At 66.3% G+C, this 230,686-nt stretch carries 194 protein-coding genes, 1 tRNA gene, 3 rRNA genes and 2 pseudogenes (2 of these 200 running past the window's edge); 128 read left to right on the forward strand and 72 right to left on the reverse strand.

What is annotated here, in order from left to right; all coding sequences use genetic code 11:
* The 4 genes from argH to N2K95_RS05890 form a co-directional block, all read left to right on the forward strand.
* Positions 1-963, forward strand: partial view of an argininosuccinate lyase gene (gene argH / locus N2K95_RS05875; protein ID WP_260653313.1) — the 3' portion only. Its footprint begins 495 nt before the window's first position; only the last 963 of its 1,458 coding nucleotides appear in the window; its start codon lies beyond the left edge, outside the window; it ends in the stop codon at positions 961-963.
* 116 nt (positions 964-1,079) lie between these two features.
* On the forward strand, positions 1,080-1,601 hold the full coding sequence (locus tag N2K95_RS05880) for a pyridoxine/pyridoxamine 5'-phosphate oxidase (protein ID WP_260653314.1): 522 nt from the start codon (positions 1,080-1,082) through the stop codon (positions 1,599-1,601).
* Positions 1,602-1,800: 199 nt separating this feature from the next.
* Positions 1,801-2,658, forward strand: coding sequence for an SRPBCC domain-containing protein (locus N2K95_RS05885; RefSeq protein WP_260653315.1), 858 nt, complete (start codon positions 1,801-1,803; stop codon positions 2,656-2,658).
* Positions 2,659-2,705: 47 nt separating this feature from the next.
* Positions 2,706-3,359, forward strand: a complete 654-nt coding sequence (locus tag N2K95_RS05890; RefSeq protein WP_260653316.1) for a DNA-3-methyladenine glycosylase — start codon at positions 2,706-2,708, stop codon at positions 3,357-3,359.
* A 52-nt stretch (positions 3,360-3,411) separates the two neighbouring features.
* Here the strand turns inward: N2K95_RS05890 and N2K95_RS05895 are convergent, their stop codons facing one another.
* A complete protein-coding gene (locus N2K95_RS05895) occupies positions 3,412-4,404 on the reverse strand; it encodes an aldo/keto reductase (RefSeq protein WP_260653317.1) in 993 nt (330 codons plus the stop codon).
* 204 nt (positions 4,405-4,608) lie between these two features.
* Here N2K95_RS05895 and N2K95_RS05900 point away from each other — a divergent pair, with 204 nt between their 5' ends.
* From N2K95_RS05900 to N2K95_RS05975, 16 genes are all read left to right on the forward strand, one after another.
* Entirely contained in the window at positions 4,609-5,163 is a 555-nt protein-coding gene (locus N2K95_RS05900) for an adenine phosphoribosyltransferase (RefSeq protein WP_255793512.1), read from the forward strand.
* Positions 5,164-5,315: 152 nt separating this feature from the next.
* Complete coding sequence (locus tag N2K95_RS05905) at positions 5,316-7,577, forward strand: HelD family protein (RefSeq protein ID WP_260653318.1); 2,262 nt, start codon at positions 5,316-5,318, stop codon at positions 7,575-7,577.
* A 13-nt stretch (positions 7,578-7,590) separates the two neighbouring features.
* Positions 7,591-8,916: a tyrosine--tRNA ligase gene (gene tyrS / locus N2K95_RS05910; RefSeq protein WP_260653319.1), complete on the forward strand. Its 1,326-nt coding sequence runs from the start codon at positions 7,591-7,593 to the stop codon at positions 8,914-8,916.
* A 564-nt stretch (positions 8,917-9,480) separates the two neighbouring features.
* A 16S ribosomal RNA gene (locus tag N2K95_RS05915) occupies positions 9,481-11,008 on the forward strand.
* Between the two features lie 532 nt (positions 11,009-11,540).
* Positions 11,541-14,674 (forward strand): 23S ribosomal RNA (locus N2K95_RS05920).
* 275 nt (positions 14,675-14,949) lie between these two features.
* Positions 14,950-15,066 (forward strand): 5S ribosomal RNA (rrf, locus tag N2K95_RS05925).
* Together the 16S, 23S and 5S rRNA genes form the textbook arrangement of a ribosomal RNA operon.
* Before the next feature lie 337 nt (positions 15,067-15,403).
* Positions 15,404-17,566 carry a hypothetical protein gene (locus N2K95_RS05930; protein WP_260653320.1) on the forward strand — a complete coding sequence of 721 codons (2,163 nt, stop codon included), beginning with the start codon at positions 15,404-15,406 and terminating at the stop codon, positions 17,564-17,566.
* Complete coding sequence (locus tag N2K95_RS05935; protein WP_260653321.1) at positions 17,556-18,557, forward strand: HAD-IIA family hydrolase; 1,002 nt, start codon at positions 17,556-17,558, stop codon at positions 18,555-18,557. Before N2K95_RS05930 ends, N2K95_RS05935 begins: the two co-directional genes overlap by 11 nt.
* 62 nt (positions 18,558-18,619) lie before the next feature.
* Positions 18,620-18,838, forward strand: a complete 219-nt coding sequence (locus N2K95_RS05940; protein WP_260653322.1) for a hypothetical protein — start codon at positions 18,620-18,622, stop codon at positions 18,836-18,838.
* Positions 18,839-18,840: 2 nt separating this feature from the next.
* Positions 18,841-19,713, forward strand: a complete 873-nt coding sequence (locus N2K95_RS05945; RefSeq protein WP_260653323.1) for a TlyA family RNA methyltransferase — start codon at positions 18,841-18,843, stop codon at positions 19,711-19,713.
* A gap of 55 nt (positions 19,714-19,768) precedes the next feature.
* Complete coding sequence (locus N2K95_RS05950; RefSeq protein WP_260653324.1) at positions 19,769-20,815, forward strand: NAD kinase; 1,047 nt, start codon at positions 19,769-19,771, stop codon at positions 20,813-20,815.
* The gene (gene recN, locus N2K95_RS05955) at positions 20,812-22,533 is read left to right on the forward strand and encodes a DNA repair protein RecN (RefSeq protein WP_260653325.1); all 1,722 of its coding nucleotides are present in this window, start codon (positions 20,812-20,814) and stop codon (positions 22,531-22,533) included. The genes N2K95_RS05950 and recN overlap by 4 nt, the downstream gene beginning before the upstream one ends.
* Positions 22,534-22,597: 64 nt before the next feature.
* Positions 22,598-24,292, forward strand: a complete 1,695-nt coding sequence (locus N2K95_RS05960) for a CTP synthase (protein WP_308206314.1) — start codon at positions 22,598-22,600, stop codon at positions 24,290-24,292.
* A gap of 2 nt (positions 24,293-24,294) precedes the next feature.
* Positions 24,295-24,957, forward strand: a complete 663-nt coding sequence (locus N2K95_RS05965; protein ID WP_260653326.1) for an NUDIX domain-containing protein — start codon at positions 24,295-24,297, stop codon at positions 24,955-24,957.
* Positions 24,958-25,245: 288 nt separating this feature from the next.
* Positions 25,246-26,208 carry a site-specific tyrosine recombinase XerD gene (xerD, locus tag N2K95_RS05970; RefSeq protein ID WP_260653746.1) on the forward strand — a complete coding sequence of 321 codons (963 nt, stop codon included), beginning with the start codon at positions 25,246-25,248 and terminating at the stop codon, positions 26,206-26,208.
* On the forward strand, positions 26,208-26,693 hold the full coding sequence (locus tag N2K95_RS05975; protein WP_260653327.1) for an 8-oxo-dGTP diphosphatase: 486 nt from the start codon (positions 26,208-26,210) through the stop codon (positions 26,691-26,693). The genes xerD and N2K95_RS05975 overlap by 1 nt, the downstream gene beginning before the upstream one ends.
* Positions 26,694-26,914: 221 nt before the next feature.
* On the opposite strand, the gene N2K95_RS05980 is transcribed toward N2K95_RS05975, so the two are convergent.
* The 4 genes from N2K95_RS05980 to N2K95_RS05995 are packed head-to-tail and all read right to left on the reverse strand — an operon-like array spanning position 26,915 to position 31,194.
* Entirely contained in the window at positions 26,915-28,048 is a 1,134-nt protein-coding gene (locus N2K95_RS05980; RefSeq protein WP_255792793.1) for a bifunctional 2-methylcitrate synthase/citrate synthase, read from the reverse strand.
* A 42-nt stretch (positions 28,049-28,090) separates the two neighbouring features.
* Complete coding sequence (gene prpB, locus N2K95_RS05985; protein WP_227933236.1) at positions 28,091-28,996, reverse strand: methylisocitrate lyase; 906 nt, start codon at positions 28,994-28,996, stop codon at positions 28,091-28,093.
* Positions 28,997-30,514, reverse strand: coding sequence for an MmgE/PrpD family protein (locus N2K95_RS05990; RefSeq protein ID WP_260653328.1), 1,518 nt, complete (start codon positions 30,512-30,514; stop codon positions 28,997-28,999). It abuts the gene before it with no gap.
* On the reverse strand, positions 30,511-31,194 hold the full coding sequence (locus tag N2K95_RS05995; protein WP_260653329.1) for a GntR family transcriptional regulator: 684 nt from the start codon (positions 31,192-31,194) through the stop codon (positions 30,511-30,513). Before N2K95_RS05995 ends, N2K95_RS05990 begins: the two co-directional genes overlap by 4 nt.
* Positions 31,195-31,380: 186 nt before the next feature.
* Here N2K95_RS05995 and N2K95_RS06000 point away from each other — a divergent pair, with 186 nt between their 5' ends.
* Positions 31,381-33,297: an AMP-binding protein gene (locus N2K95_RS06000; protein ID WP_260653330.1), complete on the forward strand. Its 1,917-nt coding sequence runs from the start codon at positions 31,381-31,383 to the stop codon at positions 33,295-33,297.
* 12 nt (positions 33,298-33,309) lie between these two features.
* Here the strand turns inward: N2K95_RS06000 and N2K95_RS06005 are convergent, their stop codons facing one another.
* Together N2K95_RS06005 and N2K95_RS06010 are read right to left on the reverse strand one after the other, a co-directional pair.
* Positions 33,310-34,035 carry a response regulator gene (locus N2K95_RS06005; RefSeq protein ID WP_260653331.1) on the reverse strand — a complete coding sequence of 242 codons (726 nt, stop codon included), beginning with the start codon at positions 34,033-34,035 and terminating at the stop codon, positions 33,310-33,312.
* Complete coding sequence (locus N2K95_RS06010; RefSeq protein WP_260653332.1) at positions 34,032-35,654, reverse strand: sensor histidine kinase; 1,623 nt, start codon at positions 35,652-35,654, stop codon at positions 34,032-34,034. Before N2K95_RS06010 ends, N2K95_RS06005 begins: the two co-directional genes overlap by 4 nt.
* Positions 35,655-35,786: 132 nt before the next feature.
* Here N2K95_RS06010 and N2K95_RS06015 point away from each other — a divergent pair, with 132 nt between their 5' ends.
* The 10 genes from N2K95_RS06015 (at position 35,787) to N2K95_RS06060 (ending at position 45,612) form a co-directional block, all read left to right on the forward strand.
* The gene (locus tag N2K95_RS06015) at positions 35,787-37,214 is read left to right on the forward strand and encodes a cation:dicarboxylate symporter family transporter (RefSeq protein WP_260653333.1); all 1,428 of its coding nucleotides are present in this window, start codon (positions 35,787-35,789) and stop codon (positions 37,212-37,214) included.
* Between the two features lie 161 nt (positions 37,215-37,375).
* Positions 37,376-37,963, forward strand: a complete 588-nt coding sequence (locus N2K95_RS06020) for a GNAT family N-acetyltransferase (protein WP_260653334.1) — start codon at positions 37,376-37,378, stop codon at positions 37,961-37,963.
* 114 nt (positions 37,964-38,077) lie between these two features.
* Positions 38,078-38,971 carry a ParA family protein gene (locus tag N2K95_RS06025; RefSeq protein WP_255792783.1) on the forward strand — a complete coding sequence of 298 codons (894 nt, stop codon included), beginning with the start codon at positions 38,078-38,080 and terminating at the stop codon, positions 38,969-38,971.
* Between the two features lie 25 nt (positions 38,972-38,996).
* The gene (locus N2K95_RS06030; protein WP_260653335.1) at positions 38,997-39,923 is read left to right on the forward strand and encodes a segregation and condensation protein A; all 927 of its coding nucleotides are present in this window, start codon (positions 38,997-38,999) and stop codon (positions 39,921-39,923) included.
* Positions 39,913-40,554 (forward strand): SMC-Scp complex subunit ScpB, encoded by a 642-nt coding sequence (gene scpB, locus N2K95_RS06035; protein WP_260653336.1) that lies wholly within the window; start codon positions 39,913-39,915, stop codon positions 40,552-40,554. Before N2K95_RS06030 ends, scpB begins: the two co-directional genes overlap by 11 nt.
* A 24-nt stretch (positions 40,555-40,578) precedes the next feature.
* Entirely contained in the window at positions 40,579-41,781 is a 1,203-nt protein-coding gene (locus N2K95_RS06040; protein ID WP_255792779.1) for a pseudouridine synthase, read from the forward strand.
* A gap of 3 nt (positions 41,782-41,784) precedes the next feature.
* Positions 41,785-42,894 (forward strand): prephenate dehydrogenase, encoded by a 1,110-nt coding sequence (locus N2K95_RS06045; protein WP_260653337.1) that lies wholly within the window; start codon positions 41,785-41,787, stop codon positions 42,892-42,894.
* A complete protein-coding gene (gene cmk, locus N2K95_RS06050; RefSeq protein WP_255792777.1) occupies positions 42,891-43,592 on the forward strand; it encodes a (d)CMP kinase in 702 nt (233 codons plus the stop codon). The genes N2K95_RS06045 and cmk overlap by 4 nt, the downstream gene beginning before the upstream one ends.
* A gap of 168 nt (positions 43,593-43,760) precedes the next feature.
* On the forward strand, positions 43,761-45,323 hold the full coding sequence (gene der / locus N2K95_RS06055) for a ribosome biogenesis GTPase Der (RefSeq protein ID WP_255792776.1): 1,563 nt from the start codon (positions 43,761-43,763) through the stop codon (positions 45,321-45,323).
* A 215-nt stretch (positions 45,324-45,538) separates the two neighbouring features.
* Positions 45,539-45,612, forward strand: a tRNA-Pro gene (locus tag N2K95_RS06060).
* An 89-nt stretch (positions 45,613-45,701) separates the two neighbouring features.
* On the opposite strand, the gene N2K95_RS06065 is transcribed toward N2K95_RS06060, so the two are convergent.
* Complete coding sequence (locus tag N2K95_RS06065; protein ID WP_260653338.1) at positions 45,702-46,343, reverse strand: hypothetical protein; 642 nt, start codon at positions 46,341-46,343, stop codon at positions 45,702-45,704.
* An 89-nt stretch (positions 46,344-46,432) separates the two neighbouring features.
* Complete coding sequence (locus N2K95_RS06070; RefSeq protein ID WP_260653339.1) at positions 46,433-47,017, reverse strand: small multidrug efflux protein; 585 nt, start codon at positions 47,015-47,017, stop codon at positions 46,433-46,435.
* A gap of 276 nt (positions 47,018-47,293) precedes the next feature.
* Here N2K95_RS06070 and N2K95_RS06075 point away from each other — a divergent pair, with 276 nt between their 5' ends.
* A complete protein-coding gene (locus N2K95_RS06075) occupies positions 47,294-50,023 on the forward strand; it encodes an AAA family ATPase (RefSeq protein WP_260653340.1) in 2,730 nt (909 codons plus the stop codon).
* A 32-nt stretch (positions 50,024-50,055) separates the two neighbouring features.
* On the opposite strand, the gene N2K95_RS06080 is transcribed toward N2K95_RS06075, so the two are convergent.
* Positions 50,056-50,571: an alpha/beta fold hydrolase gene (locus N2K95_RS06080; RefSeq protein ID WP_260653341.1), complete on the reverse strand. Its 516-nt coding sequence runs from the start codon at positions 50,569-50,571 to the stop codon at positions 50,056-50,058.
* Between the two features lie 308 nt (positions 50,572-50,879).
* On the opposite strand from N2K95_RS06080, the gene N2K95_RS06085 reads away from it, so the two are divergent.
* Entirely contained in the window at positions 50,880-51,899 is a 1,020-nt protein-coding gene (locus N2K95_RS06085) for a PQQ-dependent sugar dehydrogenase (protein ID WP_260653342.1), read from the forward strand.
* On the opposite strand, the gene N2K95_RS06090 is transcribed toward N2K95_RS06085, so the two are convergent.
* Entirely contained in the window at positions 51,896-52,474 is a 579-nt protein-coding gene (locus N2K95_RS06090; protein ID WP_260653343.1) for a GNAT family N-acetyltransferase, read from the reverse strand. The two genes, N2K95_RS06085 and N2K95_RS06090, sit on opposite strands and share 4 nt — an antisense overlap.
* A 329-nt stretch (positions 52,475-52,803) precedes the next feature.
* Here N2K95_RS06090 and N2K95_RS06095 point away from each other — a divergent pair, with 329 nt between their 5' ends.
* The 4 genes from N2K95_RS06095 (at position 52,804) to N2K95_RS06110 (ending at position 55,338) form a co-directional block, all read left to right on the forward strand.
* Positions 52,804-53,274 carry an FHA domain-containing protein gene (locus tag N2K95_RS06095; RefSeq protein WP_255792767.1) on the forward strand — a complete coding sequence of 157 codons (471 nt, stop codon included), beginning with the start codon at positions 52,804-52,806 and terminating at the stop codon, positions 53,272-53,274.
* Positions 53,275-53,311: 37 nt separating this feature from the next.
* Positions 53,312-54,061: a transcriptional regulator FtsR gene (gene ftsR, locus N2K95_RS06100; protein WP_255792766.1), complete on the forward strand. Its 750-nt coding sequence runs from the start codon at positions 53,312-53,314 to the stop codon at positions 54,059-54,061.
* A gap of 1 nt (position 54,062) precedes the next feature.
* The gene (locus tag N2K95_RS06105; RefSeq protein ID WP_255792765.1) at positions 54,063-54,557 is read left to right on the forward strand and encodes a bifunctional nuclease family protein; all 495 of its coding nucleotides are present in this window, start codon (positions 54,063-54,065) and stop codon (positions 54,555-54,557) included.
* 193 nt (positions 54,558-54,750) lie between these two features.
* Positions 54,751-55,338 (forward strand): MerR family transcriptional regulator, encoded by a 588-nt coding sequence (locus tag N2K95_RS06110; protein ID WP_308206313.1) that lies wholly within the window; start codon positions 54,751-54,753, stop codon positions 55,336-55,338.
* Between the two features lie 120 nt (positions 55,339-55,458).
* Here the strand turns inward: N2K95_RS06110 and N2K95_RS06115 are convergent, their stop codons facing one another.
* Positions 55,459-56,289, reverse strand: a complete 831-nt coding sequence (locus tag N2K95_RS06115; protein WP_260653344.1) for a ParA family protein — start codon at positions 56,287-56,289, stop codon at positions 55,459-55,461.
* 258 nt (positions 56,290-56,547) lie between these two features.
* Here N2K95_RS06115 and N2K95_RS06120 point away from each other — a divergent pair, with 258 nt between their 5' ends.
* Together N2K95_RS06120 and N2K95_RS06125 are read left to right on the forward strand one after the other, a co-directional pair.
* On the forward strand, positions 56,548-59,946 hold the full coding sequence (locus N2K95_RS06120) for a pyruvate carboxylase (protein ID WP_260653345.1): 3,399 nt from the start codon (positions 56,548-56,550) through the stop codon (positions 59,944-59,946).
* Positions 59,947-59,989: 43 nt separating this feature from the next.
* Positions 59,990-61,417 (forward strand): mycothione reductase, encoded by a 1,428-nt coding sequence (locus N2K95_RS06125; protein ID WP_260653346.1) that lies wholly within the window; start codon positions 59,990-59,992, stop codon positions 61,415-61,417.
* A 33-nt stretch (positions 61,418-61,450) separates the two neighbouring features.
* On the opposite strand, the gene N2K95_RS06130 is transcribed toward N2K95_RS06125, so the two are convergent.
* Positions 61,451-63,259, reverse strand: coding sequence for an AMP-dependent synthetase/ligase (locus tag N2K95_RS06130; protein ID WP_260653347.1), 1,809 nt, complete (start codon positions 63,257-63,259; stop codon positions 61,451-61,453).
* Between the two features lie 230 nt (positions 63,260-63,489).
* Between N2K95_RS06130 and N2K95_RS06135 the strand changes: the two genes are divergently transcribed.
* Positions 63,490-64,470, forward strand: coding sequence for an ROK family glucokinase (locus N2K95_RS06135; protein ID WP_260653747.1), 981 nt, complete (start codon positions 63,490-63,492; stop codon positions 64,468-64,470).
* Positions 64,471-64,501: 31 nt separating this feature from the next.
* On the opposite strand, the gene N2K95_RS06140 is transcribed toward N2K95_RS06135, so the two are convergent.
* Entirely contained in the window at positions 64,502-65,050 is a 549-nt protein-coding gene (locus tag N2K95_RS06140; RefSeq protein ID WP_260653348.1) for a hypothetical protein, read from the reverse strand.
* Positions 65,047-65,811 (reverse strand): alpha/beta hydrolase, encoded by a 765-nt coding sequence (locus tag N2K95_RS06145; RefSeq protein WP_260653349.1) that lies wholly within the window; start codon positions 65,809-65,811, stop codon positions 65,047-65,049. The genes N2K95_RS06140 and N2K95_RS06145 overlap by 4 nt, the downstream gene beginning before the upstream one ends.
* Before the next feature lie 169 nt (positions 65,812-65,980).
* Between N2K95_RS06145 and N2K95_RS06150 the strand changes: the two are divergent.
* Together N2K95_RS06150 and N2K95_RS06155 are read left to right on the forward strand one after the other, a co-directional pair.
* A pseudogene (locus N2K95_RS06150) lies at positions 65,981-66,661 on the forward strand (lysophospholipid acyltransferase family protein); the annotation flags it as partial.
* Positions 66,662-67,233: 572 nt separating this feature from the next.
* Positions 67,234-68,595, forward strand: a complete 1,362-nt coding sequence (locus N2K95_RS06155) for a class II 3-deoxy-7-phosphoheptulonate synthase (RefSeq protein WP_255792847.1) — start codon at positions 67,234-67,236, stop codon at positions 68,593-68,595.
* Between the two features lie 22 nt (positions 68,596-68,617).
* Here the strand turns inward: N2K95_RS06155 and N2K95_RS06160 are convergent, their stop codons facing one another.
* Together N2K95_RS06160 and N2K95_RS06165 are read right to left on the reverse strand one after the other, a co-directional pair.
* On the reverse strand, positions 68,618-70,762 hold the full coding sequence (locus N2K95_RS06160) for a Stk1 family PASTA domain-containing Ser/Thr kinase (protein ID WP_260653350.1): 2,145 nt from the start codon (positions 70,760-70,762) through the stop codon (positions 68,618-68,620).
* A 79-nt stretch (positions 70,763-70,841) separates the two neighbouring features.
* A complete protein-coding gene (locus N2K95_RS06165; protein ID WP_260653351.1) occupies positions 70,842-72,191 on the reverse strand; it encodes a lytic transglycosylase domain-containing protein in 1,350 nt (449 codons plus the stop codon).
* Positions 72,192-72,447: 256 nt separating this feature from the next.
* On the opposite strand from N2K95_RS06165, the gene N2K95_RS06170 reads away from it, so the two are divergent.
* On the forward strand, positions 72,448-72,801 hold the full coding sequence (locus N2K95_RS06170) for an Rv2175c family DNA-binding protein (protein WP_229952314.1): 354 nt from the start codon (positions 72,448-72,450) through the stop codon (positions 72,799-72,801).
* Between the two features lie 92 nt (positions 72,802-72,893).
* Here the strand turns inward: N2K95_RS06170 and N2K95_RS06175 are convergent, their stop codons facing one another.
* Both N2K95_RS06175 and N2K95_RS06180 read right to left on the reverse strand, forming a co-directional pair.
* A complete protein-coding gene (locus N2K95_RS06175; RefSeq protein ID WP_407080124.1) occupies positions 72,894-73,994 on the reverse strand; it encodes a polyprenyl synthetase family protein in 1,101 nt (366 codons plus the stop codon).
* Positions 73,995-73,996: 2 nt separating this feature from the next.
* Positions 73,997-74,500 carry a hypothetical protein gene (locus tag N2K95_RS06180; protein ID WP_260653352.1) on the reverse strand — a complete coding sequence of 168 codons (504 nt, stop codon included), beginning with the start codon at positions 74,498-74,500 and terminating at the stop codon, positions 73,997-73,999.
* Positions 74,501-74,694: 194 nt separating this feature from the next.
* Here N2K95_RS06180 and dinB point away from each other — a divergent pair, with 194 nt between their 5' ends.
* The 25 genes from dinB to nrdR all read left to right on the forward strand — a co-directional run bounded on the left by dinB (position 74,695) and on the right by nrdR (position 104,016).
* Positions 74,695-75,915, forward strand: a complete 1,221-nt coding sequence (gene dinB / locus N2K95_RS06185) for a DNA polymerase IV (protein ID WP_260653749.1) — start codon at positions 74,695-74,697, stop codon at positions 75,913-75,915.
* 182 nt (positions 75,916-76,097) lie between these two features.
* Positions 76,098-76,472 carry a DUF3040 domain-containing protein gene (locus N2K95_RS06190; protein ID WP_255792750.1) on the forward strand — a complete coding sequence of 125 codons (375 nt, stop codon included), beginning with the start codon at positions 76,098-76,100 and terminating at the stop codon, positions 76,470-76,472.
* Positions 76,473-76,820: 348 nt separating this feature from the next.
* Positions 76,821-77,252 (forward strand): division/cell wall cluster transcriptional repressor MraZ, encoded by a 432-nt coding sequence (gene mraZ, locus N2K95_RS06195; protein WP_260653750.1) that lies wholly within the window; start codon positions 76,821-76,823, stop codon positions 77,250-77,252.
* Positions 77,253-77,441: 189 nt separating this feature from the next.
* Positions 77,442-78,440: a 16S rRNA (cytosine(1402)-N(4))-methyltransferase RsmH gene (rsmH, locus tag N2K95_RS06200; protein WP_260653353.1), complete on the forward strand. Its 999-nt coding sequence runs from the start codon at positions 77,442-77,444 to the stop codon at positions 78,438-78,440.
* A complete protein-coding gene (locus N2K95_RS06205; RefSeq protein WP_260653354.1) occupies positions 78,440-79,162 on the forward strand; it encodes a hypothetical protein in 723 nt (240 codons plus the stop codon). The genes rsmH and N2K95_RS06205 overlap by 1 nt, the downstream gene beginning before the upstream one ends.
* Before the next feature lie 47 nt (positions 79,163-79,209).
* Positions 79,210-80,991: a peptidoglycan D,D-transpeptidase FtsI family protein gene (locus N2K95_RS06210; protein ID WP_260653355.1), complete on the forward strand. Its 1,782-nt coding sequence runs from the start codon at positions 79,210-79,212 to the stop codon at positions 80,989-80,991.
* A gap of 22 nt (positions 80,992-81,013) precedes the next feature.
* A complete protein-coding gene (locus N2K95_RS06215) occupies positions 81,014-82,639 on the forward strand; it encodes a UDP-N-acetylmuramoyl-L-alanyl-D-glutamate--2,6-diaminopimelate ligase (protein WP_407080141.1) in 1,626 nt (541 codons plus the stop codon).
* Positions 82,640-82,645: 6 nt separating this feature from the next.
* Positions 82,646-84,151 carry a UDP-N-acetylmuramoyl-tripeptide--D-alanyl-D-alanine ligase gene (locus tag N2K95_RS06220; RefSeq protein ID WP_260653356.1) on the forward strand — a complete coding sequence of 502 codons (1,506 nt, stop codon included), beginning with the start codon at positions 82,646-82,648 and terminating at the stop codon, positions 84,149-84,151.
* Positions 84,148-85,251 (forward strand): phospho-N-acetylmuramoyl-pentapeptide-transferase, encoded by a 1,104-nt coding sequence (gene mraY, locus N2K95_RS06225; protein ID WP_260653357.1) that lies wholly within the window; start codon positions 84,148-84,150, stop codon positions 85,249-85,251. Before N2K95_RS06220 ends, mraY begins: the two co-directional genes overlap by 4 nt.
* A complete protein-coding gene (murD, locus tag N2K95_RS06230) occupies positions 85,233-86,798 on the forward strand; it encodes a UDP-N-acetylmuramoyl-L-alanine--D-glutamate ligase (RefSeq protein ID WP_260653358.1) in 1,566 nt (521 codons plus the stop codon). The genes mraY and murD overlap by 19 nt, the downstream gene beginning before the upstream one ends.
* Position 86,799: 1 nt before the next feature.
* A complete protein-coding gene (locus N2K95_RS06235) occupies positions 86,800-88,131 on the forward strand; it encodes an FtsW/RodA/SpoVE family cell cycle protein (RefSeq protein ID WP_260653359.1) in 1,332 nt (443 codons plus the stop codon).
* Positions 88,128-89,237 (forward strand): undecaprenyldiphospho-muramoylpentapeptide beta-N-acetylglucosaminyltransferase, encoded by a 1,110-nt coding sequence (gene murG / locus N2K95_RS06240; protein ID WP_260653360.1) that lies wholly within the window; start codon positions 88,128-88,130, stop codon positions 89,235-89,237. Before N2K95_RS06235 ends, murG begins: the two co-directional genes overlap by 4 nt.
* Positions 89,234-90,667, forward strand: a complete 1,434-nt coding sequence (murC, locus tag N2K95_RS06245) for a UDP-N-acetylmuramate--L-alanine ligase (protein ID WP_260653361.1) — start codon at positions 89,234-89,236, stop codon at positions 90,665-90,667. Before murG ends, murC begins: the two co-directional genes overlap by 4 nt.
* Positions 90,657-91,640 carry a cell division protein FtsQ/DivIB gene (locus N2K95_RS06250; RefSeq protein ID WP_260653362.1) on the forward strand — a complete coding sequence of 328 codons (984 nt, stop codon included), beginning with the start codon at positions 90,657-90,659 and terminating at the stop codon, positions 91,638-91,640. Before murC ends, N2K95_RS06250 begins: the two co-directional genes overlap by 11 nt.
* A gap of 333 nt (positions 91,641-91,973) precedes the next feature.
* On the forward strand, positions 91,974-93,170 hold the full coding sequence (ftsZ, locus tag N2K95_RS06255; protein ID WP_255792738.1) for a cell division protein FtsZ: 1,197 nt from the start codon (positions 91,974-91,976) through the stop codon (positions 93,168-93,170).
* A 41-nt stretch (positions 93,171-93,211) separates the two neighbouring features.
* Entirely contained in the window at positions 93,212-93,934 is a 723-nt protein-coding gene (gene pgeF, locus N2K95_RS06260; protein ID WP_313771189.1) for a peptidoglycan editing factor PgeF, read from the forward strand.
* A 45-nt stretch (positions 93,935-93,979) separates the two neighbouring features.
* Positions 93,980-94,738 carry a YggS family pyridoxal phosphate-dependent enzyme gene (locus tag N2K95_RS06265; RefSeq protein ID WP_260653363.1) on the forward strand — a complete coding sequence of 253 codons (759 nt, stop codon included), beginning with the start codon at positions 93,980-93,982 and terminating at the stop codon, positions 94,736-94,738.
* A 122-nt stretch (positions 94,739-94,860) separates the two neighbouring features.
* Positions 94,861-95,391, forward strand: a complete 531-nt coding sequence (locus N2K95_RS06270; protein ID WP_255792736.1) for a cell division protein SepF — start codon at positions 94,861-94,863, stop codon at positions 95,389-95,391.
* Positions 95,392-95,454: 63 nt separating this feature from the next.
* Complete coding sequence (locus tag N2K95_RS06275; protein ID WP_260653364.1) at positions 95,455-95,745, forward strand: YggT family protein; 291 nt, start codon at positions 95,455-95,457, stop codon at positions 95,743-95,745.
* Between the two features lie 157 nt (positions 95,746-95,902).
* Entirely contained in the window at positions 95,903-96,574 is a 672-nt protein-coding gene (locus N2K95_RS06280) for a DivIVA domain-containing protein (protein WP_260653365.1), read from the forward strand.
* A gap of 232 nt (positions 96,575-96,806) precedes the next feature.
* The gene (gene lspA / locus N2K95_RS06285; protein ID WP_407080142.1) at positions 96,807-97,400 is read left to right on the forward strand and encodes a signal peptidase II; all 594 of its coding nucleotides are present in this window, start codon (positions 96,807-96,809) and stop codon (positions 97,398-97,400) included.
* Positions 97,397-98,332: an RluA family pseudouridine synthase gene (locus N2K95_RS06290; protein ID WP_255792729.1), complete on the forward strand. Its 936-nt coding sequence runs from the start codon at positions 97,397-97,399 to the stop codon at positions 98,330-98,332. The genes lspA and N2K95_RS06290 overlap by 4 nt, the downstream gene beginning before the upstream one ends.
* A gap of 146 nt (positions 98,333-98,478) precedes the next feature.
* A complete protein-coding gene (gene dnaE, locus N2K95_RS06295; protein WP_260653753.1) occupies positions 98,479-101,955 on the forward strand; it encodes a DNA polymerase III subunit alpha in 3,477 nt (1,158 codons plus the stop codon).
* Between the two features lie 82 nt (positions 101,956-102,037).
* Entirely contained in the window at positions 102,038-103,384 is a 1,347-nt protein-coding gene (gene hisD, locus N2K95_RS06300; RefSeq protein WP_260653367.1) for a histidinol dehydrogenase, read from the forward strand.
* 131 nt (positions 103,385-103,515) lie between these two features.
* Entirely contained in the window at positions 103,516-104,016 is a 501-nt protein-coding gene (gene nrdR, locus N2K95_RS06305) for a transcriptional regulator NrdR (protein WP_255792724.1), read from the forward strand.
* Positions 104,017-104,156: 140 nt separating this feature from the next.
* Here nrdR and ppgK read toward each other — a convergent pair whose 3' ends face one another.
* Both ppgK and map read right to left on the reverse strand, forming a co-directional pair.
* The gene (gene ppgK / locus N2K95_RS06310; protein WP_260653368.1) at positions 104,157-104,960 is read right to left on the reverse strand and encodes a polyphosphate--glucose phosphotransferase; all 804 of its coding nucleotides are present in this window, start codon (positions 104,958-104,960) and stop codon (positions 104,157-104,159) included.
* Positions 104,961-104,997: 37 nt separating this feature from the next.
* Positions 104,998-105,876, reverse strand: coding sequence for a type I methionyl aminopeptidase (map, locus tag N2K95_RS06315; RefSeq protein WP_260653369.1), 879 nt, complete (start codon positions 105,874-105,876; stop codon positions 104,998-105,000).
* An 87-nt stretch (positions 105,877-105,963) separates the two neighbouring features.
* On the opposite strand from map, the gene N2K95_RS06320 reads away from it, so the two are divergent.
* Entirely contained in the window at positions 105,964-106,125 is a 162-nt protein-coding gene (locus N2K95_RS06320; RefSeq protein WP_260653370.1) for an SPOR domain-containing protein, read from the forward strand.
* A gap of 28 nt (positions 106,126-106,153) precedes the next feature.
* On the opposite strand, the gene panB is transcribed toward N2K95_RS06320, so the two are convergent.
* Positions 106,154-107,020 (reverse strand): 3-methyl-2-oxobutanoate hydroxymethyltransferase, encoded by an 867-nt coding sequence (gene panB / locus N2K95_RS06325; protein WP_255792718.1) that lies wholly within the window; start codon positions 107,018-107,020, stop codon positions 106,154-106,156.
* Positions 107,021-107,170: 150 nt separating this feature from the next.
* Here panB and N2K95_RS06330 point away from each other — a divergent pair, with 150 nt between their 5' ends.
* From N2K95_RS06330 to N2K95_RS06355, 6 genes are all read left to right on the forward strand, one after another.
* Positions 107,171-108,511 (forward strand): glutamine synthetase family protein, encoded by a 1,341-nt coding sequence (locus tag N2K95_RS06330; protein WP_255792717.1) that lies wholly within the window; start codon positions 107,171-107,173, stop codon positions 108,509-108,511.
* Positions 108,512-108,522: 11 nt separating this feature from the next.
* On the forward strand, positions 108,523-111,537 hold the full coding sequence (locus N2K95_RS06335) for a bifunctional [glutamine synthetase] adenylyltransferase/[glutamine synthetase]-adenylyl-L-tyrosine phosphorylase (RefSeq protein ID WP_260653371.1): 3,015 nt from the start codon (positions 108,523-108,525) through the stop codon (positions 111,535-111,537).
* Between the two features lie 110 nt (positions 111,538-111,647).
* The gene (locus tag N2K95_RS06340; protein WP_260653372.1) at positions 111,648-113,108 is read left to right on the forward strand and encodes an amino acid ABC transporter substrate-binding protein/permease; all 1,461 of its coding nucleotides are present in this window, start codon (positions 111,648-111,650) and stop codon (positions 113,106-113,108) included.
* A complete protein-coding gene (locus tag N2K95_RS06345) occupies positions 113,105-113,833 on the forward strand; it encodes an amino acid ABC transporter ATP-binding protein (RefSeq protein WP_255792714.1) in 729 nt (242 codons plus the stop codon). Before N2K95_RS06340 ends, N2K95_RS06345 begins: the two co-directional genes overlap by 4 nt.
* A 47-nt stretch (positions 113,834-113,880) precedes the next feature.
* Entirely contained in the window at positions 113,881-114,591 is a 711-nt protein-coding gene (locus tag N2K95_RS06350; RefSeq protein ID WP_260653373.1) for an NUDIX hydrolase, read from the forward strand.
* Positions 114,592-114,873: 282 nt separating this feature from the next.
* Positions 114,874-116,511, forward strand: coding sequence for an HNH endonuclease (locus N2K95_RS06355; RefSeq protein ID WP_260653374.1), 1,638 nt, complete (start codon positions 114,874-114,876; stop codon positions 116,509-116,511).
* 80 nt (positions 116,512-116,591) lie between these two features.
* On the opposite strand, the gene N2K95_RS06360 is transcribed toward N2K95_RS06355, so the two are convergent.
* Positions 116,592-117,491, reverse strand: a complete 900-nt coding sequence (locus tag N2K95_RS06360; RefSeq protein ID WP_260653375.1) for an alpha/beta hydrolase fold domain-containing protein — start codon at positions 117,489-117,491, stop codon at positions 116,592-116,594.
* Positions 117,491-118,168, reverse strand: a complete 678-nt coding sequence (locus N2K95_RS06365; RefSeq protein ID WP_260653376.1) for an alpha/beta hydrolase family protein — start codon at positions 118,166-118,168, stop codon at positions 117,491-117,493. The genes N2K95_RS06360 and N2K95_RS06365 overlap by 1 nt, the downstream gene beginning before the upstream one ends.
* Positions 118,169-118,430: 262 nt before the next feature.
* Between N2K95_RS06365 and N2K95_RS06370 the strand changes: the two genes are divergently transcribed.
* Positions 118,431-118,607, forward strand: a complete 177-nt coding sequence (locus tag N2K95_RS06370) for a hypothetical protein (RefSeq protein WP_260653377.1) — start codon at positions 118,431-118,433, stop codon at positions 118,605-118,607.
* A 116-nt stretch (positions 118,608-118,723) separates the two neighbouring features.
* Positions 118,724-119,377: a hypothetical protein gene (locus tag N2K95_RS06375; protein WP_260653378.1), complete on the forward strand. Its 654-nt coding sequence runs from the start codon at positions 118,724-118,726 to the stop codon at positions 119,375-119,377.
* Between the two features lie 25 nt (positions 119,378-119,402).
* Here N2K95_RS06375 and N2K95_RS06380 read toward each other — a convergent pair whose 3' ends face one another.
* Together N2K95_RS06380 and glnA are read right to left on the reverse strand one after the other, a co-directional pair.
* Complete coding sequence (locus N2K95_RS06380) at positions 119,403-120,419, reverse strand: zinc-dependent alcohol dehydrogenase (protein ID WP_260653379.1); 1,017 nt, start codon at positions 120,417-120,419, stop codon at positions 119,403-119,405.
* A gap of 134 nt (positions 120,420-120,553) precedes the next feature.
* Positions 120,554-121,978 (reverse strand): type I glutamate--ammonia ligase, encoded by a 1,425-nt coding sequence (gene glnA, locus N2K95_RS06385; RefSeq protein WP_260653380.1) that lies wholly within the window; start codon positions 121,976-121,978, stop codon positions 120,554-120,556.
* Positions 121,979-122,226: 248 nt separating this feature from the next.
* Between glnA and N2K95_RS06390 the strand changes: the two genes are divergently transcribed.
* Together N2K95_RS06390 and N2K95_RS06395 are read left to right on the forward strand one after the other, a co-directional pair.
* The gene (locus tag N2K95_RS06390; protein WP_255792701.1) at positions 122,227-122,667 is read left to right on the forward strand and encodes an RDD family protein; all 441 of its coding nucleotides are present in this window, start codon (positions 122,227-122,229) and stop codon (positions 122,665-122,667) included.
* Between the two features lie 37 nt (positions 122,668-122,704).
* Complete coding sequence (locus N2K95_RS06395; RefSeq protein WP_260653381.1) at positions 122,705-123,760, forward strand: NAD-dependent epimerase/dehydratase family protein; 1,056 nt, start codon at positions 122,705-122,707, stop codon at positions 123,758-123,760.
* Positions 123,761-123,814: 54 nt separating this feature from the next.
* Here the strand turns inward: N2K95_RS06395 and N2K95_RS06400 are convergent, their stop codons facing one another.
* From N2K95_RS06400 to lipB, 3 genes are all read right to left on the reverse strand, one after another.
* Positions 123,815-124,567 carry a DUF4191 domain-containing protein gene (locus tag N2K95_RS06400; protein WP_255792699.1) on the reverse strand — a complete coding sequence of 251 codons (753 nt, stop codon included), beginning with the start codon at positions 124,565-124,567 and terminating at the stop codon, positions 123,815-123,817.
* Between the two features lie 104 nt (positions 124,568-124,671).
* A complete protein-coding gene (gene lipA / locus N2K95_RS06405; protein WP_260653382.1) occupies positions 124,672-125,676 on the reverse strand; it encodes a lipoyl synthase in 1,005 nt (334 codons plus the stop codon).
* A complete protein-coding gene (lipB, locus tag N2K95_RS06410) occupies positions 125,673-126,401 on the reverse strand; it encodes a lipoyl(octanoyl) transferase LipB (RefSeq protein WP_260653383.1) in 729 nt (242 codons plus the stop codon). Before lipB ends, lipA begins: the two co-directional genes overlap by 4 nt.
* Positions 126,402-126,544: 143 nt before the next feature.
* On the opposite strand from lipB, the gene N2K95_RS06415 reads away from it, so the two are divergent.
* From N2K95_RS06415 to crcB, 4 genes are all read left to right on the forward strand, one after another.
* Positions 126,545-128,362, forward strand: a complete 1,818-nt coding sequence (locus tag N2K95_RS06415; protein WP_260653384.1) for a serine/threonine-protein kinase — start codon at positions 126,545-126,547, stop codon at positions 128,360-128,362.
* 48 nt (positions 128,363-128,410) lie between these two features.
* On the forward strand, positions 128,411-131,968 hold the full coding sequence (locus N2K95_RS06420; RefSeq protein WP_260653385.1) for a S41 family peptidase: 3,558 nt from the start codon (positions 128,411-128,413) through the stop codon (positions 131,966-131,968).
* A 320-nt stretch (positions 131,969-132,288) separates the two neighbouring features.
* Positions 132,289-132,732, forward strand: a complete 444-nt coding sequence (locus N2K95_RS06425) for a fluoride efflux transporter FluC (protein ID WP_260653386.1) — start codon at positions 132,289-132,291, stop codon at positions 132,730-132,732.
* Positions 132,729-133,106, forward strand: coding sequence for a fluoride efflux transporter CrcB (gene crcB / locus N2K95_RS06430; RefSeq protein WP_260653387.1), 378 nt, complete (start codon positions 132,729-132,731; stop codon positions 133,104-133,106). Before N2K95_RS06425 ends, crcB begins: the two co-directional genes overlap by 4 nt.
* A 9-nt stretch (positions 133,107-133,115) precedes the next feature.
* On the opposite strand, the gene N2K95_RS06435 is transcribed toward crcB, so the two are convergent.
* From N2K95_RS06435 to N2K95_RS06500, 14 genes are all read right to left on the reverse strand, one after another.
* Positions 133,116-134,045 carry an urea transporter gene (locus N2K95_RS06435; RefSeq protein WP_260653388.1) on the reverse strand — a complete coding sequence of 310 codons (930 nt, stop codon included), beginning with the start codon at positions 134,043-134,045 and terminating at the stop codon, positions 133,116-133,118.
* A complete protein-coding gene (locus N2K95_RS06440; RefSeq protein WP_260653389.1) occupies positions 134,042-135,211 on the reverse strand; it encodes a HoxN/HupN/NixA family nickel/cobalt transporter in 1,170 nt (389 codons plus the stop codon). Before N2K95_RS06440 ends, N2K95_RS06435 begins: the two co-directional genes overlap by 4 nt.
* A gap of 14 nt (positions 135,212-135,225) precedes the next feature.
* Positions 135,226-136,242 (reverse strand): urease accessory protein UreD, encoded by a 1,017-nt coding sequence (locus N2K95_RS06445; RefSeq protein WP_260653390.1) that lies wholly within the window; start codon positions 136,240-136,242, stop codon positions 135,226-135,228.
* A 77-nt stretch (positions 136,243-136,319) separates the two neighbouring features.
* Entirely contained in the window at positions 136,320-136,955 is a 636-nt protein-coding gene (ureG, locus tag N2K95_RS06450; RefSeq protein WP_260653391.1) for an urease accessory protein UreG, read from the reverse strand.
* Between the two features lie 79 nt (positions 136,956-137,034).
* On the reverse strand, positions 137,035-137,613 hold the full coding sequence (locus tag N2K95_RS06455) for an urease accessory protein UreF (protein ID WP_260653392.1): 579 nt from the start codon (positions 137,611-137,613) through the stop codon (positions 137,035-137,037).
* Positions 137,614-137,733: 120 nt separating this feature from the next.
* The gene (ureC, locus tag N2K95_RS06460) at positions 137,734-139,458 is read right to left on the reverse strand and encodes an urease subunit alpha (protein ID WP_260653393.1); all 1,725 of its coding nucleotides are present in this window, start codon (positions 139,456-139,458) and stop codon (positions 137,734-137,736) included.
* Positions 139,458-139,904 carry an urease subunit beta gene (locus N2K95_RS06465; protein ID WP_260653394.1) on the reverse strand — a complete coding sequence of 149 codons (447 nt, stop codon included), beginning with the start codon at positions 139,902-139,904 and terminating at the stop codon, positions 139,458-139,460. Before N2K95_RS06465 ends, ureC begins: the two co-directional genes overlap by 1 nt.
* A gap of 48 nt (positions 139,905-139,952) precedes the next feature.
* On the reverse strand, positions 139,953-140,849 hold the full coding sequence (locus N2K95_RS06470) for a hypothetical protein (protein ID WP_260653395.1): 897 nt from the start codon (positions 140,847-140,849) through the stop codon (positions 139,953-139,955).
* A 1-nt stretch (position 140,850) separates the two neighbouring features.
* Positions 140,851-141,156, reverse strand: coding sequence for an urease subunit gamma (locus N2K95_RS06475; protein ID WP_227922507.1), 306 nt, complete (start codon positions 141,154-141,156; stop codon positions 140,851-140,853).
* Positions 141,157-141,378: 222 nt separating this feature from the next.
* Positions 141,379-141,807, reverse strand: coding sequence for an OsmC family protein (locus tag N2K95_RS06480; RefSeq protein ID WP_255792688.1), 429 nt, complete (start codon positions 141,805-141,807; stop codon positions 141,379-141,381).
* Between the two features lie 82 nt (positions 141,808-141,889).
* On the reverse strand, positions 141,890-142,237 hold the full coding sequence (locus N2K95_RS06485; RefSeq protein WP_255792687.1) for a hypothetical protein: 348 nt from the start codon (positions 142,235-142,237) through the stop codon (positions 141,890-141,892).
* A gap of 163 nt (positions 142,238-142,400) precedes the next feature.
* A complete protein-coding gene (gene sucB / locus N2K95_RS06490; protein WP_260653396.1) occupies positions 142,401-144,170 on the reverse strand; it encodes a 2-oxoglutarate dehydrogenase, E2 component, dihydrolipoamide succinyltransferase in 1,770 nt (589 codons plus the stop codon).
* A gap of 123 nt (positions 144,171-144,293) precedes the next feature.
* The gene (gene lpdA, locus N2K95_RS06495) at positions 144,294-145,676 is read right to left on the reverse strand and encodes a dihydrolipoyl dehydrogenase (RefSeq protein WP_255792684.1); all 1,383 of its coding nucleotides are present in this window, start codon (positions 145,674-145,676) and stop codon (positions 144,294-144,296) included.
* Positions 145,677-145,866: 190 nt separating this feature from the next.
* Positions 145,867-147,396, reverse strand: coding sequence for a leucyl aminopeptidase (locus N2K95_RS06500; RefSeq protein ID WP_260653397.1), 1,530 nt, complete (start codon positions 147,394-147,396; stop codon positions 145,867-145,869).
* A gap of 253 nt (positions 147,397-147,649) precedes the next feature.
* Here N2K95_RS06500 and N2K95_RS06505 point away from each other — a divergent pair.
* The 6 genes and pseudogenes from N2K95_RS06505 to N2K95_RS06530 all read left to right on the forward strand — a co-directional run.
* A pseudogene (locus N2K95_RS06505) lies at positions 147,650-148,543 on the forward strand (proteasome assembly chaperone family protein); the annotation flags it as partial.
* Positions 148,544-148,759: 216 nt separating this feature from the next.
* Positions 148,760-150,097 (forward strand): MFS transporter, encoded by a 1,338-nt coding sequence (locus tag N2K95_RS06510; protein ID WP_260653398.1) that lies wholly within the window; start codon positions 148,760-148,762, stop codon positions 150,095-150,097.
* 91 nt (positions 150,098-150,188) lie between these two features.
* Positions 150,189-150,947, forward strand: a complete 759-nt coding sequence (locus N2K95_RS06515) for an ABC transporter ATP-binding protein (RefSeq protein ID WP_260653399.1) — start codon at positions 150,189-150,191, stop codon at positions 150,945-150,947.
* A 27-nt stretch (positions 150,948-150,974) separates the two neighbouring features.
* Positions 150,975-151,712: an ABC transporter permease gene (locus tag N2K95_RS06520; RefSeq protein ID WP_260653400.1), complete on the forward strand. Its 738-nt coding sequence runs from the start codon at positions 150,975-150,977 to the stop codon at positions 151,710-151,712.
* A gap of 126 nt (positions 151,713-151,838) precedes the next feature.
* Positions 151,839-153,089, forward strand: coding sequence for a DUF4192 domain-containing protein (locus tag N2K95_RS06525; protein WP_260653401.1), 1,251 nt, complete (start codon positions 151,839-151,841; stop codon positions 153,087-153,089).
* A 267-nt stretch (positions 153,090-153,356) separates the two neighbouring features.
* Positions 153,357-154,646 (forward strand): RNA polymerase sigma factor, encoded by a 1,290-nt coding sequence (locus tag N2K95_RS06530; protein ID WP_255792673.1) that lies wholly within the window; start codon positions 153,357-153,359, stop codon positions 154,644-154,646.
* A gap of 272 nt (positions 154,647-154,918) precedes the next feature.
* Here N2K95_RS06530 and N2K95_RS06535 read toward each other — a convergent pair whose 3' ends face one another.
* On the reverse strand, positions 154,919-155,140 hold the full coding sequence (locus tag N2K95_RS06535; RefSeq protein WP_146362357.1) for a DUF7455 domain-containing protein: 222 nt from the start codon (positions 155,138-155,140) through the stop codon (positions 154,919-154,921).
* A 240-nt stretch (positions 155,141-155,380) separates the two neighbouring features.
* On the opposite strand from N2K95_RS06535, the gene N2K95_RS06540 reads away from it, so the two are divergent.
* Entirely contained in the window at positions 155,381-157,492 is a 2,112-nt protein-coding gene (locus N2K95_RS06540) for a DNA gyrase/topoisomerase IV subunit B (protein ID WP_255792671.1), read from the forward strand.
* 478 nt (positions 157,493-157,970) lie between these two features.
* Here N2K95_RS06540 and N2K95_RS06545 read toward each other — a convergent pair whose 3' ends face one another.
* Together N2K95_RS06545 and N2K95_RS06550 are read right to left on the reverse strand one after the other, a co-directional pair.
* Positions 157,971-158,963 carry a M56 family metallopeptidase gene (locus tag N2K95_RS06545; RefSeq protein WP_260653402.1) on the reverse strand — a complete coding sequence of 331 codons (993 nt, stop codon included), beginning with the start codon at positions 158,961-158,963 and terminating at the stop codon, positions 157,971-157,973.
* Positions 158,964-158,971: 8 nt separating this feature from the next.
* Entirely contained in the window at positions 158,972-159,337 is a 366-nt protein-coding gene (locus N2K95_RS06550; protein WP_260653403.1) for a BlaI/MecI/CopY family transcriptional regulator, read from the reverse strand.
* 182 nt (positions 159,338-159,519) lie between these two features.
* Here N2K95_RS06550 and N2K95_RS06555 point away from each other — a divergent pair, with 182 nt between their 5' ends.
* The 4 genes from N2K95_RS06555 (at position 159,520) to N2K95_RS06570 (ending at position 166,709) form a co-directional block, all read left to right on the forward strand.
* Positions 159,520-161,121, forward strand: a complete 1,602-nt coding sequence (locus tag N2K95_RS06555) for a cytochrome ubiquinol oxidase subunit I (RefSeq protein ID WP_260653404.1) — start codon at positions 159,520-159,522, stop codon at positions 161,119-161,121.
* Between the two features lie 99 nt (positions 161,122-161,220).
* Positions 161,221-162,237 (forward strand): cytochrome d ubiquinol oxidase subunit II, encoded by a 1,017-nt coding sequence (gene cydB / locus N2K95_RS06560; RefSeq protein ID WP_260653405.1) that lies wholly within the window; start codon positions 161,221-161,223, stop codon positions 162,235-162,237.
* Positions 162,234-165,707, forward strand: coding sequence for a thiol reductant ABC exporter subunit CydD (gene cydD, locus N2K95_RS06565; RefSeq protein WP_260653406.1), 3,474 nt, complete (start codon positions 162,234-162,236; stop codon positions 165,705-165,707). The genes cydB and cydD overlap by 4 nt, the downstream gene beginning before the upstream one ends.
* 9 nt (positions 165,708-165,716) lie before the next feature.
* Positions 165,717-166,709, forward strand: a complete 993-nt coding sequence (locus N2K95_RS06570) for a GNAT family N-acetyltransferase (protein WP_260653407.1) — start codon at positions 165,717-165,719, stop codon at positions 166,707-166,709.
* Between the two features lie 9 nt (positions 166,710-166,718).
* Here N2K95_RS06570 and N2K95_RS06575 read toward each other — a convergent pair whose 3' ends face one another.
* A complete protein-coding gene (locus N2K95_RS06575; protein ID WP_260653408.1) occupies positions 166,719-167,414 on the reverse strand; it encodes a metal-dependent transcriptional regulator in 696 nt (231 codons plus the stop codon).
* Positions 167,415-167,528: 114 nt separating this feature from the next.
* Between N2K95_RS06575 and N2K95_RS06580 the strand changes: the two genes are divergently transcribed.
* The 3 genes from N2K95_RS06580 to N2K95_RS06590 are packed head-to-tail and all read left to right on the forward strand — an operon-like array spanning position 167,529 to position 170,521.
* On the forward strand, positions 167,529-167,873 hold the full coding sequence (locus tag N2K95_RS06580; RefSeq protein WP_260653409.1) for a metal-sensitive transcriptional regulator: 345 nt from the start codon (positions 167,529-167,531) through the stop codon (positions 167,871-167,873).
* Positions 167,874-167,912: 39 nt separating this feature from the next.
* Positions 167,913-168,137 (forward strand): heavy-metal-associated domain-containing protein, encoded by a 225-nt coding sequence (locus N2K95_RS06585; protein ID WP_260653410.1) that lies wholly within the window; start codon positions 167,913-167,915, stop codon positions 168,135-168,137.
* Positions 168,138-168,187: 50 nt separating this feature from the next.
* Positions 168,188-170,521 carry a heavy metal translocating P-type ATPase gene (locus tag N2K95_RS06590; protein WP_260653411.1) on the forward strand — a complete coding sequence of 778 codons (2,334 nt, stop codon included), beginning with the start codon at positions 168,188-168,190 and terminating at the stop codon, positions 170,519-170,521.
* Between the two features lie 107 nt (positions 170,522-170,628).
* Here the strand turns inward: N2K95_RS06590 and N2K95_RS06595 are convergent, their stop codons facing one another.
* Complete coding sequence (locus tag N2K95_RS06595) at positions 170,629-173,127, reverse strand: DNA gyrase/topoisomerase IV subunit A (RefSeq protein ID WP_260653412.1); 2,499 nt, start codon at positions 173,125-173,127, stop codon at positions 170,629-170,631.
* A gap of 127 nt (positions 173,128-173,254) precedes the next feature.
* Between N2K95_RS06595 and N2K95_RS06600 the strand changes: the two genes are divergently transcribed.
* The 4 genes from N2K95_RS06600 to N2K95_RS06615 all read left to right on the forward strand — a co-directional run bounded on the left by N2K95_RS06600 (position 173,255) and on the right by N2K95_RS06615 (position 178,730).
* On the forward strand, positions 173,255-175,942 hold the full coding sequence (locus tag N2K95_RS06600; RefSeq protein ID WP_260653413.1) for a bifunctional acetate--CoA ligase family protein/GNAT family N-acetyltransferase: 2,688 nt from the start codon (positions 173,255-173,257) through the stop codon (positions 175,940-175,942).
* Positions 175,943-176,003: 61 nt separating this feature from the next.
* Positions 176,004-176,678 carry a DUF5998 family protein gene (locus tag N2K95_RS06605; protein WP_255792652.1) on the forward strand — a complete coding sequence of 225 codons (675 nt, stop codon included), beginning with the start codon at positions 176,004-176,006 and terminating at the stop codon, positions 176,676-176,678.
* On the forward strand, positions 176,617-177,891 hold the full coding sequence (locus N2K95_RS06610) for an alkaline phosphatase family protein (RefSeq protein WP_260653414.1): 1,275 nt from the start codon (positions 176,617-176,619) through the stop codon (positions 177,889-177,891). Before N2K95_RS06605 ends, N2K95_RS06610 begins: the two co-directional genes overlap by 62 nt.
* Before the next feature lie 2 nt (positions 177,892-177,893).
* On the forward strand, positions 177,894-178,730 hold the full coding sequence (locus N2K95_RS06615; RefSeq protein WP_260653415.1) for a thymidine kinase: 837 nt from the start codon (positions 177,894-177,896) through the stop codon (positions 178,728-178,730).
* Between the two features lie 48 nt (positions 178,731-178,778).
* Here the strand turns inward: N2K95_RS06615 and sepH are convergent, their stop codons facing one another.
* Entirely contained in the window at positions 178,779-180,098 is a 1,320-nt protein-coding gene (sepH, locus tag N2K95_RS06620; RefSeq protein WP_260653416.1) for a septation protein SepH, read from the reverse strand.
* Between the two features lie 315 nt (positions 180,099-180,413).
* Between sepH and N2K95_RS06625 the strand changes: the two genes are divergently transcribed.
* Positions 180,414-180,713, forward strand: a complete 300-nt coding sequence (locus N2K95_RS06625; RefSeq protein ID WP_260653417.1) for a DUF4193 domain-containing protein — start codon at positions 180,414-180,416, stop codon at positions 180,711-180,713.
* 1 nt (position 180,714) lies between these two features.
* Here N2K95_RS06625 and N2K95_RS06630 read toward each other — a convergent pair whose 3' ends face one another.
* Positions 180,715-181,200 carry a DUF3093 domain-containing protein gene (locus tag N2K95_RS06630; RefSeq protein ID WP_260653418.1) on the reverse strand — a complete coding sequence of 162 codons (486 nt, stop codon included), beginning with the start codon at positions 181,198-181,200 and terminating at the stop codon, positions 180,715-180,717.
* A 248-nt stretch (positions 181,201-181,448) separates the two neighbouring features.
* Here N2K95_RS06630 and dut point away from each other — a divergent pair, with 248 nt between their 5' ends.
* The 4 genes from dut (at position 181,449) to N2K95_RS06650 (ending at position 183,759) form a co-directional block, all read left to right on the forward strand.
* Positions 181,449-181,880: a dUTP diphosphatase gene (gene dut / locus N2K95_RS06635; RefSeq protein WP_260653419.1), complete on the forward strand. Its 432-nt coding sequence runs from the start codon at positions 181,449-181,451 to the stop codon at positions 181,878-181,880.
* Between the two features lie 84 nt (positions 181,881-181,964).
* The gene (locus N2K95_RS06640) at positions 181,965-182,690 is read left to right on the forward strand and encodes a DUF3710 domain-containing protein (protein ID WP_260653420.1); all 726 of its coding nucleotides are present in this window, start codon (positions 181,965-181,967) and stop codon (positions 182,688-182,690) included.
* Between the two features lie 32 nt (positions 182,691-182,722).
* Entirely contained in the window at positions 182,723-183,034 is a 312-nt protein-coding gene (locus N2K95_RS06645) for a single stranded DNA-binding domain-containing protein (protein ID WP_260653421.1), read from the forward strand.
* Entirely contained in the window at positions 183,031-183,759 is a 729-nt protein-coding gene (locus N2K95_RS06650) for a DUF3159 domain-containing protein (RefSeq protein WP_260653422.1), read from the forward strand. The genes N2K95_RS06645 and N2K95_RS06650 overlap by 4 nt, the downstream gene beginning before the upstream one ends.
* On the opposite strand, the gene N2K95_RS06655 is transcribed toward N2K95_RS06650, so the two are convergent.
* Positions 183,657-184,490, reverse strand: coding sequence for a potassium channel family protein (locus N2K95_RS06655; protein ID WP_260653423.1), 834 nt, complete (start codon positions 184,488-184,490; stop codon positions 183,657-183,659). The genes N2K95_RS06650 and N2K95_RS06655 overlap by 103 nt on opposite strands.
* Positions 184,487-185,161, reverse strand: coding sequence for a potassium channel family protein (locus N2K95_RS06660; RefSeq protein ID WP_255792637.1), 675 nt, complete (start codon positions 185,159-185,161; stop codon positions 184,487-184,489). Before N2K95_RS06660 ends, N2K95_RS06655 begins: the two co-directional genes overlap by 4 nt.
* A 209-nt stretch (positions 185,162-185,370) precedes the next feature.
* On the opposite strand from N2K95_RS06660, the gene N2K95_RS06665 reads away from it, so the two are divergent.
* From N2K95_RS06665 to N2K95_RS06690, 6 genes are all read left to right on the forward strand, one after another.
* On the forward strand, positions 185,371-186,660 hold the full coding sequence (locus N2K95_RS06665) for a class I SAM-dependent RNA methyltransferase (RefSeq protein ID WP_260653424.1): 1,290 nt from the start codon (positions 185,371-185,373) through the stop codon (positions 186,658-186,660).
* 313 nt (positions 186,661-186,973) lie between these two features.
* Complete coding sequence (gene acnA, locus N2K95_RS06670; protein ID WP_260653425.1) at positions 186,974-189,799, forward strand: aconitate hydratase AcnA; 2,826 nt, start codon at positions 186,974-186,976, stop codon at positions 189,797-189,799.
* A 174-nt stretch (positions 189,800-189,973) separates the two neighbouring features.
* On the forward strand, positions 189,974-191,947 hold the full coding sequence (gene dxs, locus N2K95_RS06675; protein ID WP_260653426.1) for a 1-deoxy-D-xylulose-5-phosphate synthase: 1,974 nt from the start codon (positions 189,974-189,976) through the stop codon (positions 191,945-191,947).
* A gap of 44 nt (positions 191,948-191,991) precedes the next feature.
* Positions 191,992-192,849, forward strand: coding sequence for an SDR family oxidoreductase (locus N2K95_RS06680; RefSeq protein WP_260653427.1), 858 nt, complete (start codon positions 191,992-191,994; stop codon positions 192,847-192,849).
* Positions 192,850-192,901: 52 nt separating this feature from the next.
* A complete protein-coding gene (locus tag N2K95_RS06685; RefSeq protein WP_255792629.1) occupies positions 192,902-193,216 on the forward strand; it encodes a hypothetical protein in 315 nt (104 codons plus the stop codon).
* Positions 193,217-193,282: 66 nt separating this feature from the next.
* Positions 193,283-194,260, forward strand: a complete 978-nt coding sequence (locus N2K95_RS06690) for an aldo/keto reductase (RefSeq protein WP_260653428.1) — start codon at positions 193,283-193,285, stop codon at positions 194,258-194,260.
* A gap of 240 nt (positions 194,261-194,500) precedes the next feature.
* On the opposite strand, the gene N2K95_RS06695 is transcribed toward N2K95_RS06690, so the two are convergent.
* The 4 genes from N2K95_RS06695 to N2K95_RS06710 all read right to left on the reverse strand — a co-directional run bounded on the left by N2K95_RS06695 (position 194,501) and on the right by N2K95_RS06710 (position 198,638).
* Positions 194,501-194,791 carry a DUF4287 domain-containing protein gene (locus N2K95_RS06695; RefSeq protein WP_260653429.1) on the reverse strand — a complete coding sequence of 97 codons (291 nt, stop codon included), beginning with the start codon at positions 194,789-194,791 and terminating at the stop codon, positions 194,501-194,503.
* A 59-nt stretch (positions 194,792-194,850) separates the two neighbouring features.
* Positions 194,851-195,087: a hypothetical protein gene (locus N2K95_RS06700; protein WP_260653430.1), complete on the reverse strand. Its 237-nt coding sequence runs from the start codon at positions 195,085-195,087 to the stop codon at positions 194,851-194,853.
* Between the two features lie 186 nt (positions 195,088-195,273).
* Positions 195,274-197,397 (reverse strand): 3-hydroxyacyl-CoA dehydrogenase NAD-binding domain-containing protein, encoded by a 2,124-nt coding sequence (locus tag N2K95_RS06705; RefSeq protein ID WP_260653431.1) that lies wholly within the window; start codon positions 197,395-197,397, stop codon positions 195,274-195,276.
* Positions 197,397-198,638: a thiolase family protein gene (locus tag N2K95_RS06710; RefSeq protein WP_260653432.1), complete on the reverse strand. Its 1,242-nt coding sequence runs from the start codon at positions 198,636-198,638 to the stop codon at positions 197,397-197,399. The genes N2K95_RS06705 and N2K95_RS06710 overlap by 1 nt, the downstream gene beginning before the upstream one ends.
* 190 nt (positions 198,639-198,828) lie before the next feature.
* On the opposite strand from N2K95_RS06710, the gene N2K95_RS06715 reads away from it, so the two are divergent.
* The gene (locus N2K95_RS06715) at positions 198,829-199,791 is read left to right on the forward strand and encodes an alpha/beta hydrolase (RefSeq protein ID WP_260653433.1); all 963 of its coding nucleotides are present in this window, start codon (positions 198,829-198,831) and stop codon (positions 199,789-199,791) included.
* Between the two features lie 144 nt (positions 199,792-199,935).
* Here the strand turns inward: N2K95_RS06715 and N2K95_RS06720 are convergent, their stop codons facing one another.
* Positions 199,936-200,364, reverse strand: a complete 429-nt coding sequence (locus N2K95_RS06720) for an MmpS family protein (RefSeq protein WP_260653434.1) — start codon at positions 200,362-200,364, stop codon at positions 199,936-199,938.
* Positions 200,365-200,483: 119 nt separating this feature from the next.
* Here N2K95_RS06720 and uvrA point away from each other — a divergent pair, with 119 nt between their 5' ends.
* Positions 200,484-203,009, forward strand: coding sequence for an excinuclease ABC subunit UvrA (gene uvrA / locus N2K95_RS06725; protein WP_407080125.1), 2,526 nt, complete (start codon positions 200,484-200,486; stop codon positions 203,007-203,009).
* Here uvrA and N2K95_RS06730 read toward each other — a convergent pair.
* Both N2K95_RS06730 and N2K95_RS06735 read right to left on the reverse strand, forming a co-directional pair.
* Positions 202,993-204,699, reverse strand: coding sequence for a 3-ketosteroid-delta-1-dehydrogenase (locus tag N2K95_RS06730; protein ID WP_260653435.1), 1,707 nt, complete (start codon positions 204,697-204,699; stop codon positions 202,993-202,995). The genes uvrA and N2K95_RS06730 overlap by 17 nt on opposite strands.
* Positions 204,700-204,882: 183 nt before the next feature.
* Positions 204,883-205,332, reverse strand: a complete 450-nt coding sequence (locus tag N2K95_RS06735; RefSeq protein WP_255792616.1) for a PGPGW domain-containing protein — start codon at positions 205,330-205,332, stop codon at positions 204,883-204,885.
* Positions 205,333-205,495: 163 nt separating this feature from the next.
* Between N2K95_RS06735 and N2K95_RS06740 the strand changes: the two genes are divergently transcribed.
* The 3 genes from N2K95_RS06740 to N2K95_RS06750 all read left to right on the forward strand — a co-directional run bounded on the left by N2K95_RS06740 (position 205,496) and on the right by N2K95_RS06750 (position 207,483).
* A complete protein-coding gene (locus N2K95_RS06740) occupies positions 205,496-206,044 on the forward strand; it encodes a GNAT family N-acetyltransferase (protein ID WP_255792614.1) in 549 nt (182 codons plus the stop codon).
* A 9-nt stretch (positions 206,045-206,053) separates the two neighbouring features.
* Positions 206,054-206,578, forward strand: coding sequence for a GNAT family N-acetyltransferase (locus tag N2K95_RS06745; RefSeq protein WP_260653436.1), 525 nt, complete (start codon positions 206,054-206,056; stop codon positions 206,576-206,578).
* A gap of 149 nt (positions 206,579-206,727) precedes the next feature.
* The gene (locus tag N2K95_RS06750) at positions 206,728-207,483 is read left to right on the forward strand and encodes an SAM-dependent methyltransferase (RefSeq protein WP_260653437.1); all 756 of its coding nucleotides are present in this window, start codon (positions 206,728-206,730) and stop codon (positions 207,481-207,483) included.
* A gap of 406 nt (positions 207,484-207,889) precedes the next feature.
* On the opposite strand, the gene N2K95_RS06755 is transcribed toward N2K95_RS06750, so the two are convergent.
* Complete coding sequence (locus tag N2K95_RS06755) at positions 207,890-209,710, reverse strand: immune inhibitor A (protein WP_260653438.1); 1,821 nt, start codon at positions 209,708-209,710, stop codon at positions 207,890-207,892.
* Positions 209,711-209,983: 273 nt separating this feature from the next.
* Between N2K95_RS06755 and N2K95_RS06760 the strand changes: the two genes are divergently transcribed.
* Together N2K95_RS06760 and N2K95_RS06765 are read left to right on the forward strand one after the other, a co-directional pair.
* On the forward strand, positions 209,984-211,705 hold the full coding sequence (locus tag N2K95_RS06760; protein ID WP_260653439.1) for a bifunctional metallophosphatase/5'-nucleotidase: 1,722 nt from the start codon (positions 209,984-209,986) through the stop codon (positions 211,703-211,705).
* A 185-nt stretch (positions 211,706-211,890) separates the two neighbouring features.
* On the forward strand, positions 211,891-212,166 hold the full coding sequence (locus tag N2K95_RS06765) for a GlsB/YeaQ/YmgE family stress response membrane protein (RefSeq protein ID WP_455423617.1): 276 nt from the start codon (positions 211,891-211,893) through the stop codon (positions 212,164-212,166).
* Positions 212,167-212,298: 132 nt separating this feature from the next.
* On the opposite strand, the gene N2K95_RS06770 is transcribed toward N2K95_RS06765, so the two are convergent.
* Both N2K95_RS06770 and N2K95_RS06775 read right to left on the reverse strand, forming a co-directional pair.
* Entirely contained in the window at positions 212,299-212,541 is a 243-nt protein-coding gene (locus N2K95_RS06770; RefSeq protein WP_260653440.1) for a hypothetical protein, read from the reverse strand.
* A gap of 140 nt (positions 212,542-212,681) precedes the next feature.
* A complete protein-coding gene (locus tag N2K95_RS06775) occupies positions 212,682-213,104 on the reverse strand; it encodes a GNAT family N-acetyltransferase (RefSeq protein ID WP_260653441.1) in 423 nt (140 codons plus the stop codon).
* A gap of 93 nt (positions 213,105-213,197) precedes the next feature.
* Here N2K95_RS06775 and N2K95_RS06780 point away from each other — a divergent pair, with 93 nt between their 5' ends.
* On the forward strand, positions 213,198-213,698 hold the full coding sequence (locus N2K95_RS06780; RefSeq protein ID WP_260653442.1) for a DinB family protein: 501 nt from the start codon (positions 213,198-213,200) through the stop codon (positions 213,696-213,698).
* On the opposite strand, the gene N2K95_RS06785 is transcribed toward N2K95_RS06780, so the two are convergent.
* Positions 213,695-214,234, reverse strand: a complete 540-nt coding sequence (locus N2K95_RS06785; RefSeq protein WP_260653443.1) for a GNAT family N-acetyltransferase — start codon at positions 214,232-214,234, stop codon at positions 213,695-213,697. The two genes, N2K95_RS06780 and N2K95_RS06785, sit on opposite strands and share 4 nt — an antisense overlap.
* Before the next feature lie 56 nt (positions 214,235-214,290).
* Positions 214,291-214,716: an SRPBCC domain-containing protein gene (locus tag N2K95_RS06790; RefSeq protein WP_260653444.1), complete on the reverse strand. Its 426-nt coding sequence runs from the start codon at positions 214,714-214,716 to the stop codon at positions 214,291-214,293.
* A 61-nt stretch (positions 214,717-214,777) separates the two neighbouring features.
* Here N2K95_RS06790 and N2K95_RS06795 point away from each other — a divergent pair, with 61 nt between their 5' ends.
* Positions 214,778-215,266, forward strand: coding sequence for a GNAT family N-acetyltransferase (locus N2K95_RS06795; RefSeq protein ID WP_260653445.1), 489 nt, complete (start codon positions 214,778-214,780; stop codon positions 215,264-215,266).
* Here the strand turns inward: N2K95_RS06795 and N2K95_RS06800 are convergent.
* The 8 genes from N2K95_RS06800 to N2K95_RS06835 form a co-directional block, all read right to left on the reverse strand.
* Positions 215,256-215,813, reverse strand: a complete 558-nt coding sequence (locus N2K95_RS06800) for a hypothetical protein (protein WP_260653446.1) — start codon at positions 215,811-215,813, stop codon at positions 215,256-215,258. The genes N2K95_RS06795 and N2K95_RS06800 overlap by 11 nt on opposite strands.
* A gap of 58 nt (positions 215,814-215,871) precedes the next feature.
* Positions 215,872-217,209 carry an HRDC domain-containing protein gene (locus N2K95_RS06805; protein WP_260653447.1) on the reverse strand — a complete coding sequence of 446 codons (1,338 nt, stop codon included), beginning with the start codon at positions 217,207-217,209 and terminating at the stop codon, positions 215,872-215,874.
* An 88-nt stretch (positions 217,210-217,297) separates the two neighbouring features.
* A complete protein-coding gene (locus N2K95_RS06810) occupies positions 217,298-217,921 on the reverse strand; it encodes a DUF3000 domain-containing protein (protein ID WP_255792840.1) in 624 nt (207 codons plus the stop codon).
* Between the two features lie 123 nt (positions 217,922-218,044).
* The gene (locus N2K95_RS06815; RefSeq protein ID WP_260653448.1) at positions 218,045-219,127 is read right to left on the reverse strand and encodes a threonine aldolase family protein; all 1,083 of its coding nucleotides are present in this window, start codon (positions 219,125-219,127) and stop codon (positions 218,045-218,047) included.
* A 34-nt stretch (positions 219,128-219,161) separates the two neighbouring features.
* Entirely contained in the window at positions 219,162-219,923 is a 762-nt protein-coding gene (locus N2K95_RS06820) for an SDR family oxidoreductase (protein ID WP_260653449.1), read from the reverse strand.
* Complete coding sequence (locus tag N2K95_RS06825; RefSeq protein ID WP_260653450.1) at positions 219,920-221,317, reverse strand: DUF6421 family protein; 1,398 nt, start codon at positions 221,315-221,317, stop codon at positions 219,920-219,922. Before N2K95_RS06825 ends, N2K95_RS06820 begins: the two co-directional genes overlap by 4 nt.
* A gap of 251 nt (positions 221,318-221,568) precedes the next feature.
* The gene (locus tag N2K95_RS06830) at positions 221,569-222,477 is read right to left on the reverse strand and encodes a sugar phosphate isomerase/epimerase family protein (RefSeq protein ID WP_255792571.1); all 909 of its coding nucleotides are present in this window, start codon (positions 222,475-222,477) and stop codon (positions 221,569-221,571) included.
* A gap of 443 nt (positions 222,478-222,920) precedes the next feature.
* Complete coding sequence (locus N2K95_RS06835) at positions 222,921-223,868, reverse strand: ROK family protein (RefSeq protein ID WP_313771194.1); 948 nt, start codon at positions 223,866-223,868, stop codon at positions 222,921-222,923.
* On the opposite strand from N2K95_RS06835, the gene N2K95_RS16270 reads away from it, so the two are divergent.
* From N2K95_RS16270 to N2K95_RS06865, 7 genes are all read left to right on the forward strand, one after another.
* Positions 223,806-224,024 carry a hypothetical protein gene (locus N2K95_RS16270; RefSeq protein WP_308206317.1) on the forward strand — a complete coding sequence of 73 codons (219 nt, stop codon included), beginning with the start codon at positions 223,806-223,808 and terminating at the stop codon, positions 224,022-224,024. The two genes, N2K95_RS06835 and N2K95_RS16270, sit on opposite strands and share 63 nt — an antisense overlap.
* Before the next feature lie 412 nt (positions 224,025-224,436).
* Positions 224,437-225,678 (forward strand): inositol-3-phosphate synthase, encoded by a 1,242-nt coding sequence (locus N2K95_RS06840; protein ID WP_260653451.1) that lies wholly within the window; start codon positions 224,437-224,439, stop codon positions 225,676-225,678.
* Positions 225,675-226,556 (forward strand): SCO3242 family prenyltransferase, encoded by an 882-nt coding sequence (locus tag N2K95_RS06845; protein ID WP_260653452.1) that lies wholly within the window; start codon positions 225,675-225,677, stop codon positions 226,554-226,556. Before N2K95_RS06840 ends, N2K95_RS06845 begins: the two co-directional genes overlap by 4 nt.
* Positions 226,553-228,058: an EboA domain-containing protein gene (locus N2K95_RS06850; protein WP_260653453.1), complete on the forward strand. Its 1,506-nt coding sequence runs from the start codon at positions 226,553-226,555 to the stop codon at positions 228,056-228,058. Before N2K95_RS06845 ends, N2K95_RS06850 begins: the two co-directional genes overlap by 4 nt.
* Positions 228,059-228,060: 2 nt before the next feature.
* Positions 228,061-228,939 carry a TatD family hydrolase gene (locus N2K95_RS06855; protein WP_260653454.1) on the forward strand — a complete coding sequence of 293 codons (879 nt, stop codon included), beginning with the start codon at positions 228,061-228,063 and terminating at the stop codon, positions 228,937-228,939.
* Positions 228,939-230,087: a metabolite traffic protein EboE gene (gene eboE, locus N2K95_RS06860; RefSeq protein WP_260653455.1), complete on the forward strand. Its 1,149-nt coding sequence runs from the start codon at positions 228,939-228,941 to the stop codon at positions 230,085-230,087. The genes N2K95_RS06855 and eboE overlap by 1 nt, the downstream gene beginning before the upstream one ends.
* A 10-nt stretch (positions 230,088-230,097) precedes the next feature.
* Positions 230,098-230,686, forward strand: the 5' portion of a protein-coding gene (locus N2K95_RS06865; protein WP_260653456.1) for an alkaline phosphatase family protein. 812 nt of this gene lie beyond the right edge of the window; 589 of the gene's 1,401 nt are visible here — the first part of the coding sequence; its start codon is at positions 230,098-230,100; its stop codon lies beyond the right edge, outside the window.

The raw sequence follows: 230,686 nt of genomic DNA on the forward strand, positions 1-230,686 counted from the left end.
ACGCACCTCGGGGTGGCCATGCCCGGGCGCACCCACCTGCAGCACGCCCAGCCGGTCCTGCTCAGCCACCACCTGCTGGCCCATGCCTGGTCCCTGCTGCGCGATGTGCAGCGGCTGGCCGACTGGGATAAGCGGGCGGCAGTCTCTCCCTACGGTTCCGGTGCCCTGGCCGGCTCCTCGCTTGGCCTTGATCCGAACGCCGTGGCAGCGGACCTGGGGTTCGATTCCGCGGTGTGGAACTCCATTGACGGCACCGCTTCCCGCGATGTCTACGCCGAGTTCTCCTGGATCGCGGCCATGATCGGCGTGGACCTGTCACGGGTCAGCGAGGAGATCATCATCTGGGCCACGAAGGAGTTCTCCTTCATCACGCTCGACGACGCGTACTCCACCGGGTCCTCGATCATGCCGCAGAAGAAGAACCCCGACGTCGCCGAACTTGCCCGCGGCAAGGCCGGACGGCTCATCGGGGACCTGGCCGGGCTGCTGGCCACCCTGAAGGGTCTTCCGCTGGCCTACAACCGCGACCTGCAGGAAGACAAGGAACCGGTCTTCGACGCCGCCGACACCCTTGAGGTACTGCTTCCGGCGGTGTCCGGGATGATTGCAACCCTGAAGTTCAACACCGAGCGGATGCAGTCGCTGGCACCGCAGGGCTTTGCCCTGGCCACCGACATTGCCGAGTGGGTGGTCCGCCAGGGTGTGCCCTTCCGGGAAGCGCATGAACTCTCCGGATCCGCTGTGCAGCTGGCCGAGGGCCGCGGCGTCGAACTCTGGGATCTGACCGATGAAGACTATGCCGGAATCTCACCGCACCTGACGCCCGAGGTGCGCACTGTGCTCAGCACCGAAGGCTCGCTGGACAGCCGCAGCTCCCAGGGCGGCACCGCCCGGTCCGCTGTTGAGCTGCAGCTTGCGGAACTGAACCGGCAGATCGGCGAGGTCCGCGGCTACGCGGGCTGATTCTGCCCGACCTGATGGCGGACCCCGTGGAGAGCCTCTGCGGGGTCCGTTCTATTTGGTGCCGGGGTCCGGGACAGGTGGAGCAGCGGCACCGGCATCCAGCTACGCTGGGCGGCATGAGTGATTCCTTCCGGGCCCGGCTGCGCGCCCTGCCGGACTTTCCCGAGGACCTTCCCGACTTCGATCCGGCCGCGGCACCGCGTGATCCCGCCGAGCTTTTCCGACAGTGGCTTTCCGATGCCCTGGCCGCCGGGGTGCGGCAGCCGCATGCGTTCTCCCTTGCGACCGCGGACGGAGACGGGCATGTTTCCTCGCGGATGCTCATCCTCAAGGACATCGACGACGACGGCGGCTGGCAGTTCGCCACGGCCCGCACCTCGCGAAAAGGCGGGGAACTGGACGGAAACCCGAACGCAGCAATGAACTTTTATTGGCCGGAACGTGGCCGGCAGATCCGGGTGGCCGGGGCCGTGGCGCAGCTGTCCGCCGAAGCGTCGGCTGCCGACTGGGACGCCAGGCCGGCCACGGACGGGAGCTCGAACCCGCAATGGCAGCTCTACGCACTGAAACCGCGGGAGATCGAATTCTGGCAGGCCCGGGCAGACCGGCACCACATCCGGCATCGGATGGTGTTCTGAAACTCAGCCAGCTTCGAGCCTGCTTTTTCCATACCCCAAGACTTTCAGCCGGCACCGACATTTCCGGCCCGAAAACCTGCTCGATCACGCCGCACCCGGCACCCCCGAATACCCGTCTTTTCGGTTCGACTACCTACCCGCCCCTCCCTGCGGCGCCCCCGCCGAAGCTACCCTTGGAAGAACCCCAGGAGGACACGCCATGACCGAGTCCAGCCCCCTTGAAACGCCGGTTCCCACCGGAAGAATCGAGCGCCGCCCGGACGGGTACAGCCTGGTCTTTGAGCGCCGTTTCGATTTCCCCGCGGGCCACATCTGGGAGGTGCTGACCAACGGGGACAAGGTGGCCCAGTGGCTCGGCATGGTGAGTCCCGGCTGGCAGCTCGGCAAGGAATACCGGCTGGACATGGGCACCGCGGAGGTCACCGGAACCGTGCTGCAGATGAGCCCCGGACTTAGCCTGCAGTTCACCTGGGAGGACCCGCTGGGGGACGAATCCGTTCTCGACTGGCAGGTGCTGGAAACCCCCGACGGTTCGTTGCTGCAGCTCCGCACCCACGAGGAAAGCGCGGATTTCCTCACCGAAGGCGCCGCCGGGTGGCAGGGGATCCTGGACGTGTTCGACGACGTCGCGTCAGGCAGGGAACCTGCCCGCACATCCATGGACCAGTGGCAGGCCCTCCGCGACGCTTACGCCGAGGAATTCGATGTCTCGCCCACCATGGGCCGCGTGGATGCTGCCGGGATCGTCTTCGAACGCTGGTTCAACGCCGCCGCCGGCGATGTCGGCAGCGCACTGGACCGGGCGACGTCGGACCTCGGCATCGGCGCGGAGGCCTCCGTCGACATTACGGACGACGCCGGCCGTACCCGCGTCGTCGTCCGGCAGCCGCTGAGCGGTGGAACCGGCGGATCAGACGCGGCGTCCGCCCTTCTCGCCACCTGGCACGAGGCCCTGGACGCAGCCGGAGACCACCTTGCAGGCAATCCCTGGCATCCCAGCTCCCGGAGGCGGGCTGCCCTGAAGGAGTTCTACGGGGCGTCAGCCGGAAACAGCTGAGCAGCACCCCGGAAAACGTCCCCGCCGAAGCTTGCTACCGTCGAAGTATGGCTTTTGCGAGTGAACGAGAACGTCTTGCCGTCCCTGCCACCTCCGCGGCACCCCAGCTGTTGGGCGCGGTCCTGACCCACGACGTCGACGGCGAACGCGTCAGTGTGCGGATCACCGAGGTGGAGGCCTACATGGGTGACGCCGATCCCGGCTCCCACGCGTTCCGCGGCCAGACCGCGCGGAACGCCACCATGTTCGGCCCGGCGGGGCACCTGTACGTGTACTTCACCTACGGCATGCATTACTGCGCCAACATCGTCTGCGGAACGGAAGGCGATGCCACCGGGCTGCTGCTGCGGGCGGGCGAGATCGTCGAGGGGGCCGATATCGCGGCGGTGCGGCGGGGAAACCCGCGCAACCCGCTCGACCTGGCGCGTGGCCCGGCACGGCTCGCCCAGGCCCTGGGCATTTCCCGGCCGCTGGACGGAGCGGATGTGTTTGCGCACCCCCTGCAGCTTGCATTGCCCGCCGAACCGGTGAGCCGGGAACTCCTGTCAACCGGACCGCGAGTGGGAGTCAGCGGCCCCGGCGGCTCGGACGAATATCCGTGGCGGTATTGGCTCACAGGTGACCCGACTGTGTCCAAGTACCGTCCCGCCCAGCCGCGCAGGCAACCGGCGTCCGCGGGAGCCACGGCTCTGCGGCCGTGAAACACAGAACGGCGCCCCGGGAAACCCGGAACGCCGTTCTGTGAAGCTGCCGCTAGGAGCGCGGAAGCGGAGCCTGCGCGGAAATGAGCTTCTTTTCCAGCAGTTCGTCCCAGAACGCACCCGGGATCTCGGCCTTCATCGCCGCGACATCCTCTGCGACGCGTCCGGGCCGGCTGGAGCCCGGGATGACCGCAGCCACGGCGGGGTGAGCGGCGGAGAACTGCAGGGCAGCTGCCTTCAGGCTCACATCGTGCCGGGAGGCGACCGAGGTCAGCTCGGTGATCCGGGCCTGGACCTGCGGAGGAATCTCTCCGTAGTCGAACGTGTCGCCGCCCAGCAGGGCACCGGAGTTGAACGGACCGCCGACGACGATACCTACGCCCTTTTCCTGCGCCATAGGCATCATGCGCTGCAGGGCACGCTCGTGCTGCAGCAGCGTGTACTGAGTGGCGGACAGGCTCATGGTCGGAGCCGCCTCGTCCATGTCCATGGCCAGCTCGATGGGTTCGGTGGTGTTGACGCCGAGGCCCCAGCCGTTGATGACGCCCTCATCCTGCAGGCGGGCGAGTACCCGGAACGCACCGGTCCGCGCCTCGTCGAACTTGGAGATCCACTCGTCGCCGAGGAAGTCGCGGGACGTGTCGTGGATGAACACGAAGTCCAAACGGTCCGTCTTGAGCCGGTTCAGGCTCTCCTCGATGGACCGCAGAGTGGCGTCCGTGGTGTAATCCGTGGCGATCTTGTTCGAACGCCCGTGGGTGAAGAGGCCGGAGCCCTTGTCTTCTTCCTCGTCCAGGATCAGCCGTCCCACTTTGGTGCTGAGCACGTACTCGTCGCGGTTGTGCTGTGAGAGCACCTCGCCCAAACGGGATTCCGCCAGGCCGGCGCCGTAGAAGGGAGCGGTGTCGAAGTAACGGATCCCTTCGTTCCAGGCCGCCTCGACCGTTGCCAGCGCCTCATCCTCCGGGATGTTCCGGAACATGTTTCCCAGCGGGGCCGTGCCGAATCCGATCTTGTTCTTGAGCACTTCGTGCAGGTTCGCCATTCGTTGAAATCCTTGACTGTTGGTGCGGTAAATTCCGGGTCCTTCGGAGGGGCCCGGAAGGTGCAAACCGGCGTCCGCTGCCCTTTATTCCTCCCACTGGTTCTCCACCGGCCGGTTCCCGCGGTGCAGGCACCCGGCGAGACAAGCCCCACAGCCGGGCGTACGGCCCGGGCGCGGACCGGGCGGAACGGGTAAGGTGGACGGGTGAAAGATGCCCCGGCAGAACCGGATAACCACGAGTCCATTGAACAAACCATCGAACGCCTGGGCGCTGTCATCCCCGATTACCCCAAGCCCGGTATCGTCTTCCGGGACCTGACCCCGGTCTTCGCAGACGGGCCCGCCCTCCGCGGCGTCGTGGATGCACTGATTGCCCCGTTTGAGGGACAGTTCGACTTCGTCGCAGGAGTGGAAGCCCGGGGCTTCCTCCTCGCCGCCGCCGCGGCCTACGCGTCCGGCAAGGGCGTCATCACCGTACGCAAACCCGGCAAGCTGCCCCGCGAAGTGTTCTCTGAGAGCTACTCCATGGAATACGGCGACAGCACCCTCGAACTGCACCGGGACGACATGCCCGTGGGCTCGCGCGTCCTGATTCTCGACGACGTCCTGGCTACCGGCGGAACCCTTGGCGCTGCTGCCCGCCTGATCCGCAAGGCCGGCGCTGAAGTTGCCGGATTCGGCGTCGTGCTGGAACTGGGCGACCTCGGCGGCCGGGACCGCCTCGGCGACACCCCCGTCACCGCGCTGATCCGTTACTAGGGTCCGTCCCTTTCAAAGGGACGGTGCCGGATGGTGTGCGACACGCTCATCACAGGCAGCAGCTGAGAGATAAACCGCATACATTAGTGACCTGCAAAAGTCCAAATGCACTGTAAGATTGACGCTCTGCCTTTGCGAGAGGGAACTCGAACATGCCTGAAACACCTTCAGCTTCCAACGAGCTGGAACACGAGCGTCAGTACGTCGCCGGTCTCTACTCACGCCTCGATGAGCTGCGTGAGGAGAAGCGGGAGCAACTGGCCGCGATCCGGCGCAGCCATGCCTCCGGTTCCCACCAGAACCGTTCCGAACGGGACGCCTTTGCCACCATGTACGAGGACCGCCTCGCGCAGCTGAACGCCGTCGACGACCGGCTCGTGTTCGGCCGGTTGGACCTCGACGACGGCGAGGAACGCTACATCGGCCGCATCGGCCTCTCGACGGCGGAGCTGCAGCGGCTGATGGTGGACTGGCGCGCCCCCGAAGCGGGCACGTTCTACCAGGCCACCGCCTTCGAACGCCAGGGCGTACGACGCCGCCGGCACCTGATCCTCAAGGGCCGCAACGTGCAGGCCATCGAGGACGACGTGCTGGATTACTCCATGCTGGAGGATGAGGAAGCGCTGCAGGGCGAAGGTGCGCTCCTCGCTGCCCTGAACTCCAAACGGACCGGACAGATGTCCGACATCGTGGGCACCATCCAGGCCGAACAGGACCGCATCATCCGGGCTCCCCTCTCCGGAACCCTGGTAGTCCAGGGCGGTCCCGGTACGGGCAAGACCGCCGTGGCGCTGCACCGCGCCGCGTACCTGCTCTACACCCACCGCGAACGGCTGAAGTCGGCCGGCGTGCTGCTGGTGGGACCGTCCAACGCCTTCATCCGCTACATCGAACGCGTGCTGCCCTCCCTGGGCGAGACCGGCGTCGTGATGTCCAGCCTGGGGCAGCTGATGCCCGGCATCACCGCCGCCCACGAAGAGGACCCGGCCACCGCGGAGGTCAAGGGCCGGCTGTACATGGCCGACGTCGTCGCCCGGGCGGTTGCCAACCGGCAGCGCCTGCCGCGCGAACCGCGGAAGCTGAACGTCGAGGGCACCATCCTGACCCTGACGCCCAAGCAGGTGCAGCGTGCCCGGGACAAGGCCCGCGCCACCGGGAAGCCGCACAACGAGGCCCGCGTGACCTTCGTGAAGATCCTCCTGCGCGAACTGACCGAGCAGCTGACCGAACAGCTCGAGGAATCGGCGGGAGCCGGCAACAGCACCGACCGGGCCTACCTCGCCGAGGACGTGCGCAGTGCCCGCGACGTCCGCGTCGCCCTGAACCTGTGCTGGATGCCGCTGACCCCGGAAAAGCTCATCACCGAGCTGTTCAGCAAGCCCGGTCACCTGGAATCAGCCGCACCGGACCTCACCGATGCCGAACTGGACCTGCTCCGCCGCAGCCCCGACGCGCCCTGGACCGAATCCGACGTCCCCCTGCTGGATGAAGCCGCGGAACTGCTCGGCGAGCTGGATGCCTCGGCCGGGCGTGAGAACGCCCTCCGCGAGGAACAGCGCAAGCGCGACCTCGCCAACGCCGAAAGCGCCATTGCCAACACCGAAGGCTTCCTGGAGGACTCCGGTGCCCACGGCATCCTGTCCGCAGAGGACCTGGCGGACCACAACGCGGTGGGGGAGCAGCGGCTGACTGCTGCCGACCGCGCCGCCGTCGACCGGACCTGGGCCTTCGGGCACATCGTGGTTGACGAAGCGCAGGAACTCTCCGCCATGCAGTGGCGGCTCCTGATGCGCCGCTGCCCGCTGAAGTCCTTCACTGTGGTGGGCGATATTGCCCAGACCAGTTCGGCGGCCGGGGCAACGTCCTGGCAGGCCGCACTGGATCCGTTCGTGGGGGAGCGCTGGACCCTCGAAGAGCTCACCGTGAACTACCGCACCCCGGCGCAGATCGCCGAGGCCGCAGTACGCATGGCCAATGCGGCCGGCCTGGTGGTCTCGGCTCCGAAGGCCGTGCGCGAGGGCCGCTGGGCGCCGTTCATTGACGAGGTTTCCGAAGACGGCCTGCTCCAGCGCCTGCTGGAAACCCTGCCCGAGGATCTGGACGCGCTCGACGGCGGCCTGCTGGCGATCATTGCCGAGGACCACCGCCTCGCTGCCGTCCGCCGCGCGGTCACCGAAGTGTACGGTCCCCGCGTCGGTTCCGGCGCCGGCGGGCTGGAACAGGACATCGTGGTGACCTCCCCGCGGGAAGCCAAGGGCCTGGAGTTCGACGGCGTCGTCATCCTGGAACCGTCCGAACTGCTGACCGCAGCAGCCGGCAAGGTAGGGGACCTGTACGTCGCCATGACCCGCCCCACCCAGCGGCTGCGCCTGATCGCCGCCAACGGGATCCCCGCGGGCATTCCCGAAGACTGATAATTTAGAAAGCGTGTCAGACAACATCGTGAACCCCGAAGGCCTCAGCGCCCAGCAGAATGACTCCTCCTTTGCCAATATCTGGCAGGAACTGAAGTGGCGAGGCCTGGTGCAGGTCTCCACCGACGAGGCGGAGCTGGAAAAACTTCTCGCCGGGGGACCGATCACGTATTACTGCGGCTTCGACCCGACGGCGCCGAGCCTGCACCTGGGCAACCTGGTGCAGCTGCTCACCATGCGCCGCCTGCAGCTCGCAGGCCACCGGCCGCTGGCCCTGGTCGGCGGTTCCACCGGTCTGGTCGGCGACCCGCGCCCGACGGCGGAACGCACCATGAACACCAAGGAGACAGTCGGGGAGTGGGTCGGGTACCTGCAGGGACAGGTGCAGCGCTTCCTGAGCTTCGAGGGTGAGAACTCCGCCCGCATGGTGAACAACCTGGACTGGACCGCTCCGATGAGCGCCATCGATTTCCTGCGGGACGTCGGCAAGCACTTCCGGGTGGGGACGATGATCAAGAAGGAAATCGTTTCCTCGCGCCTGAACTCCGATGAAGGCATCAGCTACGCGGAGTTCAGCTACCAGGTGCTGCAGGGCATGGATTACCTCGAGCTCTTCCGCCAGTACAACTGCGTGCTGGAAACGGGCGGATCGGACCAGTGGGGCAACCTCACCAGCGGCACCGAACTGGTGCGCAAGGTCGAGGGCAAGACGGTCCACGCACTGGGCACCCCGCTGGTCACCAACAGCGACGGCACCAAGTTCGGCAAGAGCGAAGGCAATGCGGTCTGGCTGGACGGCACCATGACCAGCCCGTACGCCATGTACCAGTTCTGGCTCAACACATCGGATGCTGACGTGGTCGACCGGCTCAAGATCTTTACCTTCATGAGCCGGGCCCGGATTGAGGAGCTGGCCCGCGCTGTCGAGGAGGCGCCGCACAAGCGCGAGGCTCAGCGTGCGCTGGCCTACGACGTGACGTCGCTGATTCACGGCACCGACGCAACCGACAAGGCGATTGCCGCTTCGGCTGCGCTGTTCGGCCAGGGTGACCTGACCGAACTGGACGAAGCGACGTTGAAGGCCGCAACGGAACAGCTGCCGGCGGCCGTGGTGTCCCCGGATTCCCTGGGCATCATCGACCTGCTTGTCGCGTCGGAGCTTTCCAAGACCAAGTCCGAAGCCCGCCGCACGGTGTCCGAGGGCGGTGCCTACGTAAACAACGTCAAGGTCACCGACGCCGACGCCGTAGTGGATTCGAAGGACCTGCTGCACGGCCGGTACCTGGTCCTGCGCCGCGGGAAGCGGACCCTTGCAAGCGTCGAGGTCTCCGCCGTATAGTTTTAATGCTTCCTTCGGGAGGCAGGTAAGCGGTCCGCGTGAGCGGTTTGAGCTTGTGCGGCGGATCACTTCGATCCGGTTTGCAAGGACCGGAACCGATGTGTAAAGTTGCATGAGTCGCCGCGGCCGGGACGCTGGAAAAGCGCCCGAGCATGGCGGCCAAACCCCAACAAAAAACAGAGTCCAACCGGTGCGTGCCCTTCGCAGGGCCGGCGGGAAAAGACTCCGGTTGATGCTGGGTCCGGAACGGCGGAAACGCTTTTCACGGGGTCCCGACGAGGGAAACCGCGAATTGCAAATAACGCCGGAATGGAATAAGATATAAAACATTGCAGCGAAGAAGAAAAGGAAAACATTGTTTTCCCGAGTATTTTCGGATTGCGTCTGTTGTTTGAGAACTCAATAGTGTGCCAAGTTTATTGATACCAATTTATTTATATTGATTGGTTGAACAGGCCGTTTCCGCCCACCCCGTGGGTAGGGGCGGTTTTTTTAGCCGGTTTCGAATTTAGTGCAGGACGGTCGACCAATTTTCCTTGGTCCCCGGTCTGTGTCTGTAACACATTTACGGAGAGTTTGATCCTGGCTCAGGATGAACGCTGGCGGCGTGCTTAACACATGCAAGTCGAACGATGACTTCTGTGCTTGCACAGAATGATTAGTGGCGAACGGGTGAGTAACACGTGAGTAACCTGCCCCTGACTTCGGGATAAGCCTGGGAAACCGGGTCTAATACCGGATACAACGGACCACCGCATGGCGGTCCGTGGAAAGCTTTATGCGGTTTTGGATGGACTCGCGGCCTATCAGCTTGTTGGTTGGGGTAATGGCCCACCAAGGCGACGACGGGTAGCCGGCCTGAGAGGGTGACCGGCCACACTGGGACTGAGACACGGCCCAGACTCCTACGGGAGGCAGCAGTGGGGAATATTGCACAATGGGCGGAAGCCTGATGCAGCGACGCCGCGTGAGGGACGAATGCCTTCGGGTTGTAAACCTCTTTCAGCAGGGAAGAAGCGAAAGTGACGGTACCTGCAGAAGAAGCGCCGGCTAACTACGTGCCAGCAGCCGCGGTAATACGTAGGGCGCAAGCGTTATCCGGAATTATTGGGCGTAAAGAGCTCGTAGGCGGTTTGTCGCGTCTGCTGTGAAAGCCCGGGGCTCAACCCCGGGTCTGCAGTGGGTACGGGCAGACTAGAGTGATGTAGGGGAGACTGGAATTCCTGGTGTAGCGGTGAAATGCGCAGATATCAGGAGGAACACCGATGGCGAAGGCAGGTCTCTGGGCATTAACTGACGCTGAGGAGCGAAAGCATGGGGAGCGAACAGGATTAGATACCCTGGTAGTCCATGCCGTAAACGTTGGGCACTAGGTGTGGGGGACATTCCACGTTTTCCGCGCCGTAGCTAACGCATTAAGTGCCCCGCCTGGGGAGTACGGCCGCAAGGCTAAAACTCAAAGGAATTGACGGGGGCCCGCACAAGCGGCGGAGCATGCGGATTAATTCGATGCAACGCGAAGAACCTTACCAAGGCTTGACATGAACCGGAAAGGCCTGGAAACAGGTCCCCCACTTGTGGCCGGTTTACAGGTGGTGCATGGTTGTCGTCAGCTCGTGTCGTGAGATGTTGGGTTAAGTCCCGCAACGAGCGCAACCCTCGTTCTATGTTGCCAGCGCGTTATGGCGGGGACTCATAGGAGACTGCCGGGGTCAACTCGGAGGAAGGTGGGGACGACGTCAAATCATCATGCCCCTTATGTCTTGGGCTTCACGCATGCTACAATGGCCGGTACAAAGGGTTGCGATACTGTGAGGTGGAGCTAATCCCAAAAAGCCGGTCTCAGTTCGGATTGAGGTCTGCAACTCGACCTCATGAAGTTGGAGTCGCTAGTAATCGCAGATCAGCAACGCTGCGGTGAATACGTTCCCGGGCCTTGTACACACCGCCCGTCAAGTCACGAAAGTTGGTAACACCCGAAGCCGGTGGCCTAACCCCTTGTGGGAGGGAGCCGTCGAAGGTGGGACCGGCGATTGGGACTAAGTCGTAACAAGGTAGCCGTACCGGAAGGTGCGGCTGGATCACCTCCTTTCTAAGGAGCACCTCGAAGACCATGTCCTTCCACAGTGTTGGATGTGTGCTTCGCAGGAGATGCCCATATCGGAGACATATGTTCTCCGGTGGGTGCTCAAGGGTGGAATATCAATGGATAGGCGCCGGCATGCCGGCTGCACGGGTCAGTACGTTCCCTCCCCTGGGAGGGTTCCTGGAACACCTGCTGCAGTCCTGGTTGGGCCGGTTCGTCGTTTGGCACACTGTTGGGTCCTGAAGCAACAGGCACCCGTGATCCTCTCCTTGTCAAAGGGGGGAGGGTCTGCGGGTTGACTGGTTTGTTTCTGTTTGTTCCTGCGCAGGCCGGAACCGCACATGTGACACCTCTTGACGGGGTTGTTCGGTGCGGGGATGGGTGTGACGGGGTTGTTGTTTGAGAACTACATAGTGGACGCGAGCATCTTAAAATATTAAGTGCAATTTCAGAAAAACCTGGTGGATCCGGGTGCCCCCTCAAAGGGTGCCTGGGGAGACCGTGGTTTTCTCGATAGCGATAATAAATTGATCTTTGTGGTCAAGTTTTTAAGGGCACACGGTGGATGCCTTGGCATCAGGAGCCGAAGAAGGACGTAGGAATCTGCGATAAGCCTGGGGGAGTTGATAACCGAACTTTGATCCCAGGATGTCCGAATGGGGAAACCCCGCCCGGCGCGCGAGTGACCGGGTGACCCGCATCTGAACACATAGGGTGCGTGGAGGGAACGTGGGGAAGTGAAACATCTCAGTACCCACAGGAAGAGAAAACAACAGTGATTCCGTTAGTAGTGGCGAGCGAACGCGGAAGAGGCTAAACCAGTGGTGTGTGATAGCCGGCGGGCGTTGCATCACTGGGGTTGCGGGACTTTCCGTACCGATTCTGCCGGATCGGTGAAGTGAGTGCAGGTGCATAGGTGAACCGGTTTGAAAGCCGGGCCGTAGAGGGTGTTAGCCCCGTAACCGGAATGTATGCTGCCGCTTGGAGAGGATCCCAAGTAGCACGGGGCCCGAGAAATCCCGTGCGAATCTGCCAGGACCACCTGGTAAGCCTAAATACTCCCTGATGACCGATAGCGGACAAGTACCGTGAGGGAAAGGTGAAAAGTACCCCGGGAGGGGAGTGAAATAGTACCTGAAACCGTGTGCCTACAAACCGTTGGAGCAGCCTTGTAGCTGTGACAGCGTGCCTTTTGAAGAATGAGCCTGCGAGTTAGTGTTACGTCGCGAGGTTAACCCGTGAGGGGAAGCCGTAGCGAAAGCGAGTCTGAATAGGGCGATGCAGTGGCGTGATCTAGACCCGAAGCGGAGTGATCTACCCATGGCCAGGTTGAAGCGACGGTAAGACGTCGTGGAGGACCGAACCCACTTCAGTTGAAAATGGAGGGGATGAGCTGTGGGTAGGGGTGAAAGGCCAATCAAACTCCGTGATAGCTGGTTCTCCCCGAAATGCATTTAGGTGCAGCGTTGCGTGTTTCTTACCGGAGGTAGAGCTACTGGATGGCTAATGGGCCCTACAAGGTTACTGACGTCAGCCAAACTCCGAATGCCGGTAAGTGAGAGCGCAGCAGTGAGACTGTGGGGGATAAGCTTCATAGTCGAGAGGGAAACAGCCCAGACCACCAACTAAGGCCCCTAAGCGTGTGCTAAGTGGGAAAGGATGTGGAGTTGCCCAGACAACCAGGAGGTTGGCTTAGAAGCAGCCACCCTTGAAAGAGTGCGTAATAGCTCACTGGTCAAGTGATTCCGCGCCGACAATGTAGCGGGGCTCAAGTACACCGCCGAAGTTGTGGATTTCAGATATAGATAAGCCTTCGTGGTTCAGTCGTCTGGAGTGGTAGGGGAGCGTCGTGTGGGCAGTGAAGCTGCGGTGTAAACCAGTGGTGGAGCCTACACGAGTGAGAATGCAGGCATGAGTAGCGAAAGACGGGTGAGAAACCCGTCCGCCGAATGATCAAGGGTTCCAGGGTCAAGCTAATCTGCCCTGGGTAAGTCGGGACCTAAGGCGAGGCCGACAGGCGTAGTCGATGGACAACGGGTTGATATTCCCGTACCGGCGAAGAACCGCCCATACCAAGCAGGGGACACTAACCGTCCGGAGCCTGCCCGATCACCCTTGTGGTGTGAGGGTTTTGGCCGAGCACGGGACCTGATCCTGGGAGGTAAGCGTATTAACAGGTGTGACGCAGGAAGGTAGCCGGGCCAGGCGATGGTAGACCTGGTCTAAGGACGTAGGGTCCGTGATAGGTAAATCCGTCACGGTGTCTTGGATGACGAACCTGAGATCCGACGGGACCCCCTCACGGGGGGATCCGGTGATCCTATGCTGCCTAGAAAAGCATCGGCGCGAGGTTCCAGCCGCCCGTACCCCAAACCGACACAGGTGATCAGGTAGAGAATACTAAGGCGATCGAGAGAATTATGGTTAAGGAACTCGGCAAAATGCCCCCGTAACTTCGGGAGAAGGGGGGCCCCAACCTTGATGGACACTTGCTGTCCGGAGGGGATCGGGGCCGCAGAGACCAGGGGGAAGCGACTGTTTACTAAAAACACAGGTCCGTGCGAAGTCGCAAGACGATGTATACGGACTGACTCCTGCCCGGTGCTGGAAGGTTAAGAGGACCGGTTAGCCCTTACGGGCGAAGCTGGGAATTTAAGCCCCAGTAAACGGCGGTGGTAACTATAACCATCCTAAGGTAGCGAAATTCCTTGTCGGGTAAGTTCCGACCTGCACGAATGGAGTAACGACTTCCCCGCTGTCTCAACCATAAACTCGGCGAAATTGCAGTACGAGTAAAGATGCTCGTTACGCGCAGCAGGACGGAAAGACCCCGAGACCTTTACTATAGTTTGGTATTGGTGTTCGGTGTGGCTTGTGTAGGATAGGTGGGAGACTGTGAGACCCGGACGCCAGTTCGGGTGGAGTCATCGTTGAAATACCACTCTGGTCATACTGGATATCTAACTTCGGCCCGTAATCCGGGTCAGGGACAGTGCCTGATGGGTAGTTTAACTGGGGCGGTTGCCTCCTAAAGAGTAACGGAGGCGCCCAAAGGTTCCCTCAGCCTGGTTGGCAATCAGGTGTCGAGTGTAAGTGCACAAGGGAGCTTGACTGTGAGAGAGACATCTCGAGCAGGGACGAAAGTCGGGACTAGTGATCCGGCGGTACATTGTGGAATGGCCGTCGCTCAACGGATAAAAGGTACCTCGGGGATAACAGGCTGATCTTGCCCAAGAGTCCATATCGACGGCATGGTTTGGCACCTCGATGTCGGCTCGTCGCATCCTGGGGCTGGAGTAGGTCCCAAGGGTTGGGCTGTTCGCCCATTAAAGCGGTACGCGAGCTGGGTTTAGAACGTCGTGAGACAGTTCGGTCCCTATCCGCTGCGCGCGCAGGAAATTTGAGAAGGGCTGTCCTTAGTACGAGAGGACCGGGACGGACGAACCTCTGGTGTGTCAGTTGTACTGCCAAGTGCACCGCTGATTAGCTACGTTCGGATGGGATAACCGCTGAAAGCATCTAAGCGGGAAGCCCGCTTCGAGATGAGATTTCCATACACCTTGTGTGTGAGAGGCCCCCAGCCAGACCACTGGGTTGATAGGCCGGATGTGGAAGCGGGGACTAAAGACCCGTGAAGCTGACCGGTACTAATAGGCCGATAACTTACACCACACCAGCACCTGGACGGACACGACTTCAAACGGTCCGTCAAAGTATAAAGGGTGTTGTAGATCATGCTGCTTGCGTCCACTATGTGGTTCCCGGACAACAACCCGTTGGTTGTTCGCCCAGGAACACGAACCCTTACCCCTTGTCCGGGGGAGGGTTCACAATTTACCGCACTGCCGGCACCCCCCTTTGTTGGGGTGGTTCCGGGACGTGTTGTAACCATTGTTTTCCCCACGCATGCCCGGTTGGTTTTGGGTGTGTGGTGCGGGTGGAAGGGTTACGGCGGTCATAGCGTGGGGGAAACGCCCGGTCCCATTCCGAACCCGGAAGCTAAGACCCACAGCGCCGATGGTACTGCATCCGGGAGGATGTGGGAGAGTAGGTCACCGCCGGACAATATTTGAAGGTTGAGCCCGTACCAGTGTTGGTACGGGCTCTTCCTGTTTAACCAGCCCTGGACTCCGGTACCCGCGAGTGGCGTGCACCCCTCCTTACAATGGCGTCGGCAGCCCAGGCCCAGGCAAGGATGGCGATCCCCGGTCCGGGTGTCGAGGCTCACCCCTTCTCCGGGGCTAAAGTGTGCCCGGCGAATCGGCGCCAGGGGGGCCGCTGCACTAGAATTACCCAGAGGCCCCACCGCCTCCCATAACTTTTTCATTTCTTATAGGTACATAGTGACGAGCGACTGCAGTAATTCCGTTGGTCGGCTCACGACGAGAGGAACTCAGCAGCATGTCAGAGCAAAATAACAGGGATCAGCGAAGCAGCGACGGAAACGACGCCGCCCGCGGCAGCAGCTCGTCAGACCGCCGCGACGACCGCGGCCGTCCGGCCACAAACGACCGGAACGCCCCCAAACGATTCGAAGACCGCAAGCCGTCCTTCGGCGGCCGGCCTGCGCGTGACGGTGAGCGGAAATCCTTCGGTGACCGCGGTGCCTCTTCCGAGCGGAAGCCGTATTCAAAGGACCGCAAGCCTGCGTTCGGCGACCGACCCGCCCGCAGCGGTGACGACCGTCGTCCTGCCCGTGATGGTGAGCGTAAGCCGTTCTCCGAACGCAGCGGTGAGCGTAAGCCCTTCGGCGATCGCGGCGATCGTAAGCCGTCGTTCGGCAGCGATGACCGTCGTCCTGCGCGCGACAGCGATGGCAGGCCTCCCTTCAGCAATCGTTCCGAGCGGGATGACCGCGCCAGCCGGGGGAGCGATGACCGTCGCCCGCCGCGTGATGGTGAGCGTAAGCCGTTCTCCGAACGAAGTGGTGAGCGTAAGCCCTTCTCACGTGATTCGCGTCCGCCGCGTGATGGTGAGCGTAAGCCGTTTGGTGATCGTGGGGAGCGTAAGCCGTTCTCACGCGATGATCGTCCGCAGCGTGACAGCCGCCCGCCCCGTGATGGTGAGCGTAAACCCTTTGCCGACCGTGGTGACCGGAAGCCGTCGTTCGGCGGCGATGACCGTCGTTCCGCCCGTGATGGTGAGCGTAAGCCGTTCTCCGAACGAAGTGGCGAGCGTAAGCCCTTCTCCCGTGATTCGCGTCCCGCCCGTGATGGTGAGCGTAAGCCGTTCGGCGACCGCGGCGAGCGTAAGCCGTTTTCCCGGGATGATCGTCCGCAGCGTGACAGTCGTCCGCCCCGCGACGGCGAGCGTAAACCCTTTGCCGACCGTGGTCCGTCCGCTGAGCGTAAGTCCTTTGGCGACCGCGGCGACCGCCCGCAGCGTGATTCGCGTCCGCCGCGTGATGGTGAGCGTAAGTCCTTTGGTGATCGTGGGGATCGTAAGCCGTTCTCGCGGGATGATCGTCCGCAGCGTGACAGCCGTCCGCCCCGCGGCGACCGGCCCTCGTACGGTTCAGACCGCCCGTCGTTCAGCCGTGACGATGCCCCTGCCGCAGCGCGTCCCCGCAACGCCAAGGATCTTCGCAGCGCCAACCGTCCCGACCGTGAACGTTCCCCCGAAATCGATGAGGACGTCACAGGACAGGAACTCGACAAGGTCACCCGCGCTCAGCTGCGCAACCTGGAGGAAGTCAACAGCGAGTGGGTGGCCAAGCACCTGGTGATGGCCGGCCGCCTGATCGACGACGAGCCTGAGCTCGCGTTCCAGCACGCCCTGGCCGCCAGCCGGCGCGGCGGACGCATGGCCGTAGTCCGGGAAGCCGTTGGCCTGACCGCCTACGCAGCCGGACACTTCGGTGAAGCACTGCGCGAGTTCCGCACGTACCGCAGGATCAGCGGATCCAACGCCTACCTGCCCATGATGGCCGACTGCGAACGCGGTCTGGGCCACCCGGAAAAGGCGCTGGACATGGCCCGCTCCGAGGACGCCAAGGACCTGGATACCGCCGGACAGGTGGAGCTGGCGATTGTTGTCTCCGGCGCCCGGATGGACATGGAACAGTTCGACGCCGCCGTGGCCGCCCTGGAAATCCCGCAGCTGGACCGCAACCGCGCGTTCTCCTACAGCCCGCGCCTGTTCCGTGCCTACGCCGATGCCCTGGACATCGCCGGACGCGGAGAAGAAGCGGAGAAATGGCGGAAGCAGGCGCTGCGCGCTGACGAAGCCCTGGGCTTCGGCGACTTTGCCGAACCGGAAATCTTCGATCTTGTCCCCGAAGAAGAGGAACGCCCCAAGCGCCACTCCGAAGCCCGCGAAGACCGCTCCGGCGCGTACTTCGCGCCCGCTGAAGAAGCGCCGAAGGACACCCTTGACCCGGCGGACGACGTCGATGCTCTGCCCAGCGACGAGCAGGAAGGCCTCCTTACCGAGGCCGGCGACGTGAGTGACGAAGACGAGGCTGTGGAAGTCATTGTCTCGGACTTCGACGCAGACGCCGACGACGCCGAGGAAACTCCCCGGGAAGACGCCGAAGAAACGGAGCAGCAGCGCATTGAAGACTAATCCTTCACTGGTCTCCGGCTACGACGCGGTCTTTTCCGACCTGGACGGCGTGGTTTACGCCGGACCGCACGCAATACCGGGGGCCGTGGAGGCCCTGGGCAGGCTGGCCGACGTATCGGTCCAGCTTGCCTACGTCACCAACAACGCGTCGCGCTCCTCGGAGACGGTAGCCGCCCACCTGCGCGAACTCGGAGCACCCGCCACTGCGGATAATGTTTTCGGGTCCGCGCAGGCAGGGGCGGAACTGCTGGCCTCCAAGGTTGCTCCGGGGGCCAAGGTCCTCGTGACCGGCAGCGCCACCCTGGTGGCAGCCGTTGAAGCCCAGGGGCTCGTTCGGGTTACCTCGGCTGATGACGCGCCGGACGCAGTCATCCAGGGCTTCGATCCCTCCCTTGGATGGGCCGACCTCGCCGAAGCGGCTTTCGCCGTCGGACGCGGCGCTGTCTGGGTGGCTACGAACACCGACCTGTCCATCCCGCAGGCCCGCGGAATCGCACCCGGCAACGGGACCCTCGTGGCCGCCGTCGGCGCTGCCACAGGCCGGGTACCCTTCGTCGCCGGGAAGCCGGAGGCACCGCTGTTTACGACGGCGGCACGCCACCTTAACGTTCAGCGTCCGCTGGTCGTGGGGGACCGGCTGGACACGGACATCCTGGGCGGCACTAACGCCGGCTTTGACACCGCCCTGGTGCTCACCGGTGTCGACACCCCCCTGACCGCGCTTGCCGCACGGACCCCGGAGCGGCCGGTGTACCTGATTGAGAATCTCCAGGCGCTCTTTGAGCCGTATCCGGTGCCCGTCCTGGAAGCAGGGCAGTACCGCTGCGGCGCCGCCCTTGCCTGGGTGGAGGACGCGGCTGTGGTCATTGCCGGTGATTCCTCCGATCTGGACAGCTGGCGTGCTGCCTGCGCCGCCTGGTGGGCTGCCCGTCCGGACGTCGATTCCGCCGAGGCTCCCGAGATCCGCTGGACTGTCACCGCACGCGGATAGGCTTCCAGCAGGAACCCATCCCTCATCACGCATCCAGCAGGCAACCCGCAGGAGGAAGACCGATGCCCGAATCCCAGCCGGCGGCGCCATGGCCGCACGCGGCGGTGTCCACGGAGGACGCCGCCGTTGATTCCCTCCTCGAAGGACTCGGCCCGGTGGCATCCCTGCCGGTGGCCGGTCACGCCGCGGTGTATGCCGAACTGCATGACGCCCTGCTCGGCGAACTGAACAAACAACCCGCAGCGTCGTCTCCGGCGCCCGGGAACCACAGGGCAGGATAGACATGCCTCGACTCGACCAGGAACTCGTCACCCGCGGACTCGCACGCTCGCGTACGCAGGCCGCCAGGCTTATTGCCGCAGGGCGGGTGCTGCACGCTGGGACGCCGGCGGCTAAGCCCTCGGCTCCGGTGGATGCCGCTGAACGGCTGGAGGTGCTCGACGACGGCCTGCCGGACTACGTCAGCCGCGCCGGCCACAAGCTGGCCGGCGCCCTTGCGGCTTTCCCGGAGGTCCGGCCGCTCGGGCTGCGCTGCTTGGATGCCGGAGCTTCCACCGGAGGCTTCACGGACGTCCTGCTGCGCTCCGGCGCAGCGCACGTGGCCGCCGTCGACGTCGGCCACGGCCAACTGGTGGAACAGCTCCGGCAGGATCAGCGGGTCAGCGTTTATGAGGGCATGAATGTCCGCTACCTGGACCCGCAGGACATCGGCGGCACAGTCGATCTGACGGTCGCCGATTTGTCCTTCATCTCCCTGACCATGGTGGTGGGGCCGCTGGCAGCAGCCACCCGTCCCGGCGGCAGCCTGCTCCTGATGGTGAAGCCCCAGTTTGAGGTGGGCCGTGAGAGGCTGGACCGCACCGGGGTAGTCACGGATCCGGAGCAGCACCGGTCGGCTGTCGCAGCGGTGGCGGCCGCAGCCATTCAGGCAGGGTTGACCATCGGAGGCATCGCTCCGAGTCCGCTTCCCGGCCAGAACGGCAACGTGGAGTTCTTTATGTGGCTGCAGGTACCGGAACAGAACTCTGCCACCACAGGCGAAGAAGCTGTCGATGCGGGACAGACCCCCGGCACGCGGGCCGCTGCTGCAGCGTCCGCGCTGGTCGACGCAGCGTTTGCCGGGTTTGCGGAGCCTAAGCCCGGCGTAGAAGACTGACGGATGGACAATGCCCCAGGCATCCACCCGTAAGACGAAGAGGATAAAGACGCAGATGAGCAGACGGATACTGGTTCTGGCCCACACCGGACGGCGGGCCGCCATGACCGCTGCCCAGGAGGCGTGCACCCAGCTTCATTCCTCCGGTCTGGTTCCGGTGATGCGGCGGGCTGACCTCGAAGACATCCAGGCCGAATACGGCGTGCTCACGGCCCCCACCGAAATCCTCGACGAGGACGTCGCGCTGGACGATGTGGACCTGGGCATGGTGCTCGGCGGCGACGGAACCATCCTGCGGGCAGCAGAACTGGTGCGCGGCACGAATGTGCCGCTGCTCGGCGTAAACCTGGGCCACGTGGGGTTTCTGGCCGAAAGCGAACGCGCCGATCTGGCTCAGACCGTCCACTGGGTGGTGGAGCGCGCCTACACCGTGGAAGAACGCATGACCATCGACGTCAAGGTCTGGCACGGCGGCGAACTGCTGGCCCGCACCTGGGCACTGAACGAGGCAGCCGTGGAAAAGGCCGACCGCCAGCGGATGATCGAAGTGGTCATCGAAGTGGATGCCCGGCCCATCAGCTCCTTCGGATGCGACGGCGTTGTGCTGGCCACACCCACCGGCTCCACCGCCTACGCCTTCTCTGCCGGCGGCCCCGTGGTCTGGCCCGAGGTTGAGGCACTGCTGCTGGCGCCCATCAGCGCCCACGCGCTGTTCGCCAAGCCCCTGGTGGTTTCCCCTACCTCTGTACTGGCGGTGGAGATCCTGACCCGTACCGACGCCGCTGGCGTGCTCTGGTGCGACGGCCGACGCAGCATTGACCTGCCGCCGGGATCCCGTGTGGAGGTAACCCGTTCCAAGACACCCGTCCGCCTGGCACGCACGCACCTCACCCCGTTCTCGGAACGGCTGGTCCGTAAGTTCCAGCTGCCCACCCACGGATGGCGGGGTCCAGCGCCGGCTGCCGCTGTGGGCACCCAGCTCAGCCCGGCATCCGAACGGTCGGTCCGGGGCGGAACCCCCGACGGCGGCAGGGCAGCAAAAGACGGCACCCCGGAAGTCAGGGACGCAGCAGTTTCGGACAGTGGAGGCGTGGTCGAATGATTGAGGAAATCCGGATCAGGGACCTCGGTGTTATCACCGACGCCACCCTGGACCTGGGCCCGGGCTTCACCGTCGTCACCGGTGAGACCGGCGCCGGCAAGACCATGGTGATCACGGCCCTGGGACTGCTCCTGGGTGCCCGTTCAGACGCCGGTGCCGTCCGCATCGGTGCCAAGTCCGCCGTCGCCGAGGCGCTCGTCAGCGTGGATCCGCAGAGCGCCGCGGCCGTCCGCGCAGCCGAAGCCGGAGCGGAGCTCGAAGAATACGACGGCGCCGCCGAACTGACGCTGGTCCGTACAGTCAACGCCGACGGCCGCAGCCGTGCCCACGTGGGCGGACGCTCCGCGCCGGTAGGCGTCCTGGCGGAGGTGGGTGAACACCTGGTGGTGGTCCACGGCCAGACCGACCAGCTGCGGCTGAAGAGCGCCGCAGCCCAGCGGGAGGCGCTGGACAAGTACGCCGGGGCTCCGCTCGCCGCCGAACTCGGCACCTACCGCGAGGACTACGCCCGCTGGCGGACCGCAGCCAAGGAGCTGTCCGAGCTGCGGGACCAGGCCCGGGACCGGCTTCGGGAAGCGGAATACCTGACCGCCGCACTGGAGGAAATCGAGGCGGTGGACCCGCAGCCGGGGGAGGACGATTCCCTCAAGGCCGAGGCCATGCGCCTGAGTAACCTCGAAGAACTGCGCACTGCCGCGGTGAGCGCCCACTCGGCGCTGATCGCGGATGACTTTGCCGACGGAACAGATGCCACCTCGCTGGTGGACGCCGCCAAACGCCAGCTGGAATCAGCGGGGGAGCATGACCCGGCGCTGGCCGCCTCCGGGCAGCGGCTGGCGGAGGTGGGGTACATCCTTGCCGACATCGCCACCGAGCTGGCCAGCTACGGTGCGTCGCTGGACTCCGAGGGTCCGGAGCGGCTGGCCGAAGTGGAATCCCGCCGGGCGGAGCTGGCCGGGCTGGTCCGCAAGTACGCCCCCTCGATCGACGGGGTCCTGGAGTGGAGCGGCGAAGGCGCCAAACGGCTCGCCGAGCTGAGTTCCGACGACTCCCGGATCGAAGCACTGGAGGCGGAGATCGGGACCCTCGCCGAACGCCTGGCCACCAGGGGAGCGGCCCTGACTAAGCTGCGCACCGAAGCAGCCGCCGAACTCGCACAGCGTGTCAGCGACGAACTGACGGCGCTGGCGATGAAGGACGCCAACCTGGTGATCGAGGTGGAGCCCACGGGCGAACCGGGGCCGCACGGTGCGGACAGTATTTCCTTCCTGCTGGCGCCGCACCCCGGCGCACCGGCCCGGCCGCTGGGCAAGGGCGCCTCCGGCGGCGAACTTTCCCGGGTGATGCTGGCCATCGAAGTCGTCCTGGCCGCGGTGGACCCGGTCCCCACGTTCATCTTCGATGAAGTGGACGCCGGCGTCGGCGGCAAGGCCGCGGTCGAAATCGGCCGCCGGCTCGCCATGCTGGCCCGGCATGTCCAGGTGATCGTGGTCACCCACCTGCCGCAGGTGGCAGCGTTTGCCGACCACCACATCCGCGTCATCAAGACCTCCACGGCCACCGACGACGGCTCCGGCGTCACTGCCAGCGACGTCCGGGTCCTGGGCCAGGAGGAGCGGATCAAGGAACTCGCCCGGATGCTTGCCGGGCAGGAGGACTCGGCGTCGGCCCGCGCCCACGCCGAGGAGCTGCTGGACTCGGCGGGACATCTACAGTGATAGGTGAACCGCCGGTGGCATCCCGAACGAATACAGGCGCAGATCAAACCCGAAACGACAAAAGGTGATAGGCTCGAACTCCGTGGTGCAGCGATCAAATTCCAGGTTTCCCAAGTCGTCTTCTACGACAAAACACATCTTCGTCACCGGTGGCGTGGCGTCCTCACTTGGCAAGGGACTGACAGCGTCAAGTCTCGGCCATCTGTTGAGGTCGCGCGGCATAGCGGTGACCATGCAGAAGCTCGATCCGTATTTGAATGTGGATCCGGGCACAATGAACCCCTTCCAGCACGGTGAAGTCTTCGTGACCGACGACGGCGCCGAGACCGACCTCGACATCGGACACTACGAGCGGTTCCTTGACGAGAGCCTCGACGGCTCCGCCAACGTGACCACCGGCCAGGTGTACTCGACGGTCATCGCCAAGGAACGCCGCGGCGAATACCTCGGCGACACGGTCCAGGTCATTCCTCACATCACCGACGAGATCAAGCGCCGGATGCGCCTGCCCTCCGAGGCGAAGAAGACCCCGGACGTCATCATCACCGAAATCGGCGGCACGGTAGGCGACATCGAGTCCCAGCCGTTCCTCGAAGCGGCACGCCAGGTCCGCCAGGACATCGGCCGCAGCAACGTCTTCTTCCTGCACGTTTCCCTCGTGCCGTACATCGGCCCGTCCCAGGAACTGAAGACCAAGCCGACCCAGCACTCCGTGGCCGCCCTGCGGTCCATCGGCATCCAGCCGGACGCGATTGTCATCCGCTCGGACCGCCCGGTGCCCGATGCCATGCGCAACAAGATCGGCCGCATGTGCGACGTCGACGTTGACGCTGTGATCGGCTGCCCGGACGCCCCGAGCATCTACGACATCCCCAAGACCCTTCACTCCCAGGGCCTGGACGCGTACATCGTTCAGCACCTGGACCTGAAGTTCAAGGACGTCAACTGGACCAAGTGGGACCGCCTGCTGGAGTCCGTGCACAACCCGAAGCACCACGTGGACATTGCCCTCGTCGGCAAGTACGTGGACCTGCCGGACGCCTACCTTTCCGTCACGGAAGCACTGCGCGCCGGCGGCTTCGCCAACAAGGCCAAGGTCAACATCCGCTGGGTTCCCTCGGATGACTGCGACACCCCCGAAGGTGCAGCCAAGGCCCTGGCCGGCGCGGACGCCATCTGCGTTCCCGGCGGCTTCGGCATCCGCGGCCTCGAGGGCAAGCTCGGCGCCCTGACCTACGCCCGGGAGAACAAGCTTCCGACCCTGGGCCTGTGCCTTGGCCTGCAGTGCATGGTCATTGAATATGCCCGCAACGTGGTGGGCCTGGAAGGCGCTTCCTCCTCCGAGTTCGAACCGGATACCCAGTACCCGGTTATCGCCACCATGGCCGAGCAGAAGGACATTGTTGCCGGCGGCGGCGACATGGGCGGCACCATGCGCCTGGGCCTGTGGGACGCGAAGCTGGAACCGGAATCAGTGGTTGCCAAGACCTACGGCAAGACGGAGGTGGCCGAACGCCACCGCCACCGCTACGAGGTCAACAACCAGTACCGCGACCAGATTGCCGACGCCGGCCTGGTGTTCTCCGGAACCACCACCGACGGCGGCCTGGTGGAGTTCGTCGAGCTTCCCGCCGACGTGCACCCGTACTACGTCTCCACGCAGGCCCACCCGGAGCTCAGCTCCCGTCCGACGCGTCCGCACCCGCTCTTCGCCGGACTCGTCAAGGCTGCCCTGGCCCACCAGAGCGGCAGGGCCTAGCCATGGCACAGGGGTTCGCCGACGCACAAAGCCCGCGCCCGCTGCTGGAATCGGAAACGGTGTACAGCGGTCCGGTGTGGGACGTGGTCAAGGAGAAGTTCACCCTGACCGACGACGGCGAACCCCTGGTCCGTGACTACATTGCCCACCCGGGCGCCGTGGCCATCCTGGCCATGAACGACGACGGCCAGGTGCTGCTGATCAACCAGTACCGGCATCCGGTCCGGATGACCCTGTGGGAAATCCCGGCCGGACTGCTGGACGTGGACGGCGAAGACTTCCAGGTCGGCGCCGCCCGCGAACTGGCGGAGGAAGCCGACCTGCAGGCCGCCGAGTGGCAGGTCCTGGCGGACCTGTTCCTCTCGCCCGGTTCCTCCCGTGAAGCCCTCCGCATCTACCTGGCCCGCGGCATCTCCGACGTTCCCGAGGAACAGCGGCACACCCGGACCCATGAGGAAGCCGAAATCACCACGGCCTGGGTGGACCTGGATGAGGCCGTGCAGGCAGCACTGCAGGGACGCATGCACAGCCCCTCCGCCGTGGCCGCCGTCCTGGCCGCCGCCGTCGCCCGCAGCAACGGGTACCAGGGGCTGCGTCCTGCCGATGCACCGTGGCCGGAACACCATTCACAGCACTCCTCCTGGGCCAATGGCCCGGTGCGCTAGGAAAGTCTGATGCCCAGCGCTGACGCTGATGCCGGCTCTCCGAATAATGACACCATCGCCATTCACCTGCACGGCTCCCTGAACCCCACGCTCAAGCTGGATCTGGAATCGGAAGAGGCCCGCAGGCTGCGCGACGCAGACCTGGCCGAGCTGGACCGGACCGGTTCGATGCGGCCGGCGCAGGCCGCAGCAGTGCCTGCAGGCACGCACGATGCCGCGCCCGAGTTAGCGCCGGCACGCAAACCGGCCTCCAAGCCCGCAGTTCCGGCGCGCTCTCGTGCCGCGACAATGCAGTCGGCCGCGGATGAACTCCGGTCCACCCCGGCCGGCCGCGCCATCGGCAGCTACCTGCAGCACATGGCCGTGGAACGCGGCCTGGCGTCCAACACCCTCGATGCCTACCGGCGGGACCTGCTGCGGTATGCCCGCTTCCTGAGTGCCCGCGGAGTGGAGGATATTTCCCGCATCACCCGTCACGACGTCACGGCGTTTGCCCAGTCCATCTCCGAAGGCTCCGACGGCGCCTCCGCCCTGAGCGTCCGGTCAGCTGCCCGGACCATTGTCGCGGTGCGCGGACTGCACCGCTTCTGGGCGCTGGAGGGCATGACTACTGCCGATCCGGCGTCGGACGTACATCCGCCCATGCCCGGCAAACGCCTGCCCAAGGCCATCAGCGTCAACGAGGTCACCCGCATCCTCGAAGCAGTCTCCCTGGATACGCCCTCCGGGCTGCGGGACCGGGCACTGCTCGAGTTCCTGTACTCCACCGGCGCCCGCATCAGTGAGGCTGTGGGACTGGACGTGGATGACCTGTCGCTGGAACGCATCCCTGCCAAGGGCCCGGACGTGGTGCGGCTGTTCGGCAAGGGATCCAAGGAACGGCTGGTCCCGCTGGGCTCCTATGCGGCCCGGGCACTGGATGAGTACCTTGTGCGCGGCCGTCCGGCGGCCTCGGCCAAGGGCAAGGGCACCCCGGCGCTGTTCCTGAATGCCCGCGGCGGACGCCTGTCGCGGCAGAGTGCCTGGACCATCCTTAAGAACGCCGCCGAGAAGGCGGACATCGGCCGGGACGTGTCCCCGCACACCCTGCGGCACTCGTTCGCCACGCACCTGCTCGAGGGTGGGGCGGATGTCCGGGTGGTGCAGGAACTGCTGGGCCATGCCTCGGTGACCACCACCCAGGTCTACACGCTTGTCACCGCCGAAACCCTGCGCGAGGTCTACGCCGCAGCCCACCCGCGGGCACTGTAGTGGACTTCCGCGCCTCGCCCGTTGTCCTCTGCTTCCTGTTCCGGGAAACGGAGCAGGACGGCCGGGAGGTGCTGATGGGGTTGAAGAAGACCGGCTTCGGCCTGGGCCGGGTCGTCACCCTGGGCGGCCATATCGAACCCGGAGAAACCCCCGAACAGGCTGCAGTGCGCGAGGTGGAGGAAGAGTCCGGCGTCGTCGTCGCGGAACAGGATCTCAGGCGGGCCGGCACCATCGAGTGGATCTTTCCGGCGCAGCCCGGCCTGGACATGTCCACCGTACTGTTCCGTGCACACCGATGGGCCGGCGAACCGGGGGAGACAGACGAGATCCTCCCGGCCTGGTATCCGGCCACGGACCTGCCCTATTCCAGGATGTGGCCGGACTCGGCCCACTGGATGCCCCGCCTTCTCTCCGGCGACTATTTCAACGCAGTCATCACTATCGCTGCCGACAACGTCAACGTAGCCAGCGTCGACTTTTCCTAGCTAGGGAACCAGCCGGCGCGGGAGGCAACACTGCCCGGCGCGGGTGCAACGGGCACCCGGCGCGGGGCCCCCATAAGGTGCCGTGGGAAACCACAGGGGACCCCGGATAAGGCGGCTTTAATATTCCCTGCGAGCTCTGCGAGCGGGGAATTTCGTTGCCGCCGTTCCGGGGCCCCCGACGGGACCCACGGGACCCAAGGGGCCCCCCGGGAAAGCGAAACCTAAGGCAGGTGCCGCTCCTCCGCACCGTTGTATTCGCTCAGCGGCCGGATCAGGGAGTTTGCTTCGAGCTGCTCCATGATGTGCGCCGTCCACCCGGTGATCCGGGCGGCCACGAACAGCGGCGTGAACGTGAGCGTGTCGAAGCCCATCAGGTGGTAGGCGGGCCCGGCGGGGTAGTCCAGGTTCGGCAGGATGTTCTTGCGCTCACCCATCGCCGATTCCAGTGCCGTGTACAGCTCGCCCATGTCCGGCCGGTCGTAGTGCTTGACCATGTTGTCAAGTGCGGCCTTCATGGTCGGCACCCGGGAATCGCCGTTCTTGTAGACCCGGTGGCCGAAGCCCATGATCTTCTTCTTCTCCGCCAGTGCCTCGTCCAGCCAGGCAGCAGCGTGTGCCGCGACGTCGCCGCCGGCCGCACTCTCGGTGATCTCCGCGAACGTGTGCATGACCGCCTCGTTGGCGCCGCCGTGCAGCGGGCCCTTGAGCGCGCCGATGGCACCGGTCACGGCCGAATGCAGGTCCGAGAGCGTGGAGGTGATGACGCGGGCGGTGAAGGTGGAGGCGTTGAAGGAGTGCTCCGCGTACAGGATCATCGAGACGTTGAAGGCCTCGACGACCTCGGGGGCGGCTTCCTCGCCGAAGGTCATCCAGAGGAAGTTCGCGGAGTAATCCAGATCGTCGCGCGGTTCCACGACGTCCTCGCCGCGGCGGCGGCGCTGGTCGTAGGCGACGACGGCGGGCATGGCCGCGAAGAGGCTGACGGCCTTGTCCATGTTGGCCTGGACGGAGGAATCCCCGGCCTGCTCATGCGATGCGCCCAGCACGGATGCCGCGGTACGGCAGACATCCATCGGGTGGCAGGTCACGGGCAGCGCGTCAATGACGGCCTTCAGTTCGGGCGTGAGGGCACGCTGCGCGCGTTCCCCGTCGGTGAATTCCGTCAGCTGTTCCTCGGTGGGAAGTTCACCGTTCCAGAGCAGGTAGGCCACCTCCTCGAAGCTGCACCGGGCGGCGAGCTCCTGGACGGGATAGCCGCGGTAGAGCAGGGAATTGGTTTCCGGGTTGACCTTGGAAACGCGGGTGGTGTCTACGAGTACCCCCGCCAGGCCCTTGTGGATCTGGGTGTCTGTCATTGGTGCTGACTCCTTCGTCGTGCAGGAAATGAGTGGCGGGTCCTAGCGGGTGCCCGGAACCTGGAAGTTGAATACGGACGTGTCGAACTGGTTGTACGCCTCATAATCCACCAGTTCGTACAAACGCGCACGTGTGAGCATGTTGGGAACATCGGCCTGCTGGGTGCCGTGCGCCTTGATGGTCTCAAGGGTGCGTTCGGCGGCGCCCATGGCGCTGCGGAGCAGGGTGACCGGGTAGATCACCATGTTCACACCCGCGGAGGCCAGCTCGTCATAGGTGAACAGGTCGCTCTTGCCGAACTCGGTCATGTTCGCGAGGATCGGCACGTCGACGGCGGCACGGATGGCGGCGAATTCCTCCAGGGACTTCATCGCCTCCGGGAAGATGGCGTCCGCTCCGGCGTCGACCAGTGCGCGGGCACGGTCCTGCGCCGCTTCCAGTCCGTCCACTGCCCGGATGTCGGTGCGGGCCATGATCAGGAAGTTCGGATCCCGGCGTGCATCGGCGGCGGCGCGGATGCGCTTGACCGCGGTATCGGTGTCCACCACGTTCTTGCCGTCCAGGTGGCCGCAGCGCTTGGGGTTGAACTGGTCCTCGATGTGGCAGCCGGCCAGGCCGGCGTTTTCGAGTTCCTGGATGGTGCGGGCCACGTTCATCGGCTCGCCGAAGCCGGTGTCCGCGTCCACGATGGCGGGCAGGTTGGTCATCCGGGCAATCTGTCCGGCACGGGTGGCCACCTCGGTGAGCGTGGTCAGGCCGATGTCCGGCAGGCCCAGGTCATTGGCCAGGACGGCGCCGGAGATGTAGACGCCGTCGAAGCCTTTTTCCTCGATCAGGCGTGCGGAGAGCGGGTTGAAGGCCCCGGGGAACTGCTGCAGGGTGCCGGAGGCCAGTCCTTCGCGGAAGGCAATCCGCTTGGCCTCGGGGGTTACGGAGGAGTACAGCATTTAGAAGAGTCCCTTCGGTGCGGCGGCGGGGTTGATGACACCCTCGGCGGCGGTGATGTTCAGCTGGTCCAGCTGGCCGGCGGCCAGTTCGGGCAGGCGCTGGACGGTGGCGAGGAAGCGGTCGATTTCCTCGGCGGAGACCAGGCCCGCGGCCAGGGTGCGGAACTTGTTGATGTACTGCTCGCGGGTGAAGGGCTTGGCGCCCAGCGGGTGGGCGTCGGCGACGGCGATTTCGTCGGTGATCACGGTGCCGTCGGTCAGCACGATGGTGACCTTGCCGCCGAAGGCCTTTTCGCTGATGTCCAGCGAGTGGTAGCGGCGGGTCCATTCCGGATCCTCCACCGTGGTGACCTTGTGCCACAGCGCAACCGTGTCCGGCCGGCCGGCGCGTTCGGGGGAGTAGGAGTCCACGTGGTGCCAGGCGCCGTCCTGCAGGGCGACGGTGAAGATGTAGGGGATCGAGTGGTCCAGGGTTTCACGCGAGGCGGTGGGATCGTACTTCTGCGGATCGTTGGCGCCGGAGCCGATCACGTAGTGGGTGTGGTGCGAGGTGGCGATCAGAACGCTTTCCACGTTGGCCGCTTCCGCTGCCTCGGGGTGCTCGCCGTTGATCTTCCGGGCCAGGTCGATCCAGGCCTGGGCCTGGTACTCGGCGGAGTGTTCCTTGGTGTAGGTGTCCAGGATGGCGCGCTTGGCTTCGCCGTCCTCGGGCAGCGGCACTTCGTAGGCGGCGTCGGGGCCGTCCAGCAGCCAGGCGATGACGCCGTCTTCACCTTCGTAGATGGGGGTGGGGGAGGTCTGGCCGCGCATGGCCCGGTCCACGGCCTCGACGGCCATCTTGCCGGCGAACGCCGGAGCGTGTGCCTTCCAGGTGGAGATCTCGCCCTTGCGGGACTGGCGGGTGGCGGTGGTGGTGTGCAGGGCCTGGCCGACGGCCTGGAAGATGGTGTCGACGTCGAGCCCCAGCAGGGTGCCGATACCGGCGGCGGCGGACGGGCCGAGGTGGGCCACGTGGTCGATCTTGTGCCGATGCAGGCAGATGGCCTTGGCCAGGTTGACCTGGATTTCGTAGCCGGTGGCGATGCCGCGGATCAGGTCCCGGCCCGAGGCGCCGGTGTGCTGGGCGACGGCGAGGACGGGCGGGATGTTGTCGCCGGGGTGGGAGTACTCGGCGGCCAGGAAGGTGTCGTGGTAGTCCAGTTCGCGCACGGCCACGCCGTTGGCCCAGGCGGCCCATTCGGGGGAGGTTTTGGCCAGCACGCCGAAGACGGAGGCGCCCTTGCCGTGGGCGGAGGGGGAGAAGGACAGGGCCTGGGCGCGCGCGGCGACAATCGGGCCGCGGTTCAGGGATGCGACGGCCACGGAGGCGTTGTCGATGATGCGGTTGATGACCATGTCCGTGACGTCGTCGCTGACTTCAACGGGATCGGCGGCAACCTTGGCGATCTTGTAGGCCAGCTGGTCTTCGCGGGCCAGTTTTTCGTCGCTGCGGTAGACCCGTACTTTGTTCAGGTTCAAGGGATTGTCCTTATCTCAGGGGTGGTGATTTCCGGGGTGGCGATCCGGGCGGATCGAAGGTGTTCAAGACTCTTATGCAGGTGGACCGAGACGGAGGCGCCCGCCAGGTCCGGGTCGCCTGTTGCGACGGCGGCCGCGATGGTGGCGTGTTCACCGGCGGTTTCCAGCAGCCGTTCGGGGTTGTCCTTGGCCAGGCGGCGTACGCGCGCGAGGTGAAGGCGGACGTTGCCCAGCGCCTGGGTGAGGTAGGAGTTCGCGGCGGCGGCGTCGATGGCTGCATCCAGCTCGGCGACCAGTTCGTAATAGCTGCCGCGGTCCGCATCCGCTCCGCCGCTGCCGATCAGTTCCCCGGCATCGCGGAACCGGAGTGCCAGGGATTGAAAGACCGGTGCCTGCCCGCGTACCGCAGCCAGCGCCGCACTTTTGCATTCCAGGGCCTGCCGCAGCTCAAAGAGCTCGGCCACGGTGTCCAGGGAAATGCCGGTGACGACGACGCCGCGTCCGCTGTGCGGGGCAGCCAGGCCGTCAGCGGTCAGCCGGCTCAGCGCTTCACGCAGAGGGGTGCGGGAGACGCCCAGCCTGGCGGACTGCTCCACTTCGCCCAGGACGGTGCCGGGCGGCAGGCGCCAGTCCACAATGTCCTGCCGCAGGGCGGCGTACGCGCGGTCACTTGCCCGCATAGTGCGCCTCCTCACGACTGATAACTGCGTCACGTTATCCGTCAGTGTATACATGAGCTGGCTCATATGCGTACTGTGGAGCGCACAGAAGGCGGCCGGAAGGTCCCGCTGTATACACAATCGCCCTTGTGTGGCCCGGAACGCATCAACTGGCATGGCGGGCCCCACTGGAATCAAGGAGGATTCATGGACGTGCAGAGCACCGGAGCCTACGCACAGGCCTATGAGCGCAGCAGTTCCGATCCCGAGGGTTTCTGGCTCGCTGCCGCTTCACTGGTGGACTGGGACACGCCGCCGTCCCGTGCCCTGGAGGACGCCAACGCTCCGTTGTACTCCTGGTATCCGGGGGCGGAACTCAACACCTCCTACAACGCGCTGGACCGGCACGTGGCCGCCGGCCGCGGAGACACGGCGGCGCTGATCTATGACTCGGCAATGCTCGGGACGAGCCGCACGTACACCTACCGCGAACTGCTCGCCGCGGTGGAACGCTTCGCGGGGGTACTGCGCGGGCTGGGGGTAGGCCCGGGGGACCGCGTGATCATTTACCTGCCGATGATCCCCGAAGCCGTGATTGCCATGCTGGCCGCCGCCCGGCTCGGTGCGGTCCACTCCGTGGTCTTCGGCGGATTCGCCCCGCGCGAGCTCGCCGCCCGGATCGACGACGCCGAACCCACCGTCATCGTGACGGCGACCGGCGGACTCGAACCCAAGCGGGCCGTCGAATACCTGCCCGCCGTCGCCGAGGCCCTGGAAACCGCAACCCACCGGGTGCGCGCCGTCGTCGTCGCCGAACGGACCGGCTTTAGCGGAACGCGCGAAGAGTTCGACGGCGCGGGAGGCGCGGCCTGGCATGACTGGGACGCGCTCGCCGCGGATGCACTGCCCGCCGGGCCGGTCCCCGTGGCCGCCGCCGATCCGCTGTACATCCTCTACACCTCCGGTACCACCGGCTCGCCCAAGGGTGTGGTGCGGGACAACGGATCCCACGCCGTGGCCATGGCCTGGTCCATGGAGAACATCTACGGGGTGGGTCCGGGGCAGGTGATGTGGACGGCCTCGGATGTCGGCTGGGTGGTGGGCCACTCCTACATTGTGTACGGCCCGCTGATCGCCGGCGCCACCACCGTGCTGTATGAAGGCAAGCCCGTGGGCACTCCGGATGCGGGGGCGTTCTGGCGGGTGGCGGCCGAGCACGGGGTCGATGTCCTCTTCACCGCGCCCACCGCGCTGCGGGCCATCCGGAAGGCCGACCCCGACGCCGTCGAGCCCGGCCGCTACGACCTCTCGCGGCTGCGGCACCTCTTTGCCGCCGGCGAGCGCCTTGACCCGGCCACGCTGGAATGGGCCGGGACCGCGCTGGGCGTGCCGGTAATTGACCACTGGTGGCAGACCGAGACCGGCTGGGCCATCTGCGCCAACCCCGTGGGCCTGGAGGAACTGCCGGTCAAGGCCGGGTCACCCACCGTGCCGGTTCCCGGGTTTGCCGTGCGGATCCTGGGACCGGACGGCAGGCAGGTGCCGGCCGGGACCGAGGGCAACATCGCCCTGGAGCTGCCGCTGCCGCCGGGAACACTGTCCACTCTGTGGGGCAGCGACGAACGCTACCGTGCCGCCTACCTGGACGTGTTCGACGGCTACTACGCCACGGGTGACTCCGGTTATGTGGACGAGGACGGTTATGTGTTCGTGATGGGGCGCACCGACGACGTCATCAATGTCTCCGGCCACCGGCTCTCCACCGGTGCCATGGAACAGGCCGTCGGCTCCCATCCGGCGGTCGCCGAGGCGGCCGTGATCGGCATTGCGGATCCGGTCAAGGGCCAGCGTCCCTCCGGCTACGTGGTGCTGAAGGCCGGTACGGAGATCGACGCCGAGGTGCTGCGTGCCGAGCTCGTGGCACGGGTGCGCTCGCAGATCGGCCCGGTGGCGGACTTCAAGGACGTGTATGTGGTGGATGCCCTGCCCAAGACCCGGTCCGGGAAGGTGCTGCGCAAGACCATGCGCCAGATCGCCGACGGCGTCCCGCACACCGTGCCCTCCACCATCGAGGACCCGGGCGTGCTGGAGGCCCTGACCGCGGTGCTGCGTCCGCTTCCCTAACCCGGCACGTCGCTACCAGCGCCAGCTGTATTCCAGCTCCGGCCGGCCCCGGGTGCCGTACCTCGGCGAGCGCAGCACGGACTGCTGGTCCGCCAGATGCTCCAGGTAGCGGCGCGTGGTGATCCGGGACATGGCCAGGGCTTCCGCGGCCTCGGAGGCGGAGAGCGGCGTCCGGGCACGTTTGAGCAGGTCCGCGACGGCTTCCAGGGTCTCCCCGGAAAGGCCCTTGGGCAGCGGGCCGGCGACGGCGGGACGCAGGGCGGCGAACGCACTGTCCACCTCGCTTTGCGTGGTCGACGCTGCCTGCTCGTCTATCCGGCGCCGGTACTCGGCATACGCGGCGAGCTTGGCGCTGAAGGCAGAAAACGTAAACGGCTTGATCAGGTATTGGGCAATGCCTCCGGACATGGCACTGCGGACCACTGCCAGGTCCCGGACCGCGGTAATGGCTATGACATCCACTGGGAGTCCCGCCCCGCGGATCCGGCGCAGCAGGTCCAGGCCGTGCAGGTCCGGCAGGTTCATGTCCAGCAGCACCAGGCCGATCTGCGCTTCGCTGCCGACCGGTGCGGACTCTGCGGTCTTCAGCGCCTCCAGGGCCTCCGCTCCGGTGCGGGCGACGCCGGCCAACCGGAATCCCGGCACCCGGCGGACATACTCCGCGTGGGCCTCGGCGGGAATCTCCTCATCCTCGACCACCAGCACGCCGACGTCGGACCCGGGGGAGTGCCGGGTCACGACGCTGCCTTAGCGAGGGAGCCCGGAACCGGGTCCCCGGGCTGCACGGGGAGCTCTACGCTGAAGCAGGCCCCGGAGCCGCTGAGCACCCGGATGGTGCCGCCCAGCCGGGTTACTGCCTGGCGGACCAGTGCCAATCCGATCCCGCGGCCGGCCAGCACCCGTCCCGCCTGCAGTTCCTTCGTACTGAACCCCTGTTCGAATATCTGTTCGAGTATGTCCGGGTCGACGCCCGGGCCGTCATCCTGCACCTCGATCAGCAGTCCGCCGTCGCCGCTGCCCAGGTGCAGGATCACGGAGTGCTCCGCGGCGTCGAAGGCATTGTCCAGCAGGTTGCCGATGATGGTCACCAGTTCCACCGGGTCCAGGCCTGCTCCGGTGAACCGTTCGGCTGCCGGCTCCACCTCGACGTCCAGGGTGATGCCGCGCTCGCGGGCCTGTGCGGTCTTGCCCATCAGCAGGGCGGTCACCGCAGGTTCCTCCACTGCCGCCAGCACCTCGTCGTTGAGGTGCTGGGACTGCTCCAGATCCGCAGTGGCGAATCGGAGGGCCTCGTCGCTGCGCCCCAGCTCGATCAGTGACGCCAGGGTGTGCACCCGGTTGGCATGTTCATGGGCCTGGGCACTCAGGGCCTCGGCGAGCGTGCGCATGGAGGCGAGCTCTCCGGTCAGGGATTCGACGTCGGTGGAGTCCCGCAGCGTGGTGACGGTACCGAAACGCCGGCCGTGCTGTCCCGCGGAAACCGCGGCGGACTGGTTGACCACCAGGATGCGCTCGCCGGTGAGATGGATTTCCTCCTTGGCATCCCGGCCCGAGCGCAGCAGGGACACGAGCGGTCCGGGAACATCCGGGAGCTCCTGGCCCGAAGCGGACGTGCCTGCCGGCGGCAGGCCGAGCAGTACGGCGGCCTCATCGTTGTAGAGCACCAGCTGCCCCCGGTCATTGAGCAGCAGCAGCCCCTCGCGCACCGAGTGCAGGGCCGAATCGTAAAAGGCGTACATATGCATGAGCTCGGCAGGACCCAGCCCGGCGGTGGCCCGGCGCAGATACCGGCTGAGCAGATAGGACCCCGCGGCACCTGCAGCCAGGGCGGCTGCGTCAATCGCAAACAGTTCCGGCAGCCGTGCGTCACGGGCAATGCCGACGCGGTCCACGGTGATGCCGGCGGCGACGAGCGCGGTGACGGTGCCGGCGTCGTCGTACACCGGAGTGATCGCGCGGACCGAGGGGCCGAGCGTCCCCGTGTACGTCTCCGTGAAACTCTCCCCGGCCAGGGCGGCATCCACGGAACCGATATAGGGCCTGCCGATCTGGTCCGGGTTCCGGTGCGTGAACCGCGTCCGGTCGGTATCCATGATCGTGAGGAAGTCCACCCCGACGCGCTCCATCACCTCGCGGGCGTAGCCCTGCAGCACGGCGGGGTCGGGGGAGTCGACGGCGGTCCGAACCGCGCTTCCGGCGGCCACGGTCTTGGCTACGGCCAGCATCCGTGAACGGGTTTCGTCGTAGGTGTTCTCTTCCGCCTGCTGGTACAGACCCCAGGCGATCCCGCCCGAGACACACAGGATGAAGCCCAGCTGGGCCAGGAACAGCCGGCCGGCTAGGCTGCCTCGGTGCACATTCGGTCCTTTGATTGCGGTTCCTTGCGACGGCGTAAGCGGTGGTGTTGAGAACAGTATGAACACAAGGGTGACTGTGATCACATCATCATCGAAGATGGAAGCCGACCAAACGCATCAAGGAGTACCGCCATGGCAGCTGCCGCTAATCCCTACGACGGTTCACAGAAGAGCCGTAAGCGGGACAGAACACATTTCCTCTACATCGCCGTAATCGCTGCGGTGGTGCTCGGTGCCGTGCTCGGGCTCCTTGCCCCCGAGTTTGCGAAGGGCCTGAAGCCCCTCGGGACGGGGTTCATCAACCTCATCAAGATGATGATTGCCCCCGTCATCTTCTGCACCATTGTCCTAGGCATCGGATCAATCGCCAAAGCAGCCACGGTCGGAAAGGTGGGCGGCCTGGCGCTTGGCTACTTCATCATCATGTCCACCTTCGCCCTGGCCATCGGCCTCGTGGTGGGCAACCTGATCCACCCGGGCGAAGGCCTGGACCTGGAGGCCTCCAGCGGTGCCGCTCCGGCCGCCCCCGAGGAGGGGGAAGGGATGACGGGCTTCCTGCTTAGCATCATCCCCACCACGCTGCTGGCCTCGCTTACCGGTGAGTCCATTCTGCAGACCCTGTTTGTTGCCCTGCTGGTCGGCTTTGCCCTGCAGAAGATGGGCCCCGCCGGCGCACCGGTGCTCAAGGGGATCGGCTACATCCAGGCGCTGGTGTTCCGCATCCTCATGATGATCATGTGGCTGGCTCCCATCGGAGCCTTCGGTGCCATTTCCGCCGTCGTCGGCGAGACCGGCATCCAGGCGATCGTGAGCATGGCCACCCTGATGGTTGCCTTCTACATCACCTGCATCCTCTTCATTGTCGTCATCCTGGGCGGACTGCTGAAGCTGGTCACCGGGTTCAGCATCTTCAAGCTCATGCGCTACCTGGGCCGCGAATACCTGCTGATCTTCTCCACCTCCTCTTCCGAGGTGGCCCTGCCCCGCCTGATCGCGAAGATGGAGCACCTCGGTATTTCCAAGCCCGTCGTCGGCGTGACGGTTCCGACGGGGTACTCCTTCAACCTCGACGGAACAGCCATCTACCTGACCATGGCCGCACTGTTCGTTGCCTCGGCCATGGGCAAGCCGCTGGAACTGGGCGAACAGATCTCCCTGCTGGTCTTTATGATCGTGGCCTCCAAGGGAGCCGCCGGCGTCACCGGCGCCGGCCTGGCCACCCTGGCCGGCGGCCTGCAGTCCCACCGCCCCGACCTGATCGAAGGCGTGGGCCTGATTGTCGGCATCGACCGGTTCATGTCCGAAGCCCGAGCGCTGACCAACTTCACCGGCAACGCCGTCGCCACCGTGCTGATCGGCACCTGGACCAAGGAAATCGACAAGGAACAGGTCAATGCAGTCCTGAACCGCGAGCGTCCCTTCGACGAGGCAAGCATGAACGTCGACGCCGGCACCAATGAACCGCACCAGACGGCGGAGTCCGCTGAACTGGCTGCCACCGTGCCCGGCCCGGCAGGCAGCACCGCAGTTACCGGCGCGTCCGCCGGGACGCAGCACTAACCCGGAGTATCAGAGCCGGCAGCACCGAAGAACGCGTCCCGCCCCGGCTGACCCCGGGGCGGGACGCGTTTCTTTTTGCCGTGCCGCCGCTGCTTCCGGCACGGCAAACTACGGCGAGGATAATGGTGCTCACTTCCCGCTCAACGTAACGGTGGTTTCCGATGACTGCACTTGGCCCGTATCTGCCCCGGGGGACGCTGAACCGAGAAGAGCAGCCCGTCCTCGATGCAGACGGCCTGTTCCTGCGTCCCTGGGCCGCCGCCGATGCCGCGGTGGTGCTGAAGGCGTACAGCGAACCGGGCATCTCGCGCTACAACCGCCGGTCGATGTCGACCGAGGAAGAAGCCGTTGAGTGGACCCGCGGCTGGGGAGTCCGGTGGCAGGAAGAGACCGGGGCCAACTGGGCCGTATGTGCCGGTGACGGGAGAGTCGTGGGGCGGGCGGCGCTAAGCCGCATCAACCTCTACGAAGGTGACGGCGAACTGGGGTACTGGGTGCTTTGGGCGGAACGGGGAAAGTCAGTTGCACCGCGCGCCGTGCAGGCGCTGAAAAACTGGGCGTTCGGGACGGTGGGCCTCAAACGCCTCCAGCTTTCCCATTCGGTCCGCAATGAGGCCTCCTGCCGGGTAGCCCGGAAAACCGGCTTCGACCTGGAGGGAACCAAGCGAAGCGCCCTGCGGCATGCCGACGGCTGGCACGATATGCACCTCCATGCGGTGGTGCGGCCGCAACGTTCGACCTCTACTTGAGCGTCAAGGCTCGCCGGTCGCCGCGGCCCTGATTAGCGGGATGGCCGTTGTGCGGCTGTAACCTTGACGAAGACAGCCCGCAGCACAGCTAGATATGGAAGCGTGGATTTATACGTGAGCAGCGATCAGAGTTCATCAACTCTGCAGGACGCAATCGCAACCGAAACGGTGATGGGCCCTACGGGTCGTCCCCTGACGGTATTCCCCGAGCCTCCCGTTCTCACCTCGCATGGTCCTGCCCGGATCATTGCGATGGTGAACCAGAAGGGCGGGGTCGGTAAGACCACCTCCACCATCAATCTGGGTGCAGCCCTCGCCGAGGCCGGCCGCCGCGTACTGCTGGTCGACTTCGACCCGCAGGGTGCCCTGTCCGCAGGTATGGGCGCCAACCCGCACGAACTCGACCTCACCGTCTACAACGTGCTGATGGACCGCAAGGTGAATATCCGCGACGCGATTCACGAAACCTCCATCGAGAACATCCACCTGCTGCCGGCCAACATCGACCTTTCCGCGGCCGAGGTCCAGCTCGTGAACGAGGTAGCCCGCGAGCAGGTTCTCGAACGTGCCCTGCGCAAGGTTTCGGATGACTACGACGTCATCCTCATCGACTGCCAGCCGTCCCTGGGCCTGCTGACCGTCAACGCCCTCACAGCGGCACACGGTGTGATCATCCCGCTGATCTGCGAGTTCTTCGCCCTCCGTGCGGTGGCCCTGCTGGTGGAGACCATTGAGAAGGTCCAGGACCGGCTCAACCCCGGACTGCAGGTAGACGGTGTCCTGGCCACCATGTATGACGCCCGCACCCTGCACAGCCGCGAGGTCATTTCCCGCCTGGTGGAAGCCTTCGGCGACAAGGTCTTCGAAACGGTCATCAAGCGGACCATCAAGTTCGCAGACGCCACCGTGGCTGCGGAACCGATCACCTCCTACGCCGGCAACCACCCCGGCGCCGATTCCTACCGCCGCCTCGCCAAGGAACTGATTGCCCGCGGCGGCGCGCCCTAAGGGGGCGTCCGCGGAGACGGTGCCCTTGACCGCAGCGCTGCCGGACGCCCGGGAACCGGATCCCCGGGATCCGGACGCCGGGGCATCAGTACCCCGCACCGGATTCGAAGTCCGCCTGACGAACTTCACCGGACCGTTCGACGTCCTGCTGGGCCTGATTTCCAAGCACGAGCTGGACATCACCGAGATTGCCCTCGCGGCCGTCACTGACGAGTTCCTCGGCTACATCCGTGAACTCTTCGGAACCGGGCCCGAGGTGGCGCTCGACGAGGCAAGTGAATTCCTGGTCATCGCCGCAACACTCCTGGACCTCAAGGCCGCACGGCTGCTTCCGGCCGGGGACGTTGAGGACGAGGAAGACGTTGCCCTGCTCGAGGCCCGGGACCTGCTGTTCGCCCGGCTGCTGCAGTACAAGGCGTTCCGGGAGATGGCCGCCCTGTTGGGGGAGCGGCTGTCCGATGAAGCGCAGCGCTTCCCCCGGCAGGTATCCCTGGACCCGCACTTCGCGGCAATGCTCCCGGAACTGATCTGGCGCACCACCCCGGAACAGTTCGCGGACCTTGCTGCCCGTGCGCTGCAGCCGCGCGACGAGCAGCCCCCGGCCGTGGGGCTCGAACACCTGCATGCCCCCAAGACCAGCGTCCGGGAACAGGCACTGATCCTGGCCGAACGCCTGACCGGCGGAGGCGCCGCAACGTTCGCGGCCCTTGTCTCCGACGCCGACGGTCCGGTCGCCGTGGCCCGCTTCCTGGCGCTGCTGGAACTGTTCCGCGACGGGTCCGTCAGTTTCGAGCAGGAAACCCCGCTGGGGGAACTGCTCATCACCTGGACCGGGAATGCGGATCCGGAAACCGGGTTCGCCGGAGTGGATGAATACGAGCCGGAACCCGCCGGCGGCGAAGACCGCCCGGGGAAACACACGAACGTGGAAGGGGACGGTCATGACGGCTGAACCTGCTTTCGATACCGGGAAGGGTGCCGGGGAAGGCATCGATGGAGCAGCTGCACTGCCCGGCGGTGTGAAGGGTGCCGTGGAAGCGGTGCTGATGGTGGTGGACGAACCCGCGGCCCCCGCACTGCTGGCCTCGGTGATCGGCGTGCCGGAGCAGGAAGTGCTCGCTGCCCTCACGGAACTGCAGCAGGAGTATGACGGCTATACTGGGGGTGGACCCGAGGGCGCACCGCGTGGTTTTGAACTCCGCGATGTTGCAGGCGGATGGCGGATTTTTTCCCGCGCTGACTATGCGCCCGTTGTGTCGAAGTTTGTACTGGAAGGCCAGAGTGCCCGGCTGTCGCAGGCCGCACTGGAAACATTGGCGGTCATTGCCTATCGGCAGCCCGTCTCCCGGGCCCGGGTCTCCGCGATCCGGGGAGTCAACGTCGATTCGGTGGTCCGCACGCTGGTGCAGCGTGGTTTCATCGTCGACGCCGGCACGGAACCGGAAACCGGTTCGCTGCTGTACCGGACAACGCCGTACTTCCTGGAACGGCTTGGCCTGGGCAGTCTCGACGAGCTTCCGCAGATTGCACCGCACCTGCCTGGGCTGGAAAACCTGGCCGAATTTGAAGACACTACTTATTAACCGCTACACCCAAAGGACTTACTCATGACCCCAGCACCCCGTTCCGGATCCGGCCGCAATACCCCGCGCGGCGGCGGACGCAGTGCCGGTGGCCCCGCCGGCGGCAAGGGCGTCGGCCGCGGCTCCAAGCCTTCCTCTCCCCGCACCGGCGGACCCCGCTCCGCATCGGGCCTGAAGCCCGGCGAAGACCGCGCGAACGGCTACCGGAGCGTCAGCCCCGAAGCCGCCCGTCCCGAGAAGTTCAAGTCCGACGCCGTGAAGGCCTTCGGCAACAGCACCGGCAAGTCCGGTGGCGCCCGCACCGGTGCACCCAAGACCGGCGCCCCCAAGTCCGGTACCAAGTCCGGTGCCGGCAAGTTCGGCGGCCCCCAGGCAGGCCAGCGCAAGAGCGGTGACCGCGCTTTCCGCGGGGAGCGCTTCGGCCAGAACCTGGGCCCCGTGCGCCGTTCCACCACCCGCCGCCCCGCGGCCCCGGTGATTTCCGAACAGCACAACCCCGAAGGCGTCCGCCTGCAGAAGGTCATGGCCAGTGCCGGCGTCGCCTCACGCCGCGTCTGCGAGGAAATGATTGCCGAAGGCCGCGTCGAAGTTGACGGCCAGGTTGTCACCGAGCTCGGCGTCCGCGTCGACCCGGAGACGGTGGCCATCCATGTGGACGGCATGCGCCTGCAGCTGGACGAAACCCAGAAGTACTACGTGTTCAACAAGCCCCGCGGCGTCATCTCCACCATGGAAGACCCCGAAGGGCGTCCCTGCATCAGCGACTTCCTTAAGTCCACCAGCAAGAACGAGCGTTTGTTCCACGTTGGCCGGCTGGACAACGAAACCGAGGGCCTGCTGCTGCTGACCAACGACGGCGAGCTGACCAACCGGCTGACGCACCCCTCCTACGAAGTGCCCAAAACCTACCTGGTGCAGGTCCGCGGACCGATGAACCACGGTGTGGGCGCACAGATGCGGGAAGGCATTGAGCTGGAAGACGGCTTCCAGAAGGTTGATTCCTTCAAACTCGTCGACTCCACCCCGGGCCACCTCCTGGTCGAGGTAGTCCTGCACTCGGGCCGCAACCGCATTGTCCGCCGGCTGTTCGACGCCGTCGGGCACCCGGTGGAGCGCCTCGTCCGCACGAAGATCGGCCCGATCAGCCTGGGTGACCAGCGCCAGGGCAGCATCCGCGTCCTCGGCCGCGGCGAGGTCGGACACCTGCTCGCCTCAGTAGGACTGTAGCGAATGGCCGCTGCCGCTGACGGGGGCACTCACCTGTCCGGATCCGTGCTGATTATTGGCACGGGACTCTTGGGCACTAGTATCGGCCTCGGGCTTTCGGCCCGGGGTGCCGATGTGGTGCTCTCGGACCTGTCTCCCTCGACAGAGGCCGTGGCCCGTGACATCGGCGCCGGACGGTTGCTCAGTACCGCAGGTGAAGGCTTCGAGCCGGCGCTCGTGGTTGTTGCCGCTCCGCCGGACGTCACCGCGCCCCTGGCTGCGGCAGCGCTGAAGGACTGGCCGGCCGCCGTCGTCGTCGATATTGCCAGCGTCAAGTCCGCCGTCCTGGCTGACCTGCGGGAGCGCGACGCCGACCTCAGCCGCTACGTGGGCACGCACCCGATGGCGGGCCGGGAGAAATCCGGGCCGGTGGCTGCGCGGGCGGAACTGTTCAACGGCATGCCCTGGGTCATCTGCCCGCCGGAGGAAGCGGCCCCGGACGCCGTGCGCTGCGCCGAGGCTCTCGCCTTCGACCTGGGCGCCGTGGTGTCCCGGATGTCCGCCGAGGAGCACGACGCATCCGTGGCGCTGACCTCGCACCTGCCGCAGGTCATGGCCTCCCTGGTGGCCAGCCGGCTACAGGAAACCCCGCCGCAGTCGCTCGCCCTGTCCGGCAACGGCCTCCGCGACGTGACCCGGATTGCCGCCAGTGACCCGAATCTCTGGGTGCAGATCCTCAGCGGAAACGCCGGCCGGCTGGTGCCGATCCTGCACGGGGTCCGCGAGGACCTGAACCGGCTGATCCGCACGCTCGAGGATCCGGTGGCGGACGGTGCGCGTCTGGACATGGCGCAGCTGATTGCCGAAGGCAACGCGGGGCAGGCCCGGATTCCGGGCAAGCACGGCGGGCCGGCGCAGACCTTTGTGTCCTTCACCGTGCTGGTGGATGACACCCCGGGCCAGATTGGCCGGCTGCTCACCGAGATCGGTGAGATCGGCGTGAACCTGGAAGACCTGCGCCTGGAGCATGCCTCCGGACGCCAGGTGGGACGGGCGGAAATCTCCGTCCTGCCCGGCCGGGTGAATGACCTTGTTTCTGAATTAAGCGCCCGCGGGTGGAAGGTAGTGCAGTGAGTTCAAATGTAAATCCGGCCCAGTTCCGGTTGGGGAAGCCGCTGGTGGTGGCCATTGACGGACCGTCGGGTTCGGGCAAATCCAGCATCAGCCGGGAAGTAGCCCGCCGCCTGCATGCTGCGTACCTCGACACCGGAGCCATGTACCGCGCTGTCACGCTCTCCTGCATGGAGGCCGGCATTGACCTGACGGACTCCGTGGCCGTCGAAGCCGCGGCGGAAAACGCCGACATTGCCCTGAGCCTGTCTCCGGACGAGGAATGGGTCCGGGTCTCCGGACGCGACGTCACCGACGCCATCCGCGAACCGGTCGTGTCCTCTTCGGTCAGCGCCGTCGCCACAACGCTAGGTGCCCGTGCAGAGCTGGTCCGCCGCCAGCAGCAGCTGATCCGGGACTCCGGTCTGCGGATTGTTGCCGAAGGCCGGGACATCACCACCGTGGTGGCCCCGCATGCCGAGGTCCGGATCCTGCTTACTGCCAGCGAGGAAGCACGGCTTCGCCGCCGCGGCATCCAGCTGGGCGGCACGCAGACCGCCGCGGCGCTGAAGGAACAGGTCCTCGTCCGCGACGCCAAGGACTCCACCGTGGTGGATTTCCAGCAGGCAGCCGACGGCGTCGTCACCATCGATTCCTCCGATCTGGACTTCGAAGAGACCGTTTCCGCGGTACTGGAAGTGGTTTTCACCAGCACCCACTAACTCCCTGCCGGGAACCCGGCACCAACTACGGGCACCCGCCCGTGTTTCAATGGGAGGAGGACATCCGGCGGAAACGCCGCAGCGATCCTCCCTCACACTTACCGGGCTGAACGTCCGGCGACGGCCTGTACGCAGTGCTGCAGACCTCAACGGAAAGAAAGCAATTCAATGAACGGAAAACCTCTCAACGACGACACCGCCGGTGACGGGACCTCCACGGACGAGTACATCCCGTCCGGAGAAGACTCCATCGACGAGCGCCTGGCGGCACTGGACGACGACGAGGCCGATATACGCGCCCGCTCCCTCCGCGCCGGTCTCGACGACTATGAGCTTGATGAAGAAGACGCCGCGCTGCTCGCCGGCGGCTTCGAAGAATACGACGAAGACGCACCCCTGCGCCAGGATCCCGTGGTCGCCATCGTTGGCCGCCCGAACGTGGGCAAGTCCACCCTGGTGAACCGTATCCTCGGCCGCCGCGAGGCCGTCGTCGAGGATACCCCCGGCGTGACCCGTGACCGGGTGTCCTACCCGGCAACCTGGAACGGCGTGAACTTCACGCTGGTGGACACCGGCGGCTGGGAGCACGACGCCCGCGGCATCCACGCCCGTGTGGCAGACCAGGCCGAAATCGCCGTCGACCACGCCGACGCCGTCATGCTGGTGGTCGACGCCACCGTCGGCATCACCGCCACTGACGAGGCCGTGGTGCGGATGCTGCGCGGCAAGGGCAAGCCCGTCGTCGTCGTCGCCAACAAGGTGGACGACATCCAGAACGAAGCCGACGCCTCCTCCCTCTGGGGCCTGGGCTTCGGCGAGCCGTACCCGGTGTCGGCGCTGCACGGCCGCGGTACCGGTGACATGCTCGACGCCGTCCTCGACGTGCTGCCCGAGTACTCCGCCTACGGTGGCCTGGACCGCTCCGGCGGCCCGCGCCGCATCGCCCTGATCGGCCGCCCGAACGTGGGCAAGTCCTCGCTGCTGAACAAGCTGGCCGGTTCCGAGCGCGTGGTCGTGGACGACACGGCCGGCACCACCCGCGACCCGGTGGACGAAATGATCGAACTTGGCGGCCGCACCTGGCGCTTCGTCGACACCGCCGGTATCCGCCGCCGCCAGCACATGGCCCAGGGTGCCGACTTCTACGCGTCACTGCGTACCCAGGCCGCCCTGGAGAAGGCCGAGGTCGCCGTCGTGCTCCTCGCCGTGGACGAGGTCCTCAGCGAGCAGGACGTCCGCATCCTGCAGCTGGCCATCGAATCCGGCCGCGCACTGGTCCTCGCCTTCAACAAGTGGGACCTGCTCGACGACGAACGCCGCCGCTACCTGAAGATCGAGATCGAGCGCGACCTGGCCCACGTTGAATGGGCCCCGCACGTGAACATCTCGGCCAAGACCGGCTGGCACAAGGACCGTCTGGTTCCTGCTCTGGATACCGCCCTGGAGAACTGGGACAAGCGCATCCCCACCGGCAAGCTCAACGCCTTCCTGGGCGAGCTTGTGGCAGCCCACCCGCACCCCGTGCGCGGCGGCAAGCAGCCCCGCATCCTCTTCGGCACGCAGGCTTCCTCGCGTCCGCCGAAGTTCGTGCTGTTCACCACCGGCTTCCTGGATCCCGGCTACCGCCGCTTCATCACCCGCCGGCTTCGTGAAACCTTCGGCTTCGAGGGCACGCCCATCGAGGTCAGCATGCGTGTGCGCGAGAAGCGCGGCAAGAACAGCAAGCGCTAAGTCTTTTGGCCTCGTGAACCCCGGTTCCGTTCTCCCAGTCGGGGGAGCGGGGCCGGGGTTTCTTCGTTCGCCCGGCCCCGGGCCGCGGAATCCGGTGCTCACCGCGCGGTAGATCGGTCACGCTGTGCCCGCCCGCAACGTCCGATGCGACGGAACGGTCGGTTGTGGTGTAAGGTATTTGAGGTGGTTCAGCCGGAGAGATTCCGGAAGAACTGCGGGTTGTGGCGCAGCTTGGTAGCGCACCTGACTGGGGGTCAGGGGGTCGCAGGTTCAAATCCTGTCAACCCGACGGTAAGCCTGATGAAACGGAAGTTTCATCAGGCTTTTGTCGTTTAAGCGGGTGCCGGGCTGAGCCTGCCGCAGAGCCCGGCCGATGCTCTAGTCACCACCCTCAAGGAAGCCGCCGTCGAGGACCCAGTTGTAGCGCAGCCGGAGTGCGCGCTCGGTGCTGGCTGCCAGCGTTGCCAGCAGCAGCACCAAGTTCGCCGATGCCGGAAGTTGGAACGGGCTGGAGAACGTGCCGATGTTCTCCGCGATGGGCGGGAGCTGCATGATCTGCTCAATGATCTGCGGAACGCCGAGCACGAGCGCGACCACGAGTACGCTGGCCGATACGATGCCAACGGCACGGCTCAGCGCCGGATTGGTCCGTTCCAGTCGGGCGCGCAGTCCTTCGGCCGAGGCAGGATCAGGTAGAAGCTGTCGCTCGGACCCGTCGGGCGTCACATAGTGGCAGCGTCTGAGCCCGTAGATGGTGACCTCGACCTCGATGGCGCCACCCGGCACTGCGAACACCGCGGGAAGTTTCGATTGGGCCTGGTTGATCCCGTTGCGGTAGAGCTGCGCGCGCACTTCGCCGTCCGAATCACCCCCGGGCCGGACCTCTACGGACCAGATCTCCGGTGCACCGTCCTCGCCGGTGAGCTGCAGATGAAAGAGGGAACGCGAGAACAGCTGCCACCATCGATAGCGCGGAAGCGTATGGCCGTCCCCGGGTTCCAGCGTCTCTTTGGGTGTCACTTGTTCCTCCCGGAATGGCTTCTTCGGAGCTGCCTTGCCGGCGCGGCTACGTTCCGCCGATGGATCTTCGATCCGGCCTTTCATGTGACTCAGACTCCGACGACGAAGGTGAGGGCGGCCCAGAACGAGACGGTGGCCACTGTCGTCCATATGACGATTGCCACACCTTGCCAGAGCAGCACCCAGCCACGGGAGGTTCCGCTGGCGATGAGGATCACGGAGGTGAACTGGGTCGGGATCGCGAGGGGACCGAGGATGCTTGCGCCGGGGACGCCGAAGCGGACGAGCCACTTCATGAAGCGCTGGCGCCCCTTGGATACGGGCTTGGCCGGCGCCGTCTCCTCGAACGCAGCGGACCCCTGGTAACCCAGGGAGGCCGGGACACGCTCGGCGCTGCGAGTAGCCGCGACGCGGCCCCTGTTGTGGTTGGTGACCGCAGTGCGGGCCCGGGAGGTGAAGAGCACCACGAAAACCACGCTCAGGAAATTGCCGACTGCGGCCGCGATACCGGCAACGATAGGGTGGAGGCCGCCGAGGATGCCGATCATGGAGGCTCCTTCGGTCTCGATGAACGGAACCGCCCCGGCGAGCATCACGATGAAGGGCCGGATGATCTCGGGCACTTGGGCCGCCAGATCCTGGAAGCTAATGATCAGTTCCTGAATGGGGTTCATGGTTCGGCGCTTCTTTCTTATGTCTAATGCGGGTCGTGGATTCGTGCGATTCTCGAAACGGTCCAGCACAAACCGTGTTCCCAGGTCTGGGCTGGGCCGTACTGCTTCGTCTGCATCGGAGTCCTCAGATTCGCACCGGCGGCGGCGCCTTCGCGTCGGTGGATACCCCTGCCTTTCCGCCGGTTTCCACCTAGCCGCTTGGGCCGGAGCGACTTCGATTGCGTAGGCGAACATTGCCTAATAAGGTGCCGTCATGCTCTGAAGGGAGTGACACTGATGGACTTCCTGGGCCGGTCCGCGGAGCGCGCGACGGTCGACAACCTCCTCTCGCAGGCACGGGCCGGGCTGAGCGGGGCAGTCATCGTGCGAGGGGAAGCGGGTATCGGAAAGACGGCGCTGCTCGAGTACGCCCGCGGCAGGGCTGATGCCTCGGGGTTCCGAGTAGTGTCCTCGGTCGGGGTGGAGTGCGAAACGCAGTTCGCTTTTGCGGGCCTGCATCAGTTGTGCGCACCCCTGCTGGACCGCATGGGTGCCCTGCCCGAGCCGCAGCAGGCCGCTCTGGGCGTGGCGTTCGGGCAGCAAAGCGGTGCAGTGCCGGATCGGTTCCTGATCGGACTGGCCACCCTCAACCTGCTGGCCGAGGCCGCTGAGGAAGGGCCCCTTCTGTGCCTCGTTGACGATGCGCAGTGGCTGGACGAGGCGTCGGCTCAGGTCCTCACCTTTGTGGCACGCCGGGTCGCCGCGGAGCCGATGGCGCTGGTGTTCGCCCTGCGGGATCCCACCGAGCGCGATGTGCGCGGGTTCGACGGCATACCCGTCGTACGCTTGGGCGGGATCGACGAGGCGGACGCACGGGAGCTGCTGGCAGCAGCCGACTACGTACCCCTGGACGACGGGATGCGCGAGCACGTCGTCGCGGAGGCGCACGGGAACCCTCTCGCGCTGCTGGAGCTGGCCCGAAGCGCGCCGGCGGCATGGGTGGCCGGCGGGTTTGAGCCGGTGCCGGGCATCACACACCGCATCGAGGACACCTTTCGGCGACGCGCGGACAGCCTGCCGGCACCTACTCAACTATTGCTGCTGGTTGCCGCGGCCGATCCTACCGGGGAGGTGGCGCTGCTGTGGCGCGCGGCCGCGCACCTGGGGATCGCCGGCGAGTCTGCCGCGCCTGCAGAGGCCGCCGGACTCCTGGAGATTGATACACGGGTGAGGTTCCGCCATCCGCTGGTGCGTTCAGCTGTGCTTCGGTCCGCCGCCCCGCTGGAGCGTCGCCGTGCACACGACGCGCTGGCCACTGCTATCGATCCGGACGTCGACCCCGACCGCCACGCCTGGCACCGGGCCCAGGCCGTGCTGGGCACGGACGAGGACGCCGCCGCTGGGCTGGTGCGCTCAGCAGGCCGGGCGCGCGCCCGCGGCGGGCTGGCCGCCGCGGCGGCGTTCATGGGGCATGCGGCCAGACTGACCCCTGACCCTGCCACCCGCGCGAGCCGGGCGCTGGAGGCCGCGCAGGACAAGCACGAGGCTGGTGCAGACGCCTCGGAGCTGCTGACGGTCGCTTCGGCCGGGCCGCTCGACACCCTGCAGCAGGCTCGGCTCGAGCTGTTGCGCGCCCGGATCGCGTTCCACCTCGCGCGCGACGCCGACGGGCCGAGGATGCTGCTGGAAGCCGCTAAGAGCCTGGCCCCGCTGGACCCGGTGCTGTCCCGTGAGACGTATCTGCGCGCGCTCGAAGCGGCGATCGTCACCGGTGACTTCCGCCGCGGCCGCGGCATACCGGAAGTGACCGAAGCCGCCCTGGCGGCGCCCGCCGCGACGGGGTCTCCGCGGCCTGCGGATCTGCTGCTCGACGGGCTTGTGACGACCTTCACGCAGGGATATTCGGCCGGGGTGCCGGGGCTGCGGCGGGCGCTGGCGGCCTTCGGAGGCCAGGAGCCGGATGGTGATGCGCTGAGCGTCGCCGACACCTGCCGCTGGGGGTGGCTCGCCAGCCGAACCGCAATGTCGGTGTTCGACGACGAGATGCTCCACGCGGTGTCCATCCGTCATGTCCGTCTGACCCATGAGACCGGCGCGCTTGCCGCACTCCCGGACGCACTTCTGGGCCAATCCGTCATACAAGTGCTCTCGGGTGAGTTCGACCGCGCCGCCGAGCACGCAGCGATCGCAGCCGCGACCGAGGCTGTGCCCTTGCTGCACGCGCAGCTCCTCCTGTCTGCCTGGCGCGGCCGTCCAGACGAGACCGCCGGGATGCGCGCGAGCATTGTCCGCAAGGCTGCCGAACAGACGCACAGCACCGAGGATGCCCTGACACAGTACGCCATGGCGGTGCTGCATAACGGTCTGGGCGACTACTCCGCAGCTCATGCCGCGGCGGCACGGGCCATCGACACCGAAGCGGTGAGGTTCAACAACCTGGCCCACTCTGAACTCGTCGAAGCGGCGTGCCGTTCCGGCCGGCCGGAGAGTGCGGCCGATGCGCTGGAGCAACTCACTTCACGCGCCCTCGCCAGCGGTACGCCGTGGGGGCTCGGTCTGGCGGCGCATTCACGGGCTTTGACCTCTACGGGGACAGCCGCTGAGGAACACTTCCGCGAGGCGATCGAGCAACTCAACCGCTGCCGGATAACCACCCATCTCGCCCGAACGCACCTCGTCTACGGCGAGTGGCTCCGCCGCGAGGGCCGCCGCCAGGACGCCCGCGAACAGCTCCGCACCGCGCACGGGATGCTGTTGGACATGGGCGCCGAGGCGTTCGCCGCCCGCGCCGCCCGCGAACTTCGCGCCACCGGCGAGCACCCCCGCAAGCGAAGCGCCCAGCCGGCCGACTCCCTCACCGCCCACGAGATGCACATCGCCCGGCTGGTGGCCACCGGTGCAACCTCCCGCGAAGTCGCCACGGAACTCTTTCTCAGCCCACGGACGATTGATGCCCACCTCCGCAATATTTTCCGCAAAATGGGCGTCACCTCGCGCCGTCAGCTCCGCGAGCTGTCCCTTTCCTGAGGCCCGCGGGCGGGACGGTCGAGGCCTCGCCACTAGAGCGTGCCGACGTCGTCGGCAACCGCCCCCATCCGCCCCTCGAACTGGTGCCCGCCGGACGTATGCCGGCGGACTTGCGCCTGCGGCAACCGAGCCGCGTGCCGGTCCAAGTGGCCGATGGGCACCACCTCGTCGTCGACGCAATGGTGGAGCCAGACCGGGAAGCCGGTTGGCAGCGTGGCGTCCGCAGGCAGCGTGTACTCCGCCTGCCAACCCTCCGACCCCCAGAAAGGCATTGCCAGGAGGACAAATCCCAGCGGCGGGGTGCCCTGAAATTCATCGGCGAGGTGAAGCAGGGCCATCGACGCCCCGAAGGAATGCCCCACGATGACCAGGTCAGGGGCGAGGGTGTTCCGATGCCGTTCGATTTCGCTGCGCCAGCCCGCGGCCGACATGTCCGCGTCGGGGAAACGGGGTGCCGTCACGGGCAGGCCGAGGCGGGTGCGCAGTTCTTCGGCAAGGGGCAGGTCGTCCTGGTAACCGCCGGCTCCGTGGACGAAGAGGATCTCCATGCGTTCTCCCGGGATTTCATTGCCGTGCCGGGTTTGCGTCGCCTGTTGTTCCAGCCAGCTTGGCGGTCTGCGAACTCAGAGGTCAAGGGGGCAGTCTCGGATGACTCCGGGGCCGAGCCCTGCTAGCCTCATCCGTCCGGGCGTCCGGGCGTCCGCCATCCAGGTTCCATCGACGAAGGAGCGGGTTCATGACTGCGCGGCCGGCAGAAACGGTGCGCTCCCCAACCTCACCTGCGGTGTGAGCGTTGACTAGGGCAAAGCCTCGGCGCCGTGCTGCTCTGACCGCTGCCGCTCTCCTTACAACACTGATGGGGTGTACGGCAGCGGATGAGCAGCCAGGCCCTCCGGCCGCTACCGATATCCCCGGAGACGCCGCCTCCAATGCCCCGGAAGTCCTCGTCACCGGCCTCGACGCACCCTGGTCCATCGCCTTCCACGAGGGCACCCCGCTGGTCACCGAACGCGACTCCGCACGCGTCCTGGAGCTCGACGCCGACGGCAATGTCCGGGAGGCCGGCACCATCGAGGACGCCGGCGGCAGGGGAGAGGGCGGGCTGCTCGGGATCGCCGTGCAGAGCGGCTATCTGTACACGTACTTCACTGCGGACGGCGGGAACCGGATCGAGCGCCGCCGGATCACCGGTGCGCCCGGCTCACTCGCACTGGAGGACCCCGAAACCATCCTCGACGGCATCCCCGCCGGGCCGGTCCACAACGGCGGGCGCATCGCGTTCGGCCCCGACGGCTTGCTCTACGCCACGGCGGGCGACGCCGGCAGCCGGGACAGCGCCCAGGACCGGGACTCGCTCTCCGGTAAGATCCTGCGGATGAACCCGGACGGCGGTGTCCCGGAGGACAACCCGTTCCCGGGAACGCTTGTCTACAGCTACGGGCACCGCAATCCGCAGGGCATCGCCTGGGACAGCGACGGAGTCCTCTATGCGAGCGAGTTCGGGCAGAACACCTGGGATGAACTGAACGTGATCGAGGCCGGAGGGAACTACGGCTGGCCGGAGGTGGAGGGCATCGCCGGGGACAACGGATTCATTGACCCCGTGCAGCAGTGGACCCCCGGGGAAGCGAGTCCCAGCGGCATCGCCGTCGCGGGGACCTCCCTGTACATCGCCAACCTGCGAGGAGAACGGCTGCGGGAGGTCCCGCTGGACAATCCCGGTACCTCCACCGAGCAGCTGGCCGGCGCATACGGCCGGCTCCGCGACGTCGTCAACGCTCCGGACGGCAGCGTCTGGATCCTGACCAACAACACCGACGGCCGCGGCCGGCCGGGGCAGGACGACGACCGGATTCTCCGATTGGCCACGGATTAGGCGAGGCTTCTCCGCATCAGCCACCGGGTCTTCCCGCCGGACTTCGACGCCGTCTCCACCACGCGCTCGAAACCGGCCGCCTCGAACAATCCGGTAGTACCGACGTACGCGAGCGAGGAACTGATCCGCCCGCCCCCGGCGTCGATCGGATAGGCCTCCAGCGCCGGCGCTCCGGAGGACCGGGCATAGTCGACGGCGCCGTCGAGCAGATGCCGGGCCAGCCCCTGCCGGCGGAACTGCGGCCGGATAACCAGGCAGACCACGCTCCACACCGGCACGTCGTCGACGGCAGGGATGGTCCGTGAGGACCGCAGCCGGTGGTGGCTGGCTCGAGGGCTTACCGAACACCAGCCTGCGGCCTCACCGTCAACGTACGCGACGACGCCGGGCGGGGTGCCCTCCTCGGCGTACCGTCGCAGCCGGCCCTGCTGTTCGGAACCCGGCAGGGTTCGGAACTCCGACGTCGGGAGGCGGTAACTGAGGCACCAGCAGGCCTGCGCGCCGGGGTTCCTGGGTGCCAGGACCGCGGCGACATCGTCGAACCGGTCCGCGGTGGCGGGGTGGACCTCGATCATTTCGCAGTTCCTTTGAGTTGGGCACTCGATACGCTTTCGCCTCGAATTCCTCGTACCGTAACCTGCCGGCCGGAGCAACGGAAGCAGACCCACCCAGCAGCGGTGCCCGGCCCATCGGCACACGGCAGCGAACCGGCCGCAGGCAGCCACGTCCCGGCGAATTACGGCCTCAGCGAATGAAAGCAGGAAAGCAGTACTTGTAAACCAGTGCCGCGCCGGGCCGGTTACGGGTAGGCTGATACAGCATGTAAGGCAGAAACAGTCATCGGAACCGGGTCAGCCAGTCATTTTTGGCTGATCAGTTTTCTTTTTTGGGGAGGAAATTGCACATGGCGGGCGAGAAGTACAGCGCCGAACGGGCGGGCAGCCGACAGGCACCCGGCGCGGAGGACACCACATCCATCAGTCTTCCCCCGATGTCGGATTCCACTTCGGTCGAGCCCAAGCTGACCCCGGACGAGAGGGCCGCCGTTGCGGCTCTTCCTGCGCGGTCGGCCCTGCTGATCGCCCACAGCGGTCCCAATGCCGGTGCACGCTTCCTCCTGGACCAGGACATCACCACCGCCGGCCGGCACCCCAACGCCGACGTTTTCCTTGACGACGTCACGGTTTCGCGCAAGCACGTTGAGTTCCGCCGCACCCCGGAGGGTTTCCGGGTGGTGGATTCCATGAGCCTGAACGGCACGTACGTGAACCATGACCGGGTCGACAGCGTGCTGCTGCGCACCGGCAGCGAAGTGCAGATCGGCAAGTTCCGACTCACTTTTTACGCTGCCCGCCCCGCATCCGCCGGAAACTAGGCTCAGGCCCCGGCGTCGGGCAGATAAGGTAGTAAACATGTCAGCATCACAGCCCGTCAGGCGCACCACCGGAACCGAACGGCTGCGCGGCAGGGTGCTGAATATCGGCGAGGTCCTGAGCGAGCTAAGCGCAGAGTTCCCCGCCATCAGCGCATCCAAGATCCGTTTCCTCGAGGAAAAGGGCCTGGTGACGCCGCAGCGCACCGCCGCCGGGTACCGGAAATACACTTCGGCCGACGTCGAGCGCCTGCGGTTCGTGCTCGCACTGCAGCGGGACCAGTACCTGCCCCTGAAGGTCATCAAGGACTACCTGGATGCCATCGACCGGGGCGAGCGGCCGGAATCCCTGCCCGGGGGCATGTCCCTCGCGCCCCGGGCCGTGTCGGACCAGCTGGCCGGGGAGCTGTCCGCCCGCGCCCACGCCCGGACCCTGACCTTCAACGAACTCGTGCAGGAATCCGGAGCGAGCACCGAACTGGTGCACAGCCTGGCCAGCTACGGCCTGATCAGCGGCGCGGATGAAAACTATGACGAGCATGCACTGAAAGTGGCCAAGGCCTGCGTGCAGCTCGAAGCCCACGGCATCGAACCCCGGCACCTGCGTCCTTTCCGTGCCGCTGCGGACCGGGAGCTTGGCCTCGTGGAACGGGTGGTTGCACCCGTCGCCTCCCGCCGCGACGTTGCCTCCAAGGCGCGTGCCGCCGAGACCGCCCGCGAGATCAGCGACCTTTGCCTGAGTCTGCATAGTGCCTTGGTGCACGGCCAGATCGCGCGGATGGAGGGCTGAGATGCAGGAAGTGGAAGTTGTCGGTGTACGGATAGAACTCCCGTCCAACCAGCCGCTGGTCCTGCTCAAGGAAGTCAACGGCGAACGGCACCTGCCCATCTGGATCGGGGCGCCGGAAGCCAGTGCAATCGCCTTCGTGCAGCAGGGGATTGTTCCCCCGCGGCCCATGACCCATGACCTGCTCGTGAACCTGATCCATGCCCTGAAGCGTGAAGTCACCTTCGTCCGGCTGATCTCCGTGGAAGACACGGTGTTCCACGCGGAGATTGTCTTCGAAGACGGCACCGCGGTGAATTCGCGGGCCTCCGACGCGATCGCCGTTGCCCTGCGGATCCCGTGCCCTATCTACTGCGCGGACGAGGTCCTCAACGAAGCCGGCGTCCGGATTGCCGATGCCGAGCCCGAAGGCGAAGAAGAGCAGGACAACGCAGAGCAGGAGATGCGCCAGTTCCGGGAGTTCCTGGCCGACGTCGAGCCCGAAGACTTCGAGCGCTGACCGCCCCTTCGGCCGGAGCCTGCCGACACGCTGGCGAAAAAGTTCCCGGCGTCTTTGACCTTGGTGCCCGTCGGTTCTAACGTCGAAGAATAGAGTTCCCATTGCACCGGGGGAGTTCTCGGGGCACACTGAAGAAACCCTGACAGCTCCGGCCAGTGCCGACCCCCACGGGAACCGTTACTAGGAGGCACACGTGAGTCCGAAAGGCGATGCCGGCGAACACGCCGTGGCACCGGGGAGCATCCCTTCCCGGAGCGCCCAGGGCTTGCTGTTCACCGAGGATCTGCCTCTTCTCGACGAAGACGCAGGCTACCGGGGACCCACTGCCTGCAAGGCAGCCGGAATTACCTACCGACAACTGGATTACTGGGCACGCACGGGCCTGGTGGAACCCGCCGTACGCGGTGCAGCCGGCTCCGGCACGCAGCGCCTCTACGGGTTCCGCGACATCCTGGTTTTGAAAGTCGTCAAGCGGCTGCTGGATACCGGCGTATCGCTCCAGCAGATCCGTACCGCCGTTGAGCACCTGCGTGAACGCGGTGTGGAGGACCTGGCCCAGATCACCCTGATGAGCGACGGCGCCAGCGTCTACGAGTGCACGTCCGCCGATGAGGTCATTGATCTGGTCCAGGGCGGCCAGGGGGTTTTCGGCATTGCCGTGGGCCGGGTCTGGCGAGAGGTTGAGGGCAGCCTCGCGCAGCTGCCCAGTGAGCACGTCAACGAGCACGACTTTCCCGGCGACGAGCTGAGCCAGCGCCGTATCGCCCGGAAAATCAGTTAAGGCACACAGCTCAGTTAAGGCACACAGCTCGGACCCGCGTATGCCGGTCAACCTATAAAGGAAGGGCATCCCCGCGGGGATGCCCTTCCTTTATAGGTATATTGTGCCCTTCGCCGGACCCTAGGCGACCGGACGTCGCATGACCCGGTTGCGTACGCTGCCGGAATCCGTCAGGTTCTTCATCAACGCGTCAAAGGTCGCTGCTGCCTGCTTGGCAGACTCGCCCGGCCAGTGGTGCACCGAGTGGGCGGCACCCTGGATCTGCTGCCAGTTGGCCTGCTCCGCGATGGTGGGACTGAGCAGCAGGTCGCCGAACATCTGCTTCATTTCGGCAAGCCGGAAGACATGTTCGTTGGAACTGGGACGGACCCGGTTGGCGATAATCCCGGCGGCGCCCAGATTGGGGGCGAATTCCGCCCGGAACAGTTCGAGGGCACGCATCGTGCGTTCGGTGCCGGCCACGGAGAACAGCGCCGGCTCGGCTACCAGCAGCACGCGGTTGCTGGCGGTCCAGGCCATCCGGGTGAGGCCGTTCAGCGACGGCGGGCAGTCAATGAGGACCAGTCCGTACCCGGACAGCCGGGACAGCAGGGTGGTCAGGCGCCGCACGTCGCGTTTACCCACGTCCGGGCGGTCATAGATGCCGGAATACGCGGACCCCATGGCAACGTCCAGCACGGGGGAATCCTTCCCGAGTCGGCGGGCGTTCGCCACCCAGCCGCTGGGCACTACATTGTCCGAGAGCTGTGCCCGACGGGAAGTCCGGAGCATTTCGCCGATTGCCAGCTGGTTCCCGGGGCTCACGCCCAGTCCGGTGGTGGCATCGGCATGCGGGTCCAGGTCCACGACGAGCGTTGGAATGCCCGCGGCCAGCGCGGCGGATGCCAGACCCAGGGTCACGGAGGTTTTGCCCACGCCGCCCTTCAGGCTGCTGATGCTCACTACTTGCACTTGTTGAACCAAAACCTATCGTGTCTAGGGATCACTGGACGGCTGCAGACTCATTCTATGTGACGGACAACCGTTACCTTGGCAGCAGGCTTTTGCAGGGGTGGCGCTTAGACTGGTGCCGTGTGATGTTCAACACGGCAGCTTCGGACTCCGTCCGCCGGCGAGGTCCGGCCCGGGTGTTTCCGCTGACGTCGTGGCTAAAATCCGTAAAAGGCGCATCTGTCCGGGTGCCCCGTCCGTCATCGACGCAGGAGATTCATGTTCTCGAAGATATTGGTCGCGAACCGAGGCGAAATTGCTATTCGTGCTTTCCGTGCCGCCTATGAACTGGGCGCTAAGACCGTGGCCGTGTTTCCCCATGAGGACCGCAATTCCATCCACCGCCAGAAAGCCGATGAAGCGTATCTGATCGGGGAAGAGGGACATCCGGTCCGGGCGTACCTGGACGTGGACGAAATTGTCCGGGTGGCCAAGGAATCCGGCTGCGACGCCATCTACCCGGGCTACGGCTTCCTGTCCGAAAACGCGCACCTGGCCCGGGCGGCCGCCGACGCCGGCATCACCTTCGTGGGCCCGCCCGCCGACATCCTGGAGCTGGCCGGCCACAAGGTCCACGCCCTGAACGCCGCCCGGAAGGCCGGCATCCCGGTGCTGCGCTCCACCGAGCCCAGCGACAACGTGGAAAAGCTGCTCAGCGAGGCAGCGGACATCGGCTTCCCCATCTTCGTCAAGGCCGTGGCCGGCGGCGGCGGCCGGGGCATGCGGCGGGTCGACACGGCGGACAAGCTGCCCGAGGCGCTGCAGGCAGCCATGCGCGAGGCCGAGGCGGCCTTCGGCGATGCCACGGTGTTCCTGGAGCAGGCGGTCCTGCGTCCCCGGCACATCGAAGTGCAGATCCTGGCCGATGCTGACGGCAACATCGTGCACCTGTTCGAGCGCGACTGCTCGCTGCAGCGCCGCCACCAGAAAGTGGTGGAGATAGCCCCGGCCCCCAACCTGGATGAGAACATCCGCCAGGCCCTGTACCGGGACGCGGTCAAGTTCGCCAAGGCCCTGGGCTACGTCAACGCCGGAACGGTGGAGTTCCTCGTGGACACCGTCGGAGAACGCGCCGGACAGCACGTCTTCATCGAAATGAACCCCCGCGTCCAGGTGGAGCACACGGTCACCGAGGAAATCACCGACGTCGACATTGTCCAGTCCCAGCTCCGGATCGCGGCCGGGGAAACGCTGGCGGACCTGGGCCTGCAGCAGGATGAACTGCAGATCCGCGGTGCCGCCCTCCAGTGCCGCATCACCACCGAGGATCCGAGCAACGGGTTCCGGCCCGACGTCGGCCGCATCACCGCTTACCGTTCCGCCGGCGGTGCGGGTGTGCGGCTCGACGGCGGCACCGTCTACGCAGGCGCCGAGATCAGCCCGCACTTCGACTCGATGCTCGTGAAGCTGACCTGCAGGGGCCGCACCTATCCCATCGCCGTCAACCGGGCCCGCCGGGCGCTGGCCGAGTTCCGCATCCGCGGCGTCGCCACCAACATCGCCTTCCTGCAGGCCGTCCTGGATGATCCGGACTTCGTGGCCGGAGACGTAGCCACCTCCTTCATCGAGGAACGACCCGAACTGCTCAATGCCCGCGGCTCAGCCGACCGCGGCACCAAGCTGCTCAACTGGCTCGCCGACGTTACGGTCAACAAGCCGTACGGCGACCCTGTTGCGCACATCAACCCGGCGGAGAAGCTGCCCGGCGGCCTGCCCGAAGCCGTGCCGGGCTCACGGCAGCGGCTCCTGGAACTGGGCCCCGAGGGTTTCGCGGCGGACCTGCGGCAGCGGACCGCCCTGGCCGTCACGGACACCACCTTCCGTGATGCCCACCAGTCGCTGCTGGCCACCAGGGTCCGGACCCGGGACCTGGTCGCGGCGGCACCTGCGGTGTCCGCCCTGACCCCGGAACTGCTGTCCGTGGAAGCCTGGGGCGGTGCCACCTACGACGTCGCCCTGCGTTTCCTGGGCGAAGATCCCTGGGAACGGCTCGCCTCCCTGCGGCACCAGCTGCCCAACATCTGCATCCAGATGCTGCTCCGCGGACGGAACACGGTTGGTTACACGCCGTATCCCACCGAAGTCACCGAAGCGTTCGTCGAGGAAGCCGCCGCCACCGGTGTGGACATCTTCCGCATTTTCGACGCCCTGAACGATGTGTCGCAGATGGAGCCCGCCATCCGGGCCGTCCGCAAGACGGGCACCGCCGTCGCCGAGGTGGCGCTTTGCTACACCGGCGACATGCTGAACCCTAATGAGGACCTCTACACGCTGGACTACTACCTGGACCTGGCGCAGAAGATGGTGGACGCCGGCGCCCACATCCTGGCCATCAAGGACATGGCCGGGCTGCTGCGCCCCGCCGCGGCCGCCAAACTGGTCGCGGCGCTGCGGGAGCGTTTCGAGCTGCCCGTCCACCTCCACACGCACGACACCGCAGGCGGCCAGCTGGCCACCCTGCTCGCGGCTTCGGAGGCGGGAGTCGACGCTGTGGACGTCGCCAGTGCCCCGTTGGCCGGCACCACCAGCCAGCCGTCCATGTCCTCCCTGGTCGCGGCGCTGACCAACACCGAGCGGGACACCGGGATCAGCCTGGATGCCGTGGGTGCCCTCGAGCCGTACTGGGAGGCCGTGCGGCGCGTGTACGCTCCCTTCGAATCCGGGCTTGCGGGTCCGACCGGACGCGTGTACCGCCACGAAATCCCCGGCGGCCAGCTCTCCAACCTGCGCCAGCAGGCGATTGCCCTGGGGCTGGGGGAGCGCTTCGAAGCCATCGAAGACATGTACACCGCCGCCGACCGGATCCTGGGCCGCCTGGTCAAGGTCACGCCGTCGTCCAAGGTTGTCGGTGACCTCGCGCTTCAGCTGGTGGGTTCCAACGTCTCCCCGGAGGACTTCGAGGAGAACCCGCAGAACTACGACATCCCGGATTCGGTCATCGGCTTCCTCAGCGGCGAACTCGGAGACCCGCCCGGAGGCTGGCCCGAACCCTTCCGGACCAAGGCCCTGCAGGGACGCGAAATCAAGCCCCGCCACGTCGACCTGACGGAGGTGGACAAGGCAGGCCTGCACGCAGACTCCGCCACCCGGCAGGAAACCCTGAACCGCCTGCTCTTCGCAGGCCCGGCCAAGGAGTTCGCCACTGTCCGGGAAACCTACGGAGACGTCTCTGTCCTCGAAACCCGCGACTACCTTTACGGGCTGCGCCGCGGCGAAGAGCACGTCATCGAACTGGAAAAGGGTGTGCGCCTGATCGCGGCACTGGACGCAGTGTCCGAACCGGATGAAAAGGGCATGCGCACGGTCATGACGACCCTGAACGGGCAGATGCGGCCCGTCTCGGTCCGGGACCGCAGCATTGAAAGCACTACCAAGACGGCGGAACGGGCCGATCCGGCCGAACCCGGGCACGTTGCGGCTCCGTTCGCCGGTGCTGTAACGGTCACGGCCAAGGAAGGGGCAGAGGTTGCCGCCGGCGAGACCGTGGCGACCATCGAAGCCATGAAGATGGAGGCCTCCATTACGGCCCCGGTCGCCGGCACGGTGGAACGGGTCGCCATCTCCCGGGTGGAACAGGTCCAGGGCGGAGACCTGCTCCTGGTCATTGCTCCGAAGTGAACCCCGAGTGGTGGCGGAAGTCGAACTGCATAGACTGAAGAGCGTGACTCACTTCGATTTGGCAATCATTGGCTCCGGCTCCGGCAACTCGCTCATCACCCCGGACTGGGACGGCAAGAAGGTAGCGATCATCGACGGAGGCACGTTCGGAGGAACGTGCCTCAATGTCGGCTGCATCCCCACCAAGATGTTCGTGTACCCCGCCCAGCTGGCCGCCGCCGCCGTCGACGGCGCCCGGCTGGGCGTGGACTCGGTGACGACCGGGGTGCGGTGGCGGGATATCCGCGACCGGATCTTCTCGCGGATTGACGCCATCTCCGACGGCGGGCGCCGCTACCGGGACGAGGAGCTCGAGAACGTCACCCTCTACAGCGAATACGTCCGCTTCGTCTCTCCGCACGCCCTGGTGACGGCGTCGGGGGAAAAGATTACGGCCGACCAGATTGTCGTGGCCGCAGGCTCCCGTCCGGTCCTGCCGGATGTGCCGGGGATGGACCTGCCGCAGGTCCATACCTCGGACACGGTGATGCGCATCGATGATCTGCCGGCCCGGGTGCTGATCATCGGAGGCGGATACATCGCCGCGGAGTTCGGGTTCGTTTTCTCCGCTTTCGGTTCGGACGTCACCGTGGCCGTGCGGTCGGGCGCGCTGCTTCGTTCCCTGGACGCCACGGTGTCCGAGCGCTTTACCGCGGAGGCGTCCAAGCAGTGGAACCTGCAGCTGAACACCACCGTGGACTCACTGGTGGAAAATGCGGACGGGTCGGTGCATGCCGTGCTCTCCGGTCCCGCCGGTGAATCGGCACTGGACGTGGATCTGGTGCTTGTGGCCACCGGCCGGACACCCAACACCGACCGGCTGGACGTCGCGGCGGCCGGTTTCGACGTCACCGGGGACCGGCGCCTGGCGGTGGACAGCTACGGACGTGTGCTGGCAGCCGGTGCGCCCGTCCCGGGGATCTGGGCGCTGGGCGACGTCAGCAGCCCCTACCAGCTCAAGCATGTGGCCAACCATGAGGCCCGCGTAGTAGCGCACAACCTGGTCCACCCCGGGGATCTGCGTGCCATGGACCACCGCTTCGTTCCGGCGGCCGTGTTCAGCAGCCCGCAGATCGCCAGCGTGGGGATGACCGAGGACGAGGCCCTGGCGGACACGGAAGCCCGCGGCGTCGAACTGGCTCTTGCGGTCCAGGAATACGGGTCGACGGCGTACGGCTGGGCCATGGAGGACTCGACCGGTTTTGTGAAGCTGCTGGCGGAGAAGGAAAGCGGCCGGCTGCTCGGCGCGCACATCATGGGCCATGAGGCGTCCATGCTGATCCAGCCGCTGGTGCAGGCAATGGAATTCGGGCTGGACGCGGCCACGATGGCCCGCGGGCAGTACTGGATCCACCCGGCGCTGACCGAAGTGGTGGAAAACGCGCTGCTCTCCCTGAACACAAAGGAAAAGCCGGGCCCGAACCGTCTCTAGTCGAGGCGGCTCCGGCCCGGCCGGGTGCAGGCGTCAGACGCGCTGCCCGCTGTAGATATCGTCGATGACGTCCGAGAAGTCCCGCAGGACCTGGGCGCGCTTGATCTTCATCGACGGCGTCAGGTGTCCGCTGGTCTCGGTGAAGTCCGTCGGGACCACGCGGAACTTCTTGATGGCCTCGGCGGAGGAGACCTTCTTGTTGGCGCGGTCCACCAGGGCCTGCAGCTCGTTCTGCAGCTCATCGGTTTTGGCAACTTCGGTCACCGTCATGGTGGCCGGCAGCTTGTGGCGTCCCAGCCACCCGGGCAGGGCCTCCTCGTCCACCGTGATCAGGGCCGAAATGAACGGCTTCGCATCCCCGACGACAACGCACTGGGACACAATCGAATCGGCACGGATGGAATCCTCCAGGTGCGACGGGACCACGTTCTTGCCCCCGGCCGTGATGATGATTTCCTTTTTCCGGCCGGTGATCTTCAGGAAGCCGTCGGCGTCGAGTTCACCGATGTCGCCGGTATGGAACCAGCCGTCCGTGAAGGTTTCACCCATCAGCTCAGGGCGGTTGTAGTAGCCCTTCATGACACTGATGCCCTTGGCCAGGATCTCGCCGTCGTCGGCGATCTTCACACTGTTGCCGGGAAGCGGCGCGCCCACCGTGCCCAGCTTGACCAGCTGCGGGGTGTTGGTGGTCAGCGGGGCGGTGGTTTCGGTCAGGCCGTAGCCCTCCAGCACCAGCAGGCCGATGCCGTGGAAGAAGTGCCCCAGCCGTTCGCCCAGGGGAGCTCCGCCGGACACGGCGTATTCCACCTTGCCGCCCATGGCCTCGCGGATCTTGCCGTACAGCAGGCGGTCGAAGAGTGCGTGCCGAAGGGTCAGGCTCAGCGGCACCTTCCCCTCCTGCTTTGCCCTCGACCAGGCCACTGCGGTGGCGACGCCGGCATGGAAGATCTTGCCCTTTCCGCCGTCCTCGGCCTTCAGCATGGAGGCGTTGAAGACCTTCTCCAGCACGCGCGGGACCACCAGGATGAAGCTGGGCTTGAAGCTCTGCAGATCCGGGAGAAGGTTCTTGACGTCGGGGGTGTGCGCGACGGTGGCGCCGGTGGCCACGCAGAGCACGGAGATGAACCGGGCAAGGACGTGCGCCAGCGGCAGGAACATGATGGTCTGCGAGCCTTCGGTCGCCACCTCGGGCTCCGCCAGCTCGGAGTTGCGCGACACGTCGACGAAGTTGGCGTGGGTGAGTTCGCAGCCCTTCGGCTTGCCCGTGGTGCCGGAGGTGTAGATGATGGTCGCCAGGTCCGCCATCTGCGCGGTTGAGCGCCGTTTCTCGAGATCTTCATCACTCACCGAGGCGCCCTCGGTGCGCAGCGCATCCAGCCCGCCGCCGTCGATCTGCCAGACATTGGCGACCATGGAAAGGTCCTCATCGGCCGCCGCCGTGCGGACAATGTTCTCGTGTCTGGCAGCCTCCACCACAATGCCGACGGCACCGGAATCACTGAGGATCCAGGCGACCTGCGAAGGGGAGGAGGTTTCATAGACCGGAACCGGAACGGCTCCGGCGAACCAAAGGGCAAAGTCCACGAGGGTCCACTCGTACCGGGTCCGGGACATGATGGCCACACGGTCGCCTGCCTTGACACCGCTGGCCATAAAGCCCTTTGCCAGCGCCCGGACGTCCTTGGTGAATTCCGTGGCACTGATCCGCTGCCATTCGCCCTGGCCGTTCCGGACGGCAAAGAGAGCGGGGTTGCTTGGCTTGGCTGCCTGATCGAGCAGCATGTTGGTGATGTTCGTCTGCGGCGGGGACTCCGCTAGGACGGGAACACTGAATTCTCGCACGATAGCTCCTTTGATATCCGTTACGCCCGTAGGCACTGTTCAGCCTATAACCTAGATCACATTTTCATACCCATCGGTAACCTTGCGGATCGATAACGAACGCGTCGCTGCTCTTGCCGTTTCCCTAGAATAGGTTTCTGATGCGTCCAGTTACCCCAGCACCCGTTCCCCGATCCCTTTCCACCCCGCTCCAGCGCCGGCAGGCGGAGCCGTTCCGGACCCGCAGGCCCATGCGGCTGCCCAACCGGATGCGGCGGCGGGGCCTGGCCATCGGCATCGATATCGGCGGAACCAAAGTCGCCGCCGGGCTGGTCGACGGCGACGGCCGGGTCCTGAAGCAGGCACGCCGTTCGACGCCCGGCCAGGATCCGCGCGAAGTCGAAGCAGTCATCGTGGACCTGGTCCGGGAACTGTCCGCCGATCACCACGTGTGGTCCGTGGGAATCGGCGCGGCCGGGTGGATGGACCTCGCCGGCAGCACGGTCTTGTTCAGCCCCCATTTGGCCTGGCGCAACGAGCCGCTGCGCGAGAACCTGGAGCGGCTGCTGCGCCGCCGGGTCTTCCTGGTCAACGACGCCGACGGCGCCGCCTGGGCTGAATACCGGTTCGGAGCCGGCGCGGGGGAGAGCAGGATGGTCTGCATCACCCTGGGCACCGGAATCGGCGGGGCGATGGTGCTCGACGGCCGCCTCGAACGCGGCCGGTACGGTGTGGCGGGCGAGTTCGGCCACCAGATCATCATGCCCGGCGGGCACCGCTGCGAATGCGGCAACCGCGGCTGCTGGGAACAATATGCATCGGGCAACGCCCTGGGCCGGGAGGCCCGGGAGCTGGCAGCGGCAAACTCGCCGGTGGCCTCGGAACTGCTCCGGGCGGTGGACGGCGATGCGAATCGGGTGACCGGCGCCGTCGTTACCCGCCTCGCCCTCGAGGGCGATCCGGCCTGCGTGGAACTGCTGGATGAGGTGGGGCAGTGGCTGGGGCTGGGGCTGGCTAACCTGGCCGCGGCCCTTGACCCGGGGATGTTCGTCATCGGCGGCGGGCTCAGCGATGCCGGTGACCTGCTGCTGGAACCTGCCCGGCGGTCCTTTGCCCGGAACCTCACCGGTCGCGGTTTCCGCCCGGCGGCCGGGATGGAGCGTGCCGCCCTGGGTCCTGCGGCGGGAATGATCGGCGCCGCCGACCTGTCCCGGATCGCCGCACGCCGCTGAGCCGCGGCGTCCCGTTGCGGGAAGGCCGGGCCTAGACGGCGGCGCCGTCGTCGCCCTCATCACGGTGCTGGGGTAGTCGGAAAAGCAGGTAGCCGGCCGATCCGGCGAAAACCGCAATGGTTCCCAGGATGACGGCCAGGGGTGCATCGCGCCAGAACATGGCGAACACCAGGAGCAGCAGCGGCCCGGCCAGTGTGCCCAGCCAGCTGAGCACCACCAGCGGTTCGCCCATGCCGAGGGGAGGAGGTTCCGGCGGAACAAAACCGCCGTTGTCGTCCCCGTCATCCTCCGCTGTATAGTCCCGCGGTCCCGCCGCTGCCAGCGGCTGGTTCCGGAAGATTGCCCGCGTACGTTCGGCCGGAGAGGGTTCGGCCGGAGACGGTGCCGCCGGTTCAGGGGACGCTCCGGTCTTTCCGGTGTCCCGGCCGCCGGATCCGTCCGCGGATTCGTCCGGAGCGCCCGGCGGGTCCGGCTCGGGCTGCACGGGATCGGCGGCGTCCATGTGCTCCAGCCGGGCCACCAGATCCAGCCAGACTTCCTCGTCCGTTGACTTGTTGTGGTCCGGCTCGCGTTCGCTCATGCCCGGACCCCGGAGCTGACGTGTTGGATGAACTCGTGCGACCGTTCAAAGATGAGCGGGGCATCGTGGTCCATGGTGGCCACGTGGTAGCTGTTCTCCAGCGGTACCACCTCAAGTTCCGCGTTCAGCAGGCGGCGGCGGAGCACCTCCATGCTCGACTCCGGCACCACCGCATCCACCCGTGAACGGAAGGCCAGTACAGGGGCGGTAACAGCCGGCAGCGAGGCGGCAGTATCGCGGAAAAGCTGCCGCAGTTGGTGCACGGCACCCACCGGCGTCCGGGGGTACGCGCCTTCATCCTGCCCTGGAAGCCGGATGTCGTTGCCGATGGCGGGGACCGATTTCAGGAAGTACTTGAGCACGCCCGAATAACGGGCCCGGGGGTCGCCGAACGTCAGGCCGGGGTTAACGACGGCGACGCCGGCCACCGGCTGGCGTGCTGCCAGCCGCAGCGCCAGGGCACCGCCCATGGAAAGACCGCCGGACACAACACAGCTTGTCCGCTCCCGCAGGGTGAAATAGGCGGTTTCGTATTCCTCGTACCAGCGCTGCCACGGCGTCCGTTGCAGCTCCTGCCAGCTGGTGCCGTGCCCCGGCAGCAGCGGCAGGCTCACGGCGTAGCCGCGGTCCGCGAGGTAACGGGCCCAAGCCGCCAGGCTCACCGGGGAGCCGGTGAATCCGTGGCTGAGGAGCACGCCTACGCCCGCGTTGGCGCCGTGCCCCTCGGAGGAAAAGGCAGCAGCGCCGGGGGAGGAAGTCATGTGTCTATGGTTGCATTAGCGGGGGCCTTTTGGACCCCGAGCGGCGGAAACTATCCGCAGGCACGGTACGCGCAAAGTTAACCAGCAGGGATAAGCACGCATACAGTAGAGTCTGGGGAACCAATCGGGTCCCTAGTTATTGTCTTGTCCGGACAGGAGATCAAGCCGCGTGTTCTATTGGGTGATGAAGACGATATTCATCGGGCCGGTGGTGAATCTTCTCTTTCGGCCGTGGGTCAAGGGAATGGACAACATTCCCGAATCCGGGCCTGCCGTCCTGGTGAGCAATCACCTGTCGTTCTCCGATTCGATCTTCCTTCCGCTGGCCGTGCCCCGGCCGGTGAGCTTCCTCGCGAAGAGCGAGTACTTCAACGGCAAAGGCATCAAGGGAAAGCTCACTGCCACGTTCTTCCGCCTTGCCAACCAGCTGCCCATGGACCGTTCCGGCGGGGCGGCTTCTGCCTCCTCGCTGAAGGCCGGTGTTGACGTACTGGAGAACGGCGGACTCCTGGGCATCTACCCCGAAGGAACCCGCAGCCCGGACGGACGCCTCTACCGCGGCAAGACCGGTGTGGCCAAGCTGGTGCTGTCCACCGGTGTGCCCGTCATCCCGGTGGCAATGATCGGCACCGATAAGGTCCAGCCGATTGGACGGCGGCTCCCCAATATCCGCCGGATCGGCATCATCGTAGGCGAACCGCTCGACTTCTCGCGGTACGCCGGGCTCGAGAATGACCGGTTCATCCAGCGGTCCGTCACCGACGAGATCATGTATGAACTCATGCGTCTTTCCGGCCAGGAATACGTGGATGTATATGCCAGCACGGTCAAGGAGAAGCTGGCCGCACGCAAGGGCGGCAAAGCTGCCGAGGCGCGGGGTGCGGCGGTGCGCCTTACCGCCGGCTCCGACTCCGGTGCGGGAACCCCCGACGCCGGCCCGGAGCTCCCCGCCGATGCGGGCGGCAAGCGTCCCGGTTCCGTCACCGTCATCGGCTCGGCTACGGCAAAAGACTCCGGCACGGCAAAAGGCAGGGACAAGGCCCGGAAGCATGGCGACGCCGGCGCCGCCGTGGCTGAAGCGGGAACCACGCTCCGGAAGAAGTTCCGGAGCCGGATGCCCCGAACCAACGGTGCCCGTACCGCCGGTTCCAGTGAGACCGGAGCCGACGCTGCCCGTACTGCCGGCGACGACCGCGACACGGATCCGCGTTCCCACACCGCTTAGGTCCCCGCGTCCGCGTCTGGCATCCCCGCGTCCGCGCCTAGGTCTCCGCGTCCTCACCTAGCTCCCCCGCGTCCGCGGGGTGGAGCCCGTGTTGCGTGCTCCGAAGGCAATTGTGACGGTGTTGTTTGCTCCTGCTGGGCAACAAGTACGCTTAAGCCGTGACTGACACACCCGTACACCGCGAGTCCATTCCCACCATGCTCTCCGGCGCGGCGGCGACCTCCGCAAGCCACCCCGAGCTGGACAACTGGCGTTCCCTGCCGATTTCCCAGCAGCCGTCCTGGCGCGGCGACCCCGGCTATGACGCTGCCATTGCCGAGCTCTCCATGGTTCCGCCGCTGGTCTTCGCAGGCGAAGTAGATGTGCTCCGGGGCCGTCTGGCCGAGGCCGCGCAGGGCCGTGCCTTCCTCCTGCAGGGCGGCGACTGCGCCGAGACCTTCGAGGCCGCCACTGCAGACAAGATCAGCGCCCGCGTCCGGACGCTGCTCCAGATGGCCGTCGTCCTGACCTACGGCGCCTCCGTTCCCGTGATCAAGATGGGACGGATGGCCGGCCAGTTCGCCAAACCGCGCTCGTCCAATGATGAAACCCGGAACGGCGTGACGCTGCCCGCCTACCGCGGCGACATGGTCAACGGCTACGACTTCACTCCCGAGTCCCGCAGGCACGACCCGGCACGGATGGTGCGTGCCTACCACACGTCCGCCTCCACGCTGAACCTGATCCGTGCCTTCACCCAGGGCGGTTTCGCCGACCTGCGGCTGGTGCACCACTGGAACAAGGGCTTCACCTCCAATCCCTCACACTCCCGCTATGAATCCCTCGCCCGGGAGATTGACCGGGCCGTCCGGTTCATGGACGCCTGCGGCGCTGACTTCGAGGCACTGAAGCGCGTTGAGTTCTTCGCCAGCCATGAGGCGCTGCTCCTGGACTACGAACGTGCACTGACCCGCGTGGACTCCCGCACCGGCCAGCCGTACGACACCTCCGGACACTTCCTGTGGATCGGGGAGCGGACCCGCGACCTGGATTCCGCGCATGTGGACTTCCTGTCCCGGGTGCGCAACCCCATCGGTGTGAAGCTGGGCCCGTCAACCAGCGCCGAAGACGCCCTCGCCCTGATCGACAGGCTTGATCCGAACCGCGAACCCGGACGGCTGACCTTCATCACCCGGATGGGCGCCCGGAACATCCGCGAGAAGCTGCCCTCCCTGGTGGAGAAAGTGACCGCCTCCGGCGCCCAGGTGCTGTGGGTGACGGACCCCATGCACGGCAACACCGTGACGTCGCCGAACGGCTACAAGACCCGCAACTTCGACGATGTGATGGACGAGGTGCGGGGCTTCTTCGAGGTGCATGATTCGCTGGGGACATTCCCCGGCGGCCTGCACGTGGAAATGACGGGCGACGACGTCGCGGAGTGCCTGGGCGGCGCGGACCCCGTTGACCAGGAGGCCTTCGTTGAGGGCTACGAATCGGTCTGCGATCCGCGGCTGAACCATATGCAGTCCCTGGAGATGGCCTTCCTGGTGGCCGGCGCCCTGTCCCGCAGGAGCTGATCCAGGGCCCTGGCCCCGGGGGCTACACCACCTTCAGGATGACGGTGGAGCCCTCGGGGGCGGTTCCGGCGCCCGGGTCCTGGTCCCGGACCAGGCCGAGCAGCCCGCCCAGCAGGTTCTCGACCTCCACGGTGAACCCGCGGCTCTCCAGATCGGCGCGCGCAGATTCTGCGCGCTGTCCCACGTAGTTCGGGACCTCGACCATCCGCGGGCCGAGGGAAATGGTCAGGGTGACGGTGGAGCCCCGCTCCAGCAGGCCGGAAGCCGGTGTCTGGGCCACGACTGCACCTGCGGGCACGGAAGCACTGTTCACCTTGTCCGGGGCGACGGCGGCCTTGAGCCCGGCGGCCTCGACGGCCTCCACGGCGGCCTCCTCGCCGAGGCCGGTGACCGCCGGTACCTCAACGGGTGCGGGTCCCCTGGAAACCGTGACGTTCACCTGGGCGTCCAGCCGCAGCAGCGTATCGGGCAGCGGCTGCTGGCTGATGATGCTGCCGGCGGCAACGCTTTCGCTGTATTCCTCGGTGACCGCGCCGAGGGTGAGGTCAGCTTCCTGAAGGTCCGCTCCGGCGGCTTCGAGAGTCCGCTGGACCACGTTGGGCACCGGGAAAAGCTCCGGCCCCTTGGACACGAGCAGGGTCACCGGCTGGAAGCGCCGCACTTCCCGGGGAGCGGCGGGATCAGTGCCCACGGCAAGTCCGGCTGCCACGACTTCATCGAACACCTCGTCGGTGGTATAGGTCAGCCCTGCGTCGCCCAGCTGCGTCCCGGCCTCTTCGACGGCGGTATTGCTGACATCCGGTACGGAGACAAGGGCGCCCGGTCCGGCGCCGAAGAACCAGCCGGCGAAGGCAGCGCCGGCGAGCAGGACCGCCAGCAGCACGGCCACCAGGATGCCTCGCCGCCGGGGTTTGCCGCTGCGGAGGGACATCTGCGGGCGATGGGCTTCACGGTCGTTGTGCCGTGCAAGGGCGCGTTCATCGCGCTTGCTCAGGCGCCGGTGCGGGCCCTGCCCGTCGTCGTCGCCGTCGTCGTACGTTTCATCGTTTTCCTCGGCCGGGTAGTCGTCTGTACCGCGTCCCCCGTCGTGGCTGCCGGGGCGCCCGCCGGCGGGGAATACCGTCGTGGGGTTGCCGCTGCGGTGGATAACCTCGGTGGAGTTGCCCCCGGCCACGTCCGGGTGCAGCGCTGACGTGTCGATGACGCTGGTGGCGGCGCCGGCTCCCGTAAGGACTTCCGTGGCTCCGGACAGGGCTTCGGTGGGGGAGCCGGAGGAAGCCGGACTGCCGTCCGGGTGCGGGGCGCACCGGAAATCCAGCTCTCCGTCGCTCAGGGAGGTGCGGATATGGCGCAGCTCGCCCAGCAGGGCACGGCCGTTGACGGGGCGTTCCTCGGGGTCCTTGGCCGTGCACCAGCGGACCAGGTCGTCCAGGTCCTCAGCCAGCCCGGGGCAGAGGGCGGACGGGGCGGGAACCGAGGAATGGACGTGTGCGAAGGCGACCTGGATGGGGGAGTCCCCGGTAAAGGGCTGCCGGCCCGTGAGCATTTCGTAAAGCATGATGCCGGCCGAGTAGACGTCGCTGCGTTCGTCGGCACCGCCTGCGGTCACGAGTTCGGGGGCCAGATAGGCAACGGTGCCCACGAGTGTGCCGGTATTGGTGCTGGTGGACACGGCACGGGCCAGCCCGAAGTCCGCGATCTTGATCCTGCCGTTGTCCGCAAGGAGTACGTTTTCCGGCTTGACGTCGCGGTGGACCAGCCCGGCGTCGTGTGCTGCGGCAAGTCCTTCAACCACGGCGTCCATCAGTGCCAGTGCGAGGCGCGGCGACAGCGGGCCGCGCTCGTCCATTAGTCCGCGCAGCGTCCGGCCCGGCACATACTCCATGACCAGATAAGCCAGGCTGTCCGTGATGCCCTGGTCCAGGACGCCCACCACATGCGGGTGGGAAAGCCGGGCAGCGGACTTGGCCTCACTTTCAAAGCGCCGAAGGAAGCCGCGGTCCGCAGCAAGGTGCGGGTACAGCACCTTCAGCGCCACGTCGCGGTCCAGTCGGCGGTCGGTAGCGAGGTAGACGCTGGACATTCCGCCGCGCGCCACCAGGGACCTGACGAAGTAACGGTCGTCTACCAGCGTCTCAACGAGGGAGTCTTTCACGGGCTCATGCACTCTTCGATCCTAATGGCGGTACGCGAAAGGGTCCGGATCGACACCCGATCCGGACCCTTCGAGGCACTCGTGGACTGCTCTACCGGAAGGACTCGCGGTGGGCAAGCACCGAGCTCACGTAGCCGCGGGTGTCGGCGAACATGCCGTGCGTGGTGACCGAGTACTGGCCCTGGTAGTACGAGGCAATCGCGTTTTCCAGGCTGTCGCTGCTGCGGATCAGCGCGCTGATGATGGCTACGCCCGCGGTTGCGTTGTCGTACGGATCCAGCAGGTTCAGCTGCCGGCCCACCAGCTGCGAGGCCCATTCCCCGGAGGAGGGGATGACCTGCATGGTGCCGATGGCGTTGGCGGGGGAGACCGCCCGCTGGTCGAAGCCGGATTCCTGGAGCGCAAAGGCCTGCGCCAGGGCCGGATCGACGCCCATCTGCACTGCCGTGTCGGCCACAATCTGCTGCATCTGTGCACGGTCCGGAACCGGCAGCGAATTCAGCGCCTGCTTGTTCAGGTTGGCATCGGCGACCGTGTGCTCGGGGTAGGTGTAGTGCAGGAAGGTGTTGGGCACCAGATCCGTCGGGGCCGCAACGGGCGCCGCAGCCGTGATGCTCACGGTGCCGCCGTCGAGCCGGATCTGCTGGCCGGGACGGATGACCGAGCCCTGGGTCAGGCCGTTGGACGCGAGGACGCCCGAAAGGCTGACACCGTGCTTGGCTGCGATGGCGCCGAGGGTATCGCCCGCGGCGACGGTGTAGCTGGCACCGGCGGCGGGTGCTGTCTGGCCCTGCTCGGGGGCGGCGGGCGTCGCTGACGGTGCCTTGCCGTCGATCCGGATGCTCTGGCCCGGGTAGATAACGGAGGTCAGGCTCAGTCCGTTGGCGGCGAGGATGCTGGAGAGGCTGACGCCGTGCCTGGCGGCGATGGCGCCCAGCGTATCGCCGGAGACCACCGTGTAGGTGCCGGCGGAAGGCGCGGCGGCCGCGGCGGAGGCGGGGGCGGATGACCCGCCCAGGCGGAGCTCGTCGCCGGCGAAGATCAGCGACGTCGGCTGCAGGTTGTTCACGCGCAGCAGGTCGGCCACGGAAAGGCCGTACTGTGCCGCAATGGAACTGACGGTGTCACCGGAAACGATCCGGTGCGTTGCGGGCGCCGCGGACTCGGCCGGCAGTGTTGCGGGCATCTGCGTAGCCAGCTGTGAGGCGGCAACACCGGTGGACGTACCGGTGTTCAGGTTCTTGATGGCCTGCAGGGGAAGCTGCGGGAACAGGGTGTTCTGCGGTGCAGCGGGTGCTGCGGCAGCCGGTTCGGCGAGAGCCAGCGCGGAGATCATCACTGCAGGGATCGCGGCGGTCGTGACGGCAACACTCAGTTTGCGCGGCATTGAGTTGGCACCGGAACGCGCTGTTTGCGGTCCCGTCGTCGACTGAGTGTTCATAGAGTGGTGTTTCCTCATCTGTATGGCGGTCCATTACTTTGCAAATCCTAGGATTCATTACAAGTAATGAAACGGGTGTTACTACTGTTGTTTGAGTGACTGATGGTGTGTTAGTTACTCATGTGATTACAGGTACCCATGTGAATTTACACTAATGAGGCGCACGCACAATACCCGGTGGTGACTTTTGACAAACGGGTTCCGGTGCCGAACGGCAAAGTGGCCCGGGCCGCCCCGGACGTGGCACCCTTGAAGAGTGAATGAACTCGAGGAACTTGTTTCCGACTGGCTGACCCTGCCCGATGTGGCTGAACAACTTGATCTCCCTATTAACAAGGTGCATAGCCTGCTGGAGGAGCGCGCCCTTGTGGCCGTGCGCCTCGGCGAGCGGAAGATCCGCAGTATTCCGGCTGCCTTTATTGCCGACGGCTCCGTGCTGGACAGCCTGAAGGGCACGATTTCCGTGCTCGACGACGCAGGCTTCCACGACGACGAGATGATCCGCTGGCTGTTTACGGCTGACGACACCCTGCCGGGCCGTCCCGTGGACGCACTCCGCGAGGGGCGCAAGACAGAGATCCGCCGCCGCGCCCAGGCTCTGGGCTGGTAATAATTCCACCCGCAGTACCTAAATAGGGAGCTTCCCGTCAGCAGACGGGAAGCTCCCTATTTATATGCACACTTAGTACTGGGTGTTTTGGTTTAGGCGCTGCGTTTTACCGCCGAGTGCGCCAGGGCGTCCAGCGCCGCTCTGGGGACATCGTCAAGGGGGAGTGCGGCCAGGGCGGAAAAAGCTGTTTCCGTATGCTGCGAAATAAGTGCCTCGGTTGCCTCCAGCGCCCCCGTGTCCAGGAGGATCGCCCGCAGGCGGGCCACGCCGTCGTCGTCCAGGTCCGGATCCCCAAGCCGGGCGGTGATCTCCTTCCGCGCGTTCTCGCTGCCGCCGGAGAGGGCATAGGCAATCAGGACCGTGCGCTTGCCCTCGCGCAGATCGTCGCCGGCCGGCTTGCCCGTTGTCTGCGGATCCCCGAAGACGCCCAGCACATCGTCCCGAAGCTGGAAGGCTTCGCCCAGGGGCAGGGAGAAACGGGAATATCCGGCCAGAAGATCTGCCCCGGCGCCGGCCAGGGCGCCGCCAAGAGTCAGCGGATGCTCCGTGGTGTACTTCGCGGCCTTGTAACGGAGGATGTTCAGGGCCCGTACCACGGCATGTTCGGGATCGTGTCCGGGGCCGACTACCTCTTCCAGGATGTCAAGGTACTGCCCGGCCATGACCTCGGTGCGCATCCGGTTGAAGATCCGCCGCGCTTCGGTGCCGTGCGCGGCGCGCGGGCCCACTGCGGAGAACATTTCTTCGCTGAGGGAAAGGCAGAGGTCGCCCGCAAGGATGCCGGCGGACGAGCCGAAGTGGGATCCGTCCAGGTGCCAGTCGGAGTCTGCGTGCGCCATGGAGAAGATACGGTGGACACTGGGCCCGCCCCGGCGGGTATCCGACCGGTCGATGATGTCGTCGTGGATCAGCGCCGCGCTCTGGAACAGTTCCAGAGCCACGCCGGCCCGGACGGCTTCCGGGTGCAGGGGAGCGCCTCCTGCGCCGCGCCAGCCCCAGTACGAGAGAAGGGCGCGCAGCCGCTTTCCGCCTTGGGCGAGGTTGTGCACCGCGTCCAGCAGGGGCAGCGCCTCGGCCGAGATTCCGGCGAGGACGGTTTGCTGGAGCGCCAGGAAATCCTCGAGCTCCGCGCCGAGCAGGCCCCGGTATGCCGACTGTTCCTCCTGCGCGGTTTCGACGGGGGTAAAGGTCACGGTTATTTCGCCTTTTCTGCGAGCACCGTCGCGCCGACAGTCACAGTTGCCGGGCCGCCGTCCTGGGCAATAGCCGTGATGTTGACGGTTTCGGGGTCCCCGGCGCCGGTCCGGACGTAGTCACGCGAAGAGGGCGAGCCGGGGGCCGCTTCCGCTGCAGTGAATCCCTGCGCGGTGAGCTTTGCATCGTAGAAAGCGAGGATCTCGGCGGCGGGTGCGTCCGAGGACTCCACGAGGACGGCGGTGAGGGTGCCGTTGGCCCGGTCCACTGTGCTCGAAAGGATCTCTGCGCCGTCCAGAACCGGAATGAGCGTGGAGGGGAAGTCCTCCGCGAGGGCGACGGGCGAAGCCGACGGCGAAGGGGAACCTGCTGTCCCGGAAGCGGGGGATGAGGCAGCCGAAGCAGTGCCGGACGGGGAAGCGCTGCCCTCCCCGGAGCCGGTGGAACATCCGGCGGCCGCCAGGATCAGGGCCGCGGAAGAGAGCATCGTGAGGGTGTTTTTCATCGGGTTCCGCTTCAGTGGGGGGCAGGGTCCTGCCACCCAGTCTAGGCGAACCGGAAACCGTCCCGGGGGGGAGAGTGCGGGCCGGCGGATAAGCGTGCTCCTGCAGGCAACTCCGGAAAGGGGGTGGGGCTGGCTACGATGAGGGAGTGAGTAATGGTTCAGAGGCCGCCGGCGGCAACCGCGACTGCACCATAATGCACGTGGATATGGATGCCTTTTATGTCTCGGTTGAGCTCCTCAAGCGGCCGGACCTGATAGGCAGGCCCGTCATTGTAGGCGGACTGGGAGGACGGTCCGTAGTCCTGTCAGCCTCCTACGAGGCAAGACGTTACGGAGTCCGCTCGGCCATGCCCATGGCAGTGGCCCGCAGGCAGTGCCCGCAGGCAGTGGTCCTGGAGCCGCACCAGGACGTCTACCGGACCTTCTCAGGGCAGCTGATGCAGATCTTCGAGTCCATCACCCCGCTTGTGGAACAGCTCAGCGTGGATGAGGCCTTCCTCGATATAGCCGGATCCATGCGCAGGCTCGGACCCCCGCGCGTCATCGGGGAGCTCATCCGCAAGCGCGTCGCCGACGAGCTGGGCATGACTGCCAGTGTCGGCATTGCTGCGACCAAGTTCGTAGCCAAGATTGCTTCCACCCGCTGCAAACCCAACGGATTGCTGCTGGTACCCAAGGAACAGACGGTGGACTTCCTGCATACCCTCGATGTGTCCGCGCTGTGGGGAGTCGGGGCCAAGACCCGCGAAGTGATGGCACGGGTCGGGATCGCCACTGTTGCCGACGTCGCCAATACTCCGCCGACCGTGCTTCGCCGGCTGCTCGGCGCCGTGGGTGACCACGTGTACGAATTGTCCTGGGGGCGGGATCCCCGGGCGGTAACCCCGGTGCGGAGGGAAAAGAGCATCGGCGCAGAGGAAACCTTTGCCTCGGACGTCAGCGACGACGACATACTGCACACAGAACTGCTTCGGCTCGCGCACCGCAGCGCTGTCCGCCTGCGGGCCGCAGGTCTCCAGTGCAGGTCGGTCTCCCTGAAGCTGCGCTACGCCGACTTCACGACGCTGACGCGCACACGCACCCTTCCCGAGCCGGTGGACAGTGCACAGATGATTTACGAGACGACCAAGGGGCTGCTGGCCGCACTGGGGCCGCGGCCCCAGAGTGTCCGGCTGATCGGCCTGCGGGCGGAACAGCTTGAGTCCGCCGAAGGTGCTGCCATGCAGTTGACGCTGGACGGGCGGGAGGACAGCTGGCGTTCGGCCGAGGATGCCCTGGACCGGATCAACCAGCGGTTCGGCGAGCTGGGTGTCGTTCCCGCCCGGCTGATTGCCCCGTCTCCCCGGAAGCCGCCTGCGGAGCCGGACCCGTCCCCGGGAGGCGCTTCCGGCGGGCCCGGGCAGCGTCCCGGATAGGCCGTGCCGCGGTCCGGACCGGCCGCCCGGCCGAATACGTAGATCCGCCGCTTTCGTGCTGACCCGTTGCCCCCTATCCTTGGACTAAGTGCAAAGCAGCAGCGGGCCTGGGCGGGAACATCCGGCGCCATACGTTCGTTGGTTGGTTTACAGGGGCAGAACCGGACGGCAAGGAGGCAGTAATGGCACTGTCGGAACACGAGCAGCGCTTGCTGGATCAGCTGGAGCAGCAATTACACGCCGAAGATCCTAAATTCGCGAACTCAATGGCGACGTCCGCCGGCCGGGGGATCTCGACAAGGCGCATCGTACTTGGCGCCCTGCTGGCTGTTGTCGGGCTGGGCGTGCTGCTGCTGGGGATCACGGAAGCGGGGATCCCTGTCGGCGTACTGGGGTTCCTCATCATGGGTGCCGGTGTCTACTACGCAACCACCCGCGGACGGAAGAACCCGCCCACAGCGGCGGACGGCCGCAGGGAGCGTGAGTCCAGTACCCAGCGCGGATTCATGAACAACCTGGAAAACAAGTGGGATGAACGCAAACGCGACCAGCCGTAGGTTCGCCGAACCTCCGCTCCGCAGACTTAGGGCCGGCATTGCCTGACCGCACATGACGGCCGTCCGGCAGGCTGATAAGTTTCAAAAACGGATCCGCTTCGGCGGGTCCTTTTTTGTGCCCGGGGCCAGTCCGGACGCCGTTGCCCGGGTCCCCGGCGGGAGTATTTTCCCCTCCACTGTCCTCCACCGGCAGGCAACCGCACCAGCATGCGGATTTCCGGTCCGACGCGCCGGGAATATAACCGGCGTGGACGTTGACTGTGGAGGGAAGTGGAGTAAAGTGGGGGACATAAGAGGGTAGGGGCGGTACTCGAGGGGTTTACCCCCAATCAGACAGGGCGGTGCGTGATGTTCCTAGGAACACATTCACCGCGTTTGGATGAGAAGGGGAGGCTGATTCTGCCGGCTAAATTCCGCGAGGAACTGGCCGACGGCCTGGTCTTGACCAGGGGCCAGGAGCACTGCATCTACGTCTTCAGCCGGAAGGAATTCGAACGGGTCCACGACCAAATGCGGGAAGCTCCACTTTCCTCCCGCCAGGCGCGTGACTACATTCGGGTCTTTCTGTCCGGGGCCTCTGATGAAGTTCCGGACAAGCAGGGGCGGGTAACCATCCCTCCGGCACTGAGGTCGTATGCAGGACTCGGACGCGAACTGGTCGTCATCGGCGCCGGCACGCGGGCCGAGATCTGGGACGCAACCGCTTGGCAGAACTACCTGGCAGAACAGGAAACCGCGTTTTCGGAAACGGATGAAGACGCGATTCCCGGGATTTTCTAGCAGTACCGGCCCGCATGGGGCCAACCGGGGCCGGGTCTGTAATGAGATCTCCCGCCGCCCCACCGCACGGCCCACCTGGCTTCCCTTCCCCGGAGCCAGGCGGAGCACAGCGGTGAGGCGCGGATGGGGGTCTGATTGCAGAGCCGCGCCGCAAGGCAAACACCACTATGTACGCAAAGGAAGCCTTAGATGAGCGAAGAGCGCCCCACCGAGGAACGGCACGTTCCGGTGCTGCGCGACCGCTGCATCAATCTCCTGGCTCCTTCCATTGAAAGCGCCGTTGCCGACCACGGCCGTGCGGTGGTCGTAGATGCCACTCTCGGCATGGGCGGGCACACCGAAGCCATGCTGCAGCGCTTTCCCCGGCTCCATGTGATCGGTATCGACCGGGACCGCCAGGCGCTGGCACTGGCCGGCGAACGGCTGGAGCCCTTTGCGGACCGCATCGACCTGGTCCACGCGGTGTATGACGAAATAGCAGAAGTCGTAGCCGATCTTGGGTTTGACGGCATCGACGGAGCCCTGTTTGACCTCGGCGTTTCCTCGCTGCAGCTCGACGAGCGGGACCGGGGCTTCGCCTACTCCTACGACGCGCCCCTGGATATGCGGATGGACACCAGCCGCGGACGTACGGCTGCCGACGTCGTGAACACCTACAGCGAAGCCGAACTGGTGGGCATCATCCGGAAGTGGGGCGAGGAGAAATTCGCCGGCCGGATCGCATCGGCCATCGTTGCAGCGCGTGCCGCCAAGCCCTTTACTACTACCGGTGAACTGGTCGAAGCTATCCGCGGCGTTGTCCCGGCAGCCGCCGCCCGCACCGGCGGGCATCCGGCGAAACGGACCTTCCAGGCGCTGCGGATCGAGGTCAACGAGGAACTGGATGTCCTCGAACGGGCCATCCCGGCATCGTTGTCCGTGCTGAATATGGGCGGACGCGTGGTGGTGATGTCCTACCACTCGCTGGAGGACAAGATTGTCAAGGGCATCTTCGCCGCCGGCGCAGCCTCCTCCGCCCCTAAGGGTTTCCCCGTTGAACTTGAACAACACAAGGCCCAGCTCAAGAGGCTGACCAAGGGCACCGAGGTGCCTACGGACGAGGAAATCGCAGAAAATCCCCGTGCAGCCTCAGCAAAGCTCCGCGCAGTAGAACGAATCCGCAAACCCATGGATGGGGCCTGGAAATAATGAGTGAACGTCGGCCATCGGCTCGATTCAACACCGTGGCGTCGAACGCCGTCGTAGGCAATACGGCGCGGGCCCTCGACTGGGATGCGGAGACACCCGCCCCCGTCCGGCGGCGCACTCCGTTGTCGCTGGTGCCTGCTGCCTCGCGCCGCAGGCGCGCCCCCTTTGCCATCTTCTGCTTCGCAGCGCTCGTGCTGGGGCTGGCCTCCGTCCTGCTGCTCAATATCTCGGTGTCGAGCGGCCAGTATGAACTGGTGCAGCTGCAGAGCCAGAAAGCGGAACTGGCCCAGCGCAACGAAGCCCTGACCCAGGACATCGAAAACCACCAGGCACCCCAGGTCCTGGCCGCAGCTGCCGTGGACCTCGGCATGGTTTCCTCCCCGAGCTTCGGCACCATTGACCTCAAGACACTGGCCGTGACCGGCAGCCCCGAGGCCGCCAAGGAAGGCGAGCCCGCGGAACTTCTGATCGGCGCGCCGAATGTCCTCAACCAGCCGGTCATGCCGGCGCCGGCTGCGGTTCCCGCGGAACCGCAGGATACGGTGAGGGCGCTGGAGGAAGAAGAAGCTGCACGCGAAGCAGCCGAAGCGGCCGCCCTGGCCCCGGTCGAGGCGCCGGTGGAGGCGCCCGTGGAGACGCAGGTACAGGCTCCCGACGCCGTCCCCGAAGGGGAGCTTAACGGCGGGACCATCCCCGCACCCGGGCAGCTAAGCGATTACTGACCCAAGCTAGGCAGTTCCCAGAAATTCAGGCAAAACGAGGACACGTTGTGGCAAAAACATCCGGCCCGGACAACCACAGGGTGGCTATTGTTACCGGACGGCTGCGTACCGGTCTGATCCTTGCCCTCGTGCTGCTTGTGGCACTGGGCGTCCGGCTTTTCCATGTCCAGGCGATTGATCCGGACGGCATGGCCCAGAGCGCCGTGGACAACCGGCTCGTGACGGTCAGCGTACCGGCGCTGCGCGGCAGCATCCTCGATTCCAAGGGCAATTACCTGGCCCGAAGCGTGGAGCGGTTCGACATTGTCGTGGACCAGCGCCTCTCACAGGACATCGGCGGGGAATTCAAGCGCCGCGACGCCGAGGGCAAGCTCCAGGACGTGACGTTCGACCAGGCCTTCGGGGAACTGGCGGCCATCCTCGGACAGGATCCTGAAACCCTCCGCTCGGCACTGCTGGGGGAGAAGGGCTTCAACTTCGTTGCCAAGACCGTCACTCCCGAAATCAAGGAGAAGGTCCTCGCGGTAAAGTTCCCCGGCGTCTACGCGGACCGGACCACCCTGCGGACCTATCCCTCCGGCGCCGTGGCAGGTTCCATTGTCGGATTCCTCGGCACCGAGGGGGCGCAGGAAGGCCTGGAGCTGACGCAGGATGAGATCCTCGCCGGCGAGGCCGGCAGCAAGACCTACGAAATCGGCGGCGACGGTATCCGCATCCCGTACGCCACGAATGAGGACGTCCCCGTCCATGACGGGCAGTCCATCAAGCTGAGCATTGACCAGGACCTGCAGTGGTTCGCCCAGCAGACGATTGCCGCCCAGGTGGATGAATATGAAGCCGAATGGGGCAACATCGTGGTCATGGAGGCGGACACCGCGCGGGTGATCGCGCTGGCGGAATCCACCACGGTCGACCCCAACAACCCGGGGGCAACGCCGGCGGACTCCCGCAAGGCCCGGTCCGTGACCGATTCCTTCGAACCGGGGTCCACCACCAAGGTCATCACCATGGCGGCTGCCATTGAGCAGGGCCTCACCACCCCGGAATCACGGTTCGAGCTGGATTCCACCTATACCGTCGACGGCCAGACCTTCAAGGATGCCTTCGAACACGGGACGGTCAAGATGACCGCCTCCGGGATTCTGGCGAAGTCCATGAATACCGGAACGGTGCAGATCGGGCAGCAGCTGACCCCGCAGGAGCGGTACGACTGGCTGCAGAAATTCGGCATCGGCAAGCCCCTTAATGTCGGACTGAACGGCGAGACCGCCGGTCTCCTTCCTGCGCCGGAAAACTGGGACGGCCGGCAGCAGTACACCGTGCTGTTCGGCCAGGGCCTCACCCAGACCGCCCTGCACACGGCAAGCGTCTACCAGACCATCGCCAACGACGGCGTGCGCATCCAGCCGAGCATCATTGACTCCGTCATCACGGAAGACGGCACCGAGGAGCCCGTCGAGAAGGAACCGGGCACGCGGGTTGTCTCGGAGGAGACCGCCGAGCAGGTCCAGCACATGATGGAGACCGTTACCAAGGACGGTTCCGGCAAAACCGGCGCCCTGAAGCAGTACCGGGTCGGGTCCAAGACGGGCACGGCTGAAGCTCCGGGGCCGAACGGCGGCTATTCAGGCTCCACGCTCTCTTATGCTGGTATTGCACCCATGGATGATCCGAAGTACGTGGTTGTGGTGACCCTCCAGCGGCCCCAGGGCGACCTCTACTACATCATTCCGGGCCAGTCCTTCCAGAAGGTCATGGAACAGGCGCTCGTCAGCAACAACGTGCCGCCCTCCACCGGTGAGCCTGAGACCTACCCCATTGAGTACTAATTCCTGGAGCATTGAAGTGCCAATAAGTGAAAATTCCCCCGCCGGATCCGGTCTCCGTCCAGGTGCCGTGGAGCCGGTCACCGTGCGTGCCGCGGTACAGGCACTGCCGGCGGACCTGCAGGACGTTGCGCCGGCTGCGGGAACGGCGGAATCAGCCTGGGAGACCCGGCTTTCAGGGCTGACCATCAATTCCCGGGAGGTGCTCCCCGGAGACCTGTACGTCGGCGTAGCCGGTGCACGGCACCACGGCGCCCGTTTCGCGTCTGCAGCGCAGGCTTCGGGTGCGGCCGCGGTCCTGACCGACGCAGCCGGCTTGGAACACCTGGCCGGCCTGCAGATCCCGGTCTTCGTGGCCGGGGATGTCCGCCGGCTGGTGGGGCCGCTGGCCGCAGCCGTCTTCAACAGTGTCCCGGCGGAGGGCCCCCGTCCCACCCTGTTCGGCATCACCGGCACCAACGGCAAAACCACCACCTCCTACTTCGTGAACTCGCTGCTGCAGGCACTCGGGCGCACCACGGGGCTGATCGGCACGATCGAGATCCTTGCCGGCGGCGAAGCCATTCCGAGTGTCCTGACTACACCGGAATCACCGCAGGTGCACGGGCTGCTGGCGCTGATGCGCGAACGGAACCTGGACGCCGCCACCATGGAGGTGTCCTCCCACGCGATCACCTACCGCCGCGTGGACGGGGTCCGCTTCGACGTCGCCGGATTCACCAACCTCACGCAGGACCATCTGGACCTGCACGGGTCGATGGAGGAGTATTTCGCCGCCAAGGCAGCACTCTTCCAGCCTGACCGTGCCCGCCGGGCCGTTGTCACCGTCGACGACGAATGGGGAGCCAGAATGGCAGCCCGGGCCGGGGTGCCCGTCCTGACCCTTGCTACCGACGGCACCGCACGCGGCGCGGACTGGTCCGTCACCGGCATCGAGCCCCGCGGACTCGGGCACAGCTTCCTCCTCCGCGGCCCGGAGGGGAAGCAGCTGAGGGTCTCCACGGCCCTGCCCGGCACGTTCAACGTCTCCAACGCCGCGCTGGCCACCCTGATGGTGCTGGCCTCCGGCGTCCCCGCAGACGACGTGCAGCGGGCCCTGGACGCCGGCGACCCGTTTACGGTCGAGGTGCCCGGCCGCATGCAGCTGATCGGTGAAGAACCGGCAGCCATCGTTGATTTTGCTCACAACCCCGATGCGCTGAGCCGCACCCTGGCCTCCGTGCGCCGTCCCGACAGCGACGCCCGCGTCATCATCGTCTTCGGCGCCACCGGCGAACGGGACCAGACCAAGCGCCCGCTGATGGGGGCCATCGCAGCCCGCGGCGCCGACGTCGTCGTTGTCACCGACGACGACCCGCACGGCGAGGACGCCGCAGCCATCCGCTCCGATGTCCTGCGCGGCGCCGAAGCCGCACGGACCGGTGAAGCCCTCGCGTGTGTCATCGAGGAAGTGGCCCCCCGGGCCGCTGCCATCGACCGTGCCGTGGAACTGGCCCGTCCGCAGGACACCGTCCTCGTGGCCGGCCGCGGCCATGAAGTGTGGCAGGAGGTCATGGGGGAGAACCTTGCCCTGGATGACCGGGTGGAGCTGCGCAGGGCTTTGACAAGATACGGATTCACTGCCCTTTCCAGCGACGGGGTAGAGTCCTAAGTCGTCATGATTGAACTTAATGCAGCCGAAATAGCGGCAATTACAGGCGGCGAGCTGATCGGCCCGGCCGCACAGACTCCGGGTATCGTCGTGACTTCCGCCACCACGGATTCACGCGAGATCGTCCGGGGATCGCTGTTCATCGCGAAGCCCGGTGAGAACTCCGACGGCCACCTGTTCGTGGACGCGGCTTTCGCGCGCGGTGCCATGCTGGCACTGGTCGAGCGGCCGGTGTCCGACGACGCCGGGATCCCCTACCCGGCCGTGATGGTTCCCGACGTTGTCCTTGCCATGGGCACCCTTGCCGCGGAGATCGTCCGCCGGCTCCGGGCACACGGCGAGCTGACCGTCATCGGCATCACCGGATCCGCGGGAAAGACCACCACCAAGGACCTGCTGGCCGGCGTGCTGGCCGAAGCCGGTCCCACCGTGTCTCCGGTGGGTTCCTACAACGGTGAAGTGGGCCTCCCGCTGACCGTGTTCACGGCCGGCTACGGCACCCGCTACCTCGTGATGGAAATGGGTGCCACCCGCATCGGCAACATCCGCTACCTGGCGGAGATGGTGCAGCCCGACATCGGCGTCGTCCTTTTCGTCGGATCCGCACATGCCGGCGAGTTCGGCGGCGTGGACAACATCGCCGTCGCCAAGGGTGAACTCGTGGAGTCGCTCCCGGCCGGCGGGACCGCCATCCTCAACGCCGACGATATCCGCGTTGCAGCGATGGCGGAGCGCACCGAGGCACCCGTCCTGTACTTCACCTCCTCGCCCGAGGAAGCGCACGGCGCAAAGAACGCCGTCCGCGCCCTGGACGCACGCACCGACGCCGAGGGCAGGCCGGTCTTCACGCTGCTGCTGCCCGACGGCAGCCGGCACGAGATTCGGTCCGGGCTCATCGGCGCCCACCACACGGCGAACCTCCTGGCCGCCGCCGCTGCAGCCTATGCCGCCGGGATTCCGGGCGAACAGATCGCCGCGGGGCTTTCCGGCCGTGCCGCGGCCAGCCGCTGGCGCATGGAGCGCACCGACCGCGCCGACGGCGTCACCGTCATCAATGACGCCTACAACGCGAACCCGGAATCCATGCGTGCCGCACTGCGTACCCTCGCCGAGCTCGGCCGGGAACGACGTACCTGGGCTGTGCTGGGCGAAATGCTGGAGCTCGGCGACGATGCCGTCACCGAACACGACGCCATCGGCCGCTACGCCGTCCGGCTGAATATTTCCAAACTCATCGTTGTCGGCACCGGTGCCCGCGCCATGCACACCGGCGCGGTCATGGAAGGCTCATGGGGCGAGGAATCCACCTTCGTGGAGACCGCCGAGGATGCCGAGCGCATCCTCGAAGAATCCCTGGCCCCCGGCGATCTTGTCCTGTTCAAATCCTCCAACGGGGCGGCCCTGCGCTTCCTCGGCGATCGGATAGCCTTGACCCCTGTACCACCGTCCGCAGCAACTGATCCGGCCTCCGGGCCGGCGCGCACCGAAGGGACCGGAGGAGACAACCTGTGATCTCCCTGCTTGTAGGGTCTTCGCTGGCTCTGGTCTTCGCCTTTGCCGGAACACCCCTGTTCATCCGATTCCTGGTGCGGAAAGGCTACGGCCAGTTCGTCCGCGACGACGGCCCCACCTCGCACCACACCAAGCGCGGCACGCCCACCATGGGCGGCGCCGTCATTGTGGCCTCGGTGGTGGCTGCGTACTTCCTGACCCACCTCATCAGCGGCATGCTGGGCTTCGGGTCCTTCAGCCCGACGGCGTCCGGCCTGCTGGTCCTGCTGCTCACCGTGGGAATGGGCATGGTCGGCTTCATTGACGACTACACCAAGATTTCCAAACAGCGCAGCCTCGGCCTGAACGCCAAGGCGAAGATCATCCTGCAGGCCGTGGTGGGCATTACCTTTGCCGTGCTGGCCCTGCAGTTCCCCAACGAGCAGGGACGGACCCCGGCGTCCACCGCCGTGTCCTTCATCCGCGACACCAACTTCGATCTAGCCTTCGCGGGCACCGTGATCGGCGCGATCCTGTTCGTGATCTGGTCGCTGGTCATCATCACCGGCACCACCAACGGCGTGAACCTCGCAGACGGCCTCGACGGCCTCGCTGCGGGTGCCTCCGTGCTGGTGTTCGGCGCCTACTTCCTGATCGGGATCTGGCAGTACAACCAGAGCTGCGGCTCGGCAGACGCCGGGGGCGTCTGCTACGAGGTCCGCGACCCGATGGACCTGGCCCTGCTGGCCGGATCAATGGCCGGCGCGCTGATCGGGTTCCTCTGGTGGAACACCTCGCCGGCGAAGATCTTTATGGGCGATACCGGTTCGCTCGCCATCGGCGGTGCGATTGCCGCCTTCGCCATCCTCTCCCGGACCGAACTGCTGCTGGTGATCCTTGCCGGCCTGTTCGTGATCATCACGCTCTCCGTCATCATCCAGGTGGGTTACTTCAAGCTCAGCGGCGGCAAACGCGTCTTCAAGATGGCACCGCTGCAGCACCACTTCGAGCTCAAGGGCTGGGCCGAGGTCACCGTGGTGGTCCGGTTCTGGATCATCGCCGGTCTCTGCGTCGCCGTGGCGCTGGGCATCTTCTACGCCGAATGGGTGGTGGCACTGTGAGCGCGCCCCTCGATGAACTGACCACCTGGGACGCCGACTGGGCCGGACTGCGCGTAGTGGTCACCGGCATCGGCCTCTCCGGTTTTTCCGCTGCCGACACGCTGGTTGAACTCGGCGCCCGGGTAGTGGTGGTGGACGCCAGGGACACCGAGGAAAACCGGGCCAAGGCGGACACCCTCCGCATTGTCGGCGCCGCTGACATCCTGCTGGGTGCCGACGCCGTGGCCGGGCTTCCGCAGGTCGACGGCGCGGCCCCCGACCTCGTCGTAACCTCCCCGGGCTTCCGGCCCACCCACCCGGTGCTGGCAGCGGCCGCAGCGGCGGACGTTCCCGTCTGGGGCGACGTCGAACTGGCCTGGCGGGTGCGCATCCGCGAGGGCCGGAAGACGGCCCAGTGGCTGGCCATCACCGGCACCAACGGCAAGACGACCACGGTGTCCATGACCGAAAGCATGCTCCGGGCCGCCGGGCTGCGCGCGATTGCCGCCGGCAACGTCGGCACCCCGATCCTGGACGCGATCCGGGATCCGGAAGGCTATGACGCCATTGCCGTGGAGCTGTCCAGCTTCCAGCTGCACTGGACGCACTCCATCTCCCCGCTGGCCAGCGTGTGCCTGAACATCGCCGAAGACCACGTGGACTGGCACGGCTCCTACGATGCCTACCTGGCCGACAAGGCCAAGATCTACGAAAACACGCAGGTCGCCTGCATCTACAACGCCGAACAGTACGAGACCGAGCACATGGTCGAGGAAGCCGACGTAGTGGAAGGCTGCCGCGCCGTCGGCTTCACCACCGGCGTGCCGGCCGTGAGCATGGTCGGAGTGGTCGAAGGACTGCTCGTGGACCGCGCCTTCATTGAACAGCGCAAGGACTCGGCCGCCGAACTTGCGGCCATGTCCGACCTGGGGGAGTACGCCCCCCGCCACATGGTCGCCAATGCCCTTGCCGCGGCCGCGCTGGTGCGTGCCCTCGGCGTCGAACCGGCTGCGGTGCGGGACGGACTGCGCGCCTATTCGCCCGGAGACCACCGGATCCAGCCGGTGGCCCGCCTCAACGACATCCTCTGGGTCAATGACTCGAAGGCGACCAACCCGCACGCCGCGTCGGCGTCGCTGGCTGCGTTCACCAGCGTGGTCTGGATTGCCGGCGGCCTGTCCAAGGGCGTCAGCTACGACAACCTGGTGGCCGAACACCGCGGCCGGTTCAAGGCAGTGGTCCTGATCGGCGCCGACAGTGCCGAACTGCAGGCAGCATTGGCGCAACACGCACCCGATGTGCCGGTCATCCACGCACTGGGGGAGCAGACTGGGGACCAGCAGCCCGCGGCGTCCGTCACTAGCGCCGAAGAAATCATGGTCCGGGCAGTCGCTGCGGCGGCTGCCGTGGCCGAAGCCGGAGACACCGTGCTGATGGCTCCGGCAGCAGCTTCCATGGACCAGTTCACTTCCTACGCCCACCGCGGCGAGGCTTTCATCGAAGCCGTTGCGGGGTATGTGAGCGAACAGCAGGCACCGGGACAGGCACAGACTCCAAAGGAGCCCTAGATTGGTCACCACGCCCACCGGCAGCAAACGCAAGCCGGTCCTGCGCCGGAACCCCGCGGCCACAGCCGGCAACGGCACGGGCGAGGTGAAAGCCGGTCCCGGAACCGGGACAAAGGCGGCGCCCGCTCGCCCGTACGCCGCGAAACGGCCGGCCAAACCGGCGTCGTTCGTGGAGCGTTTCCTCGTCCTCCTGGAGGGAAGCGGACGCAGCGCCACCGGATCGAGCTACTACATGATCCTCGGTGCCACCCTGACCCTGACCGCCATTGGCCTGATGATGGTGCTTTCGGCCTCCTCGGTCGAGTCCATCGCCGCTGCCGCCGGGAGCGACGCCGGAGCCGCCACGACCTTCGACCTGTTCCTGAAGCAGGCCATGTTCGCCGCAGCAGGCGTCCTCGCCATGCTGGGACTGTCACGGCTGGGCCCGTCGCACTACCGCGCCCTCGCCTGGTTCCTGTACGCCCTTGCCTTCATCCTGCTCGTCCTGGTGCTGGTGATCGGCAAGGAAGTCAACGGCAATAAGAACTGGATCGAGATCGGTCCCATCACCGGACAGCCCTCAGAAGCCGCAAAGCTGGCCATGGCCATCTGGTTCGCGGCGGTCCTGTCCATGAAGGGCCGGCTGATCACCGAATGGAAGCACGCACTGATCCCGGTGGTTCCCGGCGGCGGAATCCTGATCCTGCTGGTCATGCTCGGCAGCGACCTCGGTACGGTGATCGTGATGGGCATGATCATGGTCGCCGCCCTGTTCTTCGCCGGTGCACCGCTGCGCTTCCTGGGCGTCCTGGCCGCGGGCGCAGGAGTCGGTGCGGTGCTGATGTCCCTCGTCAGCAGCAACCGTTCCAGCCGCATCAGTGCCTGGCTGCAGCTGGACTGCAGCACGGGCCTCTGCGACCAGGCCAACGCCGGCATGTACGCGCTGGCTTCCGGCGGCTGGCTGGGGCTCGGCATCGGACAGAGCCGGCAGAAATGGAACTGGATCCCGGAAGCGCACAATGACTTCATCTTCGCCATCATCGGCGAAGAATTCGGGCTGCTGGGCACACTCGTGGTGGTCAGCCTCTTCGCGGTCCTCGCCATCGCCACGGTACGGGTCACCATGCGCCACACCGATCCGTTCATCCGCATTGTCTGCGGCGCGATCCTGGTCTGGATCATCGGCCAGGCTTCCGTGAACATTGCCATGGTGACCGGGCTGCTGCCCGTCATCGGTGTTCCGCTGCCGTTCATTTCCTACGGCGGATCATCCCTGACCTTCACGCTCGCCGCCGTCGGCGTCCTGCTTTCCTTTGCCCGCAAAATCCCCGAAAGTGAACCAACAGCTCCATGACGCAGCATTCCCTGTCCGTAGTCCTGGCCGGAGGCGGCACCGCCGGGCACATCAGTCCGCTCCTGGCCGTCGCAGATGCCGTGAAAGCACGCCGCCCCGACGCCCGCATCACCGTAGTGGGGACCGCCTCGGGGATGGAAACACGGCTGGTACCGGCAGCGGGTTATGAGCTGGCCACCATTGACCGGGTACCCATGCCCCGCAGGCCCTCTGCGGACCTGGCGAAACTGCCGGCGCGCCTGGTGCGTGCCGTGCGGCAGGCCGGGGAGATCCTGGACTCGGCGCAGGCCGACGTCGTCGTAGGCGTGGGCGGCTACGTTTCCACTCCGGTGTACCTGGCGGCGCGGCGCCGCTCGCTGCCGGTGATCGTGCACGAGGCCAACGCCCGTCCGGGCCTGGCCAACCGCGTGGGCGCGCGCTTCGCCGCGGTCACCGGGGTGGCCTTCGAGTCCACAAACCTGCCGCGGGCAACGTGGGTGGGCATGCCGATGCGCCGGGAAATCTCCTCGCTGGACCGGGCCGCGGCACGGGGTGCGGCGCGGTCGGCGCTGGGGCTCGAGCAGGACCGGCCCACGCTGGTGGTGACCGGCGGCTCCTCGGGCGCCGCGAGCATCAACCGTGCCGTGGAGCAGGCCCTTCCGGCGCTGGCCGCTGCGGGTATCCAGACGCTGCACATCACCGGCCGCGGCAAGTCCCTGCTGGATGCCGGCGGAAAACCGATTGCGGCCCGCGGCTATACGCAGGTGGAGTACATCGACGGCATGGAACAGGCCTACGCGGCCGCGGACCTGCTGCTGGCCCGTTCCGGGGCAGGGACGGTCTGTGAAATCAGCGCAGTCGGGCTTCCCGCCGTCCTGGTTCCGCTGCCGCACGGCAACGGCGAGCAGGCCCTCAACGCAGAAGCCCTCGTAGCTGCGGGCGGAGCACTGACGGTTGCCGATTCCCTCTTCACAGCCGACTGGATCTCCGAAAGGCTGATACCTTTGCTGGCCGATCCGACGGCCCTCGACGCGATGTCGAAGGCGTCGGCGGCGCTGGGCATCCGCGACGCGGACTCCCGGATGGCTGCATTCATCCTCGAAGCAAGCGATAGGTCAAAGGCATGAACCGGCTGAATCCATCCGATCTGGGACAGGTCCACTTCATCGGCCTCGGCGGCGCCGGCATGTCGGCCGTGGCCCGGGTGCTCCTCGCCCAGGGCATCCCGGTCTCCGGATCCGATGCCAAGGACTCTCCGGGACTGCGTGCCCTTGAAGCGCTGGGCGCCGCGGTGTTCGTGGGGCACGACGCCGCCCACGTTGCGGATGCGGACACCGTGGTTGTCTCCACGGCCATCCGCGAGACGAACCCCGAGCTGGCCCGGGCGCGGTCCCGCGGACTGCGGATCATCCACCGCTCCGTCGCGCTCTCCGCGGCCATGGGCGAACAGGACCTGGTGGCGGTGGCCGGCACCCACGGCAAAACCACCACCACGGCCATGATCACCGTCATGCTGCGCGAGGCCGGACTGGATCCGTCCTTCGCCATCGGCGGGGATGTTGCCGCCCTTGGCGTCAACGCCGCGCACGGCGCCGGGCCCGTCTTTGTGGCCGAAGCCGACGAGTCCGACGGTTCCTTCCTGAACTACAACCCGCGCATCAGCGTGGTCACCAACGTCGAGGCTGACCACCTGGACCACTACGGCACCGAGGAAGCGGTCTTTGCCTCCTTCGACGCCTTCACGGCGCTGCTGCCGCCCGAGGGGCTCCTTGTGGCGTGCGCGGACGACGCCGGTGCGGTCAGCCTCGTTGAACGCTGCCCGGACGTCCGCGCAGCCACCTACGGCTACACCGAAGGGGCGGACATCCGCGTCTCGGATACCCGCCCGGAGGGTGCCGGTTCGACCAGCACACTGCATTTCGCGGTGGACGGGCGGAAGGCGCAGGTGCAGCTGGTCCTGCAGGTTCCCGGCGCTCACAACATCCTGAATGCCGCTGCGGCCTTTGCCGTCGCCCTGGAACTGGGTGTTGATCCCGAGGTGGCCGCCGCAGGGCTGGGCACGTTCTCCGGCGCAGCCAGGCGCTTCGAGTCCCGCGGCGCCGCCCGCGGCGTGCAGGTCTTCGACGACTACGCCCACCACCCCACCGAAGTAAACGCCGCGCTGAAAGCGGCCCGCACCGTTGCCGGCGCGCACCGGGTGCACGTCTTGTTCCAGCCCCACCTGTTCAGCCGGACCCGCAGTTTTGCAGCGGAGTTCGCCGCAGCACTCGACCTCGCCGACACCGCCACCGTGCTGGACATCTACCCGGCCCGGGAAGATCCCATCGAGGGCGTGACCAGTGAGCTGATCACCTCCCGCCTGCACGTTCCGGGCGGTTATGCCGGCACCACGGACCAGGCAGTGGCGCAGGTTGCTGACGCCGCCGACGCCGGCGACATCATCCTGACCGTCGGAGCCGGCGACGTCACCGGCCTCGGTTCCGAACTGGTGGCCCGGCTGGCAGCCGTTCCGGCCCGCTCGGCCGCCTCCGCCGGGAACGCTGCCGATGCCCGGTAGGAAGCGCCCGGGGAGCGGCGACGAGACCATCACGGCCACCCGTGCCCTCGACCCGGAAGATTTAGCCCCCGCGGCCGGATCCGCAGGCAGCACGGCCGGCAAGTCCACCGGGAAGCCCATCGGGAAGCCCGCCGGAAAGTCCTCCGGGAAGTCCGCCGCTGCGGCAGCCCCCAGGGCCGCGGCCCGCGCAGCGGGGGCCCCGCGGGCGGCCGGCGCATCTCCGGCACCGTCCGGCAGCGGCGCAGACACCGCCGGAACGGTCCTGGCATTCCCGGAACCGCCGGCCCGCCGGCGGCGGAGGATCGCCTGGATCACGGTCGGGTCCGCCCTGCTCGCCACGGCGCTGTTTTTTGTCCTGCTGTATTTCTCGCCGATGCTGGCCCTGAAGACGGTGGAGGTCGAGGGAACCTCGCTGCTGCCGCGTGCGCAGGCCGAAGCGGCACTGGAACCGCTCAAGGGGCAGACCCTGCCCACCATCTCCGACGCCGATGTGGAAGACCTGCTGAAAGACCGTCCGGAAATCGAAAAGGTCGAGGTGGCGGCCCAGCCCCCTTCCACCCTGGTGGTCAAGGTAACCGAACGCATTCCCGTAGCAGTGCTGCAGGAGGGCGGGGGACATGTCCTCATCGATGAAGAGGGACGCCGGCTGGCGGCTGCGCCGGACCGGGCTGCGGTGCCGCTGCCGCTGATTGCCGGCGGCGGCGAAGCCGTCAATGCGAAGGTCTTCCCCAGCATCACGGCGGTGCTGGCGGCGCTGCCGCCGGAGGTGCTGGCACGGCTGGAGAACGCCTCCGCCCAGACAGTGGATTCGGTCGAGCTGAAACTCAACAGCGGACAGACAGTATTCTGGGGGAGTGCCGATGCCAACGAGGCTAAGGCGCGGGTGCTTGAAGCGCTCCTGAAGATGGAACCGTCGGATCCGCCGGTGCAGGTCTACGATGTCAGCACTCCCGAGCGCCCGGTCACACGTTGACCGGTGCGTGAGGAAAGATTAAGCCGACACGCGGGTCCGGTATTTGCGGAAGCGGCGCTGGCCCCATAGCGTTCCAAGTAATGGATTACTTGACATAACTATAACCCTCAAGTTGAGGGTTAGGGTTTTGTTGGTTCAAGGTTTTCGGCCGGGCGTCCGGCGGGACCCCAGGATTCCGCTGGGGACCGCGGGGGTGCCGGCGGCCGGGAACCGGTCTGAAGGCAAGGCCGGTTCGCAGGAACATACGCAGCTGCTGAACGCAGGCAGTTGTGCAGGAAACACGCAGTTGTAGAAAACATAAAGTTGCAGAGATTCGAACAAGGGACACAGGACGTGGCAGCACCGCAGAATTACTTGGCCGTCATCAAGGTCGTCGGCATCGGCGGCGGTGGCGTGAACGCCGTAAACCGGATGATCGATGTAGGCCTCCGCGGCGTGGAGTTCATCGCCATCAACACCGATGCACAGGCATTGCTGATGAGCGACGCCGACGTCAAGCTCGACGTCGGACGCGAACTCACCCGCGGCCTGGGCGCCGGCGCTGATCCCGAGGTGGGCCGCAAGGCCGCCGAGGACCACGCCGAGGAGATCGAGGAAGTCCTCCGCGGCGCGGACATGGTCTTCGTCACCGCAGGCGAAGGCGGCGGCACGGGTACCGGCGGCGCTCCCGTTGTTGCCCGGATCGCCCGTTCGCTCGGCGCGCTGACCATCGGCGTTGTGACGCGCCCCTTCACCTTCGAAGGCCGGCGCCGCTCCAACCAGGCCGAATCCGGTATCGATACGCTGCGCGACGAAGTCGACACGCTGATCGTTATCCCGAATGACCGCCTGCTCTCCATCAGCGACCGCAACGTCTCCATGCTGGACGCCTTCCGCTCCGCGGACCAGGTCCTGCTCTCCGGTGTCCAGGGCATTACCGACCTGATCACCACTCCGGGCCTGATCAACCTCGACTTCGCGGACGTCAAGTCCGTGATGCAGGGCGCCGGTTCGGCCCTCATGGGTATCGGTTCGGCCCGCGGCGAGGACCGTGCCGTCAAGGCCGCCGAGCTGGCAATAGCTTCTCCTCTGCTCGAAGCCTCGATCGACGGCGCGCACGGCGTGCTGCTGTCCATCCAGGGCGGCTCCGACCTCGGCCTGTTCGAGATCAACGAGGCTGCACGCCTGGTGCAGGAAGTTGCCCACCCCGAAGCCAACATCATCTTCGGCGCCGTCATTGACGACGCCCTGGGCGACGAAGCACGGGTTACCGTCATCGCAGCAGGCTTCGACCAGGTGGATGTCACCTCGCAGCCTGCACAGCACAAGCCCGCTGAACCCGCCGCACCGCCTGCCTCGGCAGCGGCTGCAGGCGGCTTCGGTGCTGCCGCTCCGGCTTCCGCAGGCCTGTCTGCCTGGTCGCAGCGGTCCCGCCAGCAGAGTGACGTCCCGGCCGACGCCGGCTTCGACATCGACCTTCCGGCCGTCGTCGAATCCGATCTGTCCACCGGCCGTCCGGATGACCTGGATGTGCCCGACTTCCTGAAGTAGGAAGACGGATCGGCGAAACAGCAGAGTAAGAGCAGCTGAGCATGGCAGCGGGGTTGTCCCGGATGTTCTGGTGGCACCGGCAGGTTGGCGACAACCTGCAGGTGGCCTTCACGAATACATCCGCGGGCAACCTCGCTTTGCATGTCGGCGATGATCCGGCGGCGGTCCTGCAGCGGCGGGCCGCACTCGAGGCTCAGATGGGCGTGGCTGCCGGTTCCCTGCGGTTCATGAACCAGATCCACTCCGCTGTGGTGGCAGAGGCCGCCGATCCGGACTGTGGAGCCCCCACCGCCGACGGACTGATCAGCACCGATGGCTCTGCACCCCTCGCAGTCATGGTGGCCGACTGCGTGCCCGTCCTGCTGGCCGGCACCCGTGCGGACGGAGTGCCTGTCACGGCCGCTGTCCACGCCGGCCGCCGCGGCCTGCTGGATCGCATCCTGCCCGAAGCCGTGGACCGGATACGGGCCGCCGGCGGAACCGGTATCCGGGCGTGGATTGGCCCCTGCGTCTGCGGGGAATGCTACGAGGTGCCCGCGGACATGCAGGCCGAATCCGCTGCCCTGCTGCCGGCTACGGCGGCCACCACCCGCAGCGGCACGCCCGCCCTTGATCTTCCGGCGGGGGCGCAGGCGCAGCTCGAGGACCTGGGGGTGGCCGTGGAGCGCGTTGCGGGCTGCACCTTGGAGAACGAGGATCTGTTCTCCCACCGCCGGGACCCGGCAACCGGACGCCTTGCCGGCCTGATCTGGCAGCGCCCCTGACCCTGCGGCGGATCCACCGCAGCGGCCGGGGATAATGGAAAGACCATGACTTCACTCTCCGAATTTCCTTCCCGGGCCGACGAGCTTCGGGACCGGCTTCAGCGCGTCCGGGACCGCATCGCTGCGGCCGACCGCCCCGCCGGGACCGCGGAGCCGCGCCTGATTGTGGTCACCAAGTACTTCCCGGCGTCCGACGTCGAGATCCTCGCCGGACTCGGCGTGCGCGACGTCGGCGAAAACAAGGACCAGGAAGCCGCAGCGAAAGCCGCGGAGCTGGCGCAACTGGGCCTGAACTGGCACTTCATCGGCCAGCTGCAGTCCAACAAGGCCAAGTCCGTGGTCCGCTACGCCGCCTCCGTCCACTCCGTGGACCGCCTTTCCCTCGTGGCCGCCCTCGGCAAGGCCATGGCAGCGGAGCAGCGGCGACGCGGGGGAGGAGGGCTGCCCGCCCGCCCCGACCTGCACTGCTTCCTGCAGGTGGACCTGCGCGCGGACCCCGCGAGGGCCGCAGACCCCGGACGAGGGGGAGCCTTGCCTGCGGATCTTCCGCGCCTTGCCGAAGCCGTAGCCGGAACCCCGGGCCTGGTGCTGTCCGGCCTGATGGCCGTGGCGCCCCTGGGCGGGGACGCGGGCGAAGCCTTCGCACACCTGGGGAAGCTCTCGGAGCACCTGCAGGCCGACCATCCCGGGGCACGGAGCATCTCCGCCGGAATGAGTTCAGACCTCGAGGCCGCCGCGGCCCACGGGGCGACACACCTGCGGATCGGGTCCGATGTTCTGGGCCCGCGACCGCAGGTACGGTAGCGTCAAAGTACGAACACCAGACAGCCGCCGCGCAGCACCGTTTGTACCGTGCAGATGCAGTAACAATGCAGTACCAGTACAGTAACGGGCAGCTAGGCGTTGAAGGATTATGAGGAGCAACCATGGCTGGCGCAATGCGCAGGACAATGATCTACCTTGGGCTCGCCGATGGTGACGAGCACTACGAGTCCGAACAGCGGCACCTGCGGGAAGCCCCTGCCCGGGAGGAAGACTTTGCTCCCGTCCATGAGCCCGATGAAGAGGCGCCGGAGGCGGCTCCCGCCCCCGTCGTCCGCAATGCAGTTGAGGAGTACCGCGCACCCGTGACACCCATCAAGCGTGCACCGTCGTCCCGCGAGGACGTGTCGGGCCTGCGTCAGATCACGACCGTCCACCCCCGGTCCTACAACGACGCCAAGATCATCGGTGAAAGCTTCCGCGACGGCATCCCCGTCATCATGAACGTCACCGACATGGGAGAAGCAGACGCCAAGCGGCTCGTAGACTTCTCCGCCGGCCTCGTTTTCGGCCTGCGCGGTAGCATTGAGCGTGTCACCAACAAGGTTTTCCTGCTCTCGCCTTCCTATGTTGAAGTCCTGGGCGACGACAAGAAGATTAGTGAATCGCAGTCCACCTTCTTCAACCAGAGCTAACGTGGCCCCGTACCAACGGGCCGCGGGGGCTGCCGACCGACTTCCGGAAATGAAACCCTGCGCGTGAATATCATTCTTCCCCTGGTATACCTGGTGCTGGTGCTTTTCCAGCTCGCACTTATTCTGCGGATTGTCTACGACGCGGTGCAGATGTTTGCGCGTCAGTGGCGGCCCAAGGGTCCCGCACTGCTGCTCGCCACGGGCGTCTACGGTGTCACCGACCCGCCCGTCCGCCTGCTGCGGCGCATCATTCCGCCGCTCCGCCTCGGAGGAGTGGCGCTGGACCTGGCATTCCTGGTCCTGTTTATCCTCGTTTCAATCCTCACGCAGGTCGTCATCGGGGTCGCGCGCTAGCGCTGCCGGCGCCGCAGGGTCCGGTTAGTTTTCGGAAACCAAACGATATAGTGTGAAGCCGAATACAACCCTGCATTTTTGTATGTCCGTAATTCTCTACGTAGAACCGCCTGCTTGACTGGCAGGCGAATCTTATAATCCAGTATGAGGTGACCAGATGGCTCTGACGCCAGAAGATGTTGTCAACAAGCGGTTCCAGCCGACCAAGTTCCGGGAAGGCTATGACCAGGACGAAGTCGATGACTTCCTCGACGAGATCGTGGTCGAACTGCGCCGGCTGAACTCGGAAAACGAAGACCTCCGCAGCCAGCTGGCTGCGGCCGCAGCCGGAGGATCCGCCGCCGCGTCGGCAGACTCCGTCCCGGCTCCGGTGGCTGCTGCCCCGAAGGTCGAGAAGGTTCCGGAAGAGGCCAAGCCCGAGCCCGAGGCAAAGGTTGAAGCCCCGGTCGTTGAAGAGGTTCCGGCGCCCGTCGAGGCCAAGCCCGAACCGGCTCCGGCCCCCGCCGTCAGCAACACGGAGACCGCAGCAGGCATCCTGGCCATGGCACAGAAGATGCACGACGACTACGTCGGTGCCGGCATTGAGCAGCGCGACAAGATCATCGCCGAAGCGCAGATCGAAGCCAGCGGACTCGTCACCGATGCGCAGGAGAAGAGCCGCAAGATCCTCAGCACCCTGGAGCAGCAGAAGGCTGTCCTGGAACGCAAGGTCGAGCAGCTGCGCGGCTTCGAGCGGGACTACCGTTCACGCCTGAAGGCTTACATCGAAGGCCAGCTGCGTGACCTGGATGCACGCGGTTCCGTAGCCTCCGAAACGGCCGACGCGTAACTGCCTCCGGCTCAGCTCGCCTGGAGAATCGGTTAAACTGATGTACAGGCAGCGATTCAGAAGTTGAACAATGCAGAAAACAGGCAGCGCAGAAGCTGACTGACAATACCTAAGGGCCGGCGGCCGGGTCACCCCGGCCACCGGCCCTTAGGTTTTCCGCATGGCTTCCGATTCCACCCGCAATGCACGCCTGCACCCTGACTCCCGCCGGTATTCCCATCATGAAAGCACCATGACTCCTTCCTCACCGCAGACCCCGGACAGCACCGGACCCGGACGCGGCCGCGCCCGCAGGGGCGTGCCGGCGTTCATCATGCTTGCCGCCGCCGCCGCCGCCGTCGTCCTTGACCAGCTCACCAAATTCTGGGTGGTCCGGACCATGACCGAGGGCCAGGTGACCGACGTCCTGCCTCCGGTCCTGCGCTGGCACTTCATCCGCAACCCCGGGGCGGCGTTTTCGATCGGCACCGACTACACCTGGGTCTTCACGATCATCATGGTGCTTGTCTCCGGCTTCCTGATCTACCTCATGTTCCGGGTGCGTTCCCTGGCCTGGGCAACGGCCCTGGGCCTGGTGCTCGGCGGTGCCCTGGGCAACCTGACCGACCGGCTGTTCCGCGAACCGTCCTTCGGCCAGGGCCACGTGGTGGACTTTATCGCCTTCCCTAATTTCGCGATTTTCAATATTGCCGATTCCTGCGTCGTCTGCGGCGTGATTCTTGTCTGCCTGCTGACCCTGCGCGGAATCGGCATGGACGGGGTACGCATCCCGTCCGGCAAGACAGATTCCGCCCAGCAGCAAAATGACGACGAGGCAACACGATGAATGAGCTCCACGCAGTTTTTGCAGTCCCCGAGGAAGCCGACGGCAAGCGGGCCGACGCCGTAGTGGCAGGCCTGCTTGACGTCTCCCGTTCCGTTGCGGCCACCTGGTGCACAGACGGTTACTTCAGTTCCAACGGCAAGGTGCTGACGAAATCAGACAAGCTGCGCGCCGGGCAGGAAATCACCGCGGACGTCCCCGAGCAGCGGGACCCGCTGGCCGTCGTCGTCGAGCCGGTGGATGACCTGCTGATCCTGGGCGACGACGAGCACTTTGTGGTGATCGACAAGCCCGTCGGCGTGGCCGCGCATCCCTCGCCCGGCTGGGTAGGACCCACGGTGGTGGGCGCGCTGGCCGCGGCCGGCTACCGGATCTCCACCTCCGGCGCCCCCGAACGCCAGGGCATCGTCCACCGGCTCGACGTCGGCACCTCCGGTGTCATGGTGGTTGCCAAGACCGAGCACGCGTACACGCTTTTGAAGCAGGCGTTCAAGGAACGCACGGTGGACAAGATGTACCACGCAGTGGTCCAGGGCCTGCCCGATCCGCTGAAGGGAACCATCGACGCCCCGATCGGACGGCACCCCGGCTACGACTGGCGTTTCGCTGTGGTGGAGGGCGGCCGTCCGTCGGTGACGCACTACGAGGTGCTGGAAGCGTTCGGCAAGGCCTCACTGGTCGAGGTGCACCTGGAGACGGGCCGCACCCACCAGATCCGCGTCCACTTCTCCGCGCTGCGCCATGCCTGCGCCGGTGACCTGACGTACGGTGCGGACGCCAAGCTGGCCGCCGAGCTGGGGCTGACCCGGCAGTGGCTGCACGCCCGGAAACTGGGCTTCACCCACCCCGCCACAGGGGAGTACGTGGAGTACACCAGCCAGTACCCGCAGGACCTGCAGTACGCCGTCGACGCCCTGCGCAGCGGCGAGGTTTAGTCCGCCGGAGAGCCGCGGCACACGCTGGGCAGCCCGGCGCGGCGGCGTCCGGCGCGCCGGGCGCCGGGGCCTAGAATGTACAGGTGGCTTCAGCAACTAGTACGTCGAAATCGTTTGTCCATCTTCACAACCACACCGAATATTCGATGCTCGACGGGGCTGCCCGGCTGACAGATCTGTTCAGCCACGCCGACGAGCTGGGCATGAACGCCCTGGCGACCACCGACCACGGCTTCGTGTTCGGCGCCTTCGACTTCTGGAACAAGGCCCGCAGCGCCGGCATCAAACCGATTATCGGCGTGGAGGCCTACCTGACGCCCGGTACGGCACGCAGGGACAAGACCCGCGTGAAGTGGGGCGACGGCGGCAGGAACGATGTGTCCGGCGCCGGCGCCTACACCCACATGACCATGTGGGCCGAGAACACCGAGGGTATGCACAACCTCTTCCGGATGTCCTCCCTGGCTTCGCTGGAAGGCTACCTGTACAAGCCGCGCATGGACCGGGACCTGCTGCAGACCTACGGCAAGGGCCTGATCGCCACCACCGGCTGCCCCTCCGGGGAAGTCCAGACCAAGCTGCGCCTGGGCCTCTACAAGGAAGCCGTGCAGGCGGCGTCGGACTTCCGCGACATCTTCGGGCCGGAGAACTTCTTCTGCGAGCTGATGGACCACGGCCTGGACATCGAACGCAACGTCCAGGCGGACCTGATCAAGCTGGCCCGCGAGCTGCAGCTGCCCCTGGTGGCCACCAACGACCTGCACTACACCCACGCCGAAGACGCTTCCGCGCACGCGGCGCTGCTGTGCGTGCAGTCCGGTTCCTCTCTGGCGGACCCCAAGCGCTTCAAATTCGACGCCGACGAGTTCTACCTCAAGTCCCCGGACGAAATGCGGGCCATCTTCCGCGACCACCCGGACGCCTGCGACAACACCCTGCTCATCGCCGAGCGGTGCGACGTCGAGTTCAACACCAAGGCCAACTACATGCCGCGCTTCCCGACTCCGGAGGGGGAGAACGAGGAGTCCTGGTTCGTCAAGGAAGTCGAAGCGGGCCTGCAGCGCAGGTACCCGGGCGGCATTTCCGACGCCGTGCGCCAGCGTGCCAACTACGAGGTGGGCATCATCGTCCAGATGGGCTTCCCCGGCTACTTCCTGGTGGTGGCCGACTTCATCAACTGGGCGAAGAAGAGCGGCATCCGGGTCGGTCCGGGCCGAGGCTCCGGCGCCGGCTCAATGGCCGCCTACGCGATGGGCATCACGGACCTGGACCCGCTGCAGCACGGCCTGATCTTCGAGCGCTTCCTGAACCCGGACCGCGTGTCCATGCCTGACTTCGACGTCGACTTCGATGATCGGCGCCGCTCCGAAGTGATCCACTACGTCACCGAGAAGTACGGCGACGAGCGCGTTGCCATGATCGTCACCTACGGCACCATCAAGGCCAAGCAGGCACTGAAGGACTCCTCCCGCGTGATGGGCTACCCCTTCTCGGTCGGAGAACGCCTGACCAAGGCCATGCCGCCGGACGTGATGGGCAAAGGCCTGTCCCTGGCCGACGTGCACAACAAGGAAGCCAAGCGCTACGGGGAGGCCGAGGAGCTGCGCGAACTGCTGCGCACCGACCCGGATTCCCAGCGTGTGTTCGATACCGCGCTGGGACTTGAAGGCCTGAAGCGCCAGTGGGGTGTGCACGCCGCCGGCGTGATCATGTCTTCAGACCCGCTGATCGACATCATCCCGATCATGCGCCGCGAGCAGGACGGGCAGGTCATCACGCAGTTCGATTACCCCACCTGCGAAGGCCTGGGGCTGATCAAGATGGACTTCCTCGGCCTGCGGAACCTGACGATCGTCTCCGACGCGGTGGAGAACATCAAGAACAACCGCGGCGAGGACCTGGTCCTGGAAGACCTGCCGCTGGACCTGAAGGAAGCCTACGACCTCCTTGCCAGCGGTGACACGCTGGGCGTGTTCCAGCTCGACGGCGGGCCGATGCGGTCGCTGCTCAAGAGTATGCGTCCGGATAACTTCGAAGACATCTCCGCTGTCATCGCCCTGTACCGGCCGGGTCCCATGGGTGCCAACTCGCACACGAACTACGCCCTGCGCAAGACCGGCCAGCAGGAAATCACCCCGATCCACCCGGAGCTCGAGGAACCGCTCGCGGAAATCCTGAACACCACCTACGGCCTGATTGTCTATCAGGAGCAGGTTATGGCCATCGCCCAGAAGGTCGCGGGGTTCAGCCTGGGCCAGGCAGATATACTCCGCCGCGCCATGGGCAAGAAGAAGAAATCGGAGCTGGACAAGCAGTACGCCGGCTTCCACCAGGGCATGGTGGACCGCGGCTACTCCGAAGCGGCCATCAAGGCGCTCTGGGACATCCTGCTGCCCTTCTCCGACTACGCCTTCAACAAGGCGCACTCCGCGGCCTACGGCGTCGTCTCCTACTGGACCGCCTACCTGAAGGCCCAGTATCCCGCCGAGTACATGGCCGCCCTGCTCACCTCGGTGGGCGATGACAAGGACAAGCTGGCCCTGTACCTGAACGAGTGCCGCAAGATGGGCATCACGGTGCTGCCGCCGGACGTGAACGAGTCCTCGGTGAACTTCACCCCAGTGGGCAAGGACATCCGCTTCGGCATGGGCGCCATCCGCAACGTGGGCACCAACGTGGTGCAGGCGATGGTGGCGGCCCGCGAGGAAAAGGGTGCGTACACCAACTTCAAGGACTTCCTGATGAAGGTCCCGGCGGTGGTCTGCAACAAGCGGACCATCGAATCGCTGATCAAGGCAGGCGCCTTCGACTCGATGGGCCACGCCCGGCGTCCCCTGGCGATGATCCACGAAGAAGCCATCGACTCCGTGGTGGTGCTCAAACGCAACGAGGCCGTGGGCCAGTTCGACCTCTTCGCCGCCATCTCCGACCAGGAACCGGAAGACTCGATCAGCATCGACATCCCGGACCTGCCCGAGTGGGAGAAGAAGGACAAGCTCTCCTTCGAACGCGACATGCTCGGCCTGTACGTCTCGGACCATCCGCTGCAGGGACTGGAAGGCATCCTCAGCCAGCACGCGGACTCCTCGATTACCAACATCGTGGGGGAGGAAGGCCCGCCCGACGGCGCGATCGTCACCATCGCCGGCATGATCACCTCCCTGCAGCGGCGCATTGCCAAGAACAGCGGCAACGCCTATGCCCGCTGCGAGATCGAGGACCTCGCCGGGTCCATGGAAGTGATGTTCTTCGGACAGGTCTACGGGCCCATCGCCGCCGTGCTGGCGGAAGACCTGATTGTGGTGGTCCGCGGCCGGCTGCAGCGCCGCGACGACGGCGCCGTCACGCTGAACGCGCAGGAACTCACCGTTCCGGACCTCAGCGAGGGCCACTCCGGACCCGTGGTGATTTCCATGGCCACGTACAAGGCCACGGAAACCGTGGTCTCCCAGCTGGGTGATGTGCTCCGGACGCATCCGGGTACCTCGGAAGTCCAGATCCGGCTCAACGGTTCACGCACCGTCGAAGTTATGAAGCTGGGCGTGGACATGCGGGTGAACCCCACGCCGTCGCTGTTCGGCGACCTGAAGGTGCTGCTCGGCCCCGCCTGCCTCGACGCCTGATCAGGGCGGAGGGCGGCGGCCGGGCCTCCCGCGGGGCGACACAATCCGGCGGCCCGCGGCCGGGGCTGGGTAGAATGAGGGTGTGAATTCATCCAGCCCCGCCGCCTTTGAATCCTTCCGCACCATCGACCTGCGCGGGCAGCATCTCAGCCCCGCGGAGCTGAAAGGTGCCATGCCGCGCGCCGAGACGACGTTCGACGCCGCCTCCGACGCCGTCGAGGCCATCATCACGGACGTCCGCACGCGCGGGTTCACCGCGCTGACGGACCTCGCGCAGAGGTTCGACGGCGTGGACCAGCAGCAGGTGAGGGTGCCGCAGGAAGCCCTGGACTCGGCGCTCGAACAGCTGGACCCGGCCGTCCGCGCCGCGCTGGAAACAGCCATTGAACGGACCCGGATCTTCGCCAAGGCCCAGCGTCCCGCCGATGCCGAGGTTTCGATCCGTCCCGGCGCGGTCCTGACGCACAAATGGATGCCCGTCTCCCGCGTGGGGCTTTACGTTCCCGGCGGCCTGGCCGTGTATCCGTCCTCGGTGGTCATGAACGTGGTGCCGGCCCAGGCCGCAGGCGTCGAGTCCCTGGCCCTGGCCTCCCCGCCGCAGAAGGAATTCGGCGGACTGCCCCACCCCACCATCCTGGCCGCTGCGAAGCTCCTGGGCATCGACGAGGTCTACGCCGTGGGCGGCGCCCAGGCTATTGCCGCCTTTGCCTACGGTGTGCAGGCAGACGCCAACAACCCCGCGATCCTGCCGGTGGACGTGGTGACCGGTCCCGGCAACGTGTTCGTGGCCACCGCCAAGCGTCTGGTCAAGGGCGTGGTGGGCATCGACTCCGAAGCCGGCCCCACCGAGATCATGGTCCTGGCCGACGATACCGCCGACGCCCGCCTGGTCGCGGCGGACCTGGTCAGCCAGGCCGAACATGATCCCAACGCCGGCTCCGTCCTGGTCACGGCGTCGGAGCAGCTTGCCGCCAAAGTCCGCGGGGAACTGAAAGGCCAGGTGCGGGACACCAAGCACAGCGAGCGGGTATCCACCGCCCTTTCCGGAGCGCAGTCCGGGGTGATTCTGGTGGACGGGCTGGAGCAGGGTATTGCCGTCTGCGATGCCTACGCCGCCGAGCACCTGGAAATCCAGACGGCCGACGCCGAGGCCGTAGCGGCGCGGATCCGCAGTGCCGGGGCCATTTTCGTGGGCAACTACAGTCCCGTCAGCCTGGGCGACTACTGCGCCGGTTCCAACCATGTCCTGCCCACCGGCGGTACGGCTGCCTTCTCCTCGGGCCTGAACACGACCACCTTCATGCGGGCCATTCAGGTGGTCAACTACAACCGTGAGGCCCTGGAAGAAGTCAGTGCCGATATTGTGGCGCTTTCCCGTGCCGAGGATCTGCCGGCCCACGGCGACGCCGTGAGCATCCGCTTCGAGTAACCCGGCGGGTATTCCCCACTACCCACATGTAGTTGTGCAGGTACTACATGTAGTGGTTACCCGCTTGGTGATGCAGCAGCGCGGGCCCTATAGTGAGAGCACCATAAGGCCCCTTCGCGAAAGGACGGGATATGTACTGTCCGTTTTGCCGCAACGCTGATTCCCGCGTCGTGGACAGCCGCCTGGCCGACGACGGCTCGGCAATCCGCCGCCGCCGGCAGTGCCCGCAGTGCGGCCGCCGCTTCTCCACTGTGGAAACCACCAGCCTGAGCGTGATCAAGCGCTCCGGGGTGGGTGAACCCTTCAGCCGCAGCAAGGTGATCAACGGCGTGCGCAAGGCCTGCCAGGGCCGGCCCGTCAGCGAGGACGACCTCGCGATGCTGGCGCAGGAAGTGGAGGAATCCATCCGGGCCAGCGGGGTGGCGGAAATCGACGCCCACGAGGTGGGACTGGCCATCCTCACGCCGCTGCAGAAGCTGGACCAGGTGGCGTACCTGCGCTTTGCCAGCGTTTACCAGTCTTTTGATTCCCTCGAGGATTTCGAGACCGCTATTGAGAAGCTGCGGAACGAGGCCCGGGAAAACTCCGGCCGGGTGCCGTCCGGTGCCCAGCGGCCCCTCACCGCGCAGTAAACGGACACCGCGCAATAAATGAATACCGCGCAGTAAAGAAGCATCCGGCAGTATTTGATTATCCAGTACTGATTCCAGACGCGGAAAAAGCGGCGGAAGGTTATCCTTCCGCCGCTTTCGCGTTGTCCCGGTCCGGGTGGTTACTTGAGGTACTTGAAGTGCGTGGCTGCCTGGAGTGCGGCCCCGACAATCCCGGCGTTGTTCTTCAGATTGGCGGTGACCAGCGGCGTGCGCAGGTTCAGCAGCGGCAGGAAGTCCTCGCTGCGCTTGGAAATTCCGCCGCCGACCACGAACAGATCAGGGGAGAAAAGGAACTCCACGTGCGAGAAGTAGCGCTGGAGCCGTTCGGCGTATTCCTCCCAGCTGATTTCATCGCGTTCGCGGGCCGAGGCCGAGGCCTTGGTCTCGGCGTCGTGCCCGTCGATTTCGAGGTGGCCGAGTTCGGCGTTGGGGACCAGCATGCCCTTGTAGATCAGGGCCGAGCCGATGCCCGTGCCCAGGGTGATCACCAGGACGGTGCCGTCCACCTCGCGGCCGGCGCCGTAGCGGGCCTCGGCCAGGCCGGCAGCATCGGCGTCGTTCATGACCTGCACGTCGCGGCCGAGCGCCTTGGTGAGCAGCGTGTCGACGTCCGTGTCAATCCAGCTCTTGTCCACGTTGGCTGCGGAACGGGCAATGCCGTGGGAGATGATGGCCGGGAAGGTGACGCCCACGGGAACCTCGGGTCCGGGACCCTCGGGGCGGGAGGACAGTTCCGCCACGATCTGCCCCACGACGCCGGCTACGGCTTCGGGGGTCGCCGGCTGCGGGGTGGGAATGCGGAAACGGTCGCCAATCAGCTTGCCCTTGGCCAGGTCGACAATGCCGCCCTTGATGCCAGTGCCCCCGATATCAATTCCGATGACGGCGTCGACGTGCTTGTCGGACTTATGCTTCTTGGCCATGGTTCTCCAGTAGTAGTTCTGAGCTCGGGCTAGCGGGTCAGGGAAGGGTCAGAACTTCAGCGCCGTCATCAGTCACGAGCAGGGTGTGCTCGAACTGTGCGGTGCGTTTGCGGTCCTTGGTGAGGACTGTCCAGTTGTCATCCCACATGTCCCACTCAATGGTGCCAAGAGTGAGCATAGGTTCAATCGTAAACACCATTCCGGGTTCGATCAGCCTGCTGTACGCGGGCGCGGCGTCGTAATGCGGAATGATCAGGCCGGTGTGGAAGGCTTCACCGACGCCGTGGCCGGTGAAGTCACGGACAACACCGTAACCGAAACGCTTGGCATAGGACTCGATGGTGCGGCCGATGACGTTGATTTCGCGGCCCGGGGCGACTGCTTTGATGGCCCGGCGCAGCGATTCCTGTGTGCGCTCCACGAGCAGGCGGGACTCCTCGTCCACGTCCCCCACCAGGAAGGTCCAGTTGGTATCGCCGTGGACACCGTTCATGTAGGCCGTGATATCGATGTTGATGATGTCGCCGTCCTCGAGCACCGTGGTGTCCGGGATGCCGTGGCAGATGACCTCGTTGACCGAGGAGCACAGGGACTTCGGGAAGCCCCGGTAACCCAGCGTGGAGGGGTATGCGTTCGAGTCCAGCAGGAACTGGTGGCCGATCCGGTCCAGCTCGTCGGTGGTGACGCCGGGGACAATGTGCCGGCCGACCTCAACGATGGCCTGCGCGGCCACCTTGCTGGCGAGGCGGATCTTCTCGATGGTTTCGGGCGACTTGACCTCGGACCCGGTAAACGGTGCGGGAGCTTCCTTGTCCACGTATTCGGGCCGGGGGATCGACGCCGGAACACGCAGCCGGGGGCTGACGCTTCCCGGTGTCAGGTGGCCAGCGGGTGCAGTGTCGAGTTTCTGGGGCATACCATCGATCTTATCGCCAGCGTGCCCGGAGGCGGGACGAGCCGGCGGGCACGGCACAGGCACATCCCAAGGCAACAGGAGGACCCCATGGCCGATTACTGGTTCAACGTAGTGACCCACGAGGTGGAGGAAGGCCCGCAGTCCGACTGGACGAAGCTGCTCGGGCCATACCCCACCCGCGAGGAGGCCGAGCTGGCGCTGCAGAAGGTGCAGGCGCGGAACAAGGCCTGGGACGCCGACGAAGAGTAGGGGCTGCGTGGCCTGGAAGCTGCGCGCCCTAGAAGCTGTGTTCCGGGCCGGGGAAGGAACCGCTGCGGACCTCGTCCGCGTACTCCTTTGCCGCCCGGGACAGCTCGGTGCGCAGGTCGGCGAAGGCCTTGACGAAACGCGGCTGCTTCCCGCCGCGCAGCCCGGCCATGTCCTGCCAGACCAGCACCTGTCCCGTGGTGGCGTTGCCCGCACCGATACCGATGGTGGGCACGCGGACTGCGGCGTCGACCTCTGCCGCCACATCGGCCGGCACCATTTCCATCAGGACGCAGAACGCTCCCGCCTCCGCGAGGGCGACGGCGTCCTGCACCACTGCGGCTCCCGCCTCGCCGCGGCCCTGCACCTTGTAGCCGCCGAGCGCATGCTCGGCCTGCGGAGTGAAGCCTACGTGGGCCATCACGGGAATCCCCGCGGCGGTCATAGCACGGACGTGGTCCGCATAGTGCCGCCCGCCCTCCATCTTCACCGCGTGGACCAGGCCTTCCTTCATGAGCCGCACCGAGGATTCGATGGCCTGGGCGGGGGAGACCTCGTAGGAGCCGAAGGGAAGGTCGCAGACCACCAGTGAATGGCTGGCGCCTGCTGTGACGGAACGGGCAAAGACGATCATTTCGTCCATGGTGATGGGCAGCGTGGTGGCGTGGCCCATCACGTTGTTCGCAGCCGAGTCGCCCACCAGAAGGACCTCGATGCCGGCTTCGTCGAAGATGCCTGCGGCGTACTGGTCATAGGCGGTCAGCATGGCGAACCTGCCGCCGTTGTCCTTGAGCTGCTGCAGGTGGGAGATGCGGATTTTCTTCAGCGCCGGTGCTGAAGGAGCGGAAGGGGCCGCGGGAGCGGCGGCGTACGGGGAGGGCTGTTCGGCACTGGTCATGCTTCGAGCCTACTAAAGAACGCCCCGCCGGAACCTCCCGGCGGCCCGGTTACGGGGATCCGGGCGGGCTGCCGCCCAAACCCTGCACACCTAGGTAGAGTGAAGAAGGTTTCACATGTCTCTGAGCCGTGAAGAGGAAAGAAGGTAAGGATGAACCGCCAGCAGGAATTCGTTCTGCGCACCATCGAGGAGCGCGATGTCCGGTTTGTGCGGTTGTGGTTTACCGACGTCGTCGGCCAGCTGAAATCCGTGGCGCTGGCCCCGGCGGAAGTCGAAGGCGCCTTTGAGGAGGGCCTGGGCTTTGACGGTTCCTCCGTGGAGGGCCTGGCCCGGATCTTCGAGTCGGACCTGCTGGCCCAGCCTGACCCCGCCACCTTCCAGATCCTGCCCTGGCGCGGCGACGAGGAGCAGACCTCGCGGATGTTCTGCGACATCCTCACCCCGGACGGCCAGCCGTCGGCTGCCGATCCGCGCAACGTCCTCAAGCGCCAGCTGGCCAAGGCCGCGGACATGGGTTTCACCTGCTACACCCACCCCGAGATTGAGTTCTACCTGCTGAAGTCGGACGAGCTCGGCGAAGACGGCCAGCCCGTTCCCGTGGACCAGGCGGGCTACTTCGACCACGTTCCCGGCGGCGTGGCCCAGGACTTCCGCCGCACGGCAGTGTCCATGCTGGAGGCCGTCGGCATCTCCGTGGAGTTCAGCCACCACGAGGCCGGGCCCGGGCAGAACGAAATCGATCTGCGCTACGCCGATGCGCTGCAGACCGCGGACAACATCATGACCTTCCGCACAGTGGTCAAAGAGGTCGCGCTGATGACCAACTGCTACGCGAGCTTTATGCCCAAGCCCTTCTCGCACCACCCCGGCTCCGGCATGCACACCCACTTCTCGCTCTTCGAAGGCGACAGCAACGCCTTCTTCCAGGCCGGCGCCGAGTTCCAGCTCTCCACCACGGCACGCCAGTTCATGGCGGGCATCCTGCGGCATGCACCGGAATTCACTGCCGTGACCAACCAGTTCGTGAACTCCTACAAGCGGCTCTGGGGCGGCGGTGAGGCCCCGAGCTACCTGTCCTGGGGCCACAACAACCGGTCCGCACTGCTGCGGGTGCCGTTGTACAAGCCGAACAAGGGCCAGTCGGCCCGCATCGAATACCGCGGCATTGACTCCGCGGCCAACCCGTACCTGGCCTACGCGGTGCTGCTGGGCGCCGGATTGAAGGGCATCGAAGAGGGATACGAGCTGCCGCCGGGTGCCGAAGACGACATTGAGAGCCTGAGCGCCGCCGAACGCCGTGCCATGGGCCATGACCCGCTGCCGGCCTCGCTGCATGATGCGGTGCGCGTGATGGAGGAATCCGAGCTCGTCGCCGACATCCTGGGCGAGCAGGTGTTCGAGAATTTCCTGCGCAACAAGCGCGCGGACTGGAACGAATACCGCCAGCAAGTGACCCGGTTCGAACTGCAGAAGAACCTGGGCATTCTCTAGAGGGAGTACCGATGAGCCTGACCCGACGGCTGATCGCCACAGGTTTCCGCGACCTGGAAAAAAGCACGCGGTTCCTGGCAGCCCGGGAACTCGAGGGCGTGGACGAAGAAGCGTTGTTTGCCGGGTTCGCCTTCTCCGCGGACCCGGATCTGGCCCTTCAGTCACTGGTGCGGCTGATTGGCCGCGCCCCCGAGCTGGTGGACCTGGTCAACGCCGGGACCGAGCGCAGCGAAGCCCTGTTCCGCCTGCTGGGGGCCTCCGACGCCCTGGCGGAGTTCCTGATGCGTCATCCGGGCGACATCGGAGTCCTGCACCGCCAGCTGCGCGCGGAACCGGGCAGCACGGATGAGCCCACTCTGCGGGCCTCGCTGCTCGACGCCGTGCACGCGGGCAGCGGTGCGGCGCCCGTGGCCGGCCTGACGGGCACTGAAGCCTATGTGGCGCTGCGGTCCCGGTACCGGCGGCACCTGCTGGACCTCGCCGTGCGGGATCTCGGCGCGGCATCCCCGACGGACTACCTGCCGGCGGCAGGACGGGAGCTTGCCGATCTGGCCGGCGCAGCGCTGGAGGCTGCCCTGGCGGTTTCCCGAGCGGAGCTGGCGGCAAGCTTTCCGGCCGAAGAGATTTCCGCCGTGCGCCTCGCCGTCATCGGGATGGGCAAAGCCGGCGCGCGGGAGCTGAACTATATCTCCGACGTGGACGTCATCTACGTGATTGAGGCCTCCGGACTGCCGGAAGAGCGGGCCTCCACCATCGGCACCGCGCTGGCCGCCGGGATTTCGCGCGCCATCAACGCCTCGGCGCCGGAGCCTCCGCTCTGGGAAGTGGACACCAACCTGCGTCCAGAGGGTAAGGACGGCCCGCTGGTGCGTACCCTGGACTCGCATGTGAGCTACTACCAGCGCTGGGCGCACAGCTGGGAGTTCCAGGCGCTGCTTAAGGCCCGGGCCATGGCGGGCGACCGGGAGCTCGGCCGGCGCTATGAAGAAGCCGTTGCCCCCTTGATCTGGAGCAGCTCCGAACGGGACGGCTTCGTGGAATCGGTGCAGGCCATGCGCCGCAGAGTCACGGACAACATCCCCGGCCACGAGGAATCACGGCAGCTGAAGCTCGGCAGCGGCGGACTGCGCGACGTCGAGTTCACTGTCCAGCTGCTTCAGCTGGTGCACGGCAGGGTCGACGAAAGCCTTCGGGTACGCGCGACGACCGCTGCCATCGCGGCGCTCAGCGAAGCCGGCTACATCGGGCGCAGCGACGCGCGGGCGCTGGACGAGTCCTACCGCTACCTGCGGGTGCTCGAGCACCGCATCCAGATGGTGCATATGCGCCGGACCCATCTGATGCCCGAGGAGGAGGCAGCTTTGAGGGCACTGGCCAAGGCCAGCGCCGGATCCCTGTCCTCCGAACGCCCCAGCGCCGAACGCCTGCGCGAACAGTGGCAGCGCACCAAACGCCTGGTGCGGCAGCTGCATGAAAGCATTTTCTACCGGCCGCTGCTCAGTACGGCCGCGCACCTCAGCGCGGATGAAGTCCGGCTGACCCCCGAGGCCGCCCAGGCGCGCCTGGCCGCGCTGGGCTACGTCGACCCCCGCGGCGCGATGCGCCACATTGAAGCACTGACCGTGGGGGTGAGCCGGCGCGCCGCCCTGCAGCGGCAGCTGCTTCCGGTGCTGCTCGCCTGGCTCGCCGACGGCGTGGACCCCGACGCCGGCCTGCTGGGCTTCCGCCGGCTGAGCGAAAACCTGGGCGAGACCCACTGGTATCTGGGGATGCTGCGCGACTCCTCGGCAGCGGGGGAGCGGCTGTGCTCCATCCTCTCCTCGAGCCGGTTCATTACCGACCTGCTGGAGGTCTCACCGGAATCCACCGCCTGGCTCGGATCCGACAAGGACCTGGTGCCGGCGTCCTTCGACACGCAGTGGCTGGAAATCCAGTCAAAGATGTCCCGCCACCCGCACCCGGGTGAAGCCATGCGGCTCATCCGGCTGATCCGCCGCCGCGAGATGCTGCGCATAGCCATCGCCGACAGCGCCGGACTGCTCAGCCAGCAGGAGGTCGGCCGCGCCCTGGCGGACGCCGACCGTGCCGCCGTCCTGGGCGCCCTGAATGTTGCGGAGTCGGAGGTGTTCGGCAGCAGCGAGAAGCTCACGGATCTGCTGGTGGTCGCGATGGGACGGCAGGGCGGACGGGAGATCGGCTACGGCTCCGACGCGGATGTGATGTACGTGCACCGCCCGCTGCCCGGCGTCGACCCGGCGGCAGCCCAGGCGCAGGCCGAGAAGGTCGTCTCGCAGATTTCCACCTACCTGCAGCAGCCGTGCAGCCCGGCCGTCCGGGCCGAGCGCCCTTTGGTCCTCGACGCCGGCCTGCGTCCCGAGGGCAGGCAGGGCCCGCTGGTGCGCAGCCTGGAGTCCTACCGCGGCTACTACGAACGCTGGTCCGTGGTCTGGGAGGCGCAGGCCCTGCTGCGGGCGCGTCCCATGGCCGGCAGCGACGCGCTGGCCGAGGATTTCATGGCACTGATCGACCCGGTGCGCTACCCGGAGGACGTCACGGCCAAGGACGTCCGGGAGATCCGCCGGATCAAGGCACGCGTGGAAGCCGAACGCCTGCCCCGGGGAGCGGATCCTTCCCGGCAGCTGAAACTTGGACGCGGCAGCCTCAGCGACGTGGAGTGGCTCGTGCAGCTGCTCCAGCTGCAGCATGCCCGCCGGGTGCCGGAGCTGCGGACGACGGCGACCCTGCCCGCGCTGGAGGCGGTCGAGGCGGCCGAGCTGCTTCCCGCCGTCGACGTCGAGACCCTCCGGCAGGCCTGGCTGCTGGCCAGCCGGGTCCGTAGCGCAAATGTTATCCGCGGCGGACGGAACCCCGATGTGCTGCCCTCTTCCCGCCGGGAACTGGACGCGGTGGCCCGCTGGTGCGGTTACGGTGCAGGTCAGGGCGGGGTTCTGGAGGAGGATTACCTGAAGGTCACCCGGCATGCCCGGGCCGTTTTCGAACGGTATTTCTACGGATACGGGACCTAGCTCACGTCGCTGACGGCCCAATCGGTTCGTTGCATTGCCACTGCTCTAGGTACGCTCTATGAGGGCATTTGCGGCGTGTGCCGCAGTGATAGAGCTAGGAGACGTTTACTTTGCTTAGTGGCAAACGGGCCTTAAAGGGCCCGGCTAAACTGGCCGTACCGCTGACCACCTTCCTCGCAACCCTGGCTTTGCTGCTGGGGATTCCTGCGGCCGGAGCAGTCGCAGCGGACGGCGTCGAAGGCGAGACCTTCGTCATCGGCACCGATACCACGTTCGCACCGTTCGAATTCCGTGAAAACGGCGAACTCGTGGGCATCGACATGGACCTCCTCAACGCGATTGCCGAGGAGGAGGGCTTCAACGTCGAAATCCAGTCCCTCGGCTTCGACGCGGCACTGCAGTCGCTGCAGTCCAACCAGGTGGACGGCGTTATTGCCGGTATGTCCATCACCGACGAACGCCGGCAGGTCTTCGACTTCTCGGACCCGTACTTCGAGTCCGGCATCCAGATGGCCGTCGCCGAGAACAACAACGACGTCGCCGGGTACGAGGATCTGCGCGGCAAGCGCGTCGCCGTCAAGACCGGAACCGAAGGCCAGACCTTCGCCGAGTCCATCAAGGACGACTACGGCTTCGAAGTTGTTGCCTTCGCGCAGTCCGCCCAGATGTACGACGACGTCAAGGCCGGCGGCTCCGTGGCCGTGTTCGACGACTACCCCGTGCTTGCCTACGGCGTCGCCTCCGGCAACGGGCTGAAGACCGTCACCGAGAAGGAAGCCGGCAGCTCGTACGGTTTTGCCGTCAACAAGGGCGCCAATCCCGAACTCCTGACCGCCTTCAACGACGGCCTCGCCGACCTGAAGGAAAGCGGCGAGTACGACGAGATCCTGGACACCTACCTCGAGGCCGGTGCCAAGGATTCCAGCTTCTGGTCCCTGATCACGGACAACGGTCCCGCCTTCGCCAAGGGCATGGGCCTGACCCTGCTGGCGACCGCGCTGTCGCTGCTCTTTGCCCTCGTCCTCGGCGTGTTCTTCGGCTTCCTGAAGGTCGGGTCCTCGCGGATCCTCCGCGGCATCGCCACCGTCTACGTGAGCATCTTCCGCGGCACCCCGGTGCTGGTGCAGGCCTTCTTCTTCTACTTCGGCCTGCCGCAGATCATCGGCCAGCCGGTGGACGTACTCACTGCAGGCGTGCTGACGCTGAGCCTGAACGCCGGCGCCTACATGACCGAGATTGTCCGCGGCGGCATCCAGTCCGTGGATCCCGGCCAGATGGAAGCGGCCCGCAGCCTCGGACTCGGCTACGGAAAGACCATGCAGAAGGTCATCATTCCGCAGGCCATCAAGATCATGACGCCGTCCTTCATCAACCAGTTCGTCATTACCTTGAAGGACACCTCCCTGCTTGCCGTCATCGGCTTTGCGGAGCTGACGTACCAGGGCCAGCAGATCTACGCGGTGAACTTCCGTACCGCTGAAGTACTGATCATCGTGGCTGCCCTGTACTTCATCGTCATTACGCTGCTGACCAAGCTGGCGGACGTCCTGGATAAGAGGTTTAACAAGTGAGCAAGATCCAAACCATTGGGCTGCGGAAATCCTACGGGTCCAACGAGGTCCTTAAGGGACTGGACGTCAGCGTTGCCGAGGGCGAAGTGGTCTGCGTCATCGGCCCGTCCGGCTCCGGCAAGTCCACCTTCCTGCGCTGCCTGAACAAGCTGGAAGACATCACCGGCGGCACGGTCATGGTTGACGGTTTCGACCTCACCGATCCCAAGGTGAACCTGAACGAGGTGCGCCAGCACATCGGCATGGTGTTCCAGCACTTCAACCTGTTCCCGCACATGAGCGTGCTGGACAACATCATGCTGGCCCCGGTGCAGCTGAAGAAGGCACCCAAGGCCGAGGTCCGCAAGACCGCCCTTGCCCTGCTGGACCGGGTTGGCCTGGCAGACAAGGCCGATGCCCGCCCCGCGCAGCTTTCCGGCGGCCAGAAGCAGCGTGTGGCTATTGCCCGGGCGCTGGCCATGCAGCCGGACATCATGCTCTTCGATGAGGCCACCTCGGCGCTCGACCCGGAAATGGTCGGTGAAGTGCTGCAGGTCATCCGTGACCTGGCCCGGGAAGGCATGACCATGGTTGTGGTCACCCACGAGATGGGCTTCGCCCGCGAAGTGGCCGACCGCGTGATCTTCATGGCCGATGGCCACATCGTCGAGGAGAACACCCCGGAGCTGCTCTTCGGCAGCCCGCAGGCTCCGCGCCTGCAGGACTTCCTGGCCAAGGTGCTCTAGCGCTTCGCCCCGCAGTGGCCGCCGTCGGTATTCGTTATGCTCTGGACATGAGCGAACTTACCGGTACGGCGGCCACTGTCGTACTGCTTCGGGATTCCGACGCCGGCCCCGAGGTGCTGCTGCTGGAACGGCCTACTGCCGGTTCGTTCGGCGGTGCCTGGGTCTTCCCCGGCGGGCGGGTGGACCCGGCAGACCGTGCCGAGGGAGAGGCTGAAGAGAGCGCGGCTGTGCGCGCCGGAGTGCGTGAAACCGCTGAAGAAACCGGGCTGGCTCTCCGTGCCGGGGACCTGGTGCCGCTTTCCTGCTGGATCCCTCCGGAAAACATCCCGCGGCGCTACCAGACCTGGTTCTTTGCCGCGAAGGCTCCTGCCGGGGATATTCGCCTTAACCCCGGGGAGCTGCTCAACCACCGGTGGCTGTTGCCCGCCGAGGCTTTGGACCGGCACCGCAACGGGCTGATGCAGTTGGTTCCGCCGACCTGGGTCACCCTGCACTCGCTGACCGCCGATGCCTCTGCCGATGCGGCCCTGGCCCGGATCGCGGGTGCCGAAACGGAAACCTTCCGGACCCGTTCTCTCGCCGGGTACGAGCCCGTGACCGTTTTTGCCTGGGAGGGCGACGAGGAGTACGACGGCGCGGTCGGGGGTGTCGGCGGGTCTGCCGGCGGGTCTTCTATTGCGGCGTCGGACGCTTCCCTTCCGGCGCGGCACCGGCTCGTGATGGACAAGACCTTCTGGCGCTACGAGCGGACCCGGTAGCCCGTAAGAGTGTTCCTCCACAGGCTGGGCTGTGTGAAAGCCGTAGCGCAGTTTTCCACGTAGTGCCGGCCCACCGGTCCGGGCAGGCCTTCGTGCTGGTGGACTTTGCTCATGGAACAGGCCACCCGTAATTCGCACCCCCGGAGTCGAGCGGCTTCCGACCGTCGTTCGGGCGCATGCCCACGCCCGGACAGAGCGGGTACCGGAAATGCCGGGGGTCACGCCGAAGGGCCGCGGGAGCCATCCAGCGCATGGAAAACCGGTGCATCTCCCCAGGCAGACATGGGCCTGGAGCTGCCGGGCGTGTTCTGCGTGTCCGCCGGCGATGCTCCTGCTGCAGGCACGGTGATGCCGCCCGGGTTGATGGGGATGCTCTCACTCCAGAGACCTGAAGAACTGGGGCAGGAAGCGGCGCTGCAGACCCTGGAGCGTCTCAATGCCGTGGTCTGCTGGGTGCAGGCGCAACAGGCGCGCACCGTGTACCGGCTGCAGGAACTCACCGCACAGAACCTCTACCCGAATCCGGATCCATACCCGGCAACTCCGGTTCCGGCGCCCGCGGCTGACGCGGCTACCGAGGCGAACGCTTCCTTTACACCGTTGGACGGGGAGTGGATTCTGCGTACCACCGCTGCCGAGATAGGTGCCCTGCTGTGCCTGCCCGGAGTTGCCGCGCAGCGGTTGGTCGCCGATTCGGAACAGTTGTGTACCAGATGCCCCGAGACGCTGGCCCTTCTCGAACACGGTGCTATTGATTACCGCCGGGCCCGCACCGTTGTGGAGCAGACCGGCGGCCTGCGCCTCGAGGACAGCAGGCTGCTCGAGGCCAAGCTGCTGCCACTGGCTCCTGGGAAGACCGGTCCGCAGTTCGACCGCACGGCCCGCCGGATCCGGGAGGGGATGTCCCCGCAGACCATTCCGGAACGCCACCGGGCCGCCACGCTGGATCGCAGGGTCTGGCTGGAGGACCTACCGGACGGAATCGGTGTCCTTTCGGCGTTCCTGCCGGCAGCTGCCGCGCACGGGATCTTCAACGGATTGACCGTCTGCGCACGCGGGGAGCAGCAAGCCGGGGATTCCCGGAGTCTCGACCAGTTGCGTGCCGATGTCCTCGTTGCGGCGCTTACCGGCCAAGAGACACGCTCCATGGCGGAACCGCCCGTAGGGATGCCGACAGGCTCGCGAGGAGAACCAACTGCGGTGCGGGTACCGGGCGATCGGGGTATGACGGTACGGCCGGGCGCCGCACCGAGGCCTACTTCGCGACTAAGCGAGCCCGAGGTGGGGGCAACCCCGGGACCTGATGCTCCGCAGGAACCACGCATGCCGGGGGAGGGCTGGTCAGCCGGGGGATTGCGGGCGGAGGTGATGGTGATTGTCTCGGCCGAATCGCTGCTGGGACTGTCGGACGCGCCAGCGGAGTTGAATGGCTACGGTCCGATCAGTGCCGGGATTGCACGCGAACTGCTGGCGGGCATGGGCCGGTGGACCGGGCTGCTGCAGAGCGGCGACGGGGAGATCCTGGCAGTCAGCAGGCGGCGCAGGATTCCGCATGCGCTCAAACGCTGGCTGCAGGCCCGTGACGGGACCTGCCGGTTCCCGGGATGCAGCGTGGCGGCAGAGAACTGCGAACTCGACCACACTCTGCCCTGGGCGAGCAGCGGTCCCACCGAGCATGGGAACCTGGCTCACCTATGCAGGAAGCACCACCGTTTCAAGACGGTCGGGTTGTGGAAGGCAAGGCAACCGGCACCCGGGGTAATCGAGTGGACTTCGCCGATGGGTCGGGTCTACCGCACGGACGCCCAGGGCAGCGGCTTCAACGGGCCTGGTACTTTCGGCACCGGATGGTCTGGAACCGTGCAGGCAGGAACCGGCGGACCCGGTCCGGAGTCAGAGGAGGACCCGCCGCCCTTCTGATGGCATTGCCGGTCGAAAACGACAGCCTGATTTCCCTGTCCCGCGGTCGCCCGCTGAACCTCCTCCCGCGGCTCCGGTAATCAGGCCCGCAGAAGTTGCAGGATCGTCCTCTGCGCAGCTCTGCCTTCGGGCACGGGAAGCAGGGGGTAGACATGGACACCGCCGTCAGCAACGTGCAGCGAAACCGGGGTGCCGGCCGACTTCAGAAGCCGTTCCAGCCGGAGCACATCGGGATAGGGCAGGTCATGGGTTCCGACAAACAGGTCCGTCGGAGGCAGGCCCAACAGGCTGCCGTTGATGGGGCTGATGCGCGGGTCCGCCACGTCGTCACCTGCTGCCCAGGCCCGGCCCGCAACCCGAAGCCCGGCACGGCTCAGCCAGGGATCCACGGCTTCAACCGCGGCAAGCTCCGGATTTTCCATCGCGACGTCCACCCAGGGGGACAGCAGAACCAAACGCCGCGGCTGAGGCAGAGCATATTCCGCCAGCTGCTGGGCAAAAGCCAGAGCGAGCCCGCCCCCGGCTGAGTCGCCCACAAAAGCCATGTCCCGGGGATCGCAGTCTTCCAGCAGCCGCCGGTACACGGATGCCAGCAGCGGTGATGCATCCCGATGGCTGTACCCGGGCGCCCGACCGTACAGCGCAACCTCCACCCGGTGGCCCGCTGCCGCCAGACGGGAGATGAACCGCCAGTGCCAGGCGCTGATCGGGCTGATATACGAGCCGCCATGCAGGTACAGGATCGCGGAGGGTGCCGTGGAAGCCCGGGCAACGCCGGGGTTCCGGGACGTCACGGAGTAGCAGGCGAACCCGTCCACGTGCCGTTGCTCGACTCGAAACTTTCGCAACAGCCCGCGGGGCGGCTCAGCAGCCGGCTTTACTGTGGAGAGCCTCGCCTCGGTGCGTTCGGCCGTGGCCGTCAGCGGCTTCCGGGTCAGCCGCAGATACGGCTCCAGGAGCCTCATCGGCAGACTTGCCATCAACTCCTCCCGGGTTCTGCTGCCCGGATAAACCTCAGCACCGGATCAGCGAGTCCGGCCCCTATGACGTCAGGTGTTCGCTTCTGCCCCCGGACCTCGAAGGAGTGGTTTCCGCCGTTAATCCGCTGAACTTCCGCATTCGGGCCAATCCGCTCGGCCACCGGTTCCAGCTCGCCGGGCAGGGCAAACGTGTCACGGGTGCCCTGCAGGAACAGCATCGGCAGGGTCAGGCCGTACAAGTGCTCGTCGCGCAGCTTCTCCGGCTTGCCCGGCGGATGCAGCGGGTAGCCCAGGTACACCAGCCCGGCGGCAGACATGCCCTCCGCCACAGCCATGGACGCCATGCGGCCGCCGAAGGACTTCCCGCACGCCCAGACCGGCCCGCCGTCATCGCGCTCCGCCACCGTGGCCATAACGGCCTTCCACGTTTCGACGGCTACGGGAGCCCGGTCCGGAAACTTCTTCCCGGCCTCCCGGTACGGAAAGTTGAAGCGCAGGGTGGCCGCACCGCCGTCGTTCAGGGCCGCGGTAAACCCGGTAAGGAAGGGGTGCTCCATACCGGTGCCGGCTCCATGGGCGACGACGACGGTCACATCCGCGCCCTCAGGTCGGGACAATACGGCGGATACGTGCCCTTCGCCGACGGGAATGGACAGGTCAAGATGATCAACGTGCATGTGTTCAAACGTACTGCCATCCCGGGCCGGACACCTTGAGCGCAGAAGGTAATACCACTAGAATGGAAAGCGGACAGGATCCGAAGGCCCCATAAGCGCAGCCGGTATCGGCACCACGCGCAGCCTCTCCTGAAATCCGCGGTCCGCCTTGGGCGACGAACCGCAACACCACCACTCCGGCACAGAAGCCACCGCTTTGCGGCACATCGATTCATCGTGCCCGGAGTACCATCCCATGCCTCTCGAAGGGAGCATCAGCTATATGTTGAAGCACGTTGCTGTGACGCGCACCAGGACCACCACTTCACGATTCACCGCACAGATCACGGCCATTGCCGCCGGATGTGCGCTGGTTGCCGGGGGAGTATCGGCAGCCGAAATCGCGATGCTGAACGCAGAACCGGCCTCGAGCCAGGTTCTCACTGAAGCAACCGCCTAGCGCGCAGAAGAGGTCTCCGCCGTCGTTCCCACCCGGGAATGGCGGCGTTTTTGCGTTAACGGACACCGGTGCTCTCCTAGAATGGAAAAACACCATTTCTACATCCGGGGAGCACTGTGCCCAGAGGCAAACACCATCCGCCGCGTCCCAAACCGGCCAACAGCGAGGGCATGCTCATCGCCAATGACCTGAAGAAGGAGCGGGGCTGGACCGACGGACAGATCAAGACGTTCCTGCCCGAACCGGACAAGACCGCACGGAACCCGTTCTCCCGCAAGGCAGCCCCCATGAAGCTGTACGCCCTGGAACGCGTTGAAGCCATCGAGGCCACACCGGAGTATGCCAAGGCCCGCGAAGCCTCCCGCAACCGGCAGCTGGCGGCGCGGGAACGTGCCCTGGTGAAGAAGAAGGCAGCGGTCGCCGTCGCCGAAGCCCTGGAGCTGCGCATTATTCCCGAGCCGTGGGAGACCATGCAGCGTAAAGCGATCGAGCATTTCAACGGACGCCTCCGCGGCAAACAGTCCCCGGCCAGCCTCTCCACGGCACCGTCGCGGCTGAACCGGCTAACGGTGAACTACCTGCGGCACCAGCAGACCTCCTACGAGGAGGAGCTTAAGGAATTCAAGGGCGTGGTGGGCGTCGGCGAGGCTTACCTGGTGGTCCGCAACCGCATCCTGGACCTGATCGCTTCCACCTACCCGCAGCTGAAGGCCGAGTGCGAGCGGCAGAAATTCGATGCACCGGAACTTCCCGACGGCGTGACGCTGTAGCCGCCGGGAAGTCCGGGCGGCGGCGCTAGTCGAAGGTCACGACCACCTTGTCAGCAGCACCTGGAGTCTGTGCCAGGGTGAGGGCGTCCAGTGCCTTATCGAAGGGCAGCGTGTCGCTGATGATCAGGGCGTACTTCTGCCAGTTTTCGATGATGTCGTCGGTCACGTCGAAGATCTCCGTCGGATAACCCATGGCAAACACGATCGTGAGCTCAGTGGTCAGGATCGTGCCGAAGTCGAGCTCCACCGGCTTCTTGTGGACCGCCACGACGCCGAGCACCGCTCCCTGTTTGGCGACGTCGGCAACGGTAGCGGGGATGACCGGCGCGCCGGCAGCATCCAGGAAAATGTCGGTACCTGACCGGACGCCGCGGACCATCATGGTTGCGCCGTCGCCGTGCAGTTCCACCAGCCGGGAGGCCAGGTCCTCTTCGGCTGAGTTGATGACGGCATCCGCGCCGATCTGCAGGGCCTTTTGAAGCCGGGACGCGATGACGTCGACGACGACGATGTGGGCCACTCCGCGGCGGCGGTAGCCGAGGAGGGCACCGAGTCCGATCGGACCCGCGCCAAAGATCACCACTTTGTCGCCGGGCTTGGGATTGGTGCGGTTCACCGCGTGGAGGGCCACCGCCATCGGTTCGTTCAGGGCGGCCACCTCCCACGGAATGTCCTTGGGAATGACCTTGAGCTGACGGCCAAGGGATGCATCGTGAACTACTACGTACTCCGAGAGCCCGCCCTGCGCACCGCCGCTGCCGAGCAGTCCGTCAGTGAAAGCCATCGTGTCGATCACCACGTGGTCACCTACCGCGATGCCGTCCACCTCGGAGCCGACTTCCGCCACCTCGGCCGCCGGTTCATGGCCCAGCGGGGTTGCGCCCTGGCGGGGCGGGATGCCGCCGATGTGGCTGTAAAACGCGTCGGACCCGCAGATCCCGCAGGCCTTCATCTTCAACAGGACGTCGCCCGGCCCCACGGCGGGCTGTTCAACTTCAACCCATTCGTTGGTGTCCGGGCCGGTGACGTAGACAGCTTTCATAGCAGTGTTCTCCTTAGCGATGAAGGGGATCTCCCTGCTCCCGATGCTACGCGAACGGACGGAATGAAAAACCGCCCCCGCCCGGTGAGGGGCGGAGGCGGTTCATCGGCTGCTATCGGCCGCTGCTCAGACGCTTAGACGCCGTAGTAGAGCTCGAACTCGAACGGGTTCGGGCGCAGTGCCAGGGGCATGATTTCGAATTCACGCTTGTACGAGATCCAGCTGTCGATCATGTCCTGGGTGAACACGCCGCCGGCCTGAAGGAACTCATTGTCGTTCTCCAGGGCAACCAGTGCCTCTTCGAGCGACGCCGGAGCCTTCTGGATGTGCTTGGCCTCTTCGGGCGGCAGCTCGTAGAGGTCCTTGTCGATCGGATCCGCCGGCTCGATGCGGTTCTTGATGCCGTCCAGGCCAGCCATCAGCTGTGCGGAGAACGCCAGGTACGGGTTGGAGGAGGGATCCGGAGCGCGGAACTCGAGGCGCTTGGCCTTCGGGTTCGAGCCGGTGATCGGGATGCGGATAGCCGCGGAACGGTTGCCCTGCGAGTAGACCATGTTCACGGGAGCTTCGAAGCCCTTGACCAGGCGGCGGTAGGAGTTGACCGTCGGGTTGGTGAAGGCAAGGACAGCGGAGGCATGCTTGAGCAGGCCGCCGATGTACCAGCGGGCCAGGTCCGAAAGACCGGCGTAGCCCTTCTCGTCGTAGAACAGCGGCACTCCGCCGTTCCACAGGGACTGGTGGCAGTGCATGCCCGAACCGTTGTCGCCGAAGATGGGCTTCGGCATGAAGGTGGCGGACTTGCCCCAGGAATCGGCGACGTTCTTGACGATGTACTTGAACTTCTGCAGATCGTCGGCCGCGTGCGTCAGGGTGGTGAACTTGTAGTTGATCTCTGCCTGGCCGGCGCCGCCGACTTCGTGGTGGGCACGCTCGACTTCGAGGCCCACGTTGTCGAGCTCCACGCTGATGGCGTCGCGCAGGTCAGCCTGCTTGTCCACGGGGGCCACGGGGAAGTAACCGCCCTTGTACGGGGTCTTGTTGCCCAGGTTGCCGCCCTCTTCCTCGCGGCCGCTGTTCCACGGAGCTTCCTCGGAGTCCACCTTGTAGAAGCTGCCCTTGGGGGAGGACTCGTACTGGACGTTGTCGAAGATGTAGAACTCGGCTTCCGAACCGAAGAAGGCCGTATCGGCGATGCCGGTGGAGGCCAGGTACGCCTCGGCACGTTCGGCAACGCCGCGCGGGTCGCGGTGGTACGGCTCGCCGGTGCGCGGGTTCACAATCGAGAAGTTCAGCGCCAGGGTCTTCTCGATGCGGAAGGGATCGACAAACGCAGTCGTGACATCCGGGATGAGCTGCATGTCGGACTCGGCAATGCCCTGGAAGCCGCGGATGGATGAGCCGTCGAACAGCTGACCGTTGACGAAGAAATCGGCATCTACGGTTTTGGCCGGCACGTTGAAGTGCTGCTGCACTCCGGGTACGTCGGTGAATCGGATGTCGACGAACTTCACTTGCTCGTCAGCGATGAACCTGAGGACTTCGTCCGCGTTCTTGAACATCGTTTATGTGCTCCTATACAACTGTTTGGGTGGAAGACCTCGGGCTGCAAGACCAAAGCTGGCGCCTGGCCCTTTGACCGTCCGGCGCATCACCTTGACCCTAAGGGGGTCGGGTTTCCCGGCGGTGACACATGTGTTTCCGGAAGGTTACGCAGCCGATGGCCTCCCTTCCACCCTATCCGCAACCTCCGGGGACAGTGATAATAGTGGGTTTATTTACATCACAGCCCCCCGGGTAGTCTTTAACCGTGGTTGATAGAAGCGATATAGGTTCCTGGCTGGAAGGCCCTCCCTCCGACGAGAGCACATGGCCGGGCAAGCGCCTCGGACGCCCGCGTACCGGACCGGGGTCCATAGCCCGCGTCGGCCCGCGCCTGGGAGCCCTGGTCATCGACTGGGCCATCGCCTCGCTCATTGCCTACTGGCTTTTCGGCGGAGACGACTTTGCCATTCTGGCGATCTTCGCCGTCGAGCAGATCCTGCTCGTCAGCCTCCTCGGCTACAGCATCGGCCACCGCGTCTTCAGCCTGCAGGTGCAGAAAATGGACGGCCGGCCCGCCAACATTCCTGCGGCGATTGTCCGCACGCTGCTGCTGTGTCTGGTGATTCCGGCGGTGGTGTTCGACGCCGACCAGCGCGGCCTGCATGACCGCGCCATGGGCACGGTATTGGTGAAGGTGAAGCACTAGGCTTTGAATCAGCCCGCGGATCTGGCAGATTCCGGGTATGAAACTACTGATTCTGGGCGGAACCGCCTGGCTGGGACATCAGACCGCCCTCGCCGCTGCAGCCGAAGGCCACCAGGTCACCTGCGCGGCCCGGGGACGCTCCGGCGAACCGCCGGCCGAAGCATCCTTCCTGCGGGTGGACCGGGACGCCGACGACGGCCTGGCAGCAGCCGCCGAACAGCACTGGGACGCCGTCATTGATGTTTCCCGCCAGCCGGGTCAGGTGCGCCGCGCCGTCCGCGACCTGAGGGATGCCGCCGACTTCTACGTCTTCGTCTCCACCGGCAACGTCTACGCCAGCCAGCGGGAGTTCGGGCAGGACGAGGATGCCGCCCTGCTGGCACCCCTGGCGGGCGACGTCATGGTGGACATGGAAAGCTACGGACCCGCCAAGGTCGCGTGTGAAGAGGCCGTCACCGAAGGGTTCGGCGCCGGGGCCAGCGCGATCATCCGGGCGGGGCTGATCGGGGGTCCGGGGGACACCTCGGGACGCAGCGGCTACTGGCCGCTGCGGTTTGCGCAGGGCGGCTCCGTGCTCGTGCCCGAAGCCCCGGACCAGCCCACGCAGCTCATAGATGTCCGTGACCTGGCCCGGTGGCTCGTACTGGTGGCCCGGGAACGGAGCGCCGGGGTGTTCAACGCCGTGGGGGACACCGTGCCGTTCGCAGCGCATCTGGCGGCGGCTGCGGACGCAGCGGGAGGAGCCGGGGCAGCGGGCGAGGGAGACGCAAACCGTGGGGGTGCTCCGGGAACTGCCGTACCGGTTCCAACCCGGTGGCTCCGCGGGCAGGGCGTCAATGAATGGTCAGGCCCCCGCTCACTGCCGCTCTGGCTGGAAGATCCGGACTGGCACGGGATGAATGCCCGCTCCAATGTCCGGGCGTGTTCCGCGGGACTTCAGCTGCGGCCGCTGCGGCAGACCCTTGCCGACACCCTCGCCTGGGAGGAAGCCGCCGGCGTCGAGCGTCCCCGCGGGGCAGGACTCACCCGGGAGGAAGAACGGAACCTGCTGGCCCGGCTGGCGGACGCGGATCCCCGGGTGCCGGACGCCTGAGGGACAAAACAAAAGGGCCCCTCATAAGAGGGGCCCTTTTTGGTGCAGAATCGGCTAGCGTCCGCGGGTTGCCTTGCGGTCCGGACGGGCGCGGTAGGGGTCGATGCCCTTGGGGATCGGCAGCCGGGTGCCGAGCGCCGAAAGCCGCTTGTTGACGGTGGCGACTTCCTGCTTGGTCAGTGCCTTGGGAAGCTTCTTGGCCGTGGTCGCTACCTTGGACAGCGGAACCTGGCCCTCGCCGCGGCCGGTGTGGATGACCGTGATCGGAACCTTGGGGACGATGCGGTTCATGCGCCGGCGTTCGCCGTCGGCCAGTGCCTTCGCCCGGGAGGGGGAACCTTCGGTGACCAGGACGATGCCGGGGCGGCCGATGGCACGGAAGACGGCTTCCTGGGTGCGCGGGTTCACGGCGACGGGCTGTTCCTCCAGGATCCAGCCGCGGCGCAGCACGCTCAGGGCGGCGCCGGAAGCTCCCGGCTGGCCTTCAATCTGCGTGAAAGCCGCCCGTTCGGCCCGGCGGGAGAGGATGAACACAGCGGCAAGCAGGCCGAGCGGGATGGCGATGATGAGCATCGTGATCCAGTTGTCGATCAGGAAGCCGATCAGCAGGCCCACGGCGATAATGCCGAGGAACGCGCCGAGCATCAGCCATACGACGTTGGGATCGTTGCGCCGGGTCATCTTGAAGACCTGGGCAATCTGCTTCATGCGCCCGTCCTTCTTGGGCTTCTTTTCCCCCTTCGGCTTGCGGGAAAAGACGCCTTTGCGGGCGCTCTGGGATGCGTCTGAATCGGTGCTTTTGGCCATAATGAGTTCATTCTACGTGATGGAAGGCGTGCGGCTATGAAGTGCGTGCGGTTCGGCGGAACCGGTGCGGCTGCAGTGCGGGACGGCGGACGCCGTCGGCGGAGTTATCCGCGGGCGAGGATGGAGGAGGCTTCCTGGAGCGTGCTCCCCGAATCCTCGATGTGTGCCAGCTGCGGGGGCAGCTCGCGGCCCTTGCGGCGCATGGCGCCGGCCCAGAGCCGCCCGGCACGGTACGAGGAGCGCACCAGCGGTCCGCTCATAACGCCCAGGAAGCCCAGTTCCTCGGCTTCGGTGCTGATGTCGACGAATTCCTGCGGCTTGACCCAGCGGTCCACCGGCAGGTGGCGTTCGCTGGGGCGCAGGTACTGGGTGATGGTGATCAGGTCGCACCCGGAGTCCCGCAGGTCCTTCAGTGCTCCGGAGATTTCTTCGCGCGTTTCACCCATGCCGAGAATCAGGTTGGACTTGGTGACCATGCCCATGTTCTGCCCCTGGGTGATGACGTCGAGGGAGCGCTCGTACCGGAACGCCGGCCGGATCCGCTTGAACAGGCGGGGGACCGTTTCGACGTTGTGGGCGAAGACCTCGGGCCGGGCTTCGCAGATGTCGATGATGTGCTCCACCTTCCCGGAAAAGTCGGGGATCAGGATTTCGACGCCGGTGCCGGGGTTGAGCTCGTGGATTTTCCGGATGGTCTCGGCATAGAGCCAGACACCCTCGTCCTCCAGGTCGTCCCGGGCCACGCCGGTGACCGTGGCGTAGCGCAGGTTCATCTGCTGGACCGAGCGTGCCACCTTGGTGGGCTCCATCAGGTCCAGCGGCGAGGGCTTGCCGGTGTCAATCTGGCAGAAGTCGCAGCGTCGGGTGCATTCGGACCCGCCGATGAGGAAGGTTGCCTCGCGGTCCTCCCAGCATTCGAAGATGTTGGGGCAGCCCGCTTCCTCGCAGACCGTGTGCAGGCCTTCCTGCTTCACCTGCTTCTTCAGCTCCACGTATTCAGGGCCGATGTTTACTTTGGCCTTGATCCATTCGGGCTTGCGTTCCACGGGGACGGCGACGTTGCGCTGTTCAATGCGCAGCAGGCGCCGTCCTTCAGGGGTGAGGGTCACAGCAGGGCTCCTTTCGGCCGGCTGCCGGCAGGGATGGCGCCGATGCCGGGGAGGTCCTTCGAGGGGGTGGTGCCGGTCAGGGCCGCCTCGCGGGCGGCAAGTGCGGCTTCAATCCGGGTGACGACGTCGGCCGGGGACACGGTGTCTCCCGTTTCGGTGCTGATCGACGTGGTTCCGGCGTCGGTGATGCCGCAGGCAACGATCTGGCTGTAAGGCGCCAGGTCATTGCTGCAGTTCAGGGAGAATCCGTGCATGGTGACGCCCTGGTGGACGCGGATGCCGACGGCGGCGATCTTGCGGTCCGGAACGCCGAAGGGCTGCCCGTCTCCCCGGACCCAGACGCCGGAGCGCCCTTCAACCCGGACACCGGCAATCCCGTAGTCCCGCAGCACGGAAATGACGGCCGCTTCGAGGGCATCGACATACGCCCTGACGGCGGACGGATCAGCGAGCTTCAGGATGGGATAGCCCACCAGCTGGCCGGGTCCGTGCCACGTCAGTTTTCCGCCGCGGTCCACGTTGATCACCGGGGTGCCGTCGAAAGGACGCTCGTGCGGCTCGGTACGACGCCCTGCGGTATAGACCGGAGTGTGCTCGAGCAGCAGCACCGTGTCCGGTACCTTGCCCTCCAGTACCTGCCGGTGCAGCTGCTGCTGGAGATCCCAGCCTGCTGAATAGTCCACGTAGTGCGGAGCCAGGCCTACGCGGGTGAACTCCAAAGCCATGGCCACTAGCCTAGACCCCCGCAGCTGTAATGTGGACCACACTCCGCGGGGTCCGCCCGGCCGGGTTTTCCTGCCCCGGCCGAGGGGAAATACCCTGTGGATAACCGCCGTGCAGGTCGGGGAGTAGCGAAGACTCTGCTTCCATGGACACGACCCCGCTGCCTGACCCTGATGGAGACCGCCGAGGCGGCATCCCGGTGCCTCCTGCACCGGACGTGCCGGGTTTCCGGGTGGACCGGCTGCTGGGTGTCGGAGGCACTGCCGCGGTCTGGCTAGTCCGGGACTTGGATGGCGCCCCGTTCGCCCTGAAGGTGCCGGTGCGCGGGGCAGACGGGGGAGTAAACACCTTTGAAGCCCGTCGTGAAGTGAATATCCTTTCCCGGTTGGAACATCCGCACCTGCTGCAGGTCCACGCGGTGGTTGAAACGGACCAGGGTACCGGCCTGCTCGGCGGGTATGCCCCGGGCGGCAGCGCTGCGGGCCTCGTTGCAGCCCGGGGACCGGTCCAGCCAGGGGAAGCCGTCAGCATCCTTGTGGGGATAGCCGGTGCCCTGGGTTACCTCCACGCGCGGGGTACGGCCCACGGGGACGTATCGCCCGGGAACATCCTGTTCACTCCCGAGGGCAGGCCGCTGCTGGCTGACTTCGGCTCGGGCCGGCTGCTGGGGGAACCCGGGGCACCGCATCCGGGGACTCCCGGGTTCTCTGCCCCCGAGCGCCGGGACGGAGCGGACGCCGGGCTGGGTGCGGCGTCGGACATCTACTCGCTGGCCGCCGTGGGCTGGTTCTTGCTGACCGGAAGGATTCCCCCGCCCAGCCGTTCCCGGCCCCCGCTGTCGATCCTGGTTCCCGGGGTGGGGAGGGAGCTGCCGGCCCTGCTGGAGGCCGGATTGGCGGAGGATGCCGCCCTGCGTCCCGGTGCCGGTGAATTCGCGGCTGCTGCCTACCGCAGTGTTCCCGCCCTGCCCGTGGACCTGGTGGCTGCCGTTCATCCGGACGTTCATCCCGAACTGCTGACCCGCCGGACAGAATCGGCCGGTTCCGGTGCAGGGGGACGAAAGCGCTGGTGGCGGAGGCCCGGCCGGCGGCGGGGCGGGGCAGGTGCCGCAGGACGGGCAGTGCGGCAGGGCCGGGGACGGAACCGCGGGAGGGAGCGCAGACGGGAGCGGGACCGGGAGCGGGCCCGGACCCGGGAGCAGAGCCTGGACCTGGACCGGGAGCAGAGCCGGGACCGGGACCGGGAGCAGGAGACGGGACAGGGACGGCGACGGCGTGCCGCCGCTCCGCCCCGGGAACGGCGGATTGTGCCGGTTGCCGCCGCCGCCGTGGTTGCCGCGGTCCTGGTACTTGCGGTAATAGCGCTCGCAGCCCCTGAACTCCTGAGTGCCCGCAGTACCGCTCCCGAGGCCCGGAATGGTTCCATTGGCGACTCCACGGGTGCTGCCCGGGACACAACAGCACCTGCCGCACCTGCACCTTCCCCCGGGAATGCGGAGCTGCCCGGGACGGCAGGGAAGAGCGTGGACTCGCTGCTGTCGGAAACCGCAGCCCAGGATCCCGCACAGGCCCTGCCCGCGCTCGCCGAACTGCGGACAAGAGCTTTCACCGGTGCCGACCCTGTGCTGCTCGACCACGTTAACGCTCCGGAGTCAGAAGCACAGCTGGCCGATCAGGAGCAGGTGGGCCGGCTCGCCGCGGACGGACATACCCTGGCCGGGCTGGTCATGACCGTGGACGTGCTGGGGCGCAGCGGGCCGGCACCGCCGGAGGCAGCCCTGCCGCCAGACCCAACTCCGGGGACCGCCGAACTGCGCGTCCGGATGCAGGTTTCCGCCTACACACACATGAACCGCACCGGCGAGGTGCTCCGGCAGGAGCCGGCACAGCAGCAGGAGGTGCTGCTGGTGCTGGTGCGAAATGAGGGCATGTGGCGGATCAGCCGGGTTCTGGCCGCGTCATGAGGCCGGCTGCTCACCGGACATGTCCACGGTGAAAGATAGGATCGAGCCATGAGTCCTACTTCATACCTCCGTTTCCCTGACCTGCACGGGGACCTCCTCACTTTTGTCGCCGAAGATGACGTCTGGATGGCTCCCGTCGGCGGCGGCCGCGCCTGGCGGGTTTCCGCGATGCAGCTGCCCGCCCGAAGCCCGAAGTTCTCCCCGGACGGGAGCCGGCTGGCGTGGCAGGTGGTCCAGGGCGGAGCCCCGGAAATCGTTACGGCCGATGTCGACGGCGGGAACTTCCGGCAGCTGACCTTCTGGGGCAGCCAAAGCACGCGGCTCAAGGGATTCAACTCGGCCGGACACGTCATTGCCACCTGTTCCGTGGAGCAGGAAGACAACCGGCTGCGCTGGGCGTTCGCCGTGCCCCTGGACGGCACCGCACCGGTGAAGCTTCCGTACGGGCCGGTGGAAACCGTCGCCGAAGGACCCGTAGTCGGTGACGAACGCCCGATGGTGATCGGCAGCATGCTCACCCGCGAGCAGGCATGGTGGAAGCGCTACCGCGGCGGAACTGCAGGAAAGCTCTGGATTGACGCGGACGGCAACGGAGAGTTCCTTCGCCTGGTGCCCGAACTGGACGGCAACCTGTCGGACCCGATGTGGATAGACGGCAGGGTGGTTTTCCTTTCGGACCACGAAGGCTACGGCAACCTCTATTCCGTCACTCCCCAGGGTGGGGACCTCCGCCGGCACACGGACTTTGAAGGCTTTTACGTCCGGCATGCGTCCTCCGACGGCAGCCGGATCGTGTTCGAATCGGCAGGACGCATCTGGCTCCTGTCTTCGCTGGACGCCGAAGCGCAGCCGCTGGACATCGTCCTGGGCTCTGCCGGCACAGCCCGCCGCCCGCGTCCCCTGAACGTCGCAAAGCACTTGTCAGCGGTTGTGCCGGACGCCAAGGGAACCGCGAGCGTGGTGGAAACCCACGGAACGCTGCACTGGCTGACCCACCGCGACGGTCCCTCCCGCGTCATTGAAGCCGACTCGGCCGTCCGCAGCCGCCTGGGCAGGCCGCTGGACCGGACCCGCGCCGTGTACGTCGCGGATAAAGACGGTGAAGACGCAATCTATATCAAGGACGTCTTCGCGGACCTCCCCGCAGGGGCGGCAGCCCCGGCGGCCAAGGAGGGAATCTCCCCGGAGAAGCCGGCCGCACCTGCCGGTGAAACCAACGGTCTTGTCCTGCCGAGTCCGGTGTCTGCCTCCGGCGCTGCCGTTCCGGCCCCGCCGGTGAACAGCGACGGAGCCGGCGTTGCCGGGACGGGCGACGCCGGGGTACCCGGCGCAGGCGCGCGGGAGGCTGCCGCAGACGACGCCACTACCGGCGTCGTCCGGGTAGGCTTCGAGCGCCCGACACGCGTGAGCCAGCTGGTCCCCAGCCCGGACGGACAGCGCGTCGGCGTGTCCACGGAATACGGCGAGGTGTTTGTGCTGAACGTGGCCGCGGCAGAACTGTTCCCCGTGGCATCCTCGGGGTTCGGCGCCGTCGACCAGCTGGCCTTCTCACCGGACTCGCAGTGGCTGGCCTGGGCGGAACCGTCCAGCGGCGAAGGGCGGTCCCGGATCCGCCTGCGGTCCGTGCTGGACCCGGCCGCACCGGTCATCGACGTCACCGATGGCCGGTTCACCGACCATGATCCTTCCTTCACCACCGACGGAAGATACCTGGCCTTCCTTTCCGAGCGCAGCTTTGACCCGGTGTATGACACGCACCGGTTCGACCTCAGCTTCCCGTCCTCCACGAAGCCGTTCCTGGTGGCACTGGCCGCCGGAACACCTTCGCCGTTCGGTCCGTCCGCCTCCGGGACGTCCCCGGCCGCAACAGGCGGCGAGGCTGAAAAACCGGACGGAACGGTTGCCCCCGTGCAGGTCGACGCCGAACGGATCGGCGACCGCCTGATCGCGGTCCCCGTCCCGCAGGGGCTTTATGAAAAGCTCCGGACAGCTGAAGGGGCCCTGCTGTGGCAGGCTTCGGACCTTTACGGCGTCACCGGCGACGGCCGGGCATCGGCCACCGACCGGGACCCTGCCTCCCGGCTTGAACGCTTTGATCTGGAGAAGAAGGACGTCTCCGTCCTGGTACCGGCGCTGGACGATTTCGAAGTCAGCGGCGACGGCACCAAGGTAGTGCTGCGCCACGAGGGCAGCGTCCGAACGGTGCCCGCTGCTGCCCGGGTGGAAGAGGACTCCGCCGACAACGTCCGCGTTGACCTTGAGCGCATCCGGGTCCGGATCGACCCCGTGAAGATGTGGGGTCAGGCCTTCGACGAAGCATGGCGCCTGCAGCGGGACTTCTTCTGGGCTCCGGACATGGGCGGGCTGGACTGGGAAGGCGTCCACGCCCGGTACCGCCCGCTGGTGCAGAACCTCGGCAGCCACGACGACCTTGTAGACCTGCTGTGGGAAATGCACGGCGAGCTGGGTACCTCCCATGCCTACGTCACACCCGCTCCGGTCACCGAACAGGGATCCGGGGGCCAGGGTTTCCTCGGCGCCGATCTGCGTCCGGGGGCCGGCGGGTGGGAAGTAATCCGGATTCTCGGGGCAGAGTCCTCCGATCCGCAGGCCACGTCTCCGCTGACCGCCCCCGGCGCCGATGTCCACCCCGGCGACGTCATCGCCGCCGTGGACGGACAGCCGGTTCCCGCTGGGGAAGGACCCGCAGTCCTGCTCGCCGGTGCCGCCGGCCGGACCGTGGAACTGACGGTCGTCACCACGGGCGACGACGGCGTGCCGTCCCAGCGCCGGATCGCCGTCGTTCCGCTGCGCAGCGAGGAACGCCTGCGTTACCAGAACTGGGTCAGCGCCAACCGCCGCATCGTCCGCGAAGCTTCCAACGGCGAGTTCGGCTATCTGCACATTCCGGACATGGTGGCCAACGGCTGGTCGCAGCTGCACCGGGACCTGGACCAGGAGGCGTCCATGGGCGCACTGCTGGTGGACGTCCGGCGGAACCGCGGCGGACACACCTCCCAGCTGGTTGCCGAGCTGCTTGGCCGGAAGGTCACGGCCTGGAGCAGCCCCCGGGCGGGCACTCCCACACCGTACCCGTCGCATGCTCCGCGGGGACCGGTGGTGATCCTCACTGACGAATTCGCCGGTTCCGACGGCGACATCGTCACCCAGGTCTCCAAACTGCGGGGCATCGGCCCGGTGGTCGGCACGCGCACCTGGGGCGGCGTCGTCGGAATCGACGGACGCTTTAACCTGGTGGATGGAACCGCGGTGAACCAGCCGCGGTACGCCTTCTGGTTTACGGGCGGCGTGGGCTGGGACGTGGAAAACCGCGGCGTCGAGCCTGACATTGAGGTGGCTTTCCCGCCGCACGCATACGTTGCCGGTGACGACCCGCAGCTGGAACACGGTGTGGGCATCCTGCGCGAAATGCTGTCAGAGCTGCCTACGGACGAACCGCCGGCGCTTGCCGGGTACCGCAGCCTCCAGCCGGCTCCGTTGCCGCCGCGGCCGCAGGAGCACACGGAAGCCGCGGACCCGTCCTTGCCGGCACCAGTTAGTGCAGGTGCCGGAGCGGACGGAGCGAGCCGGGACAACCGGCACTAGAGGCACCTAGGCTACGGAAACCCCGGTGGAGTGGCCCGGACCGCGCACCAGCGGTTCGGGCCAGTCCGAACGGCGCCCGGTCATGGAGCCCGGCGGGCCGGAGCAGCAGGAAACCCAATTGACGCCGCACAGCGGATCAATGGCCCGCCGGCGTTGAAGCCCGGAAAGGGCCGGAGTAGCCTCAGGATGGGTATTTTCCCCGATTCCCCAAGACATAGCGCCGTATTTTTCGGCGGGGACCCCGGGCGACCCGTGCGCGTGGCCGCAGCCCGCCACGGTGCATGTGCCACCCATCCTCGAAGCAAGGAATGATTGCTCGAATGCGACCACAATACCTGCGCTGGGGCCCCATCGGGCTAGTCGCCCTCGGAGGCGCAGCCGGTGCTGCCAGCCGCGAGGGCCTGTCCCTGGCCATCCCGAACCTCGGTGAAGTGCCGGTGGCGATCCCGATCATCAACGTGGTCGGCGCCTTTCTGCTCGGCTACCTCTACGAGGCAGTCACCCGCCTGGACAGTTCCGGCCCGACCGGCAAGAACCTCAAGCTGCTGCTCGGGACCGGCTTCTGCGGCGGCTTCACTACCTACAGCTCCCTGGCCACCGACACGGCCGTGCTCTTCCGCGACGGGTTTCCCTGGACCGCCATAATCTATGCCCTCGGCACGGTAATTGTCGGTGCCTGCGCCACCTGGGTGGGCATCGCAGCCGCAAGCAGTCTCCACGCCCGTGGCCCGGGCCGGCAGCATAAGCAGGAGGATGCTTCATGACCCCCGGAATTTTCCTGCTGCTGGCGCTGGCCGGCGGGATAGGTGCAACAGCGCGGTTCGTCATCGACGGACTCATCCGCGCCCACCTCAAGACGCGGTTTGCGTGGGCGACGACAATCATCAACGTCTCCGGGTCCCTGGTACTCGGTCTGCTCACCGGCCTCACCATCGAGCACTTCGTGTCGACCGACCTCAGTATCGTGATCGGGACGGGGTTCCTGGGCGGCTACACCACCTTCAGCACCGCCAGCTACGAAACGGTGCAGCTGATCAAGGAGGGCCGCTACGGTGCCTCCTTCATCAGCGGCATCGTTATGCTGGTGCTCTCCGTCGCCGCCGCCGTGATTGGCCTGTGGGTGGGGGCAGCGCTCTGAAAGTCCCGCTTACGTGCGCCTGGCTGCGGGAAGGTAGTGGGCGATCACCAGGAACACCCAGGTGGTGAGGATATACGGCCAGGTGTAGGTGGGAGCTGAAAGATCGTGCATAATCACCGTCACCACCGCCGTCACCACGGTTCCAATCACGGCCAGAACCCATGAGAGCGTGCTGCTGCGGAGGAAAACCACCGCGAGGGCAATCGCGGTGAGCACACCGGAGTAACCGGCCAGGCCGTTCGCCGTCTCAGTGAGGCTTTCGCCCATTGCCAGTGCGCACAGGCTCCCCACCACGCTGCCCAGCAGCCCCGCCAGCCCTACTTTCCAGCTCGCCACGAACAGCCCGAGCAGAATCAGCGCCCCGGACCAGACGTTGTTGATCAGCACCACCTCGGACACATTCGTCAGCAGGGAGCGTGCAAAAGCGAGCGGTTCTGAGTCGATGGTGGCCGACGGCGCCGAGGTCACGTGCAGTGCCTCCGTGCTGAGCAGTATGCCCGTCGCCACGATGCAGAACGGTGCCGTCGTGGACGGCAGGGAGAACACCCTCAGCGGTGTCTTGGTGAACAGCGCAACCACCAGCCATGTCACCGGGGCGCAGAGTAAACCGCCGATCAGGGTGATCGGATATGCCGCCCACTGACCCCCAATGGTGGAGAACGTCGCAGCACCGACGAGAGCGCCGCAAAAGCCTTCCAGGCCCGACGTCACCGATGACGAATCGGCCTTGAGGAGGCGCCCGGCCACCGTGTTTCCCGCACAGCCGATCAGCACGAGCAGGGCAAGACGCCAGTCGACCACAACGAAGGCGGCCAGAATCAGCAGCGCCGTGTAGATATTGCTCTGGAAGAAGATCTGCGAGAGACCCTGGCACCAGCCCTTCAGCCAGCCCGCACCCGAGATGGACGGGTTCGGCGATGCCGCGCTGGCGCTGCTCATATCTGTTCCTTTCGCGGGGCCTCGTCCGGCGGTGTTCCCGGCCCGCCGGGGCCGGCCGCGCCGCCCCCGGCGCCGGCCCCGCCGCTCGCCAGCGCCCATCGCTCCTCCACATGGCCCAACCGCCAGTACGCAGTGGAGGTCAACCAGACCAGTATCAGCGTGGCCACGACAATGTAGCCCACGTTCTCGAGGTCGATGCCGGCTACCCACCCGGTGAGCGGGTCCCGCAGCCCCAGTTTCTCGTTCAGCAACCCGACCAGCTCAATGCCGCCGATCATGACGGCAATCATGACTGAGAGCCCGGTAATGGTGAGGTTGTAGTACAGCTTGCGAACCGCGTTAACGCTTGCCCAGCCATAGGCTTTCACCATCACGGCCGAATCGAGTGTGTCGAACAGGCTCATGCCTGCGGCAAAGATCAGGGGCAGGCAGAGGATGGCGTACCAGGGAAGCCCCGTAGCCGCCCCGGTCCCGGCCAGCACCAACAGGGCAATCTCGCTGGCGGTGTCGAAGCCGAGCCCAAACAAAAAGCCAACGGCATACATCTTCCCCGGGCGGTCGATCGTCCGAAGCATCGGCCGGATGAGGCGGCTGATGAGGCCCCGGCCCTGCAGGTGCCGCTCCAGCTCCAGCTCGTCGAGGTCGCCGTTGCGCGAGGCCCGCCAGACCTTGAGGATTCCGATGAACGCCACGGCATTGATGAGTCCGATGAGCAGCAGGAAGACTCCGGAGACGACCGTGCCGAAGACACCGAGGCCGTTGCGTACCTCGTTGCCGTCATCGCTCAGCCCTACCGCCCAGCTCACCCCGAGCGCCAGCAGCGCCGCCATGAGGAAGACGATGGTGGAGTGCCCCAGGGAGAAGAACAATCCGACCCCGGCGGCCGGCTTGCGCAGGTCCACGAGTTTGCGGGTGGTGTTGTCGATCGCAGCGATGTGGTCGGCATCGAAGGCGTGCCTCACGCCGAGGACGTAGGCCACCACGGCGATGCCAACCCCGAAGACCGAGGAGCCCAGCTGCAGATGCAGCGGTTCGACCAGGAAGAAGAACAGTCCGAAGCCCGCGATGTGCAGCAGCGCGACCGGAATGAAGGCGAGCACCACCTGCGCCCGGTAGGAGCGCCCCGGGCCGACAGCCTTCTCTTGCGTGTTCGCTTGTTCACTCACCGTTAGACCCCTCTCTAGCTCTTCCGAATTGCGGGTGCCCGCTTCCCGGTCAGCAACTCGTGCACCGCCGATGCGGCGGCCGTGTTTGCGGCCGCCACAGCTACGGTGTCGTTGCCCACCAGGCGCATCCACACGCCGGCATCACCGGGTAACGTGCTCACCCCGAAGATCAGGTCACCGCCGCTTTCACCAAGCGCACGATGCAGGGTATCAGCGAGCCGGGCCGCCGGAACAAGGGGTGTGAAGACGTACAGCATGGCGAGCACATCGTGGTTGGCAAGCACGCCGAGCCCGGTGGCGCCGGAGACCGCTCCGTCGGCTCCCGCTCCCGGGCTGAGCCGAACCCGGTCCAGGGCAACCAAACGGCCGTCGGGCCGCCGCACCTCGAGGTCGGAGGCGTACACATCGTAGGCGTGCCGCTCCCCGCGTGCGAGCCTGCCCGCGTACATGGTGTCGCCGAGCAGCAAGGTTGCGGACTCGTCGATCACCACCGATGTCTGCTGGTAATGGCGCGAAGCGGCGAAGGGCACCACTGGCTCGGGCAGGTACTCCACATAGGCGCCTTCTTCGACCGTGATGTTCATCAGCGCGGAGGCGTAGTCATGGTCCATGCGGTAGACCCGGGTCTGGGTCTGAGTGGTGATGTGCGCCGAAGTGCCGGGACCGAAGCTCAAATCGGTGCGCAGCCGGTCTCCCTGCAGAATGCCGCCGCCCGAGGACATGAGGTAGGTGTAGGCCATGTCGGGGCGGAGCGGGTTGAAATAGAGCGGATGCATGATCTGCAACGGTGACTTCTGGTAGTGCTGCACCAGCTCGGTACGGCCCCGGTTGCAGGCGAACCCAAGCTGCAGAATGCCGACTTTGCCCGGGCTGCCGACGGGCAGGTTCCTCCACTCTTCCTCGGTGTGCCGCCGAATTTCCGCAGGCACCCGGCCGGGCTCATAGAACGCCGGCTCGAGTCGGTAGCCGCCCGCGTTGGGTTCTCTCCGTCCGGCGTCGCGGGAAACCGGCGGACGGGGGAGAGGGCTCACGCTCGCGAGACCGCCGGCACCCGTCGCGGTGTTCCCGCCGGGTGCCGGCGCACTTCGCTGTTCCGTCGCTTTGAGGGTCATCCGATGAGCTCGGTTCTGGCACCGTTCCACTGCGACATGATTTGTTGGTGGAGTTCATCGACGCCGAACCCGGTGAGGGAATTGGTCAGCACCACGGGCCGATCCTCGCGTACCCGGTGTGCGTCGGACTCCATCACGTTGAGGTCGGTGCGGACGTACTGCGCGATGTCGATCTTGTTGATCACCAGGATGTCGCTGTCGGTGATGCCGGGACCGCGCTTGCGCGGCATCTTCTCGCCCTCAGCGGTGTCCAGTACGAACACAAAAACATCGGCAAGCGCCGGGGAGAAGGTAAGCGTTAAGTTGTCGCCGCCCGACTCGTAAATGAGCGTGTCGATGTCGGGAAACCGTTCCAGCATCTCCGCGCCGACGGCGAGGTTCATGGTCGGATCGTCGCGCACGGCCGTATGCGGACAGGAGCCGGTCTCGACGCCGATCACCCGCTCCGGGTCGAGGATGCCGGCCAGCTCCCTGCGCACGTGGTGGGCATCCTCCTGGGTATAGATGTCATTGGTGATGACGCCGGGGGTGCGCCCGGCCTCGATCAACAACGGCACCAGCGCTTCCGTCAGCGCCGTCTTGCCGCTGCCCACGGGCCCGCCGATGCCAATCCTCAACACGTTCTCACTCATGAAGTCCTCGTTTCCGGTGGATCTGCTGTTTTCATGTGGGCGCCCATCGGCGCCGTTTCGTTCGTGTCCCGACTGCGTCCTAACTGGCGAACAAGCGTGCCTCGGCCCTCTCATGCTGTGCTGACATGACGTCCGCCATGGGCGCAAAGCCGCCAAGATCCGCGAGATTGCGCTCCAGGGCGGCCTCCGTCACCTGCTCCATGACAGGGGATGTCTGAAGCAGAATGGCCTGCGCCTGCCGGTGGTCTGTCAGCCGCAGGCGAAGGGCGGCCCCGACGAAGCTCGCCGAGAAGGCGAACAGGTCCGATGCAACGGCCTGCCGGGTCGCGACTCCGTTGGCTGCGTACACCACCGCCGCCGCGACCGGCTGGCAGCCGGGCGTGCTACGCCGCCGTACCCGCTCGGCATACTCGGCGAGGAGTCCCTGGTCAATCAATTCGGCCCCCAGATCAATCAGCTGGTGGCCGCTGCGTACGGAGGCGGTGCGCATTTCGGCGTTTAGTTTCGAGGCGAACAGCCGCTGGTCGACCTCCTGCACGAGGCCGACGTCGCCGTGGTCCGCTGCGCGGTGCGCTGCAGCAAGTGCCGTTGCGTCCCCGGGACCGACGGAGTGCAGCAGCAGATCGGCCAGCAGCTGCTGCACTCCGTCGGCAGACACGAGCCACGCCTGCCTGTAGCCCTCGAGCCCGTGCGACATCGTATAGAAGCCGCTGGGAAACGCCGAGTCAGCGAACTGCAGGCTGGTCAGCAACTGGCGTACATCCGACATGCCGTGTCCCTACGCGAGAAAGAACAGCTGGGTCATCGGCAGGGACTGGGCCGGCGGGATGGTGGCCAGCGTGCCGTTGTACGTCACGTCGTATGTCTCCGGGTCCACCTCGATCACAGGCGTCGCGTTGTTGCGGACCATGTGCTCCTTGCCGATGCCGCGGCAGCGTTGCACCGGCAGCACCTGGCTCTCCAGCCCGAGCCGCTCCGGCACGCCCTTGTCGATGGCCGCCTTCGACATGAAGGTCACCCGTGTGCTCTGCAGCGCCTTGCCCTGCGCACCGAACATGGGCCGGTAAAACACGGGCTGCGGGGTGGGCAGCGAGGCATTCGGATCACCCATCAGTGCCCAGTTGATCAAGCCGCCCTTGACGATCAGCCGGGGCTTGGCGCCGAAGGATTGGATCGGCCAAAGCACGATATCGGCGATCTTGCCGGCCTCCAGTGAGCCGATGTAGTCGGACACGCCCTGGGTGATGGCCGGGTTGATCGTGATCTTGGCGAGGAAGCGCAGCACCCGGAAATTATCGTTGTCGCCGCTCTCCTCCGGCAGCGCGCCGCGCTGGTCCTTGCAGTGGTGGGCGATCTGGAAGGTGCGCATAAACGATTCGCCGATGCGACCCATTGCCTGGGAGTCGGACGAGACCATCGAAATGATCCCTTCATCGTGGAAAACCGTCTCCGCGGAGATCGTCTCGGCCCGCACCCGGGAATCCGCGAAGGCGACGTCTTCGGGGACGTCGTGGGAGAGGTGGTGGCAGACCATCACCATGTCGAGCAGCTCATCCACCGAATTGACGGTGTAGGGCAGGGTCGGGTTCGTCGAGGACGGGAGCACGTTCGGGTGGCCGGCCACCTTGATGATGTCCGGGGCATGGCCGCCGCCGGCACCCTCGGTGTGGAAGGTGTGGATGGTGCGGCCGTCGATGGCGTCAAGGGTGTCCTCCACATAGCCGGCCTCGTTGAGGCTGTCTGTATGCACCGAGATCTGCACATCATAGTCATCGGCCACGGAGAGTGCGTTGCTGAGCGCAGCCGGCGTCGTGCCGTAGTCCTCGTGTACCTTGAGTCCGCATGCGCCGGCCTCGACCTGTTCTATCAGGGCATCGGGCAGCGAGCCGTTCCCCTTGCCGAGGAAGCCCATGTTGACCGGCATCCCTTCGGCCGATTCCAGCAGTCGGGCGAGATTCCAGACGCCGGGAGTCGTGGTGACGCCGTTGGTGCCGTCGGTGGGTCCCGTGCCGCCGCCGAAGAGGGTCGTGATGCCGTTGGAGAGGGCGGCCAGTGCCTGTTCCGGCGAAATATAGTGCACGTGTGAGTCGATGCCGCCGGGGGTGGCGATGAAGTGCTCGCCGGCCAGCAGCTCGGTCCCGGGGCCAACCACCAGGCGCGGATCGACTCCGCTCTGGGTGTGCGGGTTGCCGGACTTGCCGATACCGGCGATCTTGCCGTCACGCACACCGATGTCGCCCTTAATGACACCCAGCACCGGGTCCAGGATGATTGCGTTGGTGATCACCAGGTCAAGCACGCCTTCAGCGGAAGTTGCCTGGGGATCGGCCGCCATGCCGTCACGTGCGGTCTTGCCGCCGCCGTAGACCACCTCGTCACCGTAATGGCCCTCGTTGTAATCCTTCTCGATCTCGATCACCAGATTGGAATCGGCCAGGTGGACCCGGTCGCCGGTGGTCGGACCAAAGAGGTCGGTATACTGCTTGCGCGAGATTTTCGCCATCACTGCTTCCCCTCTTCTGGGCGGCCCGTTTGTGCTGCAGGGCCCGCGTTGTTTGCACTGGGTTTGGAGCCCGGTTTCCCGTCGGAAAATCCGAGCTCCTTCATCCGCGCCATGGCCCGGATCTTCGTTGCCGCAGAGTCGAGCCCGCCGTCGACGAGGTTGTTGAAGCCAATGACCCGCCGGTTTCCGGCGTACGCGGTGAGGGTCACCTCGCGGGTGTCACCTGCTTCGAAGCGGATTCCGGTACCTGCCGGCACATCGAGGTGCATGCCGTAGGCCAGTTCGCGTTCGAACAAAAGCGCCTTGTTGGTCTCGAAAAAGTGAAAATGCGAGCCGACCTGCACGGCCCGGTCGCCGGTGTTGCTCACCAGCAGGGTGACGCTCGGCCTGCCGGCGTTGATCTCGATCTCTTCTTCGCGGTGGTGGTAGGTAGGGCTGCCCAGCATGGTTGTTCCTTCCCTTGCGGCGCAGCGTCGCTGCACGCGGTGTTCCGATCAACTCAAGGTGATCGGCGTTGGGTGGGGATGGGTGTGGCCGTCGGCCGCCCCGTGGTTGTGGGGATGGCCGCTGTCCGCGTCAAAGGCGTGTGAGTGCGCGTAACCGTGACCGTGATCCGCCTGCAGTCCGGCGTCAATACCGGTGGAGCCGTGGCCGAGGTTGTGCAGTGCGTCGCGAACACGCTCGCCGATAACGCGAAGCACCGCCTGCTCGCTCAGCAGTGCACCGTAGAACCGGGCCTCGGCGAAACCTCCCTCGCCGAAGGGCACCGCTTCACCGTGCACGGTGGGCACCCGCCGAAATCCTGCGGGAACAACCACCGTCTCCGTGCTGCCGAGAAGACCCAGCCTCCGTACGGCCTCCAGGAGTGCCTCCGCGTCGGTGACGGCGGCAACCTCCACCAGGTTGCCCGCCCCGTGCGTGCGCACCAGATGCGCGATGCGGTAGAGCTCCGCATCATCGAAGGGATTGCCTGCGTCCGCGACGATCAGCACTGCCGCCTCCGGGGCCAGCCTGCGCACCTCCACGGCGGCGGCCCGAAGCCACGCCGTGAGATGGTCGGGGGTGCCGAATTGGTCCGCCAGGGCCAGCGGGGCCGGGGCGGCACCGTGCGGGACGGCCCCTGCTTCCAGCCAGCGGAGCGTCTTCGCCGTGTCCGCGACGAGGGTCGGGTTACGGCCGAAGGTCATCGGCAGCACGACGACGGGTGCCGTGTCCGCTCCGTCGGCAGTGTCCTGGCGCAGCCGCGTGAGGACATTGTGCAGAGGTCGGCCGGCGGGAGTAACGAGGGCGTCCGGAAAGGAAGCCGTGACGAATGAAAGATCCGTCCCGTTGCCGCTCTCATGTCCTCCGACCAGCACCACCGTTGCACGCGGCTCGGTGGGCCAGGTCAAGTCACACCCCGATGGGATCGTGACAGGAGACGAGCTTGCTGCCGTCGACGAAGGTCGCCTCGATCTGCAGGAGGGGCAGCCGCTCACGGACGCCGTCCATACACTGGCTTTCAGAGACAATGGTCTTACCGAGTTCCATCACCTCTGCGACGGTCCGGCCGTCGCGGGCACCCTCCAGGATCGCCTCGCAGATGAGGGCGGTGGCCTCGCTGACATTGAGCTTGGTGCCCCGCTCGCGCCGCTTACGGGCCAAATCCGCCACTTGGTATACGTAAAGCTTGTCTATTTCCTTGGGAGTGAGGTTCATACCTTCACCTTCAGACGCAGTTGCGATCATATCTGGCCCGCTTGCCCGGCGCACCGGCCTGGCTCGCTTACAGAAAACCGTACGCGCACGTACCAGCAACGACCACCCGTTCCCGGCCATCTACGCCCGTGCCCGGGAAAATGGGGACCGGCCTGTCCAGCAGCACAGAGGGCCCCTGTTCCGAACGGAACAGGGGCCCTCTGTGCTGCTGGGAGCGGGCTGCTAGGACTCCAGCGTGGCGTCCATGGTGATTTCGATGCCGGTCAGTGCCTGCGAGACCGGGCAGCCGGTCTTCGCCGACTCGGCAATGTCGTCAAACTGCTCCGCCGTCAGGCCGGGAACGACGGCGGTGACCTTGAGGTGGCTGCCGGTGATGCCCGTGCCCGGAACGAAGGTCACGTCTGCGGATGTGGAGATCCGCTCTGCCGTCTTGCCTGCCTCGGCAAGCGCGTTGCTGAAAGCCATGGAGAAGCAGGCCGAGTGGGCCGCGGCAATAAGTTCCTCAGGGCTGGTCTTCCCGTTGGCCTCCTCGGCGCGGGCCTTCCACGTAACGTCGTAGGTTCCAAGGCCGGAGGAGTCGAGGGTGACGTCTCCCTTGCCGTTGAAGAGGTCGCCGTTCCAGACGGTGTGGGCTGAACGGACTGTAGCCATGGGGGTCTCCTTAAAACAGTGATGGGACGGGGCCGGCAACAAGCCGGCGCACCATCCCATCCTATTTCCGCTGTTGTGCGGACTACCACATAGTGGCTACGGCAATGTTGATAACCGCGAGGATACCCACACCGTTCGCCAGTGCCGGGGAGACCTTTTCGTCCTTCTTGTAGCGGCGCTGTCCGATGAAGGCCAGCACGGCAATCACCAGGGTGATCAGCAGCTTGATGCCGACCTTCATGTGGTTGACGTCGCCGTCGCCCATTTCATTGACGGCCACCAGCGCCAGGCCGGTGACCAGCTGCAGCAGGGCACCGTGGAACTGGCCGGGCAGTACCGTCGGATTCTTGATTCGGGCAATCCAGAGGCCGACGATGATGGCTGCACCCAGGATGTGCAGGAAAACGAGGAAGTTGTGAAGGAAGTCCATACTCCGAGTTTATCGACTCGCAGTCAGTAACCCGCCGGAAACCGGGGGTTGTGCGGTAACTTTTCTACAACTTGTAGAGAAACTTCCGCCGGGCTGCCGCCGGTTAAAGACGCAGTGCGCCCTCCCGGTAACGGGAGAGCGCACTGCCTAAGCGGAACCGGAACTAGAGCCCCAGGTCTGCCTCGAAGTTGCCTTCTTCCAGACGTGCCTTCAGCGTCTGCAGGAAGCGGCCTGCATCGGCGCCGTCCACCAGGCGGTGGTCGTACGTCAGGGAGAGGTACATCATCGAACGGATGGCAATGTTGTCATTGCCCTCGGCGTCGGTGACCACCATGGGACGCTTGACGATCGCGCCCGTGCCCAGGATGCCGACCTGCGGCTGGTTGATGATCGGGGTGTCGAAGAGGGCTCCGACGCTGCCGATGTTCGTGATGGTGAACGTGCCGCCGGAGAGCTCGTCGGGGCCGATCTTGTTGTTGCGCGTGCGGCTGCCGACGTCGGCGATCTTCTTGGCCAGGCCGGTGATGTTCAGGTCACCGGCGTCGTTGATGACCGGAACCAGCAGGCCCTTCTCGGTGTCCACGGCAATCGCGAGGTGCTCGGCGTCGTGGTACGTGATTTCCTGCGTCTCGTTGTTGTACGAGGCGTTGAGGACCGGGTGCTGCTTCAGGCCCTCGACCACTGCCTTGGCAATGAACGGCAGGAAGGTGAGCTTCGCGCCATTCTGCTGCTGGAAGTTGTTCTTGGCCTTCTGGCGGAGCGCCGCAATGCGGGTCATGTCGACCTCGTGCACCTGCGTCAGCTGTGCCGACTCCTCCAGGGATTCACGCATGCGGCGTGCAATCGTCTGGCGGATGCGGGGGGCCTTCACCGTGGTGCCGCGGAGCTTGGCGCTGGCTTCGCTGATCTGCGCCGGTGCTGCCTTTTCAGAGGCGGCGGGGGCGGCAGGAGCTGAAGCAGCCGGCTGGGAGGACGCAGCCTTCTTGGCCTCTGCGGCCTCGAGGACGTCCTGCTTGCGGATGCGGCCGGCGACGCCGGAGCCCTTGATGCCGGCGAGGTCGACACCGTGCTGGTTGGCGAGCTTGCGCACCAGCGGCGTTACGTAGGTGCCGCCGTCGTTGGAAGCGCTGGGCGCTTCCTGCTTCGGAGCTTCCTGCTTGGGAGCCTCGGCCTTGGGGGCTTCCTGCTTCGGAGCCTCCTGCTTGGGGGCTTCCTTCTTCTCCGGCTCAACGGCCGGCGCTTCGCGCTCGTCCTTGGAGGCGGCCGCTACGGGCTCGGCTCCCTTGGGCTCGGCCTTGGCGGGGGCAGCCGCACCGGAACCGATGACGGCCAGGACGGAACCGACCTCAGCCGTGTCGTCTTCGTTGACCCGGATTTCCAGCAGCTTGCCGGCTACCGGGGAGGGGATCTCGGTGTCGACCTTGTCGGTGGAAACCTCGAGCAGCGGCTCGTCCATTTCGACGTCGTCGCCCACGGCCTTGAGCCAGCGGGTGACGGTGCCTTCGGTGACCGACTCGCCGAGGGCGGGGAGGGTGACCTCGGTGCCCTCACCGGAGCCGGAATCGGAGGCGGGAGCTTCTTCAGCGGCCGGAGCCTCTTCAGCCGCGGGAGCGGGAGCTTCTTCGGCAGCTTCCTGTGCCGGAGCTTCCTGGTTGGCGGCGCTGCCGCCGTCGTCCTTCTGCTCGCCGGAACCGGAGCCGTCACCGATGCGTACGAGCGCAGCGCCGACCTCGGCGGTTTCGTCTTCGGTTACGAGGATTTCCTCGATCACGCCGGCAACGGGGGAGGGGATTTCCGTATCGACCTTGTCGGTGGATACCTCGAGCAGCGGCTCGTCGACCTCGACGCGGTCGCCCACGTTCTTCAGCCAGCGGGTGACGGTGCCTTCGGTGACGGACTCGCCGAGGGCTGGTAAGTTCACGGTTTCAGACATATTGTCCCCGTTTCTCCTTGATAGATCTTTTTTGTGACCAGCCGTGCCGCTGGTGCTGGTGATGATTTCCCCCGGGCCGCAGCCGCAAGGCGGGATGCGGCCCGGGGGAGTGAATCTCAGGTGCTAACCGTGAAGGGGCTTGCCGGCAAGTGCCATAGCGGCTTCGCCGATCGCCTCGTTCTGCGTCGGGTGGCCGTGGATCAGGCTGGCAATATCCTCAGGGTACGCCTCCCAGTTGACGATCAGCTGGGCTTCACCGATCTGCTCGCCGATACGGCCGCCGATCATGTGCACACCCACGATGGGGCCGTCCTTCTCGCGGACCATCTTGATGAGGCCGGAGGAACCGAGGATGGAGGTCTTGCCGTTGCCGGCCAGGTTGTATTCCTGGACCTGGACGTTCTCGGCGCCCAGCTTGTCCTTGGCCTTGGCTTCGGTCAGGCCGACGGAGGCGATTTCCGGCTCGCAGTAGGTGACCTTGGGGATGTTGACGTCGTCAACCACAACGGGCTTCAGGCCGGCGATTTCTTCGGCAACGAAGATGCCCTGCTGGAAACCGCGGTGGGCCAGCTGCAGGCCGGGAACAATGTCGCCCACGGCGTAGATGTTGCCGACGCCGGTGTGCAGGCGGTCGTTGGTGATGACGAAGCCGCGGTCCATGGTCAGGCCGGCTTCTTCGTAGCCCAGGTTGGCGGTGACGGGGCCGCGGCCCACGGCGACGAGCAGCAGGTCGGCTTCGAAGGTCTTTCCGTCGGCCAGCGTGACGACGACGCCGTCGTCGTTCTGCTGGACGTTGTCGAAGAAGATGCCGGTGCTGAACTTGATGCCGCGCTTCTTGTACGCGCGCTCCAGCTGCTTAATGATGGCTGCGTCTTCGTTGGGGACCAGGGAGGGCAGGCCCTCGACGATGGTGACGTCCACGCCGAAGGAGTTCCAGACCGAGGCGAATTCGACGCCGATGACGCCGCCGCCGAGGATGACCGCGCTCTTGGGCACGGTGTCCATCTTCAGGGCCTGGTCGGAGGTGATGACCTTGCCGCCGATTTCCAGGCCCGGCAGTGAACGGGAGTAGGAGCCGGTGGCCAGGATGATGTTCTTGCCGGTGTAGGTCTCGCCGTTGACCTCGATGGTCTTCTCGCTGGTGAGCTTGCCTTCGCCCTCGATGACGGTGATGCCCTTGGACTTGATCAGGCCCTGCAGGCCGCGGAACTTGCCCGCAATGATGTTGTCCTTGTAGGCGTTCACGGCAGTCATGTCGATGGAGTCGAAGGTGGCGTTGATGCCGTACTTCGAGGCCGTCTTGGCATTCTCTGCGATTTCCGCGGAGTGCAGGAGCGCCTTGGTGGGGATGCAGCCGTTGTGCAGGCAGGTCCCGCCCAGCTTCCCCTTTTCAATCAGACCTACGGAGAATCCCAGCTCCACGGAGCGCAGTGCCGCGGCGTAGCCGCCGCTGCCTCCGCCGAGGATCAGGATGTCGAACTCTTGCGCAGCTGCCTTATCGGCCACTTGGACGCTCCCTCGCGTTTTCGTTGGACGCGCCCATGCGCGCCGGTGAGTTATTGGGCGTTTGTGATCAGTCCTCACCCTATCGCCCCCCACCACCGGCATCCACTTGAACACAGGCGGTAGGGGGCGAAGTGTAATGAGAAACACCTGCCACAAGCGTCAGTTCCGTTTCACGGAACCGTTTTGGATGCTATGAGGCGCGCGCCACGACGTCTTCGGCGTAGGCCACCAGCGTACGGACGGCGACGCCGGTGCCTTCCTTGGGCGTGTAGCCGTAGGGGGAGCCGTCGTTGAAGGCCGGCCCGGCAATGTCCAGGTGTGCCCACGGGATCTTGGTGCCGTTGATTTCGCCGACGAATTCCTGCAGGAAGGTGGCAGCGGTCATCATGCCGCCGAAACGCTCGCCGTGGTTGGCGATGTCGGCCACCTGGGAATCCAGGCTGGCCCGCAGCTCCTCGGGAATCGGCATCGGCCAGAACAGCTCGCCGGCGCGGTCCGCTGCCGCCTTCACGGCATCCCGGACTCCTTCTTCACCCATGACGGCGGACACGCGGTTGCCGAGGGCGATCATCTGGGCGCCGGTCAGGGTAGCGACGTCGATGATGACGTCGGGGGCTTCCTCGCTGGCGGCGACCAGGCCGTCAGCCATGACCAGCCGGCCTTCGGCGTCGGTGTTCAGGACCTCAACCGTGCGGCCGCCGTAGGTGGTCATCACGTCGGAGGGGCGCTGGGCGGTGCCGGAGGGCATGTTCTCGGCAATGCACAGCCAGGACGTCACCTTGACGGGCAGGCCCAGTTCCGCGATGGCGAGCAGGGCGTTCAGGACGACGGCGGCGCCGCCCATGTCCGATTTCATGGCCTGCATGCCGGCAGCGGGCTTCAGGGACAGTCCGCCGGAATCAAAGGTGATGCCCTTGCCGACGAGGGCCAGCGTGGCCTTGGGACGCGCCGGCGCGTATTCAAGCTTGACCAGGCGCGGGGGGCGGGCCGAGCCCTTGCCCACACCGAGGATCCCGCCGAAGCCTTCGCGCTCGAGCTTCTTCTCATCCATGACGGTGACCTTCACGGGCAGCGCCTTGGCCAGGTCCTTGGCGGCGGCTGCGAAGGTCTCCGGGTACAGGTGGCTCGGCGGCTGGTTGACCAGGGTACGGGTCGCATTAACGGCCCGGCCGAGAATGCGGGCGCGCTCGAGGGCGGGCTTCAGGGCCTTCTCGTCGGCGGCTGCAGTAATAACGGTGATCTCGGAGACCGGGGCGGGAACCTTGCCGGCGGTCGCGGCGCTGCGGTGTTCGGTGAAGCTATAGGCGCCGAGCAGGGCACCCTCGGCGACGGCGGCGGCGTCGGCCACGGTGCCGGCCGGCAGTGCCAGGGCGACCGATGCGGTGCCGGCGATCTGGCGGACGGCCGATCCGGCGGCGCGGCGCAGGGCTTCCTCGGTCAGGGCGACCCCGGCCGAAACCTTGCCCAGGCCGGTAAGGACCAGCATGTCGGCGTCGGCCTCGGGCAGGCCCGGCAGGCGGTGGACTTCATCGGCGGCACCTGTGACGCCGAGCAGCGGCAGCGAAGCAGCCAGGGCAGCAGAGGCCTTGGGCGAAAGCGGGCTTTCGACGAGGACGGGACCGTCGGGGGTCTGGCCGACGCCGATCACGAGGGCGCTGGCGGCAACCTTCCGCCCGTCCCTGGATACTGCCGACAGGCTGGGTTCACTGGCTTTGTTCACGAAGCTGCTTCCTCACGTTTCTGTGTTGCTTTGCGCTTATTCCACCGATCGTAGTCTGAAGAACGCCCGCACGCCGCAACGTTGCGCCCGGTCCTGCATCCGCCGGGCCCCTTCGTGCCCGGCCCCGGAATGAAACACACGTGTCCGGGCGTTTACCCTTGAAGAAGGGCACAGCAGCGGTCAGCAGCAGCCGAACACCGGCGGACACCGTCCTGTGCCGAGAGCGCACGTGAGTTCCCGGAAGGGGTAAGACATGCTTGATCCGTTGACCCTGTTTAATCTGAATCCTGAGGTCGCGGAATCCGGGGACCTGTCCGGCCTGAAGCTCCTTGCCGGTTTCACCGGCTTTGCCGAAGCCGGCCACGTGGTCAGCCAGATCCGGGATGAGCTCTTCGATGCCCTCGACCATGACCTGGTGGCCACGTTCGACGCGGACCAGCTGATTGACTACCGCACCCGCCGGCCGCAGATTTCCTTTATCGAGGACCACCTCAGCGACTACGAGCCGCCGCGGCTCGAACTGCACCGGATGTACGACGGGCTGGGGGAGCCGTTCCTGTTCCTGACGGGCTTTGAACCCGACCTGCAGTGGGAGCGCTTCACGGCGGCCGTGCTGCACCTGGTGAAGGCCTTCGACGTTTCCCTGGTCTGCTGGGTCCACTCGATTCCCATGCCTGTCCCGCACACCCGGCCCATCGGCGTGACGACGCACGGCAACCGGCCCGACCTGGTGGAGGGGATCAGTTCCTGGACCCCGATCGCCCAGGTCCAGGCCGCCGTCGGTCACGTCCTGGAGGTGCGGCTCGTGGAGGCCGGGGTCGACGTCGTCGGTCACGTGGTGCACGTACCGCACTACCTGGCCGAGGCTGAGTTCCCGCCCGCCGCCGTCGCCGGACTCGAGTACCTCGGTGCCGCAGCGTCACTGGTGCTGCCGACCGACCGGCTGCGTGAAGCGGGCCGCGACGTGGAGCGCCAGATCACCGAACAGGTGGACGCTTCCGCAGAGGTCAAGGGCGTCGTGACCACGCTGGAGAAGCGTTACGACCAATACACCGAAAGCACAGTCCGGCGTTCCCTGCTGGTCAAGGGCAACGACGAACTCGCGGATGCCGAGGAAATCGGCGCCGCGGTGGAGGCCTACCTGGCCAGCCCGCAGGCCGAAGAGGAATCCGAGGCACTGTGGCCGGAAACCCAGCAGGCAGCCGGGCCCGACAGCAGCGAACCGAGCGAAAACGCGGATCAGGAGAATGCACCACATGCCACCGAGGGCACGGCTGAGGGCCACGGCAGCGACGACGGGAACGAACGGCCCGGGGCGGCCTAAAGCCCCGGGCCGCCGCCCCTGTCCGGGGCAGGTCTGCCGATGAACGGAACCCGTGCCTGGATCGTCTGGGGTGTCGGCGTTTTCGCCTATCTGGTCGCGGTCACGCAGCGCACCTCGTTTGGCGTGGCAGGTATCGAAGCCACCGAGCGCTTCTCCGCCACCGCATCGGTCCTGTCCATCTTCACCGTGGTTCAGCTGCTGGTGTACGCCGGACTGCAGATACCCGTAGGCGTGCTGGTGGACCGTTTCGGTCCCCGACTGCTGATCGCGGGGGGAGCGGCACTGATGTTCGCGGGGCAGTTCCAGCTGGCCACTGCCGAATCCGTCGGCGCCGGCATCCTGGGACGCTCGCTGGTGGGTGCCGGGGATGCGCTGACCTTCATCTCGGTGCTTCGGCTGCTTCCGGCCTGGTTCTCCGGCCGGAAGATTCCCGTCCTGACCCAGTACACCGGCATCGTCGGCCAGCTGGGGCAGATTGTCAGCGCGATTCCGTTCGCCTTCGTGCTGCACCGGTTCGGCTGGAGTCCGGCCTTTCTTTCGGCTGCGTCCCTGTCACTGCTGTCGCTCGTCCTGGTCCTTGCCTGCGTGCGGAACCGGCCCCACGGCGGCGAGGCGCCGGTGCCGCTTCCGCTGCGGCAGACCGGCACCTCCCTGGCGGAGGCCTTCGCCCAGCCCGGAACCCGGCTGGGGATGTGGACCCACTACACCGTCCAGTTCCCCGGCACGGTGTTCGTGATGATGTGGGGGTTCCCCTATCTCGTCAGCGCGGAAGGCGTGTCCTCGGCCGTCGCCTCCGGGCTGATGACCTATTTCGTTGTGGTCGGCATTATCTGCGGTCCCTGGATGGGTTCGTGGGTGGGCCGGCACCCGCTGCGCCGGTCCACCATGGTGCTGCTGATCGCCGCAGCAATGGCCGCGGGGTGGGCGGCCGTGCTGCTCTACCCCGGACCGGCCCCGCTGTGGCTGCTGGTCCTCCTGGTGACGCTGCTCGCCGTCGGCGGTCCGGGATCCATGATCGGCTTCGACTTCGCCCGGACGTACAACCCCAGCTCCCGGCTGGGCACCGCCACCGGAATCGTGAACATCGGCGGCTTTATTGCCTCACTGGTCAGCATGTACCTGATCGGCGTGGTGCTGGACGTGCTGAACAACAGCGGTTTCTCCGGCGGCAACCTCTACGCCCTGGGCTCGTTCCGGATTGCCCTGTCGGTGCAGTTCGCCGTCATGGCGGTGGGCGTCGTGGGTATCCTGCGCACCCGCGGGCAGATCCGCGCACGGCTGGCCGACGAAGGATCTCCGCTGCCGCCGCTCCGTGCCGCCCTGGCCCGTGAGCGGCAGCGGCGCCGGGAGGAACGCGGCGGGCCGGGAACCCCGTAGCTCTCCGCCGCCGGTGCCGGCGTCGCCCCCGGCGGTGCGCCCGGTGCCGGCACTCTTGACCCTCCGCGGCACCGCCGCCACAATTGTCGGCATGACCAGGGCGCAGCTGCCCACCGGCACAGTGGTAAGCGTGAACGGACTCGCCAAATCCTTTCGGAAGGTCGCGGCCCTCGAAGACGTAACGTTTTCCATTGAGGCCAATGAAGCCTTCGGAATCCTCGGTCCCAACGGGGCCGGCAAAACCACCACAGTGGAGTGCGTTGCCGGCACGCTGCGGCCCGACGCCGGCCGGGTCACGGTCCTCGGGGTGGATCCTGCGGAGGACAGAGAAACGGTGCGCGGGCGCGTGGGCTATCAGCTTCAGGCCGCCGCACTGCCTCCGGCCCTGCGGGTGGAGGAGGCCCTGCGCCTCTTTGCCGCCTTTTATCCCGAGCCTGCGGACGTGCCGGACCTGCTGCGGACCGTCGGGCTCGATCAACACCGAAAACGCCCCTTCGGCAAGCTTTCCGGGGGCCAGAAGCAGCGGCTTTCCATTGCCCTCGCGCTCGTAGGGAACCCCGACGTCGTCGTTTTCGATGAGCTGACCACGGGGCTGGACCCCCAGGGCCGGCGTGACGTCCGGCAGCTGATCCAGCAGGTGAAGGATGAAGGCATCACGGTAGTGCTCGTCACGCACTACCTGGACGACGTCGAGCGACTGTGCGACCGCCTGGCAATTATCGACGCCGGCCGGACGCGCTTCGTGGGCACCACGGCGGAACTGCTGGCCGTCTCCGGCACGGGTACCGGTGGGCCCGGCGGCCTCGAGGACGCCTATCTGGCCTTCATCGAGCAGACGACAGCCGACTGAGGGGGAAGCATGCGGGCGCTGGGAGCCTTGACTCGCACTGAAGCAGCACTGTACCTGCGTAACCCGCTGAGCGTTTTCATGGCACTGGTGCTGTCCTCGGCGATCCTGCTGCTGCAGGGTTTCGTTATTCCTGGCACCAGGGCCCCGCTGGGCGGCACCGATCCCGTCTATGCAGCCCTGCGCCCCATCGATCTTCTCGTGCCGCTGTCCATTGCGGTGGCCTTGGCCAGCGTGGCGGTCACCAACTATCCGTCCGCCATCAGCGGCTACCGGGAGAGCGGGGTCCTGCGCCGCCTGGGCGTGACACCCGTGGGGGCACACCGCATCCTTTTTGCCCAGTGGATCGTCAGCGCCGTGTCGCTCGCCGTGGCGGTGACGGTCACCGTCCTGTTGGCCCGAGTCGCCTTTTCCAGCCGGATGCCCGGCAGCGGGACACTGGTGGTCCTTGTGCTCCTCTTCGGTGCTGCCGCCATGATGGCCGTGGGATCGCTCATCGCCGCCCTCGCCGGGACCGCCCAGAATGCCTACGCCATCGGGTTCCTGGTTTTCATGGTGTGCATGTTCAGCGCCGGACTGTGGACGCCGGGACCGCTAATGCCGGAGGGGGTCCGGCAGGTCGCCGCCTTCACCCCGCTCGGTGCCATGACCCAGGCACTCACCGCCGCCTGGTACGGAGGGGCAGTCACAGCCGCTCCCTTTGCCGTCATGCTCGGCTGGACGGTAAGTTGCGCCGTGGTGGCCGCGAGGGTTTTCCGCTGGAAATGACTCCGGCGGGCTGCCGGGGATCACTCGTCCTCCACCACCCGCGGACGCGGCGGTCCGGGCTGCGGCGGATGCACAGGTATCGGTCCGGATCTGCGGCGAAGACAGGTGCCCGCGGACCCTTGTGGCATGAGCACAGAACCGGCCGACGGCACCCCGCGCAATCCCTACCGCGTCAGCGCTCCGGCAGACATCCTCAGCCTGATTCCCCATACCCTGGGCTTTGAGCCCCGCGAGTCCCTGGTGCTGATGGCGCTGTGCGGAGGCCGGCTGGGAGCGACGCTTCGCCTTGACCTTCCCCACTGGCCGGCGGCCAAAGCGGGAACCGCCGCGTATGCAGCCACCGCCCGCCGGTTCCTGACCTCTGATGCCGAGGCCGACGGTGTCCTCCTGGCGATGTACACGGAGGCACCCTGGGAGAACCCGGCACACCCGCCGTACCGGCAGCTGGTCCGGAAGCTGGAGAAGGAACTGGCCGCGGCAGGCATCCCGCTGCAGGACGGCTGGCTGGTCGGCGCCCGGACCTGGCGGGACTATTTCTGCGTCCGGCCGGACTGCTGCCCCTGGCCGGGGGCTCCGCGGTCGCAGATAGCGGACAGCATGCTCAACACGGAGCTGGTGTATCGGGGGAGTGCGTTCGCCGCGACACTCGAGCGGGCGGTGCGGGACTCCTTCCCGGAGCAATGGCCGAACCGGCGGGAGGTAGGCAGCGAACAGGCACGCTTTGCCGGCGTGCTGGCCGGGCGCTGGTGTGAGCGGGACCAGTTCCGGCACTCAATCCGGCTGTGGACCGAGTGCTTCTCCGGAGGAGGGGATCGGCTGCGCCGCGATGCCGAATGCGCAGGATTCCTCCTGGCCAGCCTCGGCGACCGGGGAATCCGGGATGCCCTGCTGGTCCTGGCCGCTGTGGGCGAAGCGGCAGCGGTGGACGGCGCCGAAGCCAACGGCATGGTCCGCCCGCAGCTGCACCCCCTGGTCCTGCCCGGGGCTGCCGGCCCGCCCGCCGGGGAGTCCTCGGTGGTCCCGCTGATGCCGCGGGCGCGGCGGCAGTCTTCCGCCGCGGCGGATTTCCGCAGCATCCTGGTGGGCCGGGGTGCCGGCGCCCCGGACTGGACCCTGCTGGACCGGGCTCACGCGGTGTTCACCGACCTCGTCCCGGTGGCCGGCGGTGATTCCAAGGCCGCCCTGCTTTCGCTGCTGGCCTGGATGGAGTGGGCCAGGGGACGGGGGTCCCGGGCGCAGATCTACCTGCAGTACGCGGTCGAGGCCAGCCCCGGCTACCGCCTGGCGCACCTGCTGCGGGAGCTGCTCGGCACCGGAATCCTTCCGGACTGGTCCCGCTCGCGCGGCGGCTCCTGGCCGGGCATTCCGGACGACTGACCCGCGGAGACCGTCCGCCGCACGGCCTGCGCCTTGCTGTGGAGAAACGGAAAACGTGCGACAATGGGAACCGAGACCCGGTCGGGTTCGTGTATCAAGTGTCCTTTGAACTGCCGGTCCCTGTGACCAGCGGAACAAAACACCGGCACGGTGTGTTCTATTAGGACATGCCAAGCCGAGCACTTGGAAATAAGCACGGACTTGACAGGGTCATAGTGGTGTTGCCCCCAATGGCGGTGCCACAACCCGCCGTATGAAAGGTTTTCTGTGTCGCCGAGAAAGACAACTGCAGTCGAAGAGACTGACACTGCAAATAAGCGCACTGCCGCAACTGAGGCCCCGTCCGCGGCGGCCCCCAAGGAGGCTGCTTCCGGCGAAAAGACCGCTGCCAAGACGGCCCGCAAGCCCGCTGCCGCCCGTAAGGCTCCGGCGAAGGCCGGCACCACTGCAGCCGGACGCAAGACCGCTGCGAAGACCGCCAAGGCTGCCAAGGCCGAGGCTGACGAAGAAGTCGAGAGCTCTGATGTTGAGCCCGACGCCGACGCCGTTGAAGGCGGAGACACCGCAGCCGCACCCACGGGTTCCGGTTTCGTGTACTCGGATGCCGACGACGACGATGCACCTGCACAGCAGGTTGTTTCCGCCGGTGCAACCGCGGACCCGGTCAAGGACTACCTGAAGCAGATCGGCAAGGTAGCCCTGCTGAACGCCGAGCAGGAAGTCGACCTCGCCCTGCGGATCGAAGCCGGTCTGTACGCCGAAGAAAAGATGGCAGCGGATCCGGACATGGATCCCAAGCTCAAGCGCGAGCTGCAGTGGGTTTCCCATGACGGCAAGCGTGCCAAGAACCACCTGCTCGAGGCCAACCTGCGCCTCGTGGTGTCGCTGGCCAAGCGCTACACCGGCCGCGGCATGCTGTTCCTGGACCTGATCCAGGAAGGCAACCTGGGCCTCATCCGCGCCGTGGAGAAGTTCGACTACACCAAGGGCTTCAAGTTCTCCACGTACGCCACGTGGTGGATCCGCCAGGCCATTACCCGTGCCATGGCAGACCAGGCCCGCACCATCCGCATCCCGGTGCACATGGTCGAAGTCATCAACAAGCTGGCCCGCGTGCAGCGCCAGATGCTCCAGGACCTGGGCCGCGAGCCCGCCCCCGAAGAGCTGGCACTGGAACTGGACATGACCCCCGAAAAGGTGGTGGAGGTACAGAAGTACGGCCGCGAGCCGATCTCCCTGCACACCCCGCTGGGTGAAGACGGCGACTCCGAATTCGGCGACCTCATCGAGGACTCCGAAGCCGTGGTTCCCGCGGATGCCGTCAGCTTCACGCTGCTGCAGGAACAGCTGCACTCCGTACTGGATACGCTGTCCGAGCGCGAAGCCGGTGTTGTGGCCATGCGCTTCGGCCTCACCGACGGCCAGCCGAAGACGCTGGACGAAATCGGCAAGGTTTACGGGGTCACCCGTGAGCGGATCCGCCAGATCGAATCCAAGACCATGTCCAAGCTGCGGCACCCGTCCCGGTCCCAGGTCCTGCGGGACTACCTGGACTAGGCACCTGCCGGCAGGTCGAACGAACAGCACCCCGTCCGCTTCCGCGGGCGGGGTGCTGTTGTCTGCCGCAGCGCTGTTGGAGGACGGCAGCGTTGTTGGAGGACGGCACAGCCCGTTGATGCGGTGCAGGGCGTCGTCGACGCCGGCCGACCCGCCGGCGCAAAAAAAGAAGTCCCCTTCCGACCCGGAAGGGGACTTCTTCAAGCTTGGTACGCTGCGCCGCCGCCGGACTTTACTCCGTGGCGCCGCAGACCGCGCAGGCGACTGCGTGTTTACTCTGCGGAGACGGGTGCCTTCTCGTTCAGGCGTGACGTCTCATCCTGCCATTCCGAAGTGAGCGGACGGAGGTTTGCCTCCACCGCGCGGGCGTGGTGCCCGCAGAAAAGCAGTTCCCCACCGGAGGATTCCAGTACGGCACGTACGTAGGCCTGTGCGCCGCAACGGTCGCAGCGGTCCAGGCTGTTCAGCTCACGGGTTGCTACTGCTGCTGTCATGAGTTGCCTCCTCAAGGGGTGTTGATACTTTATATAACCACCTTTGACACCCACTCCCGCGCAGGAGGGTCCGCCTTTCGCTCTACGCGTAGGAAACCGGCGCGGCACCTGTGGGCAGTCTCACGCAGCTGAGTCGTTGAGCGGAAGTGTCACCGCCTGGGATTAACCTTGAAGGAGTCCCTGATTGTTCCCGGATATCTCTACCGGCAAAACGGCCGGCACCAAGGAGTTTCAACGCACGTGGCGCCCCCTAGTTCTGATTACACCGCCCGGCACCTGTCCGTCCTGGAAGGACTGGAAGCCGTCCGCAAGCGTCCCGGCATGTACATCGGGTCCACCGACTCCCGCGGCCTGATGCACTGCCTCTGGGAGATCATCGACAACTCGGTCGACGAAGCCCTGGCCGGCTTTGGGCAGAGCATCAAGATCATCCTCCACCCGGACGGCTCCGTGGAGATCCACGACGACGGACGCGGCATCCCCGTGGACATCGAACCGAAAACCGGCCTGTCCGGCGTCGAAGTCGTCTTCACCAAGCTCCACGCCGGCGGAAAGTTCGGCGGCGGGTCCTATGCTGCCTCCGGCGGCCTGCACGGCGTCGGCGCCAGCGTGGTCAATGCCCTGTCCTCCCGCCTCGATGTGCAGGTGGACCGTGCCGGCAAGACCTACCAGATGGCGTTCCGCCGCGGCGAGCCCGGGCATTTTGACGACACCGGAAGGAAGCCCGGCCCCGAGGCCAAATTCTCTCCGTTCCTGGACAGTTCACGGCTGGAAGTGGTGGGCAAGGCCAAGCGCGGCGTCACGGGCACGCGCATCCGCTACTGGGCGGACCGGCAGATTTTCACGCCGGATGCCAAGTTCTCCTACACGGAACTGCAGGCCCGCGCCCGCCAGACCTCGTTCCTGGTGCCCGGGCTGCGGATCACTCTCCGGGATGAACGGCGCCTGCCCGGCACGCCGGGGGAAAACGGACCGGTGGAGGAAGTCTTCCACCACGACGGCGGCATCGCCGAGTTCGTCGACTACCTGGCCGCCGACGCCGCCGTTACCGATATCTGGCGCCTGCACGGTTCGGGCAAGTTCAAGGAATCCGTACCCGTGCTGGATGACAGCGGGCACAGCCGGATCACCGAAGTCGAGCGCGAGGCGGAGGTGGATATCGCCCTGCGCTGGGGGATCGGCTACGAAACAAACATCCGCTCGTTCGTGAACATCATTGCCACGCCGAAGGGCGGAACGCACCAGGCAGGGTTTGAGCAGGGACTGCTGAAAACCTTCCGCAAGGTCATCGAAGCCAACGCCCGCAAGCTCAAGGCAGGCAATGACAAGATCGAAAAGGACGATGTCTTCGCCGGCCTCACCGCCGTGCTGACCGTCCGCCTGGCCGAACCGCAGTTCGAAGGCCAGACCAAGGAAATCCTCGGCACCTCCGCGGTGCGGGCCATCGTGAGCAAGGTCGTGGAAAAGGAAATCACCGCCCGGCTGAACTCCACCGCCCGCGCCGACAAGACGCAGGCTTCGCAGCTGCTGGAAAAGGTGGTGGCGGAGATGAAGTCCCGGATCTCCGCCCGCGTGCATAAGGAAACCCAGCGCCGGAAGAACGCGCTGGAAACCTCCACCATGCCGGCGAAGCTGGCGGACTGCCGCATCGATGACCAGGAACGCTCGGAACTGTTCATCGTGGAAGGCGACAGCGCCCTCGGCACAGCCAAGCTCGCCCGGTCCTCGGACTACCAGGCGCTGCTGCCGATCCGCGGCAAAATCCTCAACGTGCAGAAGGCGTCCGTTGCGGACATGCTGTCCAACGCCGAATGCGCAGCCCTGATCCAGGTGGTGGGCGCCGGTTCGGGCCGCAGCTTCCAGCTGGACGCCGCCCGCTACGGCAAGGTCATCTTCATGACGGACGCCGACGTCGACGGCGCCCACATCCGGACCCTGCTGCTTACGCTGTTCTTCCGCTACATGCGTCCACTGGTGGATGCCGGGCGGGTCTATGCCGCCGTTCCGCCGCTGCACCGCGTCGAGGTCATCAACGCCGGCTCCAAGAGCAACGAGATGGTCTATACCTACAGCGAAAAGGAACTGCACCAGGTGCTGACCCGGCTGGAAAAGGAAGGCAAGCGCTACAAGGAACCAATCCAGCGGTACAAGGGCCTCGGCGAAATGGATGCAGGGCAGCTGGCCGAGACCACCATGGATCCGAGGCACCGGACGCTCCGGCGGGTGCGCATTTCGGAAGCGGCTGCGGCCGAGCAGGCGTTCGAACTGCTGATGGGCAGCGACGTGGCGCCGCGCAAGGACTTCATCATTGCCGGAGCCGCCATGCTGGACCGGGACCGGATCGACGCGTAGCGGCACCTTCCGCCCGCTTGCGCAGGTTTTCCCACGCAGTGGTGCTGCTGTGTCCGGTGGGATCGAGTGGCCGGGTTTGGTTCCACCGGGGTGGGATTTCCTGGGCAGGTAGGGACTGGTGCCCTCGCTGGCCAGCCAGCGCACATGCTCGCGGCGATGGGAGGCCCGGGTCTGGATAACGGCCAAGGCCGGATCTGCCAGTTAGCCCCGGAAGCCATTATCTACTGAGCAGATACTGGGGTTACCCCGCCCGCTAAACCCCGTTATCTGCTCACCGGATCCGGCTAAACCCCGTTATCTGCCCAGTAGATGGCCGCCCGGGTTCATAGTGCAGAAAATGCTGCTTGCGGACTGATTCGAGGGCATCTACTGCACTATGAACGCGTCAGATAGTGCGGCGCGGAACGCTTCGTCCGGGCCCCACCGGGTGGGATGTCCTGCCGGGTCCGCCGAATCCCGCGCGCACCAGGGGTGTGCCCTAGTTAAGCAGTCCCGGGGCGATCAGCAGCGTCGTCGGTACGGCCAGCAGCAGGATCGAGAGGCACAGCACGCTCCACTGCTGCCAGCGCGGCAGCGGCGGCTGCGGCGTCAGCAGGCGGCTGAGCCGGCCTGCGGTGCCCAGCGGTTCGGACGCATCCGGGCCGCCCAGGGGCAGGGGAGTGTTCCCCGGGGCGGGCAAGGCCGGCGGAAGCCTCGCTTCAGCTCCGGCCCCCGGCGCGGCGCTTCCCGAACCGACAATGGCCACTGCGCGGACGAGAGTCATCCTGTCCGCCTCGTGCAGCGCCTCGTCGTCGGCAAGCATCTCGATCAGCTCGTTGACCGAGCGCTGGGCCAGCAGCGACGTCGGCAGCCACGGCAGGGCGGCCCGCCAGGCGGCAAAAGCCCACAGCAGGAGATGGTGGTGCTGGGCCAGATGGGCGCGCTCGTGGGTCAGGACCGCACCCAGCTCTTCCTTGGAGAGCATGTTCAACAGTCCGTCGGAGAGCACGGTGACGGAACGCGCACCGCCCGGCAGGCAGTAGGCCACCGGGGTCGGATGCTGGATCACGACGGTGGCAGGAGTGTCCGCCGACGGGCTGCTGAGCAGGTTCAGCATGTCCCGGTGCCGGTGCCTGCCGCGCTGAATGCGGTAGTAGGTCAGCAGCAGGGTGAAGACCAGGTGGGCGCCCAGCAGGGTCGCGGCGCTCAGTGCGAAAACGTGGACGAGGCCCAGAGTGCTGGCAGGGGCACCCTCCAGCAGGATGCGCCAGAGGCCGTGCAGGCCGGCCAGGAGGTTGTCACCGAGCGGTTCAAGGCCCCAGGTAAGCATGGCGCCGATCATTGACAGGCCGCCCGCGAGGGCTATGGCCTGCCAGAGGACCATCGCGGTGAAAGGGGAGCGCGCGGGCCACTGCGCCCGCGAAAGGAGAACCGGAACGGGCCACGCCAGCACGATCGCCAGCGCAGCCAGTGCGTAGGAGGCCCAGAACACCCGGGGTACTAGGCGCCGAGCAGCCTGCGCAGCATTTGGGCCTCGGTGTCGGAGACGGACCCGACGAACCGGGCCAGCACGGCTTCCCGGTCATTCGCGGTTCCGAGGGCTTCGTGCATAAGTTCGGCAGTGTGTTCGGCGCGGCTGGTCACGGCACGGTAGCGGTGGGGGCGGATATCGCGTTCGCGGACCACCAGCGACTTCTTCTCCAGGCGGGAGAGCACGGTCAGCACCGTGGTCACGGCCAGGCCCTTGCCGTCCGCAGAGTCTTCGCGCTGCGCCAGCTTCTCGCGCAGTTCATTCGCGGTTGCTGCTTCGGTCGATTCCCACAGCAGATCCATCATCGCGCGTTCCAACTCACCGAGCGTTGCCATGTGCATCCTTTTTTGATCGAGACCCCGGCGGACCCCGGTATCAGGTCCAGACTTACTAATGTACCGTGTTTCATCCGTTTGTTCTACATCACGTAGAAATCTCTGCCGAGTTGTTCTACGCTGTGTAGAAGTAAGGGGTTCTACAACGTGTAGAAGTCGTTCCTCGACTGAAGGACAGAAGCGTGGAAGCACTGGATATCGCCCGGTGGCAGTTCGGCATCACGACCGTCTACCACTTCCTCATGGTTCCGCTGACCATTGGGCTGGGGATTGTGGTGGCAGCCATGCAGACAGCCTGGGTGCGCACCGGCAAAGAGCAGTACCTGAGAATGACGAAGTTCTGGGGCAAGCTGTTCCTCATCAACTTCATCCTGGGCCTGGCAACCGGACTCGTTCAGGAGTTCCAGTTCGGGATGGCGTGGAGCGAGTACAGCCGGTTCGTCGGTGACGTGTTCGGCGCTCCGCTGGCGCTGGAATCACTCCTGGCCTTCTTCACCGAATCGGTATTCCTTGGGCTGTGGATCTTCGGCTGGAAACGCCTGCCCCCGAAAATCCATCTGGCGTGCCTGTGGATCACCACACTCGCCTCCATGCTCTCGGCCTACTTCATCCTCGCCGCGAACTCCTGGATGCAGCACCCCGTGGGTGTGGAAATGGTGGACGGGCGCCCGGTCATGAACGACATCTGGGCCGTCCTGACCAACAACACCCTCCTCGTTGCGTTCCCGCACACAATCTTCGGTGCCTTCGCCGTTGCCGGCGGATTCCTGATCGGCATCGCCTGGTACCACCTCTGGAAGCGGCGCCGTGACGGCATCGACACCGTCGACGCCAAAGGCAACGTGGTGGTGGGCGAGCGGCCCGAAATCGGCCGGGACAAGACCGACCATTCCGTGTGGCTGCGGTCCCTGCGCATCGGTGCCGTCGTCGCCATGATCTCCTTTGCCGGCGTAGCGGTGAGCGGTGACCTGCAGGGCAAGCTGATGTTTGAGCAGCAGCCCATGAAGATGGCCGCTGCGGAAGCAGCATGCCATGACGGCACCTCCTTCTCCGTCCTGTCCATCGGTGACCCGGGCGCGAAGAACTGCGAGGACGTGCAGACGCTGGTGGAAATCCCGGGCATGCTGTCCTTCCTCGCCAACGGTGACTTCGACACCGAAATCCGAGGGGTGAACACCCTGCTGGAGCAGTACCAGGATGCCTACGGCACCCACCTGCCCGCTGACGAGATGTACGGCGCCAACTCCGGCATGGAAATCGACTACACACCGAACTTTGCAGTCACCTACTGGGGCTTCCGCATCATGATCGGTTTCGGCGGCATCGCCGCCGTTGCCGCAGCCTTCGCCCTCTGGGTGGTCCGCAAGGGTACGGTTCCTGAATCCAAGTGGCTGATGCGCCTGGCCGTGTTCGGTATCCTCGCGCCGTTCGGTGCCAACTCCGCGGGCTGGATCTTCACCGAAATGGGCCGCCAGCCGTTCGTTGTGGCACCGAACCCCACCGGTTCCGACGGCGTGTTTATGTTCACCGCCGCAGCCGTCTCGCCCGGGGTGAGCATGGCGGAGCTGCTGTTCTCCGTCATCGCCTTCACCGTCGTGTACCTGGCGCTGCTGATCGTGGAGGTGCGGCTGCTGTTCAAGTTCGTCCGCGGCGGCGTTCCGGCAGCGATGCCTGACCTGCTGCACGGCGACGACGGCGGCACGGGCGGCCTGGATTCCGCCGGCGGCGATCCTGACGGCAGCCCCGGAAAGAAGAAGGGCGATGTCCTCGACTTTGCCTACTGAGATTCTCCGGAGGGCAACCGCGCATGCGGCCGCCCTCCGGACCCTGTCCGACCACCCTGCAATCTGCCGACCGCCGGCATTTCTGGAGCTCTGAAAGTAATGTCGCTACCGCTGTTCTGGTTCATTGTGATTGCCTTCCTATGGGTCGGGTACCTGTTCCTGGAGGGCTTCGACCTGGGCGTGGGCATGCTTATGAAGCTCATGGCCCGCAACGAGAAGGACCGCCGGGTGCTGCTCAACACCATCGGCCCGGTCTGGGACGGCAATGAAGTCTGGTTGATCACCGTGGGTGCAATGACTTTCGCAGCCTTCCCGATGTGGTACGCCTCGTTGTTCTCCGCCCTGTATATCCCGCTGGTCTTTGTGCTGATGGGACTCATCTTCAGGGCCGTCTCCATCGAATACCGCGGCAAGCATGACAGCGACAAGTGGCGCAACCGCTGGGACTGGGCCCATGCCCTCGGCGCGTTCACGGCCGCCTTCGGCGTCGGAGCCGCGCTCGGCCTGACCACCACCGGCCTGCCGCTGAACGAGAACGGCGACCGCGTGGGCGGAGCCTTTGCCTGGCTCACCCCGTACGCGGTGCTGGGCGGCCTGGCCGTAGTGGCCTTCTGCCTGATCCACGCCTGCGCGTTCCTGATGCTCAAGACCGACGGTGAGATCCGTGAGCGCGCCAAGCGCATCGTGACGCGCTGGCTGCCCGTGGGCATCCTGCCCCTGGCGGCATGGGCCATCATTGTGCAGTTCATGAACGGCAAGGTGGAGACCCTGCCCCTGCTCGTGATTGCCGTGGTCGGAGCCGTCCTGGCATGGATCTACGCACGCCGGGACCGTGACGGCCTGAGCTTCATCAGCCTCGGCGTCTTCCTGGTGGCCGGCGCGGCGACGATCTTCGCCTCCATGTACCCCGTGGTGCTGCCCTCCACGCTGGATGCCGCCTGGAACCTTACGGTGGAAAACGCTTCCGCATCGCCCTACGCCTTGAAGGTCATGAGCTGGGTGGCCCTGTTCGGCCTGCCGGTTGTGGTGCTGTACCAGGGCTGGACCTACTGGGTGTTCCGTAAGCGGGTCACCACCGAGGCCATCCCTGCCCCCCACAGTTTCAAGAACCAGTGAAGCCGGTACTGCCGGTCAGCGCCACCAGCCGCCGGGCGCTGTACCTCCTGGGGCTGCTTGCCGCGGTCAAGGCTGCGGGGCTCGTCCTGCTGGCCGACGCCGTGGCACACGGCATCGCCGGGCTGGCGGCCGGCGGCCCGGACTGGAACCGGGTGTTCCTCCTCGGGGTCGCTGGCGCCGTGCTGCGTTCCGTGGCCGCGTGGGGCCAGGACAGCGTGGCCCAGCGCGCCGCCGCCGGGGTGAAGGACGAACTGCGCCGGCAGCTGGCCGAACGCGTCCTGGCTGACGGGGGCACGGTCCCGGGAATGGGCAGCGGTGCGCTGAGCGTCCTGCTGACCCGCGGCCTGGACGGGCTGGACAACTACTACTCCAAATACCTTCCCGCCCTGGTGACCTGCGCCGTCGTTCCCCTGCTGGTGGGAGCCCGGATCCTTGCCGCGGACTGGGTCAGTGCCGTCACGATTGTGCTGACCGTTCCCCTTATTCCGGTCTTTATGATCCTGATCGGCCTCCACACCGAGGACAAGACCGCCGCTGCGGTGGACTCGCTGAACCGGTTGTCGGACAACATGCTGGAGCTGGCCAAGGGGCTGCCCGTGCTGGTGGGCCTGGGCCGGGCCCGCGCCCAGACCCGGGCGCTGCGCGACGTGGCCGACCGCTACCGCGTCACCACGCTGGCGACCCTGCGGGTGGCCTTTATGTCCTCGCTTGCCCTGGAACTGATCGCCACCATCTCGGTGGCCCTGGTCGCCGTCTTCATCGGCGTTCGACTGGTGCACGGCGGCATGCCGCTTGAACTCGGTCTGCTTGCCCTGATCCTCGCGCCCGAGTGCTACCAGCCGCTGCGCGATCTGGGCACCGCACACCACGCCAGCGAGGACGGCCTCGAAGCGCTGAACCGGACCAACGCCGTGCTTGAGGCCCCGGAGGCCCGGCCCCTGACGGTCGACGCATCGGCCCCGCTTCCCGGCGCAGCGCTCCAGGTCCGGGACCTGACCATCGCCTACGAGGGCCGGCCGCACCCGGCCGTGGCGAACCTCAGCTTCGCCGTGCCCGCAGGTACCATCGCCGCCCTCACCGGCCCCAGCGGGGCAGGGAAGACGTCCGTGCTGGAAGCCCTGGCCGGGCTGCGCCGGAACGGCGGAGACACCCGGCTGACCGGGACCGTCGACGGGATCACCCGCACCACGCAGGCCTGGATTCCGCAGCACCCCGTGCTCGTCGAGGAGACCGTTGCAGGGGAGATCGCACTCTACGCGGGCTTCCCCGTCGCCGAAGCCGCCGACGCACACCCCGCCGCCGACAGCGACAGCAACAACAGGGATACCGCAGGCCGGGCGGCCGCCCGCGCCGCCCTGGAACAGATCAACGCCGGACACCTCCTCGACGCCGCCACCGCGGACCTGAGCCCCGGCGAGCAGCGCCGGGTCGCCGTGGCCCGTGCCCTGGCCCGCATCGAAGCACATCCCGAGGTCCGGGTCCTGCTGGCGGACGAACCCACCGCGCACCTGGACGCGCACAGCGCCTCCGCTGTCCGTGCAGCCCTTCGGGCACTGCGCGGCCGGACCACCGTTCTGCTGGTGGCCCACGACGCCGAAACCGCGGCCATTGCCGACGTTATGATCCCCGTCGATCCGGAAGCTTCCGGGGCAGCGACCCCGCGCCGCAGCCAGGGCAGGAACACCCTGCCCACCGCCGCAGCAGGCGTCGATCAGTCTGGTCCGCACCTTGCGGCCGGTACCGGCGCGGCCCCTGGATCCACCGGGGCGGCCGCAGCTTCCGGCCCCGCCGCCGCGGAGGCCTCCGCGGAGCCCGCTCCCCATGAACCGCTCTGGAAGAACCTCCTGGTGCTGAAGCCGTGGAGCAGGCAGTTCGTCCTGGCCCTGGTGCTGGGCACCGGCGCCACCATGTTCGCCGTCGCGCTCACGGCCCTGTCCGCGTGGCTGATCGTGCGGGCGGCGGAGCAGCCGCCGATCCTCTACCTGCTCATGGCGATCGTCGGCGTGCGGTTCTTCGGCATCGGCCGGGCACTGCTGCGTTACCTCGAGCGCCTCTCCCTGCACGACGCCGTCTTCCGGGCCACCAACACGCTGCGGGTCCGGCTCTGGAACGGACTGCTGCAGCGCCCCGAAGGCTGGCGCCGGGTGGCGCGGGGCTCGGGCGCCCTGGAACGCCTGGTGGGTGACGTGAACGAACTGCGGGACATTGCTCCCCGCGTGGTCTTCGCACCCCTGACCGGGCTGCTGACCGCGGCCGGCGCCTGCCTGGTCACCTGGCTGCTGGTACCGGAAGGCTTCGCCGTACAGGTGGCGCTGACCGTGGTGGGCATGGTGGTTGCCCCGCTGCTGGCCCTGTTCGCCGACGCCGCCGCACGCGCCGCCACCGTGAACCTGCAGGCCCGGTCCATGTCCTCCATGGCGCGCCTCCTCTCCGCGGCCACCGATCTGGAAGCCAACTCGAGCTCCGCCCCGGTCCTGGCCCGGCAGCAGGAGTACGAAGCCGCCGCTGCCCGGGCGGTCCGGCGCAGCGCCTGGGCCCAGGGCGCAGCCAACGCGCTCACCGCCCTGGCCTGCTCCCTGGCAGCCGTCTACATGATCCGCGCCGCACAGGACGCACCGGCCACCGTGGCCGCCGTCGTCGTCCTGGTCCAGCTTGCCCTGATTGAACCCTTTGTGGCGGTCAACGGATCCATCCAGCAGTTCACCGCCTGGCGGACCCTGGGGGACAAGGTCCTGCCCGATCTGGGCACCGAGGACATCGACGCCGACACGACCGGGGAGGACGCCGCAGCCCGTCGCAGCTTCGGAGCAGTCCGCACCCTCGAACTGAACGACATCCGTTACCGCTACCCCGGGGCGGCGGAAGACGTCCTGACCGGGGTGGACCTGCGCCTCTCCGCTGGGGAGTGGGTGGCCGTCACCGGCCCGTCCGGCAGCGGCAAATCCACACTGCTCGGCGTGCTGCTGGGCTTCCTGCCGCCCCGCAGCGGTTCCTACCGAATCAACGGTGTTCCCGCGGGGTCGGTGCCGCCGGCGGCCCGGCGGATGGCGTGGTGCCCGCAGGAAGCGCACCTCTTCGACTCCACCCTGCGCGGCAACCTGCTCCTGGCCCGCGACCGCGCCCTCGCCCCGACGGAGGCGGAAATGATCGGTTCCCTGCGTGCCGTCGGCCTCGGACCGGTCTTCGATACGCTCCCGGACGGACTCGATACACCCATCGGCGCCGGCGGGCATTTCCTCTCCGGCGGCCAGCGCCAGCGGCTTGCCGTGGCCCGTGCGCTGCTGGCGGAGGCCGACGTCGTCCTCCTGGACGAACCGACCGCCCACCTGGATGCGGCAGCCGGCGCGCAGCTGATGGCGGACCTGAAATCGGGGCTGCAGGGCAAGGCGGTTGTGGTGGTTACGCATAATCAGGCCGATGCCGCCTGGTGTGAACGGGAGGTCTCACTGGGGGCGGTACTTCTGTCCTAGGGTGGATGGATGCAGACGCCATCCCCACCCCTTTTCCCCGGGCCGGAAACCGGCCTCCGCTGGCGGTCCATCGGCGCTGACGACGTGGACGCCTGGTACGCGCTGATCCGCCGGATGGCGGAGGCGGACAGGCCCGGATGGGTGGAGGACCGCAGGGACCTCGAGCAGGCACTGGAGACCACGTCCGGCAACCCCGCCCTGGACACCCTGATCGGGCTGGACAAGACCGGGGCCGCGCGGGCCTACGGCCGGATTGCGCTGAACCCCGGCTCCGAGACCGGTTCAGGGTTCGGCGGCGTGGACCCGCAGTGGCGCCGGCGCGGCATCGGCGCACAGGTATACCGCTGGCAGGAAACCCGGCTGCGCCAGCGCCTGCTCACCGAACACCGGAAGCACGGGGTGCTGCGCACCTACGCCGAGGAATCCAATGCCTCCCAGGTGGCACTGCTGCAATCCGAGGGTGCCGTCGTGGTCCGGTACTTCACCGAAATGAGCCGGCCGCTGGCAGGGGAGCTTCCCGACGCCCAGCTGCCGGAGGGGATGGAGTTCCGGACCTTCAACGAGGAAATCTCCGACGCCGTGCGCCGGGCGCACAACGAGGCATTTCGGGACCACTGGGGGAGCGAGCCGCGCAACAAGGAACGCTGGGGATTCACCGTCGACCATCCGCAGTTCCGGCCGAAGTGGAGCTTCGCCGTCGTGGACACCGGTTCCGGGGAAGTGGCCGCCTACCAGCTGGCCAGCTTTGATCCGGAAAGCAAGGACATCCACGGGTACAAAGAGGGCTACACCATGCTCCTCGGGGTGCGGTGGGAGTGGCGCGGAAGGAAACTGGCGCCGGCCATGCTGCGGGAGGCAATGCGCCGCTTCCGGAACGGCGGCATGGATAATGCCGGCCTCGGCGTCGACACGGAGAACCCGTCGGGTGCCCTGGGCCTGTACGAAAGCCTGGGCTATCGGCCCACGCACCGGGAAGTGGTCTTCGACAAAACCGTGCTGTAGGACCGGCGGCTACAAGGCCGGGGGAGCGGCAGTGTCCGCGGCCGTGAGGATCCAGATGGCCTCCGCCGCGGGCAGGCCGAGGTCCAGCGTGCGGCCGCCGGCCTCGATGGTGATGGTGCCCGCATAGGGCTGGCGCTGCACCACCGACACCATGGTGTCCAGGTGCAGGCCCAGCCCGGCGATGTAGCGGAGCAGGTCCGGCTCGTTGTCGGAAACGCGGGCCACCTGCCCGCGGGTGCCCGGTTCGCAGCGGCTCAGCCGCTTTGCATCCAGCGCGGGGTAGCTCCCGTCGCGGGCCGGGATCGGATCCCCGTGCGGGTCGCGTACCGGGTGGCCCAGGCGGGCAGCCAGGGCATCCACCATCTTGTCCGACACGGCATGCTCGAGGTGCTCCGCTTCGTCATGCACCTCGTCCCACCGGTAGCCCAGGTACTCCACCAGGAACGTTTCAATCAGGCGGTGGCGGCGGACCATGCCCACGGCGGCCAGCTCGCCCGCTTCCGTCAGTGCAATCGATCCGTACCGCGCATGCGTCAGCAGGCCCTGGCCGGTGAGCTTCTTGACCGCCTCGGACACCGACGACGGCGAGAAGCCCATGTGCATGGACAGTGCGGACACCGTCAACGGCTCATCCGTCCATTCCTGCGCGGTCCAAATGACCTTCAGGTAATCCTGGCTTGCTGTCGAGAGTTCGCTGTGCACCACGGGTTCCACCTTACTGGAACCGCCCCGCCCGCTCCCGGAAAGATACCCCCAGGGGGTACTTGACGCATACCCCAAGGGGGTATAACTTCGGAGGTGTCGAGATTGGAGCACCCCATGGAAGCAACCACTGACGGGATCTCCGGAACCCTGGAGAACCACGAAGGCCCGCACGGATACACCTCGGACAAAGAAGCCTATCTGCGGCGGCTGCGCAGGATTGAAGGACAGGTGCGGGGCATTGCCCGCATGGTCGAGGAAGATCAATACTGCATCGACATCCTCACCCAGGTCGCAGCCATCAACAAGGCACTGCATGCAGTGAGCCTTGGACTGGTTCAGGACCACATGTCGCACTGCGTCGTCGGAGCTGCACAGGAAGCCGAGCGCACCGGCAACCCGGAGATTGTCTCGGCGAAGATCCAGGAAGCCGCGGACGCGATCGGCAGGCTGCTGCGCTAGGACACGCAGACCCCATTCATCAACAGGAAGAAGAGCACCATGGAAACCACCACACTGAACATTTCCGGAATGACCTGCGGACACTGTGTCGCCTCGGTGACTGAGGAACTCGAAGCACTCGACGGCGTCGACAAGGTTTCGGTCGACCTGAACGCCGGCGGCATCTCCACCGCAACCGTCACCGCGAACCGAACCCTGACCCCCGCAGAAGTGGGCGAGGCAGTGGCCGAAGCCGGTTACTCGGTGGTGAACGCCGAAGCCTAGCCGGCACACTCAGCCGCGCACCCCCGGGGATCCAGCAGAAGGGAATCATCATGGACACTCGTGAACAAGAAGTATCCAGGGCAGTTGAGCTCGACATCCAGGGGATGACGTGTGCTTCCTGCGTGGCCCGGGTGGAGCGGAAGCTTGGAAAGATCGAGGGAGTAGAGGCGTCCGTCAACCTGCCGCTGGAAAGCGCCCGGGTCACGGTGCCGGCATCTGTAACGGACCAGCAGATTGTCGACGCCGTGAATGCTGCCGGTTACAGCGCCCGGCTGAAAACCCGGCACGCTGCCCGGCCTTCCGCCCACGGGGGGCACGCCGCCTCGGCACCCGGAGCGGACACCCGGGATGAAACACCGGAGCACGGCGCGGGGCACATGTCCGGTGGCGACGACATGTCGCACGAAGACCACATGTCGCACGGCGGAACCGCCGCCCAGCTGCGGCCGCGGCTGATCCTCGCAGCGGTCCTCAGCGTTCCGGTCCTGCTCATTTCCATGGTCCCTGCCCTGGCCTTCCCAAACTGGGGATGGGTGGTGGCGCTGCTGGCCCTGCCCGTCGTGACCTGGTCCGCGTGGCCCTTCCACCGGGCCGCGGCAATCAATGCCCGGCACCTTGCCTCCACCATGGACACCCTGGTCTCCATCGGCGTCGCAGCGGCCTACCTGTTCTCGCTGGGCCAGCTGGTGGTCAGTCCCGGTCTCACTGCCGATCCGCGCATGGGGTCCGAGCCGCACCTGTACTTCGAGGTGGCCGCCGTCGTGGTCACGTTCCTGCTGCTGGGCCGCTACCTGGAGGCCAACGCCAAAACCAAGGCAGCCGATGCACTGAAAGCCCTGCTGAACCTGGGTGCAAAGGACGCCACCGTGCTGCGGGACGGGCAGGAAGTCCGGATCCCGGCGGACCGGCTGGAAGTCGGCGACGTATTTGTTGTCCGTCCGGGGGAAAAGATTCCCGCGGACGGCGTCGTCACAGAGGGACGCTCCGCAGTGGACGCCTCGCTGATCACCGGAGAGTCCCTGCCGGTGGAAGTGGACGTGGACAGCACCGTCACCGGCGCCACCATCAACAGCTCCGGCCGCCTGCTGGTCCGGGCCACCCGCGTGGGCAGTGAAACGACGCTGGCGCAGATGGGACGGCTCGTCAGCGAGGCCCAGTCCTCCAAGGCACCCATCGCCCGGCTCGCGGACCGCATCAGCGCCGTCTTCGTCCCCGTGGTGCTTGGGATCGCCGTCCTGACCTTCGTCCTGTGGCTGGTCCTCACCGGCGACCTGCAGGCCGCCTTTACCGCCGCCGTCGCGGTGCTCGTGATCGCCTGCCCCTGCGCCCTCGGCCTCGCCACCCCGGTGGGCCTGCTGACCGGGACCGGCCGCGGCGCGCAGCTGGGCATCCTCATCAAGGGCGCCCAGGTCCTCGAGGACACCCGCACGGTGGACACCATCGTGCTGGACAAGACCGGCACCATCACCTCCGGCCGGCTGTCCGTGGCCCGGATCCGCATGCTGGACAGCGCTCCCTCCGGCCTCACCGCAGACGGCCTGCTGCGCCTGGCAGGCTCCGTCGAGGACGCCGGCGAACATCCCATTGCCCGGGCCGTCGCCGCGTCCGCCCGCTCCGGCCCCGGCACCGCGCCGGTCACCGAATTCGATTCGGCCCCCGGCGGGGGAGTCCGGGGCACCGTGGACGGGCAGCGCATTGTGGCCGGCCGTCCGGCCTGGCTGGACGAGAACGGCATCGACCTCCCCGACGCCGCCTACGCAGCACTGCGCGAGGAGCAGGACGCCGGTGCCACCGCCGTCCTGGTGGCCGTCGAGAACCAGGCCGCGGGAATTATCAGCCTTCAGGACACCGTCAAGGAGGGATCTGCCGCTGCCGTTGCACGGTTCCGCAGCCTGGGCCTGCATCCGGTGCTGCTGACCGGTGACAACGCGGTGGTGGCAGCCCAGGTTGCCGAACAGGTGGGAATCCCCGGCGAGGACGTGCTGGCCGACGTCCGTCCCGAGGGCAAGGTCGACGCCGTCCGCCGCCTCCAGGCGCAGGGACGCACGGTGGCCATGGCAGGGGACGGAGTGAACGACGCCGCGGCACTCGCCCAGGCCGATCTCGGTATTGCCATGGGATCGGGCACCGACGTCGCCATGGAAGCAGCGGACCTGACCGTGATGGGCAGCAGCCTGGAGCAGGTGGCCACCGCCGTCGAGCTCTCCCGGCGGACGCTGCGGACCATCAAGACCAACCTGTTCTGGGCGTTCTTCTACAACGCCGTGGGCATCCCGGTGGCTGCCTTCGGACTGCTGAACCCGATGATCGCCGGAGCCGCCATGGCGGCCAGTTCGGTGCTGGTGGTCGGCAATTCGCTGCGGCTGCGCAGCTTCGGCAAGTAGGAAACCCGGCAGGCAGACAAGAAAAAACGGGCCGGTCCGCGGAGCATTCAGCTCCCCGGACCGGCCCGTTGCCGTTGTAACTGCCTGACGGCTTACTGCCTGACGGCTCAGCCCTGGCTGGGGCCGACGGCGTCCACCGCATTGGTCAGCGGCACGCCGGATCCGTCCCGGCGCCCGTGCTCCGTAGGCAGCGCCCGGGCCACGCCGTTGGCGGCGGAGGCCTTCGCGGGACCGTGGCCGGCCCATGCAACCGACAGCGAATCCTCGCCCTTCAGGAAGCGGTGTGCACGGACTCCGGCCGTTGCCCGTCCCTTCGCCGGATACTCGGCAAACGGCGTAACCTTGACCGACCCGCCGGGGGTTCCCGGCAGTGCCTCGGTGGTGGAGGACACCGTGACGACGACGGCGTCCGGATCCTCCGCGGCCACAACGCCGAAGAACACCACGGCGTCGTCAGCGGCCAGCTTGATCCCGGCCACGCCGCCGGCGGTGCGGCCCTGGGCACGGACGGTGGAGGCAGGGAAGTGCAGCAGCTGCGCGGACCGGGTGATGAACACCAGTTCATCGGTTTCCTCGGCAGCCACTGCCGCACCGACCACCTCGTCCTTGGGCTTGAGCGTGATGGCTTCCCAGTCGTCGCGGTTCAGCGGGTAATCCGGGTTGACCCGCTTCACCACACCGTTGCGGGTGCCGATGGCCACCACGGAGTTCAGGGGGACGAGCCCCACGAGCTTCTCGCCCTTGCCCAGGGTCATGAAGTCCTTCACCGGAACACCGCCGGCGAGGTTGGGCAGCCCGGCCGTCGGGGGCAGCGCGGGCAGGTCCAGGACGGAGATCCGGATCATCCGCCCCGAGGAGGTCAGCGCGCCGATCTCGCCGCGGGCGGTGGTCTTCACCACGGAACGGAACACGTCATGGCGCACCCGCTGCCCGCCCTCGGCCAGCGGCTCCCGGTCCGAAGTCCGGGCCACCTGGCCGGATGCGGACAGGATGGCCCAGCAGGGATCGTCCGGAATCTCCAGCGGCAGCACCGCCTTGGCGCCCTTGCCCGGAGCACCCGCAGCAGCCGTCACTGCGGCGCCCTTCAGGGGAGCGGCAGCCTCCGACTCGAGCAGCACGGTACGCCGCGGCGTCGCGTACTTTGCCGCCACTTCACCCAGCTCCTCCGAGACCAGGGACCGCAGCCGCTCCTCGGATCCCAGAATCGCTTCGAGTTCCTCGATGGCCCTGCGCAGCTCGTCCTGCTCCTTCTCGAGTTCGATCCTCGAGTACTTCGTCAGCTGCCGCAGGCGCAGTTCCAGGATGTGGCTGGCCTGGACTTCGGTCAGGTCGTACACCGCCATCAGCCGTTCCCGGGCCTGCGCGGTTTCATCCGAGGACCGGATGATCTGGATGACTTCGTCAATGTCGACAATGGCAATGAGGAGGCCCTCGACCAGATGCAGCCGGTCCTTCTTCCGGCCCAGCCGGTAGGCGGTGCGGCGGCGGACCACGCCGAGACGGTGGGCAACGTAAACCTGCAGCAGCTCCACCAGGCCCAGGGTCCGGGGCTGGCCGTCCACGAGGGTCACATTGTTGATGCCGAAGGAATCCTCCATGGGCGTGAACTTGTACAGCTGGGCCAGCACGGCGTTCGGGTTGAACCCGTTCTTCAGCTCGATCACCAGCCGCAGGCCGTGGCTGCGGTCGGTCAGGTCCACGATGTCGGAGATGCCCTGCAGCTTCTTGGACGTGACGGCGTCCTTGATTTTTTCAATGACCTTTTCCGGACCGACCATGTAGGGCAGTTCGGTGACCACCAGGCCGGTGCGGCGGGCGGTAAGCTGCTCCACCTCCACCTTGGCCCGCGTCTTGAAGGAGCCGCGGCCGGAGGCATACGCGTCGCGGATGCCGTCCAGGCCCACAATGCGTCCGCCGGTGGGCAGGTCCGGGCCGGGAATGAACCGCATCAGCTCGTCCAGGGACGCATCCGGGTTGGCGATCAGGTGCTGGGTGGCTGCGATGACCTCACCCAGGTTGTGCGGTGCCATGTTGGTGGCCATACCCACGGCAATACCCGTGGCACCGTTGACCAGCAGGTTGGGGAAGGCTGCCGGCAGCACTTCGGGCTGCTGGAGCTGGTTGTCGTAGTTCGGAACGAAGTCCACGACGTCTTCGTCCAGGTGGTCCGTCATGGTCAGGGCAGGTGCGGCCAGCCGGGCCTCGGTGTACCGGGCGGCGGCCGGACCGTCGTCGAGCGAGCCGAAGTTGCCGTGGCCGTCAATCAGCGGCAGCCGCAGCGCCCAGTCCTGCGCCATGCGCACCATGGCGTCGTAGATGGCCGTGTCTCCGTGCGGATGCAGCTTGCCCATCACCTCGCCCACCACGCGGGCGGACTTCACATGCCCGCGGTCCGGACGCAGGCCCATGTCGGACATCATGTACAGGATGCGCCGCTGGACAGGCTTGAGACCGTCGCGCGCATCGGGAAGGGCACGCGAATAAATCACCGAGTAGGCGTACTCGAGGAAGGAACCTTCCATCTCGGTGGTGACATCGATATCGATGATGTTCTCGGCGATCTTTTCGCCGGGGACTGATTTGGAGACGGGTTGGCGCCGGGCCATGCTGTGTCGAATCCTTGCAGTGTTAGGGGACAGAGAGCCCGTGCCGTACGTGGTCGCCGCGGTGCGGATCAACACGGTACGGAGCGGGTGGATGACTAGGGGGAAGATTGCCCACTACTCTGATTCTATGGTGGAGCAGGGACATTACCCCGAATATTGGGAAGCCGACGTCGTGTTGCGGGACGGAGGGACCGGCCATTTACGGCCCGTGTCCCCCGCGGATGCGGACGCGCTGCAGGCGTTCCACATGCGCCAGTCGCAGAGCTCCATCTACCTTCGGTTCTTCACCTACAAGGCGAAGCTCAGCAACAAGGAACTCGAGCGCTTCACCAACGTGGATTACCGGGACCGGGTGGCGTTTGTCATCACCATCGGCGACGAGATCATCGGCATCGGCCGCTATGACCGCCTCGACGATCCCACCGAGGCCGAAGTCGCGTTCAACATTGCCGACGGACACCAGGGCCGCGGCCTGGGATCCATCCTGCTCGAACACCTTGCCGCCGCCGCCCGGGAGAACGGGATCCGCCGGTTCTCGGCAGAGGTCCTGCCGGAGAACCGCAAAATGATCGGGGTCTTCGCCGACGCCGGATACGAGGTGAGCCGGCACTTCGACGACGGCGTGATCGCCCTGGACTTCAACATCGACCCCACGGAAAAATCACTGGCGGTCATGGAGGCCCGTGAGCACCGTGCCGAGGCCCGCAGCGTCGCGGACCTGCTCGCGCCGTCGTCGATCGCCGTCATCGGGGCCAGCCGGGAATGGGGTTCGGTGGGCTACCAGCTGCTGGAGCACATCATCGAGGGCGGCTTCAAGGGCTCCGTCTACGCCATCAACCCGGAAGCCTTCGAACTCGCCGGAATGATCTCCTACGCCCGGATCGCCGAAGTGCCGGAACCGGTCCAGCTGGCCGTCATCGCCGTCCCGTACGACCAGGTCCTGGCAGTGGCGGACGAATGCGCCGCCGCAGGAGTGAAGGCCCTGCTCGTGGTCACCGCCGGTTTCGGTCCCAAGGGACCGGAGGGGCTGGCGCAGCAGCGCGCCCTGGTCCGCCGGGCACGTGCCCACGGCATGCGGGTGGTCGGCCCGGCGTCCCTGGGCCTGATCAACACCCGGCCGGAGGTGTCCCTGAACGCTTCCATGGCACCGGCCCTGCCGCGCCGCGGGGGACTGGGACTGTTCAGCCAGTCCGCCGCCATCGGCGTGCTGCTCTACGCCACCGCCCAGCGCCGCGACCTGGGACTGTCCTCCACCATCTCCGCGGGCAACCGTGCGGACGTCTCCGGCAATGACGCCATGCAGTACTGGGAGGACGACGCCGATACACGCGTTGTGGCGATGTACCTGGAGTCGGTGGGGAACCCGCGCAAGTTCTCCCGCCTGGCCCGCCGGCTGGCACGGACCAAGCCCGTGATCGTCGCCAAGTCGGATGTCACCGGCCTCCAGCTGCCGCCCGGCCACGCCGTCCGGACCACGCAGGCACCTCCGGGCGCCCTGGACGCGATGCTGCGCCAGTCCGGCGTCATCCGGGTCAGCACCAACGAGCAGCTGATTGACGTGGCGCAGATCGCGGTCAGCCAGCCGCTGCCGCGCGGCCGCCGCGTCGCCGTGTTCAGCAATTCGGCGGCCCTGGGCCGGGTCCTGGCGGATGCGTGCACCGGCCTGGACCTGGAGATCACCCGGCTCGAGACCGAACTGGCCCTGGACACCGGGATGAGCGTGGCCCTGCCGCAGCTGCGCCGGACGGTCACCGAGGTGCTGTCCGACGACGCCGTGGACGCCGGCGTCGTCGCCATCCTGCCGGCGCCGGGGCTGAAGACGGAAGCGATAGCCGCCGTCCTGGCCGAATGCGTGCAGGCAACCGGCAAGCCCCTGGTCGCTGCGTTTACCGGGATCCTGGACCCGAGTGCGCACGTGGAAGGACTGCTCGCGGCGGATCCGGGCGTCCCCGGCGAGGGACTGCCGTGCTTCAGCAGCCCCGGAGCTGCGGTCGCCGCCCTGGCGTCGGTGGTGCGCTACACCGAGTGGGCAAACCGGGACCACGGCAGTTTCGTGGAACCGGCCGGCGTCGACACCGGGGGAGCGGCGGCCTACATCGACACGCTGATGGACTCGGTTCAGGGCGACGCCCTGACCCGGCTGGACCCCGGTCAGACGGCCCGGCTCCTGGAGTTCTACGGCATCTCGGTGCTGCCCGCCGTCGGCTTCGCCACTCCGGACGAAGCCGTTGCCGCCGCCGAACAGCTCGGCTGGCCGGTTGCGGTCAAGACCCGTGAAGGGCACCTGCGGCACCGCCTTGACCTGGGCGGAGTCCGGCTGAACATCTCCACACCGGAGGCGCTGCGGACCACCGTGGAGCAGATGCGCCAGGCCCTGCGCCGCTACGGGGAATTCGACATGGAAGTCCAGTCCATGGCCGCCAGCGGGCAGGGCTGCCGCATCCGGGCCATCGAGGATCCGCTGCTGGGGCCGGTGATCTCCTTCGGACTGGCCGGCGACGCCACCAGCCTGCTGGACGACTGGGCGCACGGCGTCCCCCCGCTGACGGACCGCGACATTGCCGATCTGGTCCGGACGCCCCGTGCCGCGGCGAAGCTGTTCGGCTACCAGGGTCTGCCCGAAGCGGACATCGCGGCGCTGGAGGACCTGATGGCCCGGCTGGCCGTCCTGAAGGACGAGCATCCGCAGATCGCCCTGATCGAAATCAACCCGGTCCTGGTCTCTGCCGACGGCATCACCGTGCTGAGTGCGGACGTCCGGCTGGGCAACCCGCAGCGCCGCACCGACAGCGCCCGGCGGGCAATGCGGGACTGATCTTTTCCACCACCCGCGCGCCATTTAGGCAGGAAGGGCTGATCTGGGGGAAACTGGAACCATGTCGCCGTTACTTTCCGCTGAACGCCGCAGCCTTGACGCATCCATGGAACGGGCAGGCTTCTACCCGACGCTTCTGGCCGACGTGGTCCACGATGCCCTCGACGGCCGCGAACCGCTTTCCCATTTGATCCACCTGGAAACGCACTTTGAGCGTACCGAGGTGCACCGCCACATCACGGTTCTGGTGCTGACGGAGGACATGCTGGTCATCACCCACGTGGACGACCAGCAGCTGGACGACGCCGGTGAGCAGATGATGGCGCAGGTTTCCACCGAATCCGTTCCGGTGACGCAGATCCGCTCCGTGGTGCTGGGCTACATGTATGCCCAGCCGCAGAACTACAAGCCGTCCGACCCGGTGCGGGAAATGACCCTGGCCATCGCCTGGTCAGGCGGCCAGCGGCTGGACATGGGTCCGGCCGGCTGCGCAGACCCGCAGTGCGATGCGGACCACGGCTACACCGGCACCATCGCGCAGGAAGACATTGTGCTCCGGGTCAGCGCCGAAGCCGACGGCGCGCAGGCGGTCCAGAACGCCAAGGCCTTCGCCCGCGCGCTGCGCAAGGTCAACACCGATACCACTGCAGTTCCGCGCCCGCTCGACGGCGGCGATGCGCGCCAGCGCATGCCCGGCATCGGGGGCCGCTTCAACCGCGCCCACCCGCAGCGCTAGAACCGTGGCTTCGATCCCTGCTGTCCCTGACCTCCTGCCCGCAGCACCGGCCTACGGAACCCGTTCCGTAGCGGACGTGCTCTCCAGCGCCGCCGCTGTGCTGGGTGTCCCGGGCTACCAGAACCGGCTGGACCTTCCCGCCGCCCGCCGCGTTGTTGTGGTTATGGTGGACGGGCTGGGCCTGTCCCTGCTTCGGAAACGCGGCGGGCATGCGCCGTTCCTGAAGGGGTTCCTTCCGGCCGCCCGCAGCCTCAGTGCTTCCTTCCCCACCACCACGGTGGCGTCGCTGGCGTCCCTCGGCACGGGGCTTCCACCCGGGCGGCACGGTCTGGTGGGATATGACGTCCTGGATCCGCAGCAGGACAAAGTGGTCAACATGCTCGGGTCCTGGGATCCCGGCGTCGACCCGCTCCGGTGGCAGCCCTATCCCACCGTCCTCGAAAAGGCCGCAGAGCACATCCCGGTCACCACGGTCAGCCTGCCGCGCTTCGCCGACTCCGCACTGACCCGTGCCGCGCTCCGGGGAGGAACGTTCATCCCGGCGTCCGGGGTCCACGCCCGGGTTTCCGCAGCCGTCGACGCCCTGGCCGGGGCGGACCGGATGCTGATGTACCTGTACTGGAATGAGCTGGACAAGGCAGGGCACCGCTACGGTGCAGCTTCCCCGGAGTGGGGCAACGAGCTGGAAGAGCTCGACAGCGCCCTGAAACGGCTGGTGGCCCGAGTGCCGGCCGGCACCCTGGTGGTATTGACCGCAGATCACGGGATGGTGGATGTTCCGGTGTCGCAGCGGTTCGATTACAGTACCCGGCCGGAACTGATCGACGGCGTCCGGCACACGGCGGGGGAGCCGCGCATGGTTCATCTGTACCTGGAGCCGGAGGCAGGCGAAGCCGCGCTGGCCCGCCTCAAAGCTGCCTGGCAGGCCGCCTACGGCACCCGGGCCTGGGTCTTCACCCGGGACGAAGCAGTGCGTGCCGGCTACTTCGGTCCGGAGGTGGATGCCGCTGTCCTGCCGCGCATCGGGAACCTGATGGTCGCCGCACGGGAGCCGATTGCCCTGTTCGACGGCCGCCGGGCACCCGCGTCGGCTATGGAGGTCACCGGCCAGCACGGATCCCTCACCAAGGCGGAATGCGAGGTTCCGCTCCTGGTCCTCGCCCGGCCCGAAACACGCAAAGCCAAGTCCTCGACGGCGCAGGGCGGAAAGTAGCCATGGCGGAACTGGTCTTTTTCTCAGGCACCATGGACTGTGGCAAGTCCACGCTCGCGCTCCAGATGGATTACAACCACAGCGCCCGCGGGCGCGGCGGCATACTGTTCAGCCGCAATGACCGGGCGGGGGAATCCATGATTTCCAGCCGCCTCGGCCTGCAGACTCCGGCCGTCGAGGTGCGCGACGACACCGACTTCTGGGCGGAGGTGCTGCGCTGCCGGGAGTCCGGCAACGTGGACTACGTCATCTGCGACGAGGCGCAGTTCTACAGCGCGCAGCAGGTGGAGCAGCTCGCCTGCATTGTGGACGAGATGGACATTGACGTGTTTGCCTTCGGTATCACCTCCGATTTCAGGACCCGGCTCTTCCCCGGATCCCAGCGTCTCGTGGAGCTGGCGGACCGCATGGAAGTCCTCCAGGTCCGGGCCCTGTGCTGGTGCGGTCGGCGGGCCACGCACAACGCACGCACCGTTGACGGCGTCATGGTGACGGAAGGGGACCAGGTGGTGGTGGGCGACGTCGAGTCCCGCACTCCGGCTCCGGCCGCCGCCGCGGACACGGAGCGGCCCGTGTTTGAAGACGAGCCGCTGTTTGAGGACCGGCCGTTGTTCGATGATCAGCCGCTGTTCGACGCCGGCGATCTCCTGCCGGCCAAGGAGCCGGGTTCTCCGGCAGGCACTGCGGCCGGATCCGGCCCTGTCATCGGTTATGAAACGCTGTGCCGGCGGCACTACATGCGCCGGGTAACCGCGCAGCAGGGTGCCGCCCTCGCAGAGACCGGGCAGGCGGCGTCGTTGTGCTCCGTAGAGACCCGGCCGAAAACCTTCGGGGCCTAGCCGGCAACGCCCTCAGCGGCGGTGAGGAAGCCCGCAGGCTCCAGCCAACTAGTCGCCCTTGGTCCCGAAGACAATCTCGTCCCAGGAAGGAACCGAGGAACGCTTCGGCTTGATACGCCGTTCCTGCGCGGCGTCGTCCTTGCCCTTATCCGCGTCGGATTCCTCCGGCTGCTGGCCCTTGCCGCCGTTGGGCAGTCGGTCCCACGGGAAATCACGTCCGGCATTCTTGCGGCCGGACGGTTCGGCGGGCGCAGGAGCCGGTGATTCCTCCGGGACAGTCTTCTCCGCGGGCGGGGCCGCCGCTGCCTCTTGGGTGTCGATCGCCGCGGGTTCCTCAGCGCGGGCTGCGCGCCGGCGGAAGGGCCGTGCCAGGACGCTGATTTCCCGCGTCTGGGTCACGCTGCCGGGAAGGGTTACGGGATCAACCGGGTCGTCGGAGTCCGCTGAATCGACGGACGGCGCCAGGGTCAGGCGGCCGGTACGCGGGCTTCTGCCGTTGCTGTCCTCGTCCTCGGCTTCCGGGCTGCCGTCGCGGGGGTGTGCTGCGGGGATGCTGCCCTTGGAGAGCAGAGCCGCGAGGGCGTCGTCGCCGTCTTCATCGCTGCCCAGCCGCTGGCCGCGGCGCGACTTGAGGACTTCGAGGATGTTGTCGGTGTCGTCCGGGGACGGGCTGCCTTCGGCTTCAAAATCGAAGACCCGGTCCGCGACGGCGGACAGGCGGCGGGTGGGCACGGGCGTGTCCAGGGGTTCCAGCTCACTGAGGACCTGCGCCCAGCGGTTGGTGTTGGTGACGCTCTTGCGCAGCGGGCTGAAGATCCAGCGGGCCGGGGGTTCTTCACCGATGGCGACGCGGGACTTCTCCGTGAGTGCGAAACGTGCCACAACTTCCCAGGTGCCGTCGGGGCGGCGCCAGGCGTCCCACTCGACGGAATCGGGGTCGACGCCGAAGGAACGCAGCCGGTGGAGCACCATGTCTCCGAGGTTGACCGGGTTTTCGCCGAAGGCACTGCGGTACCCGTCGTGGGTGGCGGACATCGGTGCAGCGACTTCCACGCCCTGTGCCTGCCGTGCAACGTACTCACGTTCGGCGAGGACAGGACCCTCATAGCGGTGGATGTGCGCAAGGTCGAGGCCGGATAGTTCGGCAACCTCTTCGGCGCTGGCACCGGAACGGATCCGTGCCTGGATATCCCGCGGGCTCATGCTGGTGCCGGCCGAAGGAGCAGCCTGCGGCGCGGACCGGTGCGGACGTGATGCCGCCACCCGGAGTGCTTCATCAATCCGGAGACGGAAGGTTTCCCCGCCCTTGCCGCTTAACAGCAGATGTTCGCCACCTTCCTGGACACCCACCAGCCGTAGATCCTGCATCAAAAAGTCCTCCACCCGATAGCAATTCCTTCTTGACACAATGCCATCCCCGGCGGCGAAAACCTAAGCTTTGCCCGGGTGTGGCGCATTTGGGACGGGCCGCGGAACGCCGGTCCGGCACCCGGGTACGTGCCGCGGGGCGGTGCCGGTTCGCTTTTTGGCGGCATGTGGGTAAAAATCTCTGCCTTACGGGCACAAAACAGGTATCCGTGGCGTTGATATCTCCGGGCCGCCGACGCGGGCCGGACAACCGGTCCGGCCCCCGGGCTCAGGCAGCAGCGAACACCACTCAACCGAACGGCGAGATAAGACACTATGGCGACAGATTATGACGCCCCCCGCAAGATCGAGGAAGACACCGTCTCCGAGCCGCTAGCGGCGCTCAAGACCAGGCGTACCGATCCGCAGTCGGCCGTTGTCGACGAGGACGAAGCCGAGGCCACAGACGGATTCGAACTGCCCGGGGCGGACCTTTCCGGCGAAGAGGTCCTGGTGCGGGTCCTTCCGGCCCAGGCGGACGAGTTCACCTGCGCGTCGTGCTTCCTGGTCCGCCACCGCTCGCAGATAGCCCTGGAGAAAAACGGAATGTCGTACTGCGTGGACTGCGAAGGGTAGTTCAGCGGCCCTGCGTGAGAGCTTCCACGAGCTTCTCGGGACGCCGCGTCGAGGTCAGCCAGTAGGGCGTGCGGTCCGCCGGATCCGTGATTTCAATGCGGACCACCGGCGAAATCCAGCCCCGGATGCACATGTAGGCCGTGGCGTTCAGTGCCGGACCGCGCTGCATGGTGGCGTCTTCACCGCGGAAGGCCTCCACCTTGCCGATGAAGCGGCGCTCGATCTGTGCCCGGCCAACCTGCAGGGTTTCCGGAGTGACCCGGATCTGGGGGGTCGACATAACGAGCAGGACGGCAAAAATAACGGCGGCAACTACGGCACCGGTGATTCCGGCCCCAAGGCTGATCGGGACAAACACAAGGATGCAGGCGGCGGCGAGGAGGGCCGCGACCAACCAGATCCCGAGGGAGGGAGTGAGGCGTTCGGAATACAGCACGGTGCCGGCGGAGCTCTTTGAGGAACGGCTCTGTGGGGAAGGGGATGACATACCCCCAGCTTTTCACCTTTGGCGGGGCATTTCATCCCGCGCCGTGCCGGGTGCCGGATGCCCGGCGGCCACACAGGAAAACGCGCTAAAGTGTGGGGGTTGGCACGGCGGCCGGGCCCTGGACGGCTCTGTCCGCCGGGAAGCTTCCACACCCCGTGCAGCCCGCCGGGGCAGCAGCTGTCGGAAATCTATGGAAACCGGAGAAACTGGTGCAAGGTGCAGGGACCACGTTGAAGGTACAGCTGAAAATGCTTGACGACGGGCTGGAACCGCCGTCGTACGCGCACCCCGGCGACGCCGGAGCCGACCTTCGCTCCCGGATAGACTTCACCCTCGCACCCGGGGAACGTCAGCTCATTCCCACGGGTGTTTCCCTGGCACTGCCCTTCGGCTATGCAGCCTTTGTCCATCCCCGCTCCGGGCTGGCCACCAAGCACGGCATCAGCATCGTCAATGCACCCGGGACCGTGGATGCCGGTTACCGCGGCGAAATTTCGGTCACGCTGATCAATACCGATTTGTCGCAGCCGGTGACGCTTCGGCGCGGGGACCGGATTGCCCAGCTCGTGATCCAGCGGGTGGAAACGGCAGAGTTTGATCCCGTTGACGAGCTGCCGGACTCCGTCCGGGGAGCCGGCGGATTCGGTTCCACCGGAGGGTTCACCGCCGTTCCGGCCTGATCCGCTTTCCGGTCCCGGGCGGCGGCAGACACTGCGGCGGCCATACTAAGAACTTGCAGACACACGAGAGAAGGAACGTCGGTTATGGCATTTGGGCGCCGTAGGAAAACCAAGGCAGAGGAAACGGCCGGGACCGAGGCAGCCGCGGAGAACGCAGCGGCCGGGGAACAGGCAGACGCCGGCAGCGGCGCCGTGCAGGCGGCCGGCGGTCCCTACGATCTCAGCGAGCGTCCCTCCGAGGAAGGCTACATTGACCTCGGAGCCCTCCGGATTGCCGCGTCCCAGGGACTGCAGCTGAGGCTGGAAGTCGAGGAGAAGACCCAGCGCGTGGTGGCCGTGACGCTGGACCTGGAAGGTTCCAGCCTTCAGCTGCAGGCCTTCGCCGCCCCGCGGTCCGAGACCCTCTGGGACGATATCCGGGAACAGATCGGCAAGTCCGTGGCCTCGCAGGGCGGAACAGTGGATGAGCGCTCCGGCATCTTCGGCACCGAGCTGCTGGCCCGGGTGCCCGCGCAGGCCCAGGACGGTTCCAAGGGATACCGCGTGGCCCGCTTTGTCGGTGTCGACGGTCCCCGCTGGTTCCTCCGCGGCGTCTTCGGCGGCCCGGCCGCAATGAACCCCGACGCCGCCGGCCCCCTCGAGGAAGTCTTCCGCAACGTCGTGGTGGTCCGCGGCGAGCAGCCCCTGCCGCCGCGCGACCTGCTGCAGCTGCGCCTGCCGCGCGATGCTTCCCCGCTCCCTCGCCCCGACAAGGCTGCCGCCAAGCCCGCCGCGCCCGAGCGCGGCCCGGAAATCACGACGATCGGCTAACCGTGTCAGCAGTCACCGCTTCGCCGCACAGCGTGAGCATCAAATCCCTGCCGGAGCGCGGCCGTGCGTCCTGCTGCGGCTATGTTTCGGCCATCACCGTGGTTCCGGTCAACGATCCGCCCCGCTTTACGGCGGTGGTCGAGGACTCGATGGCCGAGTACCGGGAAAACCCGGCGACGGCACGGGCCAAGGTCCGCCTGGTCTGGGTGGGCCAGCGCCGGGTGCCGGGGATCGAGGCGGGAACCTGTCTCGCGTTCGAGGGCATGGTGTCCACTGTGGACGGCCGCCCCACGATCTTTAATCCCCGCTACGAAATCATTGGACGCCCGGAGGCCGACGCATGAGCACCCCCAAACACCCGGAGGACGGCCAGCCGGACCTGAACCAGCTCGCAGGCCAGTACGCGGCCCGGGCGGGCGTGGAACGCCGGGACGACGGCCAGATTGATGTGCTCAGGTCCGTCGGCGGTGTCCGCGGACTTGCCGAGGCCATTATTCCGGGGCTCCTCTTCACCCTGCTCTACACGGTGGGCGCCGAGCTGAACGTCTCGCTGGGAGCGGCCGTGGCCGCAGCCGCCGTGTTTTCGGTGGCCAACCTTATCCAGCGGCGCCCGCTGATGCAGTCCCTGACCGGTGTGGCAGGCGTCGCCATCTGCGCCTTCGTGGCACTGCGCAGCGGCGACGGCGCCACGTACTTCGTGCCCGGGTTCTACCTGAACGGCGCCTACATCCTGGCGTTCCTGGTCTCGATCGCAGTGAAGTGGCCGGTTGCCGGACTGTTGTTCGGGATGATCCGCGGCGAGAACCTGGACTGGCGCACCGAACCTGTGCGGCTGAAGGCCTACACCTGGGCCAGCTGGATCATCGTGGCGGTCTTCGCGCTCCGGCTGGCCGTCCAGCTTCCGCTTTTCCTGGCCGGGAACGTGGCCGCGCTGGGCACCATGCGCCTGGCGATGGGCGTACCGCTCTACGCGCTGGGGCTCTGGCTGGCGTGGGTGGTTTCCCGCCCCTCGGCCATCGCGCCGGAAGCAGCGAGCGGGTCCGCATCCTCTCCGGCACCGGGAGACTGAGTTCCGGAGGATTCCGCGGCAGCCGGCTCGGCGTCGAGGGACTCCCGGCGTGCCTGCGCAGCAGCCTCAGCCGCGGCGGGGGACAGGACCGCCCGCAGTTCGTCCTCGGCCGCGATGGTGGTGATGAAGAACAGCTCGTCACCGGGCTCGACGACGTCGTCGTTGCTCGGAGTAATGGGAGCGTCGTCGCGCAGGATCGCCACCACGGTGGCATCCTGCGGCCAGTCGATCGACCCCAGGGTCCGGCCCGTGAGGTGCGAATCGGTGGGAACGGTGAACTCCACCATGGAGGACACCCCGGTCTGCAGGCTCAGCAGCCGGACCAGGTCTCCGATCTCGACGGCCTCCTCCACCAGGGCGGTCATCAGGCGCGGCGTGTTCACGGCCACGTCCACACCCCACGAATCGTCGAACATCCAGTCGTTCTTCGGGTTGTTCACCCGGCCCACCGTCCGCGCCACGCCGAATTCACTCTTGGCCAGCAGCGAGACCACGAGGTTGACCTTGTCATCGCCGGTGGCGGAAACGACGACGTCGGCCTCCTCCAGCAGTGCATCCTTCAACGTGGTGAGCTCGCAGGCATCGCCGATCAGCCACCGTGCTCCGCGCAGCCCGCTGCGCCCCACACACTCGGGCTTTTCGTCGATCAGCAGCACATCGTGGCCGTGGGACAGCAGCTCCTTGGCAATGGACGAGCCCACGCTGCCGGCACCGGCAATCACAACTTTCACAGGGACTCCTTGACTGGTTCCTTGGACAGGATCTTGCTGATTTCGGCCGTCCGGTCCACGGACATCATGGCGTGCAGGACGTCACCCTCCTGGTAGCTGCTGTCCGGCCGCGGCAGGATCCCTTCCCCAAAGCGGGTGATGTAGGCAATCCGGACACCGGCAGCGGTCTCGATACTGCCCAGCGAGCGTCCCAGCCAGCCTTCATGCAGGGACAGCTCACCGAGGATCAGCCGCCCGGAGGACTCCCGGAAATCGCCGTTGATGCTTTGCTCCGGCAGGATCCGGCGCAGCACCTGGTCCGCACTCCACCGGACTGCAGCGACCGTGGGGATGCCAAGGCGCTGGTAGATTTCCGCGCGTCCCGGATCGTAGATGCGGGCAACAACGTGCCCGACGTGGAAGGTCTCGCGGGCGACGCGGGTAGCCAGGATATTGGAGTTGTCGCCGCTGGAAACGGCAGCGAACGCGTAGGCCTCTTCGATGCCCGCGGCCTTCAGCGTCTCGCGGTCAAACCCGACGCCGGTCACCTTGCGGCCGGTGAAGGTCTGCCGCAGCCGCCGGAACGCCCGCTCGTCCTGGTCGATGATGGCCACCGAATGGCCGGCATTGTCCAGGGTATGGGCCAGGCTGACGCCTACGCGCCCGCACCCCATGATCACGTAATGGGCCAACTGCCCTACCTCGGTTTCGGTTTGGTCCTCTGGGTGGCTGCTCCGCCTTCAGAGGCGGCTGCGCCGTTGTGCCTGACCGTCGGTCCGGCCGTCCGTGCATAAAAAACAATCAACGCCAGCTTAGTCCCGTCGGCGGCCCAAATAGCACCGCGCCCGGCTCCCGTGGTGAGATGGAGTTTTAGGCCTCTTGAAAGAAGCAGAACCACCCCATGTCACTTGAACTCACCATCGGCGCCCCGGCCCACGGCGGCCATTTCGTTGCCCGGCACGAAGGGCGCGTCATTTTTGTCCGGCACGGCCTGCCGGGGGAGCGGGTCCGGGTCCGGCTCACCGAATCCGGCGAGGACGCCAAATTCTGGCGTGCCGACGTCGTCGAGGTCCTGGAGCCCGCCCAGGGGCGCCGCGAGCATTTCTGGAAGGACGCCGATGCGCTGCGCGCCGCAGCCCGGGGAAAGCTGCCCGTGGGCGGCGCCGAGTTCGGCCACATCGACCTTGATGTCCAGCGCCGGTTGAAAGCGGAGATCTTCGCCGAGCAGCTGCGCCGGCTCGGCGGCACCGACCTGGTCCCCGAGGTTGAACCCGCCCTGGAGGAGAGTGCCGACGGCCTGGGCTGGCGCACCCGCGTCAGTTTCTCGGTGGCACCCAGCGGCCGGCTGGCCATGCACGCCCACCGCTCGGACGAGCTGATTCCGGTCGAGGCCATGCCGCTGGCCACCGAGGCGATCAACGCCCTGCGGCTGTGGGAAGCGGACTTCACGGGTATGGACCGGGTAGAGGTCGCCGCGCCGGCGGCAGGCGGACAGCCCCTGGTCCTGCTGATCCCTGCACCGGGAACCCATCCGCGGATGCCGGCCCGGATTGCCCAGAACCTGCCCGACGGCGTGTCCGTGGCAGCCTGGGATCCGGAAACCCATGAACTCACCCGCCTCAAGGGCAGGACCTGGGTGCAGGAAACAGTGCTCGGCCACGACTACCGGGTCACCGGTGCAGGGTTCTGGCAGATCCACCGCTCCGCACCCCAGACCCTGGCAGCCGCAGTCCTCGAAGGGCTCGACGTGCAGTCCGGGGAATCCGTGGCGGACCTGTACGCAGGTGCCGGGCTGTTCACCGCACCGCTGGCCGACGCGGCAGGCGAATCCGGCCGGGTGCTCTCGGTGGAAGGATCCCCGGGTGCCAGCCGGGACGCCCGCAAGAACCTCTTCGCCGCACCCCAGGTTTCCATCAGCCAGGGCCGCGTGGACAAGATGCTCCGCGAGGTCGAGGACCTCGACGTCGTACTGCTGGACCCGCCGCGTGCCGGAGCCGGAAAAACGGTGGTGCAGCAGATCGATGCCGCCGCGCCCCGCGTGGTCGGCTACGTGTCCTGCGATCCGGCGTCGTTCTCCCGCGACCTGGGCTATTTCCGCAGCGCCGGCTGGGACATGGACAGCCTGCGGGTCTTTGACCTGTACCCGCATACCCACCACATGGAGTCCTTCGCCGTCCTGCGCAAGCGCTAGGCGGGAACCACGCCGAAGCCGCCCGGAAGGCGGCCAGCGAGCCCCGTCACGACGCGTCGTGGCCCATATCTCCTGCGGGCGCCCCTGTAAAGGCTAGGATGGGAGGCAGTTGTCCAGTCCTGCGCCTTTATGGGGGTTTCCCGGGGGAGTTTCCCGCTTTCGAGCGGTTATTGCCCAGGCAGGGGGCACGTGTCGGCAGGGAAATGAACCACCGGTTTTCCTGCCGCCCCCCTTGCCCGGCTCTTAGGGAAACCTAACTGGCGGGCAGTTGTGACGTGGACAAAGATAACAAGGTGGCGAGAGGAGTCCTGTTATGACTAATGTGGACAGCTTCGGATCCAAGGGCGTCTTAGACGTCAAAGGTTCCGAGTATGAAATTTTCCGGCTGAATTCCGTCGAAGGCGCCCAGAGCCTTCCGTTCAGCCTCAAGGTCCTGCTGGAGAACCTGCTCCGCACCGAAGACGGTGCAAACATCACTGCAGACCACGTACGTGCCCTGGCGCAGTGGGACGCAGACGCAGAGCCCAGCACCGAAATCCAGTTCACCCCGGCCCGGGTGATCATGCAGGACTTCACCGGCGTACCCTGCATCGTTGACCTGGCCACCATGCGTGAGGCCGTGGCCGAGCTCGGCGGCGACCCGAAGCGCGTGAACCCGCTGGCACCTGCCGAAATGGTCATTGACCACTCCGTGCAGATTGATGCCTTCGGCAACTCCGGCGCCCTCGAGCGCAACATGGAGATCGAATACCAGCGCAACGGCGAGCGGTACCAGTTCCTCCGCTGGGGCCAGACGGCTTTCGATGACTTCAAGGTCGTTCCCCCGGGAATGGGCATTGTGCACCAGGTCAACATCGAATACCTGGCGCGCACGGTCATGACCCGCGAAGTTGACGGCGTCCTGCGTGCCTACCCGGACACCTGCGTCGGCACCGACTCCCACACCACCATGGTCAACGGCCTGGGCGTGCTCGGCTGGGGCGTTGGCGGCATTGAGGCCGAAGCAGCAATGCTCGGCCAGCCCGTCTCCATGCTGATCCCGCGCGTCGTCGGCTTCAAGCTGACCGGTGAGATCCCCGCCGGAGCCACGGCCACCGACGTTGTCCTGACGATCACCGAAATGCTGCGCAAGCACGGCGTTGTGGGCAAGTTCGTGGAGTTCTACGGCGAAGGCGTCGGCGCTGTTCCCCTCGCCAACCGCGCCACCATCGGCAACATGAGCCCGGAATTCGGTTCCACTGCGGCGATCTTCCCGATCGACGACGTGACGCTGGAATACCTGCGCCTGACCGGCCGCTCCGAAGAGAACGTGGCCCTCGTTGAGGCCTACGCCAAGGAGCAGGGCCTGTGGCACGATCCGTCCAAGGAGATCAAGTACTCCGAGTACCTGGAACTGGATCTGTCCACGGTGGTTTCCTCCATCGCCGGCCCGAAGCGCCCGCAGGACCGCGTGGAACTGACCAACGCCAAGACGCAGTTCCGCAATGACCTGAAGAACTACGTCCACGAGACCGTTGAAGCCGAAAACGGCACCGTAGACGAGACGCTGGAAGAGACCTTCCCGGCCTCCGACGCACCCTCGTTCAACGCCAACGCCACGACGGTTGAAGACCACGAACATGACCTGGTGGCCGAGGCGGATGCTCCCGCCGAGCGTGCCACCAACTCCGTTCCGGTCACCATGGCAGACGGCCGCACCTTCGATCTGGACCATGGTGCAGTAACGATCGCGTCGATCACCTCCTGCACCAACACGTCCAACCCCTCCGTGATGATGGCCGCCGCCGTGCTGGCCCGCAACGCGGTGGACAAGGGCCTGGCGTCCAAGCCCTGGGTCAAGACCTCGGTAGCTCCGGGCTCGAAGGTTGTCACCGACTACTACGAGAAGTCCGGCCTGATTCCGTACCTCGAGAAGCTCGGCTTCTTCGTGGTCGGCTACGGCTGCGCCACCTGCATCGGCAACTCCGGTCCCCTTGAAGAGGAAATCTCCGAGGCGATCAACGAAGCCGACCTGGCAGTCACCGCAGTGCTCTCGGGCAACCGCAACTTCGAAGGCCGCATCAACCCGGACGTGAAGATGAACTACCTGGCTTCCCCGCCGCTGGTAGTCGCCTACGCCCTGGCCGGCACCATGGACTTCGACTTCGAGAATGACCCGCTGGGCCAGGACGAAGCCGGCAACGACATCTACCTGAAGGACATCTGGCCGAACCCGGTCGAGGTCCAGCAGATCATCGATGCCTCCATCGACCAGAAGATGTTCAGCGACAGCTACAACACCATCTTCGAAGGCGACGACCGCTGGAAGTCCCTGCCCACCCCCGAAGGTGCAACCTTCGAGTGGGACATGGAGTCCACGTACGTCCGGAAGCCCCCGTACTTCGAGGGCATGAAGGCCGAGCCGGAGCCTGTCTCCGACATCCAGGCCGCACGCGTCCTGCTGAAGCTGGGCGATTCGGTCACCACCGACCACATCTCCCCGGCCGGTTCCTTCAAGTCCGACACCCCCGCAGGCAAGTACCTGCTGGAACACGGTGTGGCCCGCAAGGACTTCAACTCCTACGGCTCACGCCGTGGCAACCACGAAGTCATGATCCGCGGCACCTTCGCCAACATCCGCATCAAGAACCAGCTGCTCGACGGCGTTGAAGGCGGTTTCACCCGTGACTTCAGCCAGTCCGACGCACCGCAGGCTGCCGTTTACGATGCCGCGATGAACTACCAGGCTGCCGGCACCCCGCTGGTTGTCCTGGCCGGCAAGGAATACGGCTCCGGTTCTTCACGTGACTGGGCTGCCAAGGGCACCGCGCTGCTGGGCGTCAAGGCAGTAGTTGCCGAGAGCTACGAGCGGATCCACCGCTCCAACCTCATCGGCATGGGCGTCCTTCCGCTGCAGTACCCGGCCGGCGTCAACGCCGAGTCGCTGGGGCTCACCGGTACGGAAACCTTCTCCGTTGAAGGTGTCACCGAACTGAACAACGGGACCACGCCCAAGACCGTTCGGGTCACGGCCACCCCCGAAAACGGCGAAGCCATCACGTTCGACGCGGTCCTCCGCATCGACACCCCGGGTGAAGCCGACTACTACCGCAACGGCGGCATCCTGCAGTACGTACTGCGCCAGATTTCCGCTAAGTAGCAGTAAACGCACCACGTTCAGGGCCCCGTTTCCCCGATCCGTCCAGAGGGCGGAGGAAGGGAAACGGGGCCCTGAAGCGTTGGGTAGGAACCGCGGAGCGCACGCCGCGCGTTAGAGTTAATCCATTGCGACGGTGTGCAGTGCCGCCGATACGACTCAAGGGAGGCACCCCTGTTGGGACTTCTGGAAACAATCCGGGATCCTCGGGACCTCAGCAGGCTTTCGCTGACACAGCTGAAGCGGCTTGCTGAGGAGATCCGTTCGTTCCTGATCACTAACGTCGCGCAGACCGGCGGGCACCTGGGGCCGAACCTGGGCGTGGTGGAACTGACCATGGGCATCCACCGGGTCTTTGATTCCCCGCGGGACAGCATTGTCTTTGACACCGGGCACCAGTCCTATGTGCATAAGATCCTCACCGGCCGCCAGGACTTCGCCACGCTGCGCCAGCAGGGCGGCATGTCCGGCTATCCGGCGCGCGCCGAGTCCGTCCACGACATCGTGGAAAGCTCCCATGCCTCCTCCTCCCTCTCCTGGGCGGACGGCATCTCCCGTGCCCGCCAGCTCAACGGCGAAGGGGACCGCTACACCGTAGTGATGGTGGGCGACGGCGCCCTGACCGGCGGCATGGCCTGGGAAGCCCTGAACAATATCGCCGCTGACCAGCGGCGCCGCGTGGTGATCGTCGTCAACGACAACGGCCGCTCCTACGCCCCGACCATCGGCGGACTGGCCGACTACCTCGCCTCCCTGCGGCCCACCATTGACGCGGTGCGCACGCACCACGCCTATGAGAACACCCTCGGCTGGTGGCGCGACCGTCTGCAGAAGGGCGGCCCTGCCGGCCGGTTCGCCTACCGCAGCCTGCACGCCGCGAAGAAGGGCGTCAAGGACTGGTGGACACCGCAGGGCCTCTTCGAGGACCTCGGCATGAAGTATGTGGGACCCATCGACGGCCATGACCTTGACGCCGTCGAACGCGCCCTGCATAAGGCCAAGAACTACGCCGGTCCGGTCATTGTGCACGCCATGACCGAGAAGGGACGCGGCTACGCCCCGGCCCGCGCGCACGAGGCAGACCAGTTCCACGCCGTCGGCATCATCGATCCTGAAACCGGCGCCCCGGTGGAGCCGGGCGGCAAGGAATCCTGGACCTCCGTGTTCGCCACGGAGATCGCCGAGATTGCCGACGAACGCAGCGATATCGTCGGGATCACCGGCGCCATGCTGATTCCGGTCGGACTGCACCGGTTCGCCGAGCGGCACCCCGAGCGGGTGATCGACGTCGGCATCGCCGAGCAGCATGCCCTCACCTCCGCTGCGGGCATGGCTTTCGGCGGCCTGCATCCGGTGGTGGCGTTGTACGCCACCTTCCTGAACCGGGCCTTCGACCAGCTGCTGATGGATGTTGCGCTGCACAAGGCCGGCGTCACGATCGTCCTCGACCGGGCGGGCGTGACCGGCCCCGACGGCGCCAGCCACCACGGTATGTGGGACATGTCCATGCTGCAGATTGTCCCCGGGCTGCACCTCGCCGCACCGCGCGACGCCACCCGCCTGAAGGAGGAACTGCGCGAAGCCGTGGCCATCTCGGATGCCCCCAGCGTTGTCCGCTTCTCCAAGGGTACCGTGGGCAGCGATATTGACGCCGTGGAGCGGACCTCCGACGGCGTGGACATCCTGGCCCGCCGTCCCACCGGAGACAGCTCCAATGACGTCCTGATCGTCAGTGTGGGTGCCATGGCGGATATGGCCCTTGACGTTGCCGACCGCCTCGGCGCGCAGGGCATCAGCTCCACCGTGGTGGACCCCCGCTGGGTATTGCCCGTCCCGCGGTCCATCATCAGCATCGCTGCCGAGCACCGGATTGTCATCGTGATCGAAGACGGCGTCCGGGCCGGCGGCGTCGGCTCGCGGATCCGGCAGGAAATGCGGGCCGCCGGCGTCGACACAGCACTCAACGAAGTCGGGCTGCCGGCGGAGTTCCTGGACCACGGCAGCCGGAGCGAGGTGCTTGAGCGGGTGGGACTGACCGCCCGGCAGATCGCCAACGACGTCGTCGCGCAGGTCCTGGGCACCAAGGTTCCGTTTGCCCGTCCGCTGCCCGGCTCCGAAATGCCGACGGGGCAGGTGCCGAAGATCCAGTAGTCACGCAGGTCCGGGCGGCCGGACCACTGTGAAGGGGAGTAGCCATGGCGGACACCGTTCCTGCCCTCGCCGTTACGGGGGCCACCGGCGCCCTGGGCGGCGCCGTCGCCCGGTTGCTCGGGGAAGCCGGAGTCCGTCAGCGGCTGCTGGCACGGAACACCGCCCGGCTGCCTCAGCTGCCTGATACTCCCGTCTTTGCAGCGTCCTACCTGGACCGGCCGCAGTCCGTCAGCGCCCTGCGCGGCGTGCAGACACTGTTTATGGTGTCTGCCGACGAGAGCCCGCACCGGGTGGAAGACCAGTGCACGTTCGTAGATGCCGCCGTCGAGGCCGGGGTGGAGCACCTTGTGTACACGTCTTTCATGGGCGCGGCACCCGATGCCGTCTTCACCCTGGCCCGCGACCATGCCGCCACAGAGGAGTACATTTCCTCCCGGAACGGGCTCGCGTACACGTTCCTGCGCGACTGCCTCTATCAGGATGTGCTGCCTACCTTTGTCCAGCCCGACGGCGTCATCCGCGGCCCGGCGGGGGACGGCCGTTTTGCGCCGGTGGCCCGGACCGATGTTGCCCGTACCGCCGTGAAGATCCTGCTCTCCCCGGAACGGCACCGGAACCGCACCTACACCCTCACCGGTCCCGCCGAGCTGACTATGGACGAGGCAGCAGGCATCCTGTCCGCGGTAACCGGAAGGCGCGTGCGTTATGAGCCGGAGTCCTACGAGCAGGCCATCGCGTCGCGGACAAAGGCCGGGGCCGCGCAGTGGCAGGCCGAGGCCTGGACCAGCAGTTACCAGGCCATTGAGGCGGGGCAGCTGGCACCGGCCAGCCCGGACATTGAACAGATCACCGGCATTGCTCCGCTGGGGTTCGAGGATTACCTGCAGCAACGCCGTCAGTAAGGGTCCGAAAGGGAGTGCCGTTCGGGGGGGAGCAGAGGATAGTGTCATGGGTATGGCTCAGGACATATTCCCGGATATCCAGCGGTTTCTTGCCGAGTGCACAGTCGGCGATCTGGATGACGAAGTGACCCCGGTGGCCGATCTCTACGGCATGTACATGATCTGGAGCGAACAGCAGGGGATGGAACCGCAGGGCATGCAGGTTTTCTCCGCCGCGGTCCAGGGGGAGGGGATAGAGGCCGAGCGCCGGCGCAGTGAACAGGTTTACACCGGGCTGCTTCCCACCGGGGCCATTCCCATCCAGTACATCCTTGAAACGGACAAGGCCCCCGGGCCCAACAACACCCTGGACACCTTCCCGGGCTGAGTTCCGGCGGCGTCGCGGAACCTGCGGCCGCAACGAGGCGGAGTTTCGAGGTATACCGTAGCTTCCATGACTTCTTACAACAGACTCGGAAACTCCGGCCTGACCGTCTCTACCGTCGGGCTGGGCTGCAACAACCTGGGCCGTCCGGGGACACCCACCGAATCGCAGGAGGGCACTGACGCCGTCGTCCACGCCGCGATCGACGCCGGCATCACCTTGTTCGACGTGGCCGATACTTATGGGCGCACACCGGGCCTGAGCGAGGAAATGCTGGGCAAGGCGCTGGGCTCCCGGCGCGATGACATTGTGCTGGCTACCAAGTTCGGTATGGACATGCAGGGCGTCAACGGTGCCGACTTCGGTGCCCGGGGCTCGCGCCGCTATATCGTGAAGGCCGCGGAAGCCTCCCTGCGCCGGCTGAACACGGACTGGATTGACCTGTACCAGTTCCACACGCCGGACCCCCTGACGCCCATCGAAGAGACCCTAGCGGCCCTCGATGATCTGGTGACCAGCGGCAAGGTCCGCTACATCGGTCACTCCAACCGCACGGGCTGGCAGATTGCCGAAGCCGAGTTCACCGCGCGCATGGGCGGATACACCCCGTTCATCTCCGCACAGAACCACTACAACCTGCTGGACCGCCGGGCCGAGCTCGAGGTCACTCCCGCCGCCGAAGCGTACGGACTGGGTGTGCTGCCCTACTTCCCGCTGGCCAACGGCCTGCTCACAGGCAAGTACAGCAACGGCAAGGCTCCCGAAGGCAGCCGGCTTACCCATTCGCGGAAGAACCTGCTGGAGAACGCCGACATGGAGCAGCTGGCGGAGTTCGGCCGGTTCGCTGAGGACCGCGGTCTGACCGAAGTGCAGGTCGCCTTCTCCTGGCTCGCAGCGCAGCCCTCGGTCGCGTCCGTGATCGCCGGGGCTACGAAGGTGGAGCAGGTGCAGCAGAACGCCGAGGCCGTGTGCTGGGTTCCGGCGGAGAAGGACCTTGAAGAACTGGACCGGATCTTCCCGCGGACGCCGAAGGTTGCTTTGTTCTAGTCTTTTCACTCGCCTTGGGTGCGCTGGTGGGTCCGGTGGTCCGGTGGTCCGGTGGGTCCGGAACGGCCCGGTGGGTCCGGAACGGCGGCAACGAAAATCCCTTGCTCGCAGAGCTCGCCGGGATTATTAAAGCCGCCTAACCCGGACCCTCCGGACCTCCGCGCGTTCCGGCGCCTCCGGGACCCTCCGGGCCCAACGGTGCCTCCGCAAGCCTCCGCCTAATCTGGACCCGCTGGCACCTCAGGCGGGATTGGTTGCCCTGCCGTCGAGCCACAGGGTGTCGGATTCGTCCCGGTGGATTCCGGTAGTGCCCACATGTTTCTGATCTATGGAGGCGCCTTTCTTAATGACATGGACGAGTGCCATGCCGTGGCCGCGTCCGATTGCATAGTCGGTTTTGAGCCATTCGAGGATTTCCCCGGCCTTTACGTTGCCGCCGCTGAACCCTTTTGTGGCGGCAATATCCACGAGCTGGCGCGGCGTTAGTCCCGTTTTCTCCTCAATGGCGTCGAGGTAGGCCTGGAAGGACATCTGGTTCTCCTAAAATTCTGAGCTGACTTTGCGGATTCGCCGGTTTGGTTGCAGGAGCGCTAGCTGCCGGTCTCTTCCTCGCGTTCCTGCCGGTAACTCTTCCGCTGCTGTAGGACGAAGCTTGCCAGCAGCTTGATGAAAGCAGCGCCCAGTACCAGGAAAAGACCTATCAACAGCCAATTCCACGGCTCGTCGAACGGTAGGAGAAGAACCAGCCACAAAGAGACGCAAGCACTGAGCATGAACAGCACCATTCGCTTTGTACGCGTCTGCGACCATGCTGGGTCCTGACTCATGCAGGGAGGTTAGCGCGGCCGCTGCCCGCTGACCAGACCCGAATGAAATGCACCGGGACGGACACGCAAAAGCGCCGGACGGACCGGGTTAGGCGGCTTTAATAATCCTTGCGAGCTCTGCGAGCGAAGGATTTTCGTTGCCGCCGTTCCGGTCCGCCCGGCGCGGACAGAACCTAGGGCTACAGACTAAGCGGCAGCATCATGGAACTTTTTGCCGTTCACGCGCTCGGACGCCCCGACACGGTCCAGGTACGGCGTGATGCCGCCCAGGTGCATCGGCCAGCCGGCACCGAGGATGACGCACAGGTCGATGTCCTCGGGACCTGCCACAACGCCCTCTTCGAGCATGAGCCCGATTTCCTCGGCCAGGGCATCCTGCGTACGGCGCAGGACTTCCTCGGAGGTGGAGGGTGTGGTGCCGAAGTCCAGCATCGCCAGGGTTTCCTCGGGGATGTAGGCGTTGCCGTCCTCGTCCTTCTGCCACAGGGACTTGATGCCGGCGTCGATGATCTTCTGGGAGTTCTTCGAGAGCCAGAAGCGCTCACCGAACGCCGAGTGCAGGGATTCCTGCACATGCTGTCCCACCGGCAGGCCCACCAGGGCCAGCAGGGTGAACGGCGACATCGGCAGGCCCATCGGGCGCAGCGCGTTGTCCGCGGTGGCGGCATCGGTACCCTCGTCGAAGACCATGGTGATCTCGCCGAACATGCGGCCCAGAATGCGGTTCACCACGAAGGCGGCAGCGTCCTTGACCAGCACGGCGGTCTTCTTCAGCTGCTTGGCCAGCACAAACGCGGTGGCCAGCACGGCGTCGTCGGTCTTGGGCGCGCGCACAATTTCCAGCAGCGGCATCACGGCCACCGGGTTGAAGAAGTGGAAGCCCACCACACGCTCCGGGTGCTGCAGGTCCGCAGCCATCTCCGTCACTGACAGCGAGGAGGTGTTGGTTGCCAGGATGCACTCGGGGGAGACCACGGCCTCCACCTCGGCGAACACCTGCTTCTTCACGGAGAGTTCCTCGAAGACGGCTTCGATGACGAAGTCGGCGTCGGAGAACGCTTCCTTGGATACCGAACCGGTGACCAGGGCCTTGGTGCGGTTGGCGGCGTCGGGGGAGATGCGCTTCTTGGCCAGGAGCTTGTCCACCTCCGCGTGCACGTAGCCCACACCCTTGTCCACGCGCGCCTGGTCGATGTCCGTCATCACCACGGGCACCTTGAGCTGACGGGCGAAGAGCAGGGCGAGCTGGCTGGCCATCAGGCCGGCGCCGACCACGCCCACCTTGGTGACCGGGCGGGCCAGCTTCTTATCCGGAGCGCCGGCGGGCCGCTTGCCGCGCTTCTGGACCAGGTCCAGGAACGCGTAGACGGTGGAGCGGAACTGCGGGGTCTGCATCAGCTCGGCCAGGGCATTGCACTCGGCCTCGCGGGATTCCTCCCGCGTCCAGGTCTTGCCGGCTTCGAGCAGGTCCAGGACCTTAGCCGGTGCAGGTGCTGCGTTGGAGGTCTTGGCCTCCACAAAGGCGCGACCCTTGGCGACGGCGGCATCCCACGCTTCACCGGCGTCGGCGGGTTCGACGGCGTTGGGCCGGGACACCTGCTCCTCGCCGCTGATCACGCGGGAGGCCCAGGCCAGCGACTGCTCGAGGAAGTCCGCCGGCTCGAACAGGGCATCGGCAATGCCCAGCTTGTAAGCGGCAGCCCCGGACAGGGTGCGGTTGTTGCTCAGCGGGTTCTCGATCATCACCTTGACGGCGTTCTCGGGGCCGATCAGGCGCGGCAGCAGGTAGACGCCGCCCCAGCCCGGCACCAGGCCGATGAACGCTTCCGGCAGTGACAGGGCACCGGCGTCGGTGGAGACCGTGCGGTAGTCCGACTGCAGGGCGATCTCCAGTCCGCCGCCGAGGGCTACACCGTTGATGAAGGCGAAGCTGGGCACGCCCAGGTTGCCGAGCTTGGCGTAGACGTCGTGGCCCAGGTGGGCCATGGCCGCACCGTCTTCATATTCGGAGATGGACTTCACGGCGGAAAGGTCGGCGCCGGCCACCAGGTAGAACGGCTTGCCGGTGACACCGACGCCGACAATCTCGCCCTTGTCTGCACGGGCCTTGAGCTCGTCCAGCTTCTGACCCAGCTCAAGGAGCGTGTTCGGGCCCAGCGTGGTGGGACGTGAGTGGTCGACGTCGTTATCCAGGGTGATCAGCGCGAACGTGCCGGCGTTGCCCGGCAGCTGGATGTCGGAGACGTAGGAGTGGGTGATGACCTCGGTGGGGAAGAGGCCCGCGAGGCGCTGGTAGTCAGGAGCAGACATTACTTCGTGGCCTCCGTGGAATCGGTGTTGTAGTCGGGGTGGTTCGGGTTTTCCCAGATCACGGTGGCGCCCATGCCCAGGCCGATGCACATGGTGGTCATGCCGTAGCGGACGCTCGGGTCTTCCTCGAACTGGCGGGCCAGCTGGTTCATCAGGCGGACGCCCGAGGAGGCCAGCGGGTGGCCGACGGCGATGGCGCCGCCGTAGCGGTTCACGCGGGGGTCGTCGTCGGCGATGCCGAAGTGGTCCAGGAAGGCCAGGACCTGGATGGCGAAGGCCTCGTTGATTTCGAAGAGGCCTATGTCCTCGATGGACAGGCCGGTCTGCTTCAGCACCTTTTCGGTGGAGGGGACCGGGCCGTAGCCCATGACCTCGGGCTCGACGCCGGCGAAGGCGTAGCCGACCAGGCGCATCTTGACGCCCAGGCCGAGTTCCTCGGCAGCTTCTGCGGAAGCCAGCAGCGCGGTGGTGGCGCCGTCGTTCAGTCCGGCAGCGTTACCGGCGGTGACCCGGCCGTGCGCACGGAACGGAGTGCGCAGCTGTGCGAGGTCTTCAACGGTGGTGCCCGGGCGCGGCGGCTCGTCCACGGTGTTCAGGGTCCAGCCGGTGCCGGGCTTCTTGGTGGCGACGGGGACCAGATCCGGCTGGATGGAGTTGCCGGCGTAGGCCTTGGCAAGCTTCTCCTGGCTGGCGGCGGCGTACGCGTCGGTGCGGTCCTTGGTGATGTGCGGGAATCGGTCGTGCAGGTTCTCCGCGGTGTTGCCCATGTTCAGGGCAGCCGGGTCCACCAGGCGCTCGGTCATGAAGCGCGGGTTCGGATCGGCGTCCTTGCCCATCGGGTGGTTGCCCATGTGTTCCACGCCGCCGGCAATGACGACGTCGTAGGCGCCGAAGCCGATACCGGAGGCCGTGGTGGTCACGGCCGTCATGGCACCGGCGCACATGCGGTCAATGGCGAAGCCCGGCACCGTGCGGGGAAGGCCGGCCAGCAGCGCGGCGGTGCGCCCGATGGTCATGCCCTGGTCACCGGACTGCGTGGTGGCGGCGATGGCTACTTCATCAATACGTTCCGGAGGAAGGGAGGGATTGCGGCGCATCAGTTCCCGGATGCACTTGACCACCAGGTCATCAGCACGCATTCCGGCGTAGATGCCCTTTTCGCCGGCTTTGCCGAAGGGTGTCCGCACTCCGTCAACGAAAACTACGTCCCTGATCTGCCGTGATCGGCTTTGTGGGCTCACGTACTTACTCCTCTTTGAGATATGAAACGGAACTACGTCCGGGCTCGATGTTACTCGCGGGTAACATAGCCTGCAAGGACGCCGCGGGTGACGGCGGAAAGAAGGTCCGATATGGCATGGATCACGCCGGCGCCAGCACCGACCCTATCGACATACCGGCGTTCGAGAAACCCGGTGTTAGGTTGGCCCAGTGGATTTTGTCGCGGACCCGCAGCTGGCGGCCTGGCTTGCAGAGTCGCAGCGCGCCGAAGGCGGGACACCCTCCCTGGAACAGATCCGGCAGCTGCGGCTGCCGCGCGCCCGCCCGGCCGGTCCCGGGCTGGTGCAGGTGCAGGATGTGACGGTTCCCGCCGATGTCCCGGTGCGGACCCGGTTGTACCGCTCCAGCATGAGGCCGCAGCCGTTGACGGTGTTTGTCCACGGCGGGGGTTTCGTGTTCGGCGGCCTGGCATCGCATGACCGCCTGTGCCGCCGGTTGGCGCTACTGGCGGGAACGGCGGTACTGGCGGTGGACTACCGGCTGGCCCCTGAGTCTCCGGCTCCGGCGGCGGTGGACGACGTCGCGGCGGTGCTGGCCTGGGCGGCAGGGGGACCGGGGGAGCTGGGTGTCCTGGAGCCGGGAATCGGTTTGGCCGGTGACAGCGCCGGCGGGCTGATTTCCTTCCTTGCCGCCCAGCGGCTTGCCGGCACACCGGCCCGGCCCGATCTTCTGTTCCTGGCGTATCCGAATGCGGACCTGACCCTCAGCCTGCCCAGTGTCCGGGAGAAAGGAGAGGGGTGGGGGCTGTCGGCACGGGATCTGGCCTTTTACATCTCGCTGTGGGTTCCGAATGCCTCTCCCGAGACGCTTGCCGGGTTCAGTCCCGCCCATGGGTTCACTGTCAAGGGAGCCGGTGCGCCGGTCCCCGCCATCGTGGCCACCGCCGAGCATGATCCGCTGCGGGACGAGGGGAAGGTCTTGGCGGAGAAGCTCGCGGCAGCGGGAGCGGACGTCGAGTATGTGCCGCATGCCGGGCTTGTCCACGGCTTCCTGACGCTGGATACCGTCTCACCTGCCGCACATCAGGCGGGAGACGCATTGCTGCGGCAGTACGGCGTTCACCTGCGGCGAGTAGCTGAAGGCGGCGTGCATGTTCTCCGTGGGACGCGATGAAAAGGCGATGCGCGCGCCCGTAAGGTCTCCGCACAGCAGAAATAAACCCTGTTCTCGTAGCGACCTCTGCCAAAACAAAAGCGTCCTTACCGCGCGGCGGACCAGCCGCGGGGTAAGGACGCTTTTGCGTTCCCTGATACTGCCTTACTTGGCCGCCGCGCGGCCCGGGGAGGCCGTGCACACGGGCGGGGACATGGGATCCGTGGAGGTTTCCTCGGCCAGTACGTCTCCATCTACGGTGATCTTGCAGGAGATGGACTTCTCGCCTTCAGCCTGCCGGGGCGACAGCTGATAGACCGTGTCAAATTCGCTGTCGTTGGTGTCCTTGAATTCCTTCGTGAAGGGCAGCGCCTGGTTGTCGAGGCGTTCCGCTGCGCCGGCACCGGATTCAGCCCTGAAGGTGATGCTGCCTGCCGTTTCACCGTCACCGGTCACTTCATAGATCACGGTGTGTTCCTTGTTTTCCTTGGGTGCCGAAGAGGCACCGGCGGTTTCGCCCTCGTCTCCGCCGCCGCAGGCAGAGAGGGAAGCAGCCAGGAGTAGGACGGCAGCAGTGCTTAGTGTCTTTTTCAATTGGTTCCCCAGACTCTCGTGAATATGCATGTGAACCATAACACCGGCATTCGACGCTCTCGGCGGAAAGCATGCTGAGCATTTAGTCCCCGGAGTGCAGGCTCGGTAACCTGAAATGGATGAGTAGCGCGAATTCTTCCCCCCAAACTGCCCAGAATCCCTCCACCCACGGAATGGTCAGCGTCCGCGGAGCGCAGGAGAACAACCTCCGCAACGTCGACGTCGATGTTCCCCGCGACGCCATTGTCGCCTTCACCGGGGTGTCCGGATCAGGCAAGTCCTCGCTGGCCTTCGGCACTATCTACGCCGAAGCGCAGCGCCGCTACATGGAGTCGGTGGCCCCGTATGCACGCCGCCTGCTCGCCCAGGGATCCAACCCGAAGGTGGAGAAAATCACCGGGCTGCCTCCCGCCGTCGCCCTGCAGCAGCGCCGCGGAGCCCCCAGCTCACGGTCCACCGTGGGCACTCTCACCACCCTCTCCAACTCCATGCGCATGCTCTTCTCCCGCGGGGGCACCTATCCGGCGGACGCCGAACCCGGCAGCCTCGACTCGGACGCCTTCTCACCCAACACGGCGGCGGGCGCCTGCCGCGAATGCTCCGGACTCGGTATCGCCCACACCGTGACCGAAGAGTCGCTGGTGCCCGATCCCAGCCTCACCATCCGCGACGGCGCGATCGCCGCCTGGCCCGGCGCCTGGCAGGGCAAGAACCTGCGCGACATCCTCATCCAGCTCGGCTACGACGTCGACGTGCCCTGGAAGAAGCTGCCCAAGAAGGACCGCGACTGGATCCTGTTCACCGAAGAACAGCCCGTAGTGATGATCACCCCACAGCGTGACCGCGTGGCCAAACCGTACAAGGGACGGTTCTGGAGCGCCAAGAGCTACGTTATGCACACGCTGGCGGATTCGGGCAGCGCCCAGATGCGCGAACGGGTCCTGGCCTACATGGTCTCGGGTCCCTGCCCCGTCTGCGGGGGAGCGGGCCTGCGCCCGGAGGCTCTCGCCGTGACCTTCGCCGGCCGGAACATTGCCGAGCTGAACGGCGCCACGTTGGCGGAGCTGGCCGAGATTATCCGGCCGACGGCGGGACTGAAGTCCGCGGGCACCGCCTCCCGGGCCGCGGCCTCCAACGAAGACACCGAAGTGGCCGTGACCATCACCAGGGACCTGCTGGGACGGCTGGAGGTGCTGATCGGACTGGGCCTGGGCTACCTGAGCCTGTCCCGCGCCACCCCCACCCTCTCGCCCGGGGAAATGCAGCGCCTGCGGATCGCTACCCAGCTGCGCTCGGGCCTGTTCGGGGTCATCTATGTCCTGGACGAGCCTTCCGCCGGGCTGCATCCGGCCGACGCCGAGCCGCTGCTGACCGTGCTGCAGGAACTCAAGGACGCCGGGAACTCCGTGTTCGTCGTCGAGCACAACATGGATGTGGTGCGCAGTGCCGAGTGGATTGTGGACGTAGGTCCGCAGGCCGGCGACGGCGGCGGAACAGTGCTCTACAGCGGCCCCGTCGCGGGACTGGCCGAGGTAGCGGAAAGCGCCACCCGTCCGTTCCTGTTTGGCGAAGCGGAAACCGCCAGGCCGGCCCGTCGGACCCCGGACCGGTGGCTGAGCCTGAAGGGGATTACCCGGCACAACCTGCAGGGCCTGGACGCCGAGATTCCGCTGGGGGTGTTCACGGCGGTCACCGGTGTTTCGGGTTCCGGCAAGTCCACCCTGGTCAGCCAGGTCCTCGCTGAAACGGTGGGACGCCAGGTCAACGGAGTGGCCGCGGAACCCGAGGATCCCGAGGCGGCGGAGGACAACGATCCCGGCGCCCACGTACGCAGCATTTCCGGGCTGGAGCACCTGGACCGGCTGGTCCGGGTGGACCAGCGCCCCATCGGCCGCACCCCGCGTTCCAACCTGGCCACCTACACGGGTCTCTTCGACGCCGTGCGCAAGCTCTACGCCGGCACCGAGGAAGCCCGCGCCCGGGGCTACAACGCCGGCCGGTTCTCCTTCAACGTGACCGGCGGACGCTGCGAGACCTGCCAGGGTGAAGGCTTCCTCGCCGTCGAACTTTTGTTCCTGCCCGGCACCTACGGACCCTGCCCGGTCTGCCACGGCGCCCGCTACAACGAGGAAACCCTGGAAGTCACCTACCGCGGCAAGAGCATCGCCGACGTGCTGGGGATGCGTGTGGAAACGGCCGCCGAGTTCCTGGCCGACGTGCCCGCGGCATCGCGGAGCCTGCAGACCCTGCTCGACGTCGGACTGGGCTATCTGCGCCTGGGCCAGCCCGCCACCGAACTCTCCGGCGGCGAGGCCCAGCGGATCAAGCTCGCCACCGAACTGCAGCGTGCCCGGCGCGGCCACACGCTGTTCCTGCTCGACGAGCCGACCACCGGCCTGCACCCGCAGGATGTGCAGCTGCTGCTGCGCCAGCTGAACCGGCTGGTGGACGCCGGCAACACCGTGGTGGTGGTGGAACACTCCATGAACGTGGTGGCGTCCGCGGACTGGGTCATCGACATGGGCCCGTCCGGCGGCGAGGAAGGCGGCCGGATCATCTGCGCCGGCACCGCCGGCGACGTCGCCGCGTGCGACGCCAGCCGGACGGCACCCTACCTGTCGGCGGCGCTCAAGCTGCTTCCGTAAGCCGGCCCGCGGCGTCGCGGGCCACCACGTAGCCGTAGACCAGGCCCTGGCCGATAGTGGCTCCGGCACCGGGGTAGCTCTTGCCGAAGACGTTCGCGGCCGTGTTGCCGATGGCGTACAGCCCCTCCACCGGGCTGCCGTCCTCGTGCCGCACGCGGCCGCGTTCGTCCGCGGTCACGCCGCCGCAGGTGCCCAGATCCGCGAGGACCACCTTGACCGCGTAGTAGGTCTTGCCGGACAGGGGGCGCAGGTTCGGGTTGGGCCGGACCGTGGGATCGCCGTAGTAGCGGTCATAGGCGCTGGAGCCGCGGTGGAAGTCCTCATCCACGCCGGCGGCGGCCAGTTCATTGAACCGCTCTGCGGTGGCAGTAAAGGCCTCTTCGGGGAGGCCGATGCCGCGGGCCAGTTCGGACAGGCAGCCCGCCTTGGCCGCGATGCCCGCCTCGTACCAGGCTGCGGGCAGGGGCATGCGCGGAAACAGGCCGCCGGCGAGTAGGTAGCTGTTGCGGTATTCCTGGTCGAAGACCATCCACATGGTGCCCACCGGATCGCCCTGCCGTTCCCGCTCGAGCACGCGCTGCCCGAAGGACATGTAATCCTGCGCTTCGTTCGTGAACCGGCGCCCGGCGTCGTCGACAATAAAGGAGCCCGGCAGCGACCGTTCTGCCAGCATCACCGACGGTGCGCCGTCGGGCAGCGGTGCGACGGCGGGGAACCACCAGGACTGGTCCATCAGTGCGGTGCCCGCTCCGATTTCCGTGGCTGCCTTGATCGCGTCACCGGTATTGCCCTCGGCCCCGAAGCTCCAGTTCTCCAGCGCCGCTGACTGGTGCTTGTGCCGCATGGCCATGTCATGATCGAACCCGCCTGCGGCCAGGACCACGCCCTGCCGTGCGGTCACGGTGACCTCCCGGCCGTCCTGCTCCAGCACGGCGCCGGTGACCCGCCCGTCTTCGCTGACGAGGCGGACCAGGGACGTCTCGGTCCAGACCGGGATGCCGGCCCGCAGCACACCCGCGTAAAGTCCGGCGGCCAGGGCCTGCCCGCCGGCGACGTAGTCCCGGCGCAGCGCCAGCCCGCCGATGCCCTGGATGGCCCGCGTTGCCGCCGTCGGCAGCCCCTTCCCTGGCACCTTGGCGATCAGGTTCAGCCAGCGGTAGTCCTTGCCGGTGACCGGCATCGGCAGCGGTGCTTCCATGGTTCCGCCGCGCAGGCGGCTGCGTTCGGAACCGAGCTGGTTGGCGTCAAAGGGAACACATTCGCAGCTGCGGCCCATGGCCGAGCCGCCCGGCTGCTCCGGCTGGTAGTCCGAGTACTCCTTGTCCCACATGAAGCGCATCGGCGTCATCCGCTGCAGCATCTCCACGGCGGCGCTGCCGTGGGCGAGGAAGGTTTCCCAGCGTGCCCGCGGCGACGTCCCGCCGACGACGGCGTCAACGTAGGCGGCGGCCCGGGCGGGGGTGTCCGTTGCTCCCGCTTTTCGAAGCACCGGGTTGTTGGGGATCCAGAAGGCTCCGCCGGACCGGGCCGTGGAGCCGCCGACGTAGGGGGTCTTCTCAATGATCAGGGCCTGAGAACCCAGCTCGGAGGCGGCAAGGGCGGCTGCCATGCCGGTTCCCGAGCCGATGACCAGGAGGTCCACTGTGGTGTCCTGTGCCGTGTGGGCGCGGGCGGGTGCGGGTTTCGGCATGCCAATCTCCTTTGATTGCAGGCTGTGCGGGTAGGCAGCAGCGGTGCTTTGTACAGTGAAAGCACCCTAGCCGGTCCCGGAGGGATCCGGGGAAACGCAACGCGGGGCTAGGCTCCGGAACGGAACCGTTCCCACGCGGACTGGCGGATCGGGTCGGACGTGCGCCGGCGCTCCCGAAGCGTCTCAGCGTCGGCTGGAATGCCGGAAGCGCACGTAGCTGTAGGCAATCAGGGCAAGGCCTATGCAGCCCGACGCGATCAGGGTTGTACCTGTGATCCAGCCGCCCGGCAGCCACCAGGAATCCTGCAGGGGCCACCAGTGCGGCACCCGCCGCCAGAGACCCCAGAGCACGCCGGCGGCTATCACTGCCAGCCCGCCTACGACCGAGCCCACAATCCGCGGGGTGGTCTGCACACCCAGCGCCGCAGCACGGAAGGCGCGGGCTTTCACGGGGTGCAGCCAGCGGTGGGCCCAGGCGTAGCGGAGCGACAGCACCGCCAACCCGGCAACCACCATGAGCAGTCCCGGTCCGGGGAGTACCAGTGCGGCGACGCCCAGGACAACCAAGGACCAGCCGGCCACCTCGATGCCGGTGCGGCGCAGCCAGGCTGGAATCCGTTCGGTCCTGTTCATTGGGTCACCTTGCCACACCAACCTGCGAGTTGGCCGCGTGGTCGCCGCAATGGTCCGTGGATAGGCGGACTGTCCGTCATCCGGCCGTTGCCGGGGGTGGACAGGCGGCGCGGCTGGATGTGGCTTACCCAGTGACCCGGGACACGACAGGTAGGCTTCGGGTGTGCTTAGCGAACCTTTCCCCGACACACAGTTGCTGCACGGTATCCGGCTTCGGGTGGCAGACCTGTCCGACGCCGAAGCGCTCGCCGCCGCCTACCAGCGGAACCGGAGCTACCTGGCGCCCTGGGAGCCGCTCCGGGAGGACACGTTCTATACCCCGGCAGGCCAGCGCGCAGTCCTCCGGGCAAAACTGGTGCAGCACGCAGCGGGTACCGAGGTCCCCTGGGTCCTGGTCCAGGACGAACGGATCGCCGGCACCATCACCCTGACCGGAATAGTGCAGGGCCCCTTTCAGTCGGCCAATCTGGGCTACTGGGTGGGCAGCGACTACGCCGGACAAGGGATCGGCACCGCCGCGGTAGCAGCCGTCGTCGAGCTGGCCCGCAGCCAGCTCGGACTGCATCGGATCCAAGCTGCGACCCTGCTGGACAACCCTGCGTCGCAGAAAGTCCTGGCCCGCTCCGGATTCGAGCGGATCGGTATGGCGCCGGACTATCTGCGAATTGCGGGGGAGTGGCAGGACCATCTGCTCTTCCAACGGATTCTCTAGGTTCCGGCGATGACGGGTACCCTTCGTGCCGAGCTGATCACCACGGATCGCCTAACGCTTGAACCCTTGGGTGTACACCATGCGGCGGAAATGGCGCAGGTCCTGGCCGGCACCGCTATCTATCGGTATATCGGCGGACAGGCACCGACGGCGGAGATCCTGGCCGCCCGGTACGCGGCCCAAACCGTCGGAACATCAGCGGATAGAAGAGAGGTCTGGCTGAATTGGATTATCCGCGAACAGGGCCGGAGCATCGGCTTCGTCCAGGCGACCGTGGAGCTCGAGGGCCCGACGTCGGACGTGGCATGGGTGGTGGGCGAGGCTTTCCAGGGCCGGGGTGCTGCCACCGAGGCCGCCCGCGCCATGGTCGCCTGGCTGCGCCGCCGGCACCCACCGGTCCGCATCACGGCATCCATCCATCCGGAAAACCTTCCCTCGGCCGCTGTGGCCCGCAATCTCGGCCTTACCCCAACCGGCCGTCTCGACGCCGACGGCGAAGAACAATGGGAAGACTCAACCCCGCCAACGACTTAACGGCCGGTGAGAATTTCCATGGCCGGTCTGGGACCAGCTGGCAGAGTAGGTCCGAGCAGATCCGCGCAAGGTAGTCCAGAACCAGGCATGAACCGCGCGCCTCACTCCGGCGTGTCTCAGCCTCGGCTGAATCCTGTAGCGTCGCTGAGATGGAGCGCTCCGAGATCTCCGACATTGCCCACCAGCGCCATCCAATCGCGGCGCCGGTGGCGCCCGAGCAGTTACGCGAACTGGTCGGCTGGCTGAGCCCAAGCGACGGCGCCCGCGCCGTTGACCTCGGATGCGGCGAGGGCGAGTGGCTGCAGGAGCTGCTACTCACCAACCCCGGAATCACTGGCGTAGGGATCGACCAAATGGTCCCAACCTCTGCCGCCCGGCGTGCCGACGAGCGGAAACTGAGCGACCGGGTGCGCTGGATCGAGACGGATGCCGCCACCTGGAACGACGGGGTCTTCGACGTGGTGCTGTGCGTCGGTGCGAGCCACGCCTTCGGGCGGCTGGAGGACATGCTGGGTGCTGTCCGGCGGCACCTGCGCCCCGGTGGCCAAGCGCTGATCGGCGACAGCATCTGGGAGGGTGTCCCGTCGGCTTCTGCGCTGGCAGCGCTTGAGGTTTCTGCCGACGCCTATCCCGACCTCGCCGGCCTCGTGCGGGCCATCCATGAGCACGGGTTCGAGCCGTCGTACGGGCACGTCAGCACGCTGGCCGAGTGGGACGACTACCAGTTCAGCTGGACCGGGTCGCTCGTCGACTGGGCCGTGCGGGAGGCCTGGACTACCGAGGACCGTGACCAGGCATTCGCCGCTGCACGTGAGAATCGCGACGCCTGGCTGAGCGGCGCACGACGCGAGCTGGGGTTTGCAACCTTCGTCCTGCACGACGCCGCCGTTGGCGTGCGTGACTGACCGGCGGTCACATCGCTGTCACGTCATGACGGCCAGCCAGATGAACACCGACACCTGGCGAGCAGTCCTGTCGATGCGTGAAACGTATCTCGCACGACGGATCTTCAGAACCCTCAACGCCTCAAAACCAGCTCGCTGGCAAGCTTGACAACTATAGAAGGGTCAAAGGGTCAAAGGAGGAAGCATTAACGAAGGCGGCAGGGCCTCGAAGCGTACCGAGGCCCTGCCGTTTCTTTTGTGCGGTGGTACCGGACCTATACCGCGGTAGCCGTAGGGGCCTGGCGGAGGCGGCTTTAATATTCCAAGCGAGCTCTGCGAGCTTGGAATTTCGTTGCCGCCGGAGCCAGGCCCCGCAGGCGACCCAGGGAGCCGGAGCCGGAGCCGGAGCCGGAGCCAGCAAAAAGCGCTAGTTCACCCGCACCGTCATCATGCCCTTCGGATTACTGTTCACCACGGTAATCTTCGTCCCCGTTCCGGCCACCACCACGCTCGCCTGCGGATTCGCGGGATCGTAGTAGGCGTTCGGATTGGTGTCATCGAACACCGGCACGCCGGGGCGGGACGGTGCGCTCAGCGTGGTCATTCCGGTGGCGGTTTCCCGGTGCAGCAGGATCGGATCCGTGGCCTCCTTGCCGAAGGTTGCATCGAAACTCTGGATGCGGTTACGGGCGATGGCGCCGTCGGACCACCGCAGGGTCTGCGGATGCGAGTCAACCGGCAGGACGAGGCCGGAACCCGGGTGCTGGCGGGTGTTGTTGTTCCGCTGTCCTGCATTCCAGTACGTGATCAGCAGGCCGTCCTGGTACGGGTAATGCTCCACCCGGTCCGGGGCGCTGACCCCCCAGCCGAAGTTGTACGGGCCGGTCCGCAGCGTGTCGTCATAGCCCACGTACTGCCGGTTTTCCGCGATGTAGTAACGGCCGTTTCCTGCAGCATCCCGGGGCAGAGTGACCACCAGAGCCTGCTGTTTCTTGGTTGCGTGGAAGGACGGGCCGAGCTTGTGGGTGGACTTTGAACCGGCTGTCGCCGTGTCGTAGTCCAGCCAGCCGAGCTGCAGCTTTTCCCAAGCCCCCATGTGGTTCGGTGTGGTGCCGATTGTTCCGTTGCCGTGGCCCAGCCAGGAACCGGAACTCATGAGTGTCCAGAATCCGGTGCTGTTTTCGCCGCCGCTGGTGTCGTAGAGATCCGGAAGTCCGAGGTCATGGGCGTACTCGTGTGCGAAGACGCCGAGGCCGCCGTTTTCCGGTTCCGTGGTGTAGTCGCGGATCCAGACCTTCGAATCGCCGATCCGGATGCCGCCGAACGGGTTGGTAGCGGGTCCCTGCGTGCCGGCGCCGGCCTGGCCTACTGCCCAGCGGTGGGCCCAGATGGTCGACGTCGGAGCGCCGGCCTCCTCGCCCTCGCCTGCATGGATGGCCTGGAAATGGTCGATGTAGCCGTCGGGTTCATCGAAGTTGCCGTTGTTGTTGTAGTCGTAGCGGTCCCACTGGTCGAAGCCGGCCAGATAGGCGTCAATGTCGGCAGGGCTCTTGCCCGCCGCGATCTGCGCCTCGTACCAGGCGTCGGCGGCGTCCTGTACGAAGCGGGTCATGTCCTCCTGGCTCTCGGTCTCTCCGTAGCTGGCGGAGTTGTAGGGGACCGTGACCCAGTCGCTGACGTCGCCGTCGACCGTATAGCGGCCGCTGGACATTTCCTCATACAGGGTCTTCAGCGACTCTTCCTGCGGATCGAAGAACATATCCAGGTAGTGCTGCCGGTCAAACTCGGGCTCCCAGTACGTTGAGTTGTCCGTGGCGCGGTTGGGCTGGGGGATCTCGTTGTGCTGCGGCCCTGCAGGCGCAGCCGGGAACCGCGGATCCACCTGGTCGCCGAAGCCGATGAGGAAGGACAGGATCTGGTCGCTGTCCTCCAACCCGTACTCGGCCCACTGGCCCGGTGCCACCTGTACGGACTTGGAACCGCCGCGGGCCTGCACGGGCGCTTCACCGCGGACAACTTTCTCAATGGCCTGCTGGTTCAGCTGGCGGCGTTCGTCGGCTGCCGGATCGGAACGGTCGTCGGATTTGGCGGCGTTCCTGTCCGACCCCGGTGCCCCGGAGAACCCGCTGGGTGTCGGCGCAGGCTTGGCGGGGGCGGCAACGGCCGCCACCGGGGAGAGGACAACGGCGCTGCCGATGGCCAGCACCAATGCGCACCGGAGTCTCCGGTGTCTGATGTCAATTTTCAAAGCTTCCCCTTAGTGCAGCGTGTGAGTGAGGTGGGATTACGCTACATTTTCCGGTCGGCTGTGACACGCGACATGTCGGTCCTTTTTTCTTTATTACGAAGAGCGGAAGCGAAAGAACGCCGGGGCCTTCCGAAACGGTCCCTTACCCTGTAAGGGTGCCTAAGGTCACATTTTCCGCACTATGAGGAGTTGTTGCAATTGATGCATTCATCCGCCCGACGCCGGGGTGCTGCCACCGCAGTCACCGCAGCCGTGGCAGTTACACTCGTGTCGATGACACCCGCAGCGGCCGCGCCGCCGGAGCATGCCGGCAAGGACCAGAAAACCAGCGTCACGGTTATGGGAACCTCGGACATGCACGGCTATGTCGAGAACTGGGACTATTTCAACGACGCCGAATATGACGACGCCGCGCACAACGATGTGGGATTGGCGAAGATCTCCACCCTGGTGGATTCGGTACGGGCCGACCGGGGACCGGAATCCACCATGCTGATCGACGCCGGCGACACCATTCAGGGCACGTCCCTGACCGATTACTTCGCCAACACGGAGCCGATCACCGAAACAGGGGAAATCCATCCCATGGCCGCGGCCATGAATTCCATGGACTACGACGCCGCTGCGCTGGGTAACCACGAATTCAACTACGGCCTCGAAATGCTGCGGAAATTCGAGTCCCAGCTGAACTTCCCGCTGCTCGGGGCCAACGCCGTGGACTCCGCAACGGACAAGCCGGCCTTTACCCCGTACATCATCAAGACCGTCGCGACCAAGGGCAACAAACCCGTAAAGGTGGGAATCCTGGGCCTCACCAATCCCGGCGTAGCCATCTGGGACAAGAACAATGTTGACGGGAAGCTCGAATTCCCCGGCATCGTGGAGCAGGCACAGAAGTATGTGCCGGAAATGAAGGCCCGCGGCGCCGACGTCGTGGTGGTCAGCTCGCACTCCGGCACCTCGGGAACCTCGTCCTACGGGGACGAGCTGCCCCTGGAGAACGCCTCCACCCAGCTGGCGGAAACCGTGCCCGGCATCGACGCAGTCCTGGTGGGGCATGCCCACCAGGAAATCCCGGAACGCTTCGTGACCAACAAAACCACCGGCGAGCAGGTCCTGCTGACCGAGCCGTTGAACTGGGGCATGCGCCTGTCCGTCATGGATTTTGAACTGACCAAGACCCGCGGCCAGTGGGACGTGACGTCGGCGTCGGCGTCGCTGTTGAATGCGAACACCGTCGAGGCGGACCCTGTGGTCTCCAAATTGGTTGCCGAACAGCACCAGCGGGTCATCGATTACGTCAATACCCCGGTCGGCACCGCCACCGAGTCAATGCCCGCAGAGGAGTCCCGGTACCGTGACACCGCCGTCATGGACTTCGTGAATCACGTCCAGGCCTCTGCCGTGGACCGGGCGCTCGACGGCGGCCCTAACGCCGACCTTCCGGTGCTCTCGCTGGTGGCGCCCTTCAGCCGCACTGCGGAAATCCCCGCCGGTCCGGTGACCATCCGCGATCTGGCCGGACTGTACGTTTTCCCGAACACCCTCTTCGGCGTGGAAATGACGGGTGCACAGGTGAAGGAGTACCTGGAGTACTCGGCGAAGTACTTCGCGCAGACCGCCCCCGGCGCCCCGGTGGATCCGGCCACGCTGACCAACGCCAACGGCACCCCCGACTACAACTACGACATGATGTCCGGCGTCGACTATGACATCGACATCAGCCGCCCGGTGGGGGAGCGCATCGTCAACCTGAGCTTCAACGGTGCTCCGGTGGATCCGGCCCAGCGGTTTGCCGTGGCAACCAACAACTACCGGCAGTCCGGCGGCGGCAACTTCCCGCACATCTCGAGTGCGCCGGTGCTGGTCAACCAGCAGACGGAAATCCGCCAGCTGCTCATTGACTACGTAGTGGCCCAGGGAGCGGTGGATCCGGCGGACTTCGCCGAGAACAACTGGCGTCTGGTACGCAGCGGCGTGCCTGTCTTCGAATAGCAGCCCAAGGGCCGGCGGCAGTGCGCTATGCCGGGATGACCGGACCGGACCGGCCGGTGATCCCGGCGGTCCCGGGCCGAAATAGACAGTACGCTTAGGAAATCCGGCGCGTCTTGTCTAGGATTGATGGCAGAACGAATTGCGGGAGTACCCGCAGCGTGCACCGCTACGAAGGGACCAGAACCATGGGAATCATCGGATTCATCATTGCAGGGCTTATTATCGGAGCCCTTGCGCGGCTGATCAAGCCGGGCCGCCAGAACCTGGGCATGGTTGCGACCCTGCTGCTGGGCTTGGTCGGCTCCGTGATCGGCGGAGTGATTGCCAGCCTGCTGGGCACCGGTGACATCGGAGAGCTCAATGTCATTGGATTCATTGTCGCCGTTATCGCCGCGGTCCTGCTGATCGGCGTTGCCGAAGGTATTGCCGGCCGCGGTAAGGGTAACCAGGTCCGCCGCTAGACCCGCACCTTTAACTAAGCCGTCCCGGCACTCGACGCGTAGTACGCGACGGGTGCCGGGACGCTTTGTGTCAGGGGCCGTTTTTGCCTGGGACTGCCGTTTGTCCCGGTGGTGCTCCGGCAGCGTTTGTGCTCAGGCGGGGATCGGGGCCGCGCTCTGCTCCTGCACATCCGAAGCGGTCATCGTATCAGCCGCAGCGGACTGCCGGTCTTCAATTTCCGTCTGGATGGAAAGATAGAACGCGAAGAGCCCTTCAACGATGGGGCCGTCTTCAAGCTGGGTGAACACCTGATCACACAGGGACTCAAGGGTACTGTCCGTCATGGCAGAGAAATCCGGGAAGATATCCACGGAGATAATGGGGCGCGGGGGCATATGTGTCCTTAGAGAGGAAACCAAGGCCCGCGTCTGAACCAGCATCTACGATAGCGCCTTCCATGGTGAAAGCAAACACGGCGTTTTGACGCCCCCGCGGGCTGGCCCCGCGGGCAAGTCGCCGCCGCCTCTCCGGCGGCCTAGTCGAACCGGACGAAGGCGTTCATCGGCCCGGCGGGAAACGCCGTCGACTGGGTGAACCCGAGCGCCTCGTAGAAAGCCTTCTGCCCGGATTCATCATCCGTGAGCAGCACCTTCTGGCGCACGGCGGGATAGGGCCGCAGTGCCGCGGATACCAGCGCCCCGCCGATGCCGGACCGCTGGAACCCGGGATGAACCAGGATGTCCTGCAGGTAGCAGATGGTGTGGCCGTCGGAAATAACCCGTGCCAGTCCAATCAGCCGTCCGTCTTCGCGCGCCACCGCGACCGTCGAAGAACCCGACAGCGCCTGCAGCAGCCTCTGCGGGTCATCGGTGTAGGCGGTCCAGCCCACAGCCGAGTAGAGGTCCACGACATCGGAGACGGAAAGCTCGCCGGCAGCGGCGTAGGAATATTCGATCATCGGCCCAGCCTAAACGGGCTGCTGCGTCAGGGCCCCGATGCCGGATGCGTGCCGTGCCGCGGATTCCCGTTCGCTGGCGGTTAGATTAGCCGCATGCAAACAGACACTCGAGTAGAGCCGCCCGAGGCGGCCGGAGAACGGGAGACCCTGACCGGTTTCCTGGACTACTTCCGGGCCACGGTGCATCTGAAGGCGGCAGGACTCAGCGACGCCGACGGCGCCAAGCAGCTGCTGCCCTCCCTGACCACGGTCTCCGGACTCGTTCAGCACTTGACCGACGTCGAGCGGTTCTGGTTTCAGGGCCGGATGGACGGGCAGCCGGGAGTGCGGACTCGATGGTCAGAAGAGGACCCGGACGGCGAGTTCCGCGTCTCCGAATCAGACAGCCTGGCCGGGCTGCTGGCCGACTATGACGCTGCCTGCCGCCGGTCCCGCGACGTGCTGGCGCGGTACGACCTGGAGGACCGCTGCCGGGGCGGCAACGGTGGACAGAGCGTGCGCTGGGTGCTGGTGCACATGATTGAGGAAACCGGCCGGCACTGCGGCCACCTGGATATTCTGCGTGAGCTGCTGGACGGCTCCACCGGAGACTAGACCGGCAGGCCGGGCGCGGCGGACCGGGTCCAGTAAAGCATCTTTACCAGCACACCGCGCTGGCGCTGGCGTTCAGTCCGCAGGGGATGGAAACCGGCGCGCCGGGCAACCGCCTCGCTCAGGCTGTTTCCGTAAATGGTGCGCAGTGCGACCTCGGGAAAACCGCTGTCTAAGGCCCAGTCGCTGAGTACGCGCGTCGCGGCAGTGGCGGCCCCGCGGCCGCGCCCGAAGGGCAACAGCGCGTACATGAGTTCCGGCGTGCCGTCCCTGGTGGAGGAGATTCCTGCTGTCCCCAATACCTCTTCGCCCTCGCGCAGCGAGTACCGGGCCAGGAGGCTCTCGCCGCGAGCTTCCGCCGCACGGTTCATACGGTAGCGGGCGCGGTCGTCGCTGAGGTCCGGCGGGAACAGCGTCCAGCGGATGACGTCGTCGTCCCTCGACAGAGCCTGCTCCAGGCGCCAGTCCGCTGCCGTCAGGATGCGAAGGGTGAACCTCCCCGCCTGGAGCGTGTCCGGGGTGGGGGTCAGAAGAGGCATGCGCCATTGTTGCATTCACGGGGCAGCCGCCCCAACCCCCTCTCGGCCTCCGCGCATCAGGCCACCGGAAATGCTTCCAGGAGGGTCTTCAGGCCCGCGTAGATACCCGGCGTGTCGTGGTCCACCGAAATGGCGGAGGCCCCGTGCAGCCCGCTGATACTGACGGTGAGGTCGCACCCGTCTCCGGCCTGCTCCAAGAAGTATTCCAGGACCCCGGGAGCTTCGCGGGCCACCGTTCCATCCCACTGCGGGTTGAAGGTGAGGGTCAGGCGTACCGGCGCTTCAACCGCCAGTACCGTTCCGGTGATCTGGTCCTCACCGGTGATGCGGAAGGCATAGGAACTGCCTTCGGTCACTGAGCCGGACAGGACGGAGTCCCACATCCAGGGCCGGGGGACATCAACGGCCGTCAGCTCCGCCCAGAGACGGGCCGGGGAAGCGGCAATGTGCGTGCGGTACACCGTGGACGGTGTTTCGTGCATAGCGAACCCTCTTTCCGGAAGGACGGCACTTCGAGGTGCCGTAGCGGACGATAATGCATGCATGTCCGAACTGCCATCCCTCCGCAGACGTTGCGGCTCCGACGTCGACACCGTGATCAGCTGGATCCCCGACGAAGCCGCGCTTTTGATGTTTACCGGCCCGCGGATGGCATGGCCGCCGACGAGGGGCCAGTTCGAGGAACTGGCGGCCGTGCCCGGACTTACCGCATGGGTGATGGATGCCGCGCCTGGTTCCGGGCAGGTGCTGGGACACGCGGAACTTTGCCTGCGGGGCGGACACGCGCATATTGCCCGGGTCATCGTTGATCCGCTGCTCCGCGGGCGGGGCCTTTCGCAGCAGCTGATGCGGCTGGTCCTGGAACGGGCGCGCGCCGGGGGTGCCGGGACCGCAGGGCTGCGGGTCACCAAAGGGAACACGGTAGCCCTGCGGGCGTATCGGCGGCTGGGATTCGGAATCGATCCGCGCGGGGAGACCGCGGATGCGCTGGTGCTTGGACTCGACCTGGGGCAGCCGGCAGCTAAGGCCTAGCCGCCGGTACCGTCCCGTGCACGACGGCACGGGCAGCATCCAGGTACCTCGACGGTGCAGCTATTTCCACTACCGCTCCGTCGGCGGAGTACCGCGCAACCGGGTATGCGAATCCGAACCGGAGCACCTCCGGCAGGGAAGGATCACGCCGGGACACCTCGACCGGATTCTCCAACTGCACCAGGCCCTCCTCGATGGGTTCATCCCACGTCAGGTGGGAGGCCGGTGGCCGGTCCGCCGCATGACCTGTGATGCTCAATCGATGGTGATAGGGGATGACCGTGGCGCTTTTCCAGCGGCCGGAGAGCCCGGCGCCTCCGCCCGGTACTTCCCGAAGCAGGCAGGCGAACTCGCAGCGTTCCCGGAAACGTGCCTTCGACCGCCGGGTGCCGGCACGGAGCGCCAGCACGAAGACCAGGAACTGCAACGGAATGAACCAGTACCTTTCCGTCAGGAACGGGAGGCCTGGTTCCACGAAAGCTCCGAACAACACGGCAAAAATCAGCCCGTGGACTGCGAAGGTAAGGAGAGCATTTCGACTGGGCACGGGCCGATCCCAGCAGGCAGCCGGCCCGCTGTCAATGAGTGGCTGCGGCTCTGCGCGGTTAGCGGCGCCGGCCCCTGGAAGGTTGCTCCCCGCCGGCTTTGTCTTCTGCCGGCTTTTCCTCCAGCGGATCAGGATCGAGGAAGGCCACGGTCAGGACCGCGGCGGTTTCCCGGATCTGCCACTCCCGGGCACCCAGCTCGCGCAGCGCGGCGCCGACGGTTTCCAGGTTGATTTCCGTCGGCGGACGCCAGGCAACCCGCCGCAGATGATCCGGCGTGAGCAGGTTCTCCAGCGGCAGGTTCAGCTTCTCCGCCAGGGCGGTCAGCCGCGGCTTGGCGGTCTGCAGGCGGGCGGCGGCAGCCGGATCATTCTTGGCCCAGACGCGCGGAGGCGGCGGGGCATGGGTCGGAATGTGGAGCGGGGGAAGATCCGCAGTGGAGCGCGCCGCGGAAATGCAGCGCAGCCAGCGCGGCGCCTCCTTCTGCGCGGCCCGGCCGTGGAAGCCTGGGGTCTTGAGCAGCTGCGGAACCGTGGTGGGCATGGCCCGGGCGGCGGCGACAATGGCCGAATCCGGAATCAGGCGACCGGGTGCAGTGTCCCGCAGCTCGGCCAGGTGCTCGCGTTCGGTCCAGAGCTCGCGGACGGCGGCCAACTGGCGGCGGTCCCGAAGCTGGTGCATCCCGGAGGTACGGCGCCACGGGTCCACCCGCGGAGGTGCCGGCGGCGCGGTACGGATGGCTTCGAATTCCTCCTCCGCCAGTTCCAGCTTCCCGGCTTCCTCAAGCACCCGGATCAGTTCCACGCGCAGCTCGGTAAGGACTTCGACGTCGAGCGCGGCGTAGCGCAGCCATGGTTCGGGCAGCGGGCGGGTGGACCAGTCGGCAGCCGAATGTTCCTTGGCCAGCGAGAAGCCGAGCAGGCTTTCGATGACGGCGGCCAGGCCCACGCGCGGGAAGCCGGCGAGGCGGGCGGCAAGTTCAGTGTCGAAGAGCTTGTCGGGCCACATACCCAGCGCCGACAGGCAGGGCAGGTCCTGGGTGGCGGCGTGCAGGATCCATTCAACGCCGCTCAGGGCCTCGTTGATGATCCGCAGGTCATCGAAGGCCTCGGGGTCAATCAGCCACGTGCCCGCACCTTCGCGCCGGATCTGGACCAGCATGGCACGCTGGCCGTAGCGGAACCCGGAGGCGCGTTCAGCGTCGACGGCAGCGGGCCCGGTGCCGGCGGCCAGCGCGGCGGCGGCACGTTCCAAGCCGCGGGGGGAGTCAATGACCAGCGGCACACCGTCCCGGGGTGTCTCCAGGACCGGTATCGGCTGCGGATCGGGCAGTTCCCCGGCTTCGGCAGGTGTGGTGCTGGACTGGTTTTCGGTCTTGCCGGGTATGTGCGCGGTCATAAGGATTCCATTCTACCGAGGAAGACAGCGGCCGCGGACAGCGCCGGACAGCGTGCAGCGGCGGGCCGAACGACCCGTCCGTCCGCGGCTAGCTCCTGCGCCGGCCGGGAAGGGGAGTGACACCATACGGCAGCGGCGGCAGTCCGGCGAAGGTACACACCATGTCCGACCATGCTTCCAAATGGGACTGAACATCGGCGTCGGCGGGGGTCCAGGAAGCCCGGAGCTCGATGTCGATTGAATCATCCCGGCGCTCAAGCGTTCCGTAACTTTCCGAGAGCACCCGGGTGGCGGTTCCGCCGGCCATGGAATAGCGGGCACCGTGCTGCTCCAGTGCCTCCACCAGCCAGGTCCAGGCCACCGATCCGAGAAGCTGGTCGTTGCCCATGTCCGGTTCCAGCTCAGCGCGGATATACGTGACAATGCGGAACGTCCCGTTCCACACGGGCGAACCGGCGGGATCGTGGAGAAGGATGAAGCGGCCGGTGGCCAGCTCCAGCTGGTCGGGGACCAGCGGGACGCCCGGGTCGTGCAGGCTGCCGGGCCCGACGGGTCCGGGAGTCAGCACCTCCGCACCGAGGGAGACTGCGTAGGGAGCCAGCCGGGTGGGCGCCGGGATCTCTTCCAGCTTCAACTCGGCCCGGCAGGCCGCCCGGCGCAGGGCGCCGAGGGCAGTCAGGAAATCCGGGGGCACCTGGGACAGGTCACCTATTGCACTCACCTCCGCAGACTACGGGCAGGGGAAGGCCCGGGAGCGGGCAGGCTCGCCGCTGTGGCCGTTTCGTTACCTGCCGTCCGTTCCGCTGAAGCGGGCGGACGGCAGGCAACATCGGCTTTAGCGTGAGGCCAGCGGTGCCGGATCGGCAGCAACTTCACGGGCGATTGCCGCAGCAAAGGCATCGACATCATCCTCGGACGTATCGAAGGTGCACATCCAGCGGACCTCGCCGGTTGACTGGTCCCAGTCATAGAAACGGAAGTCGCCGCGCAGCCGGTCGGCAACGCCGGCGGGCAGCTTGGCGAAGACAGCGTTGACCTGGCTGGGCTGGGTGATCTCCACGCCGTCGATCTGCTCGACGGCGGCGCGCAGCCGGCTGGCCATGGCATTGGCGTGCGAGGCAGAGCGGTGCCACAGATCAGTGCCGTACAGGGTGACGAACTGGGCAGAGATGAAGCGCATCTTGGAGGCCAGCTGCATGTTCATCTTGCGCAGGTAGTCCAGGCCGGGGGAGGCCTCGGGGTCAAAGGTGATGATGCATTCGCCGTACATCATCCCGTTCTTGGTGCCGCCCAGGGAAAGGATGTCCACGCCGGCATCGGCGGTCATCTCCTTGAAGGACACTCCGAGGGCGGCGGCGGCGTTGCCCAGCCGGGCGCCGTCCATGTGCAGCTTCATCCCGCGGGCGTGGATGTGGTCCGCGATCGCGGCGATTTCCTCCACCGTGTACAGCGTGCCGAGTTCGGTGGACTGGGTGATGGACACGGCCAGCGGCTGGGCGCGGTGCTCGTCGCCCCAGCCCCACGCCTCGCGGTCGATCAGCTCGGGAGTGAGCTTGCCGTCGTCGGTCGGGATGCCCAACAGCTTCATGCCGCCGATGCGCTCCGGGGCGCCGTTCTCGTCCACGTTGATGTGCGCCGTCGTCGGGCAGATGACCGCACCCCAGCGGGGCAGCAGGGCCTGCAGGGCGGTGACGTTGGCGCCGGTGCCGTTGAAGACCGGGAACGCACGGATATGGTTTCCGAACTGGTCGGTCAGGACCTCGCGCAGCTTCGCGGTGTACACATCTTCGCCGTAGGCCACCTGGTGGCCCTGATTCGCGGCGGTGAGCGCCGCGAGGATTTCCGGATGGACACCGGAGTAGTTGTCGGAAGCAAAAGCCTTAATTGCGGTGTCGTGCAGGGGGAGTATGTCAGTCACGGTCCTAGTATCTCTTACCTTGATGTAGTTCAGGTCACTTCGACGGTACGAGGCGAATCCGCTGCCCGTTGACCTCTGCGGCATCCTGCTGGAAGAGCCGGACGACGGCGTCGGCCAGGTCCTCCACGTCGGTGTAGCCGGGGAACCTGCGGTCCGGGGCGGCGGCGCGCTGCGCGGAGTCCACCAGGGCCTTGACCACGAAGACGACGGCGGCCGAGTGCTGCGGTGCGGGGTTTTCCTTCCGTCCCGACTGGCTGCCCTGGAACCCCGCGGCGACGGCCCGGACCCAGGCTTCCGCAGCGGCCTTGGCGGCTGCGTAGCCGGCGCCGGCAGCGGTGGGGGAGTCCACCGCCGTGGAGGAGACGATCGCCAGGCGTCCGACCGGGGAGGCCGCGAGCTGGTCATAGAAGCTGCGGCTGACGTTGCGGAGCGTACGCAGGATGTTGGTTTCCAGGAAGTCCCAGTCCTGCTCGCTCTGGGAGCCGATATCCGTACCGGCCCGCCAGCCGCCCACCAGGTGGATCAGCCCGTCGATGCCGCCGTAGGTTTCCCGCAGGTCGGCCGCCAGGGCCGCCACCTCCCCGGAGTCGCCGAGATCGCAGGTGCGCCGATCGGCGTCGCCGGCCAACGTGTTTGCCAAGCGTGCGGCGTCGCGGCCGACAGCCACCACTTTGGCGCCGGCCGATTCCAGCGCCCGGCAGACGGCGGTGCCGGAGGCGCTGCCCGCTCCGGCCACCAGGACGGTCCGCCCCGTCAGCGGGGCTGCACCCGCGGGCGCGCCGGGCTCAGTGCTCATTCGGCGGTGCTTCCCGTGATTCCGGCGGTGGATTCGATCACCGGGGCCATCTTCTTGGACAGGGCTTCGTAGAACATGGACAGCGGGAATTCGTCGTCGAGCACCTGGTCGGTGAGTCCGCGCGGCGGCCCGTCCAACGGCAGGGCCTTGGGCCCCTGGGCCCAAACCGATGCAGGGTTGGGCGTCAGCGTCCCTGCCACCAGGTCGTACGCGGCCAGCCAGTGCGCCGTCTTGGGCCGGTCGATGGAGCGCCAGTAGAGTTCCTCGATTTCCGCACCAAGGCGGACGACGACGTCGGCGGTCTCTTCCCAGTCGATGCTCAGTTTCCCGTCGGTCCAGTGCAGGACATGGTTCTGGTGCATCCAGGCGAAGAGCAGCTGGCCGCCGAGCCCGTCATAGTTGCGTACCCGGCTGCCGGTGATGGCGAAGCGGAAGATGCGGTCGAAGATCACTGCGTACTGCACCAGGCGTGCATGCCGCCGGGTGTCCTCCGGGGCGTCCTCGTCGCGCTGGATTTTCACAGCCTCGCGGAACGCGGTGAGGTCGCAGCGCAGTTCTTCCAGCGAGTAGAGGAAGTAGGGCATGCGCTGCTTGATCATGAACGGATCGAAGGGGAGGTCGCCGCGCATGTGGGTGCGGTCGTGAATGAGGTCCCACATGATGAAGGTTTCCTCGGCAAGCTTCTGGTCCTGCAGGAGTTCCGCGGCTTCGGCCGGCAGCTGAAGGGACGTGGTGTCCGCGGCGGCTGCCAGGACCTTCCGGAAGCGGGCTGCCTCGCGGTCGGCGAAGATGGCACCCCAGGTGAAGGCGGGCGTTGCGCGGACTGCAACGGTTTCCGGGAAGAGCACGGCGGAGTTGGTGTCATAGCCGGGGGTGAAGTCCAGGAAACGGATCGGTACGAAGAGGCCGTTGGAGTATTCGCCTGCCTCCAGCTCGGCAACGAACTCGGGCCAGATGACCTCGATCAGCACTGCTTCCACCAGGCGTGAGGTGGAGCCGTTCTGCGTGTACATGGGGAAGACGACGAGGTGCGCCAGGCCGTTGACACGATGCTGCTGAGGGGAGAAGGCCAGCAGGGAATCGAGGAAATCAGGTTCGTTGTCCAAGCCGCCGGCCACCCAGCGCTCGAAGTCCTGCACCACCAGGCGGAGATACCCGGCGTCGTGCTCGAAAACCGGAACCAGTGCCGTAACGGCGGCAGTGATGGTTCCGATCAGCTCTCCTGCCTCGGCGTGATGCTCGGAATTCACGGATCCGTTCTTGTTCTGCAGCGGCTGCAGATCGGTGGCTGCCTGCTTCAGCGCCTGCCATGCCTCGGAATCCACGGGATTGCTGCCCGGTGCCGGTGCAGGGAAGGAGGTGCGGGAGGGCGGAGGGAACGCGTGAAGAGACATGGCTGCAACTTTCAGGTGCGGGAGCCGTTCCGACGGGCTCATGGGAAGTGCGGCCAGCATACTCACGAAAAACTAACGCTTACTGAAAACCCACCTATTGATAAGAGACTCTTATGCTCCCGCCGACTTCGTCGTAACGACCATAAGCCGGGCTTTGCCTGCCGCATCGGCTGACGGTGGCGCCCGGAACAGAACAAGGGGGCTGCCCCTGGTCCGGGACAGCCCCCTCGCTCGGCGGTTAGCGCGCGTGGTTAGAAGCGCACGTTCCGAAGATAGCGGTAGCCGACCGCCGCAGTCCGGAGCGGGGTGACGTCCGGCTGGTCGTTTTCCACAATGTACTCCTGCGGCTGGTGTGCATCGAAAATGCGTGAGAAGTCGATGGTTCCGGCACCCAGATCAGCGAAATCGCCGGTGGCATCGCGGTCCTTCACGTGGTACTGCAGAACCTTCTGGGGTGCCTCTTTTATCGTGTCAATCGCGAACTGGACGGGGTCGGAAGCTCCCACGCCAACACCGCCCGTGACCGCCCAGTACAGATCGACTTCCAGGTGGACCAGCCTCGGGTCGAGGCGGCTTGTGAAAATGTCCCAGGGGGTGAGCCCGCCCCCGAGGTCCGTAGTGAACTCGTGCGCGTGGTTGTGATAGCCGTATTTAATCCCGGCCCTCCGTACGACAGCCGCTTCGGCGTTCATCTGGTCTGCCCACCGGTACCAGTCATCTGCACTGTCCGACGCAAGGTATGGAACAACCATGTACGTCTGACCGAGCGTCAGTGCGTTGGAGATCTTTGCCTGCAGATCCGCGGGCGTCGCGCTTATTCCTTCGTGGCTGGAAGTGGCCTGAATTCCGGTGCGCTTCAGGGTTCTCCGCATTTCCCTGGCTGTTCGCCCGTAGTACCCGGCCAGTTCGACACGCTTGTACCCGAACCGTGCAAGTTGTTGGAACGTCGCGTCGACATTCTCCTCGGTAATGATCGACCGCAGCGTGTAGAGCTGAATACTGATGAGCCATGGGGGAACCGTCTGCTTCGGCCGGTGTCCGTGGCCCGGTTTGCCGTGGTGTCCGGGTCCGTGTGCGACGGCGGGAGCTGCCCCGGCGCCGGCCAGGCCGACCCCCACGCCCGCGGCGAGCGTTCCGCGGATGAAGTTGCGTCGGTCCACCCCCTTTTTTTCAAGAGAACGATTTAGTGCACCTGATGCGTCAAATCCAAAGCACATACTCTTGCCTTTCTGACAGTAAAACGCATTCTTTCGCCGCCTTCGTTGGCAATAGCGAGAACACGCGCTGGGGCGTCACTGGGGTGATTCACCGGGCTGATGAAGAAAGGCCGCCGTCGCCGACAAGCTGTCCGCCACAACTCGGTATCTAGCACTTGGGCCAAGATGTCCTTTTGTTGTCTGAAACCACTACCAGACGCCCGGGCGTACCGTTAGGGCAAGCTTCGAAAAGCTATGCCTGCTATCGGCCCTGCCCTTTCAGGTACGAGGTGGAGCAACGGGGGGTGACTGGAAATGAGTCCGTCGGATGAGGCTAGGACGGACTTTTGGTGTCTGTCAAGCAAAAGTCGTCGACGGGGCGCCGGGTAAGCGCAGTAGCTACTTGTTTACGAGAGCCGGGAGACCATGGCATCGATGCGCTGAGGGGACATGGCATGGTGGATTGCCAGCATGCTTGCGCCCAGCACGCCGGCGTCGACACCGGAGTTGGAGTGCACGATCCGAAGATGCTGGGTGGCAAGCGGGATGGTACGCGAGTACACCGTTTCCCGGATGCCGGCGATGAAATGTTCGCCCGTGAGGGCCATGGATCCCCCGATGACAATCACAGATGGGTTGATGAGGCTGATGCAGGCCGAAAGCACCTCGCCGACGTCGCGCCCGGCCTGCCGCACTGCATGGATGGCCTCCGTGCTTCCGGCACGAACGAGTTCCACGATGTCTTCGCTGCCGCTGGCTTCCAATCCCAGTTGCCGCAGCTTGGACGCCACGGCAGGGCCGGATGCTATTGCCTCCAGACAGTCAGTATTCCCGCAGTGGCAGGGGACTCCGCTGCCGCCGTGCACGCGGATGTGCCCGATGTCTCCGGCGACACCGTCCGCCCCGCGCTGCAACATGCCGCTGGAGACAATGCCTGAACCGATTCCGGTGGCGACTTTGACGAAAAGCAGGTTGTCCACCTGGGGCCAGGCCATATTGCGCTCGCCCAGGGCCATGATGTTGACGTCATTGTCGACCAGGACCGGTACATGGAACCGCGCCTCCAGATATCCAGGCACGTCATAGCTGTTCCATCCGGGCATGATGGGTGGATTGATGGGCCGGCCGGTGCGGTGTTCCACGGGTCCGGGGAGTCCGATGCCGACAGCCAGGAGGTCGTCCAGGGAACGGCCGGTGCCCTTGAGCAGTTCCGTGCCGAGTTCGACGACCGCCTCCAGGACTGCCTCCGGGCCCCTTGTGATTTCCAATGTGCGTGCAGATTGGGACAGTAGATGCCCGGTGAGGTCCGTGACGGCCACCTGGAGGTGGGAAGCGCCAATGTCCACTCCGAGCACAACCCGGCTGCCCGCCTTGAGCGCAATCCGGGACGAAGGCCGCCCACCGGTGGATACGGCATCCTGAACGAACCCTACGAGGCCCAGGTCCATAAGGGCTTCGATCCGAAGTGTGACGGTGGAGCGCGCCAGCCCCATCTGCTCGGCGAGCTCTGACCGGGTCCGTGGTTTCCCGTCGCGGAGGATTTGAAAGAGCTCACTCGCTCCGGACGATGCAAGACCGCTTACGTTACTTATGTCACTCACCGACTCATTACAGCATAAAGGCGACGGAACCCCTGACTTCAATACCTTCGCGTGGAACGACACCACGGCCCTTCTCAGGGACCGCCGGCGAAGGCAAAACAGCCTTCAGGGGCAGGGGAAAATCAAAGTTCCACCCCGTCTCCACGGCGCATCGACAGAATGACGGTACCCCGAAGCGCAGATATATCGGAATACCTCATAAGTACGTTGTTCCCTGACGTTACCTATGTTAGGTTCCCCGATAACACGCGTCCCTCCGCCAGGTTCTTATGGCGCCGGGCCTGCAGTCACCTGCGGAATGGCTTCGAGGAGGAAGTTTGACATGGGAATGCCAGCTGGGACGGAGGGTGGAACGGGTGCGGGTCTGGAGGGCCGGTTCTACGGCAAAACAGGCATCTGGCTCATCGGCGCACGGGGGTCGGTGGCGACGACGGCGGCGATGGGCCTGGCCGCCATCGCAGCCGGACTGGTGAAACCGCGGGGATGCGTCACAGAACAGGATGCTTTCCGGGGCGTGCATCTCCCGGACTACGCGGACCTTGTTGTCGGCGGACACGACATCAGCGGTGTTTCCATGGCCAAGCGGGCGGAACACCTTGTTGCTGCCGGTATGGTCCCCGGCCAACTCTTTGAATCAGTCCGAGCCCAGCTCCTTGAGACGGACAGCCGGGTGCGTCCCGGGTACGACCCCGCCGGCACTGCAGAGCCGCAGGCTGACGCTGCGCTTCGTCTGTCCGGCGATATCCTTGCGTTCCGGGAGTTCCACGGCCTGCAGCGGGTTATCGTCTTGGACGTCGCCTCGACCGAGGCCCCGCCGGATCCGCTCGACGAGTTCCACGACGTCGGCCTCCTGAAGGCGGCCCTGCAGGATCCGGCACGGTCAGTCTTGCCCGCCAGCTCGGTAGGGGCCTATGCGGCGGTTCTGTCGGGCTCCCCGTATATATGTTTCACGCCGTCAACCGCCCTGAACATTCCTGCGCTGTATGAGCTTGCCGGGGCTGGCGGGGTTCCGACAGCGGGACAGGACGGCAAGACGGGCCAGACATGGCTGCGGTCGGTGCTGGCTCCGGCGCTCTCCGCACGCGGGCTGCGGGTGCTCTCCTGGGCTGGAACGAATTTGCTTGGCGGCGGCGACGGGGCCACGCTTGCGGACAGCAGGGCAGTCTCCGGGAAGCTGCAGTCCAAGAACAGGGGATTGAGGGAGCTCGCCGGAGGTGCAGTGACTCCGCTGCACATTGACAACGTACCGGATCTGGGCGAGACCAAAGTGGCGTGGGACCACATCCATGTCGAAGGCTTCCTGGGGTCCCGGCTGACGATCCAGACAACCTGGAGCGCCTATGACTCCATGCTGGCAGCTCCGATGGTGCTCGACCTGGCCCGCCTTATGGCACTTGCCGACGCCGTCGGAGAAACCGGACATGTTGGTGCCCTTGGTTTCTTCTTCAAAGATCCATGGGGCAGCGGTGAGCATTCCTTCGCGCAGCAGACGAACAACCTGGTGCGGTGGGCGCTTGCTGCCTCTGCCCGGCTTGCTTCCACTTCAGAGGGGAATCAGCCGTGACCCCGTTCGGCGATTATCTCGAGCTGGTCCGGGCTCCTGCCGTCCTCACCGTCCTGGGCGACACCATGGCAGGCGGCGCTGCTGCCGGCCGCGTCCTGAGCGGCAGGCGGCTGTGGATGCCTCTGGCGAGCGCGTGCCTCTATGCCGGGGGAATGGCCCTGAATGACTACGCAGACCGCGACGTCGATGCCCGCGAACGCCCGCAGCGTCCCCTTCCGTCGGGGAGGGTAAGCGCCGGAAGTGCCCTGGCCGCGGCATCTGCCCTTACCGTCGCGGGACTCGGGTTGTGTGCCGTGGCCGGTGGACGGAGGGCACTCGCTGTAGGGGTCCCGCTCGCGGGGTCCATCTGGACATATGACCTGATAGCGAAGAACCACACGCTCATAGGAGCAGTCTCGATGGGCAGCTGCCGGGCCCTTGACGTCCTGATGGGCGCAGGCGCAGGGCAGATGAGGCCGGCACTCGGGGCGGCGGGCATCATGGGCGGCCATACCGTCGCCGTGACGCTCCTTTCCCGCGGTGAAGTCGAAGGAACAGACACTGTGACCGCTTCCGGCGTCGCCGCAACCACCGGACTGGTTGCCGCCGCAGTGGTGGCCGGCTCGTCCGGACCGCCGGCCAGGATGCTTGCCGTTCTCGCTGCCACTGCTGCCTATGCCGCAAGATGCGGGCCCGCCCAGATAAGGGCAGCGCGGAGTCCGGCGGCAGCAAACGCCTTGGCCGCGACCCGGGCCGGCATCCGCGCGATGATTCCGCTCCAGGCAGCGCTCGCGGTTCGGTACGGACACCCGACGGCTGCAGGTGCACTGGTTGCAGTGGATGTCCTGGGCAAGATCCTCCGGTCCCGTCCCAAGGCCAGGAAGGTGAGCGAGTCATGACCACCACGCCAGCGCCGGTTCCCTTCAGCATCGGGTACGGTACCAACGGCTTCACGGACCATTCCCTGTCCGACGTACTGGAGCTGCTGCACGAACTCGGCTACGGGTCCGTGGCCCTGACCCTCGGCCATCCCCACCTCGACCCGTTCGCCCCCGACCTGGACGCCCGGCTGAGCAGCCTGCGCAGCCGTCTCGACGAGCTGGAGCTTCGCCTGGTCATAGAGACGGGAACGCGTTTCCTGCTCAACCGCCGAGAGAAGCACCGTCCCGCTCTCGTTGACGAAGAGGCCGCCGCCCGTGTCGATTTCCTGCGCCGCGCGGTAGACATCGCGGCGGTGCTCGACGCCGAATGCGTCTCCTTCTTTTCGGGGATCCTGCCTCCGGGAACCAGCCCAGCGTCCGGTTGGCAGCGGCTGGAAACCCGGGTCGCCGAGGTCCTCGGACACGCCGCCGAAAACGGGGTCCTGCTCGCCATTGAACCGGAACCCGGGATGCTCGTAGAGACGGTCGCCGATGCGCTCGAGCTTCGGCGACGGCTCGGCAATCCGCAGGGACTCAGGGTGACTGTCGACATCGGACACTGCGTGGTGGTTGAGCCCGGAGGCGTGCGCGGTGCGCTGATGGAAGCCGGAGAGCTGCTGGCCAACGTCCAGCTCGACGACATGCGATCCGCTGCCCATGAACACCTTCCGTTCGGCGAGGGGGAGGTCGACGTTCCGCTCGCCCTGGCAACGCTGGCGGAACTGGATTACCGCGGCGTGGCCGCGGTGGAGCTGCCCCGCCACTCCTTCGATGCCCCGGGCCTGGCTGTCCGGAGCATGGCCGCGCTGCAGGCCGCCTGGCGGGATGTGCAGGCCGGCCAGGCAGCGGAACAGTGGCTGCAGGAAAGCACGGGCAGGATCGCCGCAGATCCCGGGGCCCTGCCTGGAATCTTCGCGGCAGCCGGTCGCAGGGTGGGCCGCAGTCCGGTGCACCCTGACACCGATCCCACGGGGGTTCTCCATGGCAGCAGCAGCGATTATGCCCGCGGCGAGCTCATTCGGCGCCTGAAACAGTTTCTCCCCCCGGAAGACCTGGCCGGGACCGTCCTTTCGCTTTACGACCGGGGGGACTCCTCGGAACGGCGTGGCGTGCTTAGGGGACTGGGATCACTGGCAGCCGAGGATCCGGACCTGCCGGCACCGGTCCTGGCAGCGGGCCTGCGGCTGACGGTTGAGGCGCTGCGGACGAACGAGACCGGGCTCGTGGCGGCCGCCGTCGGCCCTTTCGCGGCTGCCTACCTTGATCAGCACAACTGGCGCCACGCTGTCCTGAAGCTCGTCTTCATGGGGGTCAGCCTTGCCGCCGTCACCGATCTGCACGATCGAGCGGACGATGAACTGGCGCGCATGGCCGCCGATTTCGCCACCGAACGGCAGGCTGCGGGACGTCCGGTACCCGACGACGTCGTTCTCCTGCTGAACCGTGCAGCCAGTCCCACCGTCTCTCGTAAGGAGTCCTAGCCATGCGCATATTCGATCCGCATATCCACATGACCAGCCGCACGACCGATGACTATGCCGCGCTCTATGCCAACGGGGTGCGGGCCTTGGTCGAGCCCGCCTTCTGGTTGGGACAGCCCAGGACCAGCGTTGGATCGTTCATCGACTATTTTGATTCCCTGCTGGGCTGGGAGCGGTTCCGGGCCTCCCAGTTCGGCATCCGCCACCACGCCACGATCGCCCTCAACCCCAAGGAAGCAAACGATCCCAGATGCGTGCCCGTCCTGGACGAGATTCCCCGATACCTGGCGAAGGACGGCGTCGTGGCGGTCGGAGAGATCGGCTTTGACTCAATGACCCCCGCCGAGGATGAGGCGTTCATCCGCCAACTGGAACTGGCCCACGAGTTTTCCCTCCCCGCGCTGGTGCACACCCCGCACCGGGAGAAGCTTTTGGGCACGCGCCGCACACTGGACATCATTCGTGAGTCAGCGCTTGCTCCTTCGATGGTCGTGGTGGACCACCTCAATGAGACGAACGTAGGCATGGTGAAGGACGCCGGAGCGTGGATGGGGTTCTCCATCTACCCGGACACCAAGATGGACGAGCAACGCCTGGTCGCGATCCTCCACGAGTATGGAACCGACAAGGTGCTGGTTAACTCTGCGGCGGATTGGGGCAAGTCCGACCCGCTCAAGACGGTGAGCACGGCGAAAGCCATGCTCACCGGTGGGTTCTCGGCGGACGACGTCGACCGGGTCCTGTGGCAGAATCCGGTCGACTTCTACGGCCAGAGCGGACAGCTGATCCTCGAACCGATCCCCGGTTTCGACGGCGCTGACCTCGGGGGAGCGGGGGCTACGTTCGAAGGCAACTCACTGCTGCGGGGTGTCCGCGCCTAATGCAGCTTTCCTACTGCACCAACGTGCATCCGGCGGAGGATCTCGACGGGGTCATCCGGCAGCTCCGGAACTATGCCGGCCCTGTCCGCCGCAGGGCAGGACTGGACGTTCTCGGTGTAGGGCTGTGGCTGCCTGCAGGGCTCGCCGGCCGTCTGGCGGGAAGCGCCGCGGACATCGCTGTGCTTCGGGAGGTCCTCTCCGAGCAGGGCCTGCAGATCCATACCTTGAACGCATTTCCCTACGGCGGCTTCCACAACGAGGTAGTGAAGACAGACGTGTACAAGCCCACATGGGCACAACGGGAGCGGTTGCAGTACACGCTGGAGTGCGCGGAGGTCCTTGCCGCCCTGCTGCCGGACGGCACCCCGGGGTCAATCTCCACGCTGCCTCTGGGGTGGCGTGATCCCTGGACGGCCGACGACGACGCCGCCGCCGTTACGGCGTTCGCTGAGCTGTGTGAAGGTCTGCGAACGCTGAAGGAGCGCACAGGGAAGATGGTCCGCATAGCTGTGGAACCGGAACCGGGATGCGTGCTCGATACTGTCTCGGATGTTGCGCAATGGCTGGCAGCGCGCATCCCGAGAGGCATCGATCCCGATTACGTCGGCCTGTGCATCGACACCTGCCACCTGGCGGTGTCCTTCGCCGACCCGGTTGCAGCCGTCCGCAGCGTCGGCGCAGCGGGCCTGCGCATCGTCAAAGTCCAGGCTTCCGCCGCACTGCACGTGGCCGCGCCCGCAGATGCGGCCGCCCGCACCGCGCTCGAGGCATTCGCGGAACCGCGCTACCTGCACCAGGTCCGGGAGCTGCGACGCGACGGGACCGTGCTGATGGCAGACGACTTGCCGGAGGCGCTCAGCGAGCTGCCGGGCAGAGGCCCATGGAGAGTCCATTTCCACATGCCGCTGCACCTGGTGCCGGCCCTTCCGCTGGAGACGACGGCGGAGGTGCTGGAAATGACTGTGGCTGAAGTCGGCAGCCTGCCGTACGGGCAGGACGCGCACCTGGACATCGAAACCTACACCTGGAGTGTCCTGCCCGGGAAACCAGCCGATCTCGTGGAAGGAATCGCAGGAGAAATCGCCTGGGCCCGGTCCCGGCTCCTGGCTCCGGCGCCCCGACAGCCATGCCTACCCCTTGAGACCTAAAGGAGAACCCTTGAAACCGGTACTGCTGCTCGACGTCGTGGGACTCACTGCCCTGTCACTGCGGCACATGCCCCGTCTGTCCAAACTCGCTGCGGCGGGGTGGTCATCCGAACTGGCTACCGTCCTTCCGGCCGTCACCTGCACAGTCCAGTCCACTATGCTCACCGGCCTGGCGCCGTCGGACCACGGGATTGTCGGCAACGGCTGGTATTTCCGCGAATTGGGGGACGTCTTCTTTTGGCGCCAGCACAACAAGCTGGTCGCCGGGGAAAAGATCTGGGAAAGTGCCCGGCGCAAAGATCCGGATTACCGCGCCGGCAACATCTGCTGGTGGTACGCCATGGGCATGTCAACGGACATAACAATAACTCCCCGCCCGATCTATCACGCGGACGGAAGGAAATCTCCGGACGCCTATATCCGCCCACCGGCGCTGCATGACGAATTAGTGTCCCGAAACGGCGAATTTCCGCTGTTCCAGTACTGGGGCCCGGGCGCCGGCATTCAATCGACGCAATGGATCATTGAGTCCACAAGACACGTCATGCGAAGCCAGGCACCGGAGCTCCTCATGGCGTATCTTCCGCATCTCGATTATG

It is taken from the genome of Arthrobacter zhaoxinii (genome assembly GCF_025244925.1).
In the GTDB taxonomy this organism is placed as follows: Bacteria; Actinomycetota; Actinomycetes; order Actinomycetales; family Micrococcaceae; genus Arthrobacter_B; species Arthrobacter_B zhaoxinii.

What these genes read in the sequence shown, in the direction of transcription:
- N2K95_RS06510 (WP_260653398.1), top strand. Translation starts at nt 148,760, where the DNA reads ATGAACGGAACCCGTGCCTGGATCGTCTGGGGTGTCGGCGTTTTCGCC.
- N2K95_RS06095 (WP_255792767.1), top strand. Translation starts at nt 52,804, where the DNA reads ATGGCGGGCGAGAAGTACAGCGCCGAACGGGCGGGCAGCCGACAGGCA.
- murG (WP_260653360.1), top strand. Translation starts at nt 88,128, where the DNA reads ATGACGCAGCATTCCCTGTCCGTAGTCCTGGCCGGAGGCGGCACCGCC.
- scpB (WP_260653336.1), top strand. Translation starts at nt 39,913, where the DNA reads ATGACGGCTGAACCTGCTTTCGATACCGGGAAGGGTGCCGGGGAAGGC.
- N2K95_RS06040 (WP_255792779.1), top strand. Translation starts at nt 40,579, where the DNA reads ATGACCCCAGCACCCCGTTCCGGATCCGGCCGCAATACCCCGCGCGGC.
- N2K95_RS06855 (WP_260653454.1), top strand. Translation starts at nt 228,061, where the DNA reads ATGCGCATATTCGATCCGCATATCCACATGACCAGCCGCACGACCGAT.
- N2K95_RS06640 (WP_260653420.1), top strand. Translation starts at nt 181,965, where the DNA reads ATGGCATTTGGGCGCCGTAGGAAAACCAAGGCAGAGGAAACGGCCGGG.
- N2K95_RS06770 (WP_260653440.1), bottom strand. Translation starts at nt 212,541, where the DNA reads ATGCCCCCGCGCCCCATTATCTCCGTGGATATCTTCCCGGATTTCTCT.
- N2K95_RS06000 (WP_260653330.1), top strand. Translation starts at nt 31,381, where the DNA reads ATGGACGTGCAGAGCACCGGAGCCTACGCACAGGCCTATGAGCGCAGC.
- N2K95_RS06165 (WP_260653351.1), bottom strand. Translation starts at nt 72,191, where the DNA reads ATGAACACTCAGTCGACGACGGGACCGCAAACAGCGCGTTCCGGTGCC.
- nrdR (WP_255792724.1), top strand. Translation starts at nt 103,516, where the DNA reads ATGTACTGTCCGTTTTGCCGCAACGCTGATTCCCGCGTCGTGGACAGC.
- N2K95_RS06270 (WP_255792736.1), top strand. Translation starts at nt 94,861, where the DNA reads ATGGCTGGCGCAATGCGCAGGACAATGATCTACCTTGGGCTCGCCGAT.
- N2K95_RS06365 (WP_260653376.1), bottom strand. Translation starts at nt 118,168, where the DNA reads ATGCACGTTGATCATCTTGACCTGTCCATTCCCGTCGGCGAAGGGCAC.
- N2K95_RS06785 (WP_260653443.1), bottom strand. Translation starts at nt 214,234, where the DNA reads ATGCCTCTTCTGACCCCCACCCCGGACACGCTCCAGGCGGGGAGGTTC.
- eboE (WP_260653455.1), top strand. Translation starts at nt 228,939, where the DNA reads ATGCAGCTTTCCTACTGCACCAACGTGCATCCGGCGGAGGATCTCGAC.
- N2K95_RS06580 (WP_260653409.1), top strand. Translation starts at nt 167,529, where the DNA reads ATGGAAGCAACCACTGACGGGATCTCCGGAACCCTGGAGAACCACGAA.
- uvrA (WP_407080125.1), top strand. Translation starts at nt 200,484, where the DNA reads ATGAGTAGCGCGAATTCTTCCCCCCAAACTGCCCAGAATCCCTCCACC.
- ppgK (WP_260653368.1), bottom strand. Translation starts at nt 104,960, where the DNA reads ATGGCCAAGAAGCATAAGTCCGACAAGCACGTCGACGCCGTCATCGGA.
- N2K95_RS06335 (WP_260653371.1), top strand. Translation starts at nt 108,523, where the DNA reads ATGAGCCTGACCCGACGGCTGATCGCCACAGGTTTCCGCGACCTGGAA.
- N2K95_RS06745 (WP_260653436.1), top strand. Translation starts at nt 206,054, where the DNA reads ATGACGGGTACCCTTCGTGCCGAGCTGATCACCACGGATCGCCTAACG.
- sepH (WP_260653416.1), bottom strand. Translation starts at nt 180,098, where the DNA reads ATGCAGGATCTACGGCTGGTGGGTGTCCAGGAAGGTGGCGAACATCTG.
- prpB (WP_227933236.1), bottom strand. Translation starts at nt 28,996, where the DNA reads ATGCTGTACTCCTCCGTAACCCCCGAGGCCAAGCGGATTGCCTTCCGC.
- lipB (WP_260653383.1), bottom strand. Translation starts at nt 126,401, where the DNA reads ATGGCTTTGGAGTTCACCCGCGTAGGCCTGGCTCCGCACTACGTGGAC.
- N2K95_RS06605 (WP_255792652.1), top strand. Translation starts at nt 176,004, where the DNA reads ATGTCGCCGTTACTTTCCGCTGAACGCCGCAGCCTTGACGCATCCATG.
- N2K95_RS06190 (WP_255792750.1), top strand. Translation starts at nt 76,098, where the DNA reads ATGGCACTGTCGGAACACGAGCAGCGCTTGCTGGATCAGCTGGAGCAG.
- N2K95_RS05965 (WP_260653326.1), top strand. Translation starts at nt 24,295, where the DNA reads ATGGCACAGGGGTTCGCCGACGCACAAAGCCCGCGCCCGCTGCTGGAA.
- N2K95_RS06750 (WP_260653437.1), top strand. Translation starts at nt 206,728, where the DNA reads ATGGAGCGCTCCGAGATCTCCGACATTGCCCACCAGCGCCATCCAATC.
- N2K95_RS06425 (WP_260653386.1), top strand. Translation starts at nt 132,289, where the DNA reads ATGCGACCACAATACCTGCGCTGGGGCCCCATCGGGCTAGTCGCCCTC.
- N2K95_RS06370 (WP_260653377.1), top strand. Translation starts at nt 118,431, where the DNA reads ATGTTGAAGCACGTTGCTGTGACGCGCACCAGGACCACCACTTCACGA.
- N2K95_RS06015 (WP_260653333.1), top strand. Translation starts at nt 35,787, where the DNA reads ATGGCAGCTGCCGCTAATCCCTACGACGGTTCACAGAAGAGCCGTAAG.
- ureG (WP_260653391.1), bottom strand. Translation starts at nt 136,955, where the DNA reads ATGAGTGAGAACGTGTTGAGGATTGGCATCGGCGGGCCCGTGGGCAGC.
- map (WP_260653369.1), bottom strand. Translation starts at nt 105,876, where the DNA reads ATGCCCCAGAAACTCGACACTGCACCCGCTGGCCACCTGACACCGGGA.
- N2K95_RS06550 (WP_260653403.1), bottom strand. Translation starts at nt 159,337, where the DNA reads ATGGCAACGCTCGGTGAGTTGGAACGCGCGATGATGGATCTGCTGTGG.
- N2K95_RS06780 (WP_260653442.1), top strand. Translation starts at nt 213,198, where the DNA reads ATGCAAACAGACACTCGAGTAGAGCCGCCCGAGGCGGCCGGAGAACGG.
- N2K95_RS06735 (WP_255792616.1), bottom strand. Translation starts at nt 205,332, where the DNA reads ATGAACAGGACCGAACGGATTCCAGCCTGGCTGCGCCGCACCGGCATC.
- N2K95_RS06690 (WP_260653428.1), top strand. Translation starts at nt 193,283, where the DNA reads ATGACTTCTTACAACAGACTCGGAAACTCCGGCCTGACCGTCTCTACC.
- glnA (WP_260653380.1), bottom strand. Translation starts at nt 121,978, where the DNA reads ATGTTCAAGAACGCGGACGAAGTCCTCAGGTTCATCGCTGACGAGCAA.
- N2K95_RS06290 (WP_255792729.1), top strand. Translation starts at nt 97,397, where the DNA reads ATGAATGAGCTCCACGCAGTTTTTGCAGTCCCCGAGGAAGCCGACGGC.
- murD (WP_260653358.1), top strand. Translation starts at nt 85,233, where the DNA reads ATGGGTGGTGGCACTGTGAGCGCGCCCCTCGATGAACTGACCACCTGG.
- N2K95_RS06680 (WP_260653427.1), top strand. Translation starts at nt 191,992, where the DNA reads ATGGCGGACACCGTTCCTGCCCTCGCCGTTACGGGGGCCACCGGCGCC.
- N2K95_RS16270 (WP_308206317.1), top strand. Translation starts at nt 223,806, where the DNA reads ATGCCCGGTGAGGTCCGTGACGGCCACCTGGAGGTGGGAAGCGCCAAT.
- N2K95_RS06400 (WP_255792699.1), bottom strand. Translation starts at nt 124,567, where the DNA reads ATGGCCAAAAGCACCGATTCAGACGCATCCCAGAGCGCCCGCAAAGGC.
- N2K95_RS06105 (WP_255792765.1), top strand. Translation starts at nt 54,063, where the DNA reads ATGCAGGAAGTGGAAGTTGTCGGTGTACGGATAGAACTCCCGTCCAAC.
- N2K95_RS06600 (WP_260653413.1), top strand. Translation starts at nt 173,255, where the DNA reads ATGGTGGAGCAGGGACATTACCCCGAATATTGGGAAGCCGACGTCGTG.
- N2K95_RS06775 (WP_260653441.1), bottom strand. Translation starts at nt 213,104, where the DNA reads ATGATCGAATATTCCTACGCCGCTGCCGGCGAGCTTTCCGTCTCCGAT.
- N2K95_RS06825 (WP_260653450.1), bottom strand. Translation starts at nt 221,317, where the DNA reads ATGTCTCTTCACGCGTTCCCTCCGCCCTCCCGCACCTCCTTCCCTGCA.
- N2K95_RS05890 (WP_260653316.1), top strand. Translation starts at nt 2,706, where the DNA reads ATGGCTTTTGCGAGTGAACGAGAACGTCTTGCCGTCCCTGCCACCTCC.
- N2K95_RS06355 (WP_260653374.1), top strand. Translation starts at nt 114,874, where the DNA reads ATGGGCCTGGAGCTGCCGGGCGTGTTCTGCGTGTCCGCCGGCGATGCT.
- panB (WP_255792718.1), bottom strand. Translation starts at nt 107,020, where the DNA reads ATGACCAGTGCCGAACAGCCCTCCCCGTACGCCGCCGCTCCCGCGGCC.
- N2K95_RS06570 (WP_260653407.1), top strand. Translation starts at nt 165,717, where the DNA reads ATGCAGACGCCATCCCCACCCCTTTTCCCCGGGCCGGAAACCGGCCTC.
- N2K95_RS05940 (WP_260653322.1), top strand. Translation starts at nt 18,620, where the DNA reads ATGCCCGAATCCCAGCCGGCGGCGCCATGGCCGCACGCGGCGGTGTCC.
- N2K95_RS05950 (WP_260653324.1), top strand. Translation starts at nt 19,769, where the DNA reads ATGAGCAGACGGATACTGGTTCTGGCCCACACCGGACGGCGGGCCGCC.
- N2K95_RS06765 (WP_455423617.1), top strand. Translation starts at nt 211,891, where the DNA reads ATGGGAATCATCGGATTCATCATTGCAGGGCTTATTATCGGAGCCCTT.
- N2K95_RS06805 (WP_260653447.1), bottom strand. Translation starts at nt 217,209, where the DNA reads ATGACCGCGCACATACCCGGCAAGACCGAAAACCAGTCCAGCACCACA.
- cydB (WP_260653405.1), top strand. Translation starts at nt 161,221, where the DNA reads ATGTCGCTACCGCTGTTCTGGTTCATTGTGATTGCCTTCCTATGGGTC.
- N2K95_RS06630 (WP_260653418.1), bottom strand. Translation starts at nt 181,200, where the DNA reads ATGTCATCCCCTTCCCCACAGAGCCGTTCCTCAAAGAGCTCCGCCGGC.
- N2K95_RS06350 (WP_260653373.1), top strand. Translation starts at nt 113,881, where the DNA reads ATGAGCGAACTTACCGGTACGGCGGCCACTGTCGTACTGCTTCGGGAT.
- N2K95_RS06525 (WP_260653401.1), top strand. Translation starts at nt 151,839, where the DNA reads ATGAGCACAGAACCGGCCGACGGCACCCCGCGCAATCCCTACCGCGTC.
- N2K95_RS06695 (WP_260653429.1), bottom strand. Translation starts at nt 194,791, where the DNA reads ATGTCCTTCCAGGCCTACCTCGACGCCATTGAGGAGAAAACGGGACTA.
- N2K95_RS06265 (WP_260653363.1), top strand. Translation starts at nt 93,980, where the DNA reads ATGACTTCACTCTCCGAATTTCCTTCCCGGGCCGACGAGCTTCGGGAC.
- N2K95_RS05885 (WP_260653315.1), top strand. Translation starts at nt 1,801, where the DNA reads ATGACCGAGTCCAGCCCCCTTGAAACGCCGGTTCCCACCGGAAGAATC.
- N2K95_RS06705 (WP_260653431.1), bottom strand. Translation starts at nt 197,397, where the DNA reads ATGTCTGCTCCTGACTACCAGCGCCTCGCGGGCCTCTTCCCCACCGAG.
- pgeF (WP_313771189.1), top strand. Translation starts at nt 93,212, where the DNA reads ATGGCAGCGGGGTTGTCCCGGATGTTCTGGTGGCACCGGCAGGTTGGC.
- N2K95_RS05980 (WP_255792793.1), bottom strand. Translation starts at nt 28,048, where the DNA reads ATGACAGACACCCAGATCCACAAGGGCCTGGCGGGGGTACTCGTAGAC.
- mraZ (WP_260653750.1), top strand. Translation starts at nt 76,821, where the DNA reads ATGTTCCTAGGAACACATTCACCGCGTTTGGATGAGAAGGGGAGGCTG.
- dinB (WP_260653749.1), top strand. Translation starts at nt 74,695, where the DNA reads ATGCACGTGGATATGGATGCCTTTTATGTCTCGGTTGAGCTCCTCAAG.
- N2K95_RS06515 (WP_260653399.1), top strand. Translation starts at nt 150,189, where the DNA reads ATGACCAGGGCGCAGCTGCCCACCGGCACAGTGGTAAGCGTGAACGGA.
- N2K95_RS06435 (WP_260653388.1), bottom strand. Translation starts at nt 134,045, where the DNA reads ATGAGCAGCGCCAGCGCGGCATCGCCGAACCCGTCCATCTCGGGTGCG.
- xerD (WP_260653746.1), top strand. Translation starts at nt 25,246, where the DNA reads ATGCAGTCGGCCGCGGATGAACTCCGGTCCACCCCGGCCGGCCGCGCC.
- N2K95_RS06840 (WP_260653451.1), top strand. Translation starts at nt 224,437, where the DNA reads ATGGGAATGCCAGCTGGGACGGAGGGTGGAACGGGTGCGGGTCTGGAG.
- N2K95_RS06360 (WP_260653375.1), bottom strand. Translation starts at nt 117,491, where the DNA reads ATGGCAAGTCTGCCGATGAGGCTCCTGGAGCCGTATCTGCGGCTGACC.
- N2K95_RS06220 (WP_260653356.1), top strand. Translation starts at nt 82,646, where the DNA reads ATGATTGAACTTAATGCAGCCGAAATAGCGGCAATTACAGGCGGCGAG.
- crcB (WP_260653387.1), top strand. Translation starts at nt 132,729, where the DNA reads ATGACCCCCGGAATTTTCCTGCTGCTGGCGCTGGCCGGCGGGATAGGT.
- dut (WP_260653419.1), top strand. Translation starts at nt 181,449, where the DNA reads ATGCTTGACGACGGGCTGGAACCGCCGTCGTACGCGCACCCCGGCGAC.
- murC (WP_260653361.1), top strand. Translation starts at nt 89,234, where the DNA reads ATGAACCGGCTGAATCCATCCGATCTGGGACAGGTCCACTTCATCGGC.
- N2K95_RS06700 (WP_260653430.1), bottom strand. Translation starts at nt 195,087, where the DNA reads ATGAGTCAGGACCCAGCATGGTCGCAGACGCGTACAAAGCGAATGGTG.
- N2K95_RS05945 (WP_260653323.1), top strand. Translation starts at nt 18,841, where the DNA reads ATGCCTCGACTCGACCAGGAACTCGTCACCCGCGGACTCGCACGCTCG.
- N2K95_RS06075 (WP_260653340.1), top strand. Translation starts at nt 47,294, where the DNA reads ATGGACTTCCTGGGCCGGTCCGCGGAGCGCGCGACGGTCGACAACCTC.
- N2K95_RS06085 (WP_260653342.1), top strand. Translation starts at nt 50,880, where the DNA reads ATGGGGTGTACGGCAGCGGATGAGCAGCCAGGCCCTCCGGCCGCTACC.
- N2K95_RS06685 (WP_255792629.1), top strand. Translation starts at nt 192,902, where the DNA reads ATGGCTCAGGACATATTCCCGGATATCCAGCGGTTTCTTGCCGAGTGC.
- N2K95_RS06415 (WP_260653384.1), top strand. Translation starts at nt 126,545, where the DNA reads ATGGACACGACCCCGCTGCCTGACCCTGATGGAGACCGCCGAGGCGGC.
- recN (WP_260653325.1), top strand. Translation starts at nt 20,812, where the DNA reads ATGATTGAGGAAATCCGGATCAGGGACCTCGGTGTTATCACCGACGCC.
- N2K95_RS06120 (WP_260653345.1), top strand. Translation starts at nt 56,548, where the DNA reads ATGTTCTCGAAGATATTGGTCGCGAACCGAGGCGAAATTGCTATTCGT.
- N2K95_RS06090 (WP_260653343.1), bottom strand. Translation starts at nt 52,474, where the DNA reads ATGATCGAGGTCCACCCCGCCACCGCGGACCGGTTCGACGATGTCGCC.
- N2K95_RS06080 (WP_260653341.1), bottom strand. Translation starts at nt 50,571, where the DNA reads ATGGAGATCCTCTTCGTCCACGGAGCCGGCGGTTACCAGGACGACCTG.
- N2K95_RS06070 (WP_260653339.1), bottom strand. Translation starts at nt 47,017, where the DNA reads ATGAACCCCATTCAGGAACTGATCATTAGCTTCCAGGATCTGGCGGCC.
- N2K95_RS05905 (WP_260653318.1), top strand. Translation starts at nt 5,316, where the DNA reads ATGCCTGAAACACCTTCAGCTTCCAACGAGCTGGAACACGAGCGTCAG.
- N2K95_RS06020 (WP_260653334.1), top strand. Translation starts at nt 37,376, where the DNA reads ATGACTGCACTTGGCCCGTATCTGCCCCGGGGGACGCTGAACCGAGAA.
- N2K95_RS06155 (WP_255792847.1), top strand. Translation starts at nt 67,234, where the DNA reads ATGCTCTCCGGCGCGGCGGCGACCTCCGCAAGCCACCCCGAGCTGGAC.
- N2K95_RS06480 (WP_255792688.1), bottom strand. Translation starts at nt 141,807, where the DNA reads ATGGCTACAGTCCGTTCAGCCCACACCGTCTGGAACGGCGACCTCTTC.
- N2K95_RS06730 (WP_260653435.1), bottom strand. Translation starts at nt 204,699, where the DNA reads ATGCCGAAACCCGCACCCGCCCGCGCCCACACGGCACAGGACACCACA.
- N2K95_RS06790 (WP_260653444.1), bottom strand. Translation starts at nt 214,716, where the DNA reads ATGCACGAAACACCGTCCACGGTGTACCGCACGCACATTGCCGCTTCC.
- N2K95_RS06180 (WP_260653352.1), bottom strand. Translation starts at nt 74,500, where the DNA reads ATGAAAAACACCCTCACGATGCTCTCTTCCGCGGCCCTGATCCTGGCG.
- dnaE (WP_260653753.1), top strand. Translation starts at nt 98,479, where the DNA reads ATGCTCGACGGGGCTGCCCGGCTGACAGATCTGTTCAGCCACGCCGAC.
- N2K95_RS06380 (WP_260653379.1), bottom strand. Translation starts at nt 120,419, where the DNA reads ATGAAAGCTGTCTACGTCACCGGCCCGGACACCAACGAATGGGTTGAA.
- sucB (WP_260653396.1), bottom strand. Translation starts at nt 144,170, where the DNA reads ATGTCTGAAACCGTGAACTTACCAGCCCTCGGCGAGTCCGTCACCGAA.
- N2K95_RS06610 (WP_260653414.1), top strand. Translation starts at nt 176,617, where the DNA reads ATGCGCGCCAGCGCATGCCCGGCATCGGGGGCCGCTTCAACCGCGCCC.
- der (WP_255792776.1), top strand. Translation starts at nt 43,761, where the DNA reads ATGAACGGAAAACCTCTCAACGACGACACCGCCGGTGACGGGACCTCC.
- N2K95_RS06760 (WP_260653439.1), top strand. Translation starts at nt 209,984, where the DNA reads ATGACACCCGCAGCGGCCGCGCCGCCGGAGCATGCCGGCAAGGACCAG.
- N2K95_RS06135 (WP_260653747.1), top strand. Translation starts at nt 63,490, where the DNA reads ATGCGGCTGCCCAACCGGATGCGGCGGCGGGGCCTGGCCATCGGCATC.
- N2K95_RS06820 (WP_260653449.1), bottom strand. Translation starts at nt 219,923, where the DNA reads ATGAGCACTGAGCCCGGCGCGCCCGCGGGTGCAGCCCCGCTGACGGGG.
- N2K95_RS06535 (WP_146362357.1), bottom strand. Translation starts at nt 155,140, where the DNA reads ATGACAGCAGCAGTAGCAACCCGTGAGCTGAACAGCCTGGACCGCTGC.
- N2K95_RS06330 (WP_255792717.1), top strand. Translation starts at nt 107,171, where the DNA reads ATGAACCGCCAGCAGGAATTCGTTCTGCGCACCATCGAGGAGCGCGAT.
- ureC (WP_260653393.1), bottom strand. Translation starts at nt 139,458, where the DNA reads ATGGCGAAAATCTCGCGCAAGCAGTATACCGACCTCTTTGGTCCGACC.
- N2K95_RS06140 (WP_260653348.1), bottom strand. Translation starts at nt 65,050, where the DNA reads ATGAGCGAACGCGAGCCGGACCACAACAAGTCAACGGACGAGGAAGTC.
- N2K95_RS05895 (WP_260653317.1), bottom strand. Translation starts at nt 4,404, where the DNA reads ATGGCGAACCTGCACGAAGTGCTCAAGAACAAGATCGGATTCGGCACG.
- acnA (WP_260653425.1), top strand. Translation starts at nt 186,974, where the DNA reads ATGACTAATGTGGACAGCTTCGGATCCAAGGGCGTCTTAGACGTCAAA.
- N2K95_RS06045 (WP_260653337.1), top strand. Translation starts at nt 41,785, where the DNA reads ATGGCCGCTGCCGCTGACGGGGGCACTCACCTGTCCGGATCCGTGCTG.
- N2K95_RS06145 (WP_260653349.1), bottom strand. Translation starts at nt 65,811, where the DNA reads ATGACTTCCTCCCCCGGCGCTGCTGCCTTTTCCTCCGAGGGGCACGGC.
- N2K95_RS06650 (WP_260653422.1), top strand. Translation starts at nt 183,031, where the DNA reads ATGAGCACCCCCAAACACCCGGAGGACGGCCAGCCGGACCTGAACCAG.
- N2K95_RS06795 (WP_260653445.1), top strand. Translation starts at nt 214,778, where the DNA reads ATGTCCGAACTGCCATCCCTCCGCAGACGTTGCGGCTCCGACGTCGAC.
- N2K95_RS06485 (WP_255792687.1), bottom strand. Translation starts at nt 142,237, where the DNA reads ATGGACTTCCTTCACAACTTCCTCGTTTTCCTGCACATCCTGGGTGCA.
- N2K95_RS06420 (WP_260653385.1), top strand. Translation starts at nt 128,411, where the DNA reads ATGAGTCCTACTTCATACCTCCGTTTCCCTGACCTGCACGGGGACCTC.
- N2K95_RS06205 (WP_260653354.1), top strand. Translation starts at nt 78,440, where the DNA reads ATGAGTGAACGTCGGCCATCGGCTCGATTCAACACCGTGGCGTCGAAC.
- N2K95_RS06475 (WP_227922507.1), bottom strand. Translation starts at nt 141,156, where the DNA reads ATGAACCTCACTCCCAAGGAAATAGACAAGCTTTACGTATACCAAGTG.
- N2K95_RS06625 (WP_260653417.1), top strand. Translation starts at nt 180,414, where the DNA reads ATGGCGACAGATTATGACGCCCCCCGCAAGATCGAGGAAGACACCGTC.
- N2K95_RS06665 (WP_260653424.1), top strand. Translation starts at nt 185,371, where the DNA reads ATGTCACTTGAACTCACCATCGGCGCCCCGGCCCACGGCGGCCATTTC.
- N2K95_RS06850 (WP_260653453.1), top strand. Translation starts at nt 226,553, where the DNA reads ATGACCACCACGCCAGCGCCGGTTCCCTTCAGCATCGGGTACGGTACC.
- N2K95_RS05995 (WP_260653329.1), bottom strand. Translation starts at nt 31,194, where the DNA reads ATGCGGGCAAGTGACCGCGCGTACGCCGCCCTGCGGCAGGACATTGTG.
- rsmH (WP_260653353.1), top strand. Translation starts at nt 77,442, where the DNA reads ATGAGCGAAGAGCGCCCCACCGAGGAACGGCACGTTCCGGTGCTGCGC.
- N2K95_RS06280 (WP_260653365.1), top strand. Translation starts at nt 95,903, where the DNA reads ATGGCTCTGACGCCAGAAGATGTTGTCAACAAGCGGTTCCAGCCGACC.
- N2K95_RS06395 (WP_260653381.1), top strand. Translation starts at nt 122,705, where the DNA reads ATGAAACTACTGATTCTGGGCGGAACCGCCTGGCTGGGACATCAGACC.
- N2K95_RS05930 (WP_260653320.1), top strand. Translation starts at nt 15,404, where the DNA reads ATGTCAGAGCAAAATAACAGGGATCAGCGAAGCAGCGACGGAAACGAC.
- ftsR (WP_255792766.1), top strand. Translation starts at nt 53,312, where the DNA reads ATGTCAGCATCACAGCCCGTCAGGCGCACCACCGGAACCGAACGGCTG.
- N2K95_RS06585 (WP_260653410.1), top strand. Translation starts at nt 167,913, where the DNA reads ATGGAAACCACCACACTGAACATTTCCGGAATGACCTGCGGACACTGT.
- N2K95_RS06250 (WP_260653362.1), top strand. Translation starts at nt 90,657, where the DNA reads ATGCCCGGTAGGAAGCGCCCGGGGAGCGGCGACGAGACCATCACGGCC.
- N2K95_RS06595 (WP_260653412.1), bottom strand. Translation starts at nt 173,127, where the DNA reads ATGGCCCGGCGCCAACCCGTCTCCAAATCAGTCCCCGGCGAAAAGATC.
- N2K95_RS06465 (WP_260653394.1), bottom strand. Translation starts at nt 139,904, where the DNA reads ATGCTGGGCAGCCCTACCTACCACCACCGCGAAGAAGAGATCGAGATC.
- lspA (WP_407080142.1), top strand. Translation starts at nt 96,807, where the DNA reads ATGACTCCTTCCTCACCGCAGACCCCGGACAGCACCGGACCCGGACGC.
- N2K95_RS05880 (WP_260653314.1), top strand. Translation starts at nt 1,080, where the DNA reads ATGAGTGATTCCTTCCGGGCCCGGCTGCGCGCCCTGCCGGACTTTCCC.
- N2K95_RS06320 (WP_260653370.1), top strand. Translation starts at nt 105,964, where the DNA reads ATGGCCGATTACTGGTTCAACGTAGTGACCCACGAGGTGGAGGAAGGC.
- N2K95_RS06615 (WP_260653415.1), top strand. Translation starts at nt 177,894, where the DNA reads ATGGCGGAACTGGTCTTTTTCTCAGGCACCATGGACTGTGGCAAGTCC.
- N2K95_RS06590 (WP_260653411.1), top strand. Translation starts at nt 168,188, where the DNA reads ATGGACACTCGTGAACAAGAAGTATCCAGGGCAGTTGAGCTCGACATC.